Origin of the sequence: Hafnia paralvei, assembly GCF_020150375.1 — a bacterium.
In the GTDB taxonomy this organism is placed as follows: domain Bacteria; phylum Pseudomonadota; class Gammaproteobacteria; order Enterobacterales; family Enterobacteriaceae; genus Hafnia; species Hafnia paralvei.
Window position 1 is genome coordinate 863,066 of sequence record NZ_CP083737.1, and the last position, 230,686, is coordinate 1,093,751.

189 protein-coding genes, 8 tRNA genes, 3 rRNA genes, 2 pseudogenes and 1 other annotated feature (1 of these 203 only partly in view) are annotated in these 230,686 nt (G+C 47.6%); of the genes and pseudogenes, 130 read left to right on the top strand and 72 right to left on the bottom strand.

The window, feature by feature from the left end; all coding sequences use genetic code 11:
- The 21 genes from hydN to galR form a co-directional block, all read right to left on the bottom strand.
- Window positions 1-517, bottom strand: the 5' portion of a protein-coding gene (hydN, locus tag K9N75_RS03950) for an electron transport protein HydN (protein WP_008815112.1). It extends 29 nt beyond the left edge of the window; the window shows 517 of its 546 coding nt (coding positions 1-517); the start codon lies at window positions 515-517; the stop codon falls past the left edge of the window.
- A 409-nt stretch (window positions 518-926) separates the two neighbouring features.
- Complete coding sequence (locus K9N75_RS03955; RefSeq protein ID WP_008815113.1) at window positions 927-1,190, bottom strand: PAAR domain-containing protein; 264 nt, start codon at window positions 1,188-1,190, stop codon at window positions 927-929.
- A gap of 11 nt (window positions 1,191-1,201) precedes the next feature.
- Window positions 1,202-2,092 carry a hypothetical protein gene (locus K9N75_RS03960; RefSeq protein ID WP_224452238.1) on the bottom strand — a complete coding sequence of 297 codons (891 nt, stop codon included), beginning with the start codon at window positions 2,090-2,092 and terminating at the stop codon, window positions 1,202-1,204.
- 19 nt (window positions 2,093-2,111) lie between these two features.
- The gene (locus K9N75_RS03965) at window positions 2,112-2,966 is read right to left on the bottom strand and encodes a hypothetical protein (RefSeq protein ID WP_224452239.1); all 855 of its coding nucleotides are present in this window, start codon (window positions 2,964-2,966) and stop codon (window positions 2,112-2,114) included.
- Between the two features lie 173 nt (window positions 2,967-3,139).
- Window positions 3,140-3,994, bottom strand: coding sequence for a hypothetical protein (locus K9N75_RS03970; RefSeq protein WP_224452240.1), 855 nt, complete (start codon window positions 3,992-3,994; stop codon window positions 3,140-3,142).
- Window positions 3,995-4,008: 14 nt separating this feature from the next.
- On the bottom strand, window positions 4,009-6,897 hold the full coding sequence (locus K9N75_RS03975) for a T6SS effector BTH_I2691 family protein (RefSeq protein WP_224452241.1): 2,889 nt from the start codon (window positions 6,895-6,897) through the stop codon (window positions 4,009-4,011).
- Window positions 6,884-8,098 (bottom strand): DUF4123 domain-containing protein, encoded by a 1,215-nt coding sequence (locus K9N75_RS03980; protein ID WP_224452242.1) that lies wholly within the window; start codon window positions 8,096-8,098, stop codon window positions 6,884-6,886. Before K9N75_RS03980 ends, K9N75_RS03975 begins: the two co-directional genes overlap by 14 nt.
- Window positions 8,099-8,101: 3 nt before the next feature.
- On the bottom strand, window positions 8,102-10,192 hold the full coding sequence (locus K9N75_RS03985) for a type VI secretion system Vgr family protein (RefSeq protein WP_224452243.1): 2,091 nt from the start codon (window positions 10,190-10,192) through the stop codon (window positions 8,102-8,104).
- A 9-nt stretch (window positions 10,193-10,201) separates the two neighbouring features.
- Window positions 10,202-11,947, bottom strand: a complete 1,746-nt coding sequence (locus K9N75_RS03990) for a type VI secretion system baseplate subunit TssF (RefSeq protein ID WP_224452244.1) — start codon at window positions 11,945-11,947, stop codon at window positions 10,202-10,204.
- Between the two features lie 267 nt (window positions 11,948-12,214).
- Window positions 12,215-14,359: a formate dehydrogenase subunit alpha gene (fdhF, locus tag K9N75_RS03995; RefSeq protein WP_224452245.1), complete on the bottom strand. Its 2,145-nt coding sequence runs from the start codon at window positions 14,357-14,359 to the stop codon at window positions 12,215-12,217.
- Window positions 14,360-15,273: 914 nt separating this feature from the next.
- Window positions 15,274-15,801, bottom strand: a complete 528-nt coding sequence (gene hycI, locus K9N75_RS04000) for a hydrogenase maturation peptidase HycI (protein WP_008815123.1) — start codon at window positions 15,799-15,801, stop codon at window positions 15,274-15,276.
- Window positions 15,794-16,249 carry a formate hydrogenlyase maturation HycH family protein gene (locus tag K9N75_RS04005; RefSeq protein WP_039185524.1) on the bottom strand — a complete coding sequence of 152 codons (456 nt, stop codon included), beginning with the start codon at window positions 16,247-16,249 and terminating at the stop codon, window positions 15,794-15,796. The genes hycI and K9N75_RS04005 overlap by 8 nt, the downstream gene beginning before the upstream one ends.
- Window positions 16,249-17,073, bottom strand: coding sequence for an NADH-quinone oxidoreductase subunit B family protein (locus tag K9N75_RS04010; RefSeq protein ID WP_004091671.1), 825 nt, complete (start codon window positions 17,071-17,073; stop codon window positions 16,249-16,251). Before K9N75_RS04010 ends, K9N75_RS04005 begins: the two co-directional genes overlap by 1 nt.
- The gene (locus K9N75_RS04015) at window positions 17,070-17,627 is read right to left on the bottom strand and encodes a formate hydrogenlyase complex iron-sulfur subunit (RefSeq protein ID WP_008815125.1); all 558 of its coding nucleotides are present in this window, start codon (window positions 17,625-17,627) and stop codon (window positions 17,070-17,072) included. The genes K9N75_RS04010 and K9N75_RS04015 overlap by 4 nt, the downstream gene beginning before the upstream one ends.
- A 16-nt stretch (window positions 17,628-17,643) precedes the next feature.
- Window positions 17,644-19,347, bottom strand: coding sequence for a hydrogenase large subunit (locus K9N75_RS04020; RefSeq protein ID WP_224452246.1), 1,704 nt, complete (start codon window positions 19,345-19,347; stop codon window positions 17,644-17,646).
- Between the two features lie 73 nt (window positions 19,348-19,420).
- On the bottom strand, window positions 19,421-20,356 hold the full coding sequence (locus tag K9N75_RS04025) for a respiratory chain complex I subunit 1 family protein (RefSeq protein WP_224452247.1): 936 nt from the start codon (window positions 20,354-20,356) through the stop codon (window positions 19,421-19,423).
- 10 nt (window positions 20,357-20,366) lie between these two features.
- The gene (locus K9N75_RS04030; RefSeq protein WP_039185530.1) at window positions 20,367-22,274 is read right to left on the bottom strand and encodes a proton-conducting transporter transmembrane domain-containing protein; all 1,908 of its coding nucleotides are present in this window, start codon (window positions 22,272-22,274) and stop codon (window positions 20,367-20,369) included.
- On the bottom strand, window positions 22,271-22,885 hold the full coding sequence (locus K9N75_RS04035) for a 4Fe-4S dicluster domain-containing protein (RefSeq protein WP_224452248.1): 615 nt from the start codon (window positions 22,883-22,885) through the stop codon (window positions 22,271-22,273). Before K9N75_RS04035 ends, K9N75_RS04030 begins: the two co-directional genes overlap by 4 nt.
- Window positions 22,886-23,217: 332 nt before the next feature.
- Window positions 23,218-24,075 carry an enhanced serine sensitivity protein SseB C-terminal domain-containing protein gene (locus K9N75_RS04040; RefSeq protein ID WP_224452249.1) on the bottom strand — a complete coding sequence of 286 codons (858 nt, stop codon included), beginning with the start codon at window positions 24,073-24,075 and terminating at the stop codon, window positions 23,218-23,220.
- An 83-nt stretch (window positions 24,076-24,158) separates the two neighbouring features.
- On the bottom strand, window positions 24,159-25,142 hold the full coding sequence (locus K9N75_RS04045; protein WP_224452250.1) for a LacI family DNA-binding transcriptional regulator: 984 nt from the start codon (window positions 25,140-25,142) through the stop codon (window positions 24,159-24,161).
- Window positions 25,143-25,181: 39 nt separating this feature from the next.
- Complete coding sequence (gene galR, locus K9N75_RS04050) at window positions 25,182-26,189, bottom strand: HTH-type transcriptional regulator GalR (protein ID WP_008815132.1); 1,008 nt, start codon at window positions 26,187-26,189, stop codon at window positions 25,182-25,184.
- 749 nt (window positions 26,190-26,938) lie between these two features.
- Here galR and aas point away from each other — a divergent pair.
- A complete protein-coding gene (gene aas, locus K9N75_RS04055) occupies window positions 26,939-29,107 on the top strand; it encodes a bifunctional acyl-ACP--phospholipid O-acyltransferase/long-chain-fatty-acid--ACP ligase (protein WP_039185540.1) in 2,169 nt (722 codons plus the stop codon).
- The gene (gene lplT, locus K9N75_RS04060) at window positions 29,104-30,312 is read left to right on the top strand and encodes a lysophospholipid transporter LplT (RefSeq protein WP_039185542.1); all 1,209 of its coding nucleotides are present in this window, start codon (window positions 29,104-29,106) and stop codon (window positions 30,310-30,312) included. The genes aas and lplT overlap by 4 nt, the downstream gene beginning before the upstream one ends.
- Before the next feature lie 49 nt (window positions 30,313-30,361).
- On the opposite strand, the gene K9N75_RS04065 is transcribed toward lplT, so the two are convergent.
- Window positions 30,362-31,402 carry an NADP(H)-dependent aldo-keto reductase gene (locus tag K9N75_RS04065; RefSeq protein WP_008815135.1) on the bottom strand — a complete coding sequence of 347 codons (1,041 nt, stop codon included), beginning with the start codon at window positions 31,400-31,402 and terminating at the stop codon, window positions 30,362-30,364.
- 468 nt (window positions 31,403-31,870) lie between these two features.
- On the opposite strand from K9N75_RS04065, the gene phoA reads away from it, so the two are divergent.
- Together phoA and K9N75_RS04075 are read left to right on the top strand one after the other, a co-directional pair.
- Window positions 31,871-33,250 carry an alkaline phosphatase gene (gene phoA, locus K9N75_RS04070; RefSeq protein ID WP_051146189.1) on the top strand — a complete coding sequence of 460 codons (1,380 nt, stop codon included), beginning with the start codon at window positions 31,871-31,873 and terminating at the stop codon, window positions 33,248-33,250.
- A 209-nt stretch (window positions 33,251-33,459) separates the two neighbouring features.
- Entirely contained in the window at window positions 33,460-34,290 is an 831-nt protein-coding gene (locus tag K9N75_RS04075) for a hypothetical protein (RefSeq protein ID WP_008815137.1), read from the top strand.
- Window positions 34,291-34,353: 63 nt separating this feature from the next.
- Here K9N75_RS04075 and K9N75_RS04080 read toward each other — a convergent pair whose 3' ends face one another.
- Together K9N75_RS04080 and mutH are read right to left on the bottom strand one after the other, a co-directional pair.
- Window positions 34,354-35,070, bottom strand: a complete 717-nt coding sequence (locus K9N75_RS04080) for a TerC family protein (protein WP_008815138.1) — start codon at window positions 35,068-35,070, stop codon at window positions 34,354-34,356.
- 101 nt (window positions 35,071-35,171) lie between these two features.
- Window positions 35,172-35,858: a DNA mismatch repair endonuclease MutH gene (gene mutH, locus K9N75_RS04085; RefSeq protein ID WP_096081187.1), complete on the bottom strand. Its 687-nt coding sequence runs from the start codon at window positions 35,856-35,858 to the stop codon at window positions 35,172-35,174.
- A gap of 712 nt (window positions 35,859-36,570) precedes the next feature.
- Here mutH and rppH point away from each other — a divergent pair.
- The 10 genes from rppH (at window position 36,571) to rpoS (ending at window position 46,199) form a co-directional block, all read left to right on the top strand.
- The gene (gene rppH / locus K9N75_RS04090; protein WP_004091644.1) at window positions 36,571-37,104 is read left to right on the top strand and encodes an RNA pyrophosphohydrolase; all 534 of its coding nucleotides are present in this window, start codon (window positions 36,571-36,573) and stop codon (window positions 37,102-37,104) included.
- Window positions 37,105-37,116: 12 nt separating this feature from the next.
- Window positions 37,117-39,363, top strand: a complete 2,247-nt coding sequence (gene ptsP / locus K9N75_RS04095) for a phosphoenolpyruvate--protein phosphotransferase (protein WP_130995962.1) — start codon at window positions 37,117-37,119, stop codon at window positions 39,361-39,363.
- 176 nt (window positions 39,364-39,539) lie between these two features.
- The gene (gene ftsB, locus K9N75_RS04100) at window positions 39,540-39,884 is read left to right on the top strand and encodes a cell division protein FtsB (RefSeq protein ID WP_004091640.1); all 345 of its coding nucleotides are present in this window, start codon (window positions 39,540-39,542) and stop codon (window positions 39,882-39,884) included.
- A gap of 129 nt (window positions 39,885-40,013) precedes the next feature.
- Window positions 40,014-40,721 carry a 2-C-methyl-D-erythritol 4-phosphate cytidylyltransferase gene (gene ispD, locus K9N75_RS04105; RefSeq protein ID WP_130961921.1) on the top strand — a complete coding sequence of 236 codons (708 nt, stop codon included), beginning with the start codon at window positions 40,014-40,016 and terminating at the stop codon, window positions 40,719-40,721.
- A 73-nt stretch (window positions 40,722-40,794) separates the two neighbouring features.
- Window positions 40,795-41,268: a 2-C-methyl-D-erythritol 2,4-cyclodiphosphate synthase gene (gene ispF / locus K9N75_RS04110; protein ID WP_008815142.1), complete on the top strand. Its 474-nt coding sequence runs from the start codon at window positions 40,795-40,797 to the stop codon at window positions 41,266-41,268.
- Window positions 41,269-41,271: 3 nt separating this feature from the next.
- Entirely contained in the window at window positions 41,272-42,318 is a 1,047-nt protein-coding gene (gene truD / locus K9N75_RS04115; protein WP_039185549.1) for a tRNA pseudouridine(13) synthase TruD, read from the top strand.
- Window positions 42,299-43,060, top strand: coding sequence for a 5'/3'-nucleotidase SurE (gene surE / locus K9N75_RS04120; protein ID WP_039185551.1), 762 nt, complete (start codon window positions 42,299-42,301; stop codon window positions 43,058-43,060). Before truD ends, surE begins: the two co-directional genes overlap by 20 nt.
- A complete protein-coding gene (locus tag K9N75_RS04125; protein ID WP_039185553.1) occupies window positions 43,054-43,686 on the top strand; it encodes a protein-L-isoaspartate(D-aspartate) O-methyltransferase in 633 nt (210 codons plus the stop codon). Before surE ends, K9N75_RS04125 begins: the two co-directional genes overlap by 7 nt.
- Before the next feature lie 496 nt (window positions 43,687-44,182).
- Window positions 44,183-45,160 (top strand): murein hydrolase activator NlpD, encoded by a 978-nt coding sequence (gene nlpD / locus K9N75_RS04130; protein WP_071603111.1) that lies wholly within the window; start codon window positions 44,183-44,185, stop codon window positions 45,158-45,160.
- 52 nt (window positions 45,161-45,212) lie between these two features.
- Window positions 45,213-46,199 (top strand): RNA polymerase sigma factor RpoS, encoded by a 987-nt coding sequence (gene rpoS / locus K9N75_RS04135; protein ID WP_008815147.1) that lies wholly within the window; start codon window positions 45,213-45,215, stop codon window positions 46,197-46,199.
- 104 nt (window positions 46,200-46,303) lie between these two features.
- On the opposite strand, the gene mutS is transcribed toward rpoS, so the two are convergent.
- Window positions 46,304-48,868, bottom strand: a complete 2,565-nt coding sequence (mutS, locus tag K9N75_RS04140) for a DNA mismatch repair protein MutS (protein ID WP_224452251.1) — start codon at window positions 48,866-48,868, stop codon at window positions 46,304-46,306.
- 233 nt (window positions 48,869-49,101) lie between these two features.
- Between mutS and K9N75_RS04145 the strand changes: the two genes are divergently transcribed.
- Window positions 49,102-50,385, top strand: coding sequence for a tyrosine-type recombinase/integrase (locus tag K9N75_RS04145; RefSeq protein WP_224452252.1), 1,284 nt, complete (start codon window positions 49,102-49,104; stop codon window positions 50,383-50,385).
- Between the two features lie 51 nt (window positions 50,386-50,436).
- Window positions 50,437-50,955 carry a hypothetical protein gene (locus K9N75_RS04150; protein ID WP_224452253.1) on the top strand — a complete coding sequence of 173 codons (519 nt, stop codon included), beginning with the start codon at window positions 50,437-50,439 and terminating at the stop codon, window positions 50,953-50,955.
- Between the two features lie 238 nt (window positions 50,956-51,193).
- On the opposite strand, the pseudogene K9N75_RS04155 reads toward K9N75_RS04150, so the two are convergent.
- The 9 genes and pseudogenes from K9N75_RS04155 to K9N75_RS04190 form a co-directional block, all read right to left on the bottom strand.
- A pseudogene (locus K9N75_RS04155) lies at window positions 51,194-51,523 on the bottom strand (integrase core domain-containing protein); the annotation flags it as partial.
- A 174-nt stretch (window positions 51,524-51,697) separates the two neighbouring features.
- Window positions 51,698-55,705 (bottom strand): tetratricopeptide repeat protein, encoded by a 4,008-nt coding sequence (locus K9N75_RS04160; RefSeq protein WP_224452254.1) that lies wholly within the window; start codon window positions 55,703-55,705, stop codon window positions 51,698-51,700.
- A 105-nt stretch (window positions 55,706-55,810) separates the two neighbouring features.
- Window positions 55,811-56,086: a hypothetical protein gene (locus K9N75_RS04165; RefSeq protein WP_224452255.1), complete on the bottom strand. Its 276-nt coding sequence runs from the start codon at window positions 56,084-56,086 to the stop codon at window positions 55,811-55,813.
- A 61-nt stretch (window positions 56,087-56,147) separates the two neighbouring features.
- Window positions 56,148-56,228 carry a DUF5983 family protein gene (locus K9N75_RS22865; protein ID WP_445991593.1) on the bottom strand — a complete coding sequence of 27 codons (81 nt, stop codon included), beginning with the start codon at window positions 56,226-56,228 and terminating at the stop codon, window positions 56,148-56,150.
- Window positions 56,225-56,338, bottom strand: a pseudogene (locus K9N75_RS04170) (TA system toxin CbtA family protein); the annotation flags it as partial. The pseudogene K9N75_RS04170 and the gene K9N75_RS22865, both read right to left, overlap by 4 nt.
- 311 nt (window positions 56,339-56,649) lie before the next feature.
- Window positions 56,650-56,985 carry a hypothetical protein gene (locus K9N75_RS04175; RefSeq protein ID WP_224452256.1) on the bottom strand — a complete coding sequence of 112 codons (336 nt, stop codon included), beginning with the start codon at window positions 56,983-56,985 and terminating at the stop codon, window positions 56,650-56,652.
- A 31-nt stretch (window positions 56,986-57,016) separates the two neighbouring features.
- The gene (locus tag K9N75_RS04180; protein WP_224452257.1) at window positions 57,017-57,376 is read right to left on the bottom strand and encodes an acyl-CoA dehydrogenase; all 360 of its coding nucleotides are present in this window, start codon (window positions 57,374-57,376) and stop codon (window positions 57,017-57,019) included.
- 14 nt (window positions 57,377-57,390) lie between these two features.
- The gene (locus tag K9N75_RS04185; RefSeq protein WP_224452258.1) at window positions 57,391-57,918 is read right to left on the bottom strand and encodes a hypothetical protein; all 528 of its coding nucleotides are present in this window, start codon (window positions 57,916-57,918) and stop codon (window positions 57,391-57,393) included.
- Window positions 57,919-57,929: 11 nt separating this feature from the next.
- Window positions 57,930-58,127 (bottom strand): helix-turn-helix domain-containing protein, encoded by a 198-nt coding sequence (locus tag K9N75_RS04190; protein WP_236936170.1) that lies wholly within the window; start codon window positions 58,125-58,127, stop codon window positions 57,930-57,932.
- Here K9N75_RS04190 and K9N75_RS04195 point away from each other — a divergent pair.
- The 7 genes from K9N75_RS04195 (at window position 58,055) to K9N75_RS04225 (ending at window position 61,819) form a co-directional block, all read left to right on the top strand.
- The gene (locus tag K9N75_RS04195; RefSeq protein WP_224452635.1) at window positions 58,055-58,207 is read left to right on the top strand and encodes a hypothetical protein; all 153 of its coding nucleotides are present in this window, start codon (window positions 58,055-58,057) and stop codon (window positions 58,205-58,207) included. The two genes, K9N75_RS04190 and K9N75_RS04195, sit on opposite strands and share 73 nt — an antisense overlap.
- A 113-nt stretch (window positions 58,208-58,320) precedes the next feature.
- Window positions 58,321-58,809: a hypothetical protein gene (locus K9N75_RS04200; protein ID WP_224452259.1), complete on the top strand. Its 489-nt coding sequence runs from the start codon at window positions 58,321-58,323 to the stop codon at window positions 58,807-58,809.
- A 331-nt stretch (window positions 58,810-59,140) separates the two neighbouring features.
- Window positions 59,141-59,389: a TA system toxin CbtA family protein gene (locus tag K9N75_RS22810; protein WP_224452260.1), complete on the top strand. Its 249-nt coding sequence runs from the start codon at window positions 59,141-59,143 to the stop codon at window positions 59,387-59,389.
- A 26-nt stretch (window positions 59,390-59,415) separates the two neighbouring features.
- Window positions 59,416-59,808: a DUF2787 family protein gene (locus tag K9N75_RS04210; RefSeq protein ID WP_224452586.1), complete on the top strand. Its 393-nt coding sequence runs from the start codon at window positions 59,416-59,418 to the stop codon at window positions 59,806-59,808.
- Window positions 59,809-59,927: 119 nt separating this feature from the next.
- A complete protein-coding gene (locus K9N75_RS04215; RefSeq protein ID WP_311136420.1) occupies window positions 59,928-60,389 on the top strand; it encodes a hypothetical protein in 462 nt (153 codons plus the stop codon).
- Between the two features lies 1 nt (window position 60,390).
- The gene (gene radC / locus K9N75_RS04220) at window positions 60,391-60,843 is read left to right on the top strand and encodes a RadC family protein (protein WP_224452262.1); all 453 of its coding nucleotides are present in this window, start codon (window positions 60,391-60,393) and stop codon (window positions 60,841-60,843) included.
- Between the two features lie 46 nt (window positions 60,844-60,889).
- A complete protein-coding gene (locus tag K9N75_RS04225) occupies window positions 60,890-61,819 on the top strand; it encodes a tyrosine-type recombinase/integrase (RefSeq protein WP_224452263.1) in 930 nt (309 codons plus the stop codon).
- Here K9N75_RS04225 and K9N75_RS04230 read toward each other — a convergent pair.
- Window positions 61,806-62,420 (bottom strand): hypothetical protein, encoded by a 615-nt coding sequence (locus K9N75_RS04230; protein WP_224452264.1) that lies wholly within the window; start codon window positions 62,418-62,420, stop codon window positions 61,806-61,808. The two genes, K9N75_RS04225 and K9N75_RS04230, sit on opposite strands and share 14 nt — an antisense overlap.
- 417 nt (window positions 62,421-62,837) lie before the next feature.
- On the opposite strand from K9N75_RS04230, the gene K9N75_RS04235 reads away from it, so the two are divergent.
- The 4 genes from K9N75_RS04235 (at window position 62,838) to K9N75_RS04250 (ending at window position 67,228) form a co-directional block, all read left to right on the top strand.
- Window positions 62,838-63,287 (top strand): hypothetical protein, encoded by a 450-nt coding sequence (locus K9N75_RS04235; protein ID WP_224452265.1) that lies wholly within the window; start codon window positions 62,838-62,840, stop codon window positions 63,285-63,287.
- A 516-nt stretch (window positions 63,288-63,803) separates the two neighbouring features.
- Entirely contained in the window at window positions 63,804-64,004 is a 201-nt protein-coding gene (locus K9N75_RS04240; RefSeq protein WP_032742976.1) for a helix-turn-helix transcriptional regulator, read from the top strand.
- A gap of 112 nt (window positions 64,005-64,116) precedes the next feature.
- Window positions 64,117-65,229, top strand: coding sequence for a hypothetical protein (locus K9N75_RS04245; protein ID WP_224452266.1), 1,113 nt, complete (start codon window positions 64,117-64,119; stop codon window positions 65,227-65,229).
- Window positions 65,230-65,785: 556 nt separating this feature from the next.
- The gene (locus tag K9N75_RS04250; protein ID WP_224452267.1) at window positions 65,786-67,228 is read left to right on the top strand and encodes a hypothetical protein; all 1,443 of its coding nucleotides are present in this window, start codon (window positions 65,786-65,788) and stop codon (window positions 67,226-67,228) included.
- Between the two features lie 378 nt (window positions 67,229-67,606).
- Here K9N75_RS04250 and K9N75_RS04255 read toward each other — a convergent pair whose 3' ends face one another.
- The 3 genes from K9N75_RS04255 to K9N75_RS04265 all read right to left on the bottom strand — a co-directional run bounded on the left by K9N75_RS04255 (window position 67,607) and on the right by K9N75_RS04265 (window position 74,318).
- Entirely contained in the window at window positions 67,607-68,641 is a 1,035-nt protein-coding gene (locus K9N75_RS04255; protein WP_224452268.1) for a hypothetical protein, read from the bottom strand.
- Window positions 68,642-68,836: 195 nt separating this feature from the next.
- Window positions 68,837-70,654 (bottom strand): phospholipase D-like domain-containing protein, encoded by a 1,818-nt coding sequence (locus K9N75_RS04260; RefSeq protein ID WP_224452269.1) that lies wholly within the window; start codon window positions 70,652-70,654, stop codon window positions 68,837-68,839.
- Between the two features lie 4 nt (window positions 70,655-70,658).
- Window positions 70,659-74,318: an AAA domain-containing protein gene (locus tag K9N75_RS04265; RefSeq protein ID WP_224452270.1), complete on the bottom strand. Its 3,660-nt coding sequence runs from the start codon at window positions 74,316-74,318 to the stop codon at window positions 70,659-70,661.
- Between the two features lie 539 nt (window positions 74,319-74,857).
- On the opposite strand from K9N75_RS04265, the gene K9N75_RS04270 reads away from it, so the two are divergent.
- Complete coding sequence (locus K9N75_RS04270; RefSeq protein WP_162865967.1) at window positions 74,858-75,028, top strand: hypothetical protein; 171 nt, start codon at window positions 74,858-74,860, stop codon at window positions 75,026-75,028.
- Here K9N75_RS04270 and K9N75_RS04275 read toward each other — a convergent pair.
- A complete protein-coding gene (locus K9N75_RS04275) occupies window positions 75,025-75,642 on the bottom strand; it encodes a Fic/DOC family protein (protein ID WP_224452271.1) in 618 nt (205 codons plus the stop codon). The genes K9N75_RS04270 and K9N75_RS04275 overlap by 4 nt on opposite strands.
- A 533-nt stretch (window positions 75,643-76,175) precedes the next feature.
- On the opposite strand from K9N75_RS04275, the gene mltB reads away from it, so the two are divergent.
- The 17 genes from mltB (at window position 76,176) to luxS (ending at window position 93,012) form a co-directional block, all read left to right on the top strand.
- A complete protein-coding gene (gene mltB / locus K9N75_RS04280) occupies window positions 76,176-77,273 on the top strand; it encodes a lytic murein transglycosylase B (RefSeq protein WP_008815149.1) in 1,098 nt (365 codons plus the stop codon).
- A 273-nt stretch (window positions 77,274-77,546) separates the two neighbouring features.
- Window positions 77,547-78,308, top strand: a complete 762-nt coding sequence (locus tag K9N75_RS04285) for an AraC family transcriptional regulator (protein WP_224452272.1) — start codon at window positions 77,547-77,549, stop codon at window positions 78,306-78,308.
- 290 nt (window positions 78,309-78,598) lie between these two features.
- A complete protein-coding gene (locus K9N75_RS04290; RefSeq protein ID WP_061059172.1) occupies window positions 78,599-79,786 on the top strand; it encodes an efflux RND transporter periplasmic adaptor subunit in 1,188 nt (395 codons plus the stop codon).
- 66 nt (window positions 79,787-79,852) lie between these two features.
- Entirely contained in the window at window positions 79,853-82,963 is a 3,111-nt protein-coding gene (locus K9N75_RS04295) for an efflux RND transporter permease subunit (RefSeq protein ID WP_224452273.1), read from the top strand.
- Window positions 82,964-83,152: 189 nt separating this feature from the next.
- Window positions 83,153-83,641, top strand: coding sequence for a nicotinamide-nucleotide amidase (gene pncC, locus K9N75_RS04300; RefSeq protein WP_008815153.1), 489 nt, complete (start codon window positions 83,153-83,155; stop codon window positions 83,639-83,641).
- 72 nt (window positions 83,642-83,713) lie between these two features.
- Window positions 83,714-84,766: a recombinase RecA gene (recA, locus tag K9N75_RS04305; RefSeq protein WP_004091607.1), complete on the top strand. Its 1,053-nt coding sequence runs from the start codon at window positions 83,714-83,716 to the stop codon at window positions 84,764-84,766.
- A 90-nt stretch (window positions 84,767-84,856) separates the two neighbouring features.
- Complete coding sequence (recX, locus tag K9N75_RS04310) at window positions 84,857-85,273, top strand: recombination regulator RecX (protein WP_208326289.1); 417 nt, start codon at window positions 84,857-84,859, stop codon at window positions 85,271-85,273.
- Between the two features lie 134 nt (window positions 85,274-85,407).
- A complete protein-coding gene (gene alaS / locus K9N75_RS04315; RefSeq protein WP_008815155.1) occupies window positions 85,408-88,035 on the top strand; it encodes an alanine--tRNA ligase in 2,628 nt (875 codons plus the stop codon).
- A 253-nt stretch (window positions 88,036-88,288) separates the two neighbouring features.
- Window positions 88,289-88,474 (top strand): carbon storage regulator CsrA, encoded by a 186-nt coding sequence (gene csrA, locus K9N75_RS04320; RefSeq protein WP_004091602.1) that lies wholly within the window; start codon window positions 88,289-88,291, stop codon window positions 88,472-88,474.
- Window positions 88,475-88,834: 360 nt separating this feature from the next.
- A tRNA-Ser gene (locus tag K9N75_RS04325) sits at window positions 88,835-88,927 on the top strand.
- 4 nt (window positions 88,928-88,931) lie between these two features.
- Window positions 88,932-89,008: transfer RNA gene (locus tag K9N75_RS04330), tRNA-Arg, on the top strand.
- A gap of 54 nt (window positions 89,009-89,062) precedes the next feature.
- Window positions 89,063-89,139 (top strand) — tRNA-Arg (locus tag K9N75_RS04335).
- Window positions 89,140-89,330: 191 nt separating this feature from the next.
- Window positions 89,331-89,407 (top strand) — tRNA-Arg (locus tag K9N75_RS04340).
- A gap of 296 nt (window positions 89,408-89,703) precedes the next feature.
- Window positions 89,704-90,270, top strand: coding sequence for a fructose-1-phosphate/6-phosphogluconate phosphatase (gene yqaB / locus K9N75_RS04345; RefSeq protein ID WP_039188311.1), 567 nt, complete (start codon window positions 89,704-89,706; stop codon window positions 90,268-90,270).
- A complete protein-coding gene (locus K9N75_RS04350; protein ID WP_008815157.1) occupies window positions 90,270-90,698 on the top strand; it encodes a YqaA family protein in 429 nt (142 codons plus the stop codon). Before yqaB ends, K9N75_RS04350 begins: the two co-directional genes overlap by 1 nt.
- Window positions 90,699-90,768: 70 nt before the next feature.
- Window positions 90,769-92,340 carry a glutamate--cysteine ligase gene (gene gshA / locus K9N75_RS04355; protein ID WP_008815158.1) on the top strand — a complete coding sequence of 524 codons (1,572 nt, stop codon included), beginning with the start codon at window positions 90,769-90,771 and terminating at the stop codon, window positions 92,338-92,340.
- A gap of 156 nt (window positions 92,341-92,496) precedes the next feature.
- Window positions 92,497-93,012: an S-ribosylhomocysteine lyase gene (gene luxS / locus K9N75_RS04360; protein WP_004090633.1), complete on the top strand. Its 516-nt coding sequence runs from the start codon at window positions 92,497-92,499 to the stop codon at window positions 93,010-93,012.
- 66 nt (window positions 93,013-93,078) lie between these two features.
- Here luxS and K9N75_RS04365 read toward each other — a convergent pair whose 3' ends face one another.
- Together K9N75_RS04365 and K9N75_RS04370 are read right to left on the bottom strand one after the other, a co-directional pair.
- Complete coding sequence (locus K9N75_RS04365; RefSeq protein ID WP_008815159.1) at window positions 93,079-94,380, bottom strand: HlyC/CorC family transporter; 1,302 nt, start codon at window positions 94,378-94,380, stop codon at window positions 93,079-93,081.
- 69 nt (window positions 94,381-94,449) lie between these two features.
- Complete coding sequence (locus K9N75_RS04370) at window positions 94,450-95,241, bottom strand: cytochrome C assembly family protein (protein ID WP_004090624.1); 792 nt, start codon at window positions 95,239-95,241, stop codon at window positions 94,450-94,452.
- Window positions 95,242-95,408: 167 nt separating this feature from the next.
- Here K9N75_RS04370 and ffh point away from each other — a divergent pair, with 167 nt between their 5' ends.
- From ffh to rplS, 5 genes are all read left to right on the top strand, one after another.
- Entirely contained in the window at window positions 95,409-96,770 is a 1,362-nt protein-coding gene (gene ffh / locus K9N75_RS04375; protein WP_008815160.1) for a signal recognition particle protein, read from the top strand.
- A 170-nt stretch (window positions 96,771-96,940) separates the two neighbouring features.
- Complete coding sequence (rpsP, locus tag K9N75_RS04380; protein WP_008815161.1) at window positions 96,941-97,189, top strand: 30S ribosomal protein S16; 249 nt, start codon at window positions 96,941-96,943, stop codon at window positions 97,187-97,189.
- 18 nt (window positions 97,190-97,207) lie between these two features.
- Window positions 97,208-97,741 (top strand): ribosome maturation factor RimM, encoded by a 534-nt coding sequence (gene rimM, locus K9N75_RS04385; RefSeq protein ID WP_020303496.1) that lies wholly within the window; start codon window positions 97,208-97,210, stop codon window positions 97,739-97,741.
- A 66-nt stretch (window positions 97,742-97,807) separates the two neighbouring features.
- The gene (gene trmD / locus K9N75_RS04390) at window positions 97,808-98,575 is read left to right on the top strand and encodes a tRNA (guanosine(37)-N1)-methyltransferase TrmD (RefSeq protein ID WP_008815163.1); all 768 of its coding nucleotides are present in this window, start codon (window positions 97,808-97,810) and stop codon (window positions 98,573-98,575) included.
- 63 nt (window positions 98,576-98,638) lie between these two features.
- The gene (gene rplS, locus K9N75_RS04395; RefSeq protein ID WP_004090612.1) at window positions 98,639-98,995 is read left to right on the top strand and encodes a 50S ribosomal protein L19; all 357 of its coding nucleotides are present in this window, start codon (window positions 98,639-98,641) and stop codon (window positions 98,993-98,995) included.
- Between the two features lie 132 nt (window positions 98,996-99,127).
- Here rplS and K9N75_RS04400 read toward each other — a convergent pair whose 3' ends face one another.
- From K9N75_RS04400 to btsR, 4 genes are all read right to left on the bottom strand, one after another.
- Entirely contained in the window at window positions 99,128-99,892 is a 765-nt protein-coding gene (locus K9N75_RS04400) for a DUF481 domain-containing protein (RefSeq protein ID WP_008815164.1), read from the bottom strand.
- 194 nt (window positions 99,893-100,086) lie between these two features.
- Complete coding sequence (locus K9N75_RS04405; RefSeq protein ID WP_008815165.1) at window positions 100,087-101,430, bottom strand: anaerobic C4-dicarboxylate transporter; 1,344 nt, start codon at window positions 101,428-101,430, stop codon at window positions 100,087-100,089.
- A 180-nt stretch (window positions 101,431-101,610) separates the two neighbouring features.
- Complete coding sequence (locus K9N75_RS04410) at window positions 101,611-101,961, bottom strand: DUF2799 domain-containing protein (protein WP_008815166.1); 351 nt, start codon at window positions 101,959-101,961, stop codon at window positions 101,611-101,613.
- A 64-nt stretch (window positions 101,962-102,025) separates the two neighbouring features.
- On the bottom strand, window positions 102,026-102,742 hold the full coding sequence (gene btsR, locus K9N75_RS04415) for a two-component system response regulator BtsR (RefSeq protein WP_008815167.1): 717 nt from the start codon (window positions 102,740-102,742) through the stop codon (window positions 102,026-102,028).
- Between the two features lie 253 nt (window positions 102,743-102,995).
- Between btsR and K9N75_RS04420 the strand changes: the two genes are divergently transcribed.
- Complete coding sequence (locus tag K9N75_RS04420) at window positions 102,996-104,072, top strand: 3-deoxy-7-phosphoheptulonate synthase (RefSeq protein ID WP_070714569.1); 1,077 nt, start codon at window positions 102,996-102,998, stop codon at window positions 104,070-104,072.
- Window positions 104,073-104,077: 5 nt separating this feature from the next.
- Window positions 104,078-105,199, top strand: coding sequence for a bifunctional chorismate mutase/prephenate dehydrogenase (tyrA, locus tag K9N75_RS04425; protein WP_130955131.1), 1,122 nt, complete (start codon window positions 104,078-104,080; stop codon window positions 105,197-105,199).
- Window positions 105,200-105,264: 65 nt separating this feature from the next.
- Here the strand turns inward: tyrA and pheA are convergent, their stop codons facing one another.
- From pheA to bamD, 3 genes are all read right to left on the bottom strand, one after another.
- Window positions 105,265-106,416: a bifunctional chorismate mutase/prephenate dehydratase gene (gene pheA, locus K9N75_RS04430; RefSeq protein ID WP_061059168.1), complete on the bottom strand. Its 1,152-nt coding sequence runs from the start codon at window positions 106,414-106,416 to the stop codon at window positions 105,265-105,267.
- Between the two features lie 49 nt (window positions 106,417-106,465).
- Window positions 106,466-106,591 (bottom strand) — a sequence feature (Phe leader region).
- Between the two features lie 116 nt (window positions 106,592-106,707).
- On the bottom strand, window positions 106,708-107,061 hold the full coding sequence (gene raiA / locus K9N75_RS04435; RefSeq protein WP_008815170.1) for a ribosome-associated translation inhibitor RaiA: 354 nt from the start codon (window positions 107,059-107,061) through the stop codon (window positions 106,708-106,710).
- Window positions 107,062-107,386: 325 nt separating this feature from the next.
- Window positions 107,387-108,124, bottom strand: a complete 738-nt coding sequence (gene bamD / locus K9N75_RS04440) for an outer membrane protein assembly factor BamD (protein WP_008815171.1) — start codon at window positions 108,122-108,124, stop codon at window positions 107,387-107,389.
- Window positions 108,125-108,255: 131 nt separating this feature from the next.
- Between bamD and rluD the strand changes: the two genes are divergently transcribed.
- From rluD to K9N75_RS04490, 10 genes are all read left to right on the top strand, one after another.
- Complete coding sequence (rluD, locus tag K9N75_RS04445) at window positions 108,256-109,236, top strand: 23S rRNA pseudouridine(1911/1915/1917) synthase RluD (RefSeq protein ID WP_004090568.1); 981 nt, start codon at window positions 108,256-108,258, stop codon at window positions 109,234-109,236.
- Window positions 109,233-109,967, top strand: coding sequence for a purine nucleoside phosphorylase YfiH (gene yfiH / locus K9N75_RS04450; RefSeq protein ID WP_008815172.1), 735 nt, complete (start codon window positions 109,233-109,235; stop codon window positions 109,965-109,967). The genes rluD and yfiH overlap by 4 nt, the downstream gene beginning before the upstream one ends.
- Before the next feature lie 176 nt (window positions 109,968-110,143).
- Complete coding sequence (clpB, locus tag K9N75_RS04455; RefSeq protein ID WP_008815173.1) at window positions 110,144-112,717, top strand: ATP-dependent chaperone ClpB; 2,574 nt, start codon at window positions 110,144-110,146, stop codon at window positions 112,715-112,717.
- A 522-nt stretch (window positions 112,718-113,239) separates the two neighbouring features.
- Window positions 113,240-114,782, top strand: a 16S ribosomal RNA gene (locus K9N75_RS04460).
- Window positions 114,783-114,853: 71 nt separating this feature from the next.
- A tRNA-Ile gene (locus tag K9N75_RS04465) sits at window positions 114,854-114,930 on the top strand.
- A 126-nt stretch (window positions 114,931-115,056) separates the two neighbouring features.
- Window positions 115,057-115,132, top strand: a tRNA-Ala gene (locus K9N75_RS04470).
- A gap of 258 nt (window positions 115,133-115,390) precedes the next feature.
- A 23S ribosomal RNA gene (locus tag K9N75_RS04475) occupies window positions 115,391-118,299 on the top strand.
- Between the two features lie 114 nt (window positions 118,300-118,413).
- Window positions 118,414-118,529, top strand: a 5S ribosomal RNA gene (gene rrf, locus K9N75_RS04480).
- The 16S, 23S and 5S rRNA genes sit together here with 3 tRNA genes alongside, the layout of an rRNA operon.
- An 87-nt stretch (window positions 118,530-118,616) precedes the next feature.
- Window positions 118,617-118,693, top strand: a tRNA-Asp gene (locus K9N75_RS04485).
- A gap of 295 nt (window positions 118,694-118,988) precedes the next feature.
- The gene (locus tag K9N75_RS04490) at window positions 118,989-119,753 is read left to right on the top strand and encodes an endonuclease/exonuclease/phosphatase family protein (RefSeq protein ID WP_208326290.1); all 765 of its coding nucleotides are present in this window, start codon (window positions 118,989-118,991) and stop codon (window positions 119,751-119,753) included.
- 89 nt (window positions 119,754-119,842) lie between these two features.
- On the opposite strand, the gene mltD is transcribed toward K9N75_RS04490, so the two are convergent.
- Both mltD and gloB read right to left on the bottom strand, forming a co-directional pair.
- On the bottom strand, window positions 119,843-121,246 hold the full coding sequence (gene mltD, locus K9N75_RS04495; protein ID WP_008812453.1) for a murein transglycosylase D: 1,404 nt from the start codon (window positions 121,244-121,246) through the stop codon (window positions 119,843-119,845).
- A gap of 70 nt (window positions 121,247-121,316) precedes the next feature.
- The gene (gene gloB / locus K9N75_RS04500; protein WP_008812454.1) at window positions 121,317-122,072 is read right to left on the bottom strand and encodes a hydroxyacylglutathione hydrolase; all 756 of its coding nucleotides are present in this window, start codon (window positions 122,070-122,072) and stop codon (window positions 121,317-121,319) included.
- 46 nt (window positions 122,073-122,118) lie between these two features.
- On the opposite strand from gloB, the gene K9N75_RS04505 reads away from it, so the two are divergent.
- Window positions 122,119-122,841, top strand: a complete 723-nt coding sequence (locus K9N75_RS04505) for a class I SAM-dependent methyltransferase (RefSeq protein ID WP_008812455.1) — start codon at window positions 122,119-122,121, stop codon at window positions 122,839-122,841.
- 19 nt (window positions 122,842-122,860) lie between these two features.
- On the opposite strand, the gene rnhA is transcribed toward K9N75_RS04505, so the two are convergent.
- Window positions 122,861-123,331 (bottom strand): ribonuclease HI, encoded by a 471-nt coding sequence (gene rnhA / locus K9N75_RS04510; protein ID WP_008812456.1) that lies wholly within the window; start codon window positions 123,329-123,331, stop codon window positions 122,861-122,863.
- 53 nt (window positions 123,332-123,384) lie between these two features.
- Between rnhA and dnaQ the strand changes: the two genes are divergently transcribed.
- The 11 genes from dnaQ (at window position 123,385) to hpt (ending at window position 134,468) form a co-directional block, all read left to right on the top strand.
- Window positions 123,385-124,119 carry a DNA polymerase III subunit epsilon gene (gene dnaQ / locus K9N75_RS04515; protein WP_004090812.1) on the top strand — a complete coding sequence of 245 codons (735 nt, stop codon included), beginning with the start codon at window positions 123,385-123,387 and terminating at the stop codon, window positions 124,117-124,119.
- Window positions 124,120-124,255: 136 nt separating this feature from the next.
- A tRNA-Asp gene (locus K9N75_RS04520) sits at window positions 124,256-124,332 on the top strand.
- Between the two features lie 229 nt (window positions 124,333-124,561).
- Window positions 124,562-125,476, top strand: a complete 915-nt coding sequence (locus K9N75_RS04525; RefSeq protein WP_008812457.1) for a LysR substrate-binding domain-containing protein — start codon at window positions 124,562-124,564, stop codon at window positions 125,474-125,476.
- A gap of 167 nt (window positions 125,477-125,643) precedes the next feature.
- Window positions 125,644-127,101, top strand: coding sequence for a gamma-aminobutyraldehyde dehydrogenase (locus K9N75_RS04530; RefSeq protein WP_064574979.1), 1,458 nt, complete (start codon window positions 125,644-125,646; stop codon window positions 127,099-127,101).
- A 68-nt stretch (window positions 127,102-127,169) separates the two neighbouring features.
- Window positions 127,170-128,336 (top strand): putative ABC transporter substrate-binding protein YdcS, encoded by a 1,167-nt coding sequence (ydcS, locus tag K9N75_RS04535; RefSeq protein ID WP_064574978.1) that lies wholly within the window; start codon window positions 127,170-127,172, stop codon window positions 128,334-128,336.
- A 189-nt stretch (window positions 128,337-128,525) separates the two neighbouring features.
- Entirely contained in the window at window positions 128,526-129,551 is a 1,026-nt protein-coding gene (locus K9N75_RS04540; RefSeq protein ID WP_008812460.1) for an ABC transporter ATP-binding protein, read from the top strand.
- A 13-nt stretch (window positions 129,552-129,564) separates the two neighbouring features.
- Window positions 129,565-130,497: an ABC transporter permease gene (locus K9N75_RS04545; protein WP_375374052.1), complete on the top strand. Its 933-nt coding sequence runs from the start codon at window positions 129,565-129,567 to the stop codon at window positions 130,495-130,497.
- Window positions 130,487-131,299 carry an ABC transporter permease gene (locus K9N75_RS04550; RefSeq protein ID WP_004090800.1) on the top strand — a complete coding sequence of 271 codons (813 nt, stop codon included), beginning with the start codon at window positions 130,487-130,489 and terminating at the stop codon, window positions 131,297-131,299. The genes K9N75_RS04545 and K9N75_RS04550 overlap by 11 nt, the downstream gene beginning before the upstream one ends.
- A gap of 150 nt (window positions 131,300-131,449) precedes the next feature.
- Window positions 131,450-132,877: an aminobutyraldehyde dehydrogenase gene (patD, locus tag K9N75_RS04555; RefSeq protein ID WP_008812461.1), complete on the top strand. Its 1,428-nt coding sequence runs from the start codon at window positions 131,450-131,452 to the stop codon at window positions 132,875-132,877.
- Window positions 132,878-133,105: 228 nt separating this feature from the next.
- Window positions 133,106-133,711, top strand: coding sequence for a nitroreductase family protein (locus K9N75_RS04560; RefSeq protein WP_008812462.1), 606 nt, complete (start codon window positions 133,106-133,108; stop codon window positions 133,709-133,711).
- A 220-nt stretch (window positions 133,712-133,931) separates the two neighbouring features.
- On the top strand, window positions 133,932-134,468 hold the full coding sequence (gene hpt / locus K9N75_RS04565; protein ID WP_008812463.1) for a hypoxanthine phosphoribosyltransferase: 537 nt from the start codon (window positions 133,932-133,934) through the stop codon (window positions 134,466-134,468).
- Window positions 134,469-134,535: 67 nt separating this feature from the next.
- Here the strand turns inward: hpt and K9N75_RS04570 are convergent, their stop codons facing one another.
- Window positions 134,536-134,841, bottom strand: a complete 306-nt coding sequence (locus tag K9N75_RS04570) for a YmdA family protein (RefSeq protein ID WP_008812464.1) — start codon at window positions 134,839-134,841, stop codon at window positions 134,536-134,538.
- Between the two features lie 426 nt (window positions 134,842-135,267).
- On the opposite strand from K9N75_RS04570, the gene K9N75_RS04575 reads away from it, so the two are divergent.
- Entirely contained in the window at window positions 135,268-135,627 is a 360-nt protein-coding gene (locus K9N75_RS04575; protein ID WP_039185801.1) for a DNA-binding protein, read from the top strand.
- 93 nt (window positions 135,628-135,720) lie between these two features.
- Here K9N75_RS04575 and can read toward each other — a convergent pair whose 3' ends face one another.
- The 4 genes from can to creB form a co-directional block, all read right to left on the bottom strand.
- Window positions 135,721-136,371, bottom strand: a complete 651-nt coding sequence (gene can, locus K9N75_RS04580; RefSeq protein WP_004090792.1) for a carbonate dehydratase — start codon at window positions 136,369-136,371, stop codon at window positions 135,721-135,723.
- Window positions 136,372-136,513: 142 nt separating this feature from the next.
- Window positions 136,514-137,926, bottom strand: a complete 1,413-nt coding sequence (gene creD, locus K9N75_RS04585; protein ID WP_130975777.1) for a cell envelope integrity protein CreD — start codon at window positions 137,924-137,926, stop codon at window positions 136,514-136,516.
- 90 nt (window positions 137,927-138,016) lie between these two features.
- Complete coding sequence (creC, locus tag K9N75_RS04590; RefSeq protein ID WP_130975778.1) at window positions 138,017-139,453, bottom strand: two-component system sensor histidine kinase CreC; 1,437 nt, start codon at window positions 139,451-139,453, stop codon at window positions 138,017-138,019.
- Window positions 139,450-140,151, bottom strand: coding sequence for a two-component system response regulator CreB (gene creB / locus K9N75_RS04595; RefSeq protein WP_008812468.1), 702 nt, complete (start codon window positions 140,149-140,151; stop codon window positions 139,450-139,452). Before creB ends, creC begins: the two co-directional genes overlap by 4 nt.
- Window positions 140,152-140,396: 245 nt before the next feature.
- Here creB and K9N75_RS04600 point away from each other — a divergent pair, with 245 nt between their 5' ends.
- The 3 genes from K9N75_RS04600 to K9N75_RS04610 all read left to right on the top strand — a co-directional run bounded on the left by K9N75_RS04600 (window position 140,397) and on the right by K9N75_RS04610 (window position 142,830).
- Window positions 140,397-141,344, top strand: coding sequence for an ABC transporter ATP-binding protein (locus tag K9N75_RS04600; RefSeq protein ID WP_008812469.1), 948 nt, complete (start codon window positions 140,397-140,399; stop codon window positions 141,342-141,344).
- Window positions 141,341-142,111, top strand: a complete 771-nt coding sequence (locus K9N75_RS04605) for an ABC transporter permease (protein ID WP_004090783.1) — start codon at window positions 141,341-141,343, stop codon at window positions 142,109-142,111. The genes K9N75_RS04600 and K9N75_RS04605 overlap by 4 nt, the downstream gene beginning before the upstream one ends.
- A gap of 272 nt (window positions 142,112-142,383) precedes the next feature.
- Complete coding sequence (locus K9N75_RS04610; protein WP_008812470.1) at window positions 142,384-142,830, top strand: PTS sugar transporter subunit IIA; 447 nt, start codon at window positions 142,384-142,386, stop codon at window positions 142,828-142,830.
- A gap of 327 nt (window positions 142,831-143,157) precedes the next feature.
- Here the strand turns inward: K9N75_RS04610 and K9N75_RS04615 are convergent, their stop codons facing one another.
- The gene (locus K9N75_RS04615; protein WP_039185812.1) at window positions 143,158-144,492 is read right to left on the bottom strand and encodes a glycoside hydrolase family 28 protein; all 1,335 of its coding nucleotides are present in this window, start codon (window positions 144,490-144,492) and stop codon (window positions 143,158-143,160) included.
- 317 nt (window positions 144,493-144,809) lie between these two features.
- On the opposite strand from K9N75_RS04615, the gene K9N75_RS04620 reads away from it, so the two are divergent.
- Entirely contained in the window at window positions 144,810-145,274 is a 465-nt protein-coding gene (locus tag K9N75_RS04620; protein ID WP_224452274.1) for a YehS family protein, read from the top strand.
- A gap of 64 nt (window positions 145,275-145,338) precedes the next feature.
- Here K9N75_RS04620 and K9N75_RS04625 read toward each other — a convergent pair whose 3' ends face one another.
- Window positions 145,339-147,018 carry a hypothetical protein gene (locus K9N75_RS04625; protein ID WP_224452275.1) on the bottom strand — a complete coding sequence of 560 codons (1,680 nt, stop codon included), beginning with the start codon at window positions 147,016-147,018 and terminating at the stop codon, window positions 145,339-145,341.
- Between the two features lie 601 nt (window positions 147,019-147,619).
- Between K9N75_RS04625 and agaR the strand changes: the two genes are divergently transcribed.
- The 11 genes from agaR (at window position 147,620) to K9N75_RS04680 (ending at window position 159,139) form a co-directional block, all read left to right on the top strand.
- On the top strand, window positions 147,620-148,393 hold the full coding sequence (agaR, locus tag K9N75_RS04630) for a transcriptional repressor AgaR (protein WP_004090768.1): 774 nt from the start codon (window positions 147,620-147,622) through the stop codon (window positions 148,391-148,393).
- 79 nt (window positions 148,394-148,472) lie between these two features.
- Window positions 148,473-149,789 (top strand): D-tagatose-bisphosphate aldolase, class II, non-catalytic subunit, encoded by a 1,317-nt coding sequence (locus K9N75_RS04635; RefSeq protein ID WP_039185819.1) that lies wholly within the window; start codon window positions 148,473-148,475, stop codon window positions 149,787-149,789.
- Window positions 149,786-150,979, top strand: coding sequence for an SIS domain-containing protein (locus tag K9N75_RS04640; protein WP_008812474.1), 1,194 nt, complete (start codon window positions 149,786-149,788; stop codon window positions 150,977-150,979). Before K9N75_RS04635 ends, K9N75_RS04640 begins: the two co-directional genes overlap by 4 nt.
- 17 nt (window positions 150,980-150,996) lie before the next feature.
- A complete protein-coding gene (gene agaV, locus K9N75_RS04645) occupies window positions 150,997-151,479 on the top strand; it encodes a PTS N-acetylgalactosamine transporter subunit IIB (RefSeq protein WP_008812475.1) in 483 nt (160 codons plus the stop codon).
- Window positions 151,480-151,491: 12 nt separating this feature from the next.
- Complete coding sequence (gene agaW, locus K9N75_RS04650) at window positions 151,492-152,283, top strand: PTS N-acetylgalactosamine transporter subunit IIC (protein WP_008812476.1); 792 nt, start codon at window positions 151,492-151,494, stop codon at window positions 152,281-152,283.
- Entirely contained in the window at window positions 152,273-153,166 is an 894-nt protein-coding gene (locus K9N75_RS04655; RefSeq protein ID WP_008812477.1) for a PTS system mannose/fructose/sorbose family transporter subunit IID, read from the top strand. Before agaW ends, K9N75_RS04655 begins: the two co-directional genes overlap by 11 nt.
- Before the next feature lie 9 nt (window positions 153,167-153,175).
- Window positions 153,176-153,619: a PTS galactosamine/N-acetylgalactosamine transporter subunit IIA gene (gene agaF, locus K9N75_RS04660; RefSeq protein WP_008812478.1), complete on the top strand. Its 444-nt coding sequence runs from the start codon at window positions 153,176-153,178 to the stop codon at window positions 153,617-153,619.
- A gap of 12 nt (window positions 153,620-153,631) precedes the next feature.
- Window positions 153,632-154,486, top strand: coding sequence for a tagatose bisphosphate family class II aldolase (locus K9N75_RS04665; RefSeq protein ID WP_004090757.1), 855 nt, complete (start codon window positions 153,632-153,634; stop codon window positions 154,484-154,486).
- Between the two features lie 904 nt (window positions 154,487-155,390).
- Window positions 155,391-157,301, top strand: a complete 1,911-nt coding sequence (locus tag K9N75_RS04670) for an NAD(P)-binding protein (RefSeq protein WP_008812479.1) — start codon at window positions 155,391-155,393, stop codon at window positions 157,299-157,301.
- Window positions 157,298-158,482 (top strand): cytochrome c, encoded by a 1,185-nt coding sequence (locus K9N75_RS04675; protein ID WP_008812480.1) that lies wholly within the window; start codon window positions 157,298-157,300, stop codon window positions 158,480-158,482. Before K9N75_RS04670 ends, K9N75_RS04675 begins: the two co-directional genes overlap by 4 nt.
- A gap of 447 nt (window positions 158,483-158,929) precedes the next feature.
- Window positions 158,930-159,139, top strand: a complete 210-nt coding sequence (locus K9N75_RS04680; RefSeq protein WP_263481240.1) for an ElyC/SanA/YdcF family protein — start codon at window positions 158,930-158,932, stop codon at window positions 159,137-159,139.
- Window positions 159,140-159,158: 19 nt separating this feature from the next.
- On the opposite strand, the gene K9N75_RS04685 is transcribed toward K9N75_RS04680, so the two are convergent.
- Window positions 159,159-160,403: an ROK family protein gene (locus K9N75_RS04685; RefSeq protein WP_039185832.1), complete on the bottom strand. Its 1,245-nt coding sequence runs from the start codon at window positions 160,401-160,403 to the stop codon at window positions 159,159-159,161.
- Between the two features lie 116 nt (window positions 160,404-160,519).
- On the opposite strand from K9N75_RS04685, the gene K9N75_RS04690 reads away from it, so the two are divergent.
- The 3 genes from K9N75_RS04690 to K9N75_RS04700 all read left to right on the top strand — a co-directional run bounded on the left by K9N75_RS04690 (window position 160,520) and on the right by K9N75_RS04700 (window position 166,148).
- Window positions 160,520-163,789 carry a DUF5107 domain-containing protein gene (locus K9N75_RS04690; RefSeq protein WP_224452276.1) on the top strand — a complete coding sequence of 1,090 codons (3,270 nt, stop codon included), beginning with the start codon at window positions 160,520-160,522 and terminating at the stop codon, window positions 163,787-163,789.
- A gap of 80 nt (window positions 163,790-163,869) precedes the next feature.
- Entirely contained in the window at window positions 163,870-165,300 is a 1,431-nt protein-coding gene (locus K9N75_RS04695; RefSeq protein ID WP_224452277.1) for a sugar porter family MFS transporter, read from the top strand.
- Window positions 165,300-166,148 carry an aldose 1-epimerase gene (locus tag K9N75_RS04700; RefSeq protein WP_166712975.1) on the top strand — a complete coding sequence of 283 codons (849 nt, stop codon included), beginning with the start codon at window positions 165,300-165,302 and terminating at the stop codon, window positions 166,146-166,148. Before K9N75_RS04695 ends, K9N75_RS04700 begins: the two co-directional genes overlap by 1 nt.
- Window positions 166,149-167,024: 876 nt before the next feature.
- On the opposite strand, the gene hmpA is transcribed toward K9N75_RS04700, so the two are convergent.
- Entirely contained in the window at window positions 167,025-168,215 is a 1,191-nt protein-coding gene (gene hmpA / locus K9N75_RS04705; RefSeq protein ID WP_039185842.1) for an NO-inducible flavohemoprotein, read from the bottom strand.
- A gap of 370 nt (window positions 168,216-168,585) precedes the next feature.
- Here hmpA and glyA point away from each other — a divergent pair, with 370 nt between their 5' ends.
- Window positions 168,586-169,839 carry a serine hydroxymethyltransferase gene (gene glyA, locus K9N75_RS04710; RefSeq protein ID WP_008812488.1) on the top strand — a complete coding sequence of 418 codons (1,254 nt, stop codon included), beginning with the start codon at window positions 168,586-168,588 and terminating at the stop codon, window positions 169,837-169,839.
- 61 nt (window positions 169,840-169,900) lie between these two features.
- On the opposite strand, the gene K9N75_RS04715 is transcribed toward glyA, so the two are convergent.
- Window positions 169,901-170,911, bottom strand: a complete 1,011-nt coding sequence (locus K9N75_RS04715; RefSeq protein WP_224452278.1) for a PRD domain-containing protein — start codon at window positions 170,909-170,911, stop codon at window positions 169,901-169,903.
- Between the two features lie 179 nt (window positions 170,912-171,090).
- On the opposite strand from K9N75_RS04715, the gene K9N75_RS04720 reads away from it, so the two are divergent.
- Entirely contained in the window at window positions 171,091-171,756 is a 666-nt protein-coding gene (locus tag K9N75_RS04720; protein WP_008812490.1) for a DUF1007 family protein, read from the top strand.
- Window positions 171,747-172,757, top strand: a complete 1,011-nt coding sequence (locus tag K9N75_RS04725; RefSeq protein ID WP_166712977.1) for a nickel/cobalt transporter — start codon at window positions 171,747-171,749, stop codon at window positions 172,755-172,757. Before K9N75_RS04720 ends, K9N75_RS04725 begins: the two co-directional genes overlap by 10 nt.
- Window positions 172,758-172,822: 65 nt before the next feature.
- On the opposite strand, the gene suhB is transcribed toward K9N75_RS04725, so the two are convergent.
- Window positions 172,823-173,626 carry an inositol-1-monophosphatase gene (gene suhB, locus K9N75_RS04730; RefSeq protein ID WP_008812492.1) on the bottom strand — a complete coding sequence of 268 codons (804 nt, stop codon included), beginning with the start codon at window positions 173,624-173,626 and terminating at the stop codon, window positions 172,823-172,825.
- A 232-nt stretch (window positions 173,627-173,858) separates the two neighbouring features.
- Between suhB and trmJ the strand changes: the two genes are divergently transcribed.
- The 24 genes from trmJ (at window position 173,859) to K9N75_RS04850 (ending at window position 202,319) form a co-directional block, all read left to right on the top strand.
- Window positions 173,859-174,590, top strand: a complete 732-nt coding sequence (gene trmJ / locus K9N75_RS04735; protein WP_004847477.1) for a tRNA (cytosine(32)/uridine(32)-2'-O)-methyltransferase TrmJ — start codon at window positions 173,859-173,861, stop codon at window positions 174,588-174,590.
- 232 nt (window positions 174,591-174,822) lie between these two features.
- Window positions 174,823-175,320 (top strand): Fe-S cluster assembly transcriptional regulator IscR, encoded by a 498-nt coding sequence (gene iscR / locus K9N75_RS04740; protein ID WP_004847474.1) that lies wholly within the window; start codon window positions 174,823-174,825, stop codon window positions 175,318-175,320.
- A gap of 70 nt (window positions 175,321-175,390) precedes the next feature.
- A complete protein-coding gene (locus K9N75_RS04745) occupies window positions 175,391-176,605 on the top strand; it encodes an IscS subfamily cysteine desulfurase (protein WP_004847473.1) in 1,215 nt (404 codons plus the stop codon).
- 30 nt (window positions 176,606-176,635) lie between these two features.
- On the top strand, window positions 176,636-177,022 hold the full coding sequence (gene iscU, locus K9N75_RS04750; RefSeq protein WP_004847471.1) for a Fe-S cluster assembly scaffold IscU: 387 nt from the start codon (window positions 176,636-176,638) through the stop codon (window positions 177,020-177,022).
- A 100-nt stretch (window positions 177,023-177,122) separates the two neighbouring features.
- Window positions 177,123-177,446 carry an iron-sulfur cluster assembly protein IscA gene (gene iscA, locus K9N75_RS04755; protein ID WP_004847469.1) on the top strand — a complete coding sequence of 108 codons (324 nt, stop codon included), beginning with the start codon at window positions 177,123-177,125 and terminating at the stop codon, window positions 177,444-177,446.
- A 148-nt stretch (window positions 177,447-177,594) separates the two neighbouring features.
- Window positions 177,595-178,113: a co-chaperone HscB gene (gene hscB / locus K9N75_RS04760; protein WP_004847467.1), complete on the top strand. Its 519-nt coding sequence runs from the start codon at window positions 177,595-177,597 to the stop codon at window positions 178,111-178,113.
- Between the two features lie 80 nt (window positions 178,114-178,193).
- A complete protein-coding gene (gene hscA, locus K9N75_RS04765) occupies window positions 178,194-180,044 on the top strand; it encodes a Fe-S protein assembly chaperone HscA (RefSeq protein WP_039185851.1) in 1,851 nt (616 codons plus the stop codon).
- A gap of 2 nt (window positions 180,045-180,046) precedes the next feature.
- Window positions 180,047-180,382 (top strand): ISC system 2Fe-2S type ferredoxin, encoded by a 336-nt coding sequence (gene fdx, locus K9N75_RS04770; RefSeq protein WP_004847463.1) that lies wholly within the window; start codon window positions 180,047-180,049, stop codon window positions 180,380-180,382.
- Between the two features lie 70 nt (window positions 180,383-180,452).
- Entirely contained in the window at window positions 180,453-180,653 is a 201-nt protein-coding gene (gene iscX, locus K9N75_RS04775) for a Fe-S cluster assembly protein IscX (RefSeq protein WP_004847462.1), read from the top strand.
- 296 nt (window positions 180,654-180,949) lie between these two features.
- A complete protein-coding gene (pepB, locus tag K9N75_RS04780) occupies window positions 180,950-182,248 on the top strand; it encodes an aminopeptidase PepB (protein ID WP_039185853.1) in 1,299 nt (432 codons plus the stop codon).
- 88 nt (window positions 182,249-182,336) lie between these two features.
- The gene (gene sseB / locus K9N75_RS04785; protein WP_130974773.1) at window positions 182,337-183,173 is read left to right on the top strand and encodes an enhanced serine sensitivity protein SseB; all 837 of its coding nucleotides are present in this window, start codon (window positions 182,337-182,339) and stop codon (window positions 183,171-183,173) included.
- 138 nt (window positions 183,174-183,311) lie between these two features.
- The gene (locus K9N75_RS04790) at window positions 183,312-188,300 is read left to right on the top strand and encodes an alpha-2-macroglobulin family protein (RefSeq protein WP_224452279.1); all 4,989 of its coding nucleotides are present in this window, start codon (window positions 183,312-183,314) and stop codon (window positions 188,298-188,300) included.
- Window positions 188,301-188,310: 10 nt separating this feature from the next.
- Window positions 188,311-190,635 carry a peptidoglycan glycosyltransferase PbpC gene (gene pbpC, locus K9N75_RS04795; protein WP_224452280.1) on the top strand — a complete coding sequence of 775 codons (2,325 nt, stop codon included), beginning with the start codon at window positions 188,311-188,313 and terminating at the stop codon, window positions 190,633-190,635.
- 298 nt (window positions 190,636-190,933) lie between these two features.
- Window positions 190,934-191,365, top strand: coding sequence for a nucleoside-diphosphate kinase (ndk, locus tag K9N75_RS04800; RefSeq protein WP_004847454.1), 432 nt, complete (start codon window positions 190,934-190,936; stop codon window positions 191,363-191,365).
- Window positions 191,366-191,775: 410 nt separating this feature from the next.
- Window positions 191,776-192,912 carry a dual-specificity RNA methyltransferase RlmN gene (gene rlmN, locus K9N75_RS04805; RefSeq protein ID WP_095661749.1) on the top strand — a complete coding sequence of 379 codons (1,137 nt, stop codon included), beginning with the start codon at window positions 191,776-191,778 and terminating at the stop codon, window positions 192,910-192,912.
- An 87-nt stretch (window positions 192,913-192,999) separates the two neighbouring features.
- Window positions 193,000-193,752: a type IV pilus biogenesis/stability protein PilW gene (pilW, locus tag K9N75_RS04810; RefSeq protein WP_039185860.1), complete on the top strand. Its 753-nt coding sequence runs from the start codon at window positions 193,000-193,002 to the stop codon at window positions 193,750-193,752.
- Window positions 193,742-194,746, top strand: a complete 1,005-nt coding sequence (rodZ, locus tag K9N75_RS04815; RefSeq protein WP_008812501.1) for a cytoskeleton protein RodZ — start codon at window positions 193,742-193,744, stop codon at window positions 194,744-194,746. The genes pilW and rodZ overlap by 11 nt, the downstream gene beginning before the upstream one ends.
- Before the next feature lie 206 nt (window positions 194,747-194,952).
- On the top strand, window positions 194,953-196,077 hold the full coding sequence (ispG, locus tag K9N75_RS04820) for a flavodoxin-dependent (E)-4-hydroxy-3-methylbut-2-enyl-diphosphate synthase (RefSeq protein WP_008812502.1): 1,125 nt from the start codon (window positions 194,953-194,955) through the stop codon (window positions 196,075-196,077).
- 117 nt (window positions 196,078-196,194) lie between these two features.
- Window positions 196,195-197,469 carry a histidine--tRNA ligase gene (gene hisS / locus K9N75_RS04825; protein WP_004847443.1) on the top strand — a complete coding sequence of 425 codons (1,275 nt, stop codon included), beginning with the start codon at window positions 196,195-196,197 and terminating at the stop codon, window positions 197,467-197,469.
- A gap of 13 nt (window positions 197,470-197,482) precedes the next feature.
- On the top strand, window positions 197,483-198,103 hold the full coding sequence (locus K9N75_RS04830) for a YfgM family protein (protein ID WP_008812504.1): 621 nt from the start codon (window positions 197,483-197,485) through the stop codon (window positions 198,101-198,103).
- 11 nt (window positions 198,104-198,114) lie between these two features.
- Window positions 198,115-199,293 carry an outer membrane protein assembly factor BamB gene (gene bamB, locus K9N75_RS04835; protein WP_008812505.1) on the top strand — a complete coding sequence of 393 codons (1,179 nt, stop codon included), beginning with the start codon at window positions 198,115-198,117 and terminating at the stop codon, window positions 199,291-199,293.
- 190 nt (window positions 199,294-199,483) lie between these two features.
- On the top strand, window positions 199,484-200,971 hold the full coding sequence (gene der, locus K9N75_RS04840; protein ID WP_004847438.1) for a ribosome biogenesis GTPase Der: 1,488 nt from the start codon (window positions 199,484-199,486) through the stop codon (window positions 200,969-200,971).
- Window positions 200,972-201,131: 160 nt separating this feature from the next.
- Window positions 201,132-202,088: an AEC family transporter gene (locus K9N75_RS04845; RefSeq protein ID WP_008812506.1), complete on the top strand. Its 957-nt coding sequence runs from the start codon at window positions 201,132-201,134 to the stop codon at window positions 202,086-202,088.
- A 9-nt stretch (window positions 202,089-202,097) separates the two neighbouring features.
- Complete coding sequence (locus tag K9N75_RS04850) at window positions 202,098-202,319, top strand: zinc ribbon domain-containing protein (protein WP_039185867.1); 222 nt, start codon at window positions 202,098-202,100, stop codon at window positions 202,317-202,319.
- An 87-nt stretch (window positions 202,320-202,406) separates the two neighbouring features.
- Here the strand turns inward: K9N75_RS04850 and K9N75_RS04855 are convergent, their stop codons facing one another.
- The 3 genes from K9N75_RS04855 to xseA all read right to left on the bottom strand — a co-directional run bounded on the left by K9N75_RS04855 (window position 202,407) and on the right by xseA (window position 206,943).
- Entirely contained in the window at window positions 202,407-203,603 is a 1,197-nt protein-coding gene (locus tag K9N75_RS04855) for a MalY/PatB family protein (protein ID WP_224452281.1), read from the bottom strand.
- A gap of 14 nt (window positions 203,604-203,617) precedes the next feature.
- Entirely contained in the window at window positions 203,618-205,189 is a 1,572-nt protein-coding gene (gene malX, locus K9N75_RS04860) for a maltose/glucose-specific PTS transporter subunit IIBC (RefSeq protein ID WP_020303908.1), read from the bottom strand.
- A gap of 377 nt (window positions 205,190-205,566) precedes the next feature.
- Window positions 205,567-206,943, bottom strand: a complete 1,377-nt coding sequence (gene xseA / locus K9N75_RS04865) for an exodeoxyribonuclease VII large subunit (protein ID WP_224452282.1) — start codon at window positions 206,941-206,943, stop codon at window positions 205,567-205,569.
- 170 nt (window positions 206,944-207,113) lie between these two features.
- Here xseA and guaB point away from each other — a divergent pair, with 170 nt between their 5' ends.
- The 3 genes from guaB to K9N75_RS04880 all read left to right on the top strand — a co-directional run bounded on the left by guaB (window position 207,114) and on the right by K9N75_RS04880 (window position 212,629).
- Window positions 207,114-208,580, top strand: coding sequence for an IMP dehydrogenase (gene guaB / locus K9N75_RS04870; protein WP_102961605.1), 1,467 nt, complete (start codon window positions 207,114-207,116; stop codon window positions 208,578-208,580).
- Between the two features lie 102 nt (window positions 208,581-208,682).
- On the top strand, window positions 208,683-210,260 hold the full coding sequence (gene guaA, locus K9N75_RS04875) for a glutamine-hydrolyzing GMP synthase (protein WP_004847419.1): 1,578 nt from the start codon (window positions 208,683-208,685) through the stop codon (window positions 210,258-210,260).
- 311 nt (window positions 210,261-210,571) lie between these two features.
- Entirely contained in the window at window positions 210,572-212,629 is a 2,058-nt protein-coding gene (locus tag K9N75_RS04880) for a hypothetical protein (protein ID WP_224452283.1), read from the top strand.
- Between the two features lie 157 nt (window positions 212,630-212,786).
- Here K9N75_RS04880 and hemL read toward each other — a convergent pair whose 3' ends face one another.
- Window positions 212,787-214,070 carry a glutamate-1-semialdehyde 2,1-aminomutase gene (gene hemL / locus K9N75_RS04885; RefSeq protein WP_004847413.1) on the bottom strand — a complete coding sequence of 428 codons (1,284 nt, stop codon included), beginning with the start codon at window positions 214,068-214,070 and terminating at the stop codon, window positions 212,787-212,789.
- 248 nt (window positions 214,071-214,318) lie between these two features.
- On the opposite strand from hemL, the gene clcA reads away from it, so the two are divergent.
- Entirely contained in the window at window positions 214,319-215,755 is a 1,437-nt protein-coding gene (gene clcA, locus K9N75_RS04890) for a H(+)/Cl(-) exchange transporter ClcA (protein WP_008812512.1), read from the top strand.
- Window positions 215,756-215,880: 125 nt separating this feature from the next.
- Window positions 215,881-216,225, top strand: coding sequence for an iron-sulfur cluster insertion protein ErpA (gene erpA / locus K9N75_RS04895; RefSeq protein WP_004847400.1), 345 nt, complete (start codon window positions 215,881-215,883; stop codon window positions 216,223-216,225).
- 63 nt (window positions 216,226-216,288) lie between these two features.
- On the opposite strand, the gene yjdN is transcribed toward erpA, so the two are convergent.
- Window positions 216,289-216,717 carry a VOC family metalloprotein YjdN gene (yjdN, locus tag K9N75_RS04900; RefSeq protein WP_008812513.1) on the bottom strand — a complete coding sequence of 143 codons (429 nt, stop codon included), beginning with the start codon at window positions 216,715-216,717 and terminating at the stop codon, window positions 216,289-216,291.
- Between the two features lie 686 nt (window positions 216,718-217,403).
- Between yjdN and ulaA the strand changes: the two genes are divergently transcribed.
- Both ulaA and K9N75_RS04910 read left to right on the top strand, forming a co-directional pair.
- Window positions 217,404-218,657, top strand: a complete 1,254-nt coding sequence (ulaA, locus tag K9N75_RS04905) for a PTS ascorbate transporter subunit IIC (RefSeq protein ID WP_166712983.1) — start codon at window positions 217,404-217,406, stop codon at window positions 218,655-218,657.
- 83 nt (window positions 218,658-218,740) lie between these two features.
- Window positions 218,741-219,064 (top strand): cupin domain-containing protein, encoded by a 324-nt coding sequence (locus K9N75_RS04910; RefSeq protein ID WP_166712984.1) that lies wholly within the window; start codon window positions 218,741-218,743, stop codon window positions 219,062-219,064.
- Window positions 219,065-219,157: 93 nt separating this feature from the next.
- Here the strand turns inward: K9N75_RS04910 and mngB are convergent, their stop codons facing one another.
- Both mngB and mngA read right to left on the bottom strand, forming a co-directional pair.
- Window positions 219,158-221,812, bottom strand: a complete 2,655-nt coding sequence (gene mngB / locus K9N75_RS04915) for a mannosylglycerate hydrolase (RefSeq protein WP_224452284.1) — start codon at window positions 221,810-221,812, stop codon at window positions 219,158-219,160.
- Window positions 221,813-221,871: 59 nt separating this feature from the next.
- Window positions 221,872-223,785, bottom strand: a complete 1,914-nt coding sequence (mngA, locus tag K9N75_RS04920; RefSeq protein WP_061059150.1) for a PTS 2-O-a-mannosyl-D-glycerate transporter subunit IIABC — start codon at window positions 223,783-223,785, stop codon at window positions 221,872-221,874.
- A 178-nt stretch (window positions 223,786-223,963) separates the two neighbouring features.
- Between mngA and K9N75_RS04925 the strand changes: the two genes are divergently transcribed.
- Window positions 223,964-224,716 (top strand): GntR family transcriptional regulator, encoded by a 753-nt coding sequence (locus K9N75_RS04925; RefSeq protein WP_048797690.1) that lies wholly within the window; start codon window positions 223,964-223,966, stop codon window positions 224,714-224,716.
- On the opposite strand, the gene K9N75_RS04930 is transcribed toward K9N75_RS04925, so the two are convergent.
- The 3 genes from K9N75_RS04930 to mtnN form a co-directional block, all read right to left on the bottom strand.
- A complete protein-coding gene (locus K9N75_RS04930; protein ID WP_008812518.1) occupies window positions 224,717-225,331 on the bottom strand; it encodes a TRIC cation channel family protein in 615 nt (204 codons plus the stop codon).
- Between the two features lie 215 nt (window positions 225,332-225,546).
- Window positions 225,547-226,365, bottom strand: coding sequence for a vitamin B12 ABC transporter substrate-binding protein BtuF (gene btuF / locus K9N75_RS04935; RefSeq protein WP_048797689.1), 819 nt, complete (start codon window positions 226,363-226,365; stop codon window positions 225,547-225,549).
- Between the two features lie 24 nt (window positions 226,366-226,389).
- The gene (gene mtnN, locus K9N75_RS04940; RefSeq protein WP_224452285.1) at window positions 226,390-227,091 is read right to left on the bottom strand and encodes a 5'-methylthioadenosine/S-adenosylhomocysteine nucleosidase; all 702 of its coding nucleotides are present in this window, start codon (window positions 227,089-227,091) and stop codon (window positions 226,390-226,392) included.
- 165 nt (window positions 227,092-227,256) lie between these two features.
- Here mtnN and dgt point away from each other — a divergent pair, with 165 nt between their 5' ends.
- Together dgt and degP are read left to right on the top strand one after the other, a co-directional pair.
- On the top strand, window positions 227,257-228,768 hold the full coding sequence (gene dgt, locus K9N75_RS04945) for a dGTPase (protein WP_114446073.1): 1,512 nt from the start codon (window positions 227,257-227,259) through the stop codon (window positions 228,766-228,768).
- A gap of 254 nt (window positions 228,769-229,022) precedes the next feature.
- Complete coding sequence (gene degP / locus K9N75_RS04950) at window positions 229,023-230,450, top strand: serine endoprotease DegP (protein ID WP_008812522.1); 1,428 nt, start codon at window positions 229,023-229,025, stop codon at window positions 230,448-230,450.
- The last annotated feature ends 236 nt before the right edge of the window (window positions 230,451-230,686 follow it).

Consider the following 230,686-nt stretch of genomic DNA (forward strand, 5'->3'; position numbering starts at 1 on the left):
GTGCGGCACGGCGGCGTTTTTCGTTGATCAGATCCTGCATAGCATTGCGGTCGATCAGTTTCAGCGCATTGGTTGGGCAGGTTTCTACGCAAGCGGGGCCATTTTCACGGGTATGGCATAGATCGCATTTGTTAGCTTCGGCTTTAGACGAAACCATCATAGCGGAGGCGCCATTTTGGCGAACGACCGGCGAGGTTACGACTTCCATCGTGCCATATGGGCAAGCCACTACGCAGGTTTTACAGCCGATGCATTTTTCTTGTGATACGTAGATGAAGTCTTTCTGGCGAGAGATAGCACCGTTCGGACAGACGTTTGCGCAAGGCGCGTCTTCACATTGGCGACACAGGATAGCGGTGCTAACGTTTTGCCCTTTAATCACGTGAATGCGTGGAGTGAAGTTGTCTTTGGACAGGTTGTGAAGTTCGCTATCTTCACGGTGAGCCATGACGCAGGCGACTTCACAGGTGCGGCAGCCGATACATTTTTTAGGATCTGCAATGACGAACCGGTTCATCAATTAACTCCTGATTTCTCATTATATTTGGTGGGGCAGAACGGAACTGCCCGTGCTCAGATTGCTTATCGGTACTAGCAAGCACACATCATGCCAACTGTATTTTGTTTGTGTTTTTTTGTTTTAAATTAGTGAGTTGCTTCTAGCACTTATTTAAGATGAATGAAAAGAACAGCGTGAAAATTCAACCTCGACAGGAGATTCGACAGAAGTGTCGAACCATTTTCGCTATCTATCATGAATCATATTATCGCTGGTCTAGCGAGGCGGCTTGTTGATCTTGAAGATGATAATGAGTGGGAACTAGGGTGATAAAACGAAGCTCATATTGATAAACAAATCAATAACCCCTTATTGTAGAAGATGTTATTAAAACTCGTCTCCCATTGATAATGGGAGACAGAGGATACTACCCATGTTTGACGGTAAAATGAGAGGCAATTAGCTTGGCACCACAGGAGGTTTGGTCGCCATCGTGTGCAGCTTGTTTTCCGTTGAGGGTGAATCCGCTGCCGGAAGCAATAATGGTGGAGGGCGTATGACCCAGAATGGGGCACACAACCATATCGCCATGACCAGCAACGGCGATGCCGTCCTGTGTGAACCCTGCATCAGCAGTGACGACTGTACCGCCATGATTTGTTTTATCGCCCAAGACAATGAGTGGTTTCATTAATTCATTCCTTATTCAGTTATATATTTTTCAAAAGGCTTAATTTGTTTGGCAGCAAACTGTGGTGTGAAACGCTGGCTGTTATCCCCTTGATAGGCATCACAAGGAACGGCAGCAGGAGATACCTTAAAAACTTTGCACATTAACCACCAGCTTAATGCAAAGAGAGAAAGCAAGGGGAACAGTAGGAATGTCCAGACTGGCCAGAAAATGATCTTGGTGTTCATTTCGACCCTGTCGCAATATCGGCGACGAAAAGGCCAAGGAGCGTAGTGTTGCCATATTTCGCTAGGGGAAAGCGTGACTTTGGTGCTGAACACGCGATTCCATTCATAGCTTTTTGGAACTCGTAAGCCCTCATGACCCTGCTGCATAAATGCGTTTATAAAAGTGGTTACTCCGTGCAAAACTGAGCGCTGATCGTTACTTAATTCAACATAGTCAACTGAGACAGTATTATCTTCATTACGATGAGGAAAAATAAAATAGATTTTAGCCACATTATTAATATTGATCTGACTATCCCACAATAGAGAGCTCCATTGGGTGCTTAAATCTTTCCCTTTATGATGGGCATGCACCATCCTAGTACTACGGTTAAAAACTATATTTGAATTCTCCTTGATGTTTATAATTGCCTTGCCGCCGATAAATAACATTATGATAATAATTGGAATTAATACTAAAACAAAAGAATGACTAAATCCTGAACTAAAATAGATCGCAGTAAAGAGCATAGCCTGAAACCAAAAACGCCCCATAATTGATTCAAAAGCTAACGTAGCAGTTTGGATTTCTAAACAGTTATCGCTTATTGAAATTAACTGATTACCAATCCATGCATTTTCGACCTTGTATTTTCTCTCAGGGAAATCATAGGTAACCTCCGATGTTTTTATCATATTTATTACTCCTTGTAGTTTAAGGTCGAATCCCTTTAGCCGCCATTTCTGGCGTTACGCGGATGCTGTCGTCACCTTCGTAGGCTTCTTCGGGGACTGGATGTGGTTTGATGTTGAATATTTTGGTGAAGGGATACCAGAGTAGTGAAAGAAACGTATAAAGAGGAAATAAAAGAAATGTATATAGCGGCCATAGATAAATTTTGAGTGTTCTTTCAAATTCATCAGTAATTTTCCCACAAAAAGGCCAAGGAGCATAGTGCAGTAGTGCTTTGAATGGTGGTAATGCGACATTCTCTTTTTCTAAATCAGCCCAATCACGGCTAGTTGGTATTGGTAGGTCACTTTCTCCTTCATGTAAAAATTTCTTAATATAATAAATAATTGGTTGGACATTCCACTGTTCATCAATTTCTATATCACCAGTGATAACTTTCCCCTCTTTATCATGACGATGTACAGAAATATGAGTCGTCTTTCCTCCGGAAATAATTATTTCTTCAACATCGTTGATATGTTTTCTACCACAGTAGTAAACGTAGCACTTTTGTGTTTTTCTGTTAAAAACAATATTTGAATTGTTTTTTATTTGTGAGATAAACATAAATATCAAAAAAGAGAAAAGCAAAATAGCCACTGCGTGAAGAGATAATTCAATGAAGTTGTGATTTTCCATCCACGATTGAATTGCAGACATAAGAATAAAAACATTGACAGATATGATTGCGGGTAAACACATTCGGCTTAAGTATGCTCCTTCAGAGATACTAGATGCTTTTATTTCAAGGCAGTTTTTGCTGATTGAAACAAAAATGTTTTTTATATTGTCCAGATCCGTTATGTCTTTTTTGTATTCTGGGTATCTACTATTCATTAATGTATTGCCTTTCTGTTTTAGTTCAGTACTATTTGTGTTTTTTTGATTCTATCAATAGATTCATCTGTTATGCTATGGATGTTCCATCTTATTATATTTTATAAAAAATTCTCAGATGTTACTGCTATATTCTAGTTTTATATTTTAGTGATGGCTTTATTTCTCTAATGCTAAGGCCTAATCCCTCTAGCTGCCATTTCTGGCGTTACGCGGATGCTGTCGTCACCTTTGTAGGCTTCTTCGGGTACTGGATGTGGTTTGATGTTGAATATTTTGGTGAAAAGGTACCAAAGGAGTGCAAAGAACATATTAATCGGGAACATAATAAATGTGTATAATGGCCACATATATATTTTCAATGCTTTCTCTTCTGGATCGGTTATTTTAGAACAAAATGGCCAAGGAGCATAATGACGTAAAGCCTTGCAAGGAGAAATTGAAACGTTTGAACAGCCTATATCTGTCCATGCTAATTTAGTCGGGATGGGAAGTTCACTGTGCCCATTTCTGATAAAATTATTGATGTAATCCATGATTATTTTTATATTGTATCCATCATCAATCGATATGTTTTTGGTTAATATAGTTCCATTTTTTTCACGGCGGAAAAGCGATATTATTGTGCTGGCACCACCTGAGAATATAACATCGTCGACATTGTTAATGTATTTTTTGTTGTTGTAATATGTGTAGCATTCTCTTGTTTTTCGATTGAATACGATATTTGATGTTTTTGTGATGACTGATGTTGATGTATACTCAAATACCCAGGAAATAATACATAAAAACAACATGAGAGATGTTATTAATAATAGGTCATCATCGTATCCATTAATATAAGTAGCGTATAGCATATAACATGCTCCTACGTGAGTGAGCAATGTTACGAGTAGAAAAAACATACCATGAAATATACAGTAAAGTCTCTCTCGTGGCCTAATTTCAAGGCAGTTTTTACTCATGGAGACAAAACATTTATTAACTGCTATTTCAATTTTTTTATTATGGTCTGTTATGTTATTCATTTTAATTCCTAGAGCTAAGGCCTGTAATATGTAATTGATGGAATTGAACGCATGTATAGTTCTGGATCCATTTTATTTTCTGAAATAATGACCATTTCATTTGTATCTCCAGTATTGGGCTGGTATTTTAAATCCAATCGGGCTTGACCTCCATTTGGAGACGAGTCATTTTTGCTAAAACGCAGGAGAATCCCCCCATTTGTCTGAGGCGCTTCCTCTATGAGATAACCGGTTGATATATCTCTAATATCACTAATTCCTTTTATATAGTCTGGAAAATAAAGAACAAATTTAGGTGGTTGCATTCCAAACTTATTACTAATTATTTCTTCAGGTAACCACTGAGAATAAACAGTAGGATGTTTTAGATATTGAGCTAGTGTGGCATCGACCATAATGGGTTTATAGCGAATGTTGAAGTACTCTTGTAACGTTTCACTTAGCGATCCCCACCTATGCAGGTCTCTATCGGAGTTTTCATCTGCCATTAGTATACCAAACTCTGTGCGATTGACCCAAGCTTCATAAGGTGTGTGATTTCTTTCATCGGCCTCTAGCCCAAGCCATATACCAACACCAATTAAAGTTATACCAAGTATTACCCATCCAATAATAGGAATTAGTGCCATTGTACTGATTAATCCGCCAATGTGTAAAAGGAGCGCAGAACCGAAAAGCATAAGAAAAGCAGATCCTAATCTGAAGTATTTCCCATCAGTTTGATTTTTTATGGATTTCAATATGTCAGTTATAAATGTGAAAATAATTGCGCCCCATCCGAAAGTTAATCCAGCAACATCTGAAGCAAGTAATCTTGGTATCAGTTTTACGTAATACTCTCCTGCAACAGCGATTCCAGCATCTAAACTTTCGCGCACGGCTAAATTTTTTACCGATACCAGCGCTGCGTTTATTGTTGCCAACTCCCCTAGTCCTGCTGCCATAAAACTGCTTATATTAATCGCTGTGGGTTTTTCTTGGCATGTTTTTAGAGCGCTGAATAAATAAATACTGGCAAAAATCAATACTCCAGGTGAGACGATTGCTACACTAAATAGTGCACTTCTTTTTCCTGCAACATAATTTTCATTATATTTTGCACGTATTTCTGTTTCAGTGATAACTTTCAGATCACGTCTGTTGGGACCAGAGAAAATAGATGCTTTAGTGCTTTCTGATATCGCCAGCATATTACTCTCAGTCAATACCTCTAGGTTTTTTATCGCAGGAACTGCTTCTATAACATCACTGGTGATGTTATAGCGACTACGAAGAACTCCTAGTAACTTAGTTGCGTTATTTTCTTCTATTGCTTGTTCTACATGTTTAGTTAGGCTGGCAATTTTATCCCAAGATTTTCTTCCTTTAGTTAGTTTTAACAATGTCGTCTGGATGTTTTTAGCAATAATATCGGTACCTTGTGTGGCTTTAATAAAACTGAGTTTTTTAGAAATGGTCTGAATAATTAAATCCGGCGCACTTACCCATACACCTGCTGTACTTGCATCTTTTTCAAAAGGTCTATACGCGAGCAATGCTTGGTTTAAAGGGCTATTAGCATCGTTAATCCAATCCATGAACAATGTAGTGCGTGGATCTTTATCCTCTTGTCCTGGAAGCGGAAAACCAGCACCGTCAATAATCATTGCAATAGATAGTTCTAGGGAATAAGCTGATGCTTTGAAATAACGGTCATAGCTGCTTAAAGCACAGGCGATTGACAGTCGCATATATTGGTATTGTTGTTCGGTACTTTTTAGCCATGCGTGATGATCGATTGCGGAAAGCCGAGCCCGCTTTATCATAATCTCTAAATCATCTTGAACTTGTTTCTTCTCTTCTAGAAAAGCCATAAATTTTTGTTGATCAATACGTTTGGCAAACCTATGGCCGCCCTTACTACGAGATTCATCCGTCAGCAGCATATAGTGTGATAGATCGCGTTCACCATCCACCAGCGACTCATCCCCTTTTGATGCACTTAAGCTAATTAAGGTATTAAATATTAATTCGCTGATTGCATTTTTTTGGTAAAAATCTTCACTGGGTCTCTGTAATTTACTCACGTTTAACTGAAGTGCCAGTGGGAGATTAGAACCGGAGCCTTGGGCTTTTACATCGGCAGTTTGATGTGCATATAGCTTGGCAATAGAACCTGTGTCGATACCAATACCTTCCGCATCCAGCAAGGCAATCACCGCCGGAACCTTTGGAGCGTATTGCTTGAAATAGCCAGCCATTGACTTGAGCGTGTAGAGATCGGTTTGGTAGCATTCACCTTGGCTCCAACTCATATCAATTCTTATATCGGCGGGTTTGTACTCTTCAACCCATTGTTCTAGCGCAGCTAGAGGCATGATGTTTTTTTGGGTTGAAAAAGATTCGCTACAATTAACAAGCTCTGCTGGATCAACTGGCTGCATAAAAAGTTGGCGTGAGGCGATACTGCTTAAAATGTCACTGACTTGTTTTTGAGTCCACAGATGGGGGCTATAACCAACCCATACTTCAGTGGCATCGGCTTCAATCCAGATGTTGTGACTAATATTGCCGCTAGCGTAAGAATTGGTGGAACCGTATTGCTCTAAGTTTTGTATCAGAAGTTCTTGATAGAGCCCGTTACCCTCATGTTCGTGGATGATTAGCTTTTTGCCTTTTTCCGGCGAGGACATATAGGTGTAAACATAACCGCCACGTAATGCGCGCAGAGTGTATTTTGAACAGTGGAGTTCAGCAATACAGATAAAACCTTCTTCGAGCGTAAAACCACAGCCTTCCCATGCAAACTGCTGGGTGTCATCCGGTTTTTTAGGCACAATTCCGTAACGAACGGGGACTAGGGGAATACGCCCTTTAGCGCTGGTGCAAGGTTTGGCTGAAATAACGTTATCAGTGGTTGCCATAAAAAAGATCTCCTGAAAGTAATCGCTGTGCTTCCCTGCGTACTGATAATGGTGGAAGGTTGTTTTGCACAATGTGCTTGGCTAACTGGATGGAGGTGCCGTAACTTTGCAAAAATTGTTCACGTATCTGGCTTTCACTAACATTCTGTTCTGGTGGTCGGTAGGTTGTTAGGACAGCATTGGTGGCATCATAAAAATACCTCTGCTTATTTTCTGGAATCAGCAACCAATCACTCATCAACTGGTGATAAAAATATTCACTAGTAAAGTATCCTAGCGGGTTGTGAATCAGATAATCCAAAGCGTCGAGGCGGTCAACTACCGGCTGTTGCAGGTTGGCAAGCACACATACTGAGCGCTCATGGTTCATCTGTATCATGTGGGCAAAGAATGTATGAATGAAGCGTTGAACATGCTCTTGGCGCTGAATATTAAATTTTTGCAATTGATGCTGACAAGTTTTTACCAGTTGTAATGCACGTGGGTAATGTTCTTCAGTGCTGTCCGAACAAATTAATAGCTCTCGAGCTAATAGGGCGTCTGACTTTTGATGTTTGGCGAGAGAAATACGCTTTATTTCGCGAGAGGTTAGTTTCAGAACTGGAGAAAATAGCGTTTCACGATATTGTGATTGATATTTCCGCCAAGGATGTTGGCTATTGCCACTGTGGTAGTAATACACGTTTTGTAGTGGGCCAATCAAACGATCGCGTTTCTTGGCAGTCAGTGCGCTCAGTATGTCATCTAGAGAATTTGGCAGCCAGTTAAAGCGCACACAGTGACCATTGCTCATTACCAGCGTGGATACTGCGGCCAAATGTGACACTAATTCATCAATAGGATTTGTGCTGTGAATAATTAGACCAGCATGATGTTGTCCCCATAAGGCAATGAATTGTTCCAGGGTGGCCGCGTTTTCTGTTACTTCAATCAAAAGTGGACCTTTCTCCCTTTCTCGATCGTAGCGAGTATCCTCCCAAATCCAGTGATACAGGATGTAGGGATCGCTTTGCTTGATGATTTCTATCAGCGAAGGTGCTGGCGGAAAAACATCATCGTGCTTCTGCAAGCCGTTATAGGTGAGATGTTCGATAATGCGCGGCTGAAGCAGTAAATAAATCGGAAAATCGCATAAGGCGGCTTTGAGTTCCTGAGTATTCAATGCGTTTGGCGTTTCACGTTTATTTGTGCGCAACGACATTATTTATTTCTCTTTCTCGCATGGGCAGTCATCCAAAGGGCAGCTACCATCAGGTTGCATAGAGCACATGTCGTCAAAGGGTTTGCCCTCTTCGGGCGATTGTGAGGGGGCTCCAGAGAAAGAAGGTGCTGCGCCCATCGTTGCGGCCACAAGACCTTTCAGGAATATGTTTCCCTCAAGCGTTATTCCTTTTGCATCGAGGGTGATTTTGCCTGCAGGTCCCCGCAGTACGATTTTTTCACTGGCATCATGTAAAATTTGGGGGCTTTTCTGTTGCAGCTTTTTACTAGCGTCATGTAGAGACTCACCCACCACGCGATGGGTGTAATTACCACCAGTATCTATCTGATAGTTTGCTGTTACCTGCTCTTTACGATGATTGCCAATGTTCGCAATATAGTCTTTATTAATCTCTATTTTTTGATTGCGAGTAACAACCAGATAATCATCGTGAGTGATCGTAGTACGCCGGTCATTGCCGACTTCCCAGGTTTCATCGTGGCCAGTGATGTTTTTTCTGTCATGGTTGACGTTGACTACCTCATCGTTACCAACGGTTTCTGAGCGGTCATGACCAATTTGAGTCGTTTCGTCATTATTGACGGTGTTGAGTTGGTTCTTTTGGGCGCGAATATAAACCTGTTCGTTATCCGTTGCATCTTCAAAAGAAAGCTCGTTATAGCCACCGCCTTTATAGGTTTTGCTACGCAATACCATCTTGGTTTTATTACCAGGTAACGGATAAGGTGGACGGTTTTTTCCGTTATAGGTACATCCAGTGACAATAGGGCGGTCAATATCGCCATTCAGATAGGAAACGATCACCTCTTGCCCAACTCTGGGGATTGCCATCATACCAAAGCCGTTACCATTCCAGCCTTGAGCAACGCGTATCCAACATGACGCCTTTTCGTCCGCGTTGTTGTATCTATCCCAATGGAAATAAACGCGAATACAGCCATCTTCATTAACGTAAATTTCCTCACCTGAGGGGCCAACGACGGTGGCGACTTCATCTCCGTCAGCCTGAGGTCGGTAACGATAGGCTGGACGCCAGTCATTGCGACCCAGTACAAAAGTGAACTGATTTGTGAGCGTGGTACCACCGCCATTATCTTCTTCTTCCAGCGCTTCGGGCATTTTCCCATGATGGTCAATTGCGACGATTTGCCAGCGGTCATTCATTGATTCAACGGGATGTTCGATGATGGTGAAAATTCGACCAGGCATGAGCTTAATACAATTGGAGTGAGCTGTGCCCATCTGCGCATTTGCCTGTAATTGTTCCATGCGATAACGCACCAATGGTGCTGCCTCTGCATCCTGTTGAAAACGTCCATAGCTTTCAAAGACGGAATAATGTCCGCCACTTCTAGTGCTGGCTTGCTGCTTTAAAGCATACGAAGGTCGATGATAGTTGCGGTCTTTGTGAATGGCTTGCTCAGGGTGCATATGAGCACCAAAGCGCAGCGAGTGGATAATATCTCCTTGAATCGCACTCTTTGGATGTGGATTGTATGTCAGAGATGTCGCGACCAGCATACCTAAATGGGTGTCGCTATAGCACAATCCTTTATTATCAAACCAATACATAATGCCTTCCTCGGATGAAAGGCGATGGAAAAAGTCAAAATCAGACTCACGTTTTTGCGTTACATATTCCCGAGTTTGATGTGTGTCTTGAAGCTGGGTACAGTTAGATTGCACATTATTTTTTTGTAGTAACGCGCGTAAGATATCGGGTACGGATTGTAGTTGATAAATGCGGCTGTCTTGATTTAGCGTCATGGCCCACATTTCAGGGCGAATAGTAAGGTAGTAGAATGTCCGTCGAAATCCGCTATCGCCTCGTTCGGCGCTTGCGACCACGCCAGTAATGGTTCGTTGTTCTTCATTATCCACGTTAATCGTCAACGATGCTTGCTGCAGTAGCTGCTGATCTAAATCGATGTCGTTGCGAGGGCTCACTAGGGTCAGTGTTAGTGTGAAGAGCGCGCAGAGTTCCTCATTAAGATGAAACTCAGCTACGTCAAATGTCTCGGCAGCTAAGCCACCAATTTTGCAAGTGAAAAACAGCCCTGTTTTTCTTTTCATAACATATCCTTACAACATTGGGTGATGACCTTGAACATGGCCGATATGCCACCGTTCGTTAGTTCGCTGGTTGATAACGTCTAAATGAATAAAGCTGTTGGTGTTTTGACTAACGGATAATACGTAGCTCAGTGAGACGGCAAACTGATACATCTCACCTACGTTGGCATAACAGTCAGGATTAAGTGTCAAGGTGACAGAAACTCCCCTGTTGGGGCTTCCTTTCACCAGCCAATCCATTGGTTTTGTCACTGCCGACGTGATTCCTTCAATGCTGCGTTGAATAAATTCACTCTGGGTGAGGTTGCTTTGCTGATGAAAATCAAACTGGCGCAGTAAATCCTTTAGATGAGAGGTGTCTTTGAGCACTAAATAATTGAATGATAACAGCGAGAGTAAACGCCAGTGTTGATGGCTATCAGTTATGCCACTATAGCCTTGCGAACAGGGCGTGAGGTTAGTTACCGATAGCTCATTCGGAATCTCTTCCCCTGTCATCGTTATTTTGCCTGAGTCCAGATGAGACGCAGCAGGATCCCAGCTAATGTAATGGCAAACTAAGGGGGGGAGTTGGGTATCCTCGAGTTGACCATTTGCCAGATAAAATTGGATTTTGCTCTGGTGTTGACCCGATATTTGAGTCTCTTCATGTATCGAATAGAAATAACGTTGAGTGGCGCTATCATCCAATGGCATAGAATACGGCACGGTGGCGCTGGTCAGGGGGACAAACTGAATATTGCTCCCAGTGTTTGTTGTGTCAGGCTCTTGATTAGCATGTATACCTGAGACTTTGAATACGTTCTGTTCCTCTAGCAGACAGGTTTTTTTGCCAAAAGGAACGTAGATTTCAGGTGTGTTTTTAGCTGCTAAATTGACTGCCGGACAGCAGTGGAGGATAAAAGCATCATCTATATTTTCTATGGGCAGTTGTTTATTAAAACTAAAAGTAATAGAAACAGTTCGGTCTTTGGTCAATGGTATAGCTTTATATTCTGATGAGAGATTGAGAGTTATAAAGTTATATATATGCGGGAAGTACAAATATTCAGCAAATGCCTGTAATGCCCAATAACGCTCATTTTCTGCGGGAATAATGAGTTTGCTGGCGTTAGGGGCGCATTCCTCAATCGGGGAATTAATTCGGATTCGTTGCTCGTCAAAACATATATATGTTTTTGTTAGATATTGGGAGAACCATAATTTCAGTAGCGCTGCAGTGGATTTATCATGGCTTAGAAATAATATGATTTTTCCTGGTGACCATGTAGCGCTAGAGCCATAGTGCCGAAAAGATAGTGTGATCTCGTTTTTATCCAGTTCTTTAATCATCGTCCTATTTTGTACGGCTATCGGTTCTATGTGGAGATGGGAACGAGTAATAAAAGTTATTGGTGGCTCATGTTGTGAGGTGTGTATGTGGCTATTCTCAGCGATGTCGCATGGGTATTCATCTGCACAACCGATGTCATTGAGTTCAGCAAAAAACTGAACAATACTCGTCGCAGGGAGTGGTCTTAGTGGCATAGGCCAGATTTTTGATAGCAGAGGATTGGTAACTTCAGGTATGCCATCTTCAATTTTTTGCTTTAGATGCCCAGATAAAAACGAAAACCCAGAAAATAATCTCTCTACGTCGGGATCGCTACCGCCGGCCAGAAACGGTGCTAGCCTCGGGTGATCTCTGGATACTTCAATGCCACGTAGACGCAAATACTCCATCTCGGTGCGGAAATAGCTCTCGAATGGATTCATATTGTTCTTAGTAAATTATGTTTAATATATTTTTTAGCAAACGCATTCTCGTTGTGAATTTAATGCGTTTTTTTTGATGGTTAATAATGTTATTTAAAACAATTACGGGAAAATTAAAACTTAATATTGAGTTAATTTTCTATTACCATTCTTCATTATCATATTGATAATTTTTGCTTATCTTTCTGATATTTTTTTTGCATAAAAAAACGCCCAACATTGCAGTTAAGCAATGTTGGGCGTTGGTTTCAACTTTGGCTGAAAAACTTATCCTTCAGCGGCTACGCGCAGGCGACGTTTGATGTTGTCGTACTCACGTACTACGTACTGTTCGGCTTCTTCCTGATCTTTGATTGCATCAACGCTGACAGCACAGTATTTGTACTCAGGCGTTTTGGTAATCGGACTCAGGTTTTCTGCTACCAGTTCGTTACAGGCACCGATCCACCATTGGTACGTCATATAGACCGCCCCTTTATTTGGACGATCGCTGACCGCTGCGCGGGTAATGACTTTACCCTGTCGCGAACGTACCCAAACCAGCTCTTGGTCGCGGATGCCAAAACGTTCGGCATCTGCGGTGTTGATTTGGATATACCCCGGCTCATCGGCCAATGCGGCTAACGCTTTACAGTTCCCGGTCATAGAGCGGCAAGAGTAGTGGCCTACTTCACGTACGGTAGCGAGCACCATTGGGAATTCGTCGCTGACTTTATCAATCGGCGGACGCCATTCGCAGGTATAGAACTGGCCTTTCCCGTTCGGCGTATCGAAGTTACCGCCTTCGTACAGGTATGACGTTCCTGGACTGTCGAGCGTTGGGCATGGCCATTGAATGTAGGCCAAATCGGCCATTTTTTCGTAGGTCGCGCCGTAGTAGATCGGGCACAGTTCGCGCAGTTCATCCCAGATTTCCTGCGTATTGTTGTAGTGCATCGGGTAACCCATCGCGGTGGACATCAGGCTAATGATCTCCCAGTCGCGTTTGACATCACCTTCAGGCTCTACCGCTTTGTAGAAGCGTTGGAAACCACGGTCGGCTGCGGTGTATACCCCTTCATGCTCGCCCCAAGAGGTTGCAGGTAGTACAACGTCTGCAATCGCGGCGGTTTTGGTCATGAAGATATCCTGCACAATCAGAATATCTAGCTTTTCAAAAGTACGGCGGATAGTGGCCAGATCCGGTTCGGTTTGCAGCGGATCTTCACCCATCACGTAGTGTGCTTTGATCAAGCCGTGATCGATATTATGTGGTACTTCGCTCAGCGCGTGACCGATATTCGCTGGCAGGGATGGAACACCCCAGGCTTTGGCGAATTTTTCACGAGCGGCTTCGTCAGTCACATACTGATAACCCGGATAAGTGTTTGGCAGCGCACCCATGTCGCAGGCACCCTGAACGTTATTTTGTCCACGAACTGGGCCTACACCGACGTGTGCTTTACCCAGATTACCCGTTAGCAATGCTAGGCTGGTTAAGGTACGCACGGTTTCTACACCCTGGTAGAACTGGGTAACACCCATGCCCCATAGAATGGTTGCCGTTGGTGCTTTGGCATACATGCGGGCTGTTTCACGGATCATCTGAGCACTGATACCGGTGATCTCTTCAACCGATTCTGGTGTGTATGGCACCACCAAATCGCGGAAGGTTTCAAACTCTTCGGTATGCTGTTCGATGAACTCACGATCGTGAAGATTTTCTTCGATGATGACGTGTGCCAAAGCGTTCAGCAGTGCAATGTTAGAGCCGTTTTTCAGCGGAACATGAATGTCAGCGATACGCGCGGTTTCAATGAAACGCGGGTCGCAAACAATAATTTTAGCCCCTTTCGCTTTCGCCTTGATGATGCGGCGAGCCACGATAGGGTGGGAGTCTGCGGCGTTATAACCGAAGACGAAAATGCATTGAGTATCTTCAATCTCAACGATTGAGTTACTCATGGCGCCGTTACCGACCGATCGCTGCAGACCTGCAACCGAAGGGCCGTGTCAGACGCGCGCGCAACAATCGACATTGTTAGTGCCGATGGCTGCGCGGGCAAATTTTTGCATCACATAGTTAGTTTCATTACCAGGACCGCGGGAAGAACCGGTGGTCATGATAGCGTCAGGGCCGTATTTCTCTTTCACAGCCAGTAAACGGGAACTGGCGAACTCAATGGCTTCTTCCCATGAGACGTTTTCCAGTTTTCCACCGCGTTCACGACGGATCATTGGTGACTTCAAGCGCGGAGTCAGGATTTTAGTATCGTGGATAAAATCCCAGCCGTAATACCCTTTCAGGCACAGCTCGCCTTGGTTCGTCACGCCATTCGCACCCTCAGCGCGAATGATTCTACCGTTATCGACCACCAGATTAATTTTGCAACCTGATGCGCAATAAGGGCAGACCGTGATGACTTTCTTCATCAACATTGCTCCTATTTTATTCAGCCGGAAGGGACAGAACCCGGCTCATATTCATATCGCTCGGCAATCCAAGCGTTATTTAATGTTTATTCACCCTATTTATATGCATGTACTGTGCCAATTTGATACCCCTTGAGGGGGATGGCTAATGCCTTGAACTATAAGGGGTCTAGGGGGAGGAGTATGCTGATCGACATCATCAAAGAGGTGACGAGTTCGACAGTTTTGTCGATATTTGATGGGGGATGGGAATGGGAGCAGTGTGAGGTTTCGTACGCCTAATGTACCGAAACCGACATACACTCCGTGCAGGCGTCCGAGTTGGGGGGCCAATCGCTGCCCCCCAACACCCCAGCTTGGCACCGTTCTTCAGCCTGCTTCGCAGGTGCCCGAATCTCGTCATTCCGGCCTTAACGGAACGAACGGCAATCGCGAGTATTCGGCGCATCCCTGCGCCTCACCCCTTCGGGGCCAACGCAAGCGTTGTTCAAATTTGCTCCAGGCAAATTTGTCCATGCCTCCGTCGTTCTTTCGCCGACGTCCCTGTCGGCGAATCCTAGCCTTCATTCCTCCCTTCGGCTGAAGAACAACGTGCCGGAAAAGGTCAAAATCAAAACAAAAAGCGTGGCCGGTTTTTAGTTTAAGCATTCGTAGAGAGAGCCGGCACGACAGGGATGTCGTGACGGAGTTTGGGGCGCCCTGGATGGGCGATACCAAACCGGAGCGGAGATGGCGTCTCGGATAAAAGCGCGCGAGTTGAGAGCCCCCGCGCAACGGGGCTCTCATCGGTCGCCTTCGCCAGCGGGTCCATGGAAACGCATGTACTGACCGGCGAACGAAACATTACACCATGCTTGTATAGTTAGTACTTAATCGGAGTGAAAATGCCATCCCAGTCAACGACATCGATCATTTCAGCTCTGACTGCTCACCCCAAACTCATCCTCACATGCCACCAGCAGCTCAAATCCTCCCTGTTCACCCCAGTGGCTAAGGCGTTGATAAACGGTATCAACGGCGTCTTTGACTGGCTGCATCATTGGCGCGTAGAACGCGACAATCGCGGGTTGAATGCCCACGAAGGTGATGTCAGGAACATCTTCGCGTAGCTGCTCGATCAAATAGCTCAGCGGTAGGTTATGCGTGGTGACGATAAAAAGTTCTGCGATGTCTTTCTCATCAATGATACGGATTTCACCCGGTTCTAAGCCCATTTCGGTGGCGTCGACGATAATCAGACGCTCGGGTTTCATCTCACGAATAGCATGAGAATAGCTTTCTGGAGACGTGCCGCCGTCGATAACTGCCCAGCCTTCTACTGGGTGAGCGGTCACTTTCTCAGCCAGTAGGGGACCGGCACCGTCGTCCCCCATCATGCTGTTGCCAACGCATAGCAGCAGGTTTTTTACGGGGCGGATGTTCTCTTGCAAGGAATTAGCCATCGCGTCTTTTCACCATCAAATAGATTGCGGGTTCATTTTCGATCATCTGCAATGCAGCGATCAGCGCATCCGTCCATGTCTGTTCTTGCTCATTCATCTGCGGTCGTGCTTTGTCTAACGCGCAGGCCAGCATATGCGTGTGGGTACTATCAATGCAGATTTCACCATAGCGAGGCAGCCCTTCCAGTTTGCGGCGCGCAGTACTCTCTTCCGGCAGCTTAGCAACCCACGCCCGATAACCGCTCAGTGGGCACTCCAAACAGGTTTTTAAGCAGTCGATCACGCCAAGGTGATGACCAATCGCGAGACTGTAATAAATCACTTCCTTCGCTTCCTGCGGAGTTCTGTCCTCATCTTCCTTTTTCTGCACGAATTTCCGGCTGAGGGAATAGAACACAACCATTGGATCTTGCTCATGATAAGGCTGGTGACGGGCGTGGTCGCTCATTAGACGTTGCCCCCTCGTGCTGCGTCATGACACACCGCTTGTAAGCGGGAGATAATCTCGGTTAAGCGAGGATCGTTTTCATGAGCTAAGAACTGCGCTACGCGCGCTTCCACAGTCAGATCGTTTTGTTGAGCGAGCAGATCCATGAATTTATCAGCGATCTGACGACCGTAACGGTAGCCAGACATACGACGAGCTTCGCGGTCGATCATCACGCGCAGCTGTTGTGGGATCGCAGGGTGCAAAATAGTCGCCTGTTCATCTTCACTCTGCTGGTGGTGTTCGCCCTTCAGCTTTTGATCCAACAAACCTAACGCCATCGCAAAACCGTAGATAGTCGCGGCAGGTGTTGGCGGGCATCCTGGGATATAGACGTCAACCGGAACAATTTTGTCTGTGCCACCCCAAACGCAGTACAGATCGTGGAAGATGCCGCCGCTGCAGCCACAGGCACCATAAGAGATCACGATCTTTGGATCGGGCGCAGATTCATAGGCGCGGATCGCGGGAATACGCATGGAACGGGTAACTGCACCGGTAAACAGCAAGATATCTGCATGGCGTGGTGATGGAACGACCTTAATCCCGAAGCGTTCAGTGTCAAACAGCGGAGTGAGCGCCGAGAAAATCTCGATTTCACAGCCGTTACAGCCACCGCAGTCAACGCGGTAAACATACGCCGAACGGCGAATGTCTTTTAACAACGTGCTTTTGAGCTTGGCAATCTGCTCATCTACGGTAATCGGAACGGGTAAACCGTTGGCGTCGCGTGGGCCAATAATGGGTGAATTATTGACGGGCTGTTGCGTGATAATCTGGCTCATTGTGCCGCCTCCTGAGTCAGGTGACGTCCCAGCGTAATGCGTGCTGAGTGGGTAATATTGTGTTTACGTTTGCAGTTCGGACAGGTTTCAAACTGTGGACGGCGTTCTTCGGCCTGCTCCTCGGTTAGATTTCCTGCCTGCACCAGAAGGGCCATGGCGTAATCGATCTCTTTCTGTGCTGCGTAAGGCGCACCGCATTCAACACAGTTGCACACCTTGAACTCAGCTGTTTGAAACAGATCGTTTTTGTTCCAAACGGCTAGCTCAAACTCAGGTGTCAGCTTGATTGCGGCGGTTGGGCAGACTTCTTCACAGCGCGCGCAGAAAATGCAGCGCCCCAGATGAAGTGACCAAGTGCGCGTCCCTTCACGTGCGTTGGTTTCCATCGTTAACGCGTTGGCAGGGCAGGCGGCGGTGCAGGCACCACAAGCGATGCACTGCTCTGGATTATATTCAGGCTTGCCGCGAAAGTTCGGATCAACCTGCATGGGTTTGGCCGGATAAGCTACCGTGGCATCACGATGCTTAAAGGCCGTTTTTAATAATTTCAGCATGACGTTTCTCCTGACCTTACTTCAGCGGTGAGTCTTTACGTTCCAGACCATAACGCTCGATTTCTTTGTACGGTACGGTAACGGACTTGCGCTTACGCACGTCTACCAGCGTTACGCGGTCAGTACAGGAGTAGCAAGGATCGAGGCTACCAATGATCAGCGGCGCATCGGATACGGTGTTACCACGCAGCATGTAACGCAGCGTTGGCCAGTTTGAGTAAGTGGCTGCACGGCAGCGCCAGCGATACAGTTTCTGGTTGTCACCGGTCATTGACCAATGGATATCGTCACCGCGCGGTGCTTCGGAGAAGCCTAACGCAAAGCGGTTAGGGATATAGGTGAAACCTTCTACCGACAGCGGGCCGCCCGGCAGGTTATCCAGACCAAAGTCGATCATGTTCAACGCGGTGAAGACTTCGTTTACGCGAACTTTCACACGGGAGATGACGTCGCAGCCGGTTTCGGTGTGAATTTCCATTGGCAGCAGGTCGTAGCCTGCAAATGGATGATCGACTCGGGTATCACGGGTGTGTCCGCTTGCACGAATCATGGGGCCGACGTTACTGAAATCGCGAGCAATCTGTGGATCCAGACGACCTACGCCTACGGTACGCTGTTCCATATTGGGTGTGCTAAATAGGATATCGACTAGCGTTTTCACTTCAGCGCGCATTTCGGCAGCCAGAATGCGGGTTTTGATCATGTCGTCTTTCAACAGATCGCGACGAATTCCGCCGATCAGATTCAGACCGTAGGTCTTACGCGCACCGGTCAGGATTTCCGCCATCTTCATCGATTTTTCACGTACGCGGAAGAACTGCATGAAACCGGAATCAAAGCCGACAAAGTGGCACGATAAGCCGAGGTTTAGCAGATGACTGTGTAGACGTTCTACTTCGAGCAGAATTGAGCGAATAGCCTGCGCACGTTCTGGTACCTGAATGCCCATCGCATTTTCTACCGAAGTGGTATATGCGGTGCTGTGGGCAAACCCACAGATGCCACACACACGGTCAGACAAGAAGGTCACTTCGTTGTAGCCCATGCGCGTTTCGGCCAGTTTTTCCATGCCACGATGCACATAGAACAGACGATAATCGGCATCAACGATATCTTCACCATCAACGAACAGGCGGAAGTGCCCTGGTTCATCAGAGGTGATATGTAGCGGGCCAATAGGAACAATTTTTCCGCTTTTGCTTTCGTTGATAAATGGATAGGTTTCAACGTCGGTGGTTGGTGCAGGGCGCTGGCGATAATCCATTGAATCTTTGCGTAGCGGATACAGTTCATCCGGCCAATCATCGGGCAGAACCAGACGGCGTTCGTCGGGCAAACCCACGGGAATGAGGCCATACATATCGCGAACTTCACGCTCGCCCCAGACCGCAGCGGGCACGCGTGGGGTGACTGATGGGAATTCTAGCGTTCTCTCATCGACCAGTGCTTTTACCGTGATCCAGCATTTGGTGCCGGTTTCCATGGATAGAACGTAGTAAACCGCATAGCTACCGCACAGCGGGCGCTCGTCGTTGCCGAACAGAACGGATAACCAGCCACCCTGCTTGTAATACAGAAACTCGACAACTTCCGGCAACATATTGGTTTTAATGGTGATGGTTGCCTGAGTATCGGTCTGCCAGCTTTCGTCCAGAATCGCTGTGGGAAACTGCTGACGCAGTTCCTGAATGTAATGTTGACCTGTTTTTTGCTGATTCATGAGCCGCGATGCCTCGTAAGCTGAGAGGATGAAACTAAAAATAAGTGAGTCAGAAATGCTGTCATGCCCGGCCTCACGCAATTAACCAAGATAAGAATGCCGCCGCAGCCAAGCCAAAACCGGCCCACGTGGTGTACGACGTTTTTAGGAAACGTAAACGGGCAACGCTGTTTTCGAATAGCGCAATCAGAGCGATGCCGACCAGCAGCTTGATAATTGCTGCGACGATGGCTAGAAACAATGCGCCTGCGCTGAAGGTGGTCATTTGTCCCCAAGGAACAAATACGCCGATAAACAGTTGTAAAACCACCAGCTGTTTCAGACTGATACCCAGTTTTAGTACTGCAAACGCCGAGCCGGAGTATTCCGTTAGTGGGCCTTCCTGAAGTTCCTGTTCTGCTTCTGCCATATCAAACGGGAGTTTGCCCATTTCGATAAAGGTGGCGAATGCGCAGGCCAACAGCGCTAGCACCAAGGCCAGAGAAGAATTCACATTCCACTCCAGTACGTGAAAACTCATCACACCAAGGTTGGTTGAACCCGCCAGCAGAGCCGTAACCCACAAACCAAGCATCAGGATTGGTTCTACCAGAATGCCTAGCATGGATTCACGGCTAGCGCCGATCCCAGTAAAAGTGCTGCCGGTGTCTAACCCTGCAATAGCAAAGAAGAAACGTGCAACGGCAAACAGATATACGACGGTGATTAAATCGCCGATAGGGGCTAGTGGGCTGATAACTGTCACCACCGGTAGTGCGGTGGCGATAGTTAACATCGTGCCGACCATGACATACGGCATCATCTGGAAAAATACGCCAGAGGCTGCCGGTGAAATATTCTGGCGTTTGAACAGTTTAAAAATGTCGCGATAGTCCTGAAAAATATCAGGTCCTTTACGGCTGTGTATTTTGGCTCGTAGCACGCGGGAAATACCGCTAAACAGTGGAGCCAGTGCTAGCAGGGCTAATGCCTGAATCAGGGCTAGCACAAGGATGGAAAGCGAACTCATATCATTCTCCTCAGGCGAAAATCGCCACTAACAGCAGGGCGAGCTCAATCACCGCTAACGCGGGATAAATGCGCATAGCGCCTTCGCGTAGCAGACCACCAAACAGCGGTGCTGGATTGAATACCTGACGCAGACGATAAACAGGGGCGAACATCACACGCAGTGGTTGAGCAAAGCCTGTGGCTGTAACGACCATTCCGGCTTCATGCCCATAGCCACAGGCCCATGCGTCTCCATGACGACGACGTGGCAGGCGTGCGTTTTTGTACATACCCACCAACAGCAAAGGAATAATGGGGAAGGCCAGAAGTAGAATGGCAATCATCAACGTGGACAGCAGGGTGGTGTTAGTCGTGCCAGAAATCATCACGGCACCCTGAGTCATCTGATGTGGATCGAGCATTAAACCGAGCGATCCAGCCGCTATTTTCAGCATGTAAGGCAGTACCCATGGAGCGCCAATACCGAAGGCCAAACAGCCAATGGCTAATAGCACCGGAGAGAACAACATGGATGCCGGAGCGCAGCCTGCGTTAGCCGCCCCCTCGCTGCGAGGAGCGCCGAGGAATGTCACACCGAAGATTTTCGCCACGCACATCACGGCCAGTGCGCCGGTAATCGCCAGAACAACCATCACCAAAGGGGCAATGATACGCATGCTCAAGGTTGAGGAGTGGCTGAGAGAGAACAGGGTCTGGTAGGTAAACCACTCACTCACAAAGCCGTTAAGCGGTGGTAAAGCGGCCATCGACATCAGGCCAATCAGCATGGCGGTTGCTGTTAGCGGCATACGACGTGCAACGCCACCCAATTTTTCAATATCTTTCGCACCGGTACTGCGGATTACCGCACCAGCGCCAAGGAATAACACGCCTTTAAATAAGGTGTGGTTAACCAAATGGAACAGTCCAGCCATTAAACCGAGCACGGCAAGCGTAGGTTTACCCAGCGCCAGCCCAAGCACACAGGCAGAAAGCCCAAGCAGAATGATGCCGATATTTTCCACGGTGTGATAAGCCAAGAGGCGTTTGATATCGTGCTCCATCAGGGCGTACAAACCACCAATAAAGGCCGTGAGCGCACCGATAATCATCAGCGCTGCGCCCCACCACAGCTGCGGCATTCCTAGCCAGTCAATGCTGAGTTTCAGCAACCCAAACAGACCCACTTTTAACATCACGGAAGAGACGAGCGTGGCGGCATGGCTTGGTGCGCTGGAGTGAACCTGTGGGATCCAGCCATGTAATGGAACCAAGCCAGAAACAATACCGAAACCGAGCAAACCGAGTACAAATACCCATGAGGCTAAGCCACGGCTGAGCGTGGCAAGGTGAAATTCGCTCAGCGCCAAAGTGCCACTATGGCGATACAGAATCCAAAATGCGGCAATGATAAACACGGTGCCCAAGCGTGACATCAGCCAATAAAGGCTGGCAGCCTTACGTGCTTTTGCATCTTGTGCTTGCCATACCAGCAGCGCGGTGAACAGAGTCATCAACTCAAGCAGTGCTACAAACATCACCGCGTTATCGGTGAGGACTAACAGACTGATGGCAGCGCTGAGCATGTTCATCAAACAGCCAATCAGCGCGGCTTTCTTCGGTATATAGCTTTTCAGATAACTAAAGGCATAAATAGCACACAGCAGGCTGACGGCGGAGGTCAGTAACAGCATTAGGCTGTTCAACGTGTTAAATAGCACTGGCGTGTGATTAAACAGGTTGGCGCTAACGATCTCTGGGGTAAAAGTAAGACCTTGGCACGCGCTCCATGTGCCCGCTGCGCCAGCAACGAATGCGCCTAACGCAGCAACGCGAGCGCCGAGCCAGCCAGAGCCGGTTGATCCTAATACCAGCGATAGCAGGGCGGAGATCAAATAAATACTGAGAGCGAAGCTCAATAATTCCACGGTATTCATTGTGCGTCGGACCCCTCTGCGAATGAACTAAACATCATCAAATCGGCATCCATGGCGTCCATTGCATTTTGACGTTTGGCGGCGCTGGCCAGAGCCAACTGGTTATCATCAACCAACATGATGGCGTGAGTTGGGCAGGTACGGACGCATGCGGGCCCTTGTTCGCTGAACTGACATAAATCGCATTTCACGGCGATGCTGCGGATACCGGGATACCAATCTAGGAATGGGCTAATGCCACGTTTGTTTGGCGGTGCAGGAAGAGCCATCGGCGTGTTGCTGTTGGCTGGAATATGCAGGGGCTTACTGCCGTTCATAGTGATAGCACCAAATGGGCAGGCAATGCCGCACAGTTTGCAGCTCACGCACAGGCTTTCGTTAAGCTGAATGGAATCATTGGTATGGGTAATCGCATTGACCGGGCAAACCTGTGCGCACGGCGCGTCTTCACACTGGTGACACATCACAGGCACGGAGTCGCGACTGTTTTTGACCACCACCAGACGCGGCTCAGTTTGCAGGCCGTACATCTTATGCTCTTCAGAGCAAGCGGCCATACAGGTGTTGCACCCGATACATAATCGGGGATCCGCAATAACAAAGCGGTTCATGTTCAGTCCTCTGGTTCAGACTACAAAAGTTAAATTCCCCTTTGTTAAGCACAAAACGTGCCAGTAGGTGTAAATTGGAAAATAGTTGTTTATTTACAGTGAGTTATTGGTCTTGGTGGATGGTGTTTTTGGGTGTCGGAAGTGTGTCGTTGTCGACACTTGAGGGCGGGTTCGACATTAGTGTCGAAGGACTCTTCCCATGACGAAATATCATTGAACTCAATGATAAAGATATTCAGTCGAGAGAAATGATGATAATTCACAAAAATGCCATGAGACTTATCATCATTAATGCGTATGATTGAGTGGTATTTCTATCAGATATGGTACTGCTATTCTTTAAATACTAATGCGATCGGTAATGGATGGCGTAGGCGTCTTTTTAATTTGGCGAAGAAACCTTGGGAGTCTTGCTTGCTGTAAAATGGTTTTGCGTCATGAATAAGGTTAGCTAATTTATTAAAGCGAGGACTGTTATCTGCGGTTAAGAAAATAAGTTCTATATTCATGGGCAGCAAGGACATGTAATTCTTTTTAATTTCAGCAAAGTGTTTGTGAGTGCGTTCTTTATCACCGCAATCCAATAGCATCAGTAATGTGAAGTTATCAAGACCTGATGTAGACTCCGTGACATTTGCAAGCGCTAAACGACAAGTATATATCTCTTTTTGACCACGACAGTATAGATAAATCTGGCGACAAAAAGCTCGTGGCATATCAAGCACTGTTATGGTTTTTTGTGGCTGATTTAATTCGATTTTTTTGTTTTTTTCTTTAGCTGTGACGATCAGGCTCATTATTTGGCCATGCTCAAGGATTGCGTAGTTATCGCTATTTTCCGTAGCGACTAGCGCAAACCGTTCCATTGTTGCAAGTTTTAGAATCACGAAGCCATTAACAGGTGTCCACTGTGCTGAATTATCGCTTTCTTGTATGGCGGGAAGGTATTCGGGTTGTGTATTTTCATCTACAGATAAATAGCTGTATATTATTTTATCGCCCGTTTCTGGCAATATGTGAAAGATACCTGAAAATTCAGACTTACCGTTACTTATCGGTTTATGCTCGCCAAGTATCCAGAATGTTTGGTCGCAAAATGATTGGAAAAGATTATAACAATGCTCACTTAAATCTTCATTTTCATTAAGTTGAGCGATAGCATTAATTTGGGCGATTATCGGGAAACCCATAGTGAATTTTTCATCCTTGATATTAAATTCTGTTGTTAGCACTTTAAATAATACAGCAGATAATATTAAGGTGAACAGTATTATTATTTAATCTTGGCTACAGACTCTCTCACTTTCAACTCTCCCACAAACGGCTCTACAGGTTCTACAATCTCGCCACTGCTTAATCGCAGCGCTTGGGTAATTGCCGTAGAGATCATCTTATCGATAGGTAAGTAAACCGTGGAAAGCGACGGTTGTAGATACTCGGCGCTAGGTTCATCGTCGAAACCAAATAGTGAGACATCCTCGGGTACGCGTTTTCCGGCCTGATGTAAGGCGCGAAGTGCGCCGATCGCCATATCGTCGTTGCAGGCAAAGAGGGCAGTGAAAGGTTGCTGACGAGCGAGTAGTTCACAGCAGGCATGGTAACCACCTGCAACACTGCTATCACCGAGTGTAACTAAGCTGTCGTGATAGGTTATTTGATTTTGTTCCAGAGCATCTTTATAACCCGCTAGGCGAGACTGCGCGGTTGGTGTATTAATAGGCGCCGTAATGCAGGCTATTTGCCGATGACCCTGTGTAATCAGATACTTAACCACTTCGCTTGCGGCTTGCTGTTGCTCGAAGAAGACGCAGCGATCGCGAGCCTGAGGTAAATCTCGATTAATCACCATGAGAGCGTGATGCTGGCTGATCAACTGCATCAGCGCGGGTTCTTCCATAAAACGCGTATAGAGGATGATAGCGTCACAGCGGCGGTCAATAAGCAGGTGTACGGCTTCACGTTCACCTTCTGGGGTATCATGACCATCGGTCACAATCATATGTTTCCCGCTTGCTTCTATCAGGTGTGCGGCTTGTCGAAGCAAACGGCCAAAATTTGATACAACTAAACCAATGGTATTGGAGGTTTGATTCGCCAATGCCTGCGCTAAGAGGTTGGGGCGATAGCCTAACTCCTCTACGGCTTTAAATACCGCTATGCGCGTGCTTTCTTTGACTTGGCCCGTGCCGTTTAATACTCGGGAAACGGTGGCCTTGGACACTCCAGCACGCAGCGATACATCCAGCATGGTTATCATCAATATCTTCCCTACTTTATGCGTAAAAATGCGAGATTATCATACCAACCGTGGCGTAGAGACCGAATGTCGACAGACGAGCGTGGGGCTGAACATATTGGTTGTTTCGGGGAGTGGCAACTGTTTGGATAAGGCCAGTGCCAACTCTGCGGCTTGAGTCGCCATTGCCACGACGGGGTAACGAATGGTGGTTAAGCGAGGTCGCAGATAACGCGAAATTAAAACGTCATCAAATCCGATCAGTGAAATTTTCCCCGGAACATCAATGCTGTTATCGCTTAGCACTGACAGTGCGCCTGCGGCCATAGGATCGTTATAACAGGTGACCGCGGTGAGTGTTTTACCATGGCCAAGCAGTTCGGTCATCGCCTGCTCACCACCGATTTCATCAGGTGAACCATAGGCAATCAGCTTGTCGTCCACCGGAATACCGTGTTCGTGCAGGGCATCCAAATAGCCTTGCAGACGATCGTGCGCATCCGAAATGGGATGGTTAGAACAGATGCAGGCAATGTGTTTATGTCCTTGTTGAATCAGATGGCGTGTTGCCAACCACGCGCCGTAGCGGTCATCAAGCGCTACGCAGCGGGTTTCAAACCCCGGCAGTGTGCGGTTAATCAGTACCATGCCCGGTATTTGTTTCATCAGATGCGCCAGCTCTTCATCTGGGATCATTTTGGAGTGAACCACCAGCGCCGCGCAGCGATGGCGAATTAATTGTTCGATAGCCTGACGTTCTTTATCGATGTTGTGATAGCCATTGCCGATCAGGAGAAAATTTCCGGTTGCATAAGCAACCTGTTCAACGGCCTTAACCATGGCACCAAAAAATGGATCGGAAACGTCTGACACAATTAAGCCAATAGTTTCAGTTGCTTGTTGGGCTAATGCCCGCGCATTGGCGTTTGGGTGATACTGTAACTGCTCCATGGCAGACATCACGGCGGCGCGTGAGCTGTCGCTTGCTTTTGGCGAGTTATTGATAACGCGAGAAACCGTGGCGACGGAGACTCCCGCGAGCCTAGCAACATCCTTTATGGTAGCCATGGGATTATCCAAAAATACAGTGAAGGGAAAGCGTTTACACGCCAGTGTTGCGGAAAAGCCCCGATGCTGCAAGCCCCGCAACGTATCGGTTTTTAGCGATATGTCGCAGAACCGTAGAAATCACACCGCTAGTTACATTTTACGCACGAATGTTGCGATTAGCCGCTGGCGACAGATGGAACAGCGTTTTAATCTAAACATCCCAGAGGTATTGATTGGTGAGATTTCAGTACATTTGTTACTGAAGCCAATAAATTACACCGACCTACGCGGATGCGTAGGTTTTTTTTTGTTTCCCCTTCGTCATTGAAGCTGCGGCTGTGTTAGCTCATCGGGATTCACTCATTTGCTGCCTTGCCTGCTTCCCATTCGCCTGATTTATTTCTTGGCCGTGATTTTCCTTAAGGTGTTTCGCGTTTGAAAGCTAATTTACATATCGTTTCATTTGGAATGGTTATCTTGCGATTAATGCGTAGTGCAGGGACTGAATGTCTTCTACATTAACCGTCCCAGAGGTATTGATTGGTGAATTTTTCAGTACATTTGTGACTGAACCAAGAAATTACACCGACCTACGCGGATGCGTAGGTTTTTTTTTGCCTCAAATTCTGCCGCAGTTTAAGTATCGCTTAAATCTTAAAAATCGATTAATTCCCTCCGATTACCTGAAAAAATATCAGCACTCTAGTATGCTCAGTCGAATTGTATTTGACGCTAGCGTATAGCCTTTTGAACATAGGGAGATGTGCATGATTTATCGCTTTTTCAGCGCTCTATTCCGCTTTTTATTCCGTATAAAAATAACTGGACTGGAACACTCTTTCAAACACGACAAGTTGCTGATCACCCCAAATCACGTTTCTTTTTTAGATGGCGCGTTGATGGCGCTTTATTTGCCGGTGCGTCCCGTGTTTGCCGTCTATAGCTCTATTGCCGATAGTCGCTATATGCGCTTTATCAGTAAATATGTCGATATCGTCGCACTCGACCCAACAAAGCCGATGGCGATTAAGCATCTGATTCGTATGGTCGAGCAGGGGCGGCCAGTGGTGATTTTCCCTGAAGGGCGTATTACCGTGACCGGCTCAATGATGAAAATCTATGACGGTGCCGCGTTTGTTGCTGCGCGTTCGGGGGCCGCGATTATTCCTGTTCGTATTGAAGGCGCTGAGTTTACGCCTTTTGGACGTTTGCGCGGATTGTTCAAGGTGCGCTGGTTCCCACAGATCAGCATCAATATCTTACCGCCAACACATTTAGCCATGCCTGATGCGCCGCGCGCGCGCGAACGTCGGGTTTTAGCCGGTGAGCGTTTACACGATATTATGATGAAAGCGCGCATGGATTCTCAGCCGCGTCATACGCTTTATCAGGCATATCTCGCTGCAATGACGCGTTACGGTGCCTCAAAACCTATTATTGAAGATATCGCCTTTAAGGAAGACAGTTACCGTTCATTACTCAAGAAATCTCTTGGTGTGAGCCGTATTTTGGAGCGTTTTACGAGGCCAGGCGAACACGTTGGGATGTTGTTGCCCAATGCCACGATAACCGCTGCGGCGATTATTGGAGCGACGCTCCGTAACCGTGTCCCAGCGTTGCTGAATTATACGGCGGGCGTTAACGGTGTGAAAAATGCCATGTTGGCCGCCAATATCAAAACCATCGTGACTTCGCGTCAGTTCTTGGAAAAGGGCAAATTGACCCACCTGCCGGAGCAGGTCGTCGAGGCTAACTGGGTTTATTTGGAAGACCTGAAAGACACGGTAACGCGTGATGATAAAATTTGGATTATCAAACATTTGATGTGTCCAGCAAAAGCGATGCTGCCGCAAAAGCCTGATGATGCCGCGCTGATTTTGTTTACCTCTGGTTCAGAGGGGTATCCGAAAGGTGTCGTACATTCTCACGCGAGTTTGCTAGCAAACGTCGAACAAATCCGTACGGTGGCGGATTTTACTCCGGCTGACCGGTTTATGTCTGCTTTACCGCTGTTCCATGCATTTGGCTTGACCGTTGGCCTATTAACGCCATTGATGACGGGCAGTCGTGTATTCCTGTATCCAAGCCCGCTGCATTATCGTGTAGTACCAGAACTGGTCTACGATCGTAATTGTACTGTGTTGTTTGGCACTTCAACCTTTTTGGGGAACTACGCACGTTTTGCACACCCATATGATTTTGCTCGTTTGCGCTATGTGGTGGCTGGTGCAGAAAAGCTATCCCCAAATACGGCTCAGATTTGGCAGGATAAATTTGGTATCCGCATTCTTGAAGGATATGGGGTGACCGAGTGTGCCCCCGTGGTGGCAATTAACGTGCCGATGTCGACGAAGGTCGGCAGCGTTGGACGCATTTTACCGTCGATGGAAGCACGTTTGATTAAGATGACCGGGATTGAGCAGGGTGGTCGTTTACAGTTGCGCGGGCCGAATATTATGAAAGGCTATCTGCGGGTTGAAAATCCAGGGGTACTGGAAATGCCGCAGGCTGAAAATGCCGACGGTGTGATGGAAGCGGGATGGTATGACACGGGTGATATCGTGACGCTAGATGATAAAGGCTATTGCGTTATTCGTGGTCGCGTTAAGCGCTTTGCTAAACTGGCTGGAGAAATGGTGTCTCTTGAAAGTGTGGAACAACTGGCGCTGAAGATTTCTCCCGATCATGAACACGCAGCGTCTTCACGTAGCGACAGCAGTAAAGGGGAAGCGTTGGTACTGTTTACTACCGATCCTGAACTGAGCCGTGATCGTCTGCTAAAACAGGCGCGCGAAAGCGGAGTACCGGAGCTTGCTGTACCTCGTGATATTCGTTTCTTGAAGCCACTGCCGTTGCTAGGTAGCGGAAAAGTCGATTTTGTCACTCTGCGCCAACTGGCTGAAAACAAAGAAACTGCCGACGGAGAAACCGTATGACAGATGCAGCACACTCAACTGGGCCGTTATTAAACCGCAGCATGAAGGCGGTGATTCTGGCTCAGTTTTTTTCCGCATTTGGCGATAACGCGTTGTTGTTTGCCACCCTTGCGGTGATTAAACAACAGCTCTATCCCGACTGGAGCCAACCGGTTTTGCAGATGGCGTTTGTGGCGACTTATATTGTGCTCGCGCCGTTTGTCGGGCAGTTTGCCGATAGTTTTTCAAAGGGCCAAGTGATGATGGTCGCCAACTCGCTGAAACTGCTAGGGGCGCTGGCAATCTGCTTTGGTTTTAATCCTTTCTTGGGATATGCCTTGGTGGGGATTGGTGCTGCGGCTTACTCACCGGCTAAGTACGGGATCCTCGGCGAGATCACCAGCGGCGATCAGCTAGTAAAAGCAAATGGTTTGATGGAGGCCTCCACAATTGTCGCAATCCTCATTGGATCTGTGGCGGGTGGCATGATGGCTGACTTGAACGTGATTGCGGCGTTAGCCCTCTGTGTGCTGGTGTATGGGGCAGCGGTTGTGGCTAACGGGTTCATTCCGAAATTAAACCCCGCACATCCCGCTCGCTCATGGAACCCGGTTCGCATGGTGTCTATTTTTGGCGATGCATGTCGTGTGCTTTGGAGCAATCAGGAAGCACGCTTCTCGCTGATCGGCACTAGCCTGTTTTGGGGCGCAGGTGTTACGTTGCGTTTCCTGCTGGTGCTGTGGGTGCCTGTGGTTCTGAATATTACGGATAACACTACGCCGACTCTGCTGAATGCGATGGTGGCCGTGGGGATTGTTATCGGCGCGGGTGCGGCGGCAAAACTGGTGACGTTAACGACGGTTAAACGTTGTTTACCGGCGGGCGTCTTAATCGGTGTCGTCGTAGCTTGGTTTGCGATGCAAAGCAGCCCATCGCTTTCCTATGTGTTGTTAGTACTGGTAGGCATTTGCGGCGGATTTTTTGTGGTGCCGCTTAATGCGCTCCTGCAAGAACGGGGTAAACACACCGTTGGTGCAGGTAATGCCATTGCCGTGCAGAATCTTGGTGAAAATACCGCGATGTTGTTGATGCTCGGACTCTACTCGCTGGTAGTCAAAGTCGGCGTGCCCGTAGTGGGGATTGGCGTGGGGTTTGGCGTGGTATTTGCCTTGGCCATTGTCGGTGTGTGGGGATGGGACGTTGTGCGCAGGAAGCGCAGCGCTTAAACCTTATTCGTTTCCCCTCCCAATATCGGGAGGGGGCTTATCTTAGCTTTTACGGCGCCGGATAAGTGAAGCGACCATGGATCTCTTCAATCGCCTTCAGCACTTCTTCATCTAGCACTAGATTTCTGCTTTCGATATTACTTTTTAGCTGTTCAAGCGTTGTTGCGCCAAGCAGCGTGCTGGCTACAAACGGCTGTTGGCGCACGAAAGCCAGCGCCATTTGTGCCGGATCTAAAGCGTGTTTTTTCGCTAACTGAACATACTCCGCGACCGCCGCTTCGGTTTGTTTGCTGGTATAGCGCGTAAAGCGGCTAAACAGGGTATTGCGCGCGGTGGCGGGTTTGGCACCGTTCAGATACTTGCCGCTCAAGGTGCCAAAGCCTAAACAGGAATAGGCCAGCAGTTCCACCCCTTCATACTGGCTAATTTCAGCCAGACCTACCTCAAAGCTGCGGTTGAGCAAACTGTAGGGATTCTGAATCGAAACAATGCGCGGCAGATCGTGTTTCTCTGCTAGTTGGAGGTAACGCATCACGCCCCAAGGCGTTTCGTTGGAAACGCCGATGTAGCGAATTTTGCCCGCACGAACCTGTTCTGACAGCGCTTCCAGCGTTTCTAAAATAGTGACCACCGGTTTTTGCTCGGTATAGCGATAGCCCAACTGACCAAAACAGTTAGTCGGCCGCTGTGGCCAGTGAAGCTGATAGAGATCGATATAGTCGGTATTAAGCCGTTTTAAGCTGTCGTCCAATGCGGCTCGGATATTTTTGCGATCGAGAGCCTGATCGGGACGGATCCCACTGTCATTGTTGCGGACTGGCCCAGTGATTTTTGTGGCGAGGACGATTTTCTCACGATTGCCGCGTTTGGCTAACCAACTGCCAATGTAAGACTCGGTAAGCCCTTGAGTTTCGGGACGTGGGGGCACTGGATACATTTCGGCGGTATCAATCAGATTAATCCCGCTGGCGATGGCTAAATCGAGTTGCGCGTGGGCATCAGCTTCGCTGTTTTGTTCCCCGAACGTCATGGTTCCTAAACCCAGTTCGCTAACTTCCAGCGAGCTGTGCGGAATGCGGTGATATTGCATAGCTGAGTATCCTTTAATTAGAACGTATTCTTGTACTCTTCATCCTTCATGCTGTCTCTGCGTTGGCTGCACTCGCTCACCCCAATCATGTACGTAGGTACGCGTCTGGGGATTTGCTCGCTTGCCGCCTTGATGCAACTTGAATGATTTTGCATATAGAGGATGGAACGTCACCCTCGTTTTATTTCTGCTACGACTTTACCAAGATTACGCTGATTTGTGCTTGCGCTGAACTGTCATATTTCTAGAACAACTTTGTCACAGAACCGTCACTAAGGCTTCTTATACTTCCTGCAAGTTTGAAGTGAATTTTTATCCCCTAACTCGTTGAAGTTACGTTAAGTCTGCAGCGAACATAGCGAAAGCAGGCTCGCCATCAACGATGATGGGAATAAATAGAGTATTTATTTACAAGGAGATAGTGAAGTGGCCTCTAAGAAAATTTTCCCGTTGTCTTTGGTTAGTCTAATGATGCTGATGCCTCCGTCCCATGCGGCGAATCCACCGATTGCTGATTTATCGGCGCGTGCCGCTCAGGGGGATATCACCCAGTTCGGTGGCGCTCGCCGTATGACTCAGGATCAAACCACCGCGCTGATCGCTTCGCTTAGTAATAAAACGGCCAAGAATGTGATTTTGCTTATCGGTGACGGCATGGGGGATTCTGAAATTACCTCTGCGCGTAACTATGCCGAAGGTGCTGGTGGTCAATTCAAGGGCATAGACGCGTTGCCGCTGACGGGACAATATACGCATTATTCTCTGAATAAGAAGACGCATAAACCAGACTATGTCACGGATTCTGCCGCGTCTGCCACCGCGTGGAGCACTGGCGTCAAGACCTATAACGGTGCATTGGGTGTAGATGTTAATGGCAAATCTCATCGCACTTTGCTGGAGATTGCTAAGGCGGCGGGTAAAGCAACTGGTAACGTTTCTACGGCTGAATTGCAGGATGCGACGCCGGCTGCGCAGGCATCACATGTGACTTCGCGTAAGTGTTATGGACCCAGTAAAACGTTGGAACTGTGTCCAGGCAATGCGCTTGAGAACGGCGGTGAGGGCTCTATCACCGAGCAGTTATTAAAGACACGTGCTGATGTTACGTTGGGCGGTGGCGCTAAAACTTTCTCTGAAACGGTAAACGCGGGTGATTGGAAAGGTAAAACCTTGATGCAGCAGGCCGAAGGGTCTGGCTATCAGGTGGTGACGGATTTGGACGGCCTGAATAAAATCAGTGTCGCAAATCAACAAAAACCGGTGTTAGGGCTGTTTGCTGATGGGAATATGCCGGTGCGTTGGCAGGGGCCGAAAGCCACTTATCACGGTAATCTGGATAATCCACCGGTGAGCTGTACTGTCAATCCAGAGCGTAGTGCGTCAACTCCAACGCTGGCACAGATGACAGAAAAAGCGATTTCACTGTTGGAGAAGAACAAAAACGGTTTCTTCTTGCAAGTCGAAGGGGCATCCATTGATAAGCAGGATCATGCTGCCAATCCGTGTGGCCAATTTGGCGAAACGGTCGATTTAGATGAAGCAGTGCAAAAGGCGTTGGATTTTGCACGTAAAGATGGCAATACGTTAGTGATCGTCACCGCAGACCATGCGCATTCTAGCCAAATTATTGCGCCGGAGAGCAAAGCGCCGGGATTGACTCAGGCACTGACTACTAAAGATGGTGCAATCATGGCAATTAGCTACGGCAACTCCGAAGAAGAATCACAGGAGCACACGGGGTCACAGCTCCGTATTGCGGCCTATGGCCCACATGCGGGCAATGTCGTCGGGCTGACGGATCAAACCGATTTGTTCTTTACCATGCGTGATGCGATGGGGCTGAAGTGATGGAGTGTCCGCGGATATAGCTATCGCGATACGTGTTTAGCCATATGAGACAAAAAACCAGATGTTATCCACATCTGGTTTTTTTATGTGCAGTGCTTACCTAAAATAGGTAGGAATTTTTATAAAGTAACGCTGAGGTATTTATTCATTGCATGATATGTTTTAGCTCTTAGTATTTTCTAAATAGCGTTTGTATTCAGAATTATCACATGAAAGAAAATAGCCCAGTAGATGGAAAAGCCTATATTGAGGGTGACGTAGAAGAACATCTCCGCTTTTATCGGCTATGTGGAATTATGGCTGCAGCAACCGCCGTATTTATTACCTTACTCATGGTATTGCTTTTCCCTGAAAGCATGTATGAAGAATCCTATCGTATTGCCTGCATTGTGTTTGGCCCCGTTACGTTAGTGTTAATCCTTGGAATGTTTAAATATCCGGTGGCCTGTAGCTGGATATTATTTGTCACTTTTCATTCTATGCTGCTGTACGCCTTTTTTGATGGAACAACGTTTAACCTCGTTATTTCTACGTTGTTTTCCTTGTTCTTTTTATTAGGCGCAGTTGCGATGACCCAATTTTCTTTTGGGGCTGTACGACCGCTTTGGTTGGCACAAAGAGGTTGGAAACCGATAACGTCACTCTGTTTACTGTCGGTATTGGTGACGCTTATCAGCAGCGGCTATGCCCTGCGCTGGATAGAGTTGAAAAAAGAAGATCCTTTGCAGTGGATTGAGTATCGGCGCGAAATGTTAAATCGGTATGTGAATGCAGCGCCGCAAGACGACCTTCAAGACAGTACATTCAAATTACGCCGCGTCAGGTTGGAAGGAAAAACGCTGGTGTTTGTTTTTCGAGTATTGCCTCAACAAGACCAGATTGTTGAAGTGGCCTTAGCCGAACATACTAAAGAACATTTTGCATCTCATTGTCGTGAGAAAGGGATCCGCGAGTACAACATGAAGGTCATGTATGTTTATCACGTGGGGCAGTTAGAGCATATCTTTGTTAGGGATAAAAAAGATTGCGATAAGACCTGAATCGGCGATAGCAAAAAGGAGAACCGAGGTTCTCCTTTTCAATTTTAGATAATGACAGAGATATTATTCGCTGGTTTTCTCTTTCTTGCTACGCAGTAGGTTCAGGGCTTCTACCGTCATAGAGAAGAACATCGCAAAGTAGATATAGCCTTTCGGTACATGTATGCCAAAACTTTCTAAGATCAGCGTAAAGCCAACTAGGATGAGGAACGACAGTGCCAACATTTTGACCGATGGATGACGTGCGACAAACTCACCAATTGGGCGCGCCGCAAACATCATGACTCCAACCGCAATCACCACGGCCGCCATCATAATAAATAGATGATCAGATAGACCAACGGCGGTGATGACCGAATCCAGACTAAAGATAATATCCAGCAGCATAATTTGGACAATGGCGCCCAAAAATGAGTGAACGTTGCTGGTCATGTCCTCACCACCGCCTTCGATGGTTTCGTGGATCTCTTTTATTGCCTTGTAAATAAGGAACAGCCCACCGAGCAATAAGATGAGATCGCGGGTAGAAACTGGGTGATCAAGCAGGGTAAATAACGGATGAGTCAGACGAATTACCCAAGCAATAGAAGCCAATAGGCATAAACGCATTCCCATCGCTGCTAATAAACCGATTCGACGGGCTTTATTCTGTTGAGCTTTAGGAAGTTTAGCGACAACCAGAGACAAGAAAATGATGTTATCAATGCCGAGAACAATTTCTAGAATAGTCAGCGTTCCTAGGGCTAACCAGGCATTGGGATCCACAATCCATTCAAACATGACGAAATACTACCTAAATAAATGTTAAACGAAGATTATACGCCTTCTTGAGACTTCAGGGAGCCTTAGGACGTATTGAAATTCATTGCGAGCGGTCAGAATCAGAGTAGAAAGTGCCGTGCGAGAAGGGCTGCGGTGAAGTTTTTCTTCAGGTAAAAACCACGGGGTAAGGTGTGAATCGGTTCACCATGCTCGCCTGTGGCTTCGGTTAGCGCGCGGCTATTTGCCGCTTTCGGACGAATTTGCAGCACTTCGCCGTGGCGAGCGGTAATACGCTCAACTTTCCCCAGTACGATCATATCCATCAATTCTTCCCAATCGCGTTTAAGTTGCTCGTCTTCTTCTGCGCTGGGTGTCCAGAGTAGGGGGCTACCCACTCGGCGCTGTTCTAATGGAATTTGGCGTTCGCCTTCAACGGGGATCCACAACACACGCTGAAGCTTATGGCGTACGTGGCTGGATTCCCAGGTAATGCCGCTATTTCCCGTCAAGGGAGCGACACACACGAAAGTGGTTTCTAGCGGTTTTCCGCTTCTATCAATAGGGATGGTTTTTAACTCTACACCGATTTCAGGAAAATCCTGCTCGGGTTTGCTGCCTGCGCTTGCGCCAAGGTAAAGCTCCAGCAGCATGCCAACCCATCCTTTGTCGCGTTTGAGATCGCGTGGAATAGCCACGGCTGCCTTGGACGCCAATTCGCCCAGAGTATAACCGGCCAATGACTGGGCTCGATTTAACAGTTGTTGCACATTTTCGGGAGCGGCAGTTGGCAGTTGAGGTGTTGTCATCATTGAAGTTTCATGCGTTTTGTACAGAACTCACTGCGTGGTTAAAAAACACACAGCTCGCTGTGGGTAAATATTGACGCGGATTGAATAACATCGAGCTAGAAATAATACCATGATTCATAAAAGAAAATATCTCAAAAATAGTTTTTACGGCAATTTCTAAAATTTGTTGTGCAAGACTAGACACCGACAATGAACAGGATCTTACACCTATTTATCCACAGATTTTTGGGATAACCCATTTATTTACCGATCACTGGTTTGATTTACAGGCTTGACGTAGGGGTTTTTTTGGGAAATTGACGCCTCAGTGTGCAAGTTTTGAGAATAAGCTGTGGATAAAATCGCCATTGGACGATCTTTAAACAAGCTAAGATCCAAAGCGTGCATAGATCACATTTCTACGCATCCGTGATAGGATTATCTATGTCTATTTGACTGATATATAAGATTAATGTCAGGATGTGTAAAGTTGGTGTTTTAGAGCTATCCAAAGGTTTACACCCTTTCCCCTGAAGTTCTACACAAATATATCCACAGAAAAAGTGAATAAAAACGACGTTGGGCACCGGGTAATGTTTATAACTATGGTTGAATCTGTGAGTTATCCCAATGTTATCCGTTTTTTACCCGATTTCATGCGGTGGTTTACCGCCACAGGGGAGTGTGAAACAATCACCCTATCTTGCGAATTTGCTATTGAGGTAGTCCAGTGATCGACGATGATGGCTACCGCCCAAACGTGGGTATCGTAATCTGTAATCGCCAGGGGCAAGTTCTTTGGGCCCGTCGCTTTGGTCAGAATTCTTGGCAGTTTCCTCAAGGGGGAATCAATCCCGGAGAAACCGCCGAGCAGGCGATGTACCGCGAACTGTTTGAGGAAGTAGGGTTGGGGCGAAAAGATGTCAAAATTCTTGCATCAACCCGCAACTGGTTACGCTATAAATTACCTAAACGTTTGGTGCGTTGGGATACGAAGCCGGTATGTATCGGCCAGAAGCAGCGTTGGTTTTTGTTACAGCTCATGTGCAATGAGTCTGAAATCAACATGCAAAGGAGTAGTACGCCTGAATTTGACGGCTGGCGCTGGGTCAGTTTTTGGTATCCGGTACGTCAGGTTGTCTCATTTAAACGCGATGTATATCGTCGGGTGATGAAAGAATTCTCACCTGTGGTCATGCCATTGCAGGAAGTGACCCCGCCAACGGCGCGGACCTCTCCTGCTTATCGCCGTAAAAGAGGTTAAGTGGCTTTAATCATGCTCACGCGTTTGCGGGAAATAGTAGAGAAGGTGGCTGCGGCCGCAAGCTTAACTGACGCATTGGAAGTGCTCGTTAACGAAACCTGTCAGGCAATGGACACCGAAGTGTGTTCCATTTATTTGGCTGACAACGATCGTCAATGCTATTACCTGATGGCGACACGCGGTTTGAAAAAACCGCGTGGGCGTGTGGTTACGCTGGCTTTCGACGAAGGAATTGTCGGGCTAGTTGGGCGTTTGGCTGAGCCGATTAACTTGGCTGATGCGCCGAGCCATCCAAGTTTCAAATATGTGCCAAAGGTAAAAGAAGAGCGCTATCGTGCTTTTCTTGGTGTACCTATTATTTATCGTCGCCAACTGTTGGGCGTTCTTGCCGTGCAGCAACGTGAATCTCGTCAGTTCAATGAAACGGAAGAGTCTTTCTTAGTGACGCTCGCGACGCAGCTAGCAGGGATCCTCTCGCAGGCACAGCTTAATGGCCTGTTTGGCCGCCTACGGCAAAATAGGATCAGAGCGATCGCCGCATCGCCAGGGATCGCCGTTGGTGAAGGGTGGATGGATGTTAGTCAGCCGTCACTCGAGCAGGTTTTTCAAGCCTCCACGCTAGATAGCGCAAGTGAACGTGAGCGTATGACGCAGGCGTTGGAAGATGCCTCCGCCGAGTTTCGTCGCTTCAGCAAACGTTTTACGGCGAATTCCCAGAAAGATAGCGCAGCGATTTTCGATCTTTACTCTCACCTGATCAACGACGCTAGACTGAAACGCGAGTTGATGAATGAGATCGATGCCGGATCCGTCGCCGAGTGGGCCGTGAAGCAAGTCATCGAGCGTTTTGCTGAACAGTTCGCCAATCTACAAGATCCTTATATGCGCGAGCGTGCGAGCGATCTGCGTGCGCTGGGGCAACGTCTGCTCTTCCATCTCGATGATAATGCAACGGGCATCAACCAATGGCCTGAACGCTTCATTTTGGTTGCCGATGAACTCACGGCCACTATTCTGGCTGAGGTTCCTCAAGAACGTATGCTAGGCGTCGTAGTGCGTGACGGTGCGGCCAACTCGCATGCGGCGATTTTAGTGCGTGCGATGGGGGTGCCTACGGTAATGGGGGCTGATATTCAGCCGACGTTGCTGCATGAGCGTCAGCTGATTGTCGATGGTTACCGCGGCGAAGTGTTAGTCGCTCCCGATCCTGTATTGGTACATGAATATCAGCGCTTGGTGAATGAAGAGATTGTGCTAAGCAAGATGGCGGAGGACGACGCCGAAAAACCAGCGCAGTTGAAAAGTGGTGAACGCGTACAGGTGATGCTTAATGCTGGCCTCAGCGCCGAACATGAACAGCGTCAAGACAGCCGAGTGGATGGCGTTGGGCTGTACCGCACTGAAATTCCGTTCATGTTGCAAAGCGGTTTCCCTTCTGAAGAAGAGCAGGTGGCTCAGTATCAAGGAATGCTGCAGATCAATCCAAATAAGCCAGTAACGCTGCGAACTTTGGATATTGGTGCAGATAAGCAATTACCTTATATGCCGATCAGCGAAGAGAACCCAAGCCTTGGTTGGCGTGGTATTCGGATCACGCTCGATCAACCTGAGATCTTCTTGGTTCAGGTTCGAGCCATGTTGCGAGCCAACGCGGCAAGCGGCAACTTAAATATTCTTCTGCCAATGGTGACCAGCCTGAGCGAAGTGGATGAGGCGAAACGACTGATTGAACGCGCAGGGCGAGAAGTTGAAGAGATGATCGGCTATGCACTGCCCAAGCCGCGCATTGGCGTAATGCTGGAAGTGCCGTCGCTGATTTTCCTGCTGCCATTTTTGGCTGAGCGCGTGGATTTCATTTCCGTTGGGACGAACGATTTAACGCAGTACCTGTTAGCGGTCGATCGGAATAACACCCGCGTAGCTTCACTATACGACAGCTTACATCCCGCAATGCTGCGCGTGTTGCAGCAGGTGGTTCAGGAGTGTGACCGCTTGAATCTACCGATTAGCGTATGTGGGGAAATGGCGGGAGATCCGATGGGGGCGCTATTGCTGGTGGGAATGGGATATCGCAATCTCAGCATGAACGGCCATAGCGTTCCACGTATTAAATACCTGCTGCGAACTATTGAACTCGAAGATGCAAGCTTCTTGGCTCAGCGTGTATTGGAAAGCCAAATGTCGACAGAGATTCGTCATCTCACCGCCGCCTTTATGGAGCGCCGTGGGCTTGGCGGCTTAATTCGTGGTGGTTTGTAATTTTTTTGTTTTATTTTCCATCTCTTGATAATGATTAATCCTAAACTATTCACAATAAAGAGGTCTTGTTATCCGCATTTACTAAAGAGAAACCTGTATTACGCAGTAATTTTCCCTCTAGTGTGGAGTCTCATTAAAAGTTGTGGGATGATTGTGCGGTTTTTCAGGGGGCGTGAATGGGTAAATTAACGCTATTATTATTGATACTGTTAGGCTGGTTGCAATATTCATTGTGGATTGGCAAAAACGGTATCCATGATTATGTGCGCGTAAAAGAAGATGTTGCGGCTCAGCAAGCTAATAACGGCAAGCTGAAATCTCGCAACGATCAGCTATTTGCTGAAATTGATGATCTAAATGGTGGGCAAGAAGCCATTGAGGAACGCGCACGTAACGAACTTGGTATGATAAAACCTGGCGAAACATTCTATCGTCTGGTGCCTGATCAGTCGAAACGCAATGGTGGTACGACTCAGTCTTCGCCAATGCCTTCGTCCTCATCGTCTACAGCACGAAATTAGCCCCCGTCAGTAGTATCTGCCAATGGTGCCTGTCAGCGATAACGTTGAGCCTGATTTAATGCGTATGCGTTTCATGACAATGGCTTAAACAGTTCGAATCCTAATATTAATAACTACAAGCCAAAATGTATGAGTGCTCCTGACGAATCACCACTCTTTTCTGTCGTCGCCGTTGTGCCAGCCGCGGGTGTTGGCAGCCGGATGCGCTCGACTTGCCCAAAGCAATATTTGTCTATCGATGGTAAAACGATCCTCGAACATTCGGTGGCGGCGTTACTGCGTCATGCCGATGTTGAGCGGGTGGTTGTGTCCATTAGTCCTGATGACGGCTATTTCTACAATTTACCGCTGGCAAACGATCCGCGAGTACAGGTGGTATACGGCGGTGCGCAGCGCGCAGACTCGGTTTTTGCCGGTCTACAAGCGGCGACAGATGCGCATTGGGTGTTAGTGCATGATGCCGCCCGCCCCTGTCTGCATCAAGACGATCTCAGCAATTTGCTGGCTCTGCGGCACACATCTAAAGTTGGCGGGATCCTCGCGGCTCCCGTTCGCGATACCATGAAACGAGCGGAAGCGGGGATCAACAGCATTGCGCATACGGTCGATCGCGAAGCGCTGTGGCATGCGTTGACTCCCCAGTTATTTCCTCGTGAGTTGCTAATGATGTGTCTGGAGCGTGCGCTTAATGAAGGCGCTAACGTGACGGATGAGGCATCGGCGTTGGAGTATTGCGGTTATCATCCCCTGTTGGTGTCTGGCCGTTCTGATAATATCAAGGTCACAAGGCCTGAAGATTTTGCGTTAGCTCAGTTTTATCTGTCGCAGCGCACGTAGTCTTTTCTGCGTTGATATACCCCTTTGTTTTACTCTTTTTCGTTTTAACACAGCCTCCAAAGGAGAATGCTTGATGAGAATTGGCCACGGTTTTGATGTTCATAAATTTGGTGGCGAAGGCCCTCTGATCATTGGCGGCGTGCGTATTCCTTACGAGTTTGGTTTGCTTGCGCATTCAGACGGTGACGTGGCGCTCCATGCGGCAACCGATGCGTTGTTAGGTGCTGCAGCTCTGGGCGATATTGGCAAACTGTTTCCCGATACCGATCCGGCGTTTAAAGGTGCTGACAGTCGTGCGTTGCTGCGCGAAGCTTATCGTCGCATCCGCGCCAAGGGATACCGCTTAGGTAACCTCGATATCACTATTATCGCTCAGGCACCGAAGATGGCTCCGCATATTCCTCAAATGCGCGTTAACTTAGCCGAAGATCTCGAGTGTCATATGGATGATGTTAACGTCAAAGCGACGACAACAGAGAAATTAGGCTTCACCGGTCGTGGCGAAGGTATTGCCTGCGAAGCGGTTGCATTGTTGATTAAGGAGTAACGCGTGGATTTTGATGCACTCCATTATCTGCATGGACGTCCTCAGGGCACCGGTGTTCTGAAGGCTTTCCCAGAAGATTTCTTCGTCTCTGAAGATTTGGGTTTTGAACCCGATGGCGAAGGCGAACACCTCCTAGTGCGTATTCGCAAGGAAGGCTGCAATACACAGTTCGTCGCCGATAATCTCGCACGTTTCGCAAAAATTCCCCAACGTTCGGTCAGCTACGCTGGATTAAAAGACCGTCATGCGGTAACCGAACAGTGGTTCTGCCTGCATCTGCCGGGGAAAGAGTCACCCGACCTCAGCCAGTTTATTTTGGAAGGTTGCCAAGTGGTTCGCAGTGCGCGCCATTTGCGTAAACTGCGAATTGGTACGTTGAAAGGCAACACTTTCCGCTTGGTACTACGCCATATCACTGACCGCGACGACGTTGAGCAGCGCTTGCAGGCGATTGCGACAGAAGGCGCGCCAAACTATTTCGGTGCCCAGCGTTTTGGCCGTGGTGGTAATAACCTGATTCAGGCGGCCAAGTGGTCGCGTGGTGAAATTCAGGTCAGAGAGCGAGCCAAACGCAGTTTCTATCTTTCGGCTGCACGTAGCGCTATGTTCAATCAGATAACGAATATGCGTTTGGCGCAGGACTTGCAACGTCAGGTGATGCTGGGCGATGCCATGCAACTGACTGGGCGCGGCAGTTGGTTTGTCGCCAATGCCGAGGAGTTAGACAGTTTGCAGCAGCGAACTGACGGCGGCGAGCTACAGATTACGGCGGCGTTGCCAGGAGATAACGATCTCGGTACGCGCGATTTAGCGGCCCAATTTGAGCAGCAAGCTATCGCAGACTATGCCGATTTACTGGCATTGGTTAAGCGTGAGCGAGTGGAGTCTGCGCGCCGTGCAATGCTGGTGAAACCACAGGAGATGAGCTGGTCTTGGTGGGACGATGCGACGGTAGAAGTTGAATTCGCACTTCCTGCTGGCAGTTTTGCGACCAGTATTGTGCGTGAGTTGTTCAATCAGGAAAACCCTAATGCGGATCTTGCTGAGTAACGACGACGGCGTAATGGCTCCGGGCATTCAAACGTTGGCGGTAGCGCTACGTGAGTTTGCTCAGGTACAGGTTGTGGCGCCTAATCGTAATCGCAGCGCCTCATCAAACTCGTTGACGCTTGAATCGCCATTGCGTATTGAGACACTGACGAATGGTGACATCAGTGTGATTGACGGTACGCCAACCGACTGTGTCTACCTTGGCGTTAACGCCCTGATGCGGCCGCATCCCGAAATTGTCGTTTCGGGCATTAATGCGGGACCCAATTTGGGAGACGATGTGATTTACTCCGGTACCGTCGCGGCGGCAATGGAAGGACGTCACTTAGGTTTTCCTGCGCTGGCGGTTTCACTTGATGGTTTCCAGCACTATGATACTGCTGCACAGGTGACGTGCCGTTTGCTGAAAGCATTGGCACAATACCCGTTGCGTACGGGACGAATTTTGAATGTTAACGTTCCAGACTTACCTCTGGAACAGGTTAAAGGCATTAAAGTGACGCGTTGTGGTAGTCGACACCCTGCTGATAAGGTGATTCATCAGCAGGATCCACGTGGGCGAGATCTGTACTGGATTGGGCCTCCTGGGGAAAAACAGGATGCTGGGCCAGATACTGATTTTGCCGCCGTGGAGCAAGGCTATGTCTCGATAACACCTTTGCAGGTGGACTTAACGGCATATCACGCGCAGGATTTGCTTTCTTCGTGGCTTGAACAGACTAAGGTCGGTGAGGAATGGTAGATAGACGTGTGCTGACCTTATTGCAGCAGTTGATGCAGCAAGGGATCGGTGATGAGCGAGTGCTAAAGGCATTAGCCGAAGTACCGCGTGAAAAATTCATTGATGAGGCCATGTCTCACAAGGCCTACGATAATACGGCCTTACCTATAGGTTTGGGGCAGACTATTTCGCAACCTTATATGGTGGCGCGAATGACTGAGCTATTACGAGTGGGGCCAGAGGCTAAAGTGCTAGAGATTGGCACCGGATCGGGGTATCAAACCGCGGTGTTAGCACACCTTGTTCAACATGTTTTCTCGGTTGAGCGGATTAAAAGCCTGCAATGGCAGGCGAAAAGACGCCTCAAGCAGTTGGATTTACACAATGTTTCAACGCGTCACGGTGACGGCTGGCAGGGCTGGGCGTCGCGTGGGCCGTTTGATGCGATTATTGTGACCGCGGCACCGCCTGAAATTCCAGAAGCATTGTTGGCGCAGTTGGCCGACGGTGGTCGTTTAGTTCTACCCGTCGGCGAGTTTGATAAAACCCAGCATCTGCGCTGTGTACAGCGCCGTGGTCATGATTTCTTGGTGGAGTCTATCGAACCGGTAAGATTTGTTCCTTTAGTTCAGGGAGAACTAGCCTGATTTTTCAGCTAACTGCTAAGCTGTATCCAAAATAACTGGCGTTGTATGACTGAAGATTCTGACTTTTTGAATAACGCTTGTGCTGGCTCTTCAGGGAATGTCCTTTAAATAGGGATAGTCCTAGAAATAGGGTGAATAGTGAGCGTAACCAGCGCTGATATAGCTTTAAGTATGAAGGGTATAATTCTGTAAAGGGATTATTCTTACTGATTCGTATTTGACCCGCACTCTGCTTTTAGTGTCCAATTCATTACTTCTTGTCGTATATGGCTGGAAACTAAATGCAGCAGGCGAGACTCTATAGAGGAGTCTTACCTGGTTTTTATCTTATTTGATGTTTTTCGCTAACCCTATGGTTGGGTTAGTCGGTTCAGAGCACGTGATGCTCTTATTACTTGTGGCGGTTGCTCCTCGTAATGTAGACGTATAAGAGACTGAATATGTTGGATATCGCTGATTTTGCTGTTGTGGGGGAAGCATAAGCATGGGAAGCACGATGATGAAGTGGCGCCAAGTAGCGGCGTGTACTTTGATAACTTTGTGGTTAGCGGGTTGTACGTCAGACAATAGCTCTGCACCAATAAGCTCCGTAAATGGAGGTGGTAATGACCGCATGCTGTCGAACGCCGGAAATAATAATGGCGGGGCACAAACAGGCGACGGCGGTCGTATCATATACAATCGCAGTTATCAGAATATTCCGAAGGGAAGCTATAACGGCGGTACTTATACCGTAAAACGTGGTGATACATTATTTTATATCGCGTGGATTTCGGGGAACGATTTCCGCGATCTTGCAGAGAAAAACAACATTCCAGCCCCTTACAGCCTCAATGTTGGCCAAACTATTAAATTAGATGCCAATAGCAATAGTGGTGGAATGCTCGCAGCTAACGACGGAACCAGTGGAGTGCCAACTCAGCCGTCAAGTGGTCAAATTAAGAGCACAGGTGTTGATTCTCAATCAACCACAGCGTATTCTGATAATTCGGGTAAACAGAATGTTGGCAAAATGTTGCCTGCATCGACAGCGACGGCAACGACGACTGCCGCAGCAACCGTTCCGAACTCGTCAGCCAGTAGTGTAAGCAGCAGTGCTCCAGTTGGAACCTGGCGTTGGCCTACTGACGGTAAAATTATCGACAACTTCTCTTCTGCCGAAGGTGGAAACAAGGGGGTTGATATCGCGGGTTCACGCGGCCAGTCGGTGGTCGCCACGGCTGATGGCCGTGTGGTATACGCCGGCAACGCCCTGCGTGGTTACGGAAATCTGATCATCATTAAACACAATGATGACTACCTGAGCGCCTACGCCCATAACGACACGATGCTGGTCCGGGAACAACAAGAGGTTAAGGCGGGTCAAAAAATTGCAACCATGGGGAGCACCGGAACCAGCTCAGTAAGATTGCACTTTGAAATTCGTTACAAGGGGAAATCCGTAAACCCGCTGCGCTACTTGCCGCAGCGATAGTCGGGGCAGAATCGCCGTATTCTGCCCGCAATATCACGGGTAGGGTACAGCTATGAGCCAGAATACGCTGAAAGTTAACGAGTTAAATGAAGAAGTAGACTTCGATGAGAACGGGGAAGAAGCGTTTGACGAGAAGGTACTCGTTGAAGAACCCACCGAGGTTGACTCATCCGATGAATTGATGGCACAGGCCGTTTCGCAACGTGTTCTTGATGCTACTCAGCTTTATCTGGGTGAAATCGGTTACTCTCCGCTGCTCACTGCAGAAGAAGAAGTCTTTTTTGCACGACGGGCGCTGCGTGGTGACGACGCGTCTCGTCGTAGAATGATCGAAAGTAACCTGCGACTGGTCGTGAAAATCGCCCGTCGCTACAGCAATCGTGGTCTTGCACTACTAGATCTGATTGAAGAAGGCAATTTAGGTTTAATCCGTGCGGTTGAAAAGTTCGATCCTGAACGTGGATTCCGTTTTTCAACCTATGCCACATGGTGGATCCGCCAAACTATTGAGCGGGCTATCATGAATCAGACGCGAACCATCCGTTTGCCGATTCATATTGTCAAAGAGTTGAACGTTTATCTGCGTACCGCACGTGAGCTTTCACACAAACTGGATCATGAGCCGAGCGCGGAAGAGATTGCTGAACAGCTGGATCGTCCGGTCACAGACGTTAGCCGTATGCTACGTTTGAATGAACGCATCACCTCAGTGGACACTCCGCTGGGAGGCGATTCGGAAAAAGCCTTACTGGATATTCTCACCGATGAGAACGAAAGCGGCCCGGAAGACACCACGCAAAGCGATGACATGAAGCAGAGTATTGTTAAGTGGTTATTTGAGCTTAACGCCAAGCAGCGCGAAGTATTAGCGCGTCGTTTTGGTCTGCTGGGTTATGAAGCCGCTACGCTGGAAGACGTTGGGCGTGAAATAGGGTTAACCCGTGAGCGCGTGCGTCAAATTCAGGTTGAAGGCTTGCGCCGCCTACGCGAAATACTGCAAGCTCAAGGTCTTAGCATTGAGGCCCTGTTCAGAGAATAAAGGTTTTCATCATTATTCTTTGAATGAATCAGGTTTTCTAAAACGCGTAAAACAAAAAGGTGAAGCTTAGCGGCTTCACCTTTTTTACATCTACAGGCTAATGATTACATCATCCCTTTCAAACGATATAGCCAGTCCAATGCCTGACGAGGTGTCAGCGTATCAGGATCGAGCTCTTCTAATGCTTCCACTGCTGGTGAAGATTCTGGCTCAGCCAATAGCTGAAGCTGCGAACCATCAATTTGGCTATTGCCGGTTTGCGCCGACAGTGTTTCTAATTCTTTGAGCTTTTGGCGTGCTCGTTTAATCACATCGCGCGGCACACCGGCCAGTGCGGCAACGGCTAAGCCGTAACTTTTGCTGGCTGCACCATCTTGTACGCTGTGCATAAAGGCGATGGTATCGCCGTGCTCTAACGCATCCAGATGCACGTTGTATACACCTTCAAGTTTTTCTGGCAGCGTAGTTAACTCGAAGTAATGGGTGGCAAATAGCGTCATGGCTTTGATGCGGCTAGCCAGATTTTCAGCACAGGCCCACGCGAGCGATAATCCATCATAGGTTGATGTACCACGACCGATCTCATCCATTAACACCAAACTGTTTTCGGTGGCGTTATGCAGAATGTTGGCTGTTTCGGTCATTTCAACCATGAAGGTGGAACGGCCTGAGGCCAAGTCATCTGCTGCACCAACGCGGGTGAAGATGCGATCGACAGGGCCAATAACGGCTTTCTCTGCAGGGACAAAGCTACCAATATGCGCCATCAGCACAATGAGCGCAGCTTGGCGCATATAAGTACTTTTCCCCCCCATGTTTGGACCGGTGATGACCAACATGCGACGCTGCGGCGAGAGCGACAGCGGATTTGCGATGAAAGGCTCTTTCAGCACTTGCTCAACGACCGGATGGCGACCACCTACGATCTTGATTCCCGCTTTATCGCTCAGTTCTGGGCGTACGTAGTTGAGAGTGTCCGCACGCTCAGCCAAGTTACTCAGCACATCCAGCTCAGCCAGCGCAGTCGCGCTCTGTTGTAAGTCAGCCAGATGCGGCAACAGCAAGTCGAACAGCTCTTCATACAAACGTTTTTCTAACGCCAGCGCTTTGCCTTTAGAGGTCAGAACTTTATCTTCATACTCTTTTAGCTCGGGAATAATATAACGCTCGGCATTTTTTAGCGTTTGACGGCGCACGTAGTGAATGGGTACTAAATGGCTCTGGCCGCGACTGACCTGAATGTAATAACCATGCACGCCGTTGAAGCCAACTTTCAGCGTATCTAATCCCAGTTTTTCGCGCTCGCGAATTTCAAGTCGATCCAAATAGTCGGTAGCGCCGTCGGCGAGTGCGCGCCACTCATCCAGTTCATCATTATATCCTGGCGCAATAACGCCACCGTCACGTACCAGTACTGGCGGAGTTTCAACGACCGCTCGCTCTAATAGTTCGCGCAGTTCTTCAAACTGACCAGCCTGTTCGGCCAGTTTTGCGATATGCGGTGTAGCATGGCCGCCGATAAGCGCCTGAATTTCAGGTAGCTGTTGGAACGCGTAACGCATGCGCGCCAGATCGCGTGGGCGGGCGGTTCGTAGAGCCAAGCGTGCAAGAATACGTTCAAGATCGCCGACTTGACGGAGAAGCGGCTGTAGATCGTCGACCAATGGCTGAAGTGCTTCAATTGCCTGCTGGCGATTATTCAGCGCTTTGTGGTCGCGACTGGGCATATGTACCCAGCGCTTTAGCATGCGGCTGCCCATCGGAGTTACGGTGCAGTCCAGAATGGCGGCTAGCGTATTTTCTACCCCGCCGGATAGATTCTGTGTGAGCTCTAAATTACGACGTGTGGCGGCATCCATGATGATGCCGTCCTGCTGGCGCTCGATAGTAATACCGCGGATATGGGGAAGCGTTGTACGCTGCGTATCTTTGACATATTGCAGTAGACAACCAGCAGCACGCAGCGCCTGAGTTGCTTGCTCTACGCCAAAGCCGTTGAGGTCGCGGGTACCAAATTGCAGGTTAAGCTGCTGGCGAGCGGTATCGAGCTCAAACTCCCATAACGGCCGGCGGCGTAGACCACGACGATTTTCAATGAGCGCCATGGAGGCGAAATCTTCTGGGTACAGCAACTCTGCTGGGTTAGTTCGTTGCAGTTCGGCCGCCATTGTTTCAAGGTCAGCCGGTTCCGCAACGCGAAAACGCCCAGAGCTGATATCGAGTGTCGCAAACCCAAAGCCACGAGCGTCCTGCCAAATGGCAGCCAGTAGGTTGTCTTGACGTTCTTTGAGTAATGCTTCATCACTGATGGTGCCTGGTGTGACGATGCGGACAACCTTACGCTCTACGGGACCTTTGGTGGTGGCTGGATCGCCAATCTGTTCACAGATCGCGACAGATTCACCAAGCTGCACCAGCTTAGCGAGATAGTTCTCCACTGCATGATGCGGAATACCCGCCATCGGAATGGGTTCACCGGCTGAAGCACCACGTTTGGTGAGAGAGATATCCATGAGCTGGGATGCTCGTTTGGCATCATCGTAAAAGAGCTCGTAGAAGTCGCCCATGCGGTAAAATAACAGGATATCTGGATGCTGAGCTTTCAGCTTAAGATACTGCTGCATCATTGGGGTGTGCGAGTCTAGGTTTATGTTGTCATTCAGCGACATAATTTAGTTATTCCATTGAATTTAAAGTAAATTGTGATTTTTATTGTTCTCATTAGATATCACGTTGTCTCATAATAAATCACCAAAACCCACATATAAGTGTAGGTCAAAGTGTAGGTTGTTATGTGGGTTATGGTATAATTGCACTAAATAAACTCACAACCTACACTTGGAAAGAAAAGCTGGATTTCAGCCTTAGTAAATCAAGTGGTTAGCCATAAAATGGATCTTATATGACGGATAAACCAGCAGGCAAACCTTTGTCATCCAAAGCGGTCGAAATGATGAAGCCTGGGGACAAAAACAAGGCTGATACGGGTGAGAACCGGGGCCTGCGTGTGACTTGCGGTGCTTCTGGTATCAAGACCTTTTTCTACCGCTATACTAGCCCAGTGACCAATAAGCTGTCACAGGTAAAAATTGGAAGCTTCCCGCAAACCTCGCTCGCAATGGCACGTATGAAGTTGCAAGAACTCAAACTAATCAGAAGTGAAGGGCGCTGTCCGGCGTCTGAGCAAAAAGATGAGAAGCAACGGTTATTAGAAGAGAGCCAAAAACCGAAAGCGGCAGTGCTGACGGTTGAAGGGTTGGTTGAGCTGTATCTTACCGAGCGTATTGAGGATCGTAAAACGAAGGACGGGAAGGTCATTCCCGGTGCCAGAAAGCCGAAAGGGCAGGCTGAGGTTCGTCGTACTCTCTATGGTGACGCTGTTAAAAGCTTAGGAACCCGAAATGCTGCTGAGATTACGCGTCAGGATGTCATCAATTTAATTAATGGCATTGTAGCCCGAGGTGCAACCGTACAGGCTGGTAATGTTCTGAGGGAGCTTTCACTCGCTTATGAATTTGCAATTGGCCTTGGGCGCTTTGATGACAGTTTTGCGAATCCAGCGTTGTTAGCAAAATCCAGCTTACGACAGACCAGAATCAAGCTCACAAATGGACGTGGAACACGAGTACTGAGTGAGGACGAGCTTGCTAAATTCCTTAAGTGGCTTCCGGGTTCTGCTTATACGCCAACGATCAAAAACGTGTTACGTCTGACTCTCTGGACCGGGTGTCGTACAGGTGAAGTCTGCAATATGGCATGGAAGGATGTTGATCTTGAAAAAGGCACTATTCATCTGCGAGAAACTAAAACAGGGATAGAGCGCTACGTACAGTTATCTGATCAGGCAATCGACTTTCTCAAAGTACTACGGCTTACCTCTGATAAATATCTATTCCCTTCGCAAGCCACAAAGAAGCCAATTCAGCAGAAGTATCTAACTGAAAACTCATGGCGTCTACGTGAAAACGGTCAAATGCTTGATATACCTCATTGGACGCCACACGATCTGCGTCGTACAGTACGAACTGGGCTATCTCGTTTGCAGTGTCCAAATGAGGTAGCAGAGGCCGTATTGGGGCATACACGTGGCGGCGTTGAAGGGATTTATAATTTGTATAAGTATGATGCGGAGTGCCGGAAATGGCTGCAGGTATGGGCGGATTACTTGGATGGCCTGATAAAATAACAAATACAGATGTATTATTAATTTATGTTGCTGCAATAGAAGGGATTATTCATGCTTAGCAATTTCAATATCGAACAGCAAACTCTAATTGAGAAATTATCATTAGTTGATGATCTAGAAACTTGGGCAACTTATACCAGACATCTTGAAAAAGAAGTCAAGAAAAGCATCTATGAGTGTGCCAGACGTTTGTGGATAAAACGTAAAATACTTGATGGTAGTTTGCTTTTACATCCTAATGTTCGAAATGATTTAATTGAGCGGGAGTATAGGCCATTATCTATTCACAAGAAAATGATTTGGGCTAGTGTATTAGTTTCTTATAAAGGTGAAGATAGTAAGGCGTATTTTAAAAGAATAAAAGGGAAGATAATTAAAAAGTATGGCCTCAAATGGTGGAAAGATGTTGATAGTAGAATAAAGCCAGCTTATGCAGCGCAGCAACGTATTTTAAAGCGTGTTGGTGCTCTTGGTCCGGGAGTAAAATACTTTGCCTCACAAAGTTCGTTTGTAGGCAGCATGTTAAATGATGAACTTGATGCAGCATTAAGAATGATTCCAGATGATTAAGAGAAAACGCAATGAAGTTACCTTTTACGTTGAACCGTTATTCGAACTCTAACTTGTTGACTATAATGTTTTAATTAATATTTTTATTTGTACTCATTTGGGAGTTGGCTCGCATTTGTAATGCGAAAGTCGTAGGTTCGGCTTCTATTATAGCACCATTAAGATCAATAAGTTACATCAAGCATAATTATCAATTACACTATTAACTCTTTTTCGTGTAACTGTAAGCACACTCGTTTTAGTTCCACACACTTTTTGAGATTTCCGTGTATTCGGCCATCAGTCGGTACTCTTCCGGCGTCAGGTTGTTCAGGGACTAATGAGGCCGCTCGTTGTTATATGCCATCAGCCAGCGCTCGGTAATTTCCTGTGTTTCATTCAGTGTTCTGAACAGGCAAAAATCCAGAATTTCTGTCCGGTATGCCCGGTTGAACCGTTCGATAAAAGCATTCTGTGTTGTTTTACCCTGCTTGATAAATTCGAGCTGCACGCCATGTTCTTCGGCCTATTGTGCCAGCGCCAATGAGACCAGTTCTTGCCCGTTGTCCATCCGCATCTTCAGCGGGTACATAATGCTGCCCTATTGCTGTATGTTCATCGAAACCTTTCTGCGTTCAGCAGGTCCACGTCTTTAGGCATCTCATCCAACAAGACTTCAATTCCATCACTAATTATCACGACAGACTGTCACCAGACAATCTGATACTGCATAAGTTGTTCTTACAAAAAAATCAAAAGCGCATTATTTTTTATCTCTAATGCTTTTAAGCAGCATCATTAATTCACCCGATACACTGATATCTAGATAAGATTCAGCAATAATTAATATTGAGGCAACTTTCTCTAATCCTGAATACTCACTGCCAAGACAAGCTCTTTCAATTTTAGCTGCTGAAATCCTTGGCGCGCTGAAAAAGAATTTCTGCTGCTGAGAAGCAAAAAACCATCGTTTTACAAGCAATGCTTCCAGTGCTACCGCCGTATAGTTTTTCACCAGTCTGGACACCTCTAATAATCGGCATGAATTTTTCCATAGCTGAACTGGTGTTAAAGAATTGCTTTGTAATGCCAGCAGTGCAGATGCCGCTTGTTGGTAAATGTTATTACTGGGCATTTCTCCATGCAAAACAGCAATGAGCCCCTTAAAGTCCGTAGAAGGTTCAGCGATATGCTTAAGCATATCGCTCCATGAATTTAAAAGCGAAGGCAACTCAGAACTTTCTGCAAAACTTGTTATACAGGCGGCAAGAACTATTTGGCTATTTAACACCCATGGTGCTTCATCACTCCAGTAATCCTCTGGAACTGGAGGTATTTCCCCAACCTGATAGATGTCAATATTATTTTGCTCCACGATTTTCTTGTATGATATCCCTTCATGCACCCCGACAAGAGTCGGAATCAATTTATCAAATGTTTTTTCTCTGAATAATGACTCCAGCGCCAGTATCCGACCATAAAATACCGAATTTAATGGCATCCTGCCTTTTGTTGCCATATGAGCACGTTTCTGAATCTCATCTCCCAGGGATAAATAATCCCAGGTTGCTACCAGCAATCCCCACGAGCCACTAATATCAATGAGTCGGTGATCAACAATTTTTTCATGGGGCTCCTGATTGCTGCACATTCCTGGTAGGGGCACGACTAAGTCATGTTCAGAATATCCTATCGTTTCAAAATGAACCCATGCGATACAGTGCCTAACCGTGGCATGCAAATGGTGGGCTCGAATATCATCCTTGGTTTCAATTGACGGCAGACATTCCAACACTCCAGCAAAGAGAAGCAGGCATTCTTTTTTCTTATCTGACCGCCATAAGGACACAGCAGCATCTGCCATCAAACCAACTCTTATTTTTATTTGGATCTTTGATTGCCCGGTAATTTCCGCACCTTTTTGGAAAAAAACGGCCGACTCTGACCAGTCGTTCAATTTAGCAAAAGCAATGCCCATATACCGGCAGGCAAAGACATAATCCACATTACCCAAATCAGGCAAGAGCAAGGCTTTCTGGAAAAAATGTATCGCATCTGAATAACGTTCTGCGTGAAACAGTACCTTGGCGCGCTGATTGCTCAAAGTGGCATCATCCTTAAATTCTCTCTCTGCTGCGTCCAGTACAGATAAAGCTTCATCGGATGAATGCTCATATTCATCATAAATAACTGAAATATTGGACAAGCAGGCTTTGTAGAGTCTTCTCGCCCCCCACTTGCGGGCTTTCGCTTCTGTAAGTCGGAGTATATGCAGCGTTTTCTGAATATCCAGGGAGCTGCCTTTTTCTTCCTTCCAGCATGACTGGTTAATTAAAACATTCGAAAAATCAGTATCAATGTCACAAACAGCAAGCAGCCTGCTTCTTTTACTCTCTTCAAGGAGGTCAAGTGAAGTTACAAGCTCACGGAGATCATCCAGACCATTGACTCTAATTGCCTGATGAGAAAACAGAAGAGTAACTGGATCGTTTGTATCAATAGAATATGCACCGGGATAAGGGGGAAAAGACACGTTATTTACGACACCACTGTCCAGGGCGTCCATCATAGAACTCAGTAATCTGACCACCGTTAATGACGGAACATGTACCTTTATATTAGCTAAAATGCAGCCATAGGCCATTAAGGTTGAGAGATGCTTCTGCTTTTCAAGCGTAATTGAGGCAATGATTCCTTCTATTCTAAGAATACTCGCCAATACCTTCGCTTCTTGTGACGAAGACACAATAAGTTTGAATTGAAGTAAACGAAGCAGCAGCTCAGTCATTGCTTCATCATCAATAATCGTTTGGCCTGGTTTCAAGGCCACTTCTGCAAACCAAGCCATTGAATCACGAAGGTAACTCAAATGCTTATCGCTCTCTGTAATAAGCTGGCTTGCCAGAGAAATAAGTATCGTTTTTTCTTTTGCCAAGAATGCGTGCAGGAATGCATTCGCCACATCGTACTGGTTGAGTTCTTTTTCATTAACAATACTGTGCGCAATCTTGATATGAACGGCGTTAATCTCGTCTTCAGGCAAAGTATCGTTGGCTGCTCCAGCCAACAATGGGGATACTCGATAAAGGTCGCTACCTTCCTTTTCAATCCAGGGACCAACGAGCGTATCAAAAATCTCCCCGGGCAATCGAATGGGAGGTGGTGCTCCCGCAATAGCGGTAACAATATTACGCCGGAAAGACCCTGAAACGAGACTGAGTCTGTAAGCCAAAACCCTGGCAGCATCAGAAGGGAACTCCCTGACAAGACGGCTGCGGGCTTCTTCTTTTATACGCTCTACATCCTCTGGTCGCAAGATGTCATCAATCGTTGCAGACCACCCTCGACCGCTTAACGTTCTGACCCTTGCATGCACTAATTGCGGATGCCCCCGAGTGGAATAATAAATCCCCCGCCCAGTTTGAGAAACTTTTTTCGGATCATGGAGCCCGTGTATTTTAATTAACGCCCCAATCTCCTGTTCGTCAAAATAGGGAATGGCTTGTTCGCTCTCCTGAGAAAGCCACAGCTTAGGGAATAACGGCATGGGGGGCGGCTTCTGACCTGTCACGACAACCCTGCCTTTATTTTGCATAGCAGTGAAAATCAGCGTGATAAGTTCACTCTCAAAGTCTGCAATGTCACTCAAATCCAGATCGTCCAGCACCAACTGGATTGGCAGGGTGGATGTATTGACTTCTATTGCTGCACGGGAAAGCATTTCCCTTATTTGATCAGTGGACCGTCCCCGAAAACTCCCCCATCCCCAACGCCCACCTATTTTGTCAGAAAGCAAGGCCGCAAGGTTTGTTTTACCCGTTCCGCTGCTGCCGTGTAAAAAAAGCACTTGAGAAGACAAAAGCTGTCGTTCTAACTTTTCGACAAGGACAGTTCGACGCACTGCACCCTCTACAACCGGCAGTGGCCTCCCAATCGTAGGCACGCGCGCAAGCAGTCTTGATATTTCGCTAACTTCTGCATTATCCATGAACTGCTGCAAGCCGCTGTTCCTTCGCAGACTATCCAGCTCATTTTTAGGGACCGACTCCATGGTGGCCGACTCGAATGCATCCCAAAAACCTGTTTGAAAAAGTGGTTTTGAACCTTTTGTAGAAAGTAAATCTGCGACGTGTTTAAGGAGATGCGGTAGCACTTGACGTGAATAATGCGTATTAATGCCGAGTTTTGAACCATGCAATTTGAGCTTATCTTCAATGACCAACTGCAAAGCATCTTTTTTCTTATTTCCCAAATCCCACTCAATTCTATTGATGAGTTTGTGGCAGAGAATATCCACGGGCGCAGACTTCACGAATTCCATAAGCGCGGGGTTCAACGGGAGCGTTAAAAGAAATGAACGCAATGGCTCAACCTGCTCAGTGTTTGGGCGGCACTTCTGCCAGTATTCAAGCCCTTTTTGATTTTTCCCAAAGGGGGCGCCTTTTTCATCGACAGCTGAGGCTGTCGTCAAAAATCGTAAGGTAACATCGTGATGGGGATTGTTCTGCTGCAAAGACCAGAAGTTGTTAAGCGTCTCGACAATTTCAGGCGAACGAAGCGTTAGATTGCCGGATAAGTCTTTGACTTGAGTGCCAATAACGGACTGCCCTGAACAGATATCAAAGTCTTCCGCGCATTCAAGGAACAAAATTTCGCTTTCATTGAGATTGATCCATGCAAGGACACTCTGATAAATCTGGTAAACGTATCCGCGAATACTGTCAGTAGCATCGCGCTTTGCATCGGTTTTATGGCTTGGCGTCGCAGTCATTTAGGCACCATCAATTATCCCTATGCCAAAAGTATACTCCAGCTGATTGTGCAATTCTTCTTGTTAGTCATCAACTTGTTCAGGCTGAAGCAAAGCCATAAAGCTTCACCACCATCGCCCCAGAATAATGAGGGTGCCAACCTGTGCACATTGTTCGTAGCCCGCGCTCCTATATTGGTTTTGACTGTCGGGATGTTGAACTTTTCTGCGGTCAAACATACGCGTATCTGTTCTTGCTCTTTCTGTTTCAGAAGTCCATTTTTCCTTGCTCTGTTGCTGACGGCGGGCATGGCTGTTTACGCCGTTCAATTTGACGGCTTCGCGTTTCTGTTTACGCTCAGTACGGGGGATGCCGGTTAAAACTTCGGCTTCAGCCTGCATGCTGAATCCCCATAAAAAAGGCCCGCGATAAGTGCGGGCTGGGCGTTGTGTGCCTCTGGGGTCAGCTATCCATGCTTATCCGGCCCATGTTGAGGACCAGTACATTGATGCCATCGGCTTCCACCATCAGGTATAATTTCATGGCTGCACCTCGCGGTATTTACCTGTGGTGATATCGGTCACCACTTTGTAAGTGTAGCGGGTCATCAGCTCAGTGGCTTGGCGGGCGCGGAGAATATCGATATCAGTAACTGGTAGTACTGGAAGTGATTGCAGTCGGAATGCTGATTTTGCACACTACGACAGGTATATTCTGTTTGGTATCTGTAGAAGCTGTCATTGTACTGACTCTGCATGTACCGGGCACGTTAGATTTAATAATGAATGGCGCATTAGCCGAAGGAGCTTTTTCTGGCTTAGTTGTATTGTGTGTGCCTAACCAACTAAATACGATCATAGCTACAATGGTAAATGTGATGATCTTATTCATGAGGATTCCTTTTGGAGTAAAATGTGAATTACTTTACCCAAAAGGAATCCTAATATTTGCTAGTTTAAGGATGTTATAACCCAGATACGTTTATATAGAACTGGCCATTATTATCATCAGTTTTCTGTACCCGGTAAGTTATTGGCAATGAGTCTTTCAGGTCTGGCTTTGTAAACGTTAAATCAGCAGCACACTGATAAACATCAAGGCCTGATTCATGGCTTATTGTTCTGACATTTTCTACTGTAATCCGCACATCTTTATCTAATGTCATCCCTTTCTCAATTGTCTTTCTGGCTATATCAACGACCAGATTTTTAGCATCATCACTACTGCATTTCGGTGTTTTTTCGCCACAGCCAGCCAGCAAACCAGCGGTTATGAGTACCAGAAGTATTGCTCTTTTCATCTATGATTCCTTCATTAATTAGCGATACTATTTACTTCTTATTAAATAGGCCATCCATTGTGCCCGCCGCAGAGGCTCCGCAGTATCCCTCGCAACCACGAGTCATAAAACTGGCTTTACCGTTATTCAGTTCACTAATTACTGCGACACACTGGCTGGTATTGTCATTCCAGACCCAGCGACGCTTCTGGCTTTCTCCGGCAGCTATTTGGTTTGCCGTCCCTTCCATATTGCATACGCCTGAGCCATCTCCTGTTGAGGCATTAATGTTGAATTCAGCATTGCCCTTTCCCGGATTCAGGGTTAGAACCGCTCCGGGTTTTACGTACTGCGCTGCTGCGACAGGTAGCGTTATGGCTGCCATCAATAAGGCCAACAGTTTTCTGTTCATTAATTAATTCTCTATTAAGTGATACGGATGTTTTTGGTGATTTTCCCCAGTGTCAGCGGTCTGCGTTTTCCCACAAAGAAATAAACGACGTTGAATGCGGACTTGCGATGATTCCCTCGACCGAGAGAGGGCCAGTTGCGGAAAGATTCGATCTGTTCTTCTGAGTAGGGCGTGTCAGAGAAGTCAAACAGCACAAGCAAGGCTTTGCCGTCATGCTTCATCAACTTTTTAACTTCAGTGCTATTTACAGTTGCGGAGACATTGGAACGTGCCGCAGTTGGTTTACGTACTGCAAACTCAACGGCTACATCATCAATGACAAAATCAATGTAACCGTGCCCGGATACAGTTCCTGGCAGCTTGCTTTTTACTTCCGGTGAGACATTATCTGCAAACCAACCCAGCAAATAGCAACGTACCAGAGGCAGTAATTCCCGCTCGCTACATTCGTTCAGACGCAGGGTTTTGGCGAACTCCCTGCGATAAAGAGAACTGAAAAAATACTCAAAGCATTCCGTTATTTCAGTGATGGTGGTTGCCATGGCTGCATCCTTTACCTGCTATTAGGTCCATTTTTAAGGGCATACCTTTCCGGCCATAATGTTTCCGGTGTCGTATCCAGAGCCCCGGCAATAATGCGCTCAGCTCTGGGGTAATGACGCTCTAAGGCATTATTTAATGTACGTGGCGCAAGGCCGTGACTGCGTGAAAGCGACGCCAGCGTTAACCCTCGCTTGTGAAGTGCTGCCACAATATCGGCACGATGCCAGTTCCCTGAACTTCCTTTGCTCTGCTTTTTCTGCGATGCTGTTGAGTTACGCACAGTATTAACTCCATGGAATCAGTACATGGATATTAAATGCGAATAAAAGATACCTTTCAAGTTCTTTTGGTATCTATTTGTTGGTTTTCATATTAACGCATTGATATCTGGTGAAATTTATATGAGCAGTAAGAGAACAGTTTCGGCTATACCTACTCATCCTGGAGCTTCTGTTGAAGAGGCTAAAGACTGGTTGACAGCAGAGGAATTCACTCATATTGAGGGGATGCCGGGCACTGCGCGTGGCGCCAGGATGCGCCTGGAAAAGCTGGCATCCCTGCACCCGGAAATACGTCGTAAAAGGACTACCGGGAAAGGCGTTGTTTACCATATTAGCGCAGCCACAATGTCGCTTGATGATGAGAGAAACAGGGCTAAGGGCGAAGCGTTTACTCTCAACGACAGTGATCGCCAGCTAAGCCTCTGGGTGCAGCTGTATCGCAATATGTCGCCAGCTTCGCGGGCGCAACTGATGGAGCAGGCCCTCAGGCTGGTAAAGGACGAACTGATGTCTCAGGGGCCCAATGTTTCTGAACTGGCGGTACAAATCATGAAGCTGCCCGAAGATGAGCGTAAGCGCCTCTTTGAAAAGCTGAACGGGAAGGTGTGATAGCGTCAGTTTTCCGCCATGTCAGACAGAAGGAACCACCCCGGAACCCTGGCCCGTCTGACATGGCGGAATGTAAAGTATGCCATTACTTATTAATGAATAAAAATCTGTTTTCAGTTATTTCCGTACTGAATTGCTAACTGATTTCTTATTGTTATTATTTGCAATGAAAGTATATTTTTGGTATAATTTCATTGCTGGGTAGTGTTATTAATTGCAGCCAGCCATTTAAATCATCATATTCTTTAAACGTTCATTCTTGTTAATCCTTCACTGGAGGGTTGACTATATTTAAAGAACACCATTATGACTATATCTGACAGGGGATATTGTGTATTCATTATTACAATGGCAGGAATTAGTTAATAAACTCTTCATTAAGTATTATGGCATAGACATTAACAACACTGCCTTTTGTGAGGTAAGTTATATGAAAAGATACTGGACTGATTGTGTGCGTCCTTATCAGGCAGTCAATGAATGGGCATATAAGTATGATCTGCACAGACTTGATTCAGTTGACACTCCATTGAGTGAAGTTAATGAACTATCCGTCAATCAATACATGGAATTAAAATGAATAAAATACATCAGGAAGGGCTGACTATGCCCGTCAGTCAGGAATTGATACATATCATATTAAATGAAGTGGGAAATCCACCGCCGCATAAAGCCAGAATTACCGCTGTCAGTCTGTTATTTAAAGACCTGAGTTACAGTGCTGAAAAGGGCGGTTACCATCCTGTCGAAATACGGATTATTTCACGCAATGATGAATGGTATTTTGATTACATCACCGACTTCGGTTATATGGGGACGGTATACCCAGAACTGGAAAAGGAAATTGATATTAGCTGGAGTCAGCAATATGTTTTTCTTGCCCATGTTGGTGATCTGCCTGTTAACGCCGGAAAGGAGTTATTTGAACTCTGGCAATCCAACTTTATTCAGTATCACGCCATGAACGTCTACACCATTACCGTCCTGTGGGAAAGCTAACCCCACCACACTAATCATCACTATCTTATGAGGAATTATCTGTGACGACTGACAGAGGGATACGTGCGTCTCAACAGGGCGAACTGGACTGTCTTTGCGGTGCTTATTGCGTGGTTAACATGCTGAGCTGGCTGTTTGATGGCAGGGTGAAACGACGCCCGTTAATGAACCGGCTTATTCAGACTTATCAGCAGCGCTGGCCTTTGCATGAATGGCTGACTGAAGGGATTGAAGAAGACCGTTTAGACTGGCTGATAGCTCAGGTGTTGCAGAAAGGGCATTACAGCCGCCAGTTCCCGGTTGAAATCACCAAACCCTTTGCAGGGAAGCGAGGGTTATCAGACGGGCGGCTTTTCAGGGAAATGCAGCGGTTTCTTGACGTCACTGACCATTCCCGCCTGATTATGCTCAGCGACCAGTTTCACTGGTCCCTTCTGGTCAAAATGGATGAGGAAACGCTCTGTTTCTTTGACAGCAACGGGCGAACCACCATGCCCCGCAAAGTCTTCTCCCTGCGTACTGGCGTAACCCGCCGCCAGCTGTTTTCCGACGCCATTTACTTCATTGAACGGGAGTTCTGAAATGACCATGTTTTCCCAACGTGAAACCCGTATCCTCGACCAGGCGCGTGACATCATCAGCCGGTACTACCAGCGTGGCGTTCAACTCTGTTCCCCTGATGATGTTCGACGGTGCATAATGGTTGAGCTGGCACCGCTTGAACATGAAGAGTTTGGCATCATCCTGCTCGATAATCAGAATCAGTTGCTGCACCGCGAAATCCTGTTCAGGGGTACGCTAAACTCGGTCAGTGTTCACCCCCGTGAAGTTATCAAGCGTGTGCTGAAACATAACGCCGCCGCCGTCATCCTTGTCCACAACCACCCCGGCGGCGAGCCTGAACCCAGCCGTTGTGATATCAAGTTGACTAAAAAGCTTCAGGAACTGCTGGAAATGCTGGATGTACGGTTACTTGATCACTTTATCGTGGCAGGAACTGAAACGGTGTCGATGGCTGAACGGGGGCTGGTGTGATGCTGAAAGTTACCTGGTTTAATGTACGTTATTGCGGGTTAGGCGCATGAGCAGGACAGCGTTACGTCAGGTCGTGCCGGTGGTGCAAACCACCGTGTTCGATGCGTATACTGGCGGTCTTGCACCCTCGGGACGGAGAGGTATCATCAGCCTGTTAAACCGCAGCGCCAGCATACTTAAATGCGGTGCGGATGCAGCAGACTATCCGTGGGAACAACTTAACTACGCCGCCGTCGCCAAAGTGCGCGCGGCACTGCTGAATGACGGTTACGCCGTGTCATCGGTCAACATGGCGCTGTCAGCACTCCGGGGCGTAGCGCAGACGGCCTTTAACCTCAATTGCATGGATGCCGAAATGCTGGCACGTATCCGGTCAGTTAAGCGCATAAGTGGTGATATCCAGCGCAAAGGAAGGGCTCTAGACAAACAGGAAATCCGTGCGCTGATTCATGCCACAAAACAGCATCCGCAACCGGTACGGCGCTACCGTGATACCGCCATAGTGCTGACGCTTTGTGGAACGGGCCTGCGGGCCGGGGAACTGGTTAAACTTGAACGCCGGGACTATGACAACGGTATCTTGACGGTGAGGCAAGGGAAGGGGCGTAAATACCGTGAAATTCACGTGGCGGATGCAGTTGATAAAGCTATCCGCGCTTGGCTGAAGGTCAGCGTAAACGAAGCTGAAAACGCACTGTTCAGCCGTATTCAGCGCAACGGGAAGACCGCCAGCCAGCCTCTGACAACAACCGGGTTAACGGGTATCCTGGTGGAGTTACAGCATACGTCAGGTATTGCGCGTTTTACTCCACATGACATGCGGCGTACCTTCATCACCCGCTTGCTGGAGCAGGGCGTGGATATCAACACCGTCCGCCAGTTGGCAGGTCACAGCGACATATCCACGACTACGCGCTATGACTGTCGTGGTGAGAGCATGAAAATCAGCGCCAGCAGACGTATCAGGTGTTTTTAGCTGTTGAAACGTTGCTAGACGCGATTTCAGTTTTATCTTCAGCATTCAACCGCGTGTATTTTTGATTCTGGATGTTAATCAGTGCATTGATATTTTCAGGCTGTAGCATCCACTCAACATCCTCACGCGTCCATTGTTCACTGTCAGAGAAATGTTTAAATGACGGTTTCTCCGGCCCGCATTCATTAAATTTTGCTGCCACCGATGCGCATTTCTCACGATCTGACTCCCCCGTGTGAAGCTTGTCAAAGCGGCCTTTAACTTGCTGGTAAACAGTGTAGATTTCCAGTGCCTTAGGGGACCTGGCCGGAACTATCATGGGGTGCTCCTCCAGCCCATAAATCCCGCTTAGCTCTCCCTCATTGAGCAGGTCATTAAACATGTGATTCACGCAGGCACTCAGCACATCCGCCGCTTTCTTTGCGTCGATTTTATCCGGGCTAAAACCCGTTCCCGTCAGTTTCCGGGAAATCAGCGCCAATTTTTGTCGGGTATCCCGCCCCAGATAGAGCTTCTTCTCCAGAAATTCAAAGACCTCATTACTGCTTTTACGTGCCCGGTGGCATTTCGCGTCAGCCTTGTTGCTTGGGTTACCAATCACAGGTCACCTCCATGACAGTGTTTTGTTCAAAATATCACCATTGAGCCTCAGTGGTAAATAGCCTCTTTATGTGACCGTTTCGGAGACAAAAATAAGTGCTCTCGAATGACATCCACATGAAAGATGCCTTCAACGTGCTCAACGAAGGCATCGTTGAGTGAATCCTTACCTTTTTTGGTGGTTGTAAATAACCCCGCTCCTGAAACAGCTCAAAGGAGCACAAGCATGAACACCAACCGTAATCACTGTAAAAACGAGATTCATCGTATGACATAAGGAACTGTAACCACAATGAACAAACGCATTAAGAAAGGTTTATTTTCCGCGCTGTGACGCTAATTGATAGCAAAAAATTAGCTTACCTAGAAACTAATATTGATTTCAGGGCCAACATCCAACTGTTGGCGGAGGAGTAAAATGAAAACGATTAAACGTGAAACTTCTGCATCCACAATAAAGTTAACGCCGTGGTTTGAAACTATGGGGCGACAGATTGGTTTATCGCAACGCACCATCGATGCCATTATGGCGGATAATCAGTCGCGGATAAGAAAGCTCAATAAGGAAGGAGCCCGACACATTCGTATCAGTATGGAGGATCATGAAAACTACAAACAAGTTGCCTGGGGGATTGGAGGGGCCGGCCAGTTAGCAATGATACTACAGAGGTGCACATACATTCCTTGTGGAAGTCAGGCCTGTTCACAGTGTGTTGCAGCAAAACAACTACACCAGCAAGCCATTGATTTATACGGTGATTTTAATATTCATCGCAACCATGTTATCGTCAGGTACAGCAGCACAGATTTGTCGGCGGGTGATTTGCTCGATATGCATAACCTTTCATGGTCTCATAATGGTAGGTAGTTATTGCTAACAACACCTTTAAGTTGATTAAATAAACAGTTCCCTGCTGATGCAGCAGTTAGCGGGGAAATTTAAGTGCTATGGGTAATTCCTTGCCTGTAGTTCTTATGAGCCTGCCATCACAATTTCTCATGCAACTTTCCAGCATTTTTACCCAGCCAAATTTTATCAAGGCAATCATTTCGCCTGTATTCGATGACCCTTCCAGTCGTTATTAAATTCAACTCCTGTTCATTACATGTGATTTTCTGTTTTCCCACTCCAAAGAGCGCTATTTTTTTCTCAGCATAATAATCGCCATTTCTATATTTTTTTGATTGTTATTTAACCGTTGAGCCTCAGTGGGTGTGGCGTGATTTAATGGTCATTATTGGGATGATTTATGTCGTCCCATGACGTACTAATTTCGAAAGAAAGCCAAAGATTGACGTCTGGAGCTCAATCCGAAGCAAATCCTTGAGATTTTTCATGCTTGTAAATAGCTCAGCTCCTGAAACAGCTCAAAGGAGCACAAGCATGAACACCAACCGTATTCTCCGTAAAAAAGAAGTTCTTAACCTGACCGGGATCTCGTCCGCGACGTTGTACCGACTCATAGCTAAAGGAGACTTTCCAAAATCTAAGAAACTGACTGGTGATAGCGGTCGGGCTGTGGGCTGGGGAGCAAATGAAATTCAAAACTGGATTCAGTCTCGTGGGATTAGCAATACACAGTGATCTGTAAGCCTTATCCAACCCCTGACACACCAACCATATAACCAGTAACAGTGATGATACCTGCATATGAAAGGGGGAGCACTGTTACTGCTATGAGCTATCGGAACAGAATATGACGCAACAATTTAATCGTGAACGGGTAACATCCTTACGTGACAAAACCTCACTTGGAGTTAATGGTGCAGGCCAGTCTACGCATGGCAGTTTAGACAAAATAGCATGGGTAACGGACATGCATGTCCGGGAAGAAAATCAGATACTCAGACAGCGTTTGTTTGGCCTAGCTTCAGGTGGGCGCTACCTGATCAAAGTTCGACCGGCTGGTAAATATGAGTGTGGCGGGCACTATCGTCATGTAGTCGAGATCCGACTGAAAGCTAAATCGCGCAAACACCCCATATTGCTGGCAATCCATTTTGACCCAACCAGTAGTCAGCGTGGATTTCAGCGAATGGAACTTAGTCCCCAGCACTATTCTGCGAAACAGATAACGGATTTGTTTGTGTGGCTGGGGCGGAAGGGACGCATCGGCAAGTATCTGTATTGGGGATTACGTAATGCCTGGATAACAACTATTCATTACGCGCTGGATGTGGTGGGAATGAAGATCCATGACTATTTAATCAGGCTGGTTGGTGCAAGGAGCGGCGACTTTAATGATTTGCATGGAAAGCAGGAAGGGTTACGGCTGGGGTCTACGACTATCGTCGCGTCAATATATGAAAAGGCCGATGCTCCGGGTGTGGCAACTGAGAGAAGGTATGAACAAGCTGTCCTTCTGCTTGATGAGCAACAGTTCCGACGGTTTCTGCGACTGGAATTGCGTTTATCACCCGGTAAGCAAAAGCTCATGCTTAATAACCTGCTCAGCATGGAGAATCTGGTTTCTAAACTCGCATTTTATGACCGTAACGCGCTGGTAGATTCTGAGCTTGAACCTGATTTTTCTCGCCTGCTACGTGAGTATGTTCCTTACCCGGTTGCCAGAGCGGATTACCTGCCGTCAGCCAGTCTGAATGGTAAGCAGGTCAGCCCGGCAAAAAAAGCTGCTGATAAGCGCGTTGATAAACTCATGGAGCGCTACCGTGTGGAATTATTCGATTCAGAGGCTGTATGGGCTATGTTACCGCTTGTTGTGGCAAAACTTGGGATTCTCGCGCAACCGCAATACTGGCAATTTAAGCATCGCCAGAAGTGGCTTCAGTTGCGACTGAAAGACGGGTAATGGTAGTTGGGCAGGGATGCCGTTTGTTTTCATGGTATGGTAATGGCGGATATGTTGAATCAGAAACCTGAAAATGAAGGTTTTAAACCGCCCATTGTTGCAGAATTTTGGTGTGATAGACCAGCTAGTTACCGCTGCTGTTTAGTGTCAGATTAGCATCTCGTATAATGGTAGGGGAAAACCGCCGATGGTTTTTTATTCCAAACATCGGCTTTAGTACCCTGGTATTAACCGCAGGGATTGATGATTATCCCCATAACACAGAATCTATGTTTGTATTTACGACTCTGCACTTTTGTTAATTATGCCGGTTAATACAATCCTCAAGGTAGTTATCAGGTATAACTCTATATTACTCACTATATAGTATGTATATGTCACTGCCATATTAATAGTGATAATGAGCAGCAGCGGAAGTAGAGCGAGAAGAGCGTGAGTGTTATGAGTGAATGAGTGATATGAAAAAAAATTGGCCTTCTTTAAGGTATTCGTAATTGATGTTGTAAAAAACAACAGTGTTTCTTGTGTTATGCAACTATCAATCACGAGGTGTTCTGTGAAATATTCTGTGGGTTATATTATTAAACGTGGCATTCTGGTTACACTTGATACTTATAATAAGTTCATTGAGGATGTACATACCATACCTTTCATTGGGAAAGATGGTCGCCAGTCTCCGTCATACTATCTGGATATTCAACGGTTTTTGCAGCATTTGATTTGTAATAACTTTCTTTATACTAAAGACACCCCGGAGGATAATCCATGGACGCAATACTCGCCAATATATAATGAGCTGGGTAAAAAGGAATTACCGTTTGTCTTTAAACAAAATAAATACCTGTGTTGTGACCGGGCGTTAGAGTTGCTGAAAGATGCAGGAATTATAGATATTAAAAAATACTCTTATGGGAATGGGAAAAGCCGTACTTTTGCTTTGTCCAAGGCATACCTCAAACGCTGGTTTGAAGTCTCGCCTGATGACTACAGGCAGCGCGATGATCGTTACATTTATCTGTCTGTGGGTAAGCGTGTTCGTGACGTAAAGATCATGACGGAGGAACAACTGATCCACAAAGCGTTATCGCACTTTAATAAGCCCCGCCATGCTACGCGTCACGTATCCCGTGAAACCCAGCAATATATGCGTCAGGTGTATCTCAACATGGGGGCGTTGCGTATCAACCTTGATAAGCTACAGGCCTACGTTCCTGAAGACGAAAGGGAGGCTGCTCTGAAGTCTCACTTCCTCCAGCATCTGGCTGAGCGTGGTTGCAGGATGGTTTCAAGTGTTCCTTTGGTGGTTGAATATTTTCCTGAATACAAACTGGCAGAGCGAGGAACTCGTTCATTTGAGAAGAATGGTGGCTTTCAGGCGTTAAAGGCCGCTATCAAATGGGAAGTTGTTGTGGGTATTAACTACGATATCAAAAGCAGTCAACTGACTATTCTGAAACATGAACTGGAGCGATACGGTATTAAATGTAAGCGGCTGGCAAAGATCACCAAGAAGAAGGTCATGCGTCGGTTTAATATTGATCAAAAGGCTGCTAAGTTGCTTATCTATACCCTGATTTACTCACTTGGAGAGTTTCGTAAGCATAAGGACAGCGCTGCGTTTCGTAAGCTTTGTGATTTGTATGGCTACAATGAAGCGGTGAAAAAGGCCGATGAGTGGATTCAGTTTGTTCGGCCAGTGAGAAGGGCACTTAACAAGTTGGTGGCGCGTTATCTTGATGAGCATGTTAATTGCCCCGGTCGTGGCTGGGCCATACGTAATGCCGTTCGTCAGTCTTTTATGGTTAAACCTGACAAGATCACTGCGAGTGTTCGTCGGTGTTTGTTGTCCCATATGATTCAGGGTATTGAGAGTAAGGCGGTGTATGAAGCAGTGCTGGCTAATCCCGGTGTATGCAGTTCGATTGAGCATGATGGGATGGTGAGTAACTGTGGGATATGCTGGAATCACCCTTATCTTGAATTGAAGACAAAACATTAAACATTAATCTAATCTTGACCCGTCATCTTCATACAACCATTCAACATTACCTATAAAGATGTGGCAGCGCGTAAACTCAGGAAGTCAGATGTGATGCGCCGGAAGCTGCTGTCGCACATATTAAAGGGGCTGGAAAGTCAGTCTGTATACGATTATGTTGCCAGCCATAAGGGGGGTTGCGCACTGGAGCACGATGGGTTTGTTTCATATGAGGAGGTTACTGAATGGTCCCATCCATATCTTTTGATTGAGCGGAAGCAATAGATAAAATTTAACGCCTAAGGTATTATATATTCGTAAATAATTTCTAGTTGGAGAATTTTATAAATATATATCTTCTATTGCATCCTGTTGTTTCTTTATTCTTTATTAAAGAATTTACCTGAAAAGTCGTTTAAAACGCTCTAGAAAGTTCATGCTTTGATAATCCTTGAGTTTTAATTCATTAATTTTTTCATTGAATGAATTAGCTTTGTTTTTTTCATTATCTAATTGCGTTAGCAAAGAATTATTAAGATGTTTTGTATTATCGATTGATTCTTTTAGCTTAAAAATTTCCTGTTTCATTTCTTTTATTGTTGATTCAAATGATTCTTTTTTTTCAGTTTTTTTTGCCAACTGGCCTTTAAATGATTCAATCTCTTTTATAGCCTTCATAATCGTTTCATTTTTTTTGTTAATTATAAATTTATGCTCATTTAACATTATAGGATCAGATAATATTTTCATATAAACAATGTTATTAAATTTACTTTTTAAAAAGTTATAATATCGTTCCATTTCATTTTCGTCGATATCAGTATTGTTTAATTCTGATTTGAGTCTCATCTTATCCGATAATGAAACTTCAATTATGGGTATATTATGGTCTTGGAAATCTTTTATTTTTTCATAACTGCATTTGTGAGTTACTTTAACTTCAATGGCTACCTTCCTCCCCCATTTTCTGGCTAATTCTATTGGTTTACTAAAAAAACCTACTAGATCAGGATAATAAATTGAGCCATCTTCGAATTTGATTTGTAAGTCGTCTTTTTTTATATTGTCGAATTCAATCTCATAATTTTTATCGTTATCTTGAAAGTTTATTTTTTTCATTTCCGATAAAACTAGAATTGCAGTTTCATGAGATATGTATTCTGAGTCAGAATCATGGCTTTCGGTAAATGCTGTTGAATCAGACTTATATCTGAAAAAGGCTGTTTTTGTTTTTTTAACTGGTGTTAACTCTGCTCGTTTATCCTTGTTAGATTGTGTGCTCATAAAGGTTAGCAAAGAAAGTTCTTTAGGGTTTTCTTTTCGCATCTTAATAACCTCCCAGATAAAGAATAATCGCTCTTTATTTGTTTCTTTATTTTTAATGTATTCATTTTTGTTATCGATGGCGTATGCCCAAATTTTCTTTCTTGCCATCAAAACCTCTCCTTGTATTTTAATGTGTGCTGAGATGAATTTAATTGTGTAACTAATAATATATATGATATTTTCATCGTTAAGAGATGTAACTTTACAGAAGGTTATTGGTAAAGGGGGAGCTGTTATGTAGATATTAGAGGGGATATATGCCATCATTATAGGATGGCATATAATGAGTTCTAACAATAAATATTATTCCGGATACATTTCATGGAATTTTTCCTTCACTTCACTTCCAATGCCAGGAAGTGTAATAAGGAAACCCAGTTCATTGTAAATATCACCCTTAGAAGAAGATGACAACCAGTTAAGACTTGTGATTACAATATTGTTATTGTCCCAAGAGAAAAACTTAGCATGTACTTGAGGATTATCTGCTGTTGTAATATTGAAACCTAAAGACTGAAGATTTTGTTTTAATTCCTTAAGTTCGGCTGATTTTAGATCCCCACTTGATCTTCCATAAGCAATATCAATAGATATATTCTTATCGTGCGCTTTCACGGTTTTCAGCGGTAATATTATAGGTCTATCACCCGCATAGCTAACTCTATGACTACAAATAAATATATTTTTTTTAACTATATTGCAAGCTTGTTTTACTATAGGGTGATGCTCAGGTGCAGAAATTATTTGAACGCTAGTATTACCATCTGATTCTTTGCGTATACTAACATTTTTATATAAGCTTGCAGAGAAAACAGCTAGTTCTCTGCTCAGGTTATTTGCTAATCCAGTTCCACCCATTGATAGATGGGAGCATATATCAGTTAAATCTGCTACGATTAAATCGTCGGTTATACAGGCAGATACTTCAAATCTATTAAATCTGCTCGATAGCCAATTGCACGAACCTAATGTAGCGCTGTAAATACCCTGTATTTCATCATGAATTATGAATTTTGCATGAGATAGAGTGGGGGCTCTATGGAATTTTATTTGTGTAGATAATCCTTTTTGTACTATTTTTTTATTTAATTCGTCAAATTTGGCTATGACATTTTTATAAGATTCAAGTTTATTTTGTTCCTCTGGTTCTGTTTGGCCCCATAGAATATCAATTTGAACTGATCGTTGTGCCGCATCTATTAAATTATCAAACACATCAGCAATACATTCTTCATTGATAAATGTAGAATGTATAATTAATCTACTTTTTGCATTGATTATTGAATTGAAAAGATGCATCCGATGTTCTTCGGGACCTGCAATCAGTCTAACTTGCTCTTTGTTAATTAACCGTTTTGGTAGCGTTTTAACAGTTTCATTAATATTTTCCCCAACATAGATATCAGATTTACTTATATCTAATATCTCTGCGCGCTCACGAATCTTCTTATCTCTTTTAATTATCTCACACTTTAATTCATCTGATATTTCGGGCACTCCTGTAATATTCCCCATGTCGTCTATGGCGGCAAGAGCAAAATGTATATTTTTAGAATAATTTGTATCTATTATGTCATCTTCTATATCAATAACCTCTTCATCGTAATTTGTGATTTTTTCATAAATTCTAGATAAGGTAGTAGTGTAGCTAGAGATGATATTTAATTCAGAGCATAAACCACGGAATGACTTTGTAGCATCTAAAATATTATGTTTAGAGTATAGTTGAAAACTTTGTTTCTTTTTTCTTTTCTCGTATCGGTAACACTCACGAGTCAAAGGGTCCACCATAAAACTTCTAACTCTTGAATAAGGGATGCTATCAGTAGGTAGTTCTTCATATAAGGCTACTTCTGCCCCCCTATTCGTCGTTACAAAAAAATATTCATCATTGATTGGTTTTATTTCGATCCATCCAGCTTTCATCAGAGGGATTAGCATTTCCACGACGAGTTGCCTGGGGAGATTTGATGTCTTAGCTAAAAAAGTTGAGGTACAAGGTGTTTTAGCAATATATCCTAACAATATTTTTTCAATTGGCCCCCAAGGTTTTGCTTTCGCTAAACTAAAACGATGTATGCCGTATCCAAAAGGTACTATTACGTATGTAGTTAATGACATGATATTAAGTCCTTTTTTTATTCTTATCTTGTTTTAAGTGTTTGAATTCTCTAGAGTCAATCTTCTTTAACAATCCTTCACGCTCATATTCGATGAGCTTATTGACAAGATCGACTAAAAATTGATTGCTTAAATCACCTTTTTTAATTTCTTTTTTGTCGATTAAATCAGACCAATATTTAAGGAATTCGAATGAACCAATAATTATCATCTTATATTTTGCTCTACTTAGTAGGACATTCATGCGCCTACTATCAAGGAGAAATCCTAGAGATGCTCTAACATAAGAATGATGATTATTTCTAACCATAGATACAATAACTATGTCAGCCTCAGCCCCTTGAAAACCATCAACAGTGCTACAAAATGAAGAATGATCATCTGGTTTTTGAAAATACTCTATTTGTAACGAATTTGGTTCTTTATGCAGTTTTTTATCCAGACTTCTCTTAATTAAATCTACCTGCTTTGCATAAGGTGACATGATTGCTAGTTTTGGTGTTTTTTCTGCTTTTGAATTCACCCTCAAATGTTCAAGAACGGATAAAAGAGTATTTTTTTCTAAGTTATTTGTCCAAACAGGAAGAGATTCTGCAGCATAATTGTTCTTAGTTTGTTGAACATCGGGGGTATCAATCCATATAATTGCCGGGGAGTTAAGTAATGGTGAGTTAGGTTTAAATGTAAAAGGGGTAATAGTATTTGCATCTCTATAGAATTTTTCTTTTGAAGGTTCTGTTTTAAGCTTTTTATCGTAAAATACGCTAGAGATCAAGTTTGCGATATCTGGATGCATACGATGTTGGAAATTAAGCATGCTCGCAATTTTTCTATGCTTTCTATCATCACCGTAACGATCTATATATTTTTGTGATTTCGCTTTTTCTTCAAGCACAAGACTTTCAAATAAGAGATGAAGCCTGACTGCACTAGAACTCAATTTTTCAAGTGTTTCGTTATCAATTGTTGAGATAAAATTTTCAGTAAAACGCTCTTTTATCCAATCACCTTTTATTTGTTGATTATTTATATCAGTTGCAATAATTATTGCGTTCTTCAATTTATTAATGTCAGTGAGGATCTCTCTCATTTTTTCTGTTGCATAAGGGGGTAACTGCTTATGATCACCTATCATCAGTCTTCTATATGAAAGCAACATCGGGCTAAGAAGTTCTACGCCTGTGACTTTTCCTGTTTCTTCCATTATTGACCAGTCAAATTGTGATTTCTCACTAATTAGTTCCTCTACTTGTCTGGAGTTAGTTGTAGCAAAAACCATATTTGCAGATTTCAATATCTGTTTGATAAGAGAATATCTGTCTGATTTGGATGATTTACGACTGGCTGATATAATTGAATTTTTACTTATAGTTGATGTACATTCATCAAAAATATCACTATCAATAAATTTTTTAATATATTCTAGCGCAAGGAAGTCTAATTGGTTTATTGATATGTCATCGCTATCATCATCCGAATCTTTTTTTATACAACTAACAATTAATGGTTTGGAGTTCGTTATATCTAAGGATGCAGTCACTTCTTGGTATAAATGCTGGACAGTAGAATGACTTTGTGCCGTTAGAACTATTCGACTCTCACTTTCATTAGAGAATATTTGATTTACAAGAGTCGTTATCAGATAAGTTTTCCCAACGCCAGGAGGTCCTTGGACTAAGAATATAGGCAAAGTCTTATTTATTTTTTCAAATGCATCTTTTTTAGATTCATCCAGTGAATAAAAAGAACTATGAAGGTTGTTATTTATTTCAGATATAATAGTGTTATTGTAAGGATCATCTAACATACTCCTTAGTTCTGCGTGGTTACTTAATTCATCTATAGATGATGCTCTTCTACTTAATTGCTTAATAGTTCCCTGTACTGATGAAGGTATAAGGAAGCATTTTTTGAAACCTGGGTTTAGTGTATTTGTTGTGAATATATATTCGTAAACCCCTTCATGGTTTCTTTCTGTCTTTATAAAATCCAATGTTACTTCATTATCACCATCATAGAAGTTGTTGTTTTCTGTAAGAATCCAGCTTATTGAATTAATTCTATCATTCTCTAAGTTGTCATGTAATCGAATCGCAGGTGGTTTAATACCTAATGATGTCGATATATGGTCATCATCTTGTCTGCATTGTATTCTTACTGTAAAAAACTTTGACTCTGTTTTGTCCTTATCATAACTAATTAATGTTACAGGGTAAATTTCTGATTTTGCGAAAGCTATTTCTGTTAGGTGATATATAGCAAACCCTTCGACAATAACTCTATTGGGAAGAATATTATTATCATCTCGTTCAAGTTCAAGGATTAGATCATCCCAAGAGTTATATATACCTTGAGAACGATTGTTAGATTTAAACTGAATACATTTTAATACGTCTCTTTCTAAAGCTATTCTTTTAGCTTTGAATTTTATTTGTCTTGGAGGCTCAACATAAGCAGCATGGCAGAATGCAATGTTCCAATCAGAGTCCTCTGTTTTACCGTTGCGTTTTTTCTCTAGTACATAAGTGAGTTTTTCTCCGTAAAGAAGTATTTCTTCTTTATTACTTCTATTTTTATTTATAGATAGGTATATTTTCCCTGATAGATCCCTTGTTATAAAGTCTAAGCATTCATCAATATCTTTATCTGAAATTGTGATTCCATGATCTTTATTTATGGTATATTGTATGGCATTAAAAACAGATGTTATTTTGTCTGGTGCTACTTCCGAGTTTGCTTTTGCCGAAAAAAGAAATTCAATATGCCTAGTTGAATTTTCTTTTGAAATTAGAGATTCTAATGACTTCAATATAGTGTTTGCTTTTTCTATTATTATAGAGCCATTTATGGCCTCCCTCGATAAGTTGGTTTCTAATTTCATAACACCAATCAATCCGCGAATTAAAATTAATTCATCAAGAATTAGATCGGTTTCATCTACTAAATCATTAATTGTGACTTGAAGATTTATTAATCTATCTGAGCTTATATTAAGTAATTCGGCTATTAGAAAACCTAAATCAGCCCAATCAGATAAAAAAGAATACTGCTTATTAATCTTCAAATCTCTAGATGTATATTCGTTATGTTTATCTGAAACAGCGTGGACGCGTAGTGACCATTCGAAGCCGGTTAATTGGAAGTCAAAGTCAAGTGATCTAGGATCAGTTAGTATAGAATCTTTATCCAGATGCCTATGAAGCAGACCTTGGGAATGCAATAGTTCGATGGCTTTAATAATTCTTATAAAATTATGCCAAAGTTTGATTCTATTCTCAATTTTTCTACTATTCCTGATCCATTCTTTATTTAAGCTTAGTGTCTTTTTTTCTTTAAATATATATGACAGAGGAACTCTGAAGTCTGCATCCAATACTAAGTAAAATCCCCTTTCATCTTTTCCTGAGTCAACTATAGAAGATATATAGTCTCCTAGACCGGGCAAACCTTTCAGCCTATGGAGTTGTCTTATTTCATATCGCCACAAATCTTCAATTATATCGTTGTTTTTTGATTCATCTTTAGGCCAAAATTTTATTAGCACTCGCTTGGCATTTTGCGCAGCCTCTAATAAGCATGGTTTGCCATTTTCTCTATCATATTCATTTAGAGTATTAATATCCTCATATTGATTGAGGAAGTTTCCGGTGAGATAAGTTTCCATTTATGCTCCAGATGATTAGTTTCGCTAGCTCATATCTATAGTCGTTTTGAAGTGGTTATAAAGATATTATTTGTTTTCAAAAGCTTGAGAGTATGACAGTTTGAAATTATTAATGACTTATTAAAAGGGTTGTGATGATTATGTTTACTATCTTGAAAATATACGCTGTTATTTTGAATAGATGTGTCCTTCTGTCATTTTGTAAACTTGTGAATCAGATCACGTTAATTCTGTTATAGGAACGCTACCGCCCTAAGGAATTCTACCCTCAAGCTAATAAAAACACTTTAGCTAACAACATCATGAATTAAAAGGAAATTATTTCTTTCTTTAGTAGCAAACCTTTCCGCATCCTTGAGATGCTTTATGTCAATTTATTGATTGCGAATTTTTTGTCGATTCCCCGCTTATCAAGCAGGTTTGGTTTGATAAGGGCATTGTTCGTCTGAGGTTGTAGAGGTGGCGTCGTTTAAAAGTTTTGGTATAATACTCTTTCGCATAGCTTCATGCGTAACATCGTTGGATGTAGAGGAGGCTTAATGAGCAATAACAGAAAAAAAGAGCATGCAACTTATGCTAAACCTTCTCGCTCGGACATTATGCGTTCTGTGGCGACATCAACGGCCGTCGAAACCGGCCAGCCGTCAGCTAGCGTTGAAGCTTCACTTGAAGCTGCACGCAAGAAATTCGCGCATCTTCGCCTCGCTTAGATCTTTCTTAATGCTTCACTGACCCAGTGTTTCATCGGCTCATAGTCCATTGATACACCTGCATGAATAGCCGAGATATACTGGGTTTTGTTTTCCTCCCAGCTTTGATAATCCAGCGGTTTGTATCCTCCCTGAACTGCCATCACGTCGGCTAGCAGTCGCGACAGGCGCCCGTTTCCCTCTCTGAATGGATGGATAAGTATCAGCTCGACATGGGTGATGGCGATAGCGGTGATGAGTTGTTCTTCGTCCATGCCGCTACACGGTGTGTATTGAGCCAGATACTTGTTATCAAATTCGTTCAGCAGTTTTGGCAACTGCGCTGAGGGGGCAAACATAAAGCCGCCTTTGCTGATATTAACCGCTCTTTCTTGTCCAGCCCACTCGTAAATGTTACCTAACCAACGGCGGTGCCAGCTTTTTAGCAGGGCTACGCTGAGCTGTCCTTCCGGGAACTGTTCTTCAAAAACAGACTGGTAGAGTTGTTCTAACAGGACAAGTTCAGCCTCATCCATCTCATCAGAAGTAGCGATCCCCAGGTTGTTAGCCAAAACTTGCTCGCCAGAGTCTTTCTCATACTGACCTTCACTGCTGGATACATGGTATCGGCTCATGGAGATGCCCTGTGTTATTAGAAGGATGGGAAAACAGAGGGATTATAACGCTGGATGAGTACAGCAAACAATATTCTTAAAATCAGATAGTTACAAAACTGTAGGTTAAAATGTAGTTTTTATAATCTCATGGGTGATTATCTTTAATAATCAGTATTAACACACCAATGCATCATGGGAGTATGTGAGTCTAGGTTTGTCATGTCGCTCATAGAATTTCTATATCTAATATGTTGAATTCAAAGATAGTCGTGGTTTTTTAGGTTCTGATTAAGCACCACGAAACCGTTCGGTTAACGGCTGCGTTTGGAACGGATTTTTATGCCGCTATACTAACGTAGCGACTTGCAAACTGACATAGCTAATATCTGGAAGTGCTTCGCAAATACGGCATGTATATATGCAGTGCTATACATGTATACGGCGAAAAGACGGGGACGTTTAATATGGAGACACCTGAGATTCCAGTTTGCACCCTCCAGACAACGCGCTAACATATTGATCACTTTTTCTTGCATTGCTATGGATATTCGATGCGTTATTTAACCGCGCTGCTGCCTATTGTTGTCTTGCTATCTGCTTGTAGTAGCAAACCCAAACCGTCTAACGACGTGACTGAAACCACTCCACCGACTGCCAAGGGGGGATTTTTACTCGAGCCTTCCCACTCTGGTCAGGTGCAACTGGGGGATTTTGCCTACGATCCAGCAATGAATCGTTTCGTCGACAAAATGGTCAGCGAGCATGGTTTTGACCGTCAGCAATTGCATGACGTATTGGCTCAGACCAAGCGTCTAGATTATGTATTGAATCTAATGGATCGTCAGGCACCGACCACACGCCCACCTGCGGGGCCAAACGGCGCATGGCTGCGTTATCGCGGTAAATTTATCACGCCTGATAACGTGCAAAATGGCGTAGTATTCTGGAATCAATACCAAAATGCGTTACAGCGTGCCCAACAAGTTTATGGCGTACCACCAGAAATCATTGTGGGTATCATTGGCGTCGAAACTCGCTGGGGCCGCGTTATGGGAAAAACCCGTATTATTGACGCTTTGGCGACGCTGTCGTTTGCCTATCCACGCCGTGCTGAATACTTCTCTGGTGAGCTGGAAACCTTTTTATTAATGGCGCGGGAAGAAGGCGATGATCCTCTTAGTCTAAAAGGGTCGTTTGCGGGCGCAATGGGATATGGGCAGTTTATGCCGTCTTCATTTAAAAGCTATGCGGTTGATTTCAATGGTGATGGACACATTAATCTGTGGGATCCGGAAGACGCTATTGGCAGCGTAGCAAATTACTTCAAAGCGCATGGCTGGCAGTCGGGTAAAAAAGTTGCAGTCCCAGCAAACGGTCAAGCTCCAACGTTAGAGAACGGTTTCAAAACCAACTATACGATTTCTGCATTGGCGGAAGCGGGGCTGAGCCCACAGAGTTCATTAGATGGCTATCAGCAGGCTAGTCTGTTGCGGCTTGATATGGGGACGGGCTACCAATATTGGTATGGTTTACCGAATTTCTATACGATCACTCGTTATAACCACAGTACTCATTATGCAATGGCTGTGTGGCAGTTAGGTGAGGCTGTAGGACAGGCTGCTCGTCAAGGTAGTGTATTCCAGAACTGATCCTTATTGTCTCTCCCTATGGGGAGAGACACCTTTCTTTCTTTGCTTGTACTTCTTAATAATAGACTTATTTCTATTATCATTATTTTAAATAAAGATTAGGATTTTTCTTTTCTCGGCGGCGAAGTGTTGATTTTAGCTATTTAAATATAAATAATAGCGCCCCCAAAAAATGACAACCATTACTAGCATCGCAATTGATAGTAAACCGATTTGAGTTTATATATCTGTTTATTATCAGCATAAACAATATCCATTTGATGGAGTTTATTTATGAAATTACGCTGCCAAGAATGCTGCGCAGTTGTGCTGACAACACAAAATACCGAAATCAGTATTAATAATGAAAAAATCACTGACGTTAAGGGAAATAGCCTTATTTTACTTTCCTGTAAAAATAATTCACTCGAAATTAATCACTTTGATAACCAATGTGTGGTGTACATTAGTCGAGAGACGATAAATAATTACCTCACCTTCCTGAAAAGAGATATTACTAAAGTTTGTCATGAGGCTAGGCGATCACCTGATTATTTCGTTGAGCCATGTCGTGCGCCTAAGATTTTTGCAGAAGCGGCGAGCCTGTCACAGCAAGAAGACTTAGATGATATTAGCCGAGTACGGAAAAACTCGCTGCTCTTCACTGTACTTTCCGTTTTTCTCGCTCATCGTCGCTTCCTGCCTTTTCTGATTAAAGTGAGTCAGAACGATGTGAGAACGCAGGTGTATACCATAATTCAGAGCAATATTTCTAAAGGATGGGCGCTTGGTTCGATTGCCAGTTCTTTATGTATGAGCGCTAGCGTTTTAAAAAAACGTTTGCGTGAGGAAAATACAAGCTATACCAAAATCATTACAGATTGTCGGATGCGTTTTGCCGCTGAACAATTGACAATTTATCATCAGAGTATCGCTCAGGTATCGGCACAGTGTGGCTATAGCAGTGCGTCTTATTTTATTTCTGTGTTCAAAAAATACTACGGTACTACACCATTAAACTATATAAGAAAATATTCTTCTAAAATGCAAGGCTAGTCACTTAAGCTAATTTTTAACGATAATTATTCATCCCTTTGATTGTAAATCTATGTTTGTTTATCGAAGGGATTCTCTATTTTTATATTGAATGTAAATAACGCGCCGGATGTTTTTCAATAATGTCTAATACCTAAATATTAAGGTCTGTTACCTGCATTGTTTCATCATGATTAAATTATAATAACTTTTCATTAATTCTTAATTTATCCAATGAGACGAGTGGTTTTTTTATTCACGTATTTATCTTTGTTGGTACCTATCAACATTCATCCAGTTGAGCGTTCGCGATGTTTATCAAATCTCTATTTGTCAGGTCGATCTGTACCTCTCGTTATGCTTTTATTTTGGCGCTTTCAGCGGGTTTCCTGCTTGCTGGCTGTCGTGATGATAATAAGACCGCTGTATTGCCCGAAAGGCCCACCGTCGGGGTGGTGACGCTGAAAGACGCGCCGTTACAGATAACCACTGAACTTCCCGGTCGAACGGAAGCATTCCGTGTGGCAGAGGTCAGGCCACAGGTGGGCGGCATTATTCTTAAACGCCATTTTGTTGAAGGAAGCAATATTACCGCAGGGGCGTCGTTGTATCAGATCGATCCTGCGCCTTATCACGCTAGCTATGATAGCGCCGCCGCCGATTTAGCGCAGGCAAAGGCCGCTGCACATATTGCACAGTTAACGGCTAACCGTGACCGTTCTCTGTGGGCGAAAAAATATATCAGCCAGCAACAGTTGGATAGTGCAGTCGCTGATATGCGCCAAGCGAATGCGACGGTAACCGCCGCTCAGGCTGCGTTGGAACTAGCTCGTATTAACTTGGCTTACACCAAGGTGATTGCGCCCATTTCTGGACGTATCGGTGGCTCTCGCGTAACCGAAGGGGCACTTGTTACGCCGGATCAAAGCCAAGCGTTAGCGGTGATTCAACAGTTGGATCCTATTTACGTTGACGTCACTCAGTCCAGCAATGATTTCTTACGCCTGAAACAAGAGTTGGCCAGTGGCTCATTGGCACAAACGGATGGCAAAGCGAGCGTCACGTTGCTTCTGGCCAACGGTAAAACGTATCCACTTACTGGAACCCTTGAGTTTTCAGATGTCACCGTTGATGAAAGTACGGGGTCTCTGACTCTCCGTGCCGTATTCCCTAATCCCCATGGTGATCTCTTGCCTGGTATGTTTGTGCGCGCTCGTTTGGATGAAGGCGTCCGCCCGCATGCGTTATTGGTCCCTCAGCAGGGTCTGACTCGCAATGCGCGCGGAGAGGCGACGGTTCTGGTGGTGGGCGTTGACGATAGGGTCGAAAACAAAATTGTGAATGCTGCACAGGCTATCGGGAGTCATTGGTTGGTGACTGGAGGATTAAGCGCAGGCGATAGGGTGATTGTGAGTGGTTTGCAGCGGATCCGACCGGGTATGCAAGTGGTGGCTCAGGAAGCACATTTGTCTGATACATGGGGCGAAAGCCATCAGTAAATCACGAGAAGACGCTTTTCGCTTCCGACTGCACTCATCCGTTTTTAATAAGGAGCCAGTTAGCACATGGCTAAGTTTTTTATAGATAGGCCAATTTTCGCCTGGGTCATTGCCATTATTTTGATGATGGCTGGGGCACTCGCCATTTGGAATCTTCCCGTTGCACAATACCCCACTATTGCGCCGCCATCGGTGGTAATTTCGGCTAACTATCCCGGCGCGGATGCTAAAACCGTGCAGAATTCGGTGACGCAGATTATCGAACAGAATATGAACGGGATTGATAATCTGATGTACATGTCATCGACGAGCGACTCTTCTGGTAGCGCGTCGGTGACGCTGACTTTCCAATCAGGAACTGACCCTGATATTGCTCAGGTTCAGGTGCAAAACAAGCTTCAGTTAGCAATGCCACTTTTGCCTCAAGAAGTTCAGCAGCAGGGGATTAGCGTTGAAAAATCTAGCAGCAGTTTTTTAATGGTTGCCGGATTTATTTCTGAAGATAACACCATGTCTCAGTCTGATATCGCTGACTATGTTGCTTCTAATATTCAAGACCCACTCAGCCGTACTGAAGGGGTCGGAGACGTGCAACTGTTTGGTTCTCAGTATGCGATGCGTATTTGGCTCGACCCACATAAGCTGAATAACTTTCACCTAACGCCCTTGGATGTCATTGATCAAATCAAAGCACAAAACAATCAGATTGCCGCTGGGCAGTTGGGTGGGATGCCCGCGGTTGCAGGACAGGAGCTGAATGCCTCTATTATCGCGCAAACTCGCCTTCAATCGCCGCAGGAATTTGGCAAGATTTTGCTTAAGGTTCAGCCAGATGGCTCACGGGTGCTATTACGTGATGTGGCAAAAGTTGAGCTAGGGAGTGAAAACTACAGCACGCAGGCTCGCTTTAATGGTAAACCGGCGGCTGGGCTGGGGATTAAGCTTGCGACCGGCGCGAATGCGCTGGATGTGGCGAATAATATCAAGGCTGAATTAGTGAAGCTGCAGCCTTTTTTCCCGCAGGGGCTGAAAGTGGTGTATCCCTACGATACAACGCCTTTCGTGAAAATTTCCATCAATGAAGTGGTTAAAACATTATTGGAAGCGGTGGTTTTAGTCTTTTTAGTGATGTATCTGTTTTTGCAAAATCTACGCGCAACGCTTATTCCTACCATTGCGGTGCCGGTGGTGTTGCTCGGGACTTTCGCCATTCTTGATGTGTTTGGTTATTCGATCAATACCTTGACGATGTTTGCAATGGTGTTGGCCATTGGTCTGCTGGTGGATGACGCTATCGTTGTTGTCGAAAACGTTGAGCGTGTGCTGGAAGAAGAGGGGCTCTCTGCCAAAGAAGCGACCAAGAAATCGATGGATCAAATTCAAAGTGCTCTCGTGGGTATTGCTTTGGTTTTGTCAGCCGTGTTTGTTCCGATGGCCTTTTTCGGTGGTGCAACCGGTGCAATTTACCGTCAATTCTCTGTCACGATTGTTTCGGCGATGGTGTTGTCGATTCTTGTGGCGATTATTTTAACTCCGGCGCTGTGTGCCACTATTCTTAAGCCGGTTACCCCTGGAACCTCACACAACAAAGGCGGGTTCTTTGGCTGGTTTAACCGCCTGTTCAATAAATTTACCCATCACTACACCGATAGTGTTGACCATATGCTGGTGAAAACCGGCCGCTATATGGCGATTTACCTCTTGGTCGTGGTGGGGATGGGCGTGCTCTTCATTCAACTGCCGACCGGATTTATTCCTGAAGAGGATCAAGGTATTGCGTTGACATCGGTGCAGTTGCCCGCAGGGGCGACTCAGCAGCGAACTGATAAGGTGCTGGCGCAGGTGACCGATTATTTCCTAAAGAAAGAGCAGCGAGACGTGGAGTCGGTGTTTACGGTTAGTGGCTTTGGTTTCAGTGGTCAGGGGCAAAATAACGGTTTAGCTTTTGTCAGCCTTAAGCCTTGGAGTGAGCGTCAAGGCGAAGAGAATCGGGTGACGGCAATTCTCGCCCGTGCGGCTGTGGCTTTTGGTCAGATAAAGGATGCGCTGGTATTTCCTTTTAATCTGCCGGCTATTTCTGGGCTTGGCACTTCAACCGGTTTTGATTTTGAACTGATCGATCAGGGCAATTTAGGGCATGAAAAACTGACTGAAGCTCGTAATGAACTGCTGGGCATGGCTGCGCAGCACCCTGAAATGCTCACCGGTGTTCGTCCTAACGGTATGGAGGATACGCCGCAATTTAAAGTGACTATTGATCAGGAAAAAGCTTTAGCGCAGGGTGTTTCGTTGGCAGATATTAATCAAACGCTGTCATCGGCCTTTGGCGGCACCTATGTGAATGACTTTATTGATAATGAGCGCGTAAAGAAGGTTTATGTGCAGGCTCAGGCGCCTTATCGCATGCTGCCGGAAAATATCGATAGCTGGTATGTACGCAGCGCGTCTGGCCAGATGGTACCGTTCTCCTCTTTTGCGTCTGCTCATTGGGAATATGGTTCTCCACGATTGGAACGCTATAACGGTTTGCCGTCAATGGAGATTCTTGGCGAAGCGACCCGTGGTAAAAGCAGCGGTGAGGCCATGGCGATGATGGAGGCGCTAGCTGCAAAACTGCCGAACGGGGTGGGCTATGATTGGACTGGAATGTCCTATCAGGAAAGACTATCGGGAAATCAAGCGCCTGCGCTGTATGCGATTTCACTGGTGGTCGTGTTCCTGAGTCTGGCCGCGCTTTATGAAAGCTGGTCGATTCCGTTCTCGGTGATGCTGGTGGTGCCGCTGGGAATTATTGGCGCGCTTTTAGCCGTCACACTACGCAGTATGAATAACGACGTCTATTTCCAAGTCGGTTTACTGACAACGATTGGTTTATCGGTGAAAAACGCGATTTTGATCGTTGAATTCGCCAAAGATCTTATCGACAGGGAAGGCAAAAATGTTCATGAGGCAACGCTTGAAGCAGTGCGTATGCGCTTACGTCCAATACTGATGACGTCACTGGCCTTTATCCTTGGGGTTTTACCGATGGCGATAAGCACGGGAGCGGGCTCAGCGGCACAAAATGCTGTGGGGACCGGAGTTATTGGCGGGATGATCTCAGCCACTGCGCTAACGATTTTCTTAGTTCCGGTCTTCTTTGTGGTCATAGAGCGTCGGTTTGCCAGACGATCTTAGCGATCTCATCGTTTTTCTGGTTTTTCAATGAATTGCCTTCTCCTCTAATGGAGGAGGCAATATTTTCTTATTATTGATAAATGGAATCCTCTACGCATTTTCAGTTTTCCCCACCGCACATCTGAGCACATTGTTTGAAGGAAAGTGCTAACATCAAAAACCGATTCTCACCGTACAAAGGAATAATACATGACGGACGATGTGTTACTTGAATTGAGCGTGACGCTGGGGGAACGCCTAAAGGGAATCGGTGCTACGTTGACCTGCGCCGAGTCTTGTACCGGCGGATTAATCGCCAAAGCGATTACGGATATCAGCGGCAGTTCTTCCTATTTTGAGCGCGGTTACGTCACCTACAGTAATGAGGCTAAGCACGAGATGCTGGGCGTCACTCATGAATCATTACAGCTTTATGGTGCGGTCAGTGAGGCCGTGGTGAATGAGATGGCGCAGGGGGCATTGAAAGTGGCCCATGCCGACTTTGCTGTTTCTGTCAGCGGAATTGCGGGCCCTGACGGTGGTTCGGTGGCTAAGCCTGTGGGAACCGTTTGGTTCGGTTTTGCAGCTAAAGACGGGCGTGCTTATGCTATTCGCCAATATTTCCCCGGAGGACGTTTACAAGTACGTCAGCTGGCGGCAGAGTTTGCTCTTCGTGTGTTAATTGAAAAATTTCTTTAATCACACTTGATACTGTATGACTATACAGTATAATCAACACCAATTTCAGGTTCGCTATGCATGGAGTAACAGATGGACGAGAACAAACAAAGGGCTCTAGCCGCTGCGTTAGGCCAGATTGAAAAGCAGTTTGGTAAAGGTTCTATTATGCGTCTTGGTGATACCCAGACGTTGGATATTGATTCTGTATCTACAGGTTCTCTGAGTCTGGACGTTGCTCTGGGCATTGGCGGTTTGCCGATGGGGCGTGTGGTTGAAATCTTTGGGCCAGAATCCTCCGGTAAAACGACGCTGACTCTGTCTGTGATCGCTAGCGCTCAGGCTGCCGGTAAAACCTGTGCGTTTATCGATGCCGAGCATGCGTTAGACCCAATCTACGCAGGCAAATTAGGGGTTCAAGTAGACGATCTTCTGATCTCTCAGCCAGATACCGGTGAGCAAGCGTTAGAAATTTGTGACGCTCTGGTTCGTTCTGGCGCGGTTGATGTCATCGTCGTTGACTCCGTAGCTGCGCTGACGCCTAAAGCAGAAATCGAAGGCGAGATGGGCGACTCTCACGTTGGTTTGCAGGCGCGTTTGATGTCTCAGGCGCTGCGTAAACTGACCGCTAACATCAAGAATGCAAACTGCTTGGTGATTTTCATCAACCAGATCCGTATGAAGATCGGTGTGATGTTCGGTAACCCAGAAACTACCACTGGTGGTAATGCACTGAAGTTTTACTCTTCTGTTCGTTTGGATATCCGTCGTATCGGCGCGATTAAAGACGGCGATGAAGTTGTGGGTAATGAAACCCGTGTGAAAGTGGTAAAAAACAAGGTAGCACCTCCATTCCGTCAGGCTGAGTTCCAGATCCTTTACGGTGCTGGTATCTCTAAAGAAAGCGAGCTGATCGATCTGGGCGTTAAACACAAGCTGGTAGATAAATCCGGTGCTTGGTATGCCTACAACGGTGACAAGATTGGTCAGGGTAAATCAAACTCCATGAAGTACCTGCAGGAAAACCCTGCAATTCGTGCCGAGTTAGATACTAAACTGCGTGAACTTTTGTTGAGTCATGCAGCGGCAGAGAATGCTAACCACAAGCCTTCTGCTGATGAAGAGCTACTGGAAGACGACGCATAATCACGTGTTGTTTGAGAGAATATGCCGCACTCAACGGCATAAAGAACCGCTTCGAGGAACGAATTAGTGACTGAAACACTGAATCGGGCGATGCGGTTACTTGCTCAACGTGACCATAGCGAAACTGAATTGCGCCGCAAACTTGCGGCGCAAGACGTTTCTGAAGAAGACGTTGAACAAGCTATCGCCTATTGCCACGAACATCATTGGCTGGACGATCGCCGTTTTGCTGAACGTTATCTTGTGATGCGTAGCCAAAAAGGGTACGGAGTACAAAGAATTCAGCAAGAGCTAGGAATGAAAGGTATTGCTCGCGAGCTTATCCATGATGCTTTTGCGTCGTCAGATATCGACTGGTGTGCATTGGCGAAACAAACTGCGCATCGTAAGTTTGGTCAAACTCTCCCCCAAGAATGGAAAGAAAAAGCAAAGGTGCAGCGATTTTTATTGTACCGAGGCTTCTTTCAGGAAGAAATTTACGCTGTTTTCTCCAATTTGTCGGATTGAATGCACGCGGGATTTTACTTCGCAGTGAAGAAAATTTATCTTATTCCCACTTTATGTTTGTGTGCGACCGACTTGCAGTCAATTGCGAGAGGGTCTGTTCACTACAGTTCTTTTAGCCTGACTCCGGGACAATTATGAGCAAGAGTACCGCTGAGATCCGTCAAGCGTTTCTCGATTTCTACCATAGTAAAGGGCACCAGATAGTAGAGAGTAGCTCTCTGGTTCCGAACAACGACCCAACGTTGTTGTTCACTAACGCAGGTATGAATCAATTCAAGGATGTATTCCTCGGCATCGATAAACGCAGCTACAGCCGCGCGACAACGTCTCAACGTTGTGTTCGTGCGGGTGGTAAACATAACGATTTGGAAAACGTCGGGTATACCGCGCGTCACCATACTTTCTTCGAAATGCTGGGTAACTTCAGCTTCGGCGATTATTTCAAGCATGATGCAATTCAGTTTGCATGGGAATTGCTGACCGGTGAAAACTGGTTCAATTTGCCGAAAGAAAAACTGTGGGTGACCGTTTACGAAACCGACGACGAAGCCTTCAATATCTGGGCTGACGAAGTGGGTGTTCCACGCGAACGTATTATTCGTATCGGTGATAACAAAGGCGCACCGTTTGCTTCAGATAACTTCTGGCAGATGGGGGATACCGGTCCTTGTGGTCCATGCACTGAGATTTTCTACGATCACGGTGACCATATCTGGGGTGGGCCTCCTGGTAGCGCTGAAGAAGATGGCGATCGCTACATTGAGATCTGGAACATCGTCTTCATGCAGTTCAACCGCCAGTCAGATGGCACAATGTTGCCACTGCCTAAGCCGTCAGTTGATACCGGCATGGGATTGGAGCGTATTGCTGCTGTGCTGCAACACGTTAATTCCAACTATGATATCGACTTGTTCCGCACGCTGATTGCCGCTACGGCAAAAGTGACCGGTGCTACCGATCTGTCTAGCAAATCGTTGCGCGTCATTGCCGACCATATTCGCTCCTGCGCGTTCTTGGTTTCTGACGGCGTACTGCCTTCTAACGAAGGCCGCGGTTATGTGCTACGTCGTATCATCCGCCGCGCTGTGCGCCACGGTAATATGGTGGGTGCAAAAGAGACCTTCTTCTACAAGCTGGTTGCACCGCTAATCGAAGTGATGGGGCCAGCCGCCGATGAGTTGAAACGCCAGCAGTCAATGGTTGAACAGGTTCTGAAAACTGAGGAAGAGCAGTTTGCTCGTACTCTGGAGCGTGGTTTGGCGCTGTTGGACGATGAACTGTCCAAACTGAGCGGCGATACGCTGGATGGAGAAACGGCTTTCCGTCTGTATGACACCTATGGTTTCCCTCTGGATTTGACCGCTGACGTATGCCGTGAGCGTAATCTGAAAGTGGATGAAATCGGCTTTGAGCGTGCAATGGAAGAGCAACGTCGTCGTGCGCGTGAGTCTAGCGGTTTTGGCGCTGACTATAACAGCATGATCCGTGTCGATGGTGCCTCTAAGTTCTCTGGTTACGATCATAACCAGCAGCATTCGAGCGTTACCGCACTGTTCCGCGATGGTCAGGCCGTTGACGTTCTGAATGCAGGCGAAGAAGGCGTAGTTGTTCTGAACGAAACGCCATTCTATGCAGAATCAGGCGGTCAGGTTGGCGATAAAGGCGAATTGACTGCACAGGGCGTAAGTTTTGTTGTGACCGACACCCAAAAATACGGTCAAGCAATTGGTCATCAGGGCAAAGTTGCACAGGGCTCTGTGAAGGTGGGAGATAGCGTTGAGGCCACTATCGATGAAGCTCGTCGTAGTCGCATCCGTTTGAACCACTCAGCGACTCATTTGCTGCACGCTGCGCTGCGTCAGGTACTGGGCGATCATGTCTCGCAAAAAGGCTCTCTGGTGAGCGATCGTAACCTGCGTTTCGACTTCTCTCATTTTGAAGCGATGAAACCTGAGCAAATTCGTCAAGTAGAAGATATCGTCAACGCGCAAATTCGTCGTAATTTGCCAATCGAAACTAACATCATGGATCTCGAAGACGCGAAAGCGAAGGGGGCTATGGCGTTGTTCGGTGAGAAATACGATGAAAGCGTTCGCGTGCTGAGTATGGGTGATTTCTCAACTGAGCTTTGTGGCGGTACTCATGCGCGTCAGACCGGCGATATTGGCCTGTTCCGTATCACGTCTGAAGCGGGTACTGCGGCTGGCGTGCGTCGTATCGAAGCCGTCACTGGCGAAGGTGCGATTGCCGTTATGCATCAGGATGCTGATGCTTTGCGTGAAGCGGCATCGTTAGTGAAGAGCGATGCTCATAGCGTCGCGGAAAAAATCCGTGCAGTGATGGATAAAACACGTCAGTTGGAAAAAGAGCTACAGCAGCTTAAAGATCAGCAGGCTGCACAGGAGAGTGCTTCACTTTCTAGCAAAGCCGTTGATGTTAAGGGTGTGAAGCTGTTAGTGAGCCAACTGGACAACGTTGAAGCCAAAATGCTGCGTACCATGGTCGATGACCTGAAGAACCAGCTTGGCTCAGGCGTGGTGGTTCTGGCGACGACTGCGGAAGGTAAAGTGAGCTTGGTTGCAGGTGTGACCAAGGATCTGACCGATAAGGTGAAAGCTGGCGAGCTGATCGGTATGGTTGCTCAGCAGGTCGGTGGTAAGGGCGGTGGACGTCCTGATATGGCGATGGCGGGTGGTAGTGATGCTACAGCATTACCTCAGGCTCTGGCTGGCGTCGAAGCTTGGGTTGCCGATAAGCTGTAATTTAGAATAGCTTGATAAACAAACGCCATATCTTATTGTCAGGTATGGCGTTTTTTGTTTTTTAGTTAACATGCTTGTTATAAAAATTACTACGGTGTATACCATTTGGACTAAACTTGTACATACAGTGTGGTTCAGCCTAATCTGCTTACACATTATGAACTTGTTATAGGTTACGTTTTCACAATAGATGATGGATAATGGCGGGGAAACTGAGAGACCCGACTCTAATTAATCTTTCAAGGAGCAAAGAATGCTAATTTTGACTCGTCGAGTGGGTGAAACCCTCATGATTGGTGATGAGGTAACGGTCACTGTATTAGGTGTTAAAGGAAACCAAGTTCGCATCGGGGTGAATGCTCCGAAAGAGGTTTCTGTCCATCGTGAAGAGATTTACCAACGTATTCAGGCTGAAAAGTCTCAACAGACGACTTACTAATCCTAGTGTAGCGTCCCGTGTTTATACGGGGCGCTAACGCTACCCCGACTATTCTTCGCAGTAAATTCTGTCTCTCTTCATATTTTTTCTCCCTCTTTCTGTTTTGCCACTGCCAGATTCGTTCACGTTTACTTTTTTCTGTCGATACCATGACTGGGTTTTGTGGTTTTACATACCCATTTCGTGATTATTAAATCAACAGCTTGCCTTAAAATCGTGCTTTTTGACTGTGTTTTACACAAACGAATCAGAGTCTCGAAAAAATGTTTGACTTATAAACCCCAGAAAGTAATATGTGCGCCACGCAGTGCCGATGAGCTTAAACAAAGTTAGTCAGCACGCATCGAAAGATATGCGTAAGGTGAGGTGGCCGAGAGGCTGAAGGCGCTCCCCTGCTAAGGGAGTATGCGGTCAAAAGCTGCATCCGGGGTTCGAATCCCCGCCTCACCGCCATTTTGCACCCATAGCTCAGCTGGATAGAGTACTCGGCTACGAACCGAGCGGTCGGAAGTTCGAATCTTCCTGGGTGCACCATATTTTGTTGTGATGCGGTGATTTCTCAGTGTCACGATATCAGTAGTATCCTGTGCACCCATAGCTCAGCTGGATAGAGTACTCGGCTACGAACCGAGCGGTCGGAAGTTCGAATCTTCCTGGGTGCACCATATTTCACAATGCTTATCGCGAATGCAGGATTGCATGGTGGTTAGGTGTTGTCGGTAGCACAAGGGAAGATAACGTTGCTTTAGCAACGGCCCGTAGGGCGAGACGCTAGCGTCGAGTCATCTTCCTGGGTGCACCATATTTTGTTGTGATGCGATGATTTCTCAGTGTCACGATATCAGTAGTATCCTATGCACCCATAGCTCAGCTGGATAGAGTACTCGGCTACGAACCGAGCGGTCGGAAGTTCGAATCTTCCTGGGTGCACCATATTTGGTTTCTTTGACGGGTTATGCTTTGTTGCATGACGGTGAGAGAAACTGATGACACTAAGAGAGTGAGGCGCTTGCGCCGAATAACCTCCCAGATATGTCATCTTAAGACCTCGTCATTGACGAGGTTTTTTTTTATCCGAAATCTGTTCTGTATGTCCTTTTCTTCCTGTTTTTTCCTTATATTCGTTGGCTTTTCAATTAATTCACCTTGAAACTCTCAGAGCGACAACGTAATAGCTTTGCGTTAAAGTAACTTTCCATATATTCACCATCGTTACGGAGTGGCAATCAATGTACGATCGCTTTCAAGGACTGATTTTTGATATGGATGGCACTCTGCTCGACACGGAGCCGACGCACCGTCTGGCTTGGCGGCAGGTTCTTGGTCAATATGGGATGACCTACGATGAAAATGCGATGGTAGCGCTGAATGGGTCTCCTACCTGGCGTATTGCCCAGATAATTATTGAGAACAATCAAGCTGATATGGATCCACATCATCTTGCGGCATTGAAAACGGCCGCGGTAGAAAGCATGTTGTTGGATAGCGTGAAGCCGCTTCCGCTGATTGACGTTGTGCTGGCCTATAAAGGTAAAAAACCAATGGCGGTGGGTACCGGTAGTGAGCATCGGATGGCGGATGCCTTATTGCGCCATTTAGGGCTGCATAACTGTTTTCAGGCTATTGTTGGTGCCGATGATGTGACTCGGCATAAGCCTGAGCCGGATACTTTTTTACGTTGCGCTGAGCTGATTGGCGTTTCGCCTAAAGACTGTGTCGTATTTGAAGATGCAGATTTTGGTATTCAGGCAGCCCAACGCGCAAATATGGCGTGGGTGGATGTGCGCAAGCTGTAATGAATTCTTTCCTGACATTGGGCGCAATGTTTGCCAGTAGCTTTACTAGTGCAACGCTATTGCCAGGAAATTCAGAAATTGTTTTAACTGCCTTTCTATTAGCTGGGCAGGTTTCTCCGTGGTGGTTAGTGCTGACAGCGATCGTTGGCAATATTCTGGGCGGATTAACAAATGTCATCATTGGTCGTCTGCTGCCGGACGTGAAACCGCAGCGGGGGGTACAGCTGTCGCTACGCTGGTTACAACGCTATGGCGCGGTTACCTTGCTGCTCAGTTGGGTGCCTATCATTGGTGATTTACTCTGTGTGTTAGCAGGTTGGCTGCGAATGCCGTGGGTACCTGTAGCGTTTTATCTCAGTATTGGGAAAGCGGTACGTTATGTTGCGTTGGCATGGCTGACGCTGCAAGGTATGTCATGGTGGTCATAAGCGAAGGCGGAAACGCTCAGCGGCAGAACATAAATGCTGGCAGTTATTATTTGATTAGCGGGAGGTCGACTTGATCCCGGACGTATCTAAAGCCCTGACTTGGCTGGAATCACATCCAGATGCCCTTAACGGAATTCGACGCGGTATTGAGCGTGAAACGCTCCGCGTAACCCCAGAGGGCCAATTGGCTGCCTCTGGTCATCCAGAAGCGCTGGGTAAGGCGCTAACTCACCCATGGATTACCACTGACTTTGCCGAGTCTTTGCTGGAGTTTATTACTCCGGTGGATGCCAGCATCGATCACATGCTTTCCTTCCTCACCGATATTCATCGCTATGTGGCGAGAAATCTGGGGTCAGAACGCATGTGGCCAATGAGTATGCCGTGCTTTATCAGCAAGGAAGAAGATATCGTGCTAGCGCAGTACGGTACCTCTAACGTAGGTCAATTTAAGACCTTGTACCGTGAAGGTTTGAAAAATCGCTACGGTGCGCTGATGCAGACGATCTCTGGCGTGCATTATAATTTCTCTCTGCCGATAGAGTTCTGGCGTGAGTGGGCGGGCGTAGAAGATGCTGAAAGCGGCAAAGAGCAGATATCTGCAGGCTATTTCCGCTTAATCCGCAACTATTATCGCTTTGGTTGGGTGATTCCTTATTTATTTGGGGCTTCGCCGGCCATCTGTTCTTCATTTTTGAACGGTCGTGAAACCAATATCCCATTCGAACAGAACGGGCATATGCTGTATTTGCCTTATGCAACCTCATTGCGTCTGAGTGATTTAGGTTATACCAATAAATCACAAAACGATTTAGGGATTACCTTTAATAATCTGCCGGATTATGTGACGGCACTGAAAAAGGCAATCCATACCCCGTCTGCTGAGTTTGCTAAGCTTGGTGTAAAAGTGGATGGTCGCTATCGTCAACTGAATGCGAATGTATTGCAGATCGAAAATGAGCTGTATGCGCCGATTAGGCCTAAACGCGTCACCAAAGGCGATGAGTCGCCATCCGATGCATTGCTTCGCGGTGGGATTGAATATATTGAAGTGCGCTCATTAGATATCAATCCGTTTACCGCGATTGGTGTGAATGCGGATCAGTCCCGTTTCTTGGATCTTTTCCTGATCTGGTGTGTGCTGGCTGATGCGCCAGAGATGAGCAGCGATGAGCTACTGTGTACTCGTAAGAATTGGAACCGCGTGATCCTTGAAGGACGTAAGCCGGGACAAACGATCGGTATCGGCTGTAATGATCAGCGCCAGCCACTGGCAAAAGTTGGCAAAGAGCTCTTTGCTGATTTGCAGCGCGTTGCAGAAGTATTAGATAGCATTAATGGGAATAAGCAATATCAGCAAGTTTGCACTAAGCTGGTAGCCGGTTTTGATGATGCATCGTTGACATATTCTGCTCAGGTGCTGGAGCAGATGATGGAAAAAGGCGTTGGTGGTTTTGGGCGAGAACTGTCGGAGCGTTATCGTCAGGAGCTCAGTTCACAGCCTTTGGAAGTCTTGAGCGAAGCACAGCTTCATCAGCAGGTAGAAGAGTCGATTAAACGTCAGGCTCAGATGGAAGCTCAGGATTCGATGCCGGGTGCGATGGGGTTTGAAGAGTATCTGCATCTTCACGCTGGGCGCTAGAAAAGAAAAAGGCCACAATACCTGTGGCCAAAATAGCATCTCTGTAGCAGGGATGATGATAACAAATGCGCGTCTTTCATATATTCAGACTCGCTGAGTTAGAAAAGGTTTCATAAAACCGAAAAAAAAATCATTTTTTTATGAGGAGGTGACGAAATGCCACTACTGGATAGCTTTACTGTAGACCATACGCGTATGGCGGCACCTGCGGTGCGTGTTGCAAAGAACATGAAAACTCCGCACGGCGATAACATCACAGTTTTCGATTTACGTTTCTGTCATCCGAACCAAGAGATCCTACCTGAGCGTGGTATCCATACTCTGGAGCACCTGTTTGCAGGCTTCATGCGCGATCATCTGAACGGTAACGGCGTTGAGATCATCGACATTTCGCCAATGGGCTGTCGTACTGGTTTTTACATGAGCCTGATTGGTACGCCTGAAGAATCTCGCGTTGCGGATGCTTGGAAAGCGGCAATGGAAGACGTGTTGAAAGTCACCGATCAGCGTAAGATCCCTGAACTTAATGAATACCAGTGCGGTACTTTCTCTATGCATTCGTTGCAAGAGGCACATGACATTGCTCGTCATATCTTAGAGAAAGGCGTTGGGGTTAATCACAACGACGATCTGGCTCTGCCAAAAGAAAAATTGGCTGAATTGCATATCTAGTTTTGTTTTCTCTCAGTGTACGATACGAAAAAGGCGCGTTCAGCGCCTTTTTTCAATCTGGTTTTATCACGAACTATAGCGTTCGCTCTCTTCGTCTGCTTTCTTGCGCTTTACGGAAGAAACGCGCACCTGTTTGATCATATTGTCCTGCACATCGAGGATTTGAATATGATAAGGGCCTATGTTGACGTGGGCGCCGGGCAGCGGAATATCTTCCAGTTCTTCAAGCAGCATACCGTTCATGGTGCGTGGGCCATCGGCGGGTAGCGTCCAGTTAAACGCTTTATTAAGTTCGCGAATATTTGCGGTGCCATCAACCAATACGGAGCCATCGCTTTGCGGCATGACTTCTTCGGCGAGCGAAGGTGACATTGAGGTCGTGAAATCACCGACGATCTCTTCCAGAATATCTTCTACTGAAACTAATCCTTTGATATCGCCATATTCGTCAACCACGATCCCCATTTTTTCTTTGTTGCGCTGAAACTTGAGGAGCTGGACGCTGAGATGAGTACTTTCGGGGATGTAATAAATTTCATCGGCAGCGCGTAGCAAATTTTCTTTATTGAACTCTTTTTTCTCGATCATTAATCGATAGGCTTCTCGCACGCGCAGCATACCAATGGAGTCATCCAAAGAACCACGATAAAGCACAATACGCCCATGTGGTGAGTGGGTGAGCTGGCGCAGGATTGATTTCCAGTCATCGTTGATATCAATGCCGACAATTTCATTACGCGGCACCATGATGTCATCTACGGTCACTTTTTCGAGATCGAGTACCGATATCAACATGTCCTGATTACGGCGCGATATCTGGGAGTTTGATTCATTTACGATGGAACGTAGCTCATCTTTGCTAACTGCGTCGCTAGGGTGTGCGGTAGAGCGAATTCCACATAGTCGTAGCAAAATACGTGTGATGCCATTGAGCAGCCATACTAGCGGCATCATGATTTTTTGTAGCGGCAGCAATAGCACACTGCTAGGGAAGGCAACACGCTCAGGGTAAAGCGCAGCAAATGTTTTTGGCAGTACTTCGGCAAACACCAGAACAATAAAGGTTAGCACACCGGTCGCGATGGCTACGCCTGCATCGCCATATAAGCGGATACCTACCACGGTGGCTAGTGCTGACGCCAAAATATTGACGAGATTATTACCAATTAGCACTAGGCTAATCAGGCGGTCAGGATGCTTCAGCAGTTTTTCAACACGACGAGCGGAACGTAATCCCTGCTTAGAGAGATGGCGGAGACGGTAGCGGTTGAGTGTCATCATCCCCGTTTCTGAGGCAGAGAAATAGGCTGAGACGATGACCATAATGACCAGAATCGTAATTAGTGTACCCGTAGAGACGTGCTCCAAGGAGGTGTTCCTTATAACAATTGAACGGTTCGCCCCGCACTGTGCGGAGCGAGTGAAAGGAGAGGGGAGTTAGCTTACCATGACTTCTTGTAGTAGACGGCTGCCAAAATAGGCCATTGTCAGTAAAAATGCGCCAAGCAGGCTGAACCATACGACGCGGCGGCCACGCCAGCCTTCACGGAAGTGTCCCCACAACAGTAAAACATAGACAAACCAAGCCAGAATCGAAAGTACGGCTTTGTGCACGTTTTCTTTGCTGAATAGATTGTCCATATACAACATGCCAGTACACAGCGTTAGCGTCAGCAGAACGACACCAACCTGAGTAATATGAAACATTTTACGTTCGATGCTCATTAGCGGAGGCATATCGGCAGTAAATGTCAGCTTTTTGTTTTTCAGCAAGTAGTCCAACAACGCCAACTGCAGAGCATAAAGTGCTGCAATAATCAGCGTGGCGTAGGAGAATAACGCCAAACCAATATGGAGCATCAGCGACGGCGTAGTTTCCAAATGGGTGATGAACTCGCCGGGGACGAAGCTGGCCAGCCCCAAATTTATTAGGGCAAAGCTGTAGACGATTGGCAATAAAAACCAGCCTCGGTCGCGTGAGGCCACGACAGTCATCACAAAACAGATCATTAGGCTGACGATCGAGCCGATGTTCAATAGGCTGAGATTTTGACCCGTGCTGACATCAAAAATACGCGCTTGAAGTGCAACCGCGTGGCTGATGAGCGCAATTCCGGCGAACAAAAGCGCCAGACGGCGGTAGGCCCGGTTATTTTGTACCAGACTCGGAATAATCAATCCGAGGCTGAGTAAGTAGGCAATCATGGCCAATATGGCAAATGCAGGCATGGTGAATTTGGCATTAGCTAGGTGAATTATGTGGCCAGTATAGCGTTAGCAGCGTCACGCTCCAACCAATCCGCGCAGCAAGGAGGAGAAAGGTGGCATCTTCGTGTTATACTCGCCGTCATCTACGTCGTCGCCTTGACGGCCAGTCTTAACGTTGAGCAGAAACAATGTTTGAAAATTTAAGCGATCGATTGTCGCGCTCATTGCGCAACATCAGCGGCCGCGGGCGGCTGACCGAAGAAAATATCAAAGACACGCTGCGTGAAGTTCGCATGGCATTACTGGAAGCCGATGTCGCGCTGCCGGTAGTTCGTGACTTCATTAATCGTGTTAAAGAAAGTGCCGTCGGGCACGAAGTGAACAAAAGCCTGACCCCTGGGCAAGAATTCGTCAAAATCGTTAAAAACGAGCTGACGAACGCGATGGGTGAGGTGAACACCGAGCTGAATTTGGCTGCGCAGCCGCCAGCCGTGGTCTTGATGGCCGGCTTGCAAGGTGCGGGTAAAACAACCAGCGTGGGTAAGCTTGGCAAGTTCCTTAAAGAAAAGCATAAGAAGAAAGTGCTAGTGGTTTCCGCTGACGTTTATCGCCCTGCGGCGATCAAACAGCTAGAAACCTTGGCTCAGGGGGTGGGAATTGATTTCTTCCCGTCCGATGTCAAAGAGAAGCCAATCGAGATTGTTAGCCGTGCATTGCAGCACGCTAAGCAGAAATTTTATGATGTTTTGATCGTCGATACCGCGGGTCGATTGCACGTTGACGAAGCGATGATGGACGAAATCAAACAGGTTCATGCCGCGATTAATCCGGTTGAAACGCTGTTTGTCGTCGATGCGATGACCGGTCAAGATGCGGCGAACACCGCCAAGGCGTTTAACGAAGCATTGCCGTTAACCGGTGTGGTGCTGACTAAAGTCGACGGTGATGCGCGCGGCGGTGCGGCTTTGTCTATCCGCCATATCACTGGAAAGCCAATCAAATTCTTAGGTGTCGGTGAAAAAACGGAAGCCTTGGAGCCGTTCTATCCCGATCGTGTTGCTTCTCGTATTTTGGGGATGGGTGATGTTCTATCACTTATCGAAGATATTGAGAGTAAAGTTGACCGTGCACAAGCTGAAAAACTGGCACAGAAGCTGAAGAAAGGTGACGGCTTCGATCTGACCGATTTTATGGATCAGCTCAAGCAAATGCGTAATATGGGCGGTATGACCTCGATGTTGGCGAAAATGCCAGGTATGGGGCAGCTGCCAGAAAATGTTAAATCTCAGATGGATGACAAACTCTTGGTGCGCATGGAAGCAATTATCAGCTCCATGACGTTAAAAGAGCGTGCCAACCCAGAAATTATCAAGGGCTCGCGCAAGCGTCGTATTGCGCAGGGTTCTGGTATGCAAGTGCAGGACGTCAACCGTTTACTTAAACAGTTTGATGAAATGCAGCGTATGATGAAGAAAATGAAGAAAGGCGGCTTGTCGAAAATGATGCGTGGCATGAAAGGTATGATGCCCCCCGGATTCCCTGGTCGTTAATTCCCCCGTTTGCCTATTTTAGCAACTGCAACCGAGGCGTAAGTACGCTTTCGGTTGCTTTTCGCGCCAAAGTGAGTAAAATTTTCGGGCTTTTATGTTCGTTAAGAACAACAGACACCGGACTCCGTTCCTCGATGGGGTCTGGTGTTCTATTAACTAATGAGGATGTTATGGTAACAATTCGTTTAGCACGTGGCGGCGCTAAAAAGCGTCCGTTTTATCAAGTAGTAGTAACTGACAGCCGTAATGCACGTGACGGCCGTTTCATCGAGCGCGTTGGCTTCTTCAACCCGCTGGCAGCAGGTCAGGCAGAAGCTCTGCGTCTGGATCTGGATCGCGTAAGCCACTGGGTTGGTTTAGGCGCTACTGTTTCTGATCGCGTTGCTGCGCTGATCAAAGAAGCTAAGAAAGCTGCTTAATCCGTTGCGGTGGTCACAATGAGCAAACAACTTACTAATCCCGTAGTGCTCGGGAAACTGGGTTCTTCTTATGGTATTCGCGGTTGGCTCAGAGTGTTTTCATCCACCGAAGACGCCGAAAGCATTTTTGAATATCAGCCGTGGTTCATCCAGCAGGCTGGTCAGTGGCAGCATGTCGAGCTAGAAAGCTGGAAGCGCCACAATCAGGATTTGGTTATCAAAATCAAAGGTGTTGATGACCGAGATGCGGCAAATGCGCTAACGAATCGCGAGATCGTAGTGGAAGAGTCGCAGTTGCCAGAACTGGAAGATGGCGACTATTACTGGAAAGACCTTATGGGTTGCCAGGTAGTCACTACCGCCGGTTATGAACTGGGCAAGATCATCGATATGATGGAAACCGGTTCTAACGACGTTATGGTCGTTAAAGCAAACCTGAAAGATGCATTCGGTATCAAGGAGCGGTTGATTCCGTTCCTCGACGGGCAGGTAATCAAGAAAGTCGATCTCGCTACTCACATTGTTGAAGTAGATTGGGATCCTGGTTTTTGACCTCCAATTATTGGAAGGCGTGTAGCATCCGTTGTTGAAAGGGTATGGCGCTATGTGGATTGAGTTATGTGGATCGGTATAGTTAGCCTGTTTCCTGAGATGTTCCGCGCAATCACTGATTACGGGGTAACTAGCCGGGCTGTTAAAAATGGCCTGCTAAGCGTGCAGTGCTGGAGTCCTCGCGATTTCACGCACGATCGACATCGTACCGTTGACGATCGCCCTTACGGCGGAGGTCCGGGAATGTTGATGATGGTGCAACCTTTACGGGAAGCTATCCACGCTGCAAAAGCAGCGGCAGGCGAAGGGGCGAAAGTGATCTATCTCTCGCCGCAGGGTCGCAAACTTGACCAGCAAGGGGTTTGCGAACTGGCAACAAATGAGAAGTTGATTCTAGTTTGTGGCCGGTATGAAGGTATTGATGAGCGCGTGATTCAAACCGAAATTGATGAAGAATGGTCAATCGGCGATTACGTACTCAGCGGCGGTGAGCTTCCTGCCATGACGCTGATTGATTCTGTCTCACGGTTTATTCCGGGAGTTCTGGGTCATCAAGCTTCAGCAGAGGAAGATTCATTCGCTGACGGGCTTCTGGATTGTCCGCACTTTACCCGCCCTGAAGTGTTAGAAGGCATGGCGGTACCGCCAGTTTTACTGTCGGGAAATCATGCAGAGATTCGTCGCTGGCGTTTGAAGCAGTCGCTGGGCCGTACCTGGCTTAGAAGACCTGAACTTCTAGAAAGCCTAGCTCTGACTGACGAGCAAGCGAAGCTGTTAGCCGAGTTCCGTAAGGAATATCGTCTAGAACAGCAAGACCATGAAGGGAACGTTTAAGCGACTTGTTTAACAAGGCTGAACGACCCGATATATCAGTTTACCTAGGGTAAGAGACATATTATGAGCAACATTATTAAACAGATCGAACAAGAGCAGATGAAGCAAGACGTACCTGCATTCCGTCCAGGTGATTCTCTGGAAGTTAAGGTATGGGTCGTTGAAGGTTCTAAAAAACGTCTGCAGGCATTCGAGGGCGTGGTTATCGCTATCCGTAACCGCGGTCTGCACTCTGCATTCACTGTTCGTAAGATTTCTAACGGCGAAGGTGTTGAGCGTGTATTCCAGACTCATTCACCAGTAATCGACAGCATTACTGTTAAACGTCGTGGTGCCGTTCGTAAAGCTAAACTGTACTACCTGCGTGAGCGTACCGGTAAATCAGCTCGTATCAAAGAGCGTCTGGGCGCTAAAGCGTAAGCAACATCCAAACGTTATTAGTTTTAAAGGGGTTAGCTCAATGCTAGCCCCTTTTTTTGTCTTGTTTTTGCAAGGCGAATACAAAAAAAGCCCGCACTTAGCGGGCTTATCTATAGCTTAAACGAGCTGATTCTACAGGTTATATTGCAGAGTGATCGCCGTTGATGTATCTGTCTTCTTCGGCGCACTGGCTGGCGGTTCAGTGTTGTAAACCATGTTATATGACAGTCTCAAAGAGAAGTCGTCATTGATGCCTACGTTCAGCGCAGTCTCTGAGTTAACCGTGGTGTCATCGTTGGCCATCACGGAGACGCCTTGGGTGAACTGAGTGTTTTTGGTGAGCTGATAGGCATAGTTACCGGCAGCATAGGCTAACGCTTGCGTCTCACGCCCACCGCCGTGGTATTCATCGTGGCGAACGCCAGGACCAAATTCTACACGTAAGTTTTGTGACGGCGTCGCTAACATTTGGCGGCCATAGCCTAAGGTGCCGGTAGAACGCGAGTCATAGCCAGCATAGCGGTCATTAAGCCAGCTACCCTGACCGAACATGTAGTTATCAGGGCTAAGGTTATAGCGTGAGCGAGCACCCGCTTGGTATTTTTCAGAGGAGCGAGTATCGCCTGATTTGGTGTTATTCGCGGTACCCCACAGGCTATAGGCCGTTTCAGGGTTAAACCAGGTCATCGTTGTATTCGCTAACAGATTCGAACTCTCGGAGTTACCTGACTGAGAGTTGTAACCCGCCTGAACGTTGCCATCAAAGCTTTTTTTCGCAGTTGAAGGGTCATCCATCGCCGTGAATAGCGAGGTATCGGCGAAAGCTGCTGAGCTAGTTAAAGCTGACAGAATAGACAGGCACAGGGGCATTGCGCGGTATGCGCGTGTAGAAAGCATGATGGTTCCAGTAACGAGATAATGCCAAAGTTGACAAGCGTCACATTATAGCGGGTCGTCTGCAGGCTCAGAACTGGTTCATTTAGCTTATTTTTTATGTTTTCGCCACTAAGTTATGCACTTTATTTATATGCGATTGAGTGAATAAAAAAGCCAGCGCCTGAGGGACCAAGCGCTGGCCGGCAAACCAATTTTTACATGAAAGAGGTCACGAGCGCGTAGCCCACGATGCAGGACGTGATTACGCCAATAAAGCCTGGGATGATGAAGCTATGGTTGATGATAAATTTGCCGATGCGCGTTGTGCCTGAGCGGTCAAAACCGATACAGGCCAAATCGCTTGGATACGTTGGTAGTACAAAATAACCATAGGCTGCAGGGAAGAATGCAATCAGCATTTTAGGATCAACACCGAGCTGTAACCCCATCGGAGCAATAGCCGTTAATGCTGCTGCTTGGCTGTTCACTAACTTGGAAACTAAAAAGAGCACAATAGCGTAAGTCCAAGGCTGCGATTTAACCACATCTTCCAGAACGACTTTTAAGTCCTGCATATGCGCTTGGAAGAAAGTATCGCTCATCCATGCAACACCGAAGACGGAGAATATCGCCACCATACCGGCTTTGAAAACTGCGCCGCTGGAGATATCCGCAGGCTTAACCTTGCAAGCCATCAATATGATGGCACCTGCGATCAACATCATCATCTGGATAACCAGATTCATTGATAGAGGTTTCATCACGCCTTTGATTTCATAAGACGGACGCAGATCGGAGAATGCCCCCAGCAGCACAACCACCAGAATCGCGGCGAAGAAAATCCAGGTAGACCAATAAGCATGCTTGGAAAATTTCTGATTTAGTAAGGTTTCGCTATTTCCATAGATGAATTCGCGCTGTTTGGGGTCACTGACTTTTGCCTGAAATTCAGGGTCTTTATCCAGATCTTTGCCGCGGCGTAGGCTCCAAAGCGCGGCTACAATGACGCCGCATAGTGAGGCGGGAACAGAGATAGCTAAGATTTCGAGAATGCTATAGGCGTGACCAATTCCATGGGCAGCTCCCAAAATAGAAACTAGAGAGACGACTGCAACGGAAACGGGTGATGCGGTGATTGCCATCTGTGAAGCAACGGATGCAACAGCCATCGGACGCTCAGGGCGAATACCTTTTTTAAGCGCGATATCAGAAATGATAGGGAACATGGTGTAAACCACGTGTCCTGTGCCACATAAGAAGGTCAGCGTCCATGTGGTTAGCGGTGCCAAAATAGTGATGTGCTGCGGGTGTTTACGCAACAGGCGTTCGGCAAACTGCATCATGACGTTCAAACCACCGGCGGTTTGTAACACAGAGGCACAGCCGATAACGGCCAGAATGGTAAGAATAACTTCTACAGGTGGTTTCCCCGGCTCTAAGCCGAAAATAAAGGTGAGGCAGAAAAGACCAATCCCACTGATGAGGCCAAGTCCCATCCCGCCGTAACGCGTCCCTAATAACAAACAAAGTATAATTATCGCAAACTGTAGCGTTATCATAAGATCCCTTTTTAATATTAACCCAAAAGTATTAGGGGTTAATATCCATGAGCTTTATGTGCTGTTCTGCGAATGCGATCTCTGTTTATAAAAACATATAAAGTAATTTCAAATAAAATTGATCTAAATAAACATAGTGGTACATATTTAAAAATGCATATTGATTTTTAGTATGTATCCCTATCTTGGAAAGGTTTTGTTTAATCCTTGCTGCCATTTAAGGCGTAATTCGGCAATGTTCACGGCGCTATCACAGCTGGCGGGGAAAGGCTTTCCTTGGGCACCCCATTGTTCAATGACAGAACCTTGGCATAAGCGGTGAGCACCGTGGTTATAGCCGTCAAGATAGGCTGCGCGGTCAACTTCTGGATCCCCATACCATTCTGTCAGAGCGTCGTTATCGCGTACTACTTTTCCCGAGCTCGCATCATCAAAACCGGCGTTGAACCACACTGAGCCTTTATCAATTCTGCCGGGATATTGGCTACAGGATGCAAGAACAAGGCATGAAATCAGCAAATATTTATTCATTATTTCTCCTTGCGTCAAATTAAGAATTAAATAGCCACCTATCTATTATAGTAAAGAACATTTGCTAAGTAATGCCTAAACGCTCTTTTAAGTTTTTTAGATAGCGTCGGCTGACAGGGATCTTTTTCCCCGTATGCGTGATAACTTCAGCGGAGCCATTATCTAACAGTTGGATCTCACGCAGTTGATCGGCGTTAACCATATATTGGCGATGGCAGCGTACAAACGGTGTTTTTTCCTCCAATGTTTTCAGCGTTAGCTGTGTATATCCACTTTGGTTTATACCAACCACGTGGATTCCACTGAGCTCAGAGGAGAGGTACTCAACTTCTTCTAGCTTAAGTAGAAAAATACGATTCAATCCATGACACGGAATGTGCTTTAGCGGAGGTTCGCTAAATGGGTGTAAGTTTTGCTTTACGATCGCACCTTTCTGTAGACGTTCAAGTGTCTTATTTAACCGACTGCTATCAATGGGCTTTAGTAGGTAGTCGAAGGCATGTTTCTCAAATGCCTGAATAGCATACTCGTCAAAAGCGGTGACAAAAACGATGTAAGGCATGGTGTCAGGATCAAGCATTGAAACTAATTCTAGGCCACTGATCCTTGGCATCTGGATATCGAGAAAGATCACATCAGGCTGCAATTTGTGGATAGCTGGAATGGCTTCCAAGGCGTTCCCGCACTGTGCTATCACTTCAATACCCGGCTTGTTCGATAGCAGTTCGTTAAGCTCGTCTCGTGCGGGTTGTTCGTCGTCAACAATGATGACTTTAAGCATGTGTCCTCCATGATGTAATGCACATTTTACCATGCTTAAACTCGGGCACTTCAGGGTAATGGCAAAACTGCGTGTCGCCTCAAATTTTGTTTAAAAGTGTAGTGTAAAGTTTACGGTAATTATTTCTTTACACTAACGGGTTGAAAAGTTTACATGGCATGATATGGTGGTTCTCAGACGCACTCACGCTAGCAGTAAAGATTAAAACCATCACGAGCGTCATCACTAAAAAAGGGCAGGTACTATCATGATTATGCAAAAAGACGCACTGAATAATGTGCACATTAGCGGCGAACAAATACTGATTACACCAGAAGAATTAAAAAATCGCTTCCCATTGAGCACGCAGTTGCAAGAGCAAATTGCAGCCTCACGTCAGGACATTGCGAATATTCTGGAAGGTAAAGATCATCGTTTGCTGGTTGTCTGTGGACCATGCTCTATTCATGATACTGATGCTGCACTTGATTATGCCCGTCGTTTGCAGTCTATCTCAGCTGAGTTGCGTGACCAGCTATATATCGTGATGCGTGTGTACTTTGAAAAACCAAGAACCACCGTGGGTTGGAAGGGATTGATTAATGATCCGCACATGGATGGCTCATTTGATGTAGAGACCGGTTTTATTAAAGCTCGCGAACTTCTTTTGAGCTTGGTTGAAATGGGGTTGCCGTTAGCAACTGAAGCGTTAGATCCGAATTCTCCGCAGTTCTTGGGCGATCTGTTTAGCTGGTCTGCGATTGGTGCGCGTACTACCGAATCTCAAACACACCGTGAAATGGCTTCGGGTTTATCAATGCCCGTTGGCTTTAAGAATGGTACAGACGGCAGTTTGGGCACCGCTATTAATGCGATGAAAGCAGCATCAATGGCCCATCGCTTTGTCGGTATCAACCAATCTGGGCAAGTTTGTTTGTTGCAAACTCAAGGAAACCCACACGGTCACGTTATTCTCCGTGGTGGAAAAACGCCAAACTACTCAGCTGAGCATGTGGCTGAATGTGAAGCCCAAATGCAAAAAGCGGGTTTGCGTCCAGCGCTGATGATCGACTGTAGCCACGCCAACTCGAATAAGGATTTCCGCCGTCAATCTGCGGTTGCTGAGTCCGTTATCGAGCAGATTAGTGCAGGTAATCAGTCTATTATTGGTATTATGCTTGAAAGTAATATTTTTGAAGGTAACCAGAGTTCAGAGCAACCATGCAGCGAAATGAAATACGGTGTTTCAGTCACTGACGCCTGTATCGATTGGGGAACAACCGATCACCTGCTGCGTGATATGCATCAGAAATTAGGTGCCACACTACGCAGCCGTAGCGCAGGAGAATAAGTATCATGGTGGCGGAACTCACCGCATTGCGGGATCAGATCGATGAAGTGGATAAGGGGTTGCTGGATCTATTGGCGCGCCGTCTGCAACTCGTGGCTGAAGTTGGCGAAGTTAAAAGTCGATATGGATTGCCGATTTATGTTCCTGAACGTGAAGCGTCGATGCTGGCTTCTCGCCGTAAAGAGGCGGAACTGCTAGGAGTACCGCCGGATCTGATCGAGGACGTTTTGCGTCGAGTCATGCGTGAGTCTTACTCCAGTGAGAATGACAAAGGTTTTAAAAGCCTAAAGCCGGATTTGCGTCCGGTCGTCATTGTTGGTGGGCACGGACAGATGGGGCGCTTATTTGAGAAGCTATTACAGCTCTCTGGCTATGAGGTTCGCATTCTTGAACAGGAAGATTGGCCTCAAGCGGAATCGTTATGTGCGGATGCGGGTATGGTTATCGTTAGTGTGCCAATTCATCTAACTGAACAGGTGATTGACCGTCTACCGCTGCTCCCTCATGATTGCGTACTCGTAGATTTAGCCTCGGTAAAAAATAAGCCGCTGCAGGCCATGTTAGCTGCACACCAAGGACCGGTGCTGGGCCTGCATCCGATGTTTGGCCCTGATGTTGGTAGCTTGGCTAAACAGGTTGTCGTGTATTGCGATGGTCGTCAGCCTGAGGCTTATCAATGGTTGTTAGAACAGCTGCAGGTTTGGGGGGCGAGACTGCATCGTATTAGCGCCGTTGAGCACGATCAGAATATGGCGTTTATTCAGGCGCTGCGCCACTTCGCAACGTTTGCTTATGGTTTGCATTTGGCTGAAGAGAACGTACAGCTCGAACAGCTGCTTGCGTTGTCATCTCCAATTTATCGATTGGAACTGGTGATGGTTGGCCGCTTATTTGCGCAAGATCCGCAGTTATACGCAGATATCATTATGTCGTCGGAAAATAATCTAGCTCTTATAAAACGCTACTATAAGCGGTTTGGGGAAGCGATAGCCCTATTAGAAAGCCACGATAAAGCCGCGTTTATCGATAGCTTTAAAAAAGTAGAGCACTGGTTTGGCGATTATGCCCAGCACTTCCAAGCAGAAAGTCGTTCGCTATTGCGTCAGGCCAATGATAGCCGTAAATAAGTATCAGATACTTGAAATAAAAAGGCCCGCAGATGCGGGCTTTGTTATTTTGAACCAAGCGTAGATTAAACTGGAACCACGTTTTCGCTTGGGTAACATCCCAGTATTTTTTGCGAACGCGTAATTGCCTGTAGGTCTTTCAATGCTGCTTTCATAGCTGCATCGTTCATATTGGCCTGCACATCCAGATAAAACATCTCTTCCCACGGGTTACCGTTGATCGGGCGAGACTCCAGCTTAGTAATGACGATACTGTGGTCACGGAATACCAGTAACGCCTCAACCAGTGCACCTGATTGCTGGCCGGTAGCCATGATCAATGTTGTTTTAGCTGGAACCTGAGAGGTGACTTCAATCGCTTTGCGCGCTAGAACGATGAAACGAGTGATGTTTTGTTGTTGATTCGCCAGATTCTGTTCCAACGGTTGAAGTCCATACAATGAGCCGCCTGCTTCGCTACCGAGCGCTGCGGCGTGCGGCGAATTAAGTGCAGCAACTTTCTCCATTGCGGCTGCAGTGCTTTCACAGTACTCAATTTTCCAGTTTGGATACGCGTTCAGAAATTGGCTGCACTGTTGGAATGGCTGTGGATGGCTATAAACTGTTTGAATATCACTAAGATGTGTATCACCAGCCACGAGAATACAGTGATCGATCGGTATCGTTAATTCACCAACGATCGATAGACTAGTATGTTGCAACAGATCATAAACTTCATTTATCGAGCCTGAACTGGTGTTTTCAATCGGCAATACGGCGAAGTCCGCCTGACCAGTTTCAACATGGTTAAAGATATCTTGAAAACGGTGGCATCCACATTCAATCAACTGCTCGAAATGACGAGCTGCATACTGGCGAGCCGCGAGGTGAGAGTAGGAGCCTTTTGGACCAAGAAAAGCAATTCGTGCTGACTTTTGTGTGGTGTGATTGTATTGATGCTGTAACAGCGCCTGCTGAGTTAACACGGAATCTTCGATAATGAGTTGAAACAGACGAGTGATGTAATGGCTGTCAAGATTGAGCGCCTTACCTTGTTCTGTCAGCGAATTGAGTAACTCACGCTCACGCTCTTTATCTCTAATGGGGCGATGGCTTTTTTGTTTGGCTCGGGCGACCGCTGCTGCGAGTTCTCGGCGTTCGCTCAATAGCGCGAGTAGTTTGCTATCGACGGTGCTGATCTGCTCACGTATTGCCAATAATGGATTATCTGTAGTCATATCGAGCCTTTCTTATATTGGATCTGGTTGTATGTTGTATAGGATGAAAATGAAAAAAGCCTCCCAGTTGGGAGGCTTTTCTGTTTTTCTTCGCATGCTTTCTTTATACGGAAAAACGCCTCCCAATCAGGGGAAGGTAAAAAAGAATGCGAAGAGAAACAAAGATTGAGTCATGCAGGGCACCATAATTTGTTATGAAGTCATTAGTTAACTTACCTGTGTTACTTTTCTGCTGTCAACAAAAAACGCGCCTCCTGGCGCGTTTAGTCGATAAGTCACTGGATGATGGATTTATTCTACGTCTTCTTCCGCTAAATTAGCCTCTTCTAGGTTAGCGTCTTTAACACTGGCACTAGCGCGACGTGCTTCACCTTTGTGTTGTACCTTATTGAGCTGACGTTCGAGCTTAGCAATCAGTTCGTTGATGGCGGCGTACATATCTTCATGTTTCGCGCTGGCAATCAACTGTCCGTTAGGCGTATTAATTGTGGCATCGGCAACATACAGTTTTGGCTCTTTAGACAAAATGATATGTGGATTGATCAGATGCGTTTGCCATTTTTCCAGTTTACTTAGACGGTCCTCGACATGTTGACGAATGGCAGTGGTGATTTCCATTTGTTTACTGGTGATACTAATAGTCATATACATACCTCTCAGTCTTTTCCGTCTTGGTAATTTTAGAATAACGCCGTTTTCAACAAAGTGTGAGACTAAAATCACGAATTTTTGTCACTTTTTGCAAAGATAAGTCGATTTGTGATTTTTGATAAGTCTAAGCGATTTAGAGCTTGAGTCAGGCAAGAAGAACCCGCATAGTGGGGAAATCGGGACAGAGAAAACGGCTAGGCTCCGGCTTTGCTACGGCCTAAAGATCACTTGGTTGGTCTCTCGTTTTTTCAATTGCATCTCGCAGATACAAAAAAGGCAGCCACTGGCTGCCTTTTTACTATTCAACTAATCTGACCTATTACGCTTTTGCTGGGTTCTCAGCAATAATTTTGGCGACTTTGTCGGCCTGAGCAGTCAGGTTCATCTGCTTGTACGCATTTTCCATCAACGGCAGCGCATCACGCGTTGCTTGAGTATCAGGATAGTTACGCAGCATATTTTCTACACGGTTAACAACAGCGACGTAGGCACCACGTTTAGTGTAGTATTGTGCAACGGACAGCTCATATTTTGCCAAACGATCTTTCAGATAGACGAGGCGTTTGGTGGCATCTGCGCTGTACTGACTATTTGGATAGCGCTGAACCAACTGACTAAAATCACGGAATGCCTGACGGGCATGCTCCGGATCGCGGTCAGAACGGTCAATACCGAAGAATCCCTGAAGCGCACTGTCATCCAACGCCATATCAGTTAGGCCGCGCATGTACAGGACATAATCAATATTAGGATGTGTTGGATTCAAACGCATGAAGCGGTCGATAGACGCCTGTGCCATCGGCAAATCAGCCGATTTGTAATAGGCGTAGATCAGATCCAACTGAACCTGCTGAGAATAAGGCCCGAACGGATAGCGGTTGTCTAACGCTTCCAGTTGCGTAATTGCGGCTTTAAAGTTACCGTCCTGCAACTTTTGCTGAGCGGTAGCATAAATTTCTGAAGGCGGATTATCAGGTACCGCATCTTTGGAACTGGAGCAACCTGCCAGCGCCAGGCTCAACGTGGCGGCAGCCACCAGATATTTCATACGCGTCATGACGTTTTGATTACCCTTTTTGTGTTGTTCCGGGAGACTCTCCGTTAAGCTCCCGACAAAGACCAGCTACAATAGCACATTATTTTAAACGGCAACGCCGAGAAAACCCAACGTTAACGAAAGAAACCCATATGGCACAACAAGTAGAACTAACCGCAACGGTGACGGAATCACAGCTTGGTCATCGTTTAGATCAGGCTTTGGCCGAATTGTTCCCTGATTATTCACGATCTCGTATAAAAGAGTGGATCCTTGATGATCGTGTCAAGGTTAACGGGAAAATTATCAACAAGCCAAAAGAAAAAGTGCTGGGTGGCGAAGAAATCGCTATTGATGCGCTAATTGAAGAAGAAGCACGCTGGGAACCGCAGAATATTCCATTAGATATCGTTTATGAAGATAGTGATATTTTGGTGATCAATAAGCCGCGCGATTTAGTTGTTCACCCAGGAGCCGGTAATCCTGATGGAACTATCCTTAACGCGTTGCTGTATTACTATCCGGAAATTGTTGATGTGCCGCGTGCGGGTATAGTTCATCGATTGGATAAAGATACCACCGGCTTGATGGTGGTTGCTAAAACAGTTCCCGCACAGACTCGTTTAGTTGAGGCGCTACAAGCGCGTGAAATTACGCGTGAATATGAAGCGGTGGCGATTGGCACGATGACGGCAGGTGGGACGGTAGAAGAGCCTATTTCTCGTCATCCAACCAAACGCACACATATGGCCGTGCACCCGATGGGTAAACCAGCGGTAACGCATTATCGCATTATGGAACATTTCCGTGCGCATACGCGTTTACGCTTACGTCTAGAAACGGGACGTACTCACCAAATCCGTGTGCATATGGCCCATATCAGTCACCCGCTGGTGGGCGATCCTTTATATGGCGGCCGTCCTCGTCCACCTAAAGGCGCATCTGAAGAGTTCATCACCATTTTGCGCGGTTTTGATCGTCAGGCTCTGCACGCAACAATGTTACGTTTGTATCACCCTATTAGCGGTATTCAAATGGAATGGCATGCGCCATTACCTCAGGATATGGTTGATTTAATCACGGCGTTGCAGGCTGATACTGAAGAGTTCAAAGACGAAATGGATTGGTTATGAGTTCGCTGATCGTTCCTACTTGGTCTGCGCCTGAAAATGTCGTCGCGTTTAACACCTCCCGCAAGGGAGGTGTCAGCTTTCCCCCGTATGATGGTTTAAATCTGGGGACTCATGTTGGCGATGATGCGGTGATTGTTGCTGAAAACCGTCGCTTATTGACCGAAATGTCTGGCGCGCCATCTGAACCTTTTTGGCTAGAACAGGTACACGGCGTTCGTGTTTTGCGCCTGAATGCAGACAGCGATCGTACGGACAATCAGGCAGATGCCTCCTATACTGATGTGGCGGGGCAAGTTTGCACCGTGATGACGGCGGATTGTTTGCCGGTTTTATTTTGTAATCGACAGGGAACAGAAGTTGCCGCAGCACATGCGGGTTGGCGTGGTTTATGCCAGGGTGTCTTAGAGCAAACTCTTGCCTGTTTTCGCTCTGCACCTGAAGATATTATTGCATGGTTTGGCCCTGCTATCGGTCCCGAAATGTTTGAGGTTGGCGCTGAAGTGCGTGAAGCATTCATGTTGCAGGATGCCGATGCTGAACAAGCCTTTGTGGCTAGGGAGGACAAATATCTAGCCGATATTTATCAATTAGCGCGTTTGCGTTTGCACCGAGCGGGCGTACACGAGATTTCTGGCGGTGATTTATGTACCGTGAGCGATAAGTCCCGCTTTTTCTCATATCGCCGAGAGCCAGTCACTGGGCGAATGGCTGCACTGATTTGGTTTCGATAGCGTTATTCTTTAACGCTTTTTTTCTTCATTCACATTCTCTTTCCAAAAACTGTACTTAATGTTTGCCACTTGACTCATAACAAAAAGTAGTCATTTTCGTGCTAATTGACCTTGAAAAGTGTTGAGTAGACCTTATTTATTCTTCAGTAGAAACTTTGACACGTCTTGGAGGAATTATGCGTCTGGATCGCTTAACAAGTAAGTTCCAGCTTGCCCTCGCTGACGCCCAGTCACTCGCACTTGGGCGCGACAACCAATTTATAGAACCGGTACATCTGATGAGTGCATTGCTCAATCAGGAAGGGGGCACGGTTCGACCTTTATTAACGTCTGCGGGTGTGAATACCGCAAACCTGCGTCAGGAGCTTGAACAAGCTATCTCTCGTTTGCCGCAGGTAGAGGGGGCTGGTGGGGATGTTCAGCCATCAAATGAATTAATTCGCGTGCTGAATCTTTGCGACAAGCTGGCGCAAAAACGTAATGACACCTTCATTTCTTCTGAGCTGTTTGTATTGGCAGCATTAGAAGACCGGGGAAACCTTGGCGATATATTAAAAGCAGCGGGTGCCACAACACAAAAAGTCAGTACCGCCATTGAACAAATGCGTGGAGGCGAGAAAGTGGATGATGCAAATGCCGAAGACCAACGTCAGGCATTGAAAAAATATACTGTTGATTTAACTGAGCGTGCCGAACAGGGCAAACTTGACCCAGTGATTGGCCGTGATGAAGAAATTCGTCGAACTATTCAGGTCTTACAGCGCCGTACCAAAAACAACCCAGTGCTGATTGGTGAGCCGGGTGTGGGTAAAACCGCAATTGTTGAAGGTTTGGCACAGCGTATTGTTAACGGTGAAGTTCCTGAAGGTCTAAAGAATAAACGTGTTCTGTCTCTGGATATGGGCTCGTTAATTGCCGGTGCCAAATTCCGTGGTGAGTTTGAAGAGCGTTTGAAAGCCGTATTGAATGATTTGTCTAAACAGGAAGGCAGCGTCATTCTGTTTATCGACGAACTACACACTATGGTGGGGGCAGGTAAAGGCGATGGCGCAATGGATGCGGGTAATATGCTTAAACCTGCGTTGGCCCGCGGCGAATTACACTGCGTCGGTGCTACCACGCTGGACGAGTATCGCCAGTATATTGAGAAAGATGCCGCGCTTGAGCGTCGTTTCCAAAAAGTGTTTGTTGCTGAACCAACGGTAGAAGATACCATCGCGATTCTGCGTGGTTTGAAAGAACGTTATGAATTGCACCATCATGTACAAATTACTGATCCTGCTATTGTTGCGGCGGCAAACTTATCGCACCGATATATTGCCGATCGTCAACTGCCGGATAAAGCAATTGACTTGATTGACGAAGCAGCATCAAGCATTCGTATGCAGATGGATTCTAAGCCTGAATCGCTGGATCGCTTAGAACGACGCATTATTCAGCTCAAACTGGAACAGCAGGCGCTGAATAAAGAATCTGATGACGCGAGTAAAAAACGCCTCGAGATGCTCAACGAAGAGTTAGAGCATAAAGAGCGGGAATACTCAGAGCTGGAAGAAGAGTGGAAAGCAGAAAAGGCGTCTCTGAGCGGTACTCAAAACATCAAAGCTGAAATCGAGCAGGCGAAGATCTCACTTGAGCAGGCTCGCCGAGTGGGTGATTTGGCTAAAATGTCTGAAATTCAGTACGGTAAGTTGCCTGACTTAGAAAAACAGCTAGAAGCTGCGACTCAGTCTGAAGGCAAGACAATGAAGCTGCTGCGTAACAAAGTGACAGATGTAGAAATCGCCGAGGTGCTAGCACGCTGGACAGGGATCCCTGTGTCACGCATGTTGGAAAGTGAACGTGCAAAACTATTGCGCATGGAAGATGATCTCCATGAACGCGTGATTGGTCAGAATGAAGCTGTCGAAGCGGTTTCGAATGCGATCCGTCGTAGCCGTGCTGGTTTGTCAGACCCAAATCGCCCAATAGGTTCTTTCTTGTTCTTGGGGCCTACTGGGGTGGGTAAAACTGAGCTGTGCAAAGCGCTGGCAAACTTCCTGTTTGATAGCGATGACGCAATGGTTCGTATCGACATGTCCGAATTCATGGAAAAACACTCGGTGTCACGCTTAGTGGGTGCACCTCCGGGATATGTTGGCTATGAAGAAGGTGGATATCTGACGGAGGCCGTACGCCGTCGTCCTTATTCTGTCATCTTGTTAGATGAAGTAGAAAAAGCGCATCCCGATGTTTTCAACATCTTGCTACAGGTATTAGACGATGGACGCCTGACCGATGGGCAGGGGAGAACTGTCGATTTCCGCAACACTGTGGTTATTATGACGTCTAACCTTGGCTCTGATTTGATTCAGGATCGTTTCGGTCAGCTTGATTACGGTGAAATGAAAGAGTTGGTCATGAGTGTGGTATCACACCATTTCCGCCCTGAATTCATTAACCGTATAGATGAAACCGTTGTGTTCCATCCGTTGGATCAGAAAAACATCAAGGCAATTGCACGTATCCAGTTGGAACGTCTGTATCAACGTTTGGAAGAGAAAGGCTACAGCGTAACGATCACCGATGCCGCATTAGAACAGCTTTCAAAAGCGGGCTTCGATCCGGTATATGGTGCGCGTCCGCTCAAACGTGCGATCCAGCAAGAAATCGAGAACCCGCTGGCTCAGCAGATCCTGTCTGGCAAATTAATACCGGGCAAAGCGATTACGCTAGATGTGGATGGCGATCAGATTATTGCTAAGCAGTAATAGGTCGTTAAGGCGTCATTAGGACGCATTGAAAAGGCAGCCAAACAGGCTGCCTTTTTGTTATTGGTGAATATAAAAACAAAACATGTGTAAAAATTCTGCTTAATATCATTTTTTGTGTGAATTTTGCGCGGTTGAAAAAAATTTTATAATTAGGGGTTGTCAGCCGCTCAGAAGTCCCTATAATGCGCCACCACTGACTGGGAACAACGACGCAAACGTCGCTCGGTGAGGAAGAGAAAAGCGTCGCTAACTAGCGAAATTCTGAAAAGAAAAAGGCTTGACTCTTCAGGAGGAAAGCGTAATATGCACCTCCCGAGTTGCTGGAACGAATGTTCGCAACTCACTGCTCTTTAACAATTTATCAGACAATCTGTGTGGGCACTCACAAGACAATATCTAACGTCCTCGGACGATAAAATATTAAAGTCTTGAAGAGTGACCAAGCAGTAATTCATTTTTGAATTATTACGAAAGTTAATTTTCGAGCATCGCTTCACGTGTTGAAGCACATCAAGCTTTTAATTGAAGAGTTTGATCATGGCTCAGATTGAACGCTGGCGGCAGGCCTAACACATGCAAGTCGAGCGGTAGCACAAGAGAGCTTGCTCTCTGGGTGACGAGCGGCGGACGGGTGAGTAATGTCTGGGAAACTGCCTGATGGAGGGGGATAACTACTGGAAACGGTAGCTAATACCGCATGACGTCTTCGGACCAAAGTGGGGGACCTTCGGGCCTCACGCCATCAGATGTGCCCAGATGGGATTAGCTAGTAGGTGGGGTAATGGCTCACCTAGGCGACGATCTCTAGCTGGTCTGAGAGGATGACCAGCCACACTGGAACTGAGACACGGTCCAGACTCCTACGGGAGGCAGCAGTGGGGAATATTGCACAATGGGCGCAAGCCTGATGCAGCCATGCCGCGTGTATGAAGAAGGCCTTCGGGTTGTAAAGTACTTTCAGCGAGGAGGAAGGCATTAAGGTTAATAACCTTGGTGATTGACGTTACTCGCAGAAGAAGCACCGGCTAACTCCGTGCCAGCAGCCGCGGTAATACGGAGGGTGCAAGCGTTAATCGGAATTACTGGGCGTAAAGCGCACGCAGGCGGTTTGTTAAGTCAGATGTGAAATCCCCGAGCTTAACTTGGGAACTGCATTTGAAACTGGCAAGCTAGAGTCTTGTAGAGGGGGGTAGAATTCCAGGTGTAGCGGTGAAATGCGTAGAGATCTGGAGGAATACCGGTGGCGAAGGCGGCCCCCTGGACAAAGACTGACGCTCAGGTGCGAAAGCGTGGGGAGCAAACAGGATTAGATACCCTGGTAGTCCACGCTGTAAACGATGTCGACTTGGAGGTTGTGCCCTTGAGGCGTGGCTTCCGGAGCTAACGCGTTAAGTCGACCGCCTGGGGAGTACGGCCGCAAGGTTAAAACTCAAATGAATTGACGGGGGCCCGCACAAGCGGTGGAGCATGTGGTTTAATTCGATGCAACGCGAAGAACCTTACCTACTCTTGACATCCAGAGAATTTGCTAGAGATAGCTTAGTGCCTTCGGGAACTCTGAGACAGGTGCTGCATGGCTGTCGTCAGCTCGTGTTGTGAAATGTTGGGTTAAGTCCCGCAACGAGCGCAACCCTTATCCTTTGTTGCCAGCGAGTAATGTCGGGAACTCAAAGGAGACTGCCGGTGATAAACCGGAGGAAGGTGGGGATGACGTCAAGTCATCATGGCCCTTACGAGTAGGGCTACACACGTGCTACAATGGCATATACAAAGAGAAGCGAACTCGCGAGAGCAAGCGGACCTCATAAAGTATGTCGTAGTCCGGATTGGAGTCTGCAACTCGACTCCATGAAGTCGGAATCGCTAGTAATCGTAGATCAGAATGCTACGGTGAATACGTTCCCGGGCCTTGTACACACCGCCCGTCACACCATGGGAGTGGGTTGCAAAAGAAGTAGGTAGCTTAACCTTCGGGAGGGCGCTTACCACTTTGTGATTCATGACTGGGGTGAAGTCGTAACAAGGTAACCGTAGGGGAACCTGCGGTTGGATCACCTCCTTACCTAAAGATAGCGTTAAGTGCAGTGTCCACACAGATTGTCTGATGAAGAATAACGAGCAGAATACCTTTATAGGCTTGTAGCTCAGGTGGTTAGAGCGCACCCCTGATAAGGGTGAGGTCGGTGGTTCAAGTCCACTCAGGCCTACCAAACTCTACTTATCCTTGAAATCTTCAATCGTTGCGTTGCTCATGTGCGTTTGCACATTGCGCTACTCACGTTGAATCTTTCCGCGGCTAAGCGAGTTGGTATCAAAAGGTAAACTGTTGACTGTATGGGGTTATAGCTCAGCTGGGAGAGCGCCTGCCTTGCACGCAGGAGGTCTGCGGTTCGATCCCGCATAGCTCCACCATTACTTCTTGTTGAATACAACAGAGGTTCAGTCTCAAAACATACTTCAGAGCGTATTGGAAACAGTATGCTGCGAAGTATTTTGCTCTTTAACAATCTGGAACAAGCTGAAATTTGAAAGCTTAAGCCGCTGTGAGAATGACTTCGGTCAAACACTGACACAGCGAGCATTAAGCAGTCTCTCAATTTTTTGCAATCTTGAATGTTGTCTTGAACCGGTTCGTAACCGCGTTCACCAAGAGACACCTTCGGGTTGTGAGGTTAAGTGACTAAGCGTACACGGTGGATGCCTAGGCAGTCAGAGGCGATGAAGGACGTGCTAATCTGCGATAAGCGTCGGTAAGCTGATATGAAGCGTTATAACCGACGATTTCCGAATGGGGAAACCCAGTGCAATTCGTTGCACTATCGTTAAGTGAATACATAGCTTAACGAAGCGAACCAGGGGAACTGAAACATCTAAGTACCCTGAGGAAAAGAAATCAACCGAGATTCCCCTAGTAGCGGCGAGCGAACGGGGAGCAGCCCAGAACCTTAATCAGCGTATGTGTCAGAGGAACGGTCTGGAAAGTCCGGCGATACAGGGTGATAGCCCCGTACTTGAAAATGCATATGCTGTGAGTTCGATGAGTAGGGCGGGACACGTGACATCCTGTCTGAATATGGGGGGACCATCCTCCAAGGCTAAATACTCCTGACTGACCGATAGTGAACCAGTACCGTGAGGGAAAGGCGAAAAGAACCCCGGCGAGGGGAGTGAAATAGAACCTGAAACCGTGTACGTACAAGCAGTGGGAGCCTCTTTTATGGGGTGACTGCGTACCTTTTGTATAATGGGTCAGCGACTTATATTTTGTAGCAAGGTTAACCGAATAGGGGAGCCGTAGGGAAACCGAGTCTTAACTGGGCGTCAAGTTGCAAGGTATAGACCCGAAACCCGGTGATCTAGCCATGGGCAGGTTGAAGGTTGGGTAACACTAACTGGAGGACCGAACCGACTAATGTTGAAAAATTAGCGGATGACTTGTGGCTGGGGGTGAAAGGCCAATCAAACCGGGAGATAGCTGGTTCTCCCCGAAAGCTATTTAGGTAGCGCCTCGTGAACTCATCTTCGGGGGTAGAGCACTGTTTCGACTAGGGGGTCATCCCGACTTACCAACTCGATGCAAACTACGAATACCGAAGAATGTTATCACGGGAGACACACGGCGGGTGCTAACGTCCGTCGTGAAGAGGGAAACAACCCAGACCGCCAGCTAAGGTCCCAAAGTCATAGTTAAGTGGGAAACGATGTGGGAAGGCATAGACAGCCAGGATGTTGGCTTAGAAGCAGCCATCATTTAAAGAAAGCGTAATAGCTCACTGGTCGAGTCGGCCTGCGCGGAAGATGTAACGGGGCTAAACTATGCACCGAAGCTGCGGCAGCGACACTTAGGTGTTGTTGGGTAGGGGAGCGTTCTGTAAGCCTGTGAAGGTGGCCTGTGAGGGTTGCTGGAGGTATCAGAAGTGCGAATGCTGACATAAGTAACGATAAAGCGGGTGAAAAACCCGCTCGCCGGAAGACCAAGGGTTCCTGTCCAACGTTAATCGGGGCAGGGTGAGTCGACCCCTAAGGCGAGGCCGAAAGGCGTAGTCGATGGGAAACAGGTTAATATTCCTGTACTCGGTGTTACTGCGAAGGGGGGACGGAGAAGGCTAGGCTATCCGGGCGACGGTTGTCCCGGTTTAAGCGTGTAGGGGGTGTGACTTGGTAAATCCGGTCGCATATCAACCCTGAGGCGTGATGACGAGTCACTACGGTGATGAAGTAGTTGATGCCAAGCTTCCAGGAAAAGCCTCTAAGCTCTAGGTAACATTGAATCGTACCCCAAACCGACACAGGTGGTCAGGTAGAGAATACCAAGGCGCTTGAGAGAACTCGGGTGAAGGAACTAGGCAAAATGGTGCCGTAACTTCGGGAGAAGGCACGCTGGCGCGTAGGTGAAGTCCCTTGCGGATGGAGCTGAAGCCAGTCGAAGATACCAGCTGGCTGCAACTGTTTAATAAAAACACAGCACTGTGCAAACACGAAAGTGGACGTATACGGTGTGACGCCTGCCCGGTGCTGGAAGGTTAATTGATGGGGTCAGCCGCAAGGCGAAGCTCTTGATCGAAGCCCCAGTAAACGGCGGCCGTAACTATAACGGTCCTAAGGTAGCGAAATTCCTTGTCGGGTAAGTTCCGACCTGCACGAATGGCGTAATGATGGCCAGGCTGTCTCCACCCGAGACTCAGTGAAATTGAACTCGCTGTGAAGATGCAGTGTACCCGCGGCAAGACGGAAAGACCCCGTGAACCTTTACTATAGCTTGACACTGAACATTGAGCCTTGATGTGTAGGATAGGTGGGAGGCTTTGAAGTGTGGACGCCAGTCTGCATGGAGCCAACCTTGAAATACCACCCTTTAATGTTTGATGTTCTAACTCCGGTCCCTAATCGGGATTGAGGACAGTGTCTGGTGGGTAGTTTGACTGGGGCGGTCTCCTCCTAAAGAGTAACGGAGGAGCACGAAGGTTAGCTAATCACGGTCGGACATCGTGAGGTTAGTGCAATGGCATAAGCTAGCTTGACTGCGAGAGTGACGGCTCGAGCAGGTACGAAAGTAGGTCATAGTGATCCGGTGGTTCTGAATGGAAGGGCCATCGCTCAACGGATAAAAGGTACTCCGGGGATAACAGGCTGATACCGCCCAAGAGTTCATATCGACGGCGGTGTTTGGCACCTCGATGTCGGCTCATCACATCCTGGGGCTGAAGTAGGTCCCAAGGGTATGGCTGTTCGCCATTTAAAGTGGTACGCGAGCTGGGTTTAGAACGTCGTGAGACAGTTCGGTCCCTATCTGCCGTGGGCGTTGGAAGATTGAGAGGGGCTGCTCCTAGTACGAGAGGACCGGAGTGGACGCATCACTGGTGTTCGGGTTGTCATGCCAATGGCATTGCCCGGTAGCTAAATGCGGAAAAGATAAGCGCTGAAAGCATCTAAGCGCGAAACTTGCCTCGAGATGAGTCTTCCCTGAGACCTTGAGTCTCCTAAAGGAACGTTTAAGACTAAGACGTTGATAGGCTGGGTGTGTAAGCGTAGCGATACGTTGAGCTAACCAGTACTAATGATCCGTGAGGCTTAACCTTACAACACCGAAGGTGTTTTGGTTGAGAGACTAAGACGAAGAGTAAGCTTGTTCGAAGATTGGATTAACTGGCTGAGTATAGCGATATATGCAGCGGGTTGATTAACAGAATTTGCCTGGCGGCGATAGCGCGGTGGTCCCACCTGACCCCATGCCGAACTCAGAAGTGAAACGCCGTAGCGCCGATGGTAGTGTGGGGTCTCCCCATGCGAGAGTAGGGAACTGCCAGGCATCAAATTCGTTCCTTTTCCCCTGACAAGGAAAATAACAGGAACACACTGATATCAGACAATTTCTGATATGAGAGAAAGAATCGGTGGAGCGGTAGTTCAGTTGGTTAGAATACCTGCCTGTCACGCAGGGGGTCGCGGGTTCGAGCCCCGTCCGTTCCGCCACTTATTCGCGAAAAAGCCTGCTAGAGATAGCAGGCTTTTTTGTTTTTGCGTTTAACAGCAGACGTCACTTCATATTCGTTCCTTCCTCAATTAGCCTCGTGCTTACGTAGTTTTACCAGCTGATTCCGCTCTTACAGTTGTTTTTCGCCCGTTTAGTCCCTATAACAAAGTAAGGCTAAGGTTAGCGGATCATTTTGATGTCTCTATGGAAGGAGTATAATTATCTGATGATTGTTTGAGCAATTGAATGCGTTTTTACTAACAGGCGGCGAAAGTGCGGAAAAAAAATTATGCCATGCGTTACGTGGCGGGTCTTCCTGCTGAGCGAGTATTCCCCGGCGCGATGAACGAGCTGGGGCAAACGTTGCCCGTTACTCAATCTCTTCCCACGGATAATGTTCTACGCATTATGGTGTGGAATATATTTAAACAGCAGCGTTCAGATTGGCTATCCGTCTTAAAGGAATATGGCAAAAGTTCTCAGTTGGTTCTTTTGCAAGAAGCGCAAACAACGCCAGAATTGGTGAAATTTGCAACGAGTAATTATCTTACTGCCGATCAGGTACCTGCATTTTCGTTTCCGCAACATCCCTCTGGTGTGATGACTTTGGCTGCTGCGCATCCAGTTTATTGCTGCCCGTTACGTGAGAAAGAGCCTTTAATTCGATTATCAAAATCAGCCTTGGTGACGGTCTATCCGCTGTTTGATGGACGACTATTGATGGTGGTGAATATTCATGCGGTAAACTTTAGCTTGGGCGTAGATGTTTATAGTAAGCAGTTAGACCCTATCGGTGAGCAAATTGCTTTGCATAAAGGTCCTGTCATTATGGCCGGTGATTTTAATGCATGGAGTAAACAGCGAATTAACGCCCTTCAGCGGTTTGCAAGTGGTATGGAGCTACAGGAGGTCAATTTCACTAACGATCATCGTCGTACGGCCTTTGGGCGTCCTCTCGACTTTGTTTTTTATCGTGGTCTTGGTGTTGTTGAAGCGTCCGTTTTAGTGACGCAGGCATCAGATCATAACCCGCTGTTAGTCGACTTCAAACCCGACTAAGTCTCTGGCTGAGATTGCAGACATAAAAAAAGCGCCTTTCGGCGCTTTTTTGCGTTTTGTAGCACTTTGACTACACACTACTTACCCAATTAGGTATTTGAGTTCGCAGAGTCTCGTACATACAGCGTGAGCATATCACCTGGCTGGATTTGACTTGCTTTTGTAATGACGCTGTTCCAACGCATTACATCATTGATGTTAACACCATGACGTTTTGCAATGCTGGCCAGTGAGTCGCCTTTACGTACCTTATAAGTAATGCTGCTGTTATCAGCGATAGACCTGCTGGCGTTATTTGCTACCTGCAGTGTCTGACCGGCTTTCAACTTGCTGTTGCTGCGCAAATTATTCATGCTCAACAACTGTTTCTGACTGATATTCAAACGCTTGGCAATTGTAGAGATCGTATCCCCTGAACGAACTTTATAGCTAGAAGCTTGCGCTTTAGACGATGTGTTCGTTGAGGCTAACTGAGCGTTCGGCTGGATTGCAGCAATTTCGCCTTCGGCCAGAGAATCTTTAAACTGCTCTACGTGTGCTTTGGGCACCATGATGTAGTGAGGACCATTTGGCGCAGTTACATTCTTTTTGTAACCCGGATTAAAGGCCTTCATTTTTGTCAGTGACATGCCTGCCATTTCTGCGGCTTGAGTCAGCTGAATCTGCTGTCCTACATCAACTTTTGCTAGCGCACGCTGGTCGTTAGACTTAGGCAGTTTAATGCCATAACGTTTGTTATTCTTGATCAAATCACTTAACGCAAGCATCTTTGGAACATAGATCGATGTTTCACGTGGCAATGATAAAGACCAAAAGTCAGTCGGCAAACCTTTACGCTTATTCGCTTTGACTGCCTGCATTACACGGCCTTCACCGCTGTTAAATGCAGCCACCGTCAATAACCAGTCACCGCCAAACATGCGGTTCATTCGCTGCATCATATCCAATGCTGCGGTGGTAGAGGCGGCAACATCACGTCGTCCGTCATACCACTGGTTTTGTTTCAACCCGTAATTGCGCCCCGTCTGAGGAACTATCTGCCAAAGCCCTGCGGCGTTAGCGGATGACGTTGCGTGTGGGTTAAAAGCGCTCTCCACTATGGGTAGTAGTACCAGTTCCATCGGCATTTTACGTTGCTTAATCTGCTCGACTATCCAGTACATATACGGCTCTGCCCGTAATGTTACATCGTGGAGATAGCTCTTATTTTTTAAAAACTTATTTTTTTGTTCGCGGATCCGGCTATTGTCCGGAACCTTCATCTTCAGGTCGTCACTAATGAAGCCCCACAAATCTTCCTGCGCGATGTTGCTAGTACTTTCGTTTAGCCATCGCGCGGAGGTCGCTCGTGCGTCCTTTGAGGGCTGTCCTGCTTCACTTCGACTGACTGAAGACAAACTCTGTGCATGCTGTTCAGGCTCTTTAGCGTGATGGTTTACGCCTTGGCACCCGACCAGCAACATAGAGGCAAAGATAATTGCTTTAGCCTTCATGTGTGTGTCTACTGGTGATTAAAAGACGAGCAATAATACTTTGCTTAGCCTCAAAACACAACAAAAAGCTTCAGAAGCTGTCTTTCATGTCGCGTAGGCGAGCAAAAACTTGCCAAGTCTCATTTGGGTGATTTTCGAATCCAATATTTCGTTGTAAATCATTGTCATAACAACGTAAAAAAGGATTAATTTCCTTCTCTATTTTCAACAAAGAAGGCACGCTAGGTTGATGTTTTAACCGCAATTCCTTAACTTGTTTCTGATATGTTTCAATCTCTTTGTTTTCTGGTAAAACGTATCTTGCAAACCTAAGATTTGATTCGGTATATTCATGAGCGCAACAAATCAAAGTGTTATCAGGAAGTTGCGCAATGAGTTGTAAAGAGGCGTACATCTGTTCGGGCGTACCCTCAAAAATACGTCCACAACCCGCTGAAAATAAGGTGTCTCCACAGAATAAATAGGGCATGGCATAGTAGGCAATATGACCGAGAGTATGTCCTGGCACATCCAACACGCTGAAATTCAGGCCTAATACGGTAATTTCATCATGCCCTTGAACCTGCTGGGTACAACCGTGGTTCACGGTTTCTTGAGGCCCATACACTGTTATATCGGGATAGTTTTGCAAAATCTCGCCCACGCCGCCTACGTGATCATTATGATGATGCGTAAGTAGGATGGCTTTAGGAGTAAGCTTATTTTCCGTCAGGTAATGTAAAACTGGGGACGCAACGCCAGGATCAACAATCAGGCATTCGCGCTGTTCGTTAGCGAGTAGCCAAATGTAGTTATCTTGCATGGCAGGGATACTGATAAGATTCATAATCGATGACTCTCCATTGAGTTATTCCCCAAAAATAGGTGAACGGATGAAACCAGCACAGATAACACGTACGATTTCCTCTCCACTGTCATGGAGTGAAATCCCTTGGGGAGAATATTACCGTGCTGCGTTAGAGCAACAGCTAACGCCTTGGTGGCCTAAGCTGTTTGGTTATCATCTGTTAAAAATTGGCCCGCTAAGCTCCCAGATTTCTACTGAAAAATGTGGGATCTCTCATCAGGTTAGTATCGGTGAGAAAGGGGATAACATGCAGGTTATCGCTGATCCCTATCGTCTACCTTTCTCCGCGAAATCTGTGGATGCGTGTTTACTCTCACATACGCTGAGTTTTGCAAGCGATCCCCACCGTATGCTGCGAGAAGTGGATCGAGTCCTTATCGACGATGGTTGGCTAATCTTAACGGGGTTTAATCCAACCAGTCTTGTTGGGCTAGGCAAACTGGTTCCGGGTTTACGTAAACGCTTACCTTATAGCAGTCGAATGTTTAGCATGATGCGTATGCTAGACTGGCTACAGCTCCTCAATTATGAGGTGTTGTATGAACACCGCTGCCAAATTTTGCCTTGGAATCGCCGCGGTGGCTTGTTTATTGGTAAACATCTGCCGGTTTTAGGCTGTCTAAGTATCATTGTGGCTCGTAAGAGAACGATACCCCTCACGCCGACCTCCCTACGCGAAAGAAGTCAGCGAGCGAGCTGGCGTGGAACCGTTGGCGCAACAAAAAGTTTTCGTAAGCGTTCTGACTAATACAGCAAACTGGCGACGCTTATTTGCTTTCTGGCTGATAGCCTGTGTCATCTCTGTCTGGAGAACCCGCCGCTGCGCGGGCAAGCTCATCGCAGCGTTCGTTTTCGATATGTCCTGCGTGGCCTTTGATCCAAACCCATTCAATTTTGTGTGATTGGATAGCGAGATCAAGGCGTTGCCACAAATCCACGTTTTTAACCGGTTTTTTGTCTGCTGTTTTCCAGCCACGCTTTTTCCAGTTATGGATCCATTGGGTGATTCCTTGGCGAACATACTGGCTATCACTGCATAAAATAACCGAGCATGGATCTTTCAGCGTTTCCAATGCAACAATAGCCGCCATCAACTCCATGCGGTTGTTGGTCGTTAGGTAATACCCTGCGCTCAGAGTCTTCTCATGTTGCTTATAGCGCAAAATGGCACCGTAGCCACCGGGGCCTGGGTTACCGAGGCAAGAACCATCGGTGAAAATCTCAACCTGTTTTAGCATCTCTGGTAGACTACTCCGCAGTCAAAACCGTAAGTCTGACATAAAGTGACATTATGAGCACAGGAATAACTCGACAGATCGTTCTCGATACAGAAACCACCGGTATGAATAAGCTGGGGGTTCATTACGAAGGACATCGAATCATTGAAATTGGTGCGGTTGAAGTGATCAACCGCCGTTTAACAGGCCGTAACTTCCATGTTTACATTAAGCCCGATCGTCTTGTCGATCCAGAGGCCTATGGTGTTCATGGGATCAGTGACGATTTCCTGTTAGATAAACCGACCTTTGCTGATATTGCCGATGAATTCTTAGAGTTCATTCGCGGTGCTGAACTGGTTATTCATAATGCACCGTTTGATATCGGGTTTATGGACTACGAGTTCCGTAAGCTCAATCGCGATATTCCGAAGACGGAAACCTTCTGTAAGATCACCGACAGCTTGGTGATGGCGCGTCGCCTGTTTCCTGGTAAGCGTAATAGTTTGGATGCGCTATGCAACCGTTATGAAATAGATAACACCAAGCGTACGCTGCACGGCGCATTACTTGACTCCCAAATACTGGCTGACGTCTATCTCACCATGACAGGCGGGCAAACCTCACTGACTTTCTCTATGGAAAGCGAAGGGGAGAAGCCAAGACCTACCGGTGAAGTGCAAAAAATTGTCCGTAAAATGCAGGCATTAAAAGTGGTGAGAGCAAGTGCGGAAGAATTAGCCGAACATGAGCACCGTCTTGATCTGGTGCAGAAGAAAGGCGGCAGCTGTTTGTGGCGTGCTGAATAGCTTTTTTTGTACGGAATCTGTTGAAAAATAGCCAAAAAGATGAAAAACCGTTCAGTTGAAAATCTTTGTTAGAAAAACAGTTGACGAGTTTGTGCTACATCCGTATCATCCGCCTCGTTCCCACAAGGAACAACGCGGAGCGGTAGTTCAGTTGGTTAGAATACCTGCCTGTCACGCAGGGGGTCGCGGGTTCGAGCCCCGTCCGTTCCGCCACATTTAGAAGCCCTGAGTCAGCAATGACTCAGGGCTTTCATCTATTTATCGTTTCGTGAGTTTCCTTTCACAAATTCACCACGATGACCCCTCTATTATTTATCTTGCTTTGAATCATCAACAACAGATTCGGAAAATCCGAACGCCGTCATATTTTTGATATAAAACCGAACGCAATAATTTTCCTGGCTACACTTTGATCATCAGCGTTTAACCGGATGATTTCCTCATGATGACCTTACGCCAGCTCCGCCATTTCATCGCCGTTGCCGAAACCGGCTCGATTTCAGCTGCTGCGCAGACGGTTTTTGTCTCACAGTCTTCGCTAACTCAAGCCATTCAGTTACTGGAACAGGAAATCGGCGCTGTCTTATTTAAGCGCCACGCCAAGGGAATGGAGCTGACGCACCAAGGTCATCAGTTTTTGCGTCAGTCATACCTGATCCTTGCTACCGTCGAAAACGCTAAGCGCAGCCTTGAACTCGGTTGTGAGAATCTGAGTGGTACACTCAAAATTGGCGTAACCAGCTTAGTCGCCGGCTACTTTTTAGTGGATATGCTGACGCGTTTTCGTGCGGCTTATCCCAATGTCACTACGCAATTAGTTGAAGATGAACGCCCCTATATCGAACACCTGCTGGTTAACGGCGAAATTGATATCGGCGTGCTGATCCTTTCGAACCTTGAAGATCGTGATGCGCTACAAACTGAAGTTCTGATGCATTCGCCATATCGCTTATGGCTCCCGCCATTACACCCTCTATTGGAAAATGACAGTATCCGCTTGGCCGATGTGGTGAAAGAGCCGCTGATCCAGCTCAACACTGACGAAATGGGAAGCCACCTGCGCCGCATTTGGGAAAAAGCCAAATTGACACCCACAATTGCCATGCGCACCGGTTCAACGGAAGCCGTGCGTAGCCTCGTTGCGGCAGGGATTGGCGTGGCTTTGCTGCCCGATATGGCCTATCGCCCATGGTCACTGGAGGGAAACATGATTGAAGCTCGCACTTTGGTTGATACGTTAGAGCCGTTAGACATAGGGCTGGCATGGCGTCGCGGAAGCGCGCGGCCAGAGCTGGTTACGCCATTCTTGCAGATCGCGCGTGAGAACAGTGCGATGAGGAAGCTATCACCAAAATAATGACCTGCTTCACATTAATGGTGGGTATCGGATTTTATGAATGCCGCCTTCACTATTTCATATTTGCCGTTGGCTAACGGCTGCTCTAGGCTCAAGTAAATGAGATTTTACATTTCAATTACAAGTTAATGACATTTAAGTGATGTCGTTTCCTAGAGGTTGCCGCAATGAGCAGCATAACGGACAGACTCAGCACCCAACAGTTTATTGATGGACAGCTAGTCACTGGTGAAGGGCCGGAGGAGCAGTTAATTAATCCGGCCAACGGTGAGGCACTGTTGTTGCTGGCTGAAGCGTCTGCCCAACAGGTTTCTGATGCGGTTGAGTCTGCCGAGCGTGCATTTCTGAGTTGGTCTAGAACCTTGCCTGCTCGCCGTGCTTCTCTACTACTCGCCATTGCTGATGTGATTGAACGCAATGCTCTTCAGCTCGCTGAGCTTGAGTCTCTCAACTGTGGCAAACCTATTCATCAGGCACTTTCAGATGATATTCCCGCCGCGATTGATACCTTCCGCTATTTTGCGGGTGCAGTGCGCTGTCAGCACGGGCAACTAGGTGGTGAGTATCTCGAAGGGCATACCTCGATGATCCGCCGTGATGCCATTGGCGTTGTGGCCTCTATTGCGCCGTGGAACTACCCGCTGATGATGGCGGCGTGGAAAATGGCTCCCGCGTTAGCTGCGGGCAACACAGTGGTATTCAAACCCTCTGAGCATACGCCGTTATCCACGCTGGCTCTGATCCCTTTGCTCAAAGATATCGTCCCTACGGGCGTGATTAACGTCGTTTATGGGCGCGGTGAAACCGTAGGCAATTACTTGGTGAATCATCAGTTGGTGCGCATGGTTTCCCTCACCGGCGACATTGTGACTGGGCAGAAAATCATGCAGGCCGCGGTGAAAAACGTCAAACGCACTCATCTGGAACTGGGGGGCAAAGCACCCGTCATCGTGTGTGATGATGCCGATTTAAACGAGGTGGTCGCTGGAATTCGCCGTTACGGTTTTTATAACGCAGGGCAAGATTGTACCGCGGCCTGTCGCGTTTATGCCGATCGGAAAATTTATGACGCACTGGTGGAGTCGCTTGGACACGCCGCTGGCTCGTTGAGATATGCCCGCCATGACGACCGAGAAAACGAGATGGGGCCGCTTATCAGCGCCCGCCAGCGCGACCGCGTTGCCAGCTTTGTCGAACGGGCGCTTAGTCACCCCCACATTGAACGAATTACCGGTGCCCAAATGCATAGCGGCCCAGGATTTTTCTATCCCCCGACGCTTCTTGCGGGTTGCCAACAGCAGGATGAAATTGTTCAGCGCGAGGTTTTTGGCCCTGTGGTGAGCGTTACGCCGGTCGATTCTCTGGAGCAGGCGCTGCAATGGGCAAATGAATCGGAATATGGATTGGCCTCTTCGGTGTGGACAAAAAATATCGATCGCGCATGGCAGCTTGCGGCACAGCTCCAGTATGGAACCACTTGGATTAACACCCATTTCACTCTAGTTAGCGAAATGCCGCACGGCGGCCTCAAACGTTCTGGCTATGGTAAGGATTTGTCCAGCGATGCTTTGCAGGACTACAGCGTAGTGCGCCACATCATGGCGAAAATAAAACCGCAGTTTTGAGATTGAAGCCAGTGATGACATAACAAGGCAGTTCATCTGCCGCTTTATATAAGAGACAGGGGATAGCAATGAAAAATACATTTATTGTCACAGCGCTTTCAGCGCTCTGTATCAGCGGGCTGGGCGGAATTGCGACGGCTCAGGCAGATGGACTTCCGCAAAAGCTCGGCCCCGCAGAAGGGCAGTTAGATATCATTACTTGGCCAGGTTATATCGAACGAGGTCAGAGCGATAAAAACTATGACTGGGTAACCCAGTTTGAAAAAGACACAGGTTGTAAGGTCAACATTAAAACGGCGGCGACGTCTGATGAGATGGTCAGCCTTATGGCGAAAGGGGGGTATGATTTAGTCACCGCCTCTGGTGATGCCTCTTTGCGTTTGATTTATGGCAAACGTGTACAGCCAATTAACCCCGACCTTATTCCTAACTGGAAAAACCTCGATCCACGCATGGTTAATGGCCCCTGGTACACCGTTAAAGGTGACGTTTATGGAACGCCTTATCAGTGGGGCCCGAACCTGCTGATGTACAACACGAAAGTCTTTCCTAAAGCCCCCGACACGTGGGGCGTGATCTTTGAGCCGCAAAACCTACCCGATGGTAAAAGCAATAAAGGCCGCGTACAGGCTTACGACGGACCGATTTATATCGCCGACGCTGCGCTCTATCTAAAAAGCGCGAAGCCAGAGCTGGGCATAAAAGATCCTTATGAACTCAACGAAACTCAGTATCAAGCGGTGCTCGATTTACTGCGCACTCAACACCCACTCATTCATCGCTATTGGCATGATGCATCGGTGCAGATGAGCGACTTCAAAAATGAAGGCGTCGCCGCCGGTAGCTCATGGCCATTCCAAGCCAACGGTTTGAAAAACGAAGGTCAGCCAATCAACGCCGTCTTCCCGAAAGAGGGGGCCACCGGTTGGGCGGATACCACGATGGTTCATGCTCAGGCTAAGCATCTGACGTGTGCCTACAAATGGATGAACTGGCAGCTCACGCCAAAAGTTCAAGGTGACGTTGCCGCTTGGTTTGGCTCATTACCTGCCGTGCCAGAGGGTTGTAAAGCCAGCACGCTGCTTGGGGCAAACGGCTGTGAAGCCAATGGATATAAATTCTTCGACAAAATCGCTTTCTGGAAAACACCACAGGCTAAATGTGAAAGCCAAGGCCAATGCGTCCCGTATAGCCGTTGGACGCAAGATTATATCGCCATCATGGGTGGCAGATAGTGAATGCCTGATAGGCCACTGGGCTTGATATTTTGAACTAGGGCAGTGCTCATTTTCTTTAAAAGAATTGGCTCACGTACGACATGTACGTTCCGGTTTTTGTGCGCTGCCCATGTTCAAACTCTTTGTGCTCGCGACGCCTACAGAGGCACCCACCAAAATTTTACAGTTTTGTCGGAGAATATAAAAATGAGCGGCTCTGTTGAATTAATTGATGTATCTAAACTCTACGGCGACGTTCATGCGGTGGATCGCGTTTCGTTGACGATTAAAGAAGGGGAGTTTTTCTCTCTACTGGGGCCTTCTGGTTCCGGAAAAACCACATGTTTGCGTTTGATTGCTGGCTTTGAGCAGCCAACCAGCGGTTCGATTCGAATTCAAGGGCAAGAGGCGGCGGGTTTACCGCCGTATCAGCGCGATGTGAACACCGTATTTCAGGATTACGCATTATTCCCGCATATGACGGTGCTGGAAAATATTGCCTATGGCCTGATGGTTAAAGGTGTCGCGAAGGCCGAGCGCACCAGCCGTGCGCGAGAGGCATTAAGTAGCGTGGCGTTAGCCGAGTATGGTGAGCGCAAGCCATCACAGTTGTCCGGTGGGCAACGGCAGCGAGTGGCATTAGCGCGTGCGCTGGTGAATCGTCCACGAGTTCTACTGCTCGATGAGCCCCTAGGGGCACTCGACCTCAAGCTACGCGAGCAGATGCAAACCGAGCTGAAAAAGCTTCAGCGTCAGCTTGGTATCACCTTTATTTTCGTCACTCACGATCAAAGTGAAGCGCTGTCGATGTCCGATCGCGTGGCAGTATTTAGTCAAGGCCGTATCGAGCAGGTGGATACGCCACAAAAACTCTATATGCAACCTGAAACGGCGTTTGTCGCTGAGTTTGTCGGCACCTCGAACGTCATTCGTGGCCCGTCGGCGGAAACCTTGCTGGGGCAGTCTGGCATTTTCTCGATCCGCCCTGAGCATATTCGTTTTGCCCGCGAAGCTGCCAAGCCGGAAGAGATCCACGTACAGGGCATTTTGCGTGATGTGCACTACCAAGGTGCTGCAACGCGTTATGAAGTCATGATCGACAACGGTGTTCGTTTGTTTGTCAGTCAGGGCAACACGCAGGAGCAGCTATTACAGCCGGTACGGAATACCGGTGAACCTGTTCGCCTGTGCTGGGAAAGGAATGCGATGGTGGCGCTGGCGGGAGATCGCTGAAATGGAGATGGGAATGGACTACTTAGAAGTTCGTAACCGTCCTGCGCGGCGGTTCTCAACCTTTTTATATCGTCGCCCGACGCTTTATTTGCTGCTGCTACTCACGCCGCCGTTGTTATGGTTTGGTGTTATTTATCTTGGGTCTTTGTTTACCTTGCTCTGGCAGGGCGCATATACCTTTGATGATTTCACCATGACGGTAACGCCGGATTTCACGCTAGATAATATTAAAGCGCTATTTAATCCGTCGAACTACGACATTATTGTGCGTACGTTGACGATGGCTATTTTGGTTTCTCTGGCCTGCGCGCTGTTAGCGTTTCCGATCGCCTACTATATGGCGCGTTATACCCGTGGCCGCAGTAAAGCCTTTTTCTATATCGCTATTATGATGCCGATGTGGGCGAGCTATATCGTCAAAGTTTATGCGTGGACGTTACTGTTGGCGAAAGACGGCGTTGCGCAATGGTTCCTGCATTATATGGGGTTGGAACCCGTGCTCGCGTGGGTGCTCGGCATTCCTGATATTGGTGGCAGCACGCTTTCAACCTCAGGGCTGGGACGCTTCATGGTGTTCGTCTATATCTGGCTACCGTTCATGATTTTGCCGATTCAGGCTGCATTAGAACGTTTGCCTCCCACGCTGCTTCAGGCTTCTGCCGATCTCGGGGCGCATCCGGCGCAAACCTTCCGTCACATTGTCCTCCCGCTGGCTATTCCGGGGATTGCTGCCGGTTCTATCTTCACGTTCTCACTGACGTTGGGGGATTTTATCGTGCCTCAGCTGGTGGGGCCTCCTGGCTATTTCATCGGCAGTATGGTGTATGCCCAGCAAGGGGCGATTGGCAATATGCCGATGGCTGCTGCATTTACGCTGGTGCCTATCGTGCTGATCGCCATCTATTTAACCATCGTGAAACGTTTGGGGGCTTTCGATGCGCTCTGATCTCAATGCTGCACCGTGGGGGCTCAAAATCGCCGCGTGGGGTGGGTTGGTATTTTTACACTTTCCCATCCTCATTATCGCGGCCTATGCGTTCAACACCGAAGATTCGGCGTTTAGCTTCCCGCCAAAAGGTTTCACGCTGCACTGGTTTGAGGTTGCCGCTGGGCGTCAGGATGTTTGGGATGCCCTGTGGCTTTCGGTACAAATCGCGGCGATGGCGACCACTATTGCTCTGATCCTTGGCACGCTTGCGGCGGCTGCACTCTATCGCCGAGAGTTCTTTGGTAAGCAAACCATCAGTTTTCTGATTCTGTTACCGATTGCCTTGCCGGGTATTGTCACCGGTATTGCGCTGCTGTCTGCTTTCAAAACGTTAAACATGGAGCCGGGGGTGATGACCATTGTTATTGGCCATGCCACGTTTTGCGTGGTGATCGTGTTTAACAACGTCATCGCCCGCTTTCGTCGCACGTCACATAGCCTTATTGAAGCCTCAATGGATCTCGGTGCGGACGGCTGGCAAACCTTCCGCCACGTTATGTTACCTAGCTTGGCTTCAGCCATGCTGGCAGGAGGCATGCTGGCATTCGCGCTGTCGTTTGATGAAATCATTGTGACCACGTTCACTGCAGGACATGAACGCACGCTGCCGCTGTGGCTGCTCAACCAGCTCAATCGTCCACGTGACGTGCCGGTGACCAACGTTGTGGCGCTATGCGTGATGTGCTTGACCGCGATTCCGATCCTAGGGGCGTACTACCTGACGAAAGGTTCGGAAGATGTGGAGGGGGCAGGGAAGTAACAATCGGTTCTTTCACTACCGGTTCTTTCTCTGTGCTTAAACCCGATTCGAATTATTTGGAACTACAGCATCCTAGAAGTCGTTCCAAATAGGAAAGCAATAACAATAGGCAGCAAAGCGCTGCCGCCTCTCTTACTGAAGGATAAAACAATGCATACACAACTGCTGATTAACGGGCGTTTGGTCGAAGGTCAAGGTTCTGCACTGCCTGTGTACAATCCCGCTACGGGGGAGGTGATCGCACATATTGCGCAGGCAAGTGCTGCGCAAGTTGAGGAAGCGGTAAACGCCGCAGACAAAGCCTTCATCGAATGGGGGCAAACCACGCCCAAAGATCGTGCGGCGCTGCTGCTACAGGTCGCCGACGTGATTGAAGAACAAGGCGAAGTGTTAGCGCGTCTGGAATCGCAAAACTGCGGGAAACCTTATCAACGCGTGCTAGAAGATGAAATTCCAGCGATTGCAGACGTTTTCCGCTTCTTCGCCGGTGCGACCCGCTGTTTGAGCGGTCCAGTCGCCGGTGAGTACTTGCCAGATCACACGTCCATGATCCGTCGCGATCCTGTTGGGGTGATCGCGTCGATCGCGCCGTGGAACTATCCATTAATGATGGCGGCATGGAAATTAGCCCCCGCGTTAGCGGCGGGGAATACCGTGGTTCTAAAACCTTCAGAGCAGACTCCGTTGACGGCGTTTCATCTCAGCCAAACGCTAGCCGATCTTTTCCCAGCCGGTGTGGTTAACGTGTTATTCGGTTTAGGTAAAGACGTGGGTGATGTGCTGACAGGGCATCCAAAGGTTCGCATGGTATCGCTGACCGGCTCTATCGGTACAGGCGCCCATATTATTGGGCATACCGCATCCACGATCAAACGTACTCATATGGAATTAGGCGGTAAGGCTCCGGTTATCGTATTCGACGATGCCGACGTTGAGAAAGTGGTTGAGGGTATTCGTATTTTCGGCTTTTACAACGCGGGTCAGGATTGTACCGCGGCCTGCCGTCTGTACGTTCAGAAATCCATCTATCAGCGGGTTGTGGACGCGCTAGCGCAAACAGTTTCCACGCTTGATATGGGAAATCCGGGTGATGAAAGCACCGAATTAGGGCCGCTGATTACCGAACAACATCTGCAGCGCGTTGAAGGTTTTGTTGAGCGCGCAAAGGCACTTCCGCATATCACGGTAGCGACTGGGGGTTCTCGCGTTAATGGTCCAGGGTTTTATTTCCAGCCTACGGTGCTAGCAGGGGCGAAGCAGGATGATGAAATTGTCCAAAAAGAGGTCTTTGGACCGGTAATCACCATCACGCCATTTGATGATGAAGCTCAGGTTCTGGGATGGGCGAATGATTCCAATTATGGCTTAGCCTCTTCGGTTTGGACTCGTGACGTGGGACGTGCCCATCGTATGAGTGCGCGCTTACAGTACGGTTGCACATGGGTGAATACTCACTTTATGTTAGTCAGCGAAATGCCTCACGGTGGACAAAAACTGTCTGGCTACGGTAAAGACATGTCGATGTTTGGTCTGGAAGATTACACCGTTGTTAGACATGTGATGATTAACCACGGTTAATTGATAGATGAGGTGGCGTTTTTCTCCACCTCATAAGGCTGTGCTTGATTATCGCGTTTCTGACTATGGGCATATACCCAATGCCAACGCTCTGTTGGCATTGGGTTCTCTTTTCCTGTCTTGATAAAAATGGCTATAACCTTCAACATCGCATAAGCGATACTAGACAACTGGTCTAATTTAATGACAATGGTTTGGCGATAATAAAAACAGGAAGGAATTAGAAATATGAATGCGATTGAAGTAATTCAACAACGCCGTGCGACTAAACAGTTTGATGCTAGCCATGTCATGACGTTTGATGAGAAAAAAGAGTTGTTAAACATTGCGTTGCAGAACGCACCGAGCGCTTTCAACCTTCAGCATTGGCGTCCATTGCTGATTGAAGACCGTGCGCAGCGCGAAAAGATCCGTGAGGCTGCTTGGGGTCAGGCTCAGGTCACTGATGCTTCTATGCTGGTGGTGCTATGTGGCGATCTCTCTAGCTGGGAAACTCAGGTGAAAAACATCTGGGCTGATGCGGCTGAGCCTGTACAGCAATATATGATCCCTGCTGTCGATAGCTACTATCGTGGAAAGCCTCAGACGCAGCGTGATGAAATCATGCGTAGCGCTGGTATTTTTGCCCAAACGCTTATGTTGGCGGCGAAAGCGCAAGGGTACGATTCTTGTCCCATGGACGGTTTTGATTTTGATGCCGTGGGAAAAATCATCAATAAGCCTGAGCAATATGAAATCTGCCTGATGATTGCGATTGGTAAAGGCACCAGTCAGCCATATCCGCGAATTGGCAAGCTGCCGTTCGAGCACATCGTGAAAAGCGACCGCTTTTAATTTCTGAATAAAATTATTAACCTGAGTAATGAATAGAGCGCTGCCCATGACGGCGCTCTATTACCTTGCTATACTTTGCGCCCTTAAACGCTCCTCCACATCTTTTATCGTTAATATTGTCTGTTTGTATGCAGCTTAGATGCGCATTTTGGCGCAGCGATTTAACGTTGGTGGAGGCGAGAGAACGATTTACAGGACTCGGTCTAAAGGTACATAAGCGATGAAACATACAGTTGAAGTAATGATCTCTGAACAGGAAGTGCATCAGCGAATTGCTGAGCTTGGCCGTCAGATTTCAGAAGATTACCGTGACAGCGGCAGTGAAATGGTTCTGGTTGGTTTGCTGCGCGGCTCCTTTATGTTTATGGCCGATCTTTGTCGTCAGATTGACGTCCCTCATGAAGTCGATTTCATGACTGCTTCTAGCTATGGCAACGGTATGAACAGCACCCGCGACGTAAAAATCCTGAAGGATCTGGATGAGGATATTCGCGGTAAAGACGTTCTGATTGTTGAAGATATTATCGACTCAGGTAATACCTTGAGCAAAGTGCGTGAGTTGTTCGCTCTGCGCGGACCAAAATCGTTAGCCATCTGTACCTTGCTTGATAAGCCTAGCCGCCGAGAAGTCGATGTTCCGGTGGAGTACGTCGGTTTTGCGATCCCCGATGAGTTTGTTGTTGGCTTCGGGATTGACTACGCTCAGCGCTATCGTCATTTGCCTTATATTGGCAAAGTCGTCATGCTCGACGAATAAGTGACGGTTCATTCAAATTAATAAAAAACGCCGTCCTCCTTGACGGCGTTTTTGTTAGAAGAGTGATTTAACGATAGGTAATGGTGAGTACTTTCAAGTTTCTCTTATCATTAATCGTTTCAATTTTGCTCCAACCAATTTGTCTTGGCAGTGCCGTTTCGGAAGTGGTTTGATTGATGGGAGCAGTCTGAGTTATCACTTTTCCATTTCTATAGCAGCGAGTTTGAATACTTGACTCTGTGTTTGTCACATTACAGGCATCATCAACAATTGCGCCCATAAAATGGATGACGCCATCACTTGCTTTTACATAGCTGGAAAGCGTTACTGCAATTGCGAAAACTGAAAAGAGAGAGGAACGGTATAGGCTCATAATCACCTCAAAATGTGCGTGTTGACCATTGGGCCTTCCATTGCGTGGTTAGTAGACGTAGGCATCTACTCAATAATGCAATCAAAAAAATATCAGCGTTCTCTGCTTTCCTATCTTTCCTTGAATGTTATTTTTCTGTTGCTGCTCGGGCGCGAAATCTATCAATATTAAGAATAAATTAAAAGTAGATTTAGTGTTAATTACAAATAAAAATAAAACTCGATGTTTATCCCTTTAAATAAATTCATTTAATAAATGCTTTGTTGTAATTAATCTTATTTTTGTATGTTCAATAGAGTCATTCTTAACTTAAATTTTCTATAAACCATTCTTAAATTAAAAATATTAAGAAAAGATGTTATTACTAATTTCTGTTACAGCTATTTTTATTAATAAGGATAAGGAGTATTCCTTAGAGAGGAATAGATGATGGAATTGGAATGGTTCACTGCGAAGCAACTCACCGAGATAGCGCATTTACCGACTACGCCTCAAGGGCTGCATTTACATGCGAGAAAATTGGCGTGGATAAGGCGTAAGCGCGATGGAAAAACCATTGAATATCATATCGACAGTTTTCCTAACGAGGTTAAGCAGGCACTGCGTGGTCGTCAGGTAACAGAATCTCGCTATCAGCGTCGCTCTTGCGATGGGGAGCTTGCGACAAAAATGTGGGAAGAGATTTGTGTAGAGATGTCATTACTACTGCGACAAAGACTCGTTGAGTTGGCACTGCGAGAAGGCGTTGACGCACTGTTTTTTCGTTTGGTTTCTTCTTTACGTTAGCGCTAAATTCACTTATGAAATGAAAGGTAATAAAATATAGCCACTGATATTGGTTTAGGATAGTCAGTGGCTGTGTTGCTGCAACAACCTTATTTAGCCTTGCTGTAGCAGGGTCGACATTGCGTTACGATAGCGCAGTTCCAGTGTTTCTCGGCTGGTGGTCGTGATATCTAAATCGCGCAGACGTCCATCCTGTAGCCCGTAAACCCAACCGTGGATCATCACTTTTTGTCCACGTTTCCATGCCGACTGCATGATAGTGGAATGACCAAGGTTATAGACTTGTTCGACGACGTTTAGCTCGCACAACGTATCTAAACGCTTTTCTGGCGGTAGTTCACCGAGAAGAGAGCTGTGTTTGTACCACAGGTCGCGGATATGCAGCAGCCAGTTATTGATCAACCCAAGTTCAGGGTTTTCAACAGCAGCTTCGATCCCGCCGCAGCCCAAATGGCCACAGATAATAATATGCTCAACCTGTAATACGTCGACGGCGTATTGAACAACCGATAGGCAATTCAAGTCAGTATGGATAACCAGATTGGCAACGTTACGGTGCACAAAAAGTTCACCGGCTTCCAATCCCGTTAACTGTTCAGCCGGTACTCGGCTATCAGAACAACCAATCCACAGGAAGCGTGGACGCTGTGATTTGGCGAGGCGACCAAAGAATTCAGGATCTTCCTGACTCACGGTATCTGACCATGCGTGGTTATTCGCAATAAGTTTTTCGATTTCTTTCATTGAGGTTAATCGTCTGTAACATGCGGTTTGCGAGGGTTAATATAGGCTAAACATCACAGTTTTGAAATCGGAGCAGTGATCTAACTCAATAAAATGTTGTATGGACACGCGACGCTAGCTAAGTAGCGTCGCCATTCTTGCCCTATTTCCAAAGCCTAAATGATTTTCTAGAAACATTCTCTTCCTGAGCACCGTTTTCGTCCGAGGACGGTGTTTCATGCTCCTGCGACTGTTTCTGAGGGGACGATGTTGAGGTCACGCGATGCCAATCGAAACGGCGCGTCAGTGACATAATGATGGCTAGGATGCTAAACAACAGCACGGATCCGAGCATCAGCGAGTTATCTTCTGAATGTAGCAGCATGTAAAGTACGCCATACAGCACAAGGAGCCCTATGCTGAATAACACTCCGCGTATCCAGCCTTGCAGTACCGCACTAAGATAAAAGCCAATTAAAGCCGAACAGGAAAGGCTGGCGATTAAATAGGCCAATGTAAAGCCTATCCGCTCGGCGAAAGCTAGCAAAATAAAATAGAACATCGATAACGCGGCACCCACCAAGAGGTATTGAATCGGGTGTAGGCGGAGCATGGTGAGCATTTCGAACATGAAAAATGCGCCAAACGTTAACCCAATAAACAAGATGGCGTATTTGATCGAGCGCTCGGTTAGCTGGTAATGATCGACCGGCTCGACTAAACCCACGCGAAAGGCGGGGATATTGTTGAACGGCATTCGTTCGCCAGCCACTTGGAACTCGTGATTGAGATTATTCGCGTACCAGTTACTATGCCAACTCGCGCTAAAGCCCTTAGCTGTTATGTTGTGAGTATCGGGTAAAAAACGGCCTAAGAAGCTTGGATGTGGCCAGTTACTGCGTAAGGTCATTTCGGTTGTTCGTCCCAATGGAACGACTTCCAGCGAGCGGCTACCGCTCATCTTAAAGGTGAAGTCTATTTTTAGAGCGCCATCGGTGAGTAATTCGAGGGGAATGTCTGCATGCATCCCTTGCCCTTGTTGATCGCCTTGAACGCCGGGCTCAAAGGCGATTTCTGTTGCGTTAGCCTTCAATGACGATATTTGGCGAATACCTCGAGCGTCGCTCAGCATCACCACTAAATAAGGTTTACCAACGCTAAGACTGACGTTATCGCCAGAAACGAATTGGCTGGTATCGATCTTTTTAAAGTTAGCGCTAAAGCGTAGGTCGCTGTGATAAATCTGGGTTTGATATAAGCCGACTTTGCGGATTTCAACCTGAGGCTCGCCATCAATATTCAGCTGTTGTGGCAGTTCATAACTAAAGTATTCCTTGGTTATGCTGTGGCGTTCCCCATTATTGATTTCTGTGGAAGTTAAGGCATAGGGGATGACAATGACCGGCCCAAGAACGCGTTGTTCGCGACTGGTGCTATCGGCCACCTGATCGATAACCTGTTCTTGGTATTCTTCACGCTCATGCACAATGTTGATTAACTGCTTTATAGGGATGAACATCAACAGCATACAGCCAACGACGGTAAGTACTTTATATAACAGTACAGATTTGAACATAGCTTTCTCCTTCAACGGTTGAGAAGAAAATAAGCCCGTCGCGTGAAGTGTGAATGGAGCTATGTGAAGGGACGGTGAAGTCGCTGGAATTTATTTAATAGGCAGCAATAACTGTGCTTCAACGCCCTGAGGCGAGCGGTTAGCTAATATGATTTCACCTTGATGTAATCTCGCCACCTCCAGCACAAAAGACAGCCCCAGCCCACTGCTCTTTTGACCACTGGTGCGTGGCAGGGAATAGAATCGATCGAAAATATGCGGTAGCGCATAATCGGGAATACCCGCGCCATCGTCGATTAAAATCACGCAATAAACATCGAGGTTCTGTTTGCCTATCAGCGTAATAGTGCCTCCCGGCGGTGTAAAATCTAAGGCATTAGCCAGTAAGTTCTCAATGGCCTGTGTCAGCAGCCATGGGTCTACATGCATCGTGCAATTTTCCAGCTGTGAGAATTGCAGTGTTATCTGCGTTTGTCTCGCCTGTGCTTCATGCGCAGTCATTATTTGCAGCAACAGGGGCGCGATGTTGAGGCTTTCTAACTCTGCGTCGACCCGACTTTCTATTTTTGCCAGGGTAAGCATTTTGTCGATCAATAACTGAATTCGTTGACTTTGTTGCTGAATATTCAGGGTAAATCGTTGAGCCACCTCGACAGGAGGCTGCTCTTGTAAAATCTCGGCCGCACCGCGGATGGCAGCGAGCGGGCTTTTCAGCTCATGGGTCAGGGTGTGGACATACTGTTCAACGTAGTTTTTCCCTTCTAGACGAATACGCATATGTTCGAGAGCTTCAGCGAGGCGACGTAGTTCTGTGCTATTCATTTTCGGCAGCGTCACAGGATGGCCTTCCGAAACCAACGTGGCGTACTTCACCAGTCGTCCAATAGAGCGGTTTATCCACCAGACAAAAAATAATCCCACCAGTAATGCGATCCCTAAAAGCGCGGCGCCAGCGACCAAAATACGGTGCTCGCTGCGCTGGATCACGGGCGCTAATGCTAAGTTGGGTTTACCCACACTTAGCACGCCGATAATGCGGTCACCGTCGTAAATAGGGGCGGCAACATACATCACGGAACTTTCAGGATTGTTAGGATCCATTAGCGTACTACGGGCGCCGTAGCTCCCTCGCAGAGTGAGCCAAACGTCATTCCATCGTGAATAGTCTTGTCCCAGAGCTTCGCCATTCGAATCAAATACCACTTTGCCGTTAGCATCGGTTAGATAGACACGGTATTCGTTATGATTCTTGCGGATGCCAGCAATATTTGCCCCAATGGGTTTGCTATTGACTCGCTGAAATGCGCGTTGTAGCGAGCTATCTATGAGAACTCCATCGTGATAGGTGCCGTTGACTAAATCATGATGAGCAAACTGTGCCAACAGGCTGGCAGTGTCATTGAGCGTTCCCTCAACGGCTCGTCGCACCCCAGGTTTGACCTCTTGGACAAAAATATCCAATACGAAAAAACCGGCGACGGCCACGATGATGAAGTAACCCAGCAATAGCTGTAGGCCAATCCTCATGATGCGTAGCCTAAGCTATAACCTAAGCCTCTATGAGTCTGAATTGCGTTGCCCTCACTATTCACCGCTCGCAGCTTAGCGCGTAATGTTTTGATATGGGTATCGACGGTACGCTCCAAGCTCTCTTCGGCATGCGTCCAAACAATATCCATCAACTGTTCGCGAGAAAAAACACGCCCCGGAGCGAGAAGCAACGTTTTTAACAGCAAGAATTCATATCGGGTTAACGTCAATGGCTGCTGGTGGTAGCTAATGCTCGCGCATGCTTCATCTAACATAAATGGCCCGATAGACACGGCGGATGAGGGCGTGTTTAGCAAGCGATTTTGTTTGAGGGAGCGGCGTAAAATAGTCCGCACTCTGGCACACACTTCTCGTGGAGAGAAAGGCTTGGCAACGTAATCATCTGCCCCGATCTCTAATCCGATAAGACGGTCGACCTCATCGTTGCGAGCAGTCAGAAACAGTACCGGCAGATCGGGGGATTGCGTCAGGATCTTTCGGCAAAGTTCGAAGCCGTTAATATCGGGTAAGCCCACGTCTAAAATGACCAAATCTGGTTTTTTCTCTGTCATCATTTCCAGCACCGGCAGACCACGTTCGAACCAGCATACCGTAAAGCCTTCGCTTTCTAGGGTATAGATAAGCGTATCGGCAATACTTGACTCATCTTCGACTAACCAAATCGTGGGTGACATGTAAACTTCCGTGGGCCGCAGGGTGATAAGCGCTATCTTACCGGAGGTAAATGTGGCTGAATATGGCGATGACTATTTCTCATGACGGTGACGATAAGATTGGTAGCTAATGCTGTTATGGCTATGTAAAATAGACAATCTTCGTTAAATGTTCACATCCCGATTATTGACGGTATCCATCAAGACTATCTCGGTTCCGTTCCAAAATAGCCTGATAGCTCAGGCGCAAAGGTACGCTAATCATCATGACATACGCACTGGAACTCTCGCAGCTCACCAAAACTTATGCCGGTGGTGTGCAAGCGCTGCGCGGTATTGACCTCACGGTTGAGGCAGGGGATTTTTATGCTCTGCTCGGCCCAAATGGCGCAGGGAAATCGACCACCATTGGCATTATCAGTTCATTGGTGAATAAATCCTCCGGCAAGGTCAATGTGTTTGGTTATGACATTGATCATGACATCGTTAACGCTAAACGACAGCTCGGTTTGGTTCCTCAGGAATTTAACTTCAACCCGTTTGAAACCGTGATGCAAATTGTGGTGCATCAGGCGGGTTATTATGGCGTGACACACTCTGAAGCACTGCTGCGCGCTGAAAAATATCTCAAGCAACTTGACCTCTGGGGCAAGCGTGACGAACGTGCTCGCATGCTTTCTGGCGGCATGAAACGCCGTTTGATGATCGCTCGTGCGTTAATGCATGAACCAAAACTGCTCATCCTTGATGAGCCAACGGCGGGCGTTGATATCGAGCTGCGTCGCTCTATGTGGGGATTCCTCAAAGAGCTGAACGCGCAGGGTACGACGATTATTCTGACAACCCACTATCTGGAAGAAGCTGAAATGCTGTGCCGCAATATCGGCATAATCCAGAATGGTGAGTTGGTCGAGAATACGTCAATGAAAGAGCTGCTTTCGAAGCTGAAATCGGAAACTTTCATCCTTGACCTAGCTCCAAAAAGCCCAATTCCTAAACTGGAAGGGTATAAAAGCCAACTGCGTGATACTTCAACGTTAGAGGTTGAGGTTCTCCGTGAGCAAGGCCTAAATGGCGTATTTAGCCAGTTGAGTGCGCAGGGAGTGCAGGTACTCAGCATGCGTAATAAGGCTAATCGATTGGAGGAGCTGTTTGTGACCTTAGTACACGATCACGATGAAAAGCCCCAGGTGAATACGGAGAAGAAGGCATGAATGCACTCTATTGGGTTGCGCTAAAAAGTATCTGGACCAAAGAAGTACATCGCTTCGCTCGTATCTGGATTCAAACGCTGGTGCCGCCGGTGATCACCATGACGCTGTATTTCATCATTTTCGGCAATCTGATAGGTTCCCGCATTGGTGAAATGCACGGCTTCGATTACATGCAGTTTATTGTGCCGGGGTTGATTATGATGTCAGTCATTACCAACTCTTACGCGAACGTGGCTTCATCGTTTTTCAGCGCTAAGTTCCAACGCAATATCGAAGAATTGCTGGTGGCTCCGGTACCAACGCATGTGATTATCGCAGGTTTTGTGGGCGGTGGCGTGGCACGCGGGGTATGCGTGGGGATTCTGGTGACATTGGTGTCGCTATTCTTTGTCCCTTTCCATGTGCACAACTGGGCCATTGTCGCTGCAACCTTGCTGTGTACCGCTATTTTATTTTCTCTGGGCGGGTTGCTGAACGCGGTATTTGCAAAGACTTTTGACGACATCAGCTTAGTACCGACTTTTGTGTTAACACCGTTAACCTACTTGGGTGGGGTATTTTATTCGTTAACGCTTCTGCCACCGTTTTGGCAGGCCGTATCGAAACTAAATCCTATCGTTTATATGATCAGTGGGTTCCGTTTTGGTTTCCTCGGTATTAACGATGTTCCGTTGGTATTTACCTTTGTGGTGTTGCTGGCGTTTATCGTGGTGTTCTATCTGCTAGCGTGGTATTTAATCGAGCGCGGACGCGGTTTACGCACCTAATCAATGAGCCTCTGTACTTCACAGAGGCTTTTTTTTTGCACCATATCGTGCGGAATTATTCAGACACGCTGTCTTAAATATCATCATTTCTGCCTCATCTCACAATCCTGTATCGCTATTTATTATGTTTGCTGCGGTCTGCGCTATTTCCTGATAAACCCTATTAAAGATGTGATTATTCTGAGTGGGATTTTTTAAAATAATTCATTGAGGTAATCATTTCAGATCTCGGTAGGCGGCAGGATGCCGCAAATGCAAGGGGAAGAGCGCCTATGTTAGGGATTGTCTTGGCTGGACATACTGGCTTTGCTAGCGGCACATTAAAATCACTGAAGCATTTGCTCGGCAGCGTTCCGGAGCAATGTGTCAGCGTTGAATATACCGAATGGCTAAGCACCAATATGCTAAGTCGTATGATGTGCGATGCGCTACATGCTGCCGATAGTGGAGATGGCGTGGTGTTTATCACTGATATTTTAGGTGCTGCACCTTTTCGTAGCGCGGCGCTGATGAGCCATAAACATCCAAAATGTGAAGTTGTCGTTGGCATTGGCGTAGGGGCGATGGTTCAACTTTTTCCCCAGAGAGGCATGCTGACGGCAGCAGAGTTCCGCGATTCAGCGTTGGAACTGACTCGAGAGCAGGCGACGAGTTTATGGCATGAACAGAATAGACACACGGTATTTGGGATGGTGGTGGAGGAGCCGCTTGAGCGCTGAAATCTGCATGAGGGCGGTTATGGTTTCGTACGCCTAATGCACCGGAACCTACATGAACACTGTGCAGGCGCCCTGGATGGGCGATACCAAACCGGAGCGGAGATGGCGTCTCGGATAAAAGCGACCGATGAGAGCCCCCGTGCAACGGGGCTCTCATCGGTCGCCTTCGCCAGCGGTGCCATGGAAACACATTTGCTGACCGGCGAACGAAACATTTCACCGCAGCCTCATAAACGACAGGCGGGCGGAATATTACACAACGGTGACATCAGTGAACGAAACATTTCACAGCAATCCCATAGGATAAAACGTGATAATTGAAGCCCCTCACTCCTCCACCAACTCAATATGTTCACTATTCCATCCCTCAGGAAGCGGATCTGGTCGTTGTACTGACAGTTGCTCTAGCGTTAAATCTTCTACACCAACGGCATAGATGACGGGCATACCGTGCGGATAGGACTCGACACCAAAAGCCCGCTGTGTGTCAGGATCGAGGCAGTAGGCATTATCTAATCCCATTCCCGTTGGGCGTAGTGGATTGCAGGGAGGGCGTACATCGTATAGCCCTTGCTCGGGAGAATCTGTTTGCCGTTGTTCAAGTTGTAAGTGGTCAATGCGAATATGGCTAACCATGCCAGCAGGCGTGCTGTGTAAGTTAATTGCCCCTTCGCTGATCCCCGAAAGATGGGAGAAACTTATCCACTCTATTTTTCCCGGCGTAATTGCGGGATCACGATGACGAACGGAAACGAACAACGGATCGGCTTTTCCCCAGTGGCAAGGGTGTGCGGTTTGACAGGTAAACATGATGTGGCTGAACTGCATGCGTCGCAGATGGCCGCCGTCGCGAGAGATAATACCGATACCACGGTTTGATTGATAAATAGTGCAGTTAGAGACGCTCACGTCTTCAATATCGGCGAAAGTCTCGGTGCCAATTTTTAATGCACAGCTTTTGGATTGCAACGTGCAGTTCGAGATAACAATTTGCTGCGCTGGCTGCTGTAAAAACGCAGGTTTTCGTGTGGTTTTCAAACAAATCGCATCGTCGGCGGCGCTAAACAGGCTATTAGTGATATGTACTAACTGGCAGCTGTCGATGTCGAGTGCATCGGTATTCGCCATCGTCAAATCGTTTTGTACTGTGAGTTCGCTGATTTTTACGTTATTACAGCTCACCAGATGAATTGTCCACATCGGTGCATGTTCAATGGTGAACTCGCGTAGTTGTACGTTTTGGCATCCTTCGAAAACAATAATACGTGGACGCAGCTCCAGTGGTATCCGATAACCTTGCTCGTTGGGTGTTGCAGAGAAGTAGGCGTCCGCACTACCAAAAATTTTGCCAGATCCACAGATGGTAATGTTCTGAGCATTTAGCGCGTAGAGAAAAGCGCGGTCAGAGCATTCAGCAGAACTGTGAGTTCTGGCTTGAGCAAAGTCCTGATAGTTATCGCTGACGATAAGCTCAGCACCCGCCTCCAGATGCAAACAGGTGTTAGAACCTAACAATAAGCCGCCCAACATATAGCGCCCACTATCGACATATAAAGTCCCTCCGCCGTGGGCGCTGATAAGGTCGAGTGCGTGCTGGAATTTTTGCGTATCGCGAGTTATACCGTCCGCAGCCGGTGAAAATTGAGCAATAGCGAGTTTCATAACAGTTCTTCAATCAAAGAGTGGGAGATGAGGAATATCTCAGCATGAGGAAATGGTTCAGCGCTATGCGGCGTCATCGCAGAAATCCTTAGCTAGCGAGCCCCCTCACAAAACCGTCTTGCCAGACGGGCAATTTACAATCTGGATCACACTTGAGTCAGAGCTGAAAATCTAAGCGTGAGATTGCTCACATCAAGCAGATGAAGATTTCTCCAACGTGATGAGCAGAATATCTCTATAATGCGGGCTAACGCTTTTATCTCCTTTACGTTCTGTGGAGATAGCGAACTAAATCGACTGAGAGGAAGTACCCGGTAATGATGAATAATGATGTTTTACGCAGCGTTCGCTACATGCTGAATCTGAATAACGAAAAAATGATCAGCATTTTAGCTCTGGCAGACACCAAGGTGACTCTGGAGGAAATGGCGAGCTTCGTAACCAAAGAAGGGGAAGAAGGATTCAAGATTTGCCCTGATGTTGTCATGGGATATTTCTTGAATGGCCTGATTTTCTTCAAGCGAGGCAAGGATGAGGAGTATCCTGCGCCTAAAGTTGAACGACGTATTACTAACAACATCATTCTGAAAAAGCTGCGTGTGGCCTTTGAACTGAAATCCGTCGATATTATCGAGATTCTAAAATCTCAGGATTTTGCGGTCACTGAATCTGAACTCAGCGCTATTTTCCGTGCCGATGGTCACAAGCATTATCGTGAATGTGGCGATCAGCTACTGCGTTATTTCTTGAAAGGTTTGGCCGCTCGCGTGCGTAAAGGCTAATTCTGTAAAATAGCTTTTCAACCTGTTCCCCCGATGTTGTCGGGGGAACTGAAATACCAAGCCGTTACTGCATTAATTGACTCAACTCTTCAGTGAGACTGCTGGCTAAAGCCCTCGCTCGCTCGGCATCAAACATAACGTGCATCGAAACCGGAAAATCTCGGTGCTGCAGGCAAAAATCCTCCATCTCATACGCCGTGCCGTAGAGTGCCTGAATATTGGTTTGGCAAATCTCACGCAGGCTCCACGTATTTTCTACCTGTTTACAGTAGTGAAGGGTAAAAAAGGCTTTTTGCGCATGAACAAAAGTCCGACAGTAGAGCGCAAAACCCTGCCATTCTTGTTCCCAGCGACGTTTAAGTTCTGCTGGAATATCGGTTCGTCGAGAAAACGTGAGTGCTTCACGCTGTAGCTCGATCGCTAACTGATACGACCGATCCTTTTCCTGAGCCAGCAAAAAGAGATTATTGGCGCTCATCTCCTTGGCTTCAGCGATAAATTGAATATCGCGTTCTGAACCGGGCAGCCAATGGTTACGGTTTAACTGTCCATACAGGCTCCACATCGCTTGCCCATAGCTTTCTGGCAGTAAACTATGTCGATGAAATACATGGCGTCGAGCGTAAATTGCGCCGGATAAAGCCTGATGCGCTCGCTCTAGTAGATTATGCAGTTGTTCAAGCACTTCCATTGCAGGGGCCCATTGATAGCGCTGCTGCAACCAGCGGGCTAGCAGGGTAATTTCATTGTTAGCATGAGCATCTGGCATCAAAAAATGCGTACAGGAAAACAGGTTAATTTCGCTAATGCACCCTAAAATCCAGTGATTATCCATGCCCTCCCAGCTGATCTTACATAGTGCGCCGCTGATGCTAGGGTTTTTCGCTTGGCACCACAACAGGCGTCCCTGAATCTCCTCTACGCGCATGAAGGGAAAATTTCCCCAGCCGACTTCCTCGCCGACAAGATCGATTTCAACCCACACATCGCGCTCGGTAACGTCTAACAAGGCGGGGTTATTGGGAAACTCGGGCCAGAAACGTTCAGGTGTTAATTTGATTGAGACAGATACTGACTCAGATAGGGGCTTGATCGCGCTGAGCACATTCTCTACATCGCTATTACTGGCTGGAAAAACGCGTAATACCAAATGTTTGTCTTGCTGCTTCATTACCTCCGCAGCGGCAGAAAATAAACGATGATAAAGATCAAGGCTTTCTTCCTGACGGCGAGGAGGCGTGGTGATGTGAGGCGCATTTATCGCCTGACCATAAGGTTCAGATATTGGCAGGAGGCTATCTGTGTTAGAGATGGCGAGTAAAATTCCCGTCATGGCCGGAATTTGTTGGACGACAAGCTCTAACTTTGCGGCTAAATATTGGCTCCAAAATGCGCCGTCAAAATGAAAGTTTCCGCGAACGTCGAACAGGTGTGGGTGGCACAGTAAAATTTCCACCGGAAATGAAATCTCTTTAGCCTGCAGATAAAACGTCAGGCCAAGTTGCTGACAGTATTGCGCCAGCCTATTGAGATAGATACAGCGTGCGCGTTGCTGGCTGCTCAACCGATCGTTGAAATGATGAGGCGTATATCCCTCCGGCATCACCAGTTTATCCAACAATTCTGCTTGCCCAACGACCAGCGTGGTAAACCCTTGTTCATGTGCGTAATCGGCAATCGTTGTCGCTTGCTGCCAGTTCCACATTTCCTGATTATTCAATTCGAGCGCGCGAATCTTCCACATGGTGCTGTCCAGTGAGAGCGTTGAGGTAGCCATTGTAACTGAAATAGCGTTTTAAATTTTCAAAGCAGGTCACAGAGAGGGTAAGAAGGATTATCTCATTGAATTAGCGTGATTAAATCTGACGGGGCGTTGTTGAGCATATTTCCGCGCAGACGTGTTCGGCGGTAGCACAGGGGCGCGTTTTACTGTGCGTGATGGCACTTCTTTTTTCATTTACCTGTTACTACCCATCTTAATTTTTCTGAGAAAACGCCAGATGTTTGGCTCCCGTTTTATGGCTAATGATATGAAGTGTGATCATGATCACTTCACTAAATAAAATCTTAAGCTTTCACATGAAAAGCTTCATCTTTCGTTGTTAAGAGTCCGTTTTTGCCTCTGAGGGGCGCTAGAAAGCCAATCAACTCACAGATTTTCATTTCTCTCATTTCGCTATATTGCTTTCACTGTATTTTAAATTGAAAGGTTTTTGGGCCTATTTTGCTGAAAAAGTAGGCTGTAATCGCGATCACAATTTCACTTCACTCCCTTTGCTGTAATGCAGTCGAAAGAGAGCGAAAGCTTCTTTGCTTAAACACCCACACTCCGAGGAGTCACGGAAATGATATTAGACACCGTAAAACGCCGCGAACAGATCATTGACCTGCTGTGCCATGAAGGCAGCGTACGCGTTGAGCCGTTGAGCATGCGTTTTGGGGTATCTAGCGTCACCATTCGTAACGACCTGCGTTATCTGGAACAAAAAGGCTGTGCGCTGCGCTCTTACGGCGGTGCGATGCTAAACCAGCAATTCGCGTTTGATCGGCCTTTGCAAGATAAGGGGCGAATGAACCGCGACGTTAAATCGCGTATCGCGGCCAAAGCGGCCGAGTTCGTGAAAGACGGTGACACGCTGATTTTGGATTCTGGATCGACGACAACCCAGATCACTCCGCACCTCAAAACGCGGCGCGATCTGGTTGTTATGACCAACGCGTTGAACATCGCCTATGAACTGGCGGGGTTTGAACGGATAGATGTGATGGTGTTGGGCGGGAGCGTTCGTCAGAACTCCTATTCGCTCTATGGTCCGGCCGCAGAACAGCAATTGCGTCAATATCGCTTTGATACCTTATTTCTTGGCGTCGATGGTTTTGATCTGGAAGCAGGGATAACCACGCCAAACACCGGCGAAGCACACCTTAATCGTGTGATGTGCGAGGTGGCACATGAAATTATCGCCGTGGTCGACTCCAGTAAATTTGGCCGCAAAAGCTTCTGCATGATCCGTGAGGCCGGACAGATCCATCGGCTTATCACTGATAGCCGGATCCCCGACAACTACAAGCGGGCATTAACTGAACTCGGCGTGGATGTGATTATCGCCGATGACTGATTTGTCACCCGATTATGTAGAGCCATAACCGTGGTTTCAACGTAACGGGGTCGAGTCGCAATGCCTGCATGGAGAAAACATGCAGCCTTTATTACAGCTTATCCGTCGCCATAAATCGGGCGAGGCGGTGGGGATCTATTCGGTCTGTTCCGCCCATCCGTGGGTGTTAGAAAGTGCCTTAATGTTGGCAAAAACGCGCCATTCAGCCGTGTTGATTGAAGCCACATCGAATCAGGTCAATCAGTTTGGTGGCTACACTGGCATGACGCCAGCGCAGTTTCGTGACGCCGTTTGGGCTCAGGCCGACCGCATTGGTTTATCCCGCGATCGGGTTTGGCTTGGCGGGGACCATCTCGGTCCCAACGCGTGGCAAGATCGCAGTGCAGATGAAGCCATGCAGTTAGCAGAAACGCTGATCCACGATTACGTTAGCGCCGGTTTTCGTAAGATCCATCTTGACTGCTCAATGTCATGCCATGGCGATCCTGTTCCCCTCAGTGATACTGACGTGGCAACTCGCGCAGCGCGTCTGTGTGCGGTGGCAGAAAAGGCGTGGCAGCAGGCTGGCGGCGAGCGTCCGGTCTATGTAATTGGTACTGAAGTTCCGGTGCCAGGCGGTGCGCAAGAGGATATGGAAGGGATGCAGGTAACCACGCCACAGGCGGCGGCGACCACGTTAGAGATTCACCAGCAGGCTTGGCGAAATGCAGGACTGGAAAGCGTGTGGGAGAGAGTGATCGCGCTGGTCGTACAGCCAGGCGTGGAGTTCGATCATCATAGCGTCGTGCATTATCAGCCAGAAAAAGCGCGCGCTCTGAGCCAGTTTATTGAGTCGCAATCCAACATGGTTTACGAAGCGCACTCAACCGATTATCAAACGCCGCAGGCTTATTGTGAGCTGGTACGCGATCACTTTGCGATCTTGAAGGTAGGGCCGGCACTAACCTTTGCCCTGCGCGAAGCGTTATTTGCCTTGGATCGTATCGATCGCGAATGGAACGGTGAACTGAAGGCGGCACATCTGCGCGATACGCTTGAACAGGTCATGCGCGAGCAGCCACAGCAGTGGAGTCGCTATTACCATGGTTCTGCGCATCAACAGTATATCGATCGTCAATACAGTCTGAGTGACCGCGTGCGCTATTACTGGCCACATCCGCAGGTACAGCAGGCAGTTGATCTTCTTATCAATAATTTACGTCACCATCCGGTGCCGATGGCGCTGCTGAGTCAGTATTTGCCTGAGCAGGCACAGGCATTAAACGCAGGAACATTAGGTACAGATCCACAGCAATGGGTGCTGGATAAAATCCAGCGGGTGCTTTTGAGCTATGCCGTCGCCTGCGAACCCGATGCTGAAATCACCCCATCCCAGCCGCAAGGAGCCCTAGCATGAGCGAGCTGTTTTCCTATTCTGAAGCTTGGCTGCAAGACCATCATGCATTGCATACCGCCCGTGAAATCGACCAGCAGCCGCGTCTATGGCAACAGCTGCACGATGAATTGACTCAGGCGAAAGCGTATTGGCAGCCGTTTTTGCAGCCCTTGTTGGCAAATCCTGATCTACAGATCGTGCTATGCGGCGCGGGTTCTTCTGCTTTTGCCGGACGTGCTGTTGCACCGTGGTTGCGTGAACAGTGCGGCTTGGACGTAGTGGCTTATGGCTCCACCGATATTGTGCCGTCGCCGTTGCAATATCTTGATCCTGAGCGCCCAACCTTGCTGGTTTCCTATGGTCGTTCGGGAAATAGCCCTGAAAGCGTGGCCGCGGTGCGTTTAGCCGATCAAATATTGCCGCACTGCCACCACCTGATGCTGACCTGCAATCCAGATGGCGCGCTGGCGCGCTATGCCGAAGGGCGTAGCAACGTCTGCTCGTTGATCATGCCTCAAGGCTCACACGACCAAAGTTTCGCCATGACTTCCAGTTTTAGCTGCATGACGCTGGCGACCATTCTGCTATTAGGGCCGTTAACGCTAGAGCAAAGCGCGCCGTCATTACAACAAATGGCCGCGCTGTGCATCAGCGAGCAGCAACACTGGCAGCAGCAGGTGAAAGTGCTGGCTGGCAGTGGATTCAAGCGAGTGATGGTTCTCGGCAGCCGCTGTTTTACCGGTATCGCCGAAGAAGCGGCGCTTAAGATGCTGGAGCTGACCGCGGGGCGTATTGCAACGCGCTATGACTCATCGATGGGCGTTCGTCACGGGCCGAAATTCATGGTTGATGGCGATACGCTGGTGTTGCTGATGATGTCTTCTGAGGTCTATTGCCACCGCTATGATGCAGACCTGCTGCGCGAACTGCGGCATGACAATCTTGCCAAGAAAATTGTGGCGCTAAGCGGTACGCCGGGGATCTCTGACACCGTATTTAACAGCGATCTGGATGATATCTGGTTGCTGTTTCCGTACCTGATGTATTTACAGATGTTGGCGTTTGAAACGTCTTTGGCACTTGGCATGACGCCGGATAATCCGTGCCCGACAGGGGAGGTCAATCGCGTGGTGAAAGGGGTGGAAATCTATCCGTTCACCGCAGTTCATTCCATCGCTGCTAATTCTTTAAAGAATCACTCAGCAAAATAATAAGTCAGGAGTGGAGCATGTCGACCCCAAATATTTTAATGACTCGCATAGATAACCGTTTAGTTCATGGTCAGGTTGGTGTGACTTGGACCAGCTCACTGGGCGCTAATTTGGTTTTAGTGGCCAATGACGACGCGGCTGCCGATCCCGTGCAGCAAAACCTGATGGATATGGTGGTCGCTGACGGTGTACAGACTCGCTATTTCACGTTGGAAAAAACCATCGAGGTTATCCATAAAGCCGCTGACCGACAGAAAATTTTCATCGTATGTAAAACCCCGCAGGACGTGCTGACGTTGGTGAAGGGGGGTGTACCCATAAGCTTCGTCAACGTAGGAAATATGCACTTTGCCGAGGGCAAACGCCAAATTCATAAAACGGTATCGGTGAACGATAGCGATACGGCGGCGTTTCGCGAATTGGAGAAGCTGGGGGTCACCTGTGAAGTTCGGCGCGTGCCGGATGAGTCCGGTGAATCTATTGCCAAACTCTTAGCATAACGGGAGTAAACCATGTTTACAGATGCGTTATTGATTGGCTTGTTAGCCGGGCTGGCGGGGGTAGACCTGTTTGATGGTCTGACTCACTTCCATCGTCCGGTGGTTATTGGCCCACTGGTTGGGCTGATCCTTGGGGATGTGCAAACCGGATTGTTGGTGGGCGGATCGCTGGAACTGGTATGGATGGGGATGGTGCCTCTGGCTGGGGCTCAGCCGCCGAACGTGGTGATCGGTGGAGTGGTCGGTACCGCATTTGCCATTCTGACTCATGCCGATCCTAAAGTGGCCATTGGCGTCGCGGTTCCTTTCGCAATAGCGGTTCAAGGTTGTATCACGCTGTTATTTACCGCGTTTTCTCCAATGATGCATAAGTGCGACAAGATGGTGCAGGCGCTGAACTGGCGCGGTATTGAACGGGTGAACTATCTCGGTATCACCATTCTGTTCTGCTTTTACTTCATTGTGGCGTTTTTGCCGGTGTATTTCGGCGCCGACGCTGCCAGCGTGATGGTACAGAAAGCGCCGATCTGGCTGCTGGATGGCCTCGCCGTGGCTGGTGGCATGATGCCCGCGATTGGTTTCTCGCTGCTGATGAAAATCATGATGAAAAAGACCTATGTGGCCTATTTCATTCTCGGTTTTATTTCCGTGACATTCCTCAATATGCCGATTATCGCCGTTGCTTTGGGCGCTTTTGCCATCGCGTTGATCGACTTCTTTAACCGTTCACGCAATGAACAAGAAGGCGACTCTAACGCGCCAGCTTCTTCGGCCAACGTTCAGGAGATGGAAGATGGGATTTAATGATAATGAAGCCGCAATGGCGGCAAAAGCCGAGCAGCGCATGGCGCAGGCTTTGGCAACCAGTCAGGTCGAGCAGGATGACTATATCGACAGCACGCCAGCGGAGGCGCTGACCAAGCAAGATCTTAACCGTATGGCATGGCGTTCTTTGCTCTTGCAGGCCTCGTTCAACTATGAACGTATGCAGGCAGGTGGCTGGCTTTACACCCTGATCCCAGGCCTGCGCAAGATCCATAAGAATCCACAGGATCTGGCTAACTCAATGAAAATGCACATGGAGTTTATTAATGTGCATCCGTTCGACGTCACTTTCCTTTCTGGCCTTGTGCTGGCGATGGAGGGGAGTAAAGAGAAAGTCTCTACCATCCGAGCGGTTAAAGTGGCGCTGATGGGCCCGTTAGGTGGCATTGGTGATGCGCTGTTTTGGCTCACGCTGCTGCCAATCTGTGCGGGTATCGGTGCTTCGTTGGCGCTTCAAGGTAGTTTGTTTGGGCCGATCGTTTTTCTGCTGATGTTTAACATTGTTCACTTTGGCCTGCGTTTTGGGCTGGCGCACTACGGATACCATGCCGGAACCAGTGCGCTGGCGCTGCTTAAGACACACACCAAAAAGATATCTCATGCCGCTTCTATTGTCGGTATGACGGTGATCGGGGCGCTGGTGGCGTCGTACGTTCACCTATCGACACCGTTGGTTATGCATGCCGGTAAAGCCAGCGTCGCACTGCAAAAAGACGTGTTAGATAAGCTGATGCCGAATTTACTGCCGCTGTGTTTCACGCTGCTGGTGTTTTGGCTGATGAAGCGTGGTTTCTCGCCGGTGAAACTGATTGGTTTAACGGTGTTGTTTGGCGTTGTCGGTAAATTCGTTGGATTCCTTTAAGGGGGCGTAATGCTAGGTCTCGTTATTACTGGGCATGGCCGCTTTGCAAGCGGCCTGCTACAGGGCGTTGAACAAGTGGTCGGTGAGCAATCGCAATGCTGCGCAGTAGATTTCCCTGAAGGAGTCAGCACCAGTGAGTTGATGATTTTGTTAGAGCAAGCCTGTGCGGCCTGCGATAGCGGGGAAGGCGTGGTGATTTTGAGTGACTTGCTCGGTGGTTCGCCGTTTCGACAGGCGGCGGTTATTGCAAAACAACATCCTGATTACCAAGTGATCACCGGCACAAATATGCAGCTTGCCGCCGAAATGATGCTAGAGCGTGAAGGCATGAATTCTCAAGATTTCCGCGATATGGCATTGGAATGTGGGCGGCGAGGCGTTACCAGCCTATGGCATGAAGAGCAGAAGTGTAACCAACAACAGAATAATTCCGTCAGCTTAGACGGCATTTAAGGAGCCTATTTTATGTACCTAATTTCAAACCGGGAAATGCTCAAAAAGGCTCAGCGCGAAGGTTACGCCGTACCGGCTTTTAACGTCCACAATCTGGAAACGGTGCAGGTGGTGGTAGAAACCGCGGCTGCGTTAAAGTCACCCGTTATCTTAGCGGGCACTCCGGGTACTTTCACCTATGCGGGAACCGACTATCTGGTTTCTATCTGCCAAGAGGCAGCCCATTTACATGATTTGCCTTTGGCATTGCATCTGGATCATCACGAAGATCTGGAAGATATTCGCACTAAGGTTATGGCGGGCGTGCGTTCTGTGATGATCGACGGATCGCATTATGCATTCGAAGAGAACATTCGAACCGTAGCTGAAGTGGTGCGTTTGTGTCAGCGCTATGATGTTAGCGTGGAAGCTGAGTTAGGGCGTCTCGGTGGGCAAGAGGACGATCTTAATGTTGATAGTGCAGACAGCTTTTTTACCGATCCTGCCTCAGCGCGTGAATTTGTAGAACGAACCGGAATTGATTCATTGGCTGTTGCGATTGGTTCGGCGCACGGTCTGTATCACGGAGAACCTCACTTAGATTTTGCCCGCCTAGCCGAAGTGCGCAACGTTGTGGATGTCCCACTGGTGCTGCATGGCGCATCGGGAATTCCGGAGCATATGGTGCGTGAAGCGATAGGGCTTGGAATTTGTAAAGTGAACGTCGCAACCGATCTGAAAATCGCCTTTGCCGACGCGGTTAAAAGCTACTTCACCGAGCATCCAGACGCTAACGATCCACGCAAATACATCACTCCGGGCAAACAGGCTATGCATGATGTGGTGGTGGAGAAGATCCGGATTTGTGGGAGTGAGGGGAAATTATAATTTATGGATGACGATGAATTATTTCGTTCGCTGATGTCACCATTGTGTAATATTCCGCCCGCCTGTTGATACCGAGCTTCATTGATACACCGGTGAAGGCGTACGGGCAGAGACCACCAGCGCGTGGTCTATGTACTCGCGGCCATCTCCGCTCCGGTTTGGAATGCCGATATCCTATGGGATTGCTGTGAAATGTTTCGTTCGCCGGTCAGCAAATGTGTTTCCATGAACCCACTGGCGAAGGCGACCGATGAGAGCCCCGTTGCGCGGGGGCTCTCAACTCGCGCGCTTTTATCCGAGATGCCATCTACGCTCCGGTTTGGTATCGCCCATCCAGGGCGCCCCAAACTCCGCCGATACATCCTTGTATCGGCGGCTCTCCCTTCCAAGACTTAACCTAAAAACCGTCCACGCTTTTTGTTTTGATTTTGACCTTTCCGGCACGTTGTTCTTCAGCCGAAGAGAGGAATGTAGGCTAGGATTCGCCGACAGGGATGTCGGCGAAAGAACGGAGGAGCCAGGACAAATTTGCTTGGAGCAAATTTGAACAACGCTTGCGTTAGCCCCGTAGGGGTGAGGCGCAGGGATGCGCCGAATACTCGCGATTGCCGTTCGTTCCGTTAAAGCCGGAATGACGAGATTCGGGCACCTGCGAAGCAGGCTGAAGGACGGTGCCTAGCTGGGGTGTCGGGGGGCAGCGCTTGGCCCCCCGACTCGGACGCCTGCACAAGGCTTATGTGATATTCGATGCCTTAGGCGCCCGAAACCTTACACAGTCCAATGAAACCTCATCGCTTTAACTCTATCTACCCCACATTTTTTATCCCCCTCTCATGTTATTTTTATGTAAAATAACTGTGTTTTTCCTTCGATTTCAATTCTTAAAATAAAACTGGGAAGCATTATGAGCATCACTAGACGTGACTTTCTCAATGGGATGGCAATTACCATTGCAGCGGGGCTAACACCGTGGCAGGCACTACGTGCATCACCTCAGGCTTTAACCCAAAGTCTGTACTATCCGCCGACGCTAACGGGCTTACGCGGCAATCATCCAGGATCGTTTGAAGCCGCGCATCTCTTGGGGCGTGAAGGTAAACATTTCGATCCGAAAAGTGTTCCCGTCGAGGAACAGTTTGACTTGGTTGTTGTAGGGGCGGGAATTAGCGGCTTGGCGGCTGCCTGTTTTTGGCAGCAGCTACAGGGTAAAAATCAGCGCATTTTGTTGTTGGATAACCATGATGACTTCGGTGGTCATGCCAAGCGCAATGAATTTAACGTTGAAGGTAAAACGATTCTTGGCTACGGCGGCAGTGAGTCTTTTCAATCACCACGAACCAACTTTAGCCCTGTTGCGATGGGATTGCTGAAAACGCTTAACGTTGATATTGAGCAGATGGCGAAAGATTTCGATCAGAATTTCTATCCCGATCTCAAACTCAGTCGTGGCGTTTACTTCGATCGTAAAAACTTTGGTGTAGATAAGATTGTTAACGGCGATCCCGGACGTGCGGTAGCGGATGATATTGCGCCGGATCGTTTAAACGGGCGTGACATCACCGCGTTTATTAACGATTTCCCGCTGTCTGAATCCGATCGTAACGCGCTGATTGCGCTGCACACCGAGCAGAAAGATTACCTGCCAGAACTGAATACTGATGAAAAAGTGGCGTGGTTAGATAGCCATAGTTACAGTCAATTCCTGCGGGAAAAAGTGGGTCTTAGTGAAATTGCGATCCGTTATTTCCAGCAAAGGACGAACGACTTCCAAGCGGTTGGCATTGATGCTACTTCGTGTAGCGACGCTCGCATTTGTGCGTTACCAGGGCTGGATGGAATGAATTTGCCTCCGCTTGACGCAGAGTCCTTGGCCGATTTGGATGAGCCTTATATTTTCCATTTCCCTGATGGTAATGCCGGTTTGGCGCGCTTGATGGTTCGTCATTTAATTCCTGCGGTCGCGCCGGGCGACAGTATGGAAAGCATCGTGTTGGCGAAATTTGATTACAGCCAACTCGATAAAAAAGACTCTCCGGTACGCCTGCGTCTGAATAGCACGGGCGTGCATGTGGCGAACGTTAGCGAGCAGGGGAAACAGGCCGTTGATGTGACCTATCTGACCGGAGATAAGCTGCATCGGGTGCGCGCCGGTCAAGTTGTGATGGCGGGTTACAACATGATGATTCCTTATTTAGTACCGGAAATGCCTGAGAAACAGGCGGCAGCGCTGAAGGAAAACGTCAAATCGCCGCTGGTTTACTCCAAAGTGGTGATCCGTAACTGGCAGCCGTTTATGAAACTGGGCGTGCATGAAATCTATTCTCCTGCTGCGCCGTACAGCCGAGTCAAACTGGACTATCCCGTGAATATGGGAGGCTATGAACATCCACGTGATCCTAATCAGCCGATTGGATTACACATGGTTTATGTGCCAACGCTGCCAGGAAGCGGCTTAAGCCCACGTGAGCAGTCGCGTAAAGGACGAGCTCTGTTGCTGGGCACGCCGTTCGAAGTCCATGAAAAAATGATCCGCGAGCAGCTACAGGGCATGTTTGGTGCCGCTGGCTTCGATCATCAGCGCGATATTCAGGCCATTACGGTTAACCGCTGGTCACACGGCTATTCCTATTTCCTGAACGGTTTATTCGATGATGAAAAAGAAGCTGAGCAAATTATTCATACCGCCCGCCAGCCGATAGGGCGCATCACCATTGCAAACTCGGATTCTGATTGGAGCCCGTATGCCAACTCGGCCGTCGATCAGGCTTGGAGAGCAGTGAACGAACTTACGGCGATGAATAAGGAGAACGTATGAAACCGTTAATGATGCTGACGCTGCTTGCGACAAGCGTAGGCGCTAATGCGATGTCGGCCGGTGAGTACGTGGCAAAAGCTGGCGACTGTGCCGCTTGTCATACGTCTCCTCAGGGGCAGGCGTTAGCTGGAGGCATGCGTTTTGCGACCCCTCTGGGTAATATTTATGCTACCAATATTACGCCAGATAAAACACACGGCATTGGCAGCTATAGTTTTGAGGATTTTGATAAAGCGATGCGGCAGGGGATCGCGAAAGATGGGCACCATCTGTACCCAGCGATGCCATACACGTCATACGCCAAAATGACGCCTGAAGATATGCGTGCCCTGTACGATTATCTGATGACTGAAGTGAAACCACAGTCCGTGGAAAATCAGAAAAGCGATATTCCTTGGCCATTGTCGATGCGTTGGCCGCTGGGCATCTGGAATTCACTCTTCCTGCAAGAGGGGGTTTATCAGCCGCAGTCGGAAAAAGGCGATGAGTGGAATCGCGGTGCCTATTTGGTGCAAGGAGCAGGCCACTGCGGTGCATGCCATACCCCGCGTGGTTGGGCGATGCAAGAGCAGGGAATGGATCAGGCCGAGCTGCGTTTCTTGAATGGCGCGGAGCTGGATGGCTGGTATGCGCCATCGCTGCGTGGTCTTAACGTCAGCAAGGACGATCTGGTGGCATTGCTGAAAAGCGGGCGTAGCCGCCACGCTGCGCTAAGCGGCCCAATGGGCGAGGTCGTGACGCACAGTTCACAGTACCTCACCGATAGCGATCTCAATGGCATTGCGACTTACTTACTGAGTCTGGAAGCGTTGCCGAATGATGCCAAAGTGAAAGCACCGACGGCAGCGTCAATGCAGTCTGGCGCTCAAACCTATGCTCGCTATTGTTCAACCTGCCATAACACCAAAGGCGAAGGCGTGGATTACACGATTCCTCGCTTAGCAGGTAATCTGACCGTTAATGCTGATAATCCGCAAACGCTGATCCGTGTGGTGCTCGACGGTGCGCAAACACCGGTTACGCAGCAACATATGTCATACGGCATGCCAGGTTACGGCTGGGCGCTGGACGATCGGCAGGCCGCGGATTTGATGAGCTATCTACGCGGTAGCTGGGGCAATAAAGCAGAACCGGTTACGGCTGAGCAGGTTGGAAAAGTACGTAAGGAACTTGATAAATAACCTTTGAAGTCAAAGGGGATGGAGCCGTTGTATTAGGCTCCATCCATTCAGCAAATGTCTCTGGGCTGAGTGGGCGATCGTTATTATCTGTGAGTTTTCCATCTTGGTTTTTCGCGGTGCTGATGTGAATTTTTCTGAAAGAACACTACCCTGTAGTAATGTTCTCTTTATGAGTTATTTTTTTATATTAGTAATATCCCACAGGCTAATAATATGAAGAAGATGCATTCCTTCAATAATATATTCTTATCCATAATATTTATCTTATTTAAGCCTTGTCTTTTCTGAACAGGTGCTGCTAACAAATGTTTCTATTCCTTGATGGTTTTCATGTGTGGTTTTTTCGGCTGATTTTGACTCTGATGTTATGGTGAGCTGTAATTGTGTATCACTCATTTTAGCTAAATCTATCTAACGCGAGAAAACCTTAGTTATGCCAAAGATGTGATGAATTTACACCAGCTTCATAACGCATTGATTATCAGCGATCCGCTGCATATGAAACGCGCTATTTTGATTGCAAAAGATAATGATATTAAGGCGTGGTCATCACCAACGCCAACCTCTTTGTATAAGAGTCAATACGCACGTTTCTCTTTTTTGGTTAGGGAGTCTATTTATTACTCTGGATATCTGACTCTACGTCTTTTTCATTGATGGGCGTTGAAGAATAAAACTACACATTCTCTAGCGCCTTTTCTGCATACAAATAACCGATACCCATAATCTGCTGCGGTCGGCTGAGCTGACCGAATCCGATACGTGTTGCGTTGGTCATATTGGGATCGGCGGGATCGAAAGGGTTGAACCCCGTTTGGCGCATGATTGCGTTTAGCCAGCGATCGCCAAAGGCACAGCTACGACCGTAAAAATAGATCCGGTTGATATTCAGTATATTGAGAAAGTTATACAGGCTCAGACCTATTGCGCTCGCGGCGTTATCGACCCACGCTTGAACCTGAAGATCCCCCTGTTGATATCGCTCAATCAAATGCTTACTACTCAGCGAATCCCAATCGGTTTGGATATTGCTTTGTTGAGTATTACTTTGGTGAATGTTGCTTTGGTGAGTATTGTTTTGTGGCTGAGATTTCAGCCAAATACGGGCACGCTTTTTAAGTGCGGAAAGTGAGGCTACCGTTTCCAAGCAGCCATAGCGTCCACAATCGCAGGCCACTCCGTCGGGATTGACAATGGTGTGCCCAATCTGCCCGCTGCCATATAGGCTGCCACGGTAAATTTGTTGGTTGATGACGAAGGATGAGCCAATCCCGTAATCCACGTTGATGACGCAGAAATCCTGCGGATTGTCGGCGTTTTGCCATTTCTCAGCCAGCGCCAACATCACGCAGTCGTTGTCTAACAGCACACGGGTTTTTAGCTTCTCTTCTAGCAGGTATTTCATTTCGATGTGCTCTTTCCACGGCGCCTGCGGCATATTTTGCGAAACGCCGGTCACGGGATCGACTTGTCCATGAATGGCTAGCGCTAGCTGAATGGTTCGCTGCGGATGCAGCTTTCGCTGTTGGTAATAAACCTGCTCGATAGCAGCTAATAAGGCTTGTGGATGAGGGGCTGAAACAGCCGCAAATTGATATTCGCCCAGAGGCAAAATTTGGCTGTTGACCAGTTGGCTCTCAATACAGTTTGGCGTCACGTTCATGCAGAGAATCAGCGAATTATTGATGGGAATTTGGTAACAACCGCCGCTGAGGCCGCGGCTGCTGAGCATGCGATCGGAGTGCTCGATTTTGCCATCGTCCATCAGCTCTTCAAGAATTTTGCCGATTGCAGGGATCGACAGGCCGGTCTGCTGCGCCAGCATCGATTTACTCGCATGTTTATAACGATAAATAAGCGCCAGTAATATTCGCTTGTTAAGGTGACGTACCCGCTGATTATTCAGTCCAAGATCAAACATTTCACTTAACTCCGTTAACTGTATTGCGTGAGCTTTCATCACAACGGAAAAAAACGTCTCCCATACACTGCCAACATACCTTAGTTCACTGTCATTTTTTTACTGGAGACGCAGAAATGTACGGCGACGTCAAAGTTTGGCAAGAAAGTGTGACTTTACCGACCTATCGCATCGGCGCGGAAGATCCTAACCCGATGTTTTTAGAGAAGCGTGTCTATCAAGGCTCTTCTGGCGCGGTTTATCCCTATGGCGTAATCGATACCTTAACCGGCGAGTGCGAGGACCGTGAATACCAAGCAGTATGGCTAGAAAATGATTTTATTCGGGTGATGCTGCTGCCCGAGCTGGGAGGACGAATTCATCGTGCGTACGACAAAGTAATGCAGCGTGATTTTGTCTATTACAACGAGGTGATTAAACCGGCTCTGGTGGGGCTAGTCGGGCCGTGGATTTCCGGTGGCATTGAGTTTAACTGGCCGCAGCATCATCGCCCAACCACCTTTATGCCGGTCGATGTGACTTTTAGCCATCAGGATGACGGCAGTAAAACCGTTTGGTTAGGTGAAGTCGAGCCGATGCGTGGTTTGCAGGTCATGACCGGTTTTAGGCTGTATCCGCAAAAAGCGCTGATCGAGATTACCGGCAAAGTTTTTAACGGCAACCCCACGCCTCGCCACTTCTTGTGGTGGGCGAACCCCGCAGTGAAAGGAGGGGACGATCATCAAAGCGTATTCCCACCGGATGTGACGGCTGTTTATGACCACGGTAAGCGCGATGTTTCAGCCTTCCCAATGGCGACCGGAACCTATTATAAGGTGGATTATTCGGCTGGGGTCGATATCTCTCGCTACAAGAATATCCCCGTACCAACGTCGTATATGGCGGATAAATCAGATTATGACTTTGTTGGCGCTTACCATCACGGCGAACAGGGAGGCTTACTGCATATCGCCGATCACCATGTTTCTCCGGGGAAAAAGCAGTGGACGTGGGGCAACTGTGATTTTGGTTTAGCGTGGGATCGTAACTTAACCGATCACAACGGGCCTTATATCGAGCTAATGACCGGGGTATTCACCGACAACCAACCGGATTTTACTTGGCTTGCACCTTATGAAGAGAAGGTCTTCGTACAGAACTTTCTGCCGTACAGCCGGTTGGGAACCTTGCAGAATGCGAATACGCAGGCGGCAATCAAGCTGGAACGGCATCATGGCGAGATACAGCTTGGCCTCTACGCGATAGCCCCGCTTGATAACGTCACGCTTGTCGTCAGTGCCGACGATAAAGAGATTTTCCGTGAATCACTGACGTTCTCTCCTGCGCAATCGTGGTTACACGCGTTGCCGGACCGCTCTTCGGCACGTCTGACGCTTTCTCTGCGGGATAGCGATGGCCGCGAGATTATCAGTTACTTAGAGCATGTCCCTGAAGAAATGCCGCTACCACAGGCGGCCAGTGCTCCGCAAAAACCACAAGAACTCACTAACACCGATGAGCTGTATTTCATTGGTCAGCATCTGGAACAGTATCTGCATGCGAGTCGCTCTGCTTTTGATTATTACCAACGAGCTTTGGAAATAGATCCTCAGGACTATCGCTGTAATGTCGCGTTAGCGACGCTGGAGTTTAACCGCGCCAACTTTGAACGGGCCGAATTTTATGCCGACGCCGCGTTGCAGCGTGCTCAACGTTGGAATAAAAATCCCCAATGCGGTCAGGCGAGCATGTTACGCGGTTCTGCCCGCGAAAAGCTGGGCCGTGAAACGCAGGCCTACGATGATTACTTTAAGGCGACATGGAGCGGCAACTGTCGCGACGCCGCATTTTATGCCTTGTCGCGTTTAGCACTGCGTAAAGGCGAGTCAGAACAGGCGTTGGCATTTGTTAATCAGAGCCTGATTTTCAACGGGGCAAACAATCTGGCAATGGGGCTAAAGGCGCTCATTTTACAGCGTTTAGGTCAGAACGAGCAGGCCAAGGAATATGTCGCGGCGCAGCTTGTACAGTATCCGCTTAGCTACGCTTTGCTGTATATGCAGTCGCTACTGAACAATAACGTTGATGCATTCAAAACTATCGCGGGAGCGAGAGGAATAAATTCCTGTGTATTAGCCGGCTGGCTGATGAGTTTGGGATGTGAAAACGATGCATTAGCGTTGTTGGATTTGTTGGATAACCCAGAATCTTTACCGCTGCTTTACCGTGCTGCGCTGACACAAGATACCCAGGATCGTAGCCAGTATTTACAGCAGGCTCGCGATAATTTTGGCCTAAAAGTCAGATTCCCTAACACCTTGGATGAGGTTGCCATTCTGCAACGCCTCCCACAAGACGGCTTTGCTCAATATTTGCTGGGATGCTTCTTCTACAGCAAACGTCGTTACGATCAGGCGGAGTCTTGCTGGCTATTTGCGCTACAGCAAATGCCAAACTTTGCCGCGCTGCATCGCGTATTAGGGATTTATGCCTTCAATAAACAAGATGATGCTGAAGGTGCTACTCGTTATTTCCAGCGAGCACTGGATCTTGAACCCGAAAATCCGCGCCTGCTATTTGAATTTAGTTATCTGCAAAAACGGATGGCGGTGCCGACCGAACAGCGTTTGCGTTTGCTGGATGAGCGCCGTGACGTGGCACTTAAGCGTGACGATCTCACCGCAGAACTGCTTAGCCTTTATCACATCCATAACAAAACGGACGCCGCGGCAGAGATCCTTTGGCGTCGTCAGTTCCACCCTTGGGAAGGCGGCGAGGGCAAAGTTACTGGGCAATTTTTAATTAATCATCAGCGTCGTGCTTTGGCGTTGATGAAAGAGCGGCGCTTTGCCGAGGCGTATGACGTTTTGCACCAGTCACTCAGTTACCCAGCCAATCTTGGGGAAGGGCGTTTGGTTGGGCAAAGCGATAACGACATCTGGTACTTACTGGCGGTTTGCGCCGAACAGATGCAAGACACAGAACAAATGCAGTTAGCTTTGCAGCGTGCATTACAGGGGGGATCGGTTCTTAGCGAAGGCCGTTATTACAACGATCAACCGGTAGATTATCTGTTTTATCAGGCAATGGCGGCGGTGCGTCTAGGGGAAAAGGTTCAGGCTCAGCAGCAATTCCAATTCATGGTGGATTGGGCAAATCAGCACCGCAACGACGCCTCCGAACCGGATTTCTTTGCCGTCTCGCTGCCCGATCTGATTGTGCTAGATGCCTCGGCACAGGAACAGCATATCCAACATTGCCTGTGGGTTGAGGCATTAGGGTATTTAGGCTTGGGCGATGAAGCGAGCTTTGTACGTCTTACCGATCGGTTGCTTGAGCGTAATCCGGCTCACGATAAGGCGCATTTATTGCGTTTGGCGCTACAGACCGGTGTTTTTAATGGCTAAGCCATAACAGGCCACCGCGGTGGCCTATTTCTAATGACTGCGTAAGCCTGTTCCCTACAAGATAACGATAAGGTGAAAAAATGAAAAACACGCAGAACCATCTCAATATGTCTTATGTCTGGATGATATGTTTGGTTGCCGCCTGTGGTGGGCTACTGTTCGGTTATGACTGGGTAGTGATTGGCGGTGCAAAACCGTTTTACGAAGCCTATTTTGGTATTACCGATCCCGCCCAATCAGGATGGGCGATGAGTTCGGCATTAGCCGGCTGTGTCTTTGGCGCACTGATTTCAGGCTGGTGCGCCGACCGTTTTGGTCGCAAGCTGCCGCTGATTATCTCTGCGGTTTTGTTTTCTGCTTCGGCATGGGGAACCGCGGTTGCGACGGATTTCGACTGGTTCGTGTTTTATCGCATCGTAGGCGGTGTGGGCATTGGCTTAGCCTCTGCTCTGAGCCCGATGTATATCGCCGAAGTTAGCCCAGCGGAAAAACGCGGGAAATTTGTGGCGATTAACCAACTCACGATTGTGATCGGCGTTCTTGCAGCACAGCTGGTAAACCTGATGATTGCAGAGCCGGTTGCCAGTTCGGCAACCATGCAAGATATTCTGCAAAGTTGGAATGGGCAAGCTGGCTGGCGTTGGATGTTTGGCGCAGAGTTGGTTCCGGCTATATTGTTCTTATTGCTGATGTTCTTAGTGCCTGAGTCTCCACGTTGGCTGGCAAAAGCGGGCAAACAGGATAAAGCCGAGCGCATGTTACGCCGAATTGGCAGCGTTGAATATGCACGGGCAACGCTCACCGATATTCGCGCAACGCTAGGGGCTAATACGCAAAAGGTTGCGGCGAGCGAACTGCTCAACCCTCGAGTTAGGCCGATCATTTTGATTGGGATCGTGCTGGCCGTTTTCCAACAGTGGTGCGGGATTAACGTGATCTTCAACTACGCGCAGGAGATCTTCGCTTCGGCCGGTTTTGATATTAACAGCACGTTGAAATCGATAGTGGCGACAGGCCTTATCAACCTGATTTTTACCATCATTGCTTTGCCGCTGGTGGACAAGTTGGGACGGCGCAAATTGATGTTACTCGGTGCTTCAGGGCTGACCGTGATCTATGTTCTGATTGCTGGCGCTTATGCCTTGGGCATCATGGGGCTACCTGTACTGTTGCTGGTTTTAGCCGCCATTGCCATTTATGCACTGACGCTTGCGCCTGTTACTTGGGTTCTATTGTCTGAGATTTTCCCTAATCGCGTGCGCGGCATGGCGATGTCAGTAGGGACGCTGGCGCTTTGGATTGCCTGTTTCTTGCTTACCTATACCTTCCCTCTATTAAATGCCAGCTTAGGGGCCGCAGGAAACTTCTTGCTGTATGGCATTATTTGCGCGCTTGGATTCGTGTTCGTATTGCGTAATGTGCCTGAAACCAAAGGTGTCACGCTTGAAGCTTTGGAGCGTCAATTAGCTGGGAGCACGAAACCCGCAGAGCATAATGTGAAGCAAGCATAATGGATATTTATACCTTAGAGACCTCACGGTTTAGGCTGCGGGTGACACCGCAGTCGGCGGCGATTTTAAGCTTTGACGATCTCGACGGCGGCAGGGAGATTCTACGTGCGTACCAAGAGAATACCGGATGGCATCCGGGAGAGAGCGCGCTGTTTCCTATGCTGCCGGTGGCTAATCGAGTGCGAGATAATCGCTTTCGCTTAGGTGAGAGAGAGGTTTGTCTGCCGGATAGCTCATTGGATCCGATGTTTTTCCTACATGGAGACGGTTGGCTGCAACGTTGGCAGTTACAGGATCTCAGCGTAAACCACATCGCGTTAGGGCTACGAGTACAGCATGACTGTGGCTTTGACTATTCGGCTCTGCTGGTTTACCGGCTAAGTGACGAGGGGCTGACAGCCCATCTGACGCTGCGGCATTGTGGTACAGAACCTATGCTGTATGGGGTGGGATTTCATCCGTTCTTTGTGAAAACGTCGCAGACGCAGATACAGTTTTTTTCCTCGGGATATTGGCCTGAAGGTGAAAAACACTTACCTCTATCGTGGCAGAGAAACATGCCTGATGACATTGATTTCTCTTGTGCCAAAGTGCCTAACAACGTGTGGATGAACCATGGCTATTCGGGCTGGAACGGCGTTGCTCATTTAGTTACGCCTCACCAACCAACGGTGACAATACGTAGTTCCGTGCCTTACCTTATGTTGTTTCAAATGCCCAATGAACCGTTTATTTGCCTCGAACCTCAAAGCCATCCAGTCGATGCCCACAATATGGAAGGACAACCGGGTTTGGTGTTGTTAGGAAAAGGGGAGAATATGGAGTTGGTTATGGGGATAGAAGTGTGAAGGTTTTGTACGCCTAAGGCACTGAAATCTGTGTAAGGTTTCGTACGCCTAAAGCACTGAAATCTACATGCACTCCGTGCAGGCGTCCGAGTCGGGGGGCCAGTCGCTGCCCCCCGACACCCCAGCTTGGCACCGTTCTTCAGCCTGCTTCGCAGGTGCCCGAAACTCGTCATTTCGGCTTTTACGGAACGAACGGCAATCGCCATCCTGGCTCCTCCGTTCTTTCGCCGACGTCCTTGTCGGCGAATCCTAGCCTTCATTCCTCCCTTCGGCTGAAGAACAACGTGCCGGAAAGGTCAACAGCAAAACATAAAGACCACACTCTGTTTTTGTCTTTTTAATTGTTTAAGTCTTGGAAGGGAGAGCCGGCACGACAGGGATGTCGTGACGGAGTTTGGGGCGCCCGGGATGGGCGATACCAAACCGGAGCGGAGATGGCGTCTCGGATAAAAGCGCGCGAGTGCAGAGACCACGCGCTGGTGGTCTCTGCCCGTACGCCTTCACAAGGGTATCAATGAAGCTCGGTATGAACAGGCGGGCGGAACATTACATAGCAGTAACATAGGTGACCGAAACATTTCACCGCAATTTCATAGGATACTGACGTTCCAAACCGTAGTGAAGATAACCGCAAGTGCAGAGACCACGCGCTGGTGGTCTCTGCCCGTACGCCTTCACAAGGGTATCAATGAAGCTCGGTATGAACCGGCGGGCGGAACATTACACAGCAGTAACATAGGTGACCGAAACATTTCACCGCAATTTCATAGGATACTGACGTTCCAAACCGGCATATGAAAGCCGCTACGGAGTGGCTGCCTAAACCTTACAAAATGCTCATATAAACAACAACATCATTAATCGCTGTTCGAAAACTCATACCACTTTATGCGGCCCAAAACACTCATAGTGCATACGATCTGCATCGACACCCAGTGCCTGTAGCTGTTTTGCAACATGTTGCATAAAGCCTACCGGTCCGCAGAAATAATAGTGCATTTCATTATTTTTCAACGCATCAGCGACCGGAGTGATATCCATTAAACCCTGATAGTTAAAATCGACATCAATGCAATCGTCTGCGCTGGTCTGCTGTAGCCAGACGTGGCTTTGTGCGTTTGGCATAGCGGCAATAATCGTATTCACTTCATCGGCAAAGGCGCGTACTTTGCTGTTTTCTGCAGCATGCAGCCACTGAATTTCACCCTGATGACCGCGTGCCTGTAGCGTGCGTAGCATGCCGAGCATAGGTGTTTGGCCTACGCCGCCTGAAATCAGTGCAACAGGCGTGTTTTCTTTGACTTCAAGGAAGAAATCACCGTGCGGAGGTGCGATTTGAATTACGTCGCCTTCTTGCGCGATATCATGCATAAAGTTCGAAACTTGACCCTGACCTTCGCGTTTTACCGCAATACGATAGTATTCACCGTTGGGTTCGTTGGTCAGAGAATATTGGCGGATTTCTTGATGTGGCAAGCTCGGATGGCGGATATAAACCGCTAAGTATTGACCCGGCTGGAAATCAGCCACGCGGCTTCCGTCTTCGGGGACCAGAATAAAGCTGGTGATGAGATCGCTTTGTTTCTCTTTTTTGAGGATCTTGAACGGACGCAGATCGCGCCAGCCACCTTGTGTGCTTTCACTCTGTTGATAAATCTGTGATTCGCGCTGAATAAAGACGTCGGCTAAAACACCATAGGCTTTGCCCCATGCATCCAGCACCTCATCTCCCGGATTAAACATCTCTTCCAGCGTTTTTAGCAGGTGATGACCGACGATCTGATACTGTTCGGGCTGAATATTGAAGCTGGCGTGTTTCTGTGCAATACGCTCAACTGCAGGTAACAACGCCGCCAGATTTTCAATATTTGTCGCGTACGCGCAGATCGCATTGAACAGCGCTTCACGCTGGTCTCCATTACGTTGGTTACTCATATTGAAAATTTCTTTCAGCTCTGGATTGTGCTCAAACATGCGATCGTAAAAATGCGCGGTGAGTTTTGGTCCAGTTGCAGCCAGTAAAGGGATGGTCGATTTAACGGTGGCGATGGTTTGGCTATCCAGCATAAAAGTATCCTCACAGATGCAGGTGTTTTTAATGATGTATTTTAAATGCAACTTACAGATTTTTCTTTGCGCTGTAAATCCCTATTTTTGTTGTGTTGATGTTATTTAGTGACCTCTCTTACAAATATTGTTTCTGTTAAGTGAAATAGTTGCACATCACATTTGAAGAAAACTCCGGTTGCAATGCCTGTTGTTTCGCCAGATCAAATCCTTATTCCACGCCAAGCCAATCGTTTGCGTAAAAACATGGCCTAGGGTCTATCGTAACAAGGTGAAAACATATTACACTGTGGGCAGTCGCCCAAGAGGGTGTGTTTTTATTGAACAATGTCTAATAGACAATTCAGGTTAGCTGAGTCAGGAGAAGCGGATGTTAAAGCGTGAAATGAACATTGCCGATTACGATGCCGAGCTGTGGCAGGCAATGGAGCAGGAAGTCGTGCGTCAGGAAGAGCATATTGAGCTTATCGCATCAGAAAACTACACCAGCCCGCGTGTCATGCAGGCTCAGGGCTCTCAGCTGACCAACAAGTATGCTGAAGGCTATCCAGGTAAGCGTTACTACGGCGGCTGCGAATATGTCGACGTAGTTGAACAGCTGGCAATCGATCGCGCTAAAGAGCTGTTTGGTGCTGATTACGCGAACGTGCAGCCGCACTCAGGTTCTCAGGCTAACTTTGCTGTTTACACCGCGTTGTTGCAGCCAGGCGATACCGTTTTAGGCATGAACTTGGCACATGGTGGCCATTTAACCCACGGTTCTCCAGTTAACTTCTCTGGCAAACTGTATAACATCGTTCCTTATGGTATCGATGAAAGTGGTCATATTGACTATGACGATCTGGCTACTCAGGCTGAAAAACATCAGCCGAAAATGATTATCGGTGGCTTCTCTGCCTATTCTGGCGTGGTTGACTGGGCTAAAATGCGTGAAATTGCTGACCGTATCGGCGCCTATTTGTTTGTCGATATGGCTCACGTTGCTGGTCTGGTCGCAGCCGGTGTTTATCCAAACCCAGTTCCACATGCTCACGTTGTGACCACCACCACACACAAAACGCTGGCTGGCCCTCGCGGTGGCTTGATTTTGGCGAAAGGCGGCAGCGAAGAGATGTATAAAAAGCTGAACTCCGCGGTGTTCCCTGGTGCGCAAGGCGGCCCTCTGATGCATGTCATCGCGGGTAAAGCAGTGGCGCTGAAAGAAGCGATGGAACCTGAGTTCAAGGCATATCAACAGCTGGTTGCGAAAAACGCCAAAGCGATGGTTGAAGTCTTCCTGAAGCGTGGATACAAAGTGGTTTCTGGCGGTACTGAAAACCACCTGTTCCTGTTGGATCTGGTTGATAAAAACATCACTGGTAAAGATGCCGACGCCGCGCTGGGTCGTGCAAATATCACCGTGAACAAAAACAGCGTTCCTAACGATCCTAAGAGCCCGTTTGTCACTTCAGGTGTGCGTGTTGGTACCCCTGCAATTACTCGTCGTGGCTTTAAAGAAGCTGAAGCGCGTGAACTGGCTGGCTGGATGTGTGATGTGCTGGATAACATCAACGATGAAGCTACTATTGAACGCACCAAACAGAAAGTTTTGGATATCTGCGCCCGGTTACCGGTTTACGCATAATCTCTGATTTCTGATGTGCCAAGCCCGCGTAATTGCGGGCTTTTTCGTATCTGTGAAACCTCTATCTTTCGGCGAGCACGCCTTCCTGTATTAGCCATGCGCCAAAACTAACCGCGATGAGGCAAAGCTCTTCGGGAGGAAAATGAATTTGGTAATTTTGTTCGATACGTTGAACGGCTTTCTGAGTCATTGACATCAGTCCGGGATAGCGGGTTTCGATCTCTTCCAGCAGAGGGTTACCTATTTTTATCCCAAATAAGCAGCGCTCAATTGCTGGCCCCATATGGGCAAAAAGTTGAGTGCAAAGCTGTTCACGATGGTTAAAGGTTATTTGGGTCAGTTTTTCAATTTGCTGAATGGCTAATTCGGTTTCATCCATGAGATGCCGATCTTCTGAGTGCATCTCAGGTAAATAGCGATAGGTTTTAATGAGCGTTAAGAACAGCGTGGTAAATTCAGACTCAAGCTCATGTATCCCCATAGGCAACGAACCGTGGGTGGCTTGGCAGAGACGTTCAGCAATACGGTATTCTTCTTTCTCGCGCAGCCAATATTTTAAATGTTGCGGGAATGACGGCAGAGAGAGCGTTTGTCTTTGATACCGGCAGTAGCGTAAAAAATACTGAATTAGCTCTCGGGGTTGCTCGCCAAACGTTCGATGTAGTGTCGACTCGGCTTGCTCAAGAATATCGTCGATCTGCTGGAGAAAGTGTGCAGACGGCGGAGCGGGAGATTTTTCATTGATGCGGGGAATGAATATGGTTTCGATGCTATTTGGGAGCAGACGTTGAGCTCGCCTCAGCCAATGCAGCATACATAGCCGCTGATCATAGGCAGAGCCCTGTAGTCGATACCCCTGTTTCGGATGGTATACCACGCGTAATGCATGGAAACGCATGATCTCCTGACCGATGCTATGGATATCCTGTTCGGCTTGTTCAGGCAAAACCCGATTGATCCGACCAATAGTAGTCAGATGCAGTGGGGTAGTCGGTGTAAAAAGCAATAGCACAAGATTGCAGTGCCTTTGCTGTGCTGAGAGCTCAGGCACCAGAGGTGTGTCTAAACTCATATTCATTTCTCTTTGGCTGAGGTCAGTGAATGAACATGTTTCGTTGGCTAAGAATAGCAAAGTTGTGCAAAGCCGCAGGGTTGATATGCCATGTTTTTGTATTTTTGTGATACAGAAATAAATGAATGTAATATTTTGCCGCGCTTTGTCGCTGTGGCTAGTGATTAAACAGGGAGTTTATGTTGCATTTTGACATCAAAAATCAGCGTATTTATCGTTGGATTAGCATTTTATTCATCACCTTTGGCCTGTTTGGGACGCAGTCTGCTATGGCTCATCCACACAGTTTCATTGAGATGAAAAATTCTTTGGTCATTACGGATAATCAATTAACCGGCATGAAAATGACGTGGACCATGGATCCTTTAACGTCCGCGGATTTGCTTTATGATGCGGGAAATGCGGCGAACGGATCGGAGATTTGGAAGCAGCTTGCGGCAGAAGTCATGGCAAACGTTATTGGCCAGCACTATTTTACCGAGCTATACCATGAGGGCAAAAAGGTAAAATTCCTCAATCGTCCGAGTGAGTACCACCTTAGCCGTGAGGGTAATCATGCCATTTTGTCATTCGAGATGCTGCTGGCAAAACCCCAGCCGCTCAATGCTGAATTTACGCTCATGACATATGATCCCACGTACTATGTAGATATGACCTATGCCGATGATAAATCAGTGACTTTGCCAATAGATGTGCAGGCACGCTGTACTCTCAATGTGATAACACCAAAGCCAGATACGTCGCTAAAAGCCTATGCGCTGAACTTAGATAAGGCCGATGCGCCGGATGAAGATATGGAGCTCGGCAAGCAATTCGCCCAGCGAGTGGAGATAAAATGTCATTGATATTCTCCTCTACCAAAAAATCCTCTACGTGTGGGCGTTATATCCCTATTGCCATGATGACTGCGTTAGCGATGAGCGCGCTGGTATATGCATTTGTACACTGGAATGACTGGTTACTGGTGAGTATTGAATGGCAGAAATCGCTCCATCAGTCGATGTCATATTTATTACAGCGAGTGGCAGATAATGCGCGGCAGGCAGGTTTAACGCTGGTAGCATTGAGTTTTGCTTACGGTGTTCTGCATGCGCTTGGGCCGGGACACGGTAAAGTTGTCATTACGACCTATTTGGCAACGCATCCCTCACGTTTACGTAGCAGTGTACGTTTGACGCTGGCGGCTTCATTACTACAAGGCTTGGTGGCTATTGCGCTGGTTTCCGGCGTGTTAGGTGTGCTGCAGCTTTCAACCCGCGACTTACACCTAAGCAGTTTTTGGTTAGAGAAAGCTAGCTATGCTTTGGTGATATTTCTCGGTGCGGTGCTTTGCTGGCGAGCGTTAAATAAGATCAGGATGATTAGGCGTAGCTCGCTAAAATCTGGCCTACAGATTTCTGTGATAAAGCCGTTAGAGCACCATCACCAGCATAGCGCCAACTGTGGCTGTGGCCATAAGCATGTGGCAAATGACCGTGAAATTGCGACGGCAACCACGTGGCGAACTCAGTTGGCAGTGGTTGCTGCGATGGGTATGCGACCTTGTTCTGGGGCTATTTTAGTGCTGCTGTTTTCCAAGGTCATTGGCGTTTATCTGTGGGGCGTGTTAGCTGCCATGGCAATGGCTGCAGGTACGGCGTTGACGATTAGCGGAATTGCATTTTTAGTGCACATCGCTCGGAAAATAGTGGAGCGCTGGGCAATACAACGTGGCCGAAACTTTAGTCCTTATTGGCGTTTAGCGCTGATGCTAGCCGGAGGCGTGCTGCTTATTTTGATTGGTCTATTGATGTATCAAAGTGCGGCGCTAACGGGGATGGGAAGCGGCAGAGTGTTTGGACGATAACGGCCAGCCGCTAAAACGAAAAAGCCGCTCGAAAGAGCGGCTTTTTTACTGAACAAGCGGAAGAATTAACGCTTCAGCGCTTCGCTCAGTTCATCACGTACGTTAGCCAGAATAGCTTTAACAACGCGTGGGTTACCCGCAATGATATTGCCAGAGCTCAGGTAGTTATGACCACCAACAAAGTCGGTCACCAGACCGCCAGCTTCACGAACCAGCAGTTCACCACCGGCGAAATCCCATGGTTTCAGACCAATTTCAAAGAAACCGTCAACGCGGCCAGCGGCAACATAGGCCAGATCCAGCGCAGCGGAACCGGTGCGACGGAAGTCAGCACACTGAGTGAACAACTTGCCCAAAATGGCGATATAAGCAGGAGCGTGTTGTTTAACTTTGAATGGGAAGCCGGTCGCCAGAATAGTACCGTCTAAATCTTTAGCCGCTGCACCACGCAGACGATAGCCATTCAACTGAGCGCCCTGACCGCGGGTTGCAGTGAACAGTTCGTTACGCATTGGATCATAAACAACAGCGACTTCAGTACGGCCTTTGATGCGTACTGCGATAGAGACTGCGAAATGTGGAAGACGTTTGATGAAGTTTGCAGTGCCATCCAGTGGATCAACTACCCATTGAATGTCGTGATCTTCACCGACCAACTCACCGCGTTCTTCGCTGATAATCGTGTGCTTAGGGTAAGACTTACGGATAGTCTCAATGATCAGGTGTTCAGCGTCACGGTCAACGTTGGTCACAAAATCGTTGCTGCCTTTCTGTGTAGTTTCAACAGCGTCAGGAGTTTCGTAATTTTTGGCAATCAGGTTACCAGCCTTACGCGCAGCGCGTATGGCGATATTCAGCATCGGATGCATGGGTATCTTCCACGGGATGTTAAAGAACAGGAAACGGCGCGCATTATAGCAGGCTGTGAATTAAACAGCCACGTCTGATTTCAATTCACTCCTGTTTATATCTGGCCAATAGATCGCGATGAAAAGGTGGGCATGATGAAAACTCAATCAGAAACGGATTAAATCAATAGAAACGATCAATAGAAGCTTTATGTTAAGATATCCCGATTATCCAAACCAACTCAGAGTTAGCATGCTGGACAACATTCGTATTGTGCTGGTGGAGACTTCCCATACCGGAAACATGGGTTCGACTGCACGAGCTATGAAAACTATGGGGTTAACTAACCTCTATCTCGTCAATCCACTCGTGAAACCGGATTCTCAGGCCATTGCCTTGTCGGCTGGTGCGAGCGACGTCATCGGTAACGCGACTATCGTTGATACCTTTGATGAGGCTATCGCAGGCTGCAGCCTCGTCGTTGGCACTAGCGCACGTTCTCGTTCGTTGCCTTGGCCCATGTTAGAACCACGCGAATGCGGTCAGCGTAGCGCGATGGAATCTGAACATGCACCGGTAGCGATTGTCTTTGGCCGTGAGCGCGTTGGTCTGACAAATGAAGAATTGCAAAAGTGTCACTACCACGTGGCGATCCCGGCTAATCCAGAATACAGCTCGTTGAATTTGGCGATGGCGGTACAGATCATTTCTTATGAAATTCGTGTTGCTCATCTCGATCGTATTGCCGCGCACGAGCCGGTGCCGGAAGAAGAGCCGTATCCATTGGTGGACGATCTTGAACGTTTCTACGCTCATCTGGAAGAAACTCTGCACGCGACAGGATTTATCCGTCCGACTCATCCGGGCAATATCATGAGCCGCTTGCGCCGATTGTTTACTCGTGCTCGTCCAGAGGCGCAAGAATTGAACATTTTGCGCGGTATTTTGGCGTCAATTGAGAAGCAAGAGCACGGAAAGCACTAAATCGAGACTGCTTTCGTCGGAATATCATAGTAAAATACACAGGTATTCCGATGAGTAAGATGCTGATAGTAAACAGGGAATGTTGTTGTACTGGTAACGTTGTTTTAACAGGATGTAATAGTTGAGTGAATTACTAGGTTAAATAGTTGACTGTTTTACTCAGGAATGAGAAAATTAACGCGTTCGATAAGTAAGCGTGTTTCATCTTTTTTCTTAAAGGTTACTATTTGCCATGAGACTGACATCCAAAGGCCGTTACGCTGTTACAGCTATGCTTGATGTGGCATTGCACTCCCAGGAAGGGCCAGTTCCGCTGGCAGATATTTCCGAACGTCAGGGCATCTCGCTCTCTTATTTGGAACAATTATTTTCGCGTCTGCGCAAGAATGGATTAGTTTCCAGCGTGCGTGGACCGGGCGGTGGTTATTTGCTGGGTAAAGATGCAGCTGAAATCGCCGTAGGTACCGTGATCACTGCCGTTGATGAATCTGTTGATGCAACGCGTTGTCAGGGTAAAGAAGGTTGTCAGGGTGGGACCCGTTGTCTGACGCATACGCTGTGGCGTGACTTGAGTGAGCGTATCAGCGGTTTTCTGAATAACATCACTCTGGCTGAACTGGTGAATAACCAAGAAGTGCTAGATGTTGCCGATCGCCAGAATTCCGATACGCGTCGTGGTGCCAATACTAACGGTCGTCAGGACACGATTAACGTGAATCTGCGCGCATAAGCAGCTGCGACGACGAGTCATAACACTTTCTTTAAATGCATTATTTGGAAGTGATGTACGGAGCAAGAGAATGAAATTACCGATTTATCTAGACTATTCAGCAACTACGCCAGCCGATCCGCGCGTAGCTGAAAAGATGATGCAGTTTTTAACCTTGGACGGTACTTTCGGTAACCCGGCTTCACGTTCCCACCGTTTTGGGTGGCAGGCGGAAGAAGCGGTCGATATCGCACGTAACAACATTGCTGAACTGGTCGGTGCCGATCCGCGTGAGATCGTCTTTACCTCCGGAGCAACCGAATCTGACAACCTGGCGATTAAAGGTGCTGCTAATTTCTATCAGAAGAAAGGCAAACACATCATCACCAGTAAAACCGAACATAAAGCTGTGCTGGACACTTGCCGTCAGTTAGAACGTGAAGGCTTTGAAGTGACCTATCTGGCACCGCAGCGTAACGGTATTATCGATCTCAAAGAGCTAGAAGCAGCCATGCGTGAAGATACCATTGTGGTTTCTATCATGCATGTAAACAATGAGATTGGCGTGATTCAGGACATCGAAGCTATCGGTGAACTGTGCCGCAGCCGTGGCATCATCTTCCACGTTGATGCGACGCAAAGCGTAGGCAAATTGCCTATCGATTTGAGCAAATTGAAAGTCGATTTGATGTCTTTCTCTGGCCACAAAATTTATGGCCCGAAAGGTATTGGTGCACTGTACGTCCGTCGTAAACCACGCGTTCGTATTGAAGCACAGATGCACGGCGGTGGTCATGAGCGCGGTATGCGTTCAGGTACCTTGCCTGTTCATCAGATCGTCGGTATGGGCGAAGCTTACCGTATCGCTAAAGAAGAAATGGCTACCGAAGTTCCACGTCTGCGCGCGCTGCGCGATCGTCTGTGGGATGGATTAAAAGATCTTGAAGAAGTGTACCTAAATGGTTCTTTAGAGCACGGTGCACCGAATATCCTGAACGTAAGCTTTAATTACGTCGAAGGCGAATCCTTAATTATGGCATTGAAAGATCTTGCCGTATCCTCTGGTTCAGCCTGTACTTCTGCCAGTTTGGAGCCGTCATACGTGCTGCGTGCTTTGGGAATGAACGATGAGTTAGCTCATAGCTCTATTCGTTTCTCATTGGGTCGCTTTACCACGGAAGAAGAGATCGACTACGCCATCGCTCTGGTTCGCAAGTCTATTGGCCGTCTGCGCGACCTATCTCCACTGTGGGATATGTTCAAGCAGGGTGTAGACATCAGCACCATTGAGTGGGCTGCTCATTAATCTCAGGATTCAAATTTAAGGAGTAACGTTATGGCTTACAGCGACAAAGTTATTGATCATTATGAAAATCCGCGCAACGTTGGTTCTTTCGATAACGAAGATCCAACCATTGGCAGCGGCATGGTCGGCGCACCTGCGTGTGGCGACGTGATGAAGTTGCAGATTAAAGTCAACAATGAGGGTATCATTGAAGATGCTCGCTTTAAGACTTATGGCTGTGGTTCAGCAATCGCATCAAGTTCACTGGTTACCGAATGGGTAAAAGGCAAGTCTCTCGATCAAGCTCAGGCTATCAAAAATACGGATATTGCCGAAGAGCTGGCTCTGCCACCAGTGAAAATTCACTGTTCGATTTTGGCTGAAGACGCCATTAAAGCGGCTATTGCAGATTATAAAACGAAGCATTCCGCTAAGTAATTTGTAGACGTTTTTCAGTGAGTTTCAGGGCTGGCGATTTAAGACTGAATCGCCAGTAGCCGTTATCAGAGAAACGCTTAACAAGAATTGAGGTTGTTGTATGTCTATTAGCATGAGCGACGCTGCCGCACAGCGCGTACAGACATTTTTGGCTAACCGCGGTAAAGGGTATGGCTTACGTCTGGGAGTGAGAACTTCTGGCTGTTCGGGAATGGCGTATGTACTGGAATTTGTTGATGCACCCAACGAAGATGATGTGGTGTTTGAAGACAAAGGCGTAAGAGTGATCGTTGATGGTAAAAGCTTGGCGTATCTTGATGGTACGGAGCTGGACTTCGTGAAAGAAGGCCTGAACGAGGGCTTTAAGTTCAACAACCCAAATATGACCAGCGAGTGCGGCTGCGGCGAAAGCTTTAACGTCTGATTGGCCGGACTGCTGTCTGCTGACGTATCGCAACGTTTTGTATACCCGTCATACTTCAAGCTGCATGTGCGTCGCCTGCGACTCGAATTATTTAGGGTATATGAGGTATTTTGGACACCTCATCCACAGACCAACATCAGAGCACGGCATGGATTACTTCACATTATTCGGGCTGCCGGTTCGCTACCCAGTGGACGGCAGCCTTCTTGCTTCACGCTATCAGGAATTGCAGCGTCAATTCCATCCCGATCGCTACGCGTCCAAACCTGAACGCGAGCGTATGCAGGCTATTCAACAAGCTGCAACCATCAATGATGCCTATCAAACTCTAAAACATCCCCTTAAACGCGCAGAGTATATGCTCTCTTTGCAGGGATTTGATTTGAGTAATGAACAGCACACAATGCGTGATACATCGTTCCTTATGGAACAGTTAGAATTGCGTGAAGAGCTAGATGGTATTGCGCATAAGGCCGACCCTGAAGAAGCGTTAATAGCCTTTTCAGCGCGGATCGCTAAAATGACCAAAACGCGCAGTGCACAGATGCTTACCGAGCTGGATCAACAGCAGTGGGAATCAGCGGCGGACACTGTACGTAAGCTACGTTTTCTCGACAAGCTACAGCAGCAAGTGGAACAACTCGAAGAAAAACTGCTGGGCCTATAACCGATTTTTGATTGTGTTGATTCAATGGATGTTTGCTAACAGACGTTGTTCTGACAAATCTTGTTTAACGGAAGCTCAAGATGGCTTTATTGCAAATTAGTGAGCCGGGGCTGAGTGCTGCTCCGCATCAACGCCGTTTAGCGGCGGGTATCGATTTAGGTACGACCAATTCATTGGTGGCGACCGTGCGCAGCGGCCAAGCAGAAACTCTGGCCGATGCGCAGGGCCGTCATTTGCTGCCTTCTGTCGTCCATTATCTTAAAGACGAAATTAACGTTGGCTATGACGCCCGCCAACAGGCGGCTCAAGATCCGGTTAATACCATTAGTTCTGCCAAGCGCCTGATGGGACGCTCTTTAGCCGATGTCCAAGCACGCTATCCGCATATGCCTTACCAGTTCGAGGCCAGCGAAAATGGCTTACCGATGATGATAACGGCGGGCGGATCGGTGAACCCCATTCAAGTGTCAGCTGAAATTTTAAAAGCGCTGGCAGAGCGTGCAAAAGAGACACTGGAAGGTGAGCTGGATGGTGTGGTAATCACCGTTCCTGCTTATTTTGATGATGCTCAGCGCCAAGGGACGAAAGACGCAGCGCGTCTGGCTGGCTTGCATGTATTGCGTTTGCTGAATGAGCCTACCGCGGCGGCGATTGCCTATGGTTTAGATTCAGGCCAAGAAGGTGTAATTGCGGTATACGATCTGGGCGGTGGCACTTTCGATATTTCTATTCTGCGCTTAAGCCGTGGTGTCTTCGAAGTTTTAGCGACCGGCGGCGATTCGGCTCTGGGCGGTGATGATTTCGACCATCTGCTGGCCGATTTTTTACGTGAGCAATCTGGTTATGCCGATCGCAGCGATGCGCGTATTCAGCGCCAGTTCCTTGATGTGGCTGTTGAAGCCAAGATCGCGCTCAGCAATGCTGAAAAAGTAGACGTTGAGGTAGCGGGCTGGAAAGGCTGCGTGACTCGCGCGCAGTTTGACGAACTGATTGGATCTTTGGTTAAGCGGACTTTGCTTTCCTGTCGCCGTGCGTTGAAAGATGCTGGCGTCACCGCCGATGAAGTCATTGAAGTGGTGATGGTTGGGGGATCTACTCGTGTTCCTTTAGTTCGTGAACTGGTGGGCGATTTCTTTGGCCGTACGCCGCTGACCTCTATCGACCCCGATCGCGTCGTGGCCATTGGTGCCGCTATTCAGGCAGATATTCTGGTGGGTAACAAACCTGATTCGGAAATGCTGCTGTTGGACGTTATCCCACTGTCTCTGGGCTTAGAAACCATGGGCGGATTGGTTGAGAAAGTGATCCCGCGCAATACCACGATTCCGGTAGCGCGCGCGCAGGAGTTCACGACGTTCAAAGATGGTCAAAACGCCATGATGATCCATGTTGTGCAGGGTGAGAGAGAGCTGGTCCAAGATAACCGCTCTCTTGCACGTTTCACTTTGCGAGGGATCCCTGCCATGCCTGCTGGCGGTGCGCATATTCGCGTAACTTTCCAAGTCGATGCTGATGGTCTACTGAGCGTCACCGCGATGGAAAAATCCACCGGTGTGCAATCTTCGATTCAGGTAAAACCATCATATGGCCTGAGCGATGATGAAATCATCACCATGATTAAAGACTCCATGGCAAATGCCACGGGGGATATCAGTGCGCGTATGCTGGCGGAACAAAAAGTAGAAGCGGCTCGTGTGTTGGAAAGCCTGAACGGTGCGCTGGCGGAAGATTCTGCACTGCTCAGCGAGTCAGAGCTGAGTAACATCAAGCAGGCCGTTACTGCCCTAGAGCAGGCCGCTGCGGGTGATGTTGCTGGAGATATTGAAGCTGCGATTAAAGTGCTTGATGCACAAACGCAAGAATTTGCTGCGCGCCGGATGGATGCATCTGTTCGCCGAGCGCTGGCTGGTCATTCTGTGGATGAGGTTTAAAAATGCCAAAAATCGTATTTCTTCCTAATCAGGAGCACTGCCCAGATGGCGCAGTTCTTGAAGCTCAGGAAGGCGAAACGATTCTCGACGTTGCTCTGCGTAACGGAATCGAAATTGAACATGCTTGCGAGAAATCATGCGCTTGCACAACCTGCCACTGTATCGTCCGCGAAGGTTTTGACTCGCTGGAAGAAAGCAGCGAGCTGGAAGATGACATGCTAGATAAAGCATGGGGTCTAGAACCGGAAAGTCGCCTGAGCTGTCAGGCAAAAGTAGCGGATCAGGATTTGGTTGTCGAGATCCCTCGTTACACCGTTAACCACGCGCGTGAGCATTAAAATAAGCGATTGTGTTTGCCACTTTTAACGTGGGCAGGGCAGTACTCATAACGCTTATTAGGGAGAAGATATGGGACTTAAGTGGCAAGACAGCCGTGAGATTGGCGAAGCGCTGTATGACGCGTTTCCAGATGTTGATCCTAAAACGGTTCGTTTCACCGATATGCACCAGTGGATTTGCGATCTAGAAGATTTCGATGATGATCCTACAAAATCGAACGAAAAAATTCTGGAAGCGATCTTGCTAGTCTGGTTAGATGAAGCAGAGTAAACAGCATAGGGCTACCTGAGAAGGTGGCCTTTTTACTAAATGTACCCGTAGTAAATGTACCCGTCATAATTCAAGCCGCATCAGGGGGAGTGATGTTCGTTGAGTACGCATCATTGGAATGCGCTCGCTGGCTGCCTCAATGCAACTCGAATTATTTTTGGTATAAGTACTGAGCAATAATAATCGCTGAACAATTTCACTGAAAAACGAACGATTAATAACTATACCCCGCATCATACAAGTTACGGTCAACGCATCTGTATTTGACGTAAGACGGGGATATCAGGAGAAGACTTATGTCGAACGAATTTATGCCGATTAGTTTGTCCCATCAGCCAGCGGATGCACGCTGGGGGGAAAAAGCACTGTTGAGCTCTAATGCCGAAGGTATGGTGATCCATCTGAACGGTAGCGGCGAACTTGTCGCCGTCCAGCGTGCGGCACGTAAGCTGGATGGCCAAGGGATCAAACAGGTACATCTGAGCGGTGAAGGCTGGGATCTGGAAAAATGCTGGGCATTCTGGCAAGGCTACCGTGGTCCAAAAGGATCGCGTCAGGTGCAGTGGCCAGAACTGAGCGAATCCGATCGTGCTGAATTGGATCGCCGCCTGAAGATCGTTGACTGGGTACGAGACACGATCAATGCGCCAGCTGAAGACGTTGGCCCTTCGCAACTGGCACAGCGCGCAGTCGATCTAATGTGCAGCGTAGCGTGCGATAACGTGAGCTATCGCATTACCAAAGGTGAAGATCTACGTGAACAGGGTTACATGGGGCTGCATACCGTCGGTCGCGGCTCTGAACGTTCACCAGTGTTGCTTGCATTGGACTACAACCCAACCGGCAATCCTGATGCACCGGTTCTGGCTTGCTTGGTAGGCAAAGGGATTACCTTTGACTCAGGTGGCTACAGCATGAAGCAAAGTGCATTCATGGACTCTATGAAGTCGGATATGGGCGGCGCGGCTACGGTTACCGGCGCACTGGCGTTGGCGGTTTCACGCGGTTTAAACCAGCGTGTAAAACTGTTTCTTTGCTGTGCCGATAACTTGGTCAGCGGCAACGCCTTTAAACTGGGCGATATTATCACTTACCGTAACGGTAAAACCGTTGAAATTATGAATACCGATGCGGAAGGACGCTTGGTCTTGGCCGACGGTTTAATTGATGCATCAGAACAGAATGCTGAGATGATCATCGATTGTGCCACGCTGACCGGCGCGGCTAAAACCGCCTTGGGTAATGACTACCATGCATTGTTCAGCTTTGATGACGCACTGGCTGCTGATTTACTGCAAAGCGCAGAGCAGGAAAACGAAGCCTTCTGGCGTTTGCCGCTGGCTGAGTTCCACCGTAGCCAACTACCCTCTAATTTCGCAGAGCTGAATAACGTTGCTGGTGCTGCATATGGCGCTGGAGCAAGTACCGCAGCGGCCTTCTTGTCTTATTTCGTTAAAGAGTATCGCCAAGGGTGGTTACATATTGACTGTTCCGCTACCTATCGCAAGAGCGCGGTCGATCAGTGGGCGGCGGGTGCAACGGGTCTAGGCGTACGAGCGCTGGCGAATCTGTTGTTGGAAAAAGCAAAGGCTTAATGACGAGCTTTAGACCTCATTCTACGCCTCCTCCGAAAAAGAGGAGGCTGGAAGGTGGCTGATATACCGATCATTTTTGGAGTACCCGATGAGTTCTCATCATCACGATCATCACCATGACACACCAGAAGAACAGCTAGAAAAAAGCCTTGAAAAGGCGGTGAAAGATCCTGCTTATCGCACGTTGTTTTATCGCACGTTGCTAGATTCTACGGTTTATATTCTGGCTGAAAGCGGTGTACAGGATAAAGGTGAGTTAATCATAGCGCCTAATGCTGAGCTGAATATTCAGCATTGGGAGATGCAGGATGGTCTATCAACAATTCCCTTTTTCTCCTCGCTGAAAATGCTACAGCAGGCGGTTGAGGATGAAGAACAGCCGTTTATGGCACTGCCGGTGCGCGATTTATTTGCGATGACAAAAGGCGCGCAGCTGTTTCTGAATCCAAAATGTGAATATGGCAAAGCCTTTTATCCGCAGGAAGTGGGAATGCTCCTTCAGACAGGGGGCATGGCGCAGCCGATGGAGCAGGTGATTGACGGTGGTAGCAAAATCTTACTTGGTCAGCCGGAAGAGTACCCGTCTGCAATGGTTGATGCGCTAACGACGTTATTTACCCAGCGTAAAATTGTACGTAATGCTTATTTGGCCCTATTTCAGGATCAAACCGCGGATGAAAAGCCAAATCTTTTGATTGGATTAGAAATTGACGGCTCCGATGCTGAAATCGAACTGTTAATTCAGGAAACGGGAAGCTTAGCGAGCGAAACGGCACCAGAAGAGGAGCCCGTTGATCTCTGCCTGGTGACGGATGAGAAAGGCGATGCGGTAAGTCACTATCTCAAAACGCATACTCAGCCGTTTTATCAGCGCCGCTGGGGCAGTTGGCTTAGAAATAGCATTCCAGCCAGTGGAACTGCGTAATAATACAATTCGAGAGAGAGCCGCAAGGCTCTCTATTTTCATTTTAGGCCTAGTATATTCTGAATTAAATTTTCGGCATTTCACTTTCATTATTTGTCGCAGATAATAGAGTCATTCGGACTAATAATGGAAAATGTCATGCGCGAAGGATCATCCCTGCCAGATAAACACTGTACCGCACGTATTTTGCGTCGTAGTGCACTCGTGGCCGCACTTATCACCGTGCTTTCTGCATGTGACAACAGCGATGTGAAAACCACGGTACCATCGGATTCGGCAACAGCGACGACTACGCAAAAGAAAGTATTAAGCGATGCCGATTTAGCGCAGCTGGCAAAACAGTCAAAGGGCAAGGCTCTCGCTTTACTTGATGCCTCTGAACTTCAATTGGATGGCGCTGCGGCACTGGTTCTGACATTTTCCGTTCCCCTAGATCCCAAACAAAAATTTGCCGATCGTGTTCATTTGGTCGACACAGAGAATGGCAAAATTGATGGTGCGTGGGAGCTGGCAGATAATTTACGTGAACTGCGTTTGCGTCATTTAGAGCCAAAGCGCAAATTATTATTAACGGTTGATCCTGAATTGACCGCTCTCAATGGCGCGATTTTGGGTAAAGAAGCCCAACAGAAAATAGCCACCAAGGATATTCAACCAAGCGTTGGGTTTGCTAGCCGCGGTTCGCTATTGCCAGGTAAAGTCGCAGCGGGTTTACCGGTCATGGCGCTTAACGTGAACAGTGTTGATGTGAATTTCTATCGCATCAAATCGACGTCGCTACCCGCGTTTCTATCTGAGTGGGGCTATGGTCAGTCTGTTGAATCTTGGCGTGCCGACGAATTGCTAAAAATGGCCGATCTTGTTTATACCGGACGTTTTGATCTTAACCCTCAGCGTAACACGCGAGAAAAACTTCAACTGCCACTCGCAGATATTAAGCCATTACAAGACAGCGGTGTTTACCTTGCGGTTATGCAGCAGGCAGGTCGCTACACCTATAGCAATCCAGCCACGTTACTCACGCTGAGCGATATTGGTGTTTCGTTACATAGCTACCATGAACGCATGGATGTATTTACTCAAGCACTCGCCGGTGGTGGAGCGATGAAAGACGTCGCTTTGCAGGTGCTAGATGAGAAAGGGCGCGTGCTGGCTGAAGGTAAAACGGATGCGCAGGGTCATGCACAGCTGGGTAAATCACCGAAAGCCAAATTACTGTTGGCGACCCAAAACGGGCAGACCAGCATTATCGATTTAACACAACCCGCGTTAGATCTCAGCGAGTTTGATATTGACGGTCCAAAGGGGTTCACCAAGCAGATATTTGCCTTTGGTCCCCGCGATCTCTATCGCCCAGGCGAAACGGTCATCGTTAACGCGTTGCTGCGCGATGCTGATGGACAGCCACTGCCGGAACAGCCGATTAAAGTGGATGTTTTACGTCCAGATGACAGCGTGGCATCCAGCTTTGTCTGGAAGCCAGAAAATGGGCTGTATCAGTATCGTTATGCCTTGCCGGAGGGTGCGGCAACCGGCAAATGGTCGCTGCGCTTTAACCTTGGTGATAACCAACCGCGTTATTACGCCATCAATGTTGAAGACTTCATGCCAGAGCGTATGGCATTAGACGTCAAACCGCAAAGTGTGGCTCCGCTTGAGATGAACCAGAGCGTAACGTTTGATGTCTCTGGTCGCTATTTATATGGTGCTCCGGCGGACTCCAATCGCTTACAAGGCCAGCTTTATTTGCGTCCACTCACTGAAGCCGTTGCCGATTTACCGGGCTATCGTTTTGGTTTAGAGCCAGAGGAAAGCCTCAGACGCACTTTGGATGAAGTCGATACCACGCTGGATGCACAAGGTAAAGCGAGTATCAAAACAGAAAGCCAGTGGGGTGATGTTAAATCGCCGGTGCGTCTTATTTTTCAAGCAAGTTTATTAGAGTCAGGTGGACGTCCTGTCACTCGTCGCAGTGAACAGAATGTGTGGCCGGCTAAAACGTTGTCAGCAATTCGTCCTTTGTTTGGTAAGCAAGAAATCTACGATTATCAAACCAATAGCTATCGCAGCCAGCCAATGGTAGATGAAAATAGCGAAGCCTCGTTTGATGTTATCTATACCGATCCTCAAGGGAAGCGCTTGGCGAAGCAGGGATTAAAAGCCACGCTCATTCAGGAACGTAGGGATTACTACTGGCAGTGGTCGGAGTCATCTGGCTGGCAGTCGCAGTACGATCAAAAAGATCTCGCAGTGGGAGAGCAAACGCTGAATATCGCTGCTGAAGGCAGTGCAAAAGTGAGCTTCCCCGTAGAGTGGGGCTCTTATCGTATTGAGGTCAAAGATCCCGATAATGGTTTAATAAACAGCGTGCGTTTCTGGGCTGGATACCGTTGGCAAGATAATACCGATGGTACGGGAGCAGTGCGTCCCGATCAGGTTAAGCTCAAACTGGATAAACCAAACTACCAACCGGGTGAAAAAGCCAAGGTCACGATTACTGCGCCAACCGCAGGTAAAGGCTATCTGATAATGGAGTCCAGTGAAGGGCCTCTGTGGTGGCAGGAAATTGACGTGCCGGAAAAAGGCATCACGGTCGACGTCCCCTTAAATCAGGCTTGGCGCCGTCACGATTTATATCTTAGTGCGCTGGTGGTTCGCCCTGGAGAGAAAGATCGACAAGTGACGCCGAAGCGCGCAGTAGGCTTATTGCATGTACCGCTGAATGAAGAGGCGCGTAGATTAGATGTGACGTTGACCGCTCAAGATAAAATTCGGCCTAATCAAACCGTACCCGTTCAGGTAAACGTCGCCAGCGTCAAAGGAGAGAAACAGAAAGACGTCATGGTGTTGCTCTCTGCGGTAGACGTTGGGATTCTTAATGTCACGGATTTTCAAACGCCTGACCCTTATGACGCCTTCTTAGGCCGTAAACGCTATGGTGCAGATCAATATGATATTTATGGTCAGTTGATTGAAGGATCGGGTCGTTTAGGTACGCTGCGTTTTGGTGGTGATGGCGATATGTCCCGCGGTGGTAAAAAACCGCCAACGGATGTCAATATTGTTGCTCAGCAGATGCAAAGAGTGGCCTTAGATGAAAATGGCAACGGCGTCATTCAACTGCCGGTGCCTGATTTTAACGGTGAATTGCGCTTGATGGCGCAGGCGTGGAATGGCCAGAATTTTGGTAGTGCAGAACGCAAGATGACGGTAGCCGCGCCGGTGATCGCGGAGTTGCAAACCCCACGTTTCTTAGCGGGCGGTGATAGCAGCCAACTCGCGCTTGATGTGACGAATTTATCAGGACATCCGCAGACCTTAGGGGTTGCGTTGACCACCAGTGGCCTAATTAGCCTCAGCGGTGAAAATAGTCAGCCGCTCGTTTTGGAAAATGGCGAACGCAAAACTCTAACCATCCCAGTGACTGCGCAAAATGGTTTTGGTGCAGGTAGCGTTGCGGTGCGAATTGTTGGGATGCAACTGCCTGGCGAACAAATCAGTGACTATCAGCACAGCTGGAAAATAGGTGTCCGCCCAGCGTATCCCGCTGAAACACGCCATTTGGCGAGCGTGATTCAGCCGGGAGAAAGCTGGAGTGTGGATGCAGCACAGCTTTCTGGGCTAGATGCTCCTGAAGCGAAGTTATTACTGACAAGCCGTCCGCCACTGAATATAGCCCGCTATATTCGTGAGCTGTACGCCTATCCGTATGGTTGTGCGGAGCAAACAACCAGTGGGCTCTATCCATCGTTATATACCAACCAGCAGCAGTTGGCGCAGTTAGGCATTAAAACTTCAAGCGATGAGGTTCGCCGCCAAAAAATTGAAACGGGTATTAATCGATTACTGGGAATGCAGCGCTACAACGGCAGCTTTGCGTTATGGAGTAGCGATGGCCCAGAGGAATATTGGCTGACCGCTTATGTAACCGACTTCTTGCATCGCGCGCGTGAACGTGGATTTGCGGTGTCTGACGACGGATTAAAGCAGGCAGATGCCGTATTACTGCGTTACCTGCAGGATCGTAACCGAATTGATGTGAGTTCCAGTGCTCGTCCAGACGCGACTCGCTTTGCCGTACAAGCCTATGCGGGATTTGTATTAGCCAAGCAAAAACAGGCTCCGTTAGGCGCCTTGCGTGAGTTGTATGAGCGCCGAGCTCAGGCTGAATCGGGTTTACCGCTGGTTCAATTAGGCATTGCTCTGAAGGTCATGGGGGATGTGCCGCGCAGTGAAGAGGCTTTGAAACAAGGCTTGGCAATGTCGCGTCAGTCTAACAATTACTGGTTAGACGATTATGGTAGCCCAGTGCGCGATGAAGCGATGATTATCGCGCTGATGGAAGAGTTTAACGTGGAGCCAAAAGCACAGGAACAGCGCTTACTTTCACTGTCCGATCGGCTGACAACCATCAAATATTTGTCTACGCAGGAACTGAATTCTGTGTTTATGGCAAGCAAAGATGCTATTGGTCAACCTGAGGGGCCATGGAAAACGGTTATTTCATCTGCCAAAGGGATGGATTTAGCCAGCGGTGAAAGCATGCAGGTGAAAGATTATGATGAGTCTTGGCTAGCTAATGGGTTAGTGATAGATAACCAAGGCGAGTCAGCACTTTATCCTCGTTTTGACGTAGTGGGGTATCCATCGTCAGCGCCGCAGCCGATGAGTAACAATTTGGATATCAAACGTGACTTCATTGGCTTGGACGGCAAACCTGTAGATTTAAACCAACTGAAAAGTGGACAATTGTTCTTAGTCCACTTGGATATCTGGTCATCTGAGCATGTACCAGACGCGCTGGTGGTTGATTTGCTACCGGCGGGGGTGGAACTGGAAAACCAAAATCTTAATGATTCCAGCGCCAGCATGAATGAAGCTGCCGCCGAAGTGGTTTCCCTGTTAGATGCCTCTCGCCAGTCAGCGGTTAAACACCAAGAGTTTAGAGACGATCGCTATATTGCCGCGATAGACGTTCAGCCAGAACAGCATACAACGCTGCTGTATCTTGCAAGAGCCGTAACTCCAGGGAAATACTTACTCCCCGCGCCTCAGGTAGAGTCTATGTATATTCCACAATGGCGCGCGGTAGGAAGCACACCAGAATCAGTCACCATTGGGCAGTGATAATCGGTTGATGATATTACTAAAACGGTTATGCAAGTGGTGCGGGATAATCGCACTGCTTGCGCTGTTGGTTGTTGCTGGACTCTGGGTAGCGGATAAAGTGTGGCCGCTACCTATCAAAGATGTACAAGTTGCTCGCATCGTGGTTGCAGCTGATGGATCTCCGCTATGGAGATTTGCTGATGGGCAAGGCGTTTGGCGATACCCTGTGAATGTTGAACAGGTTTCGCCTTATTATCTCCAAGCATTGTTAACTTATGAAGATCGCTGGTTTTACCAACATCCCGGCATCAATCCTTTTGCTTTAGCCCGTGCCGCATGGCAAGACGTTAGTCATGGCAGGATTATTTCTGGTGGCAGCACGTTATCCATGCAGGTCGCGCGTTTGCTCGATCCTCATTCCCGAACGTTTGGCGGCAAAGTTCGCCAAGTTTGGCGGACGGTTCAGCTTGAATGGCACCTGTCTAAAACTCAAATCCTTGAGCTTTATTTAAACCGCGCTCCTTTTGGTGGCACGCTGCAGGGAATTGGCGCTGCTAGTTGGGCCTATTTGGGCAAACCACCTGATGAACTCACTCGCTCTGAGGCGGCACTACTTGCGGTATTACCTCAGGCTCCTAGCCGTTTGCGTCCCGATCGTTACCCTATTCGCGCACAGGCCGCGCGGAATAAAGTGCTCGATCGTTTGGCTGAGTATCAAGTATGGGAGCAGCAGCAAGTTGATGATATTAAGCAGGAACCTGTTTGGTTGGCGCCGCGTCAGATGCCACAGAGTGCACCGCTGTTAGCTCGACGGATGATTCAAACCTATCCTCTGCAGGGGGTCATCAATACGACGATAGATGCCTCGCTACAGCGACAATTAGAAACGTTGGCTAAAGGTTGGGGCTCTCGTCTTCCCGCTAAGACTTCCGTTGGCGTTTTGATCGTTGATCATACTGATATGCAGGTAAAGGCATATCTGGGATCGCTAGATTTTGCTGACAATAGCCGCTTTGGACATGTGGATATGGTGAGAGCTTGGCGTTCTCCTGGCTCAACCTTAAAGCCATTCTTATATGGACTGGCCTTGGATGATGGATTGATCCACAACGAGTCGCTATTACAAGATGTTCCGCGGCGATTTGGCGATTATCGACCCGGTAATTTTGACACGGGTTTCCACGGCGCGGTAAGTGCCAGTGAAGCATTAACTCGATCGTTAAATTTGCCAGCTGTGCAGCTATTGGAGGCCTATGGCCCTAAGCGCTTTGCTGCTCAATTACGCAATGCAGGGTTAGAACTGAGTTTTCCCGATCACGCCGAACCGAATCTTGCGTTAATTTTAGGTGGGGCGGGGGCGCGCTTAGAACAGCTGGTTTCCACCTACAGTGCTTTGGCTCGTCAGGGGGAAAGTGCTGACTTGCGCTATGTCGTTGGGCAGAAAATATATAACCGTCCATTAATGTCGCCAGGAGCGGCATGGATTATTCGGCGTACGTTAGCAGGACAAGCAAGGCCAGAGCCCGATGATTCACTTAGCGCAGTAGTGCCTCTTGCATGGAAAACGGGCACCAGCTTCGGCTATCGAGATGCGTGGGCGATAGGTGTCAATGCGCGTTATACCATTGGTGTATGGGTTGGACGGCCTGATGGTACGCCAGTAGCAGGCCAGTTTGGTTATGCCACCGCGGTGCCATTGCTATTCCAACTGAATAATTTATTGCTGAATAACCCGACATTACGGGGTAATGGCTGGCCCACAGATCCGCGCCCATCGACGGTTACACGAGCAATGATCTGTTGGCCGAGTGGACAACCATCAAATGAACAAGACGGAAATTGTCGTCAAAGGCGCTCGACATGGGTACTGGATGGCACCACTCCACCTACGTTAGTTGCTCCAGAACAGGAGAGCAGTCAGGGGATTTGGCGGCATGAATGGCTAGATGATGAGGGTAAGCGAGTTGCTCCAGAATGTCATGGTGCGGTTGAAAAGTTGCTAGCACTCTGGCCCTTGCCGCTTGAGCCTTGGTTACCTGAGGTAGAAAAGCGAGCTAACCGTATTCCGGCAGCGAGTAAGGTTTGCCCTCCTCCGGTAGAAACCTTATCAGCTCCTCTCGTCTTGATTGGATTAAGTGATGGCTCAATTCTGCGACGTCCACCAGGAAAAACGGACATTGATTTGCGGTTGACTACGCAGGGCGGAGAGGGACAACGTTGGTGGTTTTTGAACGGAGAACTAGTTTCGCAGGAGGCATCGTTATTTTATCGATTCACTAAAGTTGGCCGTTATCAGCTCACAGTAATGGATGGCGGTGGACAAATTGCCAGCGTAGATTTTCAGGTGGAATGATACCGCTTTGTGCTTTAAATCAAAAAAGTAATATTTCCTTAACATTTTCATCTCATTTCAATAGGCAAATATTAGTCGCCCATCTATAATCGGCGGCGATTCATAGCCGGAGTTTGGCTATCGAGGTATGAAAATAAGAGAATAATCCTTTCATTCAAATGGTTAGAACTCTAAAAATATTCCATCTGCCTTGATGTGGTCGTAAACTCACAAAATAAGTCTCTCCGTAGTACTTAGCGTTAACGCGCTAATCGCGAAGGAGTTAACGGCTTTCATTGGAAGTTAGACAGAGGTTTAAATGACAGTAGAACGTACCTTCTCCATCGTAAAACCCAATGCGGTGGCTAAAAATGTTATTGGCGCTATTTATTCTCGTTTTGAAGCAGCAGGGCTGAAAATCGTTGCAGCAAAAATGGTTCATCTCACCCGTGAACAGGCTGAAGGTTTCTATGCGGAACACAAAGGCCGCCCATTCTTCGATGGTCTGGTTGATTTCATGACTTCTGGCCCGATTATGGTTCAGGTGCTGGAAGGTAAAGATGCCGTTCGCCGTAATCGTGAAATCATGGGGGCAACAAACCCTGAAAATGCATTAGCAGGTACGTTGCGCGCTGATTATGCAGATAGCCTGACCGAAAATGCGGCACACGGTTCTGACTCTTTAGAATCAGCCGAGCGTGAAATTGCCTATTTCTTTGCAAGCAATGAAGTTTGCCCACGCACTCGTTAATCGACTGCGCAAATCGGTAAGAGATTCTGTTCGTGAAGCTTAACGGCATAGCATCCCGCCGATAGACCGAGTACAATATCGCGCCCTGAGTGGTTATTCCTCAGGGCCGTTTTTTTAAACACATTATCAGCGTAATTATTAATACAATGTTTTTAATGTGTTGTACCTAACAAGACTGAATACGATGCGAACCGAGTTTGTATCTACCCGCAACAGGCGTTACGCTTGTCTAGTCAGTCACCTTAATTATCGCGCCGCAAAGTGTAACAACGAGGCCAGAGTTTAGTATGTCAAAAGATCCAGTGATCAAAGCCCATTCATCTCATTCAGATATTACGTCTGAATCTATTGTCGTCGAGTCAAACTTGTCTGAAATTAGCGCACCTATAAATGCTGCGCAGGCTGATGCTATGCAGTCTGCCCCGGCCAATACGTCGGAAAAAATTAACCTTCTCGATCTCGATCGCCAACAAATGCGCGAATTCTTCGCTAAGTTGGGTGAGAAACCTTTCCGCGCCGATCAGGTGATGAAATGGATGTATCACTACTGTTGCGATAATTTTGATGAGATGACCGACATCAATAAGGTGTTGCGTAATAAGCTCAAAGAAATTGCTGAAATTCGTGCCCCAGAAGTTGCTGAAGAGCAGCGCTCAACTGATGGCACCATTAAGTGGGCAATTCAGGTGGGCGACCAGCGGGTTGAAACGGTTTATATTCCGGAAGACGATCGCGCAACCTTATGCGTATCTTCGCAGGTCGGTTGTGCGCTGGAATGTAAATTCTGCTCTACCGCACAGCAAGGGTTTAACCGTAACCTGCGAGTATCAGAAATTATTGGTCAGGTATGGCGCGCTGCTAAGATTATCGGTGCGCATAAAGTCACGGGACAGCGCCCCATCACTAACGTTGTCATGATGGGCATGGGTGAGCCGTTGCTGAATTTGAACAACGTCGTGCCAGCAATGAACATCATGCTTGATGATTTCGGATTTGGTCTCTCCAAACGTCGCGTTACCTTATCGACCTCAGGCGTTGTTCCTGCTTTAGAGAAACTGGGCGATATGATTGACGTCGCGTTGGCCATCTCTCTTCATGCGCCGACAGATGAGATCCGAGACGAAATCGTACCTATCAACCGTAAATACAACATCGAAACTTTCCTCGGTGCGGTACGCCGCTATTTAGAGAAATCTAATGCAAATCAGGGGCGAGTGACGGTTGAGTACGTCATGCTGGATCATATCAACGATGGGATGGAGCACGCGCATCAGTTAGCTGAATGTTTAAAAGATACGCCATGCAAAATCAACCTAATCCCATGGAACCCGTTCCCGGGAGCGCCGTATGGCCGTAGCTCGAATAGTCGAGTAGACCGCTTCTCTAAAGTTTTGATGGAGTATGGCTTTACTGTGATCGTACGTAAGACACGCGGCGATGACATTGATGCGGCGTGTGGACAGCTGGCCGGTGATGTTATTGACCGAACAAAACGGACCATGAAGAAAAAAATGGCGGGTGAACCTATTACGGTTCGAGAGGTCTGACGCAGAGTGCGTTCATATTAGTGACTTCCCTAACGTTGTTGGTCAAACCCTTTGAGATTCAAAGGAAAAGGATAATAGGGTAAAGCAATGAAGCTAAAAATGAGATGGGTAGTAGGACTGCTGACGGTCGGTTTGTTGGCAGGCTGCTCAAGTTCTAAACCTGAGAGCCAGCAGACCGCGACGGTATCACAGAGCCGGTTGCAACTCGGGTTGGAATACTTGAATCAGGGCGACTTGAAAGCCGCTCAGCAAAATCTGGAAAAGGCACGGGATGCTGCGCCGGATGATTACCGTACTCAGCTTGGCATGGCGCTTTATCAGCAGCGTGTGGGAGATAATCAGGCCGCACAGGAAAGTTATCAGAAAGCGATGAATTTAGCGCCACAGAATGGCACCGTGATGAATAATTACGGTGCGTTTCTGTGTAGTTTAGGGCAGTATGTACCAGCACAACAACAGTTTAGTTCAGCTGCAAATCTTCCTGATTACGGTCAGGTTGCAGATAGCTTCGAAAATGCAGGTTATTGTTTTCTAAAAGCAGGACAGACTGAGGAAGCGCGTAAGCTATTTAGCCGCGCTTTGAAGAGCGATCCGGATAAGGGAGTTTCGTTAATTGCGGAAGCTATCCGGGAATTTGACCAAGGGAAGCGCGGAGATGCGCGAATAATGTTGGATGTTTACAATCATATTCTACCGGCTAGCGCTAATAGTCTATGGTTACAAATCCGCTTCGCTGCGTTAGATGGGCGCCAAACGAACTTAGAGCGTTATGGCAAACAACTGGCGCGAAATTTTCCACAATCTCAACAGTACCAGCAGTTCCTAGCGAATGAATACTGAAGCCCCCCAAGATCAAACAGCTCCATTGACTACAGGCGAACGCCTGCGCCAAGGCCGCGAAAAGTTAGAACTGTCACAACAGGCTGTTGCAGAACGTCTGTGTCTGAAAGTTTCAACTGTTCGTGATATTGAAGAAGATAAGGCTCCGGTTGATTTGGCCTCAACATTTTTGCGTGGGTACATACGTTCCTATGCAAAATTGGTTCATATCCCGGAAGACGAATTAACGCCGCTGTTAGAAAAGCAAGCACCGTTGAAGGCGGCAAAAGTTGCGCCAATGCAAAGCTTCTCACTGGGTAAAAAACGTAAAAAGCGCGATGGTTGGCTGATGATGTTTACCTGGCTTGTGGTATTTGTGGTTATTGGTCTCACCGGTTCGTGGTGGTGGCAAAATCATAAAGCCCAGCAAGAAGATATTGCGACAATGGCGAATGAATCCTCTGCTCAGTTGGCGAAAAATGGCCAATTACAATCATCAGATCCCTCTAATGGGTCTGATGATGTTGCGGCTGCAACGGATACTCAGGAGTCTGCCGGTACCCCGCCAGATTCCTCGGCAGCTGACGGTCAAACGGCAAACGTTCCTGCGAGTTCGACGGCAACGGCACCTGTGGCCAATGCAGAAACTCAGCAGAGCCAGAACAACGCAGTTGTATCGCCAAGTCAGGCTCCGATTGATACGACAACCAATGCGAACGCGGCAACGTTACCTACTGCGAGTGCAACAGTGGATGCTGCTGCAGTCGTGTCCAATAATCTGGTAATGAAGTTTAATGCGGATTGCTGGTTAGAAGTAAAAGACTCAACGGGTAAGACGCTTTTCAGCGGTATGCAAAAATCCGGTGCATCTTTGGATCTTGCTGGAACAGCGCCATATAAGCTGAAAATCGGTGCTCCAGCAGCCGTGCAAATTACGTATCAAGGCAAACCTGTTGATCTGAGTCGCTTTGTTAAATCAAGTCAGGTCGCACGTTTGACACTGAACGCTGAGTGATCCAGTCGATCACTCATAGTGAGCGCAGTACGCTGCGAGCATAGATGAGATCACCAAAACTGGCGTTGCAAACAACGGTTAGTCTCGGTGATTCATTTTTGGCAGCGTTGGCAGTATAAGTATCTTGTTTACCTGAGTGCTGGTTAAATATTGGATTATGAAGAATCATTATCCCATTGATAGTAAGGCACTTATGGAGAGTTAATATGCATAATGAGTCGCCCATTAAGCGGAGAAAATCGACCCGCATTTATGTTGGCAATGTGCCTATTGGTGATGGTGCACCGATTGCCGTGCAGTCGATGACAAATACCAAAACAACGGACGTTGATGCAACGGTAAAACAAATTCGCGCCCTCGAACGTGTCGGCGTTGATATTGTACGTGTATCAGTTCCAACCATGGATGCCGCTGAAGCATTCAAGCTTATTAAGCAGCAGGTTTCTGTGCCGCTGGTCGCTGATATTCATTTCGACTATCGCATTGCGCTAAAAGTTGCTGAGTATGGCGTTGATTGCCTGCGTATTAACCCTGGCAACATCGGTAATGAGTCCCGTATTCGTTCGGTCGTTGATTGTGCTCGTGATAAAAATATTCCGATTCGTATCGGGATCAACGGTGGATCGTTAGAAAAAGATATTCAGGAAAAATTCGGCGAGCCAACGCCGGAAGCCTTGCTGGAATCAGCCATGCGCCACGTTGACATTCTGGATCGTCTTAACTTCGATCAGTTTAAAGTCAGCGTTAAAGCATCGGATGTTTTCCTTGCCGTACAGTCATATCGCTTATTGGCTTCCCGTATCGATCAACCGCTGCACCTCGGGATCACCGAAGCGGGCGGGGCGCGTAGCGGATCGGTTAAATCTGCGGTGGGTTTAGGCATGCTGCTGGCTGAAGGAATTGGTGACACGTTACGTATTTCGTTGGCCGCAGATCCTGTCGAAGAAGTGAAAGTTGGTTTTGATATCCTTAAGTCTCTTCGCATTCGTTCGCGTGGGATTAACTTTATCGCTTGTCCAACCTGTTCACGACAGGAGTTTGACGTTATTGGTACCGTTAACGCGCTCGAACAGCGTCTGGAAGACATTATTACGCCAATGGATGTATCTATCATCGGTTGCGTGGTGAACGGTCCGGGCGAGGCTTTGGTTTCAACGATTGGCGTGACAGGCGGACACAATAAGAGCGGCTTCTATGAAGACGGCGTACGTCAGAAAGATCGCTTCGATAACGAGAAGATGATCGATCAGTTAGAAGCCAAGATCCGTGCTAAAGCTTCAATGTTGGATGTGAATAAACGCATTGAAGTCAGCCAGATTGACGAGAAGTAATCGACCGTGGTCTGCATGGTCGTTTACTTTGATTAAACAATGTCCCGATTGATGAGATTGCCCTAATCCTCCATAATCGGGTTCATTTTTTTGAATTAAATAGTATAGAGAATTGACGTGGCGAAGAATATCCAAGCTATTCGTGGCATGAACGACTACCTGCCGGAAGACACGGCGCTTTGGCAGCCGATTGAAGCTGCGCTCAAACAAGTCCTGACCAGCTACGGTTACAGCGAAATCCGTTTGCCGATTGTAGAGCAGACCCCGTTATTCAAACGTGCGATTGGTGAAGTGACCGACGTCGTTGAAAAAGAGATGTACACCTTCGATGACCGTAATGGTGACAGCCTGACTTTGCGTCCTGAAGGGACTGCGGGCTGTGTGCGTGCCGGTATCGAGCATGGTCTGCTGTACAATCAAGAACAACGCTTATGGTACATCGGTCCGATGTTCCGTCATGAGCGTCCGCAAAAAGGCCGTTATCGTCAGTTTCATCAGTTAGGAGCCGAAGTCTTTGGGCTAAACGGTCCTGACGTAGACGCCGAGCTTATCCTGCTGACTGCCCGTTGGTGGCGTGCGCTAGGCATCTCTGAGCATGTCTCTCTGGAACTGAATTCAATCGGTTCTCTGGAAGCTCGCGCGAACTACCGTGACGCGCTGGTCGCTTATCTGGAACAGTTTAAAGATAAACTGGACGAAGATTGCAAGCGTCGTATGTACAGCAACCCGCTGCGCGTTCTAGATTCGAAGAATCCAGAAGTACAAGCCTTGCTGAATGATGCGCCGCGCCTGTCTGAATATCTCGACGAAGAGTCTCGTGAGCACTTTGCTGGCCTGTGTAAGTTACTCGACGATGCGGGTATTGCGTATACCGTAAATGAGCGTCTGGTGCGCGGACTGGATTATTACAACCGCACGGTATTTGAGTGGGTGACGAATAGCTTAGGCGCTCAGGGCACCGTTTGTGCCGGTGGGCGTTATGATGGTTTGGTTGCTCAACTCGGTGGGCACGCCACGCCAGCCGTTGGGTTTGCTATGGGCTTGGAACGTTTGGTTCTTCTGGTTCAAGCCGTTAACCCTGACTTCCAGCCACAGCGCGCGGTTGACGTTTATCTGATTTCTTCTGGTGAAGGCACTCAGAGTGCGGCGATGCGTTTGGCTGAAAAAATTCGTGATGCCTATCCGCAGGTCAAACTGATGACGAACTATGGCGGTGGCAATTTCAAGAAGCAGTTTGCACGTGCTGATAAGTGGGGCGCTCGCATCGCTCTGGTATTAGGCGAAAATGAGATGAACGCGGGTCAGATTAATGTTAAAAATCTGCAAAGCGGCGATCAGCAAACTATTGCACAGGACGACGTTGCTGCGATCCTGGCATCAATGTTGGCGTAAGGAGTAAAGAACAGTGGAAGTCTATAGCACAGAGAACGAACAGGTTGATGCCTTACGTCGCTTCTTTATTGAAAATGGTAAGGCGTTAGCGATTGGTGTTGTGATTGGGATTGGTGCACTGCTTGGTTGGCGTTACTGGCAGAATCACCAGCAGGCTGAAATGACAGGGGCTTCCCAGTCTTATCAGCAGGCAAGCGAGGCGCTGACCGGCGGTAAAGCTGACGGTGTGGCGTTAGCTGAAAAGTTTATTGAAAAAAATGCTAATAACTATGGTGTGTTAGCAGCGTTGCAGTTAGCGCAACATGAAGTTGACCAGAAAGACTTTGCTAAGGCTGAACATCAGCTAGCTTGGGCCCAAGGTCAAGCTAAAGATGAAAACTTGAAATCCCTGATTGATTTGCGTTTGGCTCGTGTTCAGCTACAGGAGAATAAGCTGGACGACGCATTGAAAACTCTGGATTTAGTCAAGGCGACCGGCTGGGTTGCTATGGCGCAGGACGTACGCGGCGATGTACTGGTTAAGAAAGGCGATGTAAAAGGCGCCCGCGAAGCATACAGCAAAGGCTTGGCCTCTGATGCTTCCCAGTCTTTGCAGGCTTTACTGCGCATGAAACTGAACAATTTATCCAACTAAGGGGATAATAAATGCAATTGCGTAAAACGCTCTTGGTGGGATTACTGTCTGTAACATTTTTGAGCGGATGCTCTTGGTTCAGCAGTGAAACTGACGTTGTAACCATGTCTCCGTTGCCAAAAGTTGAAAACCAATTCACACCAACTCAGGTCTGGAGCACATCGGTTGGTGACGGCATTGGTGAATATTATTCTCACCTGCGTCCTACTTGGCAGGATAACCGCATTTACGCCGCCGATCGTATGGGTGTGGTAAAAGCGATGGATGCGGAAAAAGGCGATGTGATCTGGTCTGTCAATTTGGCAGAGAAAGATGGCTGGTTCTCGCATAAAACAGCTCTGCTGTCCGGTGGCTTAGCGGTTTCGGGTGGCAAGGTTTATGTAGGGTCTGAGCGTGCGGTGGTATATGCATTGAACGCTGAAGACGGTACTGAAGCGTGGAAAACCACGGTTGCTGGCGAAGCGATTTCTCGCCCCGTAGTGAGTGATGGATTGGTATTAATTCATACTGCAAACGGTATGCTGCAGGCTTTAAATGAGGCTGATGGTGCAATCAAATGGACCGTTAACCTTGATATGCCTTCTCTGACATTGCGCGGCGAATCAGCGCCTGCGACTGCCTATGGTGCAGCAATTGTTGGCGGTGATAACGGACGCGTGAGTGCGGTGATGATGCAGCAGGGCCAAATGATTTGGCAGCAACGTGTTGCTCAGCCAATGGGCTCAACGGAGATTGACCGTTTGAACGACGTGGATACAACCCCTATCGTTGTTGATGGTGTTGTATACTCCCTTGGTTATAACGGTAACTTAGCGGCTTTGGATCTGCGTTCTGGTCAGATTCAATGGAAACGTGAAATGGGTTCAGTGAACGATTTCATCGTTGATGCAGGCCGTATTTACGTTGTTGACCAAGATGACCGAGTCGCGGCGTTAAGCGCTGACGGTGGTGTATCTCTGTGGAAACAAAGCGATCTGCTGCATCGTAACCTGACTGCTCCAGCGTTGTATAACGGTTATCTGGTTGTGGGTGATAGCGAAGGTTACCTGCATTGGTTGAATACTGATGACGGTCGTTTTGTTGCTCAACAGAAAGTAGACAGTTCGGGTCTTCTTAGCGCGCCGCTGGTAGCCAGCGATAAGCTGATTATTCAGGCTCGCGGCGGTAAAGTTTACGCATTTACCCGCTGATATATCCAATGATTTGGTGTATTAATGCCAAGTTAGACGGTTATAAAACAATTATTTAGGGCGGCAATATGGTCGTCTGGGAACGGCTCCTGATCACCTCAGGAGCCGTTTCGTCTTCTGAAAAGTCCTTGCGCGGGCGCGATCTTTCCCCGTGTATTTGGAATTAAATTAAGTAATAGAGGCTTCAACAATGATACCTGTCGTCGCGCTGGTCGGGCGCCCGAATGTGGGTAAATCCACTTTATTTAACCGCTTAACGCATACTCGTGATGCTCTGGTTGCGGATTTCCCTGGGTTGACCCGTGACCGTAAATACGGTCGTGCTGAAGTGAGTGGTCATGAATTCATTATCATTGATACCGGTGGTATTGATGGCACTGAAAACGGTGTTGAAACGCATATGGCTGAGCAATCGCTGATGGCGATTGAAGAGGCTGATATCGTGCTGTTTATGGTTGATGCTCGTGCTGGCTTAATGCCAGCGGATGAGGGCATTGCTCAGCACCTGCGTAGCCGTGAAAAAGCCACTTTCTTAGTCGCGAACAAAACGGATGGTATTGACCCTGATGTGGCTATCGGTGATTTTTACTCGCTTGGCTTTGGTGAGGTTTATCCCATCGCTGCTTCTCATGGCCGTGGTGTTGCTCAACTGATTGAAGAAGCACTGATTCCGTTTGTGGGTGTGCCAGAACCTGAGCGTGAGCTGACCGAAGAAGAGGCGAATGCCGCTTATTGGGCAGAGCAGGAAGCTGATGAAGCGGAAGAGTTGGCTGAAGAGGAAGAGGACGACTTTAATCCTCAGGATCTGCCGATTAAAATCGCTATCGTTGGTCGTCCTAACGTAGGTAAGTCCACACTAACAAACCGTATTTTGGGTGAAGACCGTGTCGTAGTCTACGACATGCCGGGCACGACGCGTGACAGCATTTACATCCCAATGGTTCGCGATGAGCGCGAATACGTGCTGATTGATACCGCTGGGGTTCGTAAGCGTGGGAAAGTGACTGATACCGTTGAGAAATTCTCCGTTATCAAAACGCTGCAGGCGATTGAAGACTCCAACGTTGCATTGTTGGTGATTGATGCACGTGAAGGTATTTCTGACCAAGATCTGTCGCTGTTGGGCTTTATCCTGAATAGTGGGCGCTCACTGGTGATTGTGGTGAATAAGTGGGATGGCCTGTCTGAAGATGTCAAAACTCAGGTCAAAGAGATGCTGGATCTGCGTTTGGGCTTTGTTGATTTTGCCCGCATCCACTTTATTTCCGCTCTGCACGGTAGCGGCGTAGGTAATCTGTTTGAGTCTATTCAAGAAGCCTATGATTGTGCGACTCGCCGCGTGAGTACATCCTTACTGACTCGTATCATGAATATGGCGCAGGAAGATCATCAACCGCCGTTGGTACGTGGTCGTCGTGTAAAACTGAAATATGCGCATGCCGGTGGCTATAACCCGCCAATCGTGGTTATCCACGGTAATCAGGTAAAAGATCTGGCTGATTCTTACAAGCGTTATCTGATGAACTACTTCCGTCGTTCGCTGAAAGTGATGGGTACGCCAATCCGCATTCAGTTTAAAGAAGGCGACAACCCGTATGCAGGTAAACGCAATATGCTGAATCCAACTCAGCTACGTAAACGTAAGCGTCTGCTGGCTCATATCAAAAAGAGCAAATAACGTTTACTGACAACGAAAAACCACAATGGGGTGCAGAATACGCATCCCATTTTTTTATGGTTTTCTCTATTTTTTACGGCGTTGCATATAGTCGTTGTATAAGCTTTGAGTGTATTCTCTTTGCTTGCAAAGTATTTTCGACATCAACAAGGATTTAAGTATGTCTTGGGAGACGTGGAGTTTTGCCTTCGGTGTCACAGTACCTAATCTGTTGATGTTACTACTGGGAGTGTTGTTACGCCGATTACGGCTGCTGGACGATGCGTTCTGCGATGGTGCGACTCGGCTCGTTTTTAATCTCTCTCTTCCTTGCCTGTTGTTTTTCAGCATTGCCACTAACCACTCTACGCTTGGCAACAACTTCGCCTTTGTCGTTTACGGCGGAGTCGCAACGATTATTAGTTTTCTACTGCTGGAGCTGGTGGCGCTTAAGTTGGTAAAAGAGCCACGTGAGCGTGGCATCTTTGTTCAGGGAGGATTTCGCGCCAATACGGCGATTGTTGGTTTAGCTTATTGCGCCAGCGCCTATGGTAGCGAAGGCGTTGCCATTGGGTCGATGTACATGGCCGTAACGGTGATCCTGTTTAACGTATTGTCGGTTGTGACTCTCACCCGCACATTGAGCGTGGATAGCCAGCAGAAAATCAGCTGGGGGAAAATACTGCGCGGGGTTATCACTAACCCATTGATTATTGGTATCGTGCTTGGTCTATGTTATTCCTTCACTCGGCTCCCGATGCCGGAGGTTTTATCATCAACCGGCAAATTTATCTCTGGCATGGCGTTGCCGCTTGCGCTGTTGTGTACCGGAGCAAGTATTGACTGGCACGCGATGTTTAGCTCATCAAACGTTGCGGGATATGCAAGTGCAGCAAAGCTGATCGCCGTCCCGGTATTCATGACCTTAGGAGGCTGGCTGCTTGGATTCCGTGGCGTTACACTTGGCGTGATGTTCTTATTTACGTCGACGCCAACGGCGGCTGCCAGCTATGTTATGACGCGGGCGATGGGAGGAAATGCCACGCTTGCGGCGAACATTATTGCGATTACCACCGTTGGGTCTTTTTTCACGACCGCGCTTGGGCTTTATTTCTTGCGTAATTGGGGTGTGATTTAGGAGGTTAAAATGGACGTGTTGTGTCCAAAGTGTCAGCAACAGATGCAGTGGATAAACGGTGATTATTATTGCCCGAACTGCCAGCAAGCATACCATCAACACGCGGATTGCCCTGAATGCGGGAAACCATTACAGGAATTGAAAGCCTGTGGCGCGGTGGACTATCTGTGCCAGCATGGGCATGGGATGATATCCAAGAAACGTGTGAAATTTAGCTATAGCGTAAAATAGCATTCGAGAGTGAATGCAAAGAGTGAATGCGACGACGGGCGCATCCTTGCGCCCTAGTGTTCAAGCAAACCGTGACGGGTATAAACGTTATCTCTTTATACAACAACGCCGTTGTACAAATTCCTCTAAGCGCGCCATCGCTTGTTCAATCAACGCCTTCGGCGTGCCAAAGTTAATGCGGATATAGTTCTCACCGTTTTGCACGTAGTGGGTGCCATCTTCAACAACAACACCGGTTTCATGCGCCAACTGATGAGTAAAATCATAGGCACTCATACCCGTGGCGCTGACGTCTACCCATGCTAGATAGGAGGACTCTGTTCGCATCATTTTGAGCGTTGGTAGGCGCTCACTCATGAATTGATAAAGGTAGCGCTCGTTTTCTGCAAGATATTGGTTGAGCGCTTTCAACCATGGTAAGCCTCGGTTATAGGCATAAATTAACCCCCAGACGCCAAACATATTAGGGGAGGTAATTGAGTTTTTCTCTAGCCGCTGGCGAAAACGAGAGCGCAATGCCTCATTGGGTATAATGCTGTAAGAGGTCTTTAATCCGCCAAGGTTAAACGCTTTATTCGGTGACGTAAGTAATATGAGATTGTCTGGGGCGGCACAATCCTTGTTTAACGCATTGATAAAGTTGCCCTGTAAAATATGTTCTGCATGTACCTCATCGATAACGAGAATTACCCCGTATTTCTGACAAAGATCGGAAACTCGATGAATCTCTTCGGCACTCCAAATTCTCCCAGAGGGGTTGTGTGGTGAACAGAAGAGATAAAGTTTAGGCTGATTCTGTCTTATTTGGTCTTCAAGTAATTCGAAATTGAGCTGGTAGCGGTTATTTTTCACCGCCAGAGGGTTCGCAATAATACGTACCTTTTGACGTTCGGCGGCCTGTGCAAAAGGATCATACACCGGTGTATTCATAAGGATGCAATCACCTTCTGTGCAGAATGCCTGAATGGTGTAATGCAACGTTGAGACGGTGCCGTAGGTTAGCGTGATCCACTCACGCTCGACGTGGGCATTGTGCTGCTTGGCCTGAAAGTCGATCACCGCTTGGTAAAATTCGTCGAAGCAATAGGTATAGCCAAAAGTGCCGTGTTCCACGATTTGGCGCAGGCCCTCAATCACCTCGGGTGGAGATTTAAAGTCCATATCGGCAATCCACATGGGAATAAAGTCTCTCGATACGGCACCAAAGCGTGAGCAAACATAGTCGTAATCCCACTTACGGCATTTATCGACGCGGCGATCGATGATCTCATCAAAATTATACATGCTGGCTCCTTGGCCTAAATTAATGCTTCAATGCCGGTTTTTACACTTTGAACTTGTGGGCCAATGATGACCTGTAAACTGTGATTATCAAGAACGACCACGGCAAGAGCACCCGCTTTCTTTAATATTTCTTTATTAATAAGCGCCATGTCTTTAACGACTAAGCGTAAGCGGGTGATACAGTTGTCCAGTGAGTCGATATTTTCTTTTCCTCCCAAAGCAGAAAGAATGAGTTCTGGATCGTACTGAGCGCCTTTTTTATTTCCGCTGGGTTTCTCCGCTTTTACGTTTTCAGTAATATCGTCATCCTCTCGTCCTGGTGTTTTAATATCATGTTTGAGAATATACCAGCGGAATACAAAGAAATAGATAGCAAACCAAATAATGCCAACGGGGATAACTAAATACCATTTGGTTGCAGTGCCTTGCATTATGCCAAAGATTAATAAATCTAATATTCCACCGTCGGTATTTCCGATTGTCACACCGAGTAATGCCATCACCATTAGAGCAAGACCGGACATAATGACATGGAAAACATATAAGAAAGGCGCGATGAATAAAAAGAGAAACTCAATAGGCTCGGATATACCGGTCACCACGGAAACTAAAACGCCTGAAAGCAGTAGTCCTTTTATGATAGGGCGGTTTTCAGGTTTAGCTGTTCGGTAAATAGCATAAGCGACAGCAGGCAAGCCAAAGATGAAGGTAGGCATGAAGCCTTGTGATAAGAATGCGGTAACGTGAGGGCTAAAAGGTAGACCTGCTTTTAGCTCAGCATAGAAAATGTTTAGCGCTCCTGATATTTCCTGCCCGCCAACAAATTCAGTCCCGCCAGCAGGAGTGAAGCGAACCATCGCCAGTAAAATATGGTGCAAGCCAAACGGTTTAAGTAATAGAACCCCAACGCCGTATAAGAATGGCCCAAACACGCTGGTGCTCTGGATTAATCGTCCAATTGCGGTAATACCTATCGCCACATATTCCCATAAGAATGGAATGATTAATCCAACGATGGATAGCGTTAGGGCGGTAATGATAGGGACAAAACGGATCCCGCTAAAGAAGGCAAAAGCGTCATGGAGCCGAGTATCTTGGAAACGTTCATGTAGGAAATAGGTAATTACACCCACGACGATCCCACCTAAAACCCCCATCTCTAGCGATTGAATTCCTAATACCATCGCTTGACCCGCTTGTTTCATATTGGACGCGTCGGCGAGTTGATGGCTACTGAGAAGATAATAATTAATTGATAGATTCATTATCATATAGCCGACAAAACCCGCGAATGCACCGATGGCTTTATTCCGTTTTGCCAGTCCTAGTGGAATTGCCATAGCGAACATAATAGGTAAATAAGTAAAGGCAAATCCGCCAACGGTAGCAACAAAACCAAATGTTAATTGCACTAATTCATTTCCCAGAAAAGGGAAACTTTTTATAGTGGAGGGACTGGTAATAGAGCTACCAACACCTAATAACAACCCCATAAATGCGAGTAAAGATACGGGGAACATAAACGTCTTTCCCAGACTTTGAAAAAATTCCCATAACCTTGACTTGAATGATTTTGTGTCCGACATGTGGGCACTCCCAATAAGCTGATAACTATAATAAACCGTCATCATCCCAAATGAATGACGATAATTTTTTATCTGTGAGCTAAGGGGATTTTTAATAAATGAGATGATTCCCCAATGACCTAAATAGGTCGTTAGGAATTAAAGCAAAGCGATTGTGGATAGAATGCACGGAGGATCACAGTTTTATTTTGCTCGGGTTTTAGGCTATTTTGCTTTCGTTTCATAACCAACCAAAAGCAAAGCGAAAAATTAACAAGTAATTTTTATCTATAAAGTAAGGAATCATGCAGAAGATAACGAAAGTGGGGATAATTAGGATTCAGGCCACGGCTTTTATTATGCAAAGTGACCTGTCTCACAGAACTCACTATTCGCGTTTAGGCGTCGCGTTTGGACACGCGTTTTTTGGGGGGCGGTGTGATCGCGGTAACCGTGCTTTCAATCCATCCATCTTGCAGTCGCGTTTTCAGTAATTCGCCGTTATTCACCTGCTTAACACTTTTCAATACGCTACCGTTTGGTGACTGAGTCACGCTGAACCCACGAGACAGCGTCGCGAGTGGGCTCACTCCTTCCAACTGTGAGCAAAGTGCGCCAAAACGTTCACGGTTGCTACTAAGCTGGCGCTGGATGAGCAGTTCCATACGATTGTGAATTTGCGCTAATCGTTGCTGATTACGCTGGATCTGTGCCGATGGTTGTTGTTGGTTGAGGCGTTGGCTCAGACGCTCCTGCTGGCGTTCTGCGAGACGTAGGCGAGTTTGCACAGCCTCATCCAACCGACGGCGTAACTTTAAAAGTAACGTGTTCTGACGCGCCAGACGGAGCTGTGGATGCTGTTGCTGTAAACGATGGTTGAGCCGTGTAAAACGTTGCTGGTGGCGAGCAAGATAATAATCCATCGCCATTTCCATGCGCTGTTGCTGTGAGAGCATTTGGCGCATAAGTTCTGTTTGATTACGGCTAACCAATTCAGCTGCCGCAGAGGGCGTTGGCGCTCGTAAATCACCGACAAAATCGGCAATGGTGACATCGGTTTCATGGCCGACTGCGCTCACGATGGGAATTTGGCTGGCAAAAATAGCCTTGGCCACGCGTTCATCGTTGAAACTCCACAGATCTTCTAGCGATCCACCGCCGCGACCGACAATCAATACGTCGCACTCTTTCCGCTGATTGGCTAACTCGATGGCGCGCACAATCTGCATCGGCGCGTCGACGCCCTGGACTGCGGTTGGATAGATAATGACGGGCAAAGAAGGATCGCGGCGCTGCAAAACGTTCAGAATGTCATGCAGCGCAGCACCGCTTGAAGAGGTCACAACCCCAACGCAACGCGCGGGCGAGGGCAACGGTTTTTTGTGCGCGGGATCGAACAGGCCTTCTTCCTGCAAACGCTGCTTGAGTTGTTCAAACTGCTGTTGCAGTAAGCCATCCCCAGCGGGCTGCATACTTTCGGCAATCAGTTGGTAATCACCACGCGGTTCGTACAGCGTGATGGTTGCACGCATCAATATCTGCTGACCGTTTTGCGGACGAAACGCCACCCGACGGTTGCTGTTGCGGAACATTGCGCAGCGCACCTGAGCACGATCGTCTTTTAACGTGAAGTACCAGTGGCCGGAAGAGGGCTGAGATAAATTAGAGATTTCACCTGATAGCCAGATCTGCCCCATTTCCATTTCTAACAGCTGACGGACGGTTTGGTTCAACCGACTAACGGTAAAAATTGGCGGGGAAGATGGTAGTGACATGTGACGTAGATCAAACTCTAAATCAAGGTGTTAATTAGTCGATACTACATGCTTGAATGACCTTCGCAAGACTTTTTTGTAAAAAGTACTGGAGGCAACCGTTTTCGGCCTGTATAATGCCGCGGCAATATTAAATCTATTTGATTTACCACTCTGGTGAGATATTGCCCATGCTACGTATCGTTAAAGAAGCCCTGACGTTTGACGACGTCCTCTTAGTTCCAGCCCACTCTACCGTTCTGCCAAACACTGCCGATCTTAGCACTCAGCTGACTTCATCTATTCGAATGAACATCCCCATGCTGTCTGCGGCAATGGATACCGTTACTGAAGCCCGTCTAGCGATTGCGCTGGCGCAGGAAGGCGGTATTGGCTTCATCCACAAAAACATGTCTATCGAGCGTCAGGCTGATGAAGTCCGCCGTGTGAAAAAACATGAAAGTGGTGTGGTGAAAGATCCTCAGACTGTTACCCCAACGACGACTCTGCGCGAAGTTAAAGAGCTGACCGAACGCAATGGTTTTGCGGGTTATCCTGTTGTGACCGATGAACTGGAACTGGTGGGGATCATTACTGGCCGTGATGTGCGTTTTGTCACCGATCTGGAACAGCCAGTGACTGCAGTAATGACGCCTAAAGAGCGTCTGGTAACGGTAAAAGAAGGTGAAGCACGCGAAGTAGTTCTGCAACGTATGCATGAAAAGCGCGTTGAGAAAGCGCTGGTCGTGGATGAAAACTTCCACCTGTGCGGCATGATCACCGTTAAAGACTTCCAAAAAGCTGAGCGTAAGCCAAACGCATGTAAAGACGAGCATGGTCGTCTGCGCGTGGGTGCTGCGGTTGGCGCAGGTGCGGGCAATGAAGAACGTATCGCTGCGTTGGTTGAGGCTGGCGTCGATGTTCTGTTGATTGACTCCTCTCACGGTCATTCCGAAGGTGTGTTGCAGCGTATTCGTGAAACTCGCGCTAAATTCCCCGAGCTGCAAATCATTGGCGGTAACGTAGCAACGGCAGCCGGTGCGAGAGCATTGGCTGAAGCCGGTGTGAATGCGGTGAAAGTGGGCATTGGTCCAGGCTCTATCTGTACGACGCGTATCGTAACCGGTGTTGGGGTTCCACAGATCACTGCGGTTTCTGATGCCGTTGAAGCCCTTGAGGGTACCGGTATTCCGGTTATCGCCGACGGAGGTATCCGCTTCTCTGGCGATATCGCTAAAGCTTTGGCTGCGGGCGCAAGCTGTGTCATGGTCGGTGGTATGCTGGCAGGTACTGAAGAATCTCCGGGTGAAATCGAGCTGTATCAGGGCCGTTCATTCAAATCTTACCGTGGCATGGGTTCACTGGGGGCAATGTCTAAAGGTTCTTCTGACCGTTATTTCCAGAGCGATAATGCCGCAGACAAATTGGTTCCTGAAGGTATTGAAGGCCGCGTTGCATACAAAGGCCATCTGAAAGCGATCATTCACCAGCAAATGGGCGGTCTGCGCTCATGTATGGGGCTGACCGGTTGCGCCACGATTGATGAACTGCGTACTAAAGCAGAATTCGTCCGTATCAGCGGTGCAGGTATTCAGGAAAGCCACGTTCACGATGTGACCATCACCAAAGAGTCACCGAACTACCGTATGGGATCGTAATTCTGAATGTCGAGGCGGGAACGTATTGCAGGTTCTCGCCGTTCGGTATTTAGTCACCTATTTTCGTTTTTTGGCTATTTATATTTCTAAACAAGGCCTTACATGACTCAAAATATTCATAAGCATCGCATTCTGATTCTGGATTTCGGCTCCCAGTACACCCAGCTTCTGGCGCGTCGTGTTCGCGAAATCGGCGTATATTGCGAACTGTGGGCGTGGGACGTCACCGAAGAGCAGATCCGCGAATTTAATCCAAGCGGTATTATTCTGTCCGGTGGTCCAGAAAGCACCACTGAGAACAATAGCCCACGAGCGCCAGAATATGTGTTTACTGCTGGTGTGCCTGTGTTTGGCGTGTGCTACGGCATGCAGACCATGGCGATGCAGTTGGGTGGCCATGTAGAAAGCTCTAACGAACGTGAATTTGGCTATGCGCAGGTAGAAGTTACCGCACACAGCAAAATGTTTGATGATATCAAAGACTCCCTGACCAAAGACGGCACGCCAGTGCTCGATGTCTGGATGAGCCACGGCGATAAAGTGACCGCTATCCCTTCTGATTTTGTCACCGTCGCCAGCACCGAAACCTGTCCTTATGCCATCATGGCAAACGATGAAAAGCGTTTCTACGGCGTACAGTTCCACCCTGAAGTGACTCATACCCATCAAGGGCAGCGCATGCTTGAGCGTTTCATTCTGGATATCTGCGGTTGCGAAGCGCTGTGGACGCCAGCGACGATCATTGAGGATGCGGTCGTGCGACTGCGTGAGCAAGTTGGTGAAGACGAAGTGATCTTAGGCTTGTCCGGCGGCGTTGACTCCTCTGTGACAGCTTTGCTGCTGCATCGTGCTATCGGCAAGCGTCTGACCTGTGTCTTCGTTGACAACGGACTGCTGCGCCTGAATGAAGGTGAGCAGGTAATGGACATGTTCGGCGATAAATTCGGCCTGAATATTATCCATGTTAAAGCCGAAGATCGCTTCCTGAATGCGCTGGCTGGCATCAACGATCCAGAAGCCAAGCGTAAAACTATCGGCCGCGTATTCGTTGAAGTGTTCGACGAAGAAGCGTGCAAGCAGCCTAACGTTAAGTGGTTGGCACAGGGCACCATCTATCCTGATGTGATTGAGTCCGCAGCGTCAGCAACCGGTAAAGCCCACGTGATCAAGTCTCACCACAACGTTGGCGGTTTGCCGAAAGAGATGAAGCTGGGTCTGGTTGAGCCGCTAAAAGAGCTGTTCAAAGACGAAGTGCGTAAGATCGGCCTAGAACTGGGTCTGCCATACGACATGCTGTACCGCCATCCGTTCCCAGGTCCAGGCTTGGGCGTGCGTGTACTGGGTGAGGTCAAGAAAGAGTACTGTGACCTGCTGCGTCGTGCGGATGCGATCTTCATTGAAGAACTGCATAAGGCTGATCTGTATAACAAAGTGAGCCAGGCATTTACCGTATTCCTGCCGGTTCGCTCTGTTGGCGTAATGGGCGATGGCCGTAAATATGATTGGGTCGTTTCTCTGCGTGCGGTAGAAACCATCGACTTCATGACCGCGCATTGGGCGCATCTGCCATATGACTTCTTGGGGCGTGTATCCAACCGCATCATCAACGAAGTGAACGGCATTTCCCGCGTAGTGTACGATATCTCCGGTAAACCACCGGCTACGATTGAGTGGGAATAGTGCTCGGCCACGAGTAACGATGTGAGTCGATAGTAAACATCTTAAGCCCTCTGAGAGATCAGAGGGCTTTCTTGTTTCTACCGGCGATAGCGAAGGCTGAACATCGGATTTTTTGATACCAGTTTGGCACCACTTTGGTGAAAAATAGCGTCGTTATTCTCTCGCTATTTTCGTGTGATTCGTGAACTTCGTGAGAGCGGTGGGCTCTAACCAAATTCACTTCTGGACAACGTGAATCATGGGATAGAGTGCCCGATGGCGTTGTTGATACAGTTTTTTAGGTGCCAACAAAATATCTTCAGGGAACACGAATGCCACATTTTGATTTGTCCTCAAATGGAAACCCGTTTCGCACACTATCGTTAGCGGCACTTATTGCGGCAGCGCTGGTTTTTCCGCAGAGTAGTTTTGCTTGTGGGCCAGACTTTCCCAACCGTTTACTGCTCAATCGTAACGATACTCTTCTGTCGATGCCGGAAGGCAATTTTGTATTTGAAGCTAGCCGACTCGTGCCTGTAGACAAGCAATTACCACTTTGGAAAGCACCTGTATCGTCAACACTCGGCACGTCATCGAAACCTGTTCCGTTGTCGCCAGAACAACGAATCATTGCTGATATGCGACAAACTCACAGCGTTGAGGCTGCTTCGGCAATCGATGCGAAGAGCCTATCGAACGCAGCACGCCTGTATACGTTGGGTGCCGTGGCTTTTGGAGAAAAAGATCCTCGTGCATCGGAATATTTTCAGCAGGTTCTGGCTCTCCCCGTTGCTGAGCAGGGGGAATGGGGACTACGGGCGCAATATTCACTGGGGCGCGTGCAGATGAACGATTATGGTACGCCGGAAGACGTATCTGGATTGAACACGCCACCAGCGTCGCACCCCAAAAAAGAGCAGCTTGAGCAAGCTCTGGCTTCCTTCCAGCAAGTGATTGATAACGTGAAAAGCGGGGCTGTTGATCCAGAACAACTGGCGCTGAGTAGCCTAGGGCAGCAGGCGCGTATTCATTTATGGCTTGGAGACATAATCCCTGCAACACAGTTATATGCACAGCAAGCGGCTCATGGCGATACCGATGGCGGGCTTTCACTGATGTATATCTCCGGCTATCTGATTAGACCAGAAAATAGGGATGTGCTTAAGCAGGCCATTAGCGATCCATTGGTGCAGCAGTTGGTGACTATCGAACTGTTTGCTCGTAGCAGTAATTTGCAGATGGGGAACACCAAGCCAGAACAGACTATTGCTCCGATCCTCGCGTTACTGGTGGATTCAGTGAAAAGTGGCTTCCGCGGTAGCGATCGTTTAGCTGCGTTAGCTTATCGTTCCGGACAATATACGATGGCTGCCAGCCTGCTGAAGAACGCTGGCGACGGAGGGGTAGCGTGGTGGCTACGTGCCAAGATGGCTCTACGTGATGGTGATGTGAAGTCTGCCACCGAGGCCTATGCCAAGGCGGCTTCCGCATTCCCTTCGGATGAAAGCTGGGGGCTACAGCGTAATGATGATTATGCGCCAGAAATGATCACTCCAGTTTGCCGAGTTTCTGGTGAGCAGTCCATTCTGGCACTGAATCGTGGCGATTATCTGCAAGCCATGGCTTTTATGTATCAAGGTAAAGAAAACTATTGGGCGGATGTGGCTGATATCGCTGAACGAGTGCTAACCATTGATGAATTGAAACGCTTTGTTGATGAACACATACCAGCACCTAGCACACCATTGAAGCCCATTAATCCGGATGGGTACAGCGATCACCAGATCACGCTGGATGAAAAACTGCGTGACTTGCTAGCACGAAGAATGATGCGGGCTGGGCGCTATCAGGAAGCAGTGAACTACTTTGCGTTCCCAGCTTATCGTCAGTTTGCGCAGGAATTTGTTGATAGTATGAATGCTGCCAAAAATAAAACGTCTGACAAGAGAGCCAAGGCCAAAGCCTATTATCACGCCGCCACATTACTACGGGAGCAGGGACTGGAGTTTATGGGCTATGAAATGACGCCGGACTACGCTATTTATGGCGCTGGTATTTCTTATCTGGGTGATGCATTCGATACTCGTGATTTACAGCATAAAAGCTGGATCAACGTGGCTGAGGCAGGTCGGGCCGTGAAATCATTGCCAGAGGCGGACAATCACTTCTTGCATTACCGCTGGCGAGCGGTGGACTTAGCTCAGAAAGCAGCCAATTTATTGCCACCGAAAAGTCAGGCTTATGCTGCCGTATTGTGTAATGCCACAAGTTGGGTGATTGCATACGATACGAAGACGAGCCGAGCATTGTACCAACGCTATATCAAGAATGGCTCGTATTATGACTGGGCAGCCAAGTTTGGCGAGAATTGTCCTGAACCGCAGTTTTAAGCGTAGTGCCGCGATCGAGAATGAAGCCAGTGCTTGAAAACTTCGAGGAGGAGGGGGGCAGGTAAAACGTTCCTGATATCTTCTTAACGCGCGACTTTGAAGCGTTCACGCTGCATATTTAAGTAGCCGCATTGTGCGGCTACTTAATGGATAAAGATTACTTCATCTTCACAAAACAGCGGCGCGCGGCGTCGATGGTCTTTTGGATATCTTCCTGAGAATGCGCCAATGACATAAAGCCCGCTTCAAACGCTGATGGTGCGAAGTACACGCCTTCTTCCAGCATCAGATGGAAGAACTGCTTAAAGCGGTCTACGTCGCAGCGAGTGACGTCGGCATAGCAGGTTACGGTTTCTTGATCGGTAAAGAAAATCCCGAACATGCCGCCCACGTGGTTAACCACTAATGGAATGCCTTCTTTTTGCGCGGCGTTTAACAGGCCGGAAGCCAGATTGTCGGTCAGCTCAGTCAGCTGTGGATAGATCCCCGGCTGAGAAATCTCATTCAGACAGGCAAATCCAGCCGCCATCGCGACCGGGTTACCTGATAGCGTCCCCGCCTGATAAACCGGGCCCGTTGGTGCCAGAGCTTCCATGACATCGCGACGACCACCAAATGCGCCCACTGGCATACCACCACCGATGATTTTCCCTAAGCAGGTGAGATCTGGTGTTACACCGTAATAATCCTGAGCTCCCGCTAGTGCCACGCGGAAACCGGTCATGACTTCGTCAATGATCAACAAGGCGCCATATTGGTCACACAGCTCACGCAGACCTGGAAGGAATTCAGGCAGAGGTGGAATGCAGTTCATGTTGCCGGCGACGGGCTCAACGATAATACAGGCGATGTCGTTAGGATATTGCTTGAACGCCTGCATGACAGATTCTACGTCGTTATAGGTGCAGGTCAGCGTATGTTTAGCAAAGTCAGCGGGAACGCCTGGAGAGTTTGGCTGGCCTAGCGTCAGTGCGCCGGAGCCCGCTTTAACCAACAGGTGATCTGCGTGGCCGTGGTAGCAGCCTTCAAATTTGATAATTTTGTCGCGACCGGTAAAACCACGCGCCAAACGAATGGCGCTCATAGTGGCTTCGGTCCCTGAGTTCACCATACGAACCATGTCCATACTTGGCACCAAGTCGGTAACCAATTGGGCCATTTTCACTTCCATTTCCGTCGGCGCGCCGAAGCTCAAACCACGGCCTACGGCTTCCAGAACGGCTTCGCGGATCGCTGGGTGGTTGTGGCCGAGAACCATTGGCCCCCATGAGCCAACGTAGTCGATATAGGCTTTACCATCGGCATCGTACAGGTAAGCGCCATCTGCGCGCTCGATAAACAAAGGCACGCCACCAACGCCGGTGAAGGCGCGAACGGGGGAGTTTACGCCACCCGGAATTAGCTCTTTTGCCTGAGCGTACAGACTTTCAGACTTACTCATAAATCGGCTCCTGACCTGTGCTGAATGTAAAAAGTCGCGTCTATTCTAAAGAAGTCGCCGCAGAGATGAAATGAAGAAAAGCGCAAGCTAAGGGATTGAACAGAATTCAAACGTTCTTATCTCATCCATCATACTATCCTTAGGGAGTATTCAACTTTCCTCATAAGAGGACTTTGTCGCATTTGACATGTAGAATAGCGCCTCTTTTATTTGTATTACTTATCAACCACAGCTTTAGTTGACTGATTATGACACAGAAAGAACAACACACTTCTCTGCCGTCTGCCACGCGTTTGCGCCGTAGTGACGTTATGTTGCAAATTTTACGTCGCGATAAAACTCCCGTGGCAATCTTGTTTATGGCGGCGGTTGTCGGGACGCTGGCGGGGCTTATTGGCGTGGCATTTGAAAAATGCGTCGATTGGGTGCAGCAACAGCGTTTAGGTGGATTGGCACATGTGGCCGATTACTGGATTATCGTTTGGCCGATGGCGTTTATCGGCTCTGCGCTGTTAGCCATGTTTGGCTACTATTTGGTGCGCCGCTTTGCTCCTGAAGCCGGAGGCTCTGGCATTCCTGAAATTGAGGGCGCATTGGAGAATTTACGCCCCGTACGCTGGTGGCGAGTGATCCCCGTGAAGTTCTTCGGCGGGATGGGAACACTAGGTGCGGGCATGGTGCTCGGGCGAGAAGGCCCCACTGTGCAGATGGGCGGCAACCTCGGTCAGATGGTGTTCGATCTCTTTCGCGCTCGTAGTACGGAGGCGCGTCACAGTTTGTTAGCAACCGGTGCCGCTGCGGGTTTAACTGCCGCGTTTAACGCGCCGTTGGCAGGCATTTTATTCGTTATTGAAGAGATGCGTCCGCAGTTCCGCTATAGCCTGATTTCTATCAAAGCGGTATTTATCGGCGTGATTATGTCCTGTGTCGTTTTTCGCTATTTCAACGGCGAACGCACAGTGATTGAGGTGGGTAAACTCGGCAGTGTGGGTATCAACACCCTATGGCTGTATCTGATTTTGGGAATGGTATTTGGCGTCGTTGGCGTGCTGTTTAACCGTGGTGTTTTTCGCGCTCAGGATATGTTCATGCGCATGCACGGCGGAGATTGGCGCAAGCTGGTGCTTATCGGCGGTGTGCTTGGCGGGCTATGCGGAGTGTTAGGGCTAATTCAACAAGAAGCTGCTGGTGGGGGCTTTAACCTGATTCCTATTGCGGCGGCGGGGAACTACACCGTCGGCATGCTGCTGTTTATCTTTATCGCGCGCGTAGTGACTACGCTGCTGTGTTTTGGCTCCGGTGCGCCTGGCGGCATCTTTGCACCGATGCTGGCGCTGGGGACTTTATTGGGGACCGCATTTGGAATGGCAAGTGCGCATCTTTTCCCACAATACGGCATAGAGGCGGGGGCGTTTGCCATTGCTGGGATGGGGGCATTGTTTGCTGCTACGGTCAGAGCTCCACTCACCGGCATTGTGCTGGTGTTAGAAATGACGGATAACTATCAGCTCATTTTACCGATGATCATTACTTGTCTTGGCGCTACACTATTGGCCCAGTTTTTAGGTGGCAAACCGCTATATTCTTGCATCTTAGAAAGAACGCTTAAGCGTCAGGAACAGGCACAAGAGCAGGCGGCCCAACAAGAAGCGGAAAAGACGTCGTTACCGACGAGCAATACTTGAACGAATTAGTCAGGTATTAGATAATGACCGCATAAATCAGCATGGCTTTTTAGCGCTACCTGTATTTTGACATCGCCATGCTGTGTAGAAACATTCTGTGAAAAGCAGAGTTTTGGGAGTGAGAAATGAGTGAAGATATGGCTCTGCCGTTGCAGTTCACTGAAGCTGCAGCTAATAAAGTAAAAGTCCTGATCGCAGACGAAGAAAACCCGGATCTGAAACTGCGAGTCTACATCACTGGCGGCGGCTGTAGCGGCTTCCAGTACGGCTTCACCTTTGATGATAAGGTGAACGAAGGCGATATGACCATTGAGAAACAGGGCGTTATGCTGGTGGTAGATCCAATGAGCCTGCAATATCTGGTGGGCGGGTCTGTTGACTACACCGAAGGCCTAGAAGGTTCTCGTTTTATCGTCACCAACCCGAATGCAAAAACCACCTGCGGTTGTGGATCGTCCTTTAGTATTTAATCTTTGAGTCCCCCTCGCCAATGACTCTCTTTGTAAGGGCATCGGGAGGGGGACCTATCAAAACTACCCCATCTCTTTTTCCACGTTTACCATCCACGGTATCCCGAACCGATCGGTTAACATGCCAAACCCTAATGCCCAGAATGTCTCCTGAAAGGGCATTGTCACGTTCGCCCCCACAGATAACCTTTCAAACCATGTTTTACCCTGCGCTAAATCGTTGGAATGCAGGCTGACAGAAAAGCCGCCGTGCTTTTTTTCCTCGGCGCACATGTTGCCGTCGCTCAGCATCAAGAGGCCATCGCCGATCTTGAGTGACGCATGCATGATTTTATCGGCGGGAAATGGGGGTGTGGTTGCACATTGGGAATCATCGACCGGCGCTTCGCCAAACCGTATTTTGTGCAAAACTTCAGCACCAAGCGCCTGAGTGTAGAACGTTAGCGCTTGTTCTGCGTTGCCGTCGAAGAACAGATAAGTACTCAATTGCATAACAGTATTCCTCGGTATGTGATTGGATTACCGAGAATTCATGATCCGACGCTTCGTGCCTGAGAGTCGGGCTCTGCTATTAGAAGAGTTATATGCTGATAGTAATCCGCACAAGGAAGTTTAGCTGATGATGGTGTTGGTTGCTGCTGCGATCGTCGTGAGTTTGATGTCTTCTTAATTATAGGTGTTTCATTGTTTTTGAAACGCTGGTTTAGTTATCGCCATCACAAAATAATAGTTCTCTTTTGCTAGAATGCCTTCCTGTGAGACTAAAACTTGATTGTGTATTACGGTGATGGAGATAAATTTGAAAGATACTTAAAAAATATAACCTAAGATTAATCAGCACATCGACTTAATGAAATTATTTAAGCCAGTGATTTATTTCTATCTCTTTTTCTGTAGGGAGGGAACACTGCCTCCAAAATTATGGATGATATAAATCAACTCGGTTTTATAAAATACCAGGGGCGATGAGAGCGCTTAAGTATGAAATAGTCATATCAAAATTATAGTTTGATATTGTCTGCTTATCTTTTTAATTTTAGTGATTTTGTTTTTCCGCCATTTGAAATTGACTCTTATAACACCAGGCTTATCAGGTTCAGAACCATCGTGGAAATGGATGCTATTGTCTTAAAAACACGATGGTCGATTTAATCATTATATTAAAAATAAGGCGTTTTATGGACTACATATTAAAGGTTTTTGGAACTCCATCAATAATTATCGCTTTTATCGCATTTTGTGGACTCTGTTTACAACGGGCAAAACTCACCGTCATTATCAAAGGCACCGTATTAGCATTCTTGGGCTTTGTGCTGATTAAAACCGGTGGCGGAATACTCGGCGGCGTACTGACCATGTTTAGCGACCTCTTTACCAATGCCTTTGGTTTGAGAGGGGTAGTACCAAGTAATGAGGCTATCATGGCTCTTACCATCGACCGCCTAGGCCGCCCAGCGGCGATTATTCTTTTCTTTGCGATGGTCATCAATATACTTTTGGCTCGATATACACGATTTAAATCAATTTACCTCTCTCTACACTTAATTGTTTTTATGGCTTTCTCTGTAACGGCTGCGCTTGTTGGCCTAGGGTACAGTGAGTTATTTTCTATTATCTTCGGCTCAGTTGTTATTGGGGCATATATGGCTGTATTTCCAACAATTTTATCTAGATTTAGCCGAAAAATTATTGGGCACAATGAATATTGTATAGCGCATGCAGCATCCAGTTCCTACCTCATCGCTTCTTACTTGGGAAAATGGTTTGGGGATACTTCGGTTAACGTTGAGCATGTGAACGTTAGCGATAAATTTAGTTTCTTAAAGAATTCCGATGTTGCTACTTTTTTGACGATGTTCTGTTTGCTAGGCATATCCTCTCTTTTCTCTAGTCATGAATATTTAACGAGTATTATGGAGAAAAAGCCTTATCTGGTCTGGCTATTAGAAAAATCAGCTATTTTTGCGGGTGGCTTATTTATCGCTAAAAAAGGTGTGGTGCTATTTGCCGAAGAAATTGTACCTGCTTTTAAAGGCATTTCAAAAACCATTGCGCCCGGCTCGATTCCTGCTGTAGATCCGATGGTGTTATTTGATAAATCACCTAATGCCGTATTGATCGGTTTTCTTATCAGCTTCTTTGCGGAGCTGTGCTGCATTGCTATTTTTCCTATGCTGGGGTTACCGATTATTGTTCCGGGTATTCTGGCAAGTTTTACCTGTGGTGGTACGGCGGCCATTTTTGGCAATGCAACAGGGGGACTTCGTGGGGCCATCATTGCCAGCTTCGTTAATGGTCTATTGCTGTGCTTCTTACCGGCATTAGTGCTGCCACTTTTCAGCTACTTAGGTGCTACAGGCGTGACCTTTGCCGATCCTGATTTCACGATTTTATCTACTTTCATTAAATATACATTTGGTCTTGTACACTAAGCTAATTTGGCTTGGTATTGATATAAATAACTACCGCAAGCGGCTATTAATCACCATCGCTCTTGCATTAGAAGGAATGCATTATGTTCTTTTTTAACCAAAATATGGTCAGCGAATCTGTTGGTGAAGGTGTTACTCGTAAAATTCTCGCTCATGGTGGCACCATGATGATGGTAGAAGTGTGCTTTCAGGCGGGGTCTGTTGGCCCAATGCACAATCATCCGCATGAACAGACCACATACGTAAAGTCTGGTGTTTTCGATTTTACGGTTGGCGATGAAACTCATCGCGTATCTGCTGGCGATACGCTGTACAAAAAGCCTAACGTCATGCATGGCTGTATATGTGTTGAAGCGGGGACTTTGATTGATGTCTTTACGCCACAAAGGGATGATTTTATTTCATAAGTCATGACGTGAGCACAGCGCCATATGAGCTCAAAAAAACCTCATCCAACGTTGTTGGATGAGGTTTGTGTTTCATGAACTTAGGCTAAGGTATTACTTTTTTAGTGCAAAACTGAACGTCTTCGATTGGCACGGGGCAAAGTTGCCCATGTCTCCCGGTTGATATTGAGTTTCTTCCCGTAGAATTTCATCCATTCCCGCTTCGCTCCAATGGATTGTCTGTGGATGAATGCTGACTTCTCCCATAGCCGGTGCCTGTTCACTTGGGTTATAGCAACGAATAATCAGCTCATCGCGATCTTCTGCTTTTTTCAATGCGCTGAGCATCACACCGATGCGTGGCATTTCCAGTAGGCTGTAGTGATGCGGTATCTGATGAGGCGCAAGGTTTAGCTTCATCGCGTTGTACGGCATTTTGTTATAACAACGTATTGGCGTGAGATAGTCGCGGGCAAACTGCGGAACTCCAGCCTCTAATGCTGTCCCAGTAAAACCGAACAGGGCGAACTGAAAATGATGTTTTCCCTTCATCTGTGAATCTGGCGTGGGGAGTTTTATACCCGATGGACGGCCAGGTCTTAGCAACAGCTCTTCTTTGCCTAACACCCCGACGGAACGGAACAGCGTGAGAGCGAAAGTATCATTTTGTTCACCGACAATTTCGAATTCACGTAACCCTTGGGTGAACAGAGCCATACCCGCGTTATCACCTTGCAGAGCGGCGAAATTAAGCATTTGCCAGACAGGGATGGGTGCCTCTTTCCAGCCGTCCTGTTCCCAGTGCTGCATCGCAGGATCGCGGGTAGGGCGAGTCATGGTGCCAAATGGATTATCCGCCAGTACGTTTTGGCTTGGGAATGGCGTTGGGATAAGCACCCGCAGGCGATGATCTTCGGCGAGGTTTTCTAAGGTGATATCGACGTCGATACGGCGACTGTTTTTTGCCAATGTCACGCATAGCGTCACAGGCATAGACAGGCTAGCGCAATGAGTTGCACGTTCTGCAAGCGAAGCAGGAACTGGCTGTGCGAACTGAATAACGGCGATGCTTTGCAATGGCTGATGAATAAATTCTGTCTGCGCTTGTGCTTGCTCAGAGGTCATTAACCATTCTTCACGCGGAGGTGAATAGTCATATTCATCGCCATCATCGCCGCCGTTTTCTAACAACAGCGCTTGCTCATAGTGTATGTCGGCCTGTTTATCGAAAATATTAAGCGAGCCGTTCGTATTCACGGTTATCCGATAAAACGCATTCTCCAGTGCCTGGTCATGATTGTCCTCGTTGGACAGGAGCTGCGTATCAGCCTGAGTTATCCGCAGCGTGGTATATCCCATGGCGGGTAGGCGGCGCTCTAACTGAATATCAAATTCCATGAAGGGATCGTAGTTACCGTAATGAACAATTTGCCGATCGACTAAGCCCGGATCAATTTCTCGTGAGGCGCGAATGAAATAGGGAACTTCTTTTCCTTCGTTATCCGTGAGACGAAATGCGTTGGCGCGAATGCGAATAGTGGTATTAATCACCTCGTCGCGCGCATACGGCGAGAAGTTGAAAAGGGTGAGAGAGTCACTGATTTCGTGCTGGTTGTGTAAATTGTCAGCGATTTTGCGCAGAGTAAACTGAATGAGGCTTTCGGCCATATCATCGGCTAGAATGAAACGTGACATCACTTCTTGGTGTACTTTGTCACTGCAGCAGCAGCTAATACTATCGTGAGCATGGTTTTTAAGGATCTCTTTCCACATTTTTTCGAACAAACCGTGGTGATAATCAAAACCTAGGCTCCAAGCGATAGCACACAGCGGCTCAAGGATATTCACGATCTTATTTTCAATCGCGGCATGCGCCTGTTTGATATCCATGCGGGTGGATGAAATAGTGCGGTGCACACGCATGTATTTGCCGTCGTTGAATTCGCCGCACAGGACAGGAAGTTGATCGTGAATGGCCTCAATCCGATCAAAAACCTCTTCGAAGCGGCTGAGAATAAACTCACGATCGGGATAGATCTCACGCAGCTTATCCATGACAGCAAAAATATTTTGCTGGAGCGGCATTTGATCGTGGCCGTTAGGGAGCAATATATCTTTGGTGATAGATGCCTGTTCTAGAACAGGAAAATACTTATCTAGTCGGTCGCGAAGGCCAGCTTCATCTGACGGTAAATATTTACCGATGGCATAACCTAGCGGCAAAACCTGCGTGGTGACTTCGCTGCCGTCATTGCTCTGCCAAAGGAACTCGGTTTTATCGGTACCGTGACGCTCGGAGCATCCGCGCCAGAACATAGCGCGTGTGATGCCAAAACCATTAAAGATATGGGGGAGCTGTGAGGACATACTGAATGAATCCGGTAAATAACCGATTTTCATTGGCTCGCCCAAACTCAGACAATCGCGCATACCATACATCAGATTACGTACGATCGATTCAGCACTCACCATCATCGTATCCGTCTGGGTGTACCAAGGGCCAACAATCAGTTTTCCTGCCTGAACTAAGGCTTTCACTCGTTCGCGATTATGTGGACAGACTGAAAAATAGTCTTCCAAAATCGCAGTTTGGCCGTCGAGAACGTAAAATTTATAGTCAGCATCTTGCTCTAAGCGCTGCAATATTTCTTCCATGTTGTTCACCAGCAAAACACGAGACTCTTCAGTGGTGAAATACCATTCGCGATCCCAATGCATATGCGGAGTGATGTGTACGCGAGAAGTGGTTTTGGTCGTGGAATTTGTCATCAGATATTATCCAGTTCAGTCTCAATCTCGTCCCTTTTTCAAGGAACAATGGCATTCAGTTATTTGATATCGGGTGCAAATGAGCCTTTTTGGCAGGCATATCGACGCCATAACAGCAGGCTAAACGTCGAGATAACGGTGCCGAGCAGCGCAGCTCCGAACCAAAGTAGGGCTGCGTAAATGCCGCCCAGCCCGTTATCGCTAAGTAGGAACAACGAGAAAATACCGGCGCCTGGCGTTGATAGACCAATACCTGCACCTCCGACGATGGCGCCAGTAACCACCGACCCCAGAAGGAATGAGCCAATAACGCGTAGCGGATCTTCAATCGCCATAGGAATGGCGCCCTCGGTGATGCCGGCTAATCCCAGCAGCCACGTTGATTTTCCAGTCTCAATTTCAAAGCTACGGAAGAGCTGAGGGGCGATAATTGTTGAGGCGGTCACGGTAAAAGCAGAGACCATTTTAGTGGCCCCAAAAATGGCATAAGGGCCATACACACCGTTTGCCATTGCGCCAAGGCAGAAGGCATAGGCTGCTTTATTCACCGGTCCACCCAGATCGAATGAACACATAAAGGCAACTATCGCCCCGAGAAGAATGGCATTAGTCCCAGATAGGCCATTCAGCCAGTGGGTCAGGCCATTGTTAATCCATGCGACTGGCTCGCCGATAACGAAAAGCATAATGCTACCCACCACCAGCGTGCCAATGACGGGATACAGATAGAATGAGAGAAAGCCGTTAAAGTTTGGGCTTAAACGAATATGCTTTTTCACCCAACGCATGACATAGCCTGCAATGAGGCCGCCCGCCACACCTCCCAGAAAACCGGCACCAATCAGGTTGGCACAAATACCGGCGACAAAACCCGGTGTTAACGCGGGCTTATCTGCCAGTGACCATGCGATATATCCCGCGAGTACGGGAACCATTAGCGTTCCCAGCATATTTCCACCAAGCTGGCGATACATCCACAGCCATGAATCCTTCTGTGCGTATAAATCCTGCCAACCAAACATCTGCGCCAGTAATACAGCGACAGCTAAAACGGTGCCACCGGCCACAATTAGCGGAACGGCAAATGAAATGCCGCTTAAGAGAGCTTGTTTGACCTCTTGTTTCCACCCCGGTTTAGGCTGAGTTTCGACGGTGGAAACCGGCTGTTCAGCCAACGTTATCGCTTGTTGAAGAAGCGCCTTGGCATGGCGAATAGGCTCAGCGACCGGAACCTGTAGTTTGGGTAACGCTGCAAATCGTTCAGATTCTTTTATTGCCACTTCAGCGGCAAAAATGCAGGCGGTAGCCTGTTTGATCTGCGACTCATCAAGGCGATCTTCCACACCATTGGCGCCCTGTTTCTCGACCAAAACGCGTATTCCAAGTTCACGTCCCGCTTTTTCAAGATATTCAGCGGCCATATAGGTATGAGCAATACCCGCCGGACAGGCGGTAACGCAGACCACTAAAGGTGCCGCCGCAGTCGAAAGATCGTTTTCTACCTGACTTTTTTCTGCGGGTGTACGAGACAATAGCGCCAATACTTGCTGAGGCGTTTGTGCCTGCATCAGCGCATTACGCACCTCGTCATCCACCAACATGGTGGTTAGGGTGGTGAGCAACTGTATATGGGTAGATCCCGCTTCAGCGCTGGGTATCGCCAACAGAAAGATCAAACTAACGGGCTCGGGGCCATCAACACCGTCCCACTCTAATGGCTGACATAGCGTTGCCATGGCAAAAGCGGCTTGGCGTACGCTGTCTGATTTGCCATGCGGAACGGCGAGCGACTCACCCAATGCCGTTGGACCTTCTGCTTCTCGCTGCATAACTGCGGTACGAAATGCGTTGGCATCATGGAGAATACCCTGACTCTCCAGTCGTTGAATTAGCGCATCCAGCGCTTCATCCCGATGCGTAAATGACTGCCTTAAGACGATCAGTTCCGGTGACGTAAGGTGTATCAGATCCATAGAAACTCCCGCGAGAATAATTTGTATTTAATTTGTATTCATGTTTTCAGTAGAACGCAAAATTATTAGCGGTGTCTGTGATCTTAATTAGATAATTCGTATTAAACTTGTATCAACTTGTATTAAGAGAGGTGGTTGATAGCAAAATAGTGGGTAGAATGTGGTTATCGGAATGAGAATGGGGGTTTTAGTGAGTCATCAATCAGTCAGCAGCAAACCGATTTATCGTCAGATTGCTGATGATATTCGCAATAAAATTCAGAAGGGGGAATTGAAGGCGGGAGATGCTTTGCCAACAGAGGCTCGTCTACGCGAGATGTATTCTGTCAGTCGCGTTACGGTGCGGCAGGCAATTCGGTTGCTTGTTGAACAGCAGATATTGGAAAGCATTCAGGGAAGTGGCACTTACGTCAAAGAAGCTAAGGTAAATTATGATATTTATCAGCTCACTAGCTTTGATGAAAAACTGATTAACCATAATATTCATACCCACAGCGACGTACTGACTTTTACGGTGATGACTCCACAGCCGATTGTGGCCGAAGAGCTTTCATTGAATGAAGGGGAACGGGTTTGGTATATAAAACGTCTGCGTTATCTGGGTGACAAAGCGGTTACGCTAGAAGAAACGTGGATGCCGCTGGCGCTGTTTCCCGATCTCACTTTTCAGGTGATGGAAGGGTCAAAATATGTGTGGATTGAGCAGGTAAAACAGCTATCTATTGAGCGTAGCGAGCAGGAAATTATTCCGCGGATGCCGTCTAAAGAAATGGTCCAACTACTTGGATTAGCGGCCGATAAGCCTATTCTCGAAAAGGTGTCTAAGGGGTATTTAAGCGATGGTCGATTGTTTGAATATAGCCGCAATTATTTTAGCACTGATGACTATAAATTTACGCTGGTGGCTCGTCGCCATCCAGCGTCGGCATAATTAGCTGTCTAAGGTAAATGTCGGTAGTTTCAGGTGCCAACGGATGGCGGCGAGACGGATCGCGAGGGTGACAAACATCCCCAGCATCATGGCGTTTTGCAACTCCATGTTGAAGGTCGCGTAGGCGGTCACGTGAACGATACCGCCAATGATGCAGGCGGTCGCGTAAATTTCAGTACGTAAGATCATCGGAATTTCGCGCGCCAGAACGTCGCGGATCATTCCACCGCCTACGCCGGTAATCACCCCCATACACACGGCGATTAGCGGGCCCGCGCCACCAGCAAAGGCTTTATTCACGCCGATCCCCACAAATACCGCTAAGCCAACGGCATCCAGAACGGGCAAGATCCAACTGGGTAAACGACGCGGTTGGCGTACTAACACAATAGTGGCGAGACAGGTGATCATCGCGACAACAAGATCGGTCGGATCTTTCACCCAAAACACCGGACCGTGATCGAGTGCCATATCACGAATAGTCCCGCCGCCGACGGCGGTAACAACGCCGAGCACCAAGACGCCAAACGGATCCATTCGCAATTTGCCGGCTAACAGCACGCCTGAAATGGCAAATACAGCCGTACCTAAAATATCCAGCCAATACACCAGCATGGTTGGTTTCCCCTGTTTAAATCTCAGTGTTATGTAGCAATAGTCTAATTTATGAGGTGATTGTTATATGATTAACTTATTGTTTTAATTGGTTATTTTGTTTTTTATGATGCAATAAGATACATTGAATTTTGAGGAGTTTCTATGGGGAGACACAGAATTAAGCACTTTTCTGCCAAAATAATGGGAGAAAAGTGCGGTTAATCACTGCTAGCTTAGCGGGGAGTTTTGACGGAAAGAGTATCTAGCTGCTCACATAGCGTCTGTGCAGCAAGAATAATGCGCGGGCCGCTGCGGTTTAACCAGTCTTCATTAATGGCGATGACCGGAACGTTCAACTGTGGTTGCCAGAACTGCTTCACGGTTTCTACCTGCTTTTGTGAGCCGCTTACTACGATGACCTGCGGCTTACGCATAATCACCTGTTCCCGACTTACCTGTGGCCACGGAACAGGGCTGTCGGCAAAAATATTGGTTGCACCACACAGTGAGAGTAAATCGCTTTGAATTGTTGCTTTAGAGGTAGTGAATAGCGGCTGAGTGCCGAATTGCATGAGCACGCGGCTTGGATGAGGGCGATGGTATTTTTCACGCAACACTTTCACTTGATCACGAAAATGGCTTGCTGCATCGTGGGCGATCTGGGGTGTTGGGCTATAGGTGGCTAAACGATCGAGATCGTCGGCAATACCATCAATGGTTTTGGGATCGGAATAAAAGATAGGGATACCGAATCCCGACAGCTGATCTAAAACCCGCTGTGGGTTTCCACCGCGCCATGCCAAGATCAAATCAGGCTTTAACGCTAAAATACGCTCCAGATTAATCCCCTGCCATGAGGCGACTTTTTCCAGTTTTTCCGCTGCCGGTGGGTAATCAGAATACGCGCTCGCGGCGATCATTTTATCGCCTAAGCCAGCAGCGTAGGCCATCTCGGTAGTATGGGGAGAGAGGCTAATCACGCGGTCTGCCGCAAAAAGCGGCAGACACAGCAGCAGCCAAAGAGCGCCAAATAGGCGAGAGACAGGCTTCATACGGTAGGTCTCATCTTTGTTCGATCACGCGCGTTTGGCAAATTCTTGCAGCATGGCTTCAACCATGAGCGAAGATTGCTGAGCGGCAACAACTAAAAATTCATCAAAGCTCAGGTGAGACTCTTTGTCTGCAACGTCAGAAATCGCGCGAACTACCACAAACGGTGTTTTGAATGCATGGCATACATGGGCAACCGCGGCCGCTTCCATTTCTACAGCAGCAACTTTAGGGAAGGTTGAACGAATGCGGGCCAAAGGTTCAGCGCCGTTAATGAAGGCATCGCCGCTGCAAATCAGGCCGCGAACTGCATTCAGGTTTAGCGCCGTGATGCAGCGTTCAGCCAACGCAATCAAATCCGCATCGGCGATAAACGCGGCGGGGCAGCCAGCCATTTGACCCGGCTCATAGCCAAAAGCGGTAACGTCTGCGTCGTGATAGCGAACTTCATCTGAAACGACGATATCGCCCACGGTCAGAGTGCTTGCCAAACCACCTGCTGAGCCGGTGTTAATCACCACGTCTGGGTGGAAATGTTCTAGCAACAGCGTGGTTCCCATCGCGGCAGAAACCTTGCCGATGCCAGACTTCAGCAGTGCGACCTCCACGCCGTACAGCGTGCCGGTATAGATTTCACAGCCCGCACGCTGCATAGTTTGGCGGTTTTCGATACGGTCGCGCAGCACAGCAACTTCTTGCTCCATTGCACCAATGATGCCTACTTTCATGATGATACCTGCAAAATTGTGAGTTAGAACTGGAGGCATTCAAGCCTTGTACTAGTCTAACATGCGAGCGCAAAGATTCTGGCTGGATTTGCATTTTACGTAGCGCATTGTTATCACTAGTGAATAGCAATATATGTTCACGCTCGGCAACACAGGACGCAGACGGTGACCAATTTCAGCAACAAGTTTAACTATCAACGCTATTTCAGCAGTCCGATCAACGTAGAGGATGAATACGATATTATTCGTCAGTTTGAAAGCGACCGTGGGCGAATAGTAAACTCGGCGGCGATCCGTCGCTTACAGCAGAAAACGCAGGTTTTTCCGCTGGAACGCAATGCCGCAGTCCGTAGCCGCCTGACGCACTCTATGGAAGTCCAACAGGTAGGACGCCATATAGCTAAAGAAATTCTGCATGATTTACGCCGCCACGATCGATTAAATGAAATGGGGTTAGCGCTGTTTATCGATCCCTTCGAAAGCATCGTTGAAATGGCGTGTTTACTGCACGATGTGGGCAATCCGCCTTTTGGCCATTTTGGTGAGGCTGCGTTAAATAACTGGTTTCGTCAGCATTTAGGCGTGGATACTCAGGGGAATCTTCTCACCGATGAAATGAGCTGTCAGGTGGCCTGTCTACGGCTAAAAGCCGGTGACTCTGAGCTTAATTCATTGCGTACCCGCGTGCGGGCCGATCTCAGCTACTTTGAGGGAAACGCTCAGGCTATCCGTTTAGTGCATTCGTTGCTGAAGCTGAATCTGACCTATGCTCAAATCGCCTGCGTACTAAAATATACCCGCCCAGCTTATTGGCAAGGAGAGGTCCCCGCTAACTATCATTATTTAATGAAGAAACCGGGTTATTATTTAGCTGAAGAAAAATTCATCCAACGGCTGCGCCAAGAATTAGAAATGAAAGAGTTTAACCGTTTTCCACTGACTTATATTATGGAGGCAGCTGATGATATTTCTTATTGTGTCGCTGATCTCGAAGATGCAGTGGAGAAAAATATCCTAACGGTCGATCAGCTTAGAGCCTATTTAGAGTCGGAATGGGGACGGGTAGAAAAGGGCGATCTGTTTGATATTACCGTGGGTGAGGCTTATCGGCGACAAAAAGAAAAATACGGGCACCGCAGCACCGACGATCTTTTCTTTATGTATCTACGGGTCAACGTGGTTAAAGCTTTGGTTCCGCATGCCGCACGGCGTTTTATAGAGAATCTCCCACAGATAGTGGACGGCAGTTTTAATCAGGCGCTGCTTGAGGCTTCTGATTCCGCTAATCATTTGTTAAGCGTATTTAAAAAAGTCGCCTTTCAGCATGTGTTTAACCACCACGAGGTGGAACAGTTAGAGTTGCAAGGGTATCGCGTTATCGGCGGTTTGCTAGATATTTACAGCCCGCTATTACAAATGCCGCTGGCTGACTTTGCCCAATTGGTTAAGGACGATACCCACCGCGGCTACCCGATTGAAACGCGGCTATTCCATAAGCTATCCGTGAAACATCGTTTGGCCTATGGTGAAGCGCTTGAGTTATTAGAAGTCCAAAGCCCTGATGAGTTTATGGTGTGGGAGTATTATTACCGCGCCCGCTTAATTCAAGATTATATCAGTGGTATGACCGATCTTTATGCATATGATGAATATCGCCGTTTAATGGCAGCTGAATAATAGGATAGATGAATAAAGTTGAGTTTTGTAAAGACAGGCCATAATTTTTTACGCTTTCTTGACTGATTGAAAGGGAACTTCAATGTTTTATCCGACTCTTAATAAGCACAAATATCACGGCTAATTTGCCGATGATCATTAGGGAACCGTTGAAAACGTTCGTATCAGACTTACTTTATGAGTAAGTACATCATTGGCGATGTTACGCGTTCCTCAAATTATTTATCGTTGATAATACAAGAGAAAAACATTCTATGAAAAAATCCACTTTAGTATTGAGTGCAGTAGCATTGAGTTTGGGTATGGCGTTAAGCCCGATGTCAGCCAGCGCCGCTGAAACAGCGTCGGCAGTGACCAGCCAGCAGCTACCTAGTCTCGCACCCATGCTGGAGAAAGTGATGCCATCGGTGGTGAGCATCAACGTGGAAGGCAGTGCAACCGTGAATAACAATGGGCGTATGCCACAGCAGTTCCAGCAATTTTTCGGTGACAATTCACCATTCTGTCAGGATGGCTCACCGTTTAGCGGCTCACCTATGTGTCAGGGGGGCGGCGCAAATGGCCCATCTAAAGAGAAATTTAAAGCCTTGGGCTCAGGTGTCATTATTGATGCAGCCAAAGGTTATGTTGCTACGAATAACCACGTGGTAGAAAATGCGGACTCAATTCAGGTACAACTGAGCGATGGCCGCAAATACGAAGCCAAAGTGATTGGTACCGATCCGCGCACCGATATTGCATTGATTCAACTGAAAGATGCCAAGAATTTGACCGCCATTAAGATGGCCGATTCTGACGCGTTGCGCGTGGGGGATTACACCGTGGCTATCGGTAACCCATACGGTCTGGGTGAAACCGTGACTTCGGGTATCGTTTCTGCGTTGGGACGTAGCGGCCTGAACGTAGAGAACTACGAAAACTTTATCCAAACCGACGCGGCGATTAACCGTGGTAACTCCGGTGGTGCGTTGGTGAACTTGAACGGTGAGCTGATTGGGATTAACACCGCAATCTTGGCTCCAGACGGCGGTAACATCGGTATCGGTTTTGCGATCCCAAGCAACATGGTGAAAAACTTGACCGGTCAGATGGTCGAATTTGGTCAGGTGAAACGCGGTGAGCTGGGCATTATGGGTACCGAGTTGAACTCTGAACTGGCTAAGGCCATGAAGGTTGATGCACAGCGCGGCGCATTCATTAGCCAAGTACTGCCAAAATCTTCCGCTGCCAAAGCAGGGATTAAAGCGGGTGACGTTGTGGTGTCTCTGAACGGCAAACCTATTTCCAGCTTTGCATCGTTCCGTGCTGAAATCGGGACTATGCCGGTAGGCAGCAAATTGAAACTGGGTCTGATCCGCGATGGTAAGCCAATCAGCATCGATGTGACGCTGGAGCAGAGTCAACAAGCTCAGGTTGCGTCTAGCAATGTCTTTGCCGGGATTGAAGGGGCAGAGCTAAGCAACGTAACAACGGGTAAAGTTAAAGGCGTTAAAGTAGACAATGTGCAGAAAGGCTCAACCGCGGCGCGTGTTGGTCTACAGAAAGGCGATATCATTCTGGGCGTAAACCAGCAGCCTGTCGCTAACTTGGGTGAACTGCGTAAAATTATGGATTCTAAGCCACCAGTTCTGGCTCTGAATATTTTGCGCGGTGATAACTCTCTGTATCTGTTAATGCAGTAATTTTCTGAGGCCGCATCAAGCGGCCCAATAAGATAAAAAAGCCCCTGTGAGCGTACGCTTGCAGGGGCTTTTTTATGAGTTTTGCGAACCGCATTGCCAATCTGAATGTAACTTGGCTGTAATTAAGGTTTACCGTTTTCTCGCTTGAGCTAGCGAGATATCTTGCATCAGCACGGAAAGTGGACTGGTAATTGTTTATTATTTGGTCATAATGACACCACAAATGACACCACAAA

Excerpts from the sequence above, each read along its gene's own strand:
- K9N75_RS03955 (WP_008815113.1), bottom strand. The coding sequence starts at position 1,190 with ATGAAACCACTCATTGTCTTGGGCGATAAAACAAATCATGGCGGTACA.
- K9N75_RS03960 (WP_224452238.1), bottom strand. The coding sequence starts at position 2,092 with ATGATAAAAACATCGGAGGTTACCTATGATTTCCCTGAGAGAAAATAC.
- K9N75_RS03965 (WP_224452239.1), bottom strand. The coding sequence starts at position 2,966 with ATGAATAGTAGATACCCAGAATACAAAAAAGACATAACGGATCTGGAC.
- K9N75_RS03970 (WP_224452240.1), bottom strand. The coding sequence starts at position 3,994 with ATGAATAACATAACAGACCATAATAAAAAAATTGAAATAGCAGTTAAT.
- K9N75_RS03975 (WP_224452241.1), bottom strand. The coding sequence starts at position 6,897 with ATGGCAACCACTGATAACGTTATTTCAGCCAAACCTTGCACCAGCGCT.
- K9N75_RS03980 (WP_224452242.1), bottom strand. The coding sequence starts at position 8,098 with ATGTCGTTGCGCACAAATAAACGTGAAACGCCAAACGCATTGAATACT.
- K9N75_RS03985 (WP_224452243.1), bottom strand. The coding sequence starts at position 10,192 with ATGAAAAGAAAAACAGGGCTGTTTTTCACTTGCAAAATTGGTGGCTTA.
- K9N75_RS03990 (WP_224452244.1), bottom strand. The coding sequence starts at position 11,947 with ATGAATCCATTCGAGAGCTATTTCCGCACCGAGATGGAGTATTTGCGT.
- hycI (WP_008815123.1), bottom strand. The coding sequence starts at position 15,801 with ATGGCTAATTCCTTGCAAGAGAACATCCGCCCCGTAAAAAACCTGCTG.
- K9N75_RS04005 (WP_039185524.1), bottom strand. The coding sequence starts at position 16,249 with ATGAGCGACCACGCCCGTCACCAGCCTTATCATGAGCAAGATCCAATG.
- K9N75_RS04010 (WP_004091671.1), bottom strand. The coding sequence starts at position 17,073 with ATGAGCCAGATTATCACGCAACAGCCCGTCAATAATTCACCCATTATT.
- K9N75_RS04015 (WP_008815125.1), bottom strand. The coding sequence starts at position 17,627 with ATGCTGAAATTATTAAAAACGGCCTTTAAGCATCGTGATGCCACGGTA.
- K9N75_RS04020 (WP_224452246.1), bottom strand. The coding sequence starts at position 19,347 with ATGAATCAGCAAAAAACAGGTCAACATTACATTCAGGAACTGCGTCAG.
- K9N75_RS04025 (WP_224452247.1), bottom strand. The coding sequence starts at position 20,356 with ATGAGTTCGCTTTCCATCCTTGTGCTAGCCCTGATTCAGGCATTAGCC.
- K9N75_RS04030 (WP_039185530.1), bottom strand. The coding sequence starts at position 22,274 with ATGAATACCGTGGAATTATTGAGCTTCGCTCTCAGTATTTATTTGATC.
- K9N75_RS04035 (WP_224452248.1), bottom strand. The coding sequence starts at position 22,885 with ATGAACCGCTTTGTTATTGCGGATCCCCGATTATGTATCGGGTGCAAC.
- K9N75_RS04040 (WP_224452249.1), bottom strand. The coding sequence starts at position 24,075 with ATGGGTTTCCCGATAATCGCCCAAATTAATGCTATCGCTCAACTTAAT.
- K9N75_RS04045 (WP_224452250.1), bottom strand. The coding sequence starts at position 25,142 with ATGATAACCATGCTGGATGTATCGCTGCGTGCTGGAGTGTCCAAGGCC.
- galR (WP_008815132.1), bottom strand. The coding sequence starts at position 26,189 with ATGGCTACCATAAAGGATGTTGCTAGGCTCGCGGGAGTCTCCGTCGCC.
- aas (WP_039185540.1), top strand. The coding sequence starts at position 26,939 with ATGATTTATCGCTTTTTCAGCGCTCTATTCCGCTTTTTATTCCGTATA.
- lplT (WP_039185542.1), top strand. The coding sequence starts at position 29,104 with ATGACAGATGCAGCACACTCAACTGGGCCGTTATTAAACCGCAGCATG.
- K9N75_RS04065 (WP_008815135.1), bottom strand. The coding sequence starts at position 31,402 with ATGCAATATCACCGCATTCCGCACAGCTCGCTGGAAGTTAGCGAACTG.
- phoA (WP_051146189.1), top strand. The coding sequence starts at position 31,871 with ATGATGCTGATGCCTCCGTCCCATGCGGCGAATCCACCGATTGCTGAT.
- K9N75_RS04075 (WP_008815137.1), top strand. The coding sequence starts at position 33,460 with ATGAAAGAAAATAGCCCAGTAGATGGAAAAGCCTATATTGAGGGTGAC.
- K9N75_RS04080 (WP_008815138.1), bottom strand. The coding sequence starts at position 35,070 with ATGTTTGAATGGATTGTGGATCCCAATGCCTGGTTAGCCCTAGGAACG.
- mutH (WP_096081187.1), bottom strand. The coding sequence starts at position 35,858 with ATGACAACACCTCAACTGCCAACTGCCGCTCCCGAAAATGTGCAACAA.
- ptsP (WP_130995962.1), top strand. The coding sequence starts at position 37,117 with ATGCTCACGCGTTTGCGGGAAATAGTAGAGAAGGTGGCTGCGGCCGCA.
- ftsB (WP_004091640.1), top strand. The coding sequence starts at position 39,540 with ATGGGTAAATTAACGCTATTATTATTGATACTGTTAGGCTGGTTGCAA.
- ispD (WP_130961921.1), top strand. The coding sequence starts at position 40,014 with ATGAGTGCTCCTGACGAATCACCACTCTTTTCTGTCGTCGCCGTTGTG.
- ispF (WP_008815142.1), top strand. The coding sequence starts at position 40,795 with ATGAGAATTGGCCACGGTTTTGATGTTCATAAATTTGGTGGCGAAGGC.
- surE (WP_039185551.1), top strand. The coding sequence starts at position 42,299 with ATGCGGATCTTGCTGAGTAACGACGACGGCGTAATGGCTCCGGGCATT.
- K9N75_RS04125 (WP_039185553.1), top strand. The coding sequence starts at position 43,054 with ATGGTAGATAGACGTGTGCTGACCTTATTGCAGCAGTTGATGCAGCAA.
- nlpD (WP_071603111.1), top strand. The coding sequence starts at position 44,183 with ATGATGAAGTGGCGCCAAGTAGCGGCGTGTACTTTGATAACTTTGTGG.
- rpoS (WP_008815147.1), top strand. The coding sequence starts at position 45,213 with ATGAGCCAGAATACGCTGAAAGTTAACGAGTTAAATGAAGAAGTAGAC.
- mutS (WP_224452251.1), bottom strand. The coding sequence starts at position 48,868 with ATGTCGCTGAATGACAACATAAACCTAGACTCGCACACCCCAATGATG.
- K9N75_RS04145 (WP_224452252.1), top strand. The coding sequence starts at position 49,102 with ATGACGGATAAACCAGCAGGCAAACCTTTGTCATCCAAAGCGGTCGAA.
- K9N75_RS04150 (WP_224452253.1), top strand. The coding sequence starts at position 50,437 with ATGCTTAGCAATTTCAATATCGAACAGCAAACTCTAATTGAGAAATTA.
- K9N75_RS04160 (WP_224452254.1), bottom strand. The coding sequence starts at position 55,705 with ATGACTGCGACGCCAAGCCATAAAACCGATGCAAAGCGCGATGCTACT.
- K9N75_RS04165 (WP_224452255.1), bottom strand. The coding sequence starts at position 56,086 with ATGCAGGCTGAAGCCGAAGTTTTAACCGGCATCCCCCGTACTGAGCGT.
- K9N75_RS22865 (WP_445991593.1), bottom strand. The coding sequence starts at position 56,228 with ATGAAATTATACCTGATGGTGGAAGCCGATGGCATCAATGTACTGGTC.
- K9N75_RS04175 (WP_224452256.1), bottom strand. The coding sequence starts at position 56,985 with ATGAAAAGAGCAATACTTCTGGTACTCATAACCGCTGGTTTGCTGGCT.
- K9N75_RS04180 (WP_224452257.1), bottom strand. The coding sequence starts at position 57,376 with ATGAACAGAAAACTGTTGGCCTTATTGATGGCAGCCATAACGCTACCT.
- K9N75_RS04185 (WP_224452258.1), bottom strand. The coding sequence starts at position 57,918 with ATGGCAACCACCATCACTGAAATAACGGAATGCTTTGAGTATTTTTTC.
- K9N75_RS04195 (WP_224452635.1), top strand. The coding sequence starts at position 58,055 with ATGTACGTGGCGCAAGGCCGTGACTGCGTGAAAGCGACGCCAGCGTTA.
- K9N75_RS04200 (WP_224452259.1), top strand. The coding sequence starts at position 58,321 with ATGAGCAGTAAGAGAACAGTTTCGGCTATACCTACTCATCCTGGAGCT.
- K9N75_RS04210 (WP_224452586.1), top strand. The coding sequence starts at position 59,416 with ATGCCCGTCAGTCAGGAATTGATACATATCATATTAAATGAAGTGGGA.
- K9N75_RS04215 (WP_311136420.1), top strand. The coding sequence starts at position 59,928 with ATGCTGAGCTGGCTGTTTGATGGCAGGGTGAAACGACGCCCGTTAATG.
- radC (WP_224452262.1), top strand. The coding sequence starts at position 60,391 with ATGACCATGTTTTCCCAACGTGAAACCCGTATCCTCGACCAGGCGCGT.
- K9N75_RS04225 (WP_224452263.1), top strand. The coding sequence starts at position 60,890 with ATGAGCAGGACAGCGTTACGTCAGGTCGTGCCGGTGGTGCAAACCACC.
- K9N75_RS04235 (WP_224452265.1), top strand. The coding sequence starts at position 62,838 with ATGAAAACGATTAAACGTGAAACTTCTGCATCCACAATAAAGTTAACG.
- K9N75_RS04240 (WP_032742976.1), top strand. The coding sequence starts at position 63,804 with ATGAACACCAACCGTATTCTCCGTAAAAAAGAAGTTCTTAACCTGACC.
- K9N75_RS04245 (WP_224452266.1), top strand. The coding sequence starts at position 64,117 with ATGACGCAACAATTTAATCGTGAACGGGTAACATCCTTACGTGACAAA.
- K9N75_RS04255 (WP_224452268.1), bottom strand. The coding sequence starts at position 68,641 with ATGGCAAGAAAGAAAATTTGGGCATACGCCATCGATAACAAAAATGAA.
- K9N75_RS04260 (WP_224452269.1), bottom strand. The coding sequence starts at position 70,654 with ATGTCATTAACTACATACGTAATAGTACCTTTTGGATACGGCATACAT.
- K9N75_RS04265 (WP_224452270.1), bottom strand. The coding sequence starts at position 74,318 with ATGGAAACTTATCTCACCGGAAACTTCCTCAATCAATATGAGGATATT.
- K9N75_RS04270 (WP_162865967.1), top strand. The coding sequence starts at position 74,858 with ATGAGCAATAACAGAAAAAAAGAGCATGCAACTTATGCTAAACCTTCT.
- K9N75_RS04275 (WP_224452271.1), bottom strand. The coding sequence starts at position 75,642 with ATGAGCCGATACCATGTATCCAGCAGTGAAGGTCAGTATGAGAAAGAC.
- mltB (WP_008815149.1), top strand. The coding sequence starts at position 76,176 with ATGCGTTATTTAACCGCGCTGCTGCCTATTGTTGTCTTGCTATCTGCT.
- K9N75_RS04285 (WP_224452272.1), top strand. The coding sequence starts at position 77,547 with ATGAAATTACGCTGCCAAGAATGCTGCGCAGTTGTGCTGACAACACAA.
- K9N75_RS04290 (WP_061059172.1), top strand. The coding sequence starts at position 78,599 with ATGTTTATCAAATCTCTATTTGTCAGGTCGATCTGTACCTCTCGTTAT.
- K9N75_RS04295 (WP_224452273.1), top strand. The coding sequence starts at position 79,853 with ATGGCTAAGTTTTTTATAGATAGGCCAATTTTCGCCTGGGTCATTGCC.
- pncC (WP_008815153.1), top strand. The coding sequence starts at position 83,153 with ATGACGGACGATGTGTTACTTGAATTGAGCGTGACGCTGGGGGAACGC.
- recA (WP_004091607.1), top strand. The coding sequence starts at position 83,714 with ATGGACGAGAACAAACAAAGGGCTCTAGCCGCTGCGTTAGGCCAGATT.
- recX (WP_208326289.1), top strand. The coding sequence starts at position 84,857 with ATGCGGTTACTTGCTCAACGTGACCATAGCGAAACTGAATTGCGCCGC.
- alaS (WP_008815155.1), top strand. The coding sequence starts at position 85,408 with ATGAGCAAGAGTACCGCTGAGATCCGTCAAGCGTTTCTCGATTTCTAC.
- csrA (WP_004091602.1), top strand. The coding sequence starts at position 88,289 with ATGCTAATTTTGACTCGTCGAGTGGGTGAAACCCTCATGATTGGTGAT.
- yqaB (WP_039188311.1), top strand. The coding sequence starts at position 89,704 with ATGTACGATCGCTTTCAAGGACTGATTTTTGATATGGATGGCACTCTG.
- K9N75_RS04350 (WP_008815157.1), top strand. The coding sequence starts at position 90,270 with ATGAATTCTTTCCTGACATTGGGCGCAATGTTTGCCAGTAGCTTTACT.
- luxS (WP_004090633.1), top strand. The coding sequence starts at position 92,497 with ATGCCACTACTGGATAGCTTTACTGTAGACCATACGCGTATGGCGGCA.
- K9N75_RS04370 (WP_004090624.1), bottom strand. The coding sequence starts at position 95,241 with ATGCCTGCATTTGCCATATTGGCCATGATTGCCTACTTACTCAGCCTC.
- ffh (WP_008815160.1), top strand. The coding sequence starts at position 95,409 with ATGTTTGAAAATTTAAGCGATCGATTGTCGCGCTCATTGCGCAACATC.
- rpsP (WP_008815161.1), top strand. The coding sequence starts at position 96,941 with ATGGTAACAATTCGTTTAGCACGTGGCGGCGCTAAAAAGCGTCCGTTT.
- rimM (WP_020303496.1), top strand. The coding sequence starts at position 97,208 with ATGAGCAAACAACTTACTAATCCCGTAGTGCTCGGGAAACTGGGTTCT.
- trmD (WP_008815163.1), top strand. The coding sequence starts at position 97,808 with ATGTGGATCGGTATAGTTAGCCTGTTTCCTGAGATGTTCCGCGCAATC.
- rplS (WP_004090612.1), top strand. The coding sequence starts at position 98,639 with ATGAGCAACATTATTAAACAGATCGAACAAGAGCAGATGAAGCAAGAC.
- K9N75_RS04400 (WP_008815164.1), bottom strand. The coding sequence starts at position 99,892 with ATGCTTTCTACACGCGCATACCGCGCAATGCCCCTGTGCCTGTCTATT.
- K9N75_RS04405 (WP_008815165.1), bottom strand. The coding sequence starts at position 101,430 with ATGATAACGCTACAGTTTGCGATAATTATACTTTGTTTGTTATTAGGG.
- K9N75_RS04410 (WP_008815166.1), bottom strand. The coding sequence starts at position 101,961 with ATGAATAAATATTTGCTGATTTCATGCCTTGTTCTTGCATCCTGTAGC.
- btsR (WP_008815167.1), bottom strand. The coding sequence starts at position 102,742 with ATGCTTAAAGTCATCATTGTTGACGACGAACAACCCGCACGAGACGAG.
- K9N75_RS04420 (WP_070714569.1), top strand. The coding sequence starts at position 102,996 with ATGCAAAAAGACGCACTGAATAATGTGCACATTAGCGGCGAACAAATA.
- tyrA (WP_130955131.1), top strand. The coding sequence starts at position 104,078 with ATGGTGGCGGAACTCACCGCATTGCGGGATCAGATCGATGAAGTGGAT.
- pheA (WP_061059168.1), bottom strand. The coding sequence starts at position 106,416 with ATGACTACAGATAATCCATTATTGGCAATACGTGAGCAGATCAGCACC.
- raiA (WP_008815170.1), bottom strand. The coding sequence starts at position 107,061 with ATGACTATTAGTATCACCAGTAAACAAATGGAAATCACCACTGCCATT.
- bamD (WP_008815171.1), bottom strand. The coding sequence starts at position 108,124 with ATGACGCGTATGAAATATCTGGTGGCTGCCGCCACGTTGAGCCTGGCG.
- rluD (WP_004090568.1), top strand. The coding sequence starts at position 108,256 with ATGGCACAACAAGTAGAACTAACCGCAACGGTGACGGAATCACAGCTT.
- yfiH (WP_008815172.1), top strand. The coding sequence starts at position 109,233 with ATGAGTTCGCTGATCGTTCCTACTTGGTCTGCGCCTGAAAATGTCGTC.
- clpB (WP_008815173.1), top strand. The coding sequence starts at position 110,144 with ATGCGTCTGGATCGCTTAACAAGTAAGTTCCAGCTTGCCCTCGCTGAC.
- K9N75_RS04490 (WP_208326290.1), top strand. The coding sequence starts at position 118,989 with ATGCGTTACGTGGCGGGTCTTCCTGCTGAGCGAGTATTCCCCGGCGCG.
- mltD (WP_008812453.1), bottom strand. The coding sequence starts at position 121,246 with ATGAAGGCTAAAGCAATTATCTTTGCCTCTATGTTGCTGGTCGGGTGC.
- gloB (WP_008812454.1), bottom strand. The coding sequence starts at position 122,072 with ATGAATCTTATCAGTATCCCTGCCATGCAAGATAACTACATTTGGCTA.
- K9N75_RS04505 (WP_008812455.1), top strand. The coding sequence starts at position 122,119 with ATGAAACCAGCACAGATAACACGTACGATTTCCTCTCCACTGTCATGG.
- rnhA (WP_008812456.1), bottom strand. The coding sequence starts at position 123,331 with ATGCTAAAACAGGTTGAGATTTTCACCGATGGTTCTTGCCTCGGTAAC.
- dnaQ (WP_004090812.1), top strand. The coding sequence starts at position 123,385 with ATGAGCACAGGAATAACTCGACAGATCGTTCTCGATACAGAAACCACC.
- K9N75_RS04525 (WP_008812457.1), top strand. The coding sequence starts at position 124,562 with ATGATGACCTTACGCCAGCTCCGCCATTTCATCGCCGTTGCCGAAACC.
- K9N75_RS04530 (WP_064574979.1), top strand. The coding sequence starts at position 125,644 with ATGAGCAGCATAACGGACAGACTCAGCACCCAACAGTTTATTGATGGA.
- ydcS (WP_064574978.1), top strand. The coding sequence starts at position 127,170 with ATGAAAAATACATTTATTGTCACAGCGCTTTCAGCGCTCTGTATCAGC.
- K9N75_RS04540 (WP_008812460.1), top strand. The coding sequence starts at position 128,526 with ATGAGCGGCTCTGTTGAATTAATTGATGTATCTAAACTCTACGGCGAC.
- K9N75_RS04545 (WP_375374052.1), top strand. The coding sequence starts at position 129,565 with ATGGACTACTTAGAAGTTCGTAACCGTCCTGCGCGGCGGTTCTCAACC.
- K9N75_RS04550 (WP_004090800.1), top strand. The coding sequence starts at position 130,487 with ATGCGCTCTGATCTCAATGCTGCACCGTGGGGGCTCAAAATCGCCGCG.
- patD (WP_008812461.1), top strand. The coding sequence starts at position 131,450 with ATGCATACACAACTGCTGATTAACGGGCGTTTGGTCGAAGGTCAAGGT.
- K9N75_RS04560 (WP_008812462.1), top strand. The coding sequence starts at position 133,106 with ATGAATGCGATTGAAGTAATTCAACAACGCCGTGCGACTAAACAGTTT.
- hpt (WP_008812463.1), top strand. The coding sequence starts at position 133,932 with ATGAAACATACAGTTGAAGTAATGATCTCTGAACAGGAAGTGCATCAG.
- K9N75_RS04570 (WP_008812464.1), bottom strand. The coding sequence starts at position 134,841 with ATGAGCCTATACCGTTCCTCTCTCTTTTCAGTTTTCGCAATTGCAGTA.
- K9N75_RS04575 (WP_039185801.1), top strand. The coding sequence starts at position 135,268 with ATGATGGAATTGGAATGGTTCACTGCGAAGCAACTCACCGAGATAGCG.
- can (WP_004090792.1), bottom strand. The coding sequence starts at position 136,371 with ATGAAAGAAATCGAAAAACTTATTGCGAATAACCACGCATGGTCAGAT.
- creD (WP_130975777.1), bottom strand. The coding sequence starts at position 137,926 with ATGTTCAAATCTGTACTGTTATATAAAGTACTTACCGTCGTTGGCTGT.
- creC (WP_130975778.1), bottom strand. The coding sequence starts at position 139,453 with ATGAGGATTGGCCTACAGCTATTGCTGGGTTACTTCATCATCGTGGCC.
- creB (WP_008812468.1), bottom strand. The coding sequence starts at position 140,151 with ATGTCACCCACGATTTGGTTAGTCGAAGATGAGTCAAGTATTGCCGAT.
- K9N75_RS04600 (WP_008812469.1), top strand. The coding sequence starts at position 140,397 with ATGACATACGCACTGGAACTCTCGCAGCTCACCAAAACTTATGCCGGT.
- K9N75_RS04605 (WP_004090783.1), top strand. The coding sequence starts at position 141,341 with ATGAATGCACTCTATTGGGTTGCGCTAAAAAGTATCTGGACCAAAGAA.
- K9N75_RS04610 (WP_008812470.1), top strand. The coding sequence starts at position 142,384 with ATGTTAGGGATTGTCTTGGCTGGACATACTGGCTTTGCTAGCGGCACA.
- K9N75_RS04615 (WP_039185812.1), bottom strand. The coding sequence starts at position 144,492 with ATGAAACTCGCTATTGCTCAATTTTCACCGGCTGCGGACGGTATAACT.
- K9N75_RS04620 (WP_224452274.1), top strand. The coding sequence starts at position 144,810 with ATGATGAATAATGATGTTTTACGCAGCGTTCGCTACATGCTGAATCTG.
- K9N75_RS04625 (WP_224452275.1), bottom strand. The coding sequence starts at position 147,018 with ATGTGGAAGATTCGCGCGCTCGAATTGAATAATCAGGAAATGTGGAAC.
- agaR (WP_004090768.1), top strand. The coding sequence starts at position 147,620 with ATGATATTAGACACCGTAAAACGCCGCGAACAGATCATTGACCTGCTG.
- K9N75_RS04635 (WP_039185819.1), top strand. The coding sequence starts at position 148,473 with ATGCAGCCTTTATTACAGCTTATCCGTCGCCATAAATCGGGCGAGGCG.
- K9N75_RS04640 (WP_008812474.1), top strand. The coding sequence starts at position 149,786 with ATGAGCGAGCTGTTTTCCTATTCTGAAGCTTGGCTGCAAGACCATCAT.
- agaV (WP_008812475.1), top strand. The coding sequence starts at position 150,997 with ATGTCGACCCCAAATATTTTAATGACTCGCATAGATAACCGTTTAGTT.
- agaW (WP_008812476.1), top strand. The coding sequence starts at position 151,492 with ATGTTTACAGATGCGTTATTGATTGGCTTGTTAGCCGGGCTGGCGGGG.
- K9N75_RS04655 (WP_008812477.1), top strand. The coding sequence starts at position 152,273 with ATGGGATTTAATGATAATGAAGCCGCAATGGCGGCAAAAGCCGAGCAG.
- agaF (WP_008812478.1), top strand. The coding sequence starts at position 153,176 with ATGCTAGGTCTCGTTATTACTGGGCATGGCCGCTTTGCAAGCGGCCTG.
- K9N75_RS04665 (WP_004090757.1), top strand. The coding sequence starts at position 153,632 with ATGTACCTAATTTCAAACCGGGAAATGCTCAAAAAGGCTCAGCGCGAA.
- K9N75_RS04670 (WP_008812479.1), top strand. The coding sequence starts at position 155,391 with ATGAGCATCACTAGACGTGACTTTCTCAATGGGATGGCAATTACCATT.
- K9N75_RS04675 (WP_008812480.1), top strand. The coding sequence starts at position 157,298 with ATGAAACCGTTAATGATGCTGACGCTGCTTGCGACAAGCGTAGGCGCT.
- K9N75_RS04680 (WP_263481240.1), top strand. The coding sequence starts at position 158,930 with ATGAATTTACACCAGCTTCATAACGCATTGATTATCAGCGATCCGCTG.
- K9N75_RS04685 (WP_039185832.1), bottom strand. The coding sequence starts at position 160,403 with ATGTTTGATCTTGGACTGAATAATCAGCGGGTACGTCACCTTAACAAG.
- K9N75_RS04690 (WP_224452276.1), top strand. The coding sequence starts at position 160,520 with ATGTACGGCGACGTCAAAGTTTGGCAAGAAAGTGTGACTTTACCGACC.
- K9N75_RS04695 (WP_224452277.1), top strand. The coding sequence starts at position 163,870 with ATGAAAAACACGCAGAACCATCTCAATATGTCTTATGTCTGGATGATA.
- K9N75_RS04700 (WP_166712975.1), top strand. The coding sequence starts at position 165,300 with ATGGATATTTATACCTTAGAGACCTCACGGTTTAGGCTGCGGGTGACA.
- hmpA (WP_039185842.1), bottom strand. The coding sequence starts at position 168,215 with ATGCTGGATAGCCAAACCATCGCCACCGTTAAATCGACCATCCCTTTA.
- glyA (WP_008812488.1), top strand. The coding sequence starts at position 168,586 with ATGTTAAAGCGTGAAATGAACATTGCCGATTACGATGCCGAGCTGTGG.
- K9N75_RS04715 (WP_224452278.1), bottom strand. The coding sequence starts at position 170,911 with ATGAGTTTAGACACACCTCTGGTGCCTGAGCTCTCAGCACAGCAAAGG.
- K9N75_RS04720 (WP_008812490.1), top strand. The coding sequence starts at position 171,091 with ATGTTGCATTTTGACATCAAAAATCAGCGTATTTATCGTTGGATTAGC.
- K9N75_RS04725 (WP_166712977.1), top strand. The coding sequence starts at position 171,747 with ATGTCATTGATATTCTCCTCTACCAAAAAATCCTCTACGTGTGGGCGT.
- suhB (WP_008812492.1), bottom strand. The coding sequence starts at position 173,626 with ATGCATCCGATGCTGAATATCGCCATACGCGCTGCGCGTAAGGCTGGT.
- trmJ (WP_004847477.1), top strand. The coding sequence starts at position 173,859 with ATGCTGGACAACATTCGTATTGTGCTGGTGGAGACTTCCCATACCGGA.
- iscR (WP_004847474.1), top strand. The coding sequence starts at position 174,823 with ATGAGACTGACATCCAAAGGCCGTTACGCTGTTACAGCTATGCTTGAT.
- K9N75_RS04745 (WP_004847473.1), top strand. The coding sequence starts at position 175,391 with ATGAAATTACCGATTTATCTAGACTATTCAGCAACTACGCCAGCCGAT.
- iscU (WP_004847471.1), top strand. The coding sequence starts at position 176,636 with ATGGCTTACAGCGACAAAGTTATTGATCATTATGAAAATCCGCGCAAC.
- iscA (WP_004847469.1), top strand. The coding sequence starts at position 177,123 with ATGTCTATTAGCATGAGCGACGCTGCCGCACAGCGCGTACAGACATTT.
- hscB (WP_004847467.1), top strand. The coding sequence starts at position 177,595 with ATGGATTACTTCACATTATTCGGGCTGCCGGTTCGCTACCCAGTGGAC.
- hscA (WP_039185851.1), top strand. The coding sequence starts at position 178,194 with ATGGCTTTATTGCAAATTAGTGAGCCGGGGCTGAGTGCTGCTCCGCAT.
- fdx (WP_004847463.1), top strand. The coding sequence starts at position 180,047 with ATGCCAAAAATCGTATTTCTTCCTAATCAGGAGCACTGCCCAGATGGC.
- iscX (WP_004847462.1), top strand. The coding sequence starts at position 180,453 with ATGGGACTTAAGTGGCAAGACAGCCGTGAGATTGGCGAAGCGCTGTAT.
- pepB (WP_039185853.1), top strand. The coding sequence starts at position 180,950 with ATGTCGAACGAATTTATGCCGATTAGTTTGTCCCATCAGCCAGCGGAT.
- sseB (WP_130974773.1), top strand. The coding sequence starts at position 182,337 with ATGAGTTCTCATCATCACGATCATCACCATGACACACCAGAAGAACAG.
- K9N75_RS04790 (WP_224452279.1), top strand. The coding sequence starts at position 183,312 with ATGCGCGAAGGATCATCCCTGCCAGATAAACACTGTACCGCACGTATT.
- pbpC (WP_224452280.1), top strand. The coding sequence starts at position 188,311 with ATGATATTACTAAAACGGTTATGCAAGTGGTGCGGGATAATCGCACTG.
- ndk (WP_004847454.1), top strand. The coding sequence starts at position 190,934 with ATGACAGTAGAACGTACCTTCTCCATCGTAAAACCCAATGCGGTGGCT.
- rlmN (WP_095661749.1), top strand. The coding sequence starts at position 191,776 with ATGCAGTCTGCCCCGGCCAATACGTCGGAAAAAATTAACCTTCTCGAT.
- pilW (WP_039185860.1), top strand. The coding sequence starts at position 193,000 with ATGAAGCTAAAAATGAGATGGGTAGTAGGACTGCTGACGGTCGGTTTG.
- rodZ (WP_008812501.1), top strand. The coding sequence starts at position 193,742 with ATGAATACTGAAGCCCCCCAAGATCAAACAGCTCCATTGACTACAGGC.
- ispG (WP_008812502.1), top strand. The coding sequence starts at position 194,953 with ATGCATAATGAGTCGCCCATTAAGCGGAGAAAATCGACCCGCATTTAT.
- bamB (WP_008812505.1), top strand. The coding sequence starts at position 198,115 with ATGCAATTGCGTAAAACGCTCTTGGTGGGATTACTGTCTGTAACATTT.
- der (WP_004847438.1), top strand. The coding sequence starts at position 199,484 with ATGATACCTGTCGTCGCGCTGGTCGGGCGCCCGAATGTGGGTAAATCC.
- K9N75_RS04845 (WP_008812506.1), top strand. The coding sequence starts at position 201,132 with ATGTCTTGGGAGACGTGGAGTTTTGCCTTCGGTGTCACAGTACCTAAT.
- K9N75_RS04850 (WP_039185867.1), top strand. The coding sequence starts at position 202,098 with ATGGACGTGTTGTGTCCAAAGTGTCAGCAACAGATGCAGTGGATAAAC.
- K9N75_RS04855 (WP_224452281.1), bottom strand. The coding sequence starts at position 203,603 with ATGTATAATTTTGATGAGATCATCGATCGCCGCGTCGATAAATGCCGT.
- malX (WP_020303908.1), bottom strand. The coding sequence starts at position 205,189 with ATGTCGGACACAAAATCATTCAAGTCAAGGTTATGGGAATTTTTTCAA.
- xseA (WP_224452282.1), bottom strand. The coding sequence starts at position 206,943 with ATGTCACTACCATCTTCCCCGCCAATTTTTACCGTTAGTCGGTTGAAC.
- guaB (WP_102961605.1), top strand. The coding sequence starts at position 207,114 with ATGCTACGTATCGTTAAAGAAGCCCTGACGTTTGACGACGTCCTCTTA.
- guaA (WP_004847419.1), top strand. The coding sequence starts at position 208,683 with ATGACTCAAAATATTCATAAGCATCGCATTCTGATTCTGGATTTCGGC.
- K9N75_RS04880 (WP_224452283.1), top strand. The coding sequence starts at position 210,572 with ATGCCACATTTTGATTTGTCCTCAAATGGAAACCCGTTTCGCACACTA.
- hemL (WP_004847413.1), bottom strand. The coding sequence starts at position 214,070 with ATGAGTAAGTCTGAAAGTCTGTACGCTCAGGCAAAAGAGCTAATTCCG.
- clcA (WP_008812512.1), top strand. The coding sequence starts at position 214,319 with ATGACACAGAAAGAACAACACACTTCTCTGCCGTCTGCCACGCGTTTG.
- erpA (WP_004847400.1), top strand. The coding sequence starts at position 215,881 with ATGAGTGAAGATATGGCTCTGCCGTTGCAGTTCACTGAAGCTGCAGCT.
- yjdN (WP_008812513.1), bottom strand. The coding sequence starts at position 216,717 with ATGCAATTGAGTACTTATCTGTTCTTCGACGGCAACGCAGAACAAGCG.
- ulaA (WP_166712983.1), top strand. The coding sequence starts at position 217,404 with ATGGACTACATATTAAAGGTTTTTGGAACTCCATCAATAATTATCGCT.
- K9N75_RS04910 (WP_166712984.1), top strand. The coding sequence starts at position 218,741 with ATGTTCTTTTTTAACCAAAATATGGTCAGCGAATCTGTTGGTGAAGGT.
- mngB (WP_224452284.1), bottom strand. The coding sequence starts at position 221,812 with ATGACAAATTCCACGACCAAAACCACTTCTCGCGTACACATCACTCCG.
- mngA (WP_061059150.1), bottom strand. The coding sequence starts at position 223,785 with ATGGATCTGATACACCTTACGTCACCGGAACTGATCGTCTTAAGGCAG.
- K9N75_RS04925 (WP_048797690.1), top strand. The coding sequence starts at position 223,964 with ATGGGGGTTTTAGTGAGTCATCAATCAGTCAGCAGCAAACCGATTTAT.
- K9N75_RS04930 (WP_008812518.1), bottom strand. The coding sequence starts at position 225,331 with ATGCTGGTGTATTGGCTGGATATTTTAGGTACGGCTGTATTTGCCATT.
- btuF (WP_048797689.1), bottom strand. The coding sequence starts at position 226,365 with ATGAAGCCTGTCTCTCGCCTATTTGGCGCTCTTTGGCTGCTGCTGTGT.
- mtnN (WP_224452285.1), bottom strand. The coding sequence starts at position 227,091 with ATGAAAGTAGGCATCATTGGTGCAATGGAGCAAGAAGTTGCTGTGCTG.
- degP (WP_008812522.1), top strand. The coding sequence starts at position 229,023 with ATGAAAAAATCCACTTTAGTATTGAGTGCAGTAGCATTGAGTTTGGGT.